The following is a 224753-nucleotide window of genomic DNA, read 5'->3' on the forward strand; positions in this document are numbered from 1 at the left end:
CGGTTACATTCCGAACCCGGAAGTTAAGCTTCTCTGCGCCGATGGTACTGCACTCGGGAGGGTGTGGGAGAGTAGGTCGCCGCCGGACAATCTTTATAGAAATGGCCCCACGCCGGTGCGTGGGGCCATTTCTTGTTTTGCGGGCTAATCCGCCGCCCGCACCAGCTCGGCCAGGTGTGACCTGGGCGGCCGCGTCTCTCCCACCTTGGTGTGGCGCCCCGTCCGGGTGTCCACGCGGAAGATGATTTCGTGGAACAGCTCGGCCGTCCCGCATTTCAGCAGAACCTCCCGAGAGCCGGCCCACCGGCTGACGTCGCAACTGCTCGCCCGGTCCTTCAACGGGAGCGAGAGACGTACGTCATGGAGTGCCTTTCCGGTCCCGGTGTCGATGGTGACCAGCCGGGCCGGGCGGATGTCGGCGCCGCCCGCCGGGAAGTTCCTGGAGACGACCTGCGCGGCCTGGCCCGTCCCGTCCGGGGTCAGGGCGCCGGTCGCCTCGACGGCGCGGAGGCGGGCCGGCAGCGGCTTCGTGGTGGTCCCCGAGGCGTCCATGACCGAGAACGACTTGTCGTCCTCCACCATGAGCCTCGATCCGTCGTCGTCCAGCCGGTCCAGCCAGGAGCCCTCAGGCAGCCGCCACACCGTGCGGCCGGTGGCGACGTCCACGACAAAGCTCGGAGGCTCGTCCACGCCGTCCCAGCCCGCCACGTAGTCCACGTACAGCCAGCGCCCCTTGCCCAGCAGCGCGGGCCGGTACGCGAGCCGGTCCCCGTCCACTCCGGGCGCGGCTTCCTGGACCGCACGGACGGTTCCCCCCACCAGGTCCCGGACCACGAGGCGGCCGTCGCCGGCCCGCTGGTAGGCCAGGTAGCGGCCGTCCGCGGTCAGGTCCACGTAACCGCGCTCCACCGCGTCCGTGAGCTGCCACGTCTTCCCGCCGGACGTCACCACGGACCAGTGGGCGCACTCGTCGTGCGGCCCCTCGTCCTCGGCGTTGTCGCACAGGTACGCGTAGGCAGCGGCCTCGCCAGGAGCCGGGCGGGGCCGCTGGTCCGGAGCGCGGACGGTGGTCCACAGCGGGACCAGGGCCGCGCCGGCCGCCACCACGGCGGCGATCGCTATGAGCTTCTTCATGGCACCCCTCCATCAGGTTGGATGCCGCCGAGGTCCTAGCGGTTTTCGAGGAGGGGCTCGATGCGATAGGGGACCTGGGTGGACAGGGCGATGGTCGTGTCCGTGCGCTGCACCGCCGGGGACGCCAGGATGCTGGCGATGATCTCCTGCAGGTGTTCGGTGGTGTGCGCGACCACCCGGCACAGCAGGTCGTGCTGGCCGCTCGTACCGTGCACCTCCAGGATCTGAGGTACGGCACGCAGCGCCTCCACCGCCTCCGACAGCCGCCCCTGGGCGATCTGCAGCCACACGAACGCCAGGATGGGGTAGCCGGCGCCGGCCGGTGACACGGTCGGGCCGAAATCCTCGATCACGCCTCTCGCCGTCAGCTTCTCCACCCGGGCCTGTACGGTGCCGCGCGCCACCCCCAGCAGCCGGGCCAGCTCCGTCAGGCCGACGCGGGGATGGACGCGCATGGTCACCAGCAACCTGGCGTCGAGATCGTCCATGGCGGACCCTCCCTGAACTGTGCGATTCGAGCAGAAGATGTGAGTTTGGGGAGGCGAAATCAAGCGTATCGCGCAGCAAAACTGGTCGCTGTTGTCAAGAGAACGCGGAATTGCTGTCATTTGGAGCATGTTCGAGGAAGCACAGTACTTCGCCCCTGTCGCAGCCCAGGAGGACGGGTCGGTGGTGGTGGAGCTGGCCGCGTCTCATCCGGGGTTCGCGGACGCGGTCTACCGGGCGCGGCGGAACGCGATCGCGGGGCTGGCCGTCAACCACCGGCGGGGGACGCCCATTCCGGCGGCCGAGTACACCGAGGAGGAGCACGAGGTCTGGGCCCTGGTCACCAGGGAGCTGGCGGTCAAGCACGCCAAGTACGCCACAGCCGAGTACCTGGACGGCGCCGCGCAGTTGGGGCTGCCGAAGGAGCGGATCCCGCAACTCGAAGAGGTCTCGCGGCTGCTGGAGCCGCTGACCGGGTTCCGGTATCTGCCCGCCGCGGGGCTGGTGCCGCTGCGCGACTTCTACGGGGTGCTGGCCGACGGGTTCTTCCACTCGACGCAGTACATCCGGCACCACTCCGTGCCCTTCTACACGCCGGAGCCCGACGTCGTCCACGAGGTGATCGGCCATGCCAACGCGCTGGCCGCCCCCCGGTACGCCGCCCTGTACCACCTGGCGGGGCAGGCCGCGCGGCGGGTGGAGTCCGAGGAGGCGCTGGAGTTCGTGTCGAAGGTCTTCTGGTTCACGATGGAGTTCGGGGTCATGGCGGAAGGAGGCGAGCTCAGAGCGTACGGAGCGGGGATCCTCTCGTCGTACGGGGAGATCGAGGAGTTCCGCGGCATGGACGTCAGGCCGCTGGACCTATCCGCCATGGGGACGACGCACTACGACATCACGAAATATCAGGACGTGCTGTTCCGGGCCGAGTCCCTCCAGCACCTGGAGGATGTCGTAGGGGACTTCTGGGCCACGTGCGACGACGATGCGATCGCGAAATTGATCGCCGCCGACATCTAGCGGCCTGTCACGATTTTTCGTGATAATGCGTCAATGATCGCGGGCCGCGGCCAGGCGATACCACGAGCGGTCATCGCCCTCGCCCTGCTCACAGCTCTCTTACCGACGCCTGCCCGGGTCCGGGCACAGCCGCCCGCTCCCGCCCGGCGGGAAGCGGTCCTGGGCGTACGCGAGGCGGCCTTCGGGGCGCGGCTGGAGCAGGTCGCGGCCGAGGAGAACCTGGCGCCGATCCCGGCCGAGCGGATCGGCAAGCGGCTCGACCACTACCTCGCGGGCCGGTCCGGGCAGGTCACCGCCATGGTCAAGGATCTGACGACCGGCCGGCTCTACCGCTACCACCCGGGCGAGCGCCTGATCACCGCCAGCACGGCCAAGGTGCAGATCCTCATGGCGCTGCTGCTGCGGACCTCGTGGAAGAGGCTGCCGGCGGCCGTCCGGCACGACGCCGACATCATGATCCGCTACAGCGACAACCACGCCGCCGACCGCCTCTGGTCACGCATCGGCGGCGCGCCCGGCTTCACCAAGGCAGGCAGGAAGCTGGGCCTCAAACACACCCAGGGCGTCCCAGGCGAGTGCGTTGACCTGTATTGCTGGGGAATCACCCGAACGTCGGTGGACGACCAGATCCGCCTCATGCGGGCCCTGGTGTCCGGCAAGAGCCCGCTGAAGGCCAAGGACCGCGATCAGGTGCTGAAGCTCATGGGTCACGTCGTGGCGGGCCAGAACTGGGGCATCAGCGCCGCCGCGTGCGCGGGCAACCGCGTGGCGCTGAAGAACGGCTGGCTCAAGCACGTCTCGAACAAGCTCTGGGCCACGGTCAGCGTGGGCCTGATCAGGGGCGACGGCCACGCCTACGCCGTTGCCGTACTCACCGAGGGAAGTCCCGAGGTGGGGTACGGCATAGCGACGGTCGAAGGCGTGACGAAGCGGATTATGCAGGACTTCCGGACGTGCCAGGCGTGACCAGGCGGTAGCCGACGCCCCGGACGGTCTGGATGAGCTGGTCGTCCTCGTCGCCCAGCCGGGCGCGCAGGCGTTTGACGTGCACCGCGATCGTGTTCGTCGAGGTGTTGGCCGCGGCGTGCCACACGTGGCGCATGATCTGCTCGCGGGTCACCGTGCGATCGGCGTTGCGCATCAGGTAGTGCAGTAATTCGAACTCCCGCAGGGGCAGGTGGACCGCTCGCCCGCCCACCCGTACCTGGTAGGCCTGCACGTCCAGCTCGACCCCGCCCACGGCGAGCACCTGGCGCCCGCCGGGCGAGGCCGCCTGGATGAACGGCAGCAGCTCCGCCACCCGGTAGGGCCGGGCCACGCAGGCGGCCGCGCCGGCGGCGAGCGCGCGTACCGCCTGCTCGGCGTGGCCCTCGCCGACGCCGAGCAGGACGGGTACGGCGCGCGCCAGCCGTACCGCGCGGACGAACTCCACCGCGTCTATGACCGGCAGCGTGGCCGAGACGAGCACCACGTCAGGCTGCAGGGCTCCCGCCTGGAGAAGGCCCTGAGCCCCGTCGGGCGTGCCTGTGACGGACACGCCCTCCCGTTCGAGCGCCGTGGCGAGGTCTTCCACGACCGCGCCGTCGGGGTCGGCGATGAGCAGTACGGGCTTCGTCCGCGCGTCCCCGATCACCGTGGATGCCGCCTGCTGTTGGGTCATCAGCCGAAGCGCCCCGTGATGTAATCCTCTGTTGCCTTCTGGGACGGGTTGGTGAACATGCGGGACGTCTCGTCCATCTCGATCACCTTGCCGGGCTTGCCCTGCTCGGCGAGGTTGAAGAACGCGGTCCTGTCGCTCACCCGGGCGGCCTGCTGCATGTTGTGGGTGACGATGACGATCGTGTACTCGTCCTTGAGCTTGGCCATCAGGTCCTCGATGGCCAGCGTGGAGATCGGGTCGAGCGCCGAGCACGGCTCGTCCATCAGCAGGACCTGCGGCTTGACCGCGATGGCCCGGGCGATGCAGAGACGCTGCTGCTGACCGCCCGACAGGCCGGCGCCCGGCTTGTTCAGGCGGTCCTTGACCTCGTTCCAGAGGTTGGCGCCCTTGAGCGACTCCTCCACGACCCCGTCGAGCTGCGACTTGCCGACCCGGCCGTTGAGCTTGAGGCCGGCGGCCACGTTCTCGTAGATCGACATCGTGGGGAACGGGTTGGGGCGCTGGAAGACCATGCCGATCATCCGGCGCACCGAGACGGGCGCGACGGTGGGGGCGTACAGGTCCTCGCCGTCGAGCAGGACCTTGCCATCCACCCGGGCGCCCGGGATCACTTCGTGCATGCGGTTGAGCGTGCGCAGGAACGTCGACTTGCCGCACCCGGACGGGCCGATGAACGCGGTGATCGAACGGGGTTCGATGGTCATCGACACGTCCTCGATCGCCTTGTGCGACCCGTAGTACGCGTCGAGACCCGAGACCTGGATCTGCTTGGACATTGCGGCGGTTACCCCCTATCGGCCCCTGGCGGGCGCACGCCACCAGGCGATCAGGCGCGCCACCAGGTTGAGCAGCATGACGATCAGGATGAGCGTGAGGGCGCCGGTCCACGCCCGGTCGATGGCGGTGTCGTTCGGGCGGGCCGCCTGGTCGAACACGAAGAGCGGCAGGCCCATCTGCGGTCCGGTGAACGGATCGTTGTTGATGGAGTTGGTGAAGAACACCGTCATCAGCAGCGGCGCGGTCTCGCCGGCGACGCGGGCCACGGCCAGCATGACGCCGGTGACGATGCCGGTGAGCGCCGTCGGCAGCACGACCTTCATGATCGTGCGCCACTTGGCCACACCCAGCGCGTACGAGGCCTCTCGCAGGTCGTTGGGCACGAGCCGGAGCATTTCCTCGGCCGATCTGACCACGGTCGGCATCATCAGGATCGACAGCGCGAGCGCGCCCGCCCAGCCGGAGAACTGGAAGCCCAGGACGAGGATCCAGAACGCGAAGACGAACAGACCGGAGACGACCGAGGGAATGCCGGTCATGACGTCCACGAAGAAGCTGATCGACCGGCTCAGCCGGCCGCCGTTGCCGTACTCGACCAGGTAGATCGCGGTGAGCAGGCCGATGGGGACCGAGACGGCCGAGGCGAGCAGGACCTGCTCCAGCGTCCCGATGATCGCGTGGTACGCGCCGCCGCCCGCGTCACGGGCGCCGATGCCGCGCATCGAGTGGGTCAGGAACTCGAGGTCGAAGCGGGCCAGGCCGTTGGAGATGACCAGCCAGAGCACCGAGATGAGCGGCACGACGGCCAGCCCGAACGCCAGGTAGACCAGCCCCTGGACGATCTTGTCCTTGACCCGGCGGCTGGTCGAGATGTGCTGGATTGCTGTCATGCGCCGGCCCTCGAGTACTCTTTGCGGCGGTTGATGATCAGGCGCGCTCCCATGTTCACCAGCAGGGTGATGACGAACAGCACCAGACCGGAGGCGATCAGCGCCCCGCGGCCGATCTGGGTCGCCTCGCCGAAGCCGTTGGCGATGTTCGCCGCGATGCTGTTGGCGTGGGGCGTCAGGATCTCGAAGGTGATGTCGAAGGTCGCGGGGAAGATCAGCGCGACCGCGATGGTCTCGCCCATGGCGCGGCCGAGGCCGAGCATGGCGGCGCTGATGACGCCCGGGCGGCCGAACGGCAGCACGGCCATCCTGATCATCTCCCAGCGGGTGGCGCCGAGCGCCAGGGCCGCCTCTTCGTTCATCTTCGGAGCCTGGAGGAACACCTCACGCGAGATCGCCGCGATGATCGGCAGGATCATGATCGCCAGCACGATCGAGCCCGCGAGCATGGTCTTGCCGCCGATGGCGCCCTCTCCGGCGAACAGCGGGAACCAGCCGAAGGTCTCGTTGAGCCACTGGGACGGCTCTCGGATCAGCGGCACCAGGAACGCCAGGCCCCACAGGCCGTAGACCACACTGGGCACGGCGGCGAGCAGGTCGACCAGGTAGCCGAGCCCCGAGGCCAGGCGGCGGGGCGCGTAGTGGGAGATGAACAGCGCGACGCCGACCGCGATCGGGGTGGCGATGACGAGCGCGAGTGTCGAGCTGAGGACGGTCCCGAACGCCAGGGCGGCGATGCCGAACACCTTCTGGCCGTTGGGGTCCCAGGTCAGCTCGAAGAAGAAGGACGCCTTGTTCGCCTGCAGGGCGGGGATCGCCTCGCTGATGAGGAACACGGCGATGGCCGCCATGATCGCCAGCAGGAGGACGCCCGCCGCCGTGGAGAGGAAGCGGAAGGGGCCTTCACCATGGCTGCGCCGCGAGGCGGACCGGCTCATGGCCGGTCCGCCGTCACGGGTCTTCAGATCGTTGGCCATCGGCGGCTAGGAGATCGCCTCGACAGCGGTGCGGACCTTGGTGAGCAGGTCGCCGGCCAGCGGGGCGTAGCCCAGCTCCTTCAGGGCCGCCTGACCCTCGTCACTGGCGGTGTAGGTGAGGAAGCCCTTGACCAGCTTCGTCTCCTCCGCCGACAGGCCCTTCTCGCAGGTGATCTCGTAGGTCACCAGGACGATCGGGTAGGCGCCCGGGGTCTTGGTGGCGTAGTCGATCGACAGGGCGAGGTCGTTGCCGGTGCCCTTGATCGTGGCGGTCTCGATCGTCTTCGCCGCGCTCTCGGGGGTGAGCTCGACGAACTCGTTGGCGCCGTTGGAGACCTTGGCCTTCTGCAGCGACGAGTTCTCGGCGTAGGAGAGCTCGACGTAGCTGATCGCGCCCTCGGTGTCCTTCACGGAGGAGGCGATGCCGTCGGAGCCCTTGGCGCCCTGGCCCTTGGCCTCGGCGGGCCACGCCTTGGCGGGCTCGTAGGCCCAGCCGGCGGTGGCCTTGAGGAACTTGGTGAAGTTGTCGCTGGTGCCCGACTCGTCCGAGCGGTGGAACGCCTGGATCGGGGTGGAGGGCAGCTTGGCGCTGGGGTTGTCCGCCTTGATCGCGGCGTCGTCCCACTTGGTGATCTTGCTGTCGAAGATGCCGCCGAGGGTCTTCGGCGACAGCTGCAGGCCCTCGACGCCGGGCAGGTTGTAGACCACCGCGATGGGGCCGGTCACCATCGGGATGTTGATGGCCTTGCCGGTCTTGCAACGGGCGTCGGCCTGCGCGGGCTGGTCATCCTTCAGCGCCGAGTCGGAGCCGGCGAAGGCCACCGTGCCCTGGATGAACGCCTGCACACCCGCGCCGGAGCCGCTGGGCTGGTAGTTGAGGGTGACACCGGGGTTCGTGGCCGTGAAGTTCTTCGTCCACTCGGTGATCGCGTTGGCCTGGGCCGAGGAGCCCGCGGCGTTGATCGTACCGCTCAGACCATTGTCATTGCCCGCGGCGGGTGCACTGGCGGAGGTCGTGCTGCCAGCGGGGGCATTGTTGTCTGTGCCGCACGCAGCGAGGGAGAGCGCGCCGACGACGGCTACGGCGGCGAGCCGGCCTGCATACTTCACGGTTGGGTTTCCTCCCACTTGGTCCTTAGTCGCCATGAAAGCTATGCACCGAAGGTGACCGCAGCCCCCTGACAAGGGTGAACGTTCGGTGAACGGGCCCGGTCGCCCCCATGATGGGAGTTATGACTTATCGCGTATGCCTGGTGTGCATGGGCAACATCTGCCGATCCCCCATGGCGGAGGTGGTGCTCCGCCAGACGCTCGCCGAGCGCGGGCTGGGCGACCGCGTCACCGTGGAGAGCGCCGGAACCGGCGGTTGGCACGCCGGGGACCCCATGGACGAGCGGGCACTGGCCATCCTCGGACAGCACGGCTACGACGGCTCGGCGCACCGGGCCCGGCAGTTCACCAAGGACTGGTTCGACCGGTACGACCTGGTGCTGGCCATGGACCAGGACAACCTCGCCAATCTGCGGCGGATGGCGCCGGTGGGGGCGGAGGTGCGGCTGTTCCGGTCGTTCGATCCCGCGGCGGAGGAGGGGGCCGAGGTGCCCGATCCGTACTACGGGGGCCCCGAGGGCTTCGAGGAGGTGCTCGCGCTGGTCGAGTCGGCCTCCGAGGGGCTGGCCAAGCACATCGCCGATGAGATCGGCTGATGAACTGGACAGCGGAACTCGGCTCGTCGCACGGCCGGCGGCTGCTGAAGGGTGTGCTGGACGACGGGCGTGAGGTGTTCGCCAAGACCGGGGCCGCCTCCGAGGTGTTCGCCTCGGAGGCGGCCGGGCTGCGGTGGCTGGGGGAGGCCGCCGTGGTGCCCGAGGTGGTGGAGGTGGGGCCCGATCGGCTGGTGTTGTCATGGGTACGCGAGGAGGCGCCCAGCGCGGCGGCGGCCGAGCGGTTCGGGCGTTCGCTGGCCCGGCTGCACCGGGCGGGGGCGGCCGGCTTCGGCGCGCCGTGGCCGGGGTTCATCGCCGACCTGCCGATGGACAACTCGCCCTGCTCGGACTGGCCCGGCTTCTACGCCTCCCGGCGGGTGCTGCCGTTCCTGCGGCAGGCGCGGCTGCCTGCTTCGGACGCGGCGCTGGTCGAGCGGGCCGTGGAGAGGTTCGCCGAGGTCGCGGGGCCTGCGGAGCCGCCGGCGCGGATCCATGGGGACCTGTGGAACGGGAACGTGCTGTGGTCGGGCGGGTCGGGCGTGCTGATCGATCCGGCGGCCCATGGCGGGCATCGGGAGACCGATCTGGCCATGCTGGCGCTGTTCGGGCTGCCGTACCTCGATCGGGTGCTGGGGGCGTACCAGGAGGAGTTTCCGCCGGCGGAGGGGTGGCGGGGGCGGGTGCCGCTGCACCAGCTGCATCCGCTGCTCGTTCATGTGGTGTTGTTCGGAGGGTCCTATCGTGACGGGCTGATGAACGCGGTCCGGGCCGTGCTCGCGCTCTAGCCGTTCTTGCGCTTGCGGTAGGCGCGTTGCTGGCAGGCGCGGGAGCAGTAGACGCGGGGGCGGCCGGACGGCGCCGGCTCCAGCGGGGTGCCACACTCGGGGCATCCTGAGCTTTCATCACGACTTTCGTCACGCTCTCGGATGAGGGCCTCGACGCCGTCGAGCTGGCGGCGCAGGCCGAACTCGAACGAGTCCTCGGGGTGGTCCCAGCCGCCCTCCGTCCAGAGACGGGAAAGGGTGGGGAAACTGTTGAGGCGCTCGTAGAGGGCGTCGCGGCTGCCCCACCAGTCCTGCTCGGACACGCCGCTGCGGCGCTCCTCGCGCCGGGTCTCGACCAGGGTCAGCGCCTCGGCGTCCACGAACCGGCCCAGCATGCCCACGACGGCGATCACCTCGGAAGGGCGCAGGCTGGTGCCGGTGAGGGTGCTCAGCGTGTGCTCGTAGTAGGCGATGGCGTTGGGGCCGGGAAGGTGGCGGGTGCCGCGTACCTCGGCCAGCCATGGGTGCCGCCGGCGCAGTTGCCAGCCCTGCCTGGCCGCGGCCTCCAGCCGCATCCGCCACCCCTGCCCTGTCTCGGGCTCTTCGGGGGTGTTTGCCCGTTCGCTGTAGGCCTCGTCGACCATCAGGTCCACGAGCTGGTCGCGGCCGGGGACGTGGCGGTAGAGGGACATGGTCGTGAACCCGAGCCGGTCGGCGACCTTGCGCATCGACAGGCCCTCCAGGCCCTCCGCGTCGGCGATCTCGATGGCGGCCCGCACGATCCTGCCCAGGCTCAGGCCGGGCCGCGGCTCGCGATCCTGCTCCCCCCAGAGCAGTTCGACTTCGGGGTCGGTTGTCATGTCGCCTCCTCTTGTTTATGGTGTCTACTACGTGTACGGCATAAACAGCAAAGGCGGTCTGTGATGTTCCACTTCCACGTCGCACCCTCAGGCGACGACTCGGGTCCCGGCTCGGCCGACCACCCGTTCGCCACCCTCGAACGCGCGCGCTCCGCGGCCCGCGAGGTGGCCGGCGGCGCCAACGTACACCTCCGGGGCGGGATCCACGTGCTGACGGAGCCGTTCTCGCTCGGCGAGGCCGACTCCGGGACGGTGTACCAGGCGCACGGGTACGGCACTCCCGAGCAGGAGGAGGCGGTGGTGAGCGGCGGCCGGCCGATCACGGGGTGGCAGGTGCGGGACGGCGTCTGGACGGCGGAGGTCGGCGACCTCGACACCCGCCAGCTCTACGTGGACGGCCGCCGGGCCGAGCGCGCCTGGATCGCCGGCCTGCCCGGCGACGCTCGGGCGACCGCCACCGGTTACGTCACGGACGAGCCGCTCGGGTGGCGGAGCCCGGGGGACGTCGAGTTCGTCCACCGGGGGGTCTATCCGTGGACCGAGGCGCGCTGCGGGGTGGCGTCGGTGTCCGGGGACACGGTGGTCACGATGGCGCAGCCGGCGTTCGGGTGGGCCGCCGAGCTGTACAACTCGGTCTGGGCGGGGCAGACGTCGAGCGGTCCGGGGCTGCCGACCAGGATCGAGAACGACCCGAGCTTCCTGCGCGAGCCCGGGACCTTCGTGCTCGACCGCTCGCGGCCCGGGCGCCACGTGCTGCTCTACCTGCCCCTCCCCGGGGAGGATCCCGCTCGTACGCGGGTGGTGGCGGCGGTCCTGGAGACGCTGCTGAGCGTGGCGGGGGCGCGGGACGTGGCGTTCAAGGGACTGGTGTTCGCGGACGCGACGTGGCTGCGGCCGAGCCGCCCGGAGGGGTTCCTGCACTATCACGGGAACGGCTACTACGAGGGCGGCGGTGTCGAGACGGCGGTGCTCGGCGAGGGCGCATCCGTGACGTATCCGACCGCGTCCGTGACGATTCCCGCGTGCGTGACGTTCGAGGACGCGGTCGGGGCGGAGATCGAGGGCTGCCGGTTCACCCGGCTCGGGGCGACGGGGCTTGGGGTTTCCGGCGGCGCCGAGGTCGTGGTGCGGACCTGCGACTTCGACACCCTGTCGGGCGGCGGCATCGTGATGTCCGGGACGCGGAACGCCTCTGTCGAGGACAACAAGGTTCACCACATCGGGCTCGAATACAGCGGCTCACCGGGAATCGGCGTGACGGGCACGTACGGATGCGTCGTCGCCAACAACGAGGTCACGGACGTCCCGCACTGCGGCATCACCGTCGGCCCAGGGGAGGGGACCCAGGTCCTGCGCAACCTCACCGTGGACACCATGGGGACGCTGGCCGACGGGGGTGGCATCTACCTGTCCGGGGTGCAGGGTGACTCGGCTGACAACCAGGCCCTGGTCCAGGGGAACGTCATCAAGGACACGCGGACGCCGTACAACTTCGGGCTCTACACCGACTACGGCGCCTCGTGGGTGACGGTCGAGGGGAACGTCGTCATGCGGGCCGACAACACCTCCGTCCTGGAGGTCGGGCCGCCGCTGGAGAACGTGATCTACCGGGGCAACTTCTGGGACGCCGACCCCATCGGCCACGACAACCCGCCGAGCGGGGTCCGTTACGAGGACAACGTGACGATCAAGGACGGCGCCGCGCTGGACGCCGCCACCGCCGCCATCCAGTCCCGGGCGGGACTCAGGAGATGATCGAGGTGCCGTTGAGGCGGTCGATCACCTCGGTGTGCAGGATGCCGTTCGTGCAGACCAGGCTGCCGCCCTCCAGGCCCTTCACGCCGGAGACGTCGGTCCACTTGCCGCCGGCCTCTTCGACGATCACGGTGAGCGCCGCCATGTCCCACGGCGACAGCTCGGGCTCGGCCGACAGGTCCACCGATCCCTCGGCGACCATCATGTGCGACCAGAAGTCGCCGTAGGCCCGGGTGCGCCAGCAGGCTCGGCTGAGGTCGAGGAAGTTGTCGAGCTTGCCCGTCTTCTCCCATCCGCCGAAGCTGGAGTACGAGAACGACGCGTCCTCCAGGCGCGACACGGAGGACACCCGCATCCGGGACGCCTTCGTCAGGCTCTTGCCGGTCCACGCGCCGCCCTCGGTCGCCGCCCACCACCGGCGGCCCAGAGCGGGGGCCGACACCAGGCCGACGACGACCCTGCCGTACTCCATGAGCGCGATCAGGGTCGCCCAGACGGGGACGCCGCGCACGTAGTTCTTCGTGCCGTCGATGGGGTCGATGATCCACGAACGGGCGCCCCAGCCGGTCTTCCCGAACTCCTCGCCCACCACGGCGTCGCGCGGCCTGGCGCGGCGCAGCGTACCCCGGATGGCCTCCTCCACGGTGCGGTCGGCATCGCTGACCGGCGTCAGATCGGGCTTGGTGTCGACCTTGAGATCGACCGCCTTGAACCGCCGCATGGTCAGGTCATCGGCGGCGTCCGCCATGACGTGGGCCAGCCGGAGATCATCGTTGTAACCCTGCACGGTCGCCCACGCTACCGTGTCCGCCATACAGAACATCAGTCACCAACGCCCCTTTTCTGGTAACGGTGTCCATCTCGCGCGTGTCGCCACCGCCCCAAACGACGGAACGGCGACGACGCGGGGCTGGGGTGAGGTGGTGCTGGGCTGGCCGGCGGTGCGCGGCGGTGCGACGGTCGGTGTGGCGGCGGTGCGTGGCGGTGCGTGGCGGTGCGTGGCGGTGCGATGGTCGGTGTGGCGGCGGTGCGGGGCAGGACGGCGGCGATGGCGTGGCGGTGTGGAGTGCGATGGTGCGGTGCGGGCCGTGGCGCACTCTCGGCGGGCGGCGTGGCCGGTGACGATGGCACCGAAGCCCTTCGACCGCCGACCGCGCGAGTGGCGGGCAGGCAGCGCCTCCGGGAGCGCCGTGGCCAGCGCGCAAGGGGACGTCGGCGGTCTCGGCGGGCGCGTTGCGTTGTGCGCCGCTGCACGGCGTCTCACCGGCCGGGTGCCCGGTGGTGGGGTGCGGGGTGGCTGGACGGTCAGACGCCTCCGGGAGCGCGTGGCCAATGCGTTAGGGGGATGTCTGCGGTCTCGGCGGGTGCGTCCTGGTCGGTGCGTGGAGGTCTGCGCGGCGTCGCCGGGTGGGCCGGGGGCTCTGGTTGGGGGTCAGGGGGTGTCGTCGAGGGTGCCTTCGCGGCTGGAGAGGAGGCGGCGGAGGGATTTGAGGCGGGCGGGATCGGCGTTGCCGGCGGCGACCCAGGCGTCCAGAGCACACTCCGGGCCCAGGTGTGTGCAGCCCTTCGGGCAGTCGACCGTGCCCTCCACCAGGTCCGGGAAGGCGGCCAGGACCGTTTCCATGGACACGTGGGCCAGGCCGAAGCTGCGTACGCCCGGGGTGTCGATGATCCAGCCGCTTTCCGGCAGCTCCAGCGCCACGGCCGAGGTGGAGGTGTGGCGGCCGCGGCCCGTTACGGCGTTGACCTGGGAGACGGCGCGGTTGGCGTCCGGGACCAGGGCGTTGACCAGGGTGGACTTGCCGACGCCCGAGTGGCCGACCAGGACGCTGACGCGGCCCTTCAGGTGGTCGCGGAGCTCCTCCAGGGAGCCGCCCTTGTGCACGACGACGTGGGGGACGCCCAGCGGCTCGTAGAGGGCCACCAGCTCGTCGGGCGGGGCGAGGTCGGACTTGGTGAGGCAGAGCAGGGTGTCGATCTCGGCGTCGAACGCGGCCACCAGGATGCGGTCGATCATGCGGGGCCGGGGCGGCGGGTCGGCCAGGGCGGTGACGATGACGAGCTGGTCGGCGTTGGCCACGACCGGGCGCTCGATGCCGTCGGTGTCTTCGGTGTCGTCGGCCGAGCGGCGCAGCATCGACGTGCGGGGCTCCACGCGGACAACCCTGGCCAGCGTGTCGGGGCGGCCCGAGACGTCGCCGACGAGGGCCACCCGGTCACCCACCACGATGCCCTTGCGGCCCAGCTCGCGGGCCTTCATGGCCACCACCAGGCGCCGCTGCGGCTGCTGCTTGCGTTTCTGCGCGGACCCCTTCGGGCGTTCGGGCTCGACCAGCGTCGTGTAGCGGCCGCGGTCCACGGCCACCACGAAGCCCTGCACGGCGTCCTCGTGCGCAGGACGGATCCGGGTCCGCGGCCTGGAGCCCTTGCCCGGCCTGACCCGTACGTCGTCCTCGTCGTACTCCCGCTTCTTCAGCGGTCTGCTCCCATGTCCTCGCTCGCTTTCGCTCGATGACCTGCGCGGTCGCCCCCGGTCAGGCCGGAGACGCGTCGTCGGCCGGCCGGTGCTGATGGGGGATCGGACGCCGCCGCGGGCAGGCCGGGATGGCGCCGTGCTGCTGGATCTTTTCCTCGCCATACAGGCGGCGGACCCTCACGGACCGCCCTTTTCCGACGTGCCCGGCGTTTCCGGTGCGAAACCCGCACCCGAGGGCAGGCGCCGCCGGGTCACCGGGCCTCCAACATGCCGTCCCACATCCGGACGAACTCCGGCAGGGTCTTGGCGGTCGTCGCGATGTTCTCCACCTCCACGCCGGGCACCCTGAGGCCGATCACGGCTCCGGCCGTGGCCATGCGGTGGTCGTCGTAGCTGTGGAAGGTGCCGCCGTGCAGCGGGCGGGGGCGGATGATCAGGCCGTCGGCGGTCTCCTCCGCGTCGCCGCCCAGCTGGTTGATCTCGGTGGCGAGCGCGGCCAGTCGGTCGGTCTCGTGGCCGCGCAGGTGAGCGATGCCCCGGATGCGGCTCGGCGTGGTCGCGAGCGCGGCGAGGGCGGCGATGGTGGGGGTCAGCTCGCCCACCTCGTGGAGGTCGGCGTCGATGCCGGTGATCTCGCCCGTGGGCCGCCCCGTGACCACCAGGTCGGCTCCGTCGGGGGAGCGGGTCACGGTGGCGCCCATCGCGGTGAGGAGGCCGCGCAGGGCGTCGCCGGGCTGCGTGGTGCGCTCCGGCCAGGTGGGGATCGTCACGGTGCCGCCCGTGACCAGGGCGGCGGCCAGGAACGGGGCCGCGTTGGACAGGTCGGGCTCCACCGTCATGTCTCTGGCCGCGATCGGGCCGGGCTCGACGCGCCACACGTCGGACTCGCTGTCGTCGACCGTGACGCCCGCCGCCCTGAGCATCTCCACAGTCATCTCGATGTGCGGCTGCGAGGGCACCGGCGGGCCGACATGGCGGATCGTGATGCCCTTCTCGAACCGCGCCGCCGTCAGCAGCAGCCCCGACACGAACTGCGACGAGCCCGACGCGTCCAGCGTGACCTCGCCGCCCGCCAGCGGCCCGCTGATCGTGAACGGCAGCGCGTCGTTGTCGATCCTGGCGCCCAGCGAGCGCAGGGCGTCGAGGATGGGGCCCATCGGGCGCTTGCGCGCGTGCGGGTCGCCGTCGAAGGCGACCGGGCCGTCGGCCAGGGCGGCCACCGGCGGGACGAACCGCATGACCGTGCCGGCCAGGCCCGCGTCGATGCTCGCGCCGCCCCGGATCGGGCCCGGCGTCACGTGCCAGTCGACCCCCGCGGCGCTCTCGTCGGCGGGCTCCAGGGTGGCGCCCAGGGCCCGCAGGGCCGACGCCATCAGGTCCGCGTCGCGGCTGCGCAGCGCCCGGCGCACGACGCCGGGGCCGTCGGCGAGCGCGGCCAGGACGAGCGCGCGGTTGGTCACCGACTTGGAGCCGGGCAGCGGGACGGTGGCGGTGACCGGAGAGGTCGCCGTGGGCGCGGGCCAGTGCGGCGTGGTCGGCGTGGGCGTGGTCGGAGCGGGCATGGTCAAAGAGTACTGGGAGTGGTAGGGCGAGGGTCACAGCCTGTGGACGGCGTCTCGCGTGCCGTCGCACCTGTGGACAACGCCGGTCATCAGGTGTGCCGGCGGGAGTGGGTCTTCTGTTTTTGTGGACGCCCCGAGGCGGGCAGGCGAGCGGAGGCCGTACCGTACGTGGCAGTGTGGGGTTATGTGCGGTAGATACGCGTCGGCGCGCAAGAAACACGAGTTGCTCGAGGAGTTCGAGGTCGAGCAGGACGGCGACCCCGACACGGAGCTCGGGGCCGACTACAACGTCGCGCCGACCAAGAACGTCTACGCCGTGCTGAGCCGGGTGCCCAAGGAGGCCCAGCGGGCGGTGCGGCAGCTCAGGGTCGTGAAGTGGGGCCTGGTGCCCGCCTGGGCGAAGGACCCGTCGATCGGGTCCCGGCTGATCAACGCCAGGATCGAGACGGTGGCCGAGAAGCCGTCGTTCCGGCAGGCGTTCGCCAAGCGCAGATGCCTGCTCCCGGCCGACGGCTATTTCGAGTGGATGCCGGTCGAAGGCGAGAAGAAAAAGAAACAGCCGTACTTCATCCATCCCGAGGACGGCGGGGTGCTGGCGATGGCGGGCCTGTACGAGTTCTGGAAAGACCCGTCCCGGGCCGATGACGATCCTCTCAAATGGCTGGTGACCTGCACCGTCATCACCACGGACGCCGAAGACGAACTCGGCCGCATCCACGACAGGATGCCCATGATGATCGAGCGCGAACGCTGGGCCGAGTGGCTCGACCCCAAGGTCACCGACGTGGGGCAGGCCACTCGGCTGCTGGTGCCCGCCGAGCAGGGGCGGCTCACGGCGTATCCGGTCTCCACGGACGTCAACAACGTCAGAAACAATGGCCCGGACCTCATCAAACCTCTACCGGAAGAGGAGGAAACCGCACTTTTCTAAAGGTGTAAGAAGCACGGTAAGTGGGCATCCGGTGAGGAAAGCGATGCATCCGTTTACTCGGTGTCACCGCCATAAATGCCCCTAATTGCACCGGGCGGGACAACCGGGGAGTCCTAGCCGCGGGCTGCCGTGATTCACCCGGAGGTGCGGATTCGTGGACGTCACGACCGCTCGTGAGCGGCTGGAAGACATGCTCGCGGAACTGGACCGATCGATCGGGGTCCTCCAGGGCGACCCCGTCGCCGTGCGCGAGCACTCGGCGGCCGACGCAGGTTCTGACCTGACCGACGCCGATCGGGCCCAGGCCATGCTGACCGTGGCCACATCACAGCGGCGCGCCGTGGTCGAGGCCATCAAGCGCCTGGAACAAGGCGTGTACGGCCGGTGCCTCGACTGCGCCAAGCCGGTGCCGGAAGGGCGGCTGGAGGCCCGTCCGGAGGCCGCGCGGTGCGTGCAGTGCCAGGGCAAGCGGGAGCGGCGCCGCTGAGCGAGCCGGGATGCCGCCGGACACGAAGAACGGCGGCACACCTCTCTACAGCCAGGCGGAGTCAGCTTTTGCGGCAGCTGGCGACCAGATGGATGCCGACCGTGTCGTCGTCGTCCGGATGGGCCTCCAGCTCCGTACGGACCAGGTAGTTGAGCGCGCGTGCGTCGGCCCCGAGCACGTGGTCGACCGTGGACGGGGACAGCACCGTGCGCGGCCGCATCCACTCCACCTCGAGCCCGGCGCCTACCAGCAGCTCGCGCAGCTGCCCGCTGCTGAAGCACCGCGTGATGCTGCCGTCCGGCCACGGCACGAGCATGACCTCGCCGGTCTGCCGCAGGTGCTGCCACTGCTCCTGCTCGGCCAGGATCGCCATGCCCAGCACCAGCGAGTCGACGCACACCAGCGCACGCCCGCCGGGCCGCAGGACCCTGGCCACGTCGCTCATCGCCGACTCGGCCATCAGCTCGATCGACATCACGCGTTCCTCGGCGAGCACGGCGTCCACGCTCGCGTCCGGCAGGAACGCCAGATCGTCGGCGCGTACGTGCCGGACCCGGTCGGCGTCCCGCAGGCCGGACCGCCCGTCGACGGTGCGGCGGAAGTCGAGCACCTCGATCACCTTGTGCCCTGCCCTGGCCACCTGGCCGGACCAACGCCCGCGGCCACCGGAGAGATCGAGGACGACGGAGGGTTGGCCGGGGAGCCAGCGGTTGAGTTGTTCGGCGGCGACGGCGCGGTAGAAGGTCCAGTACGGCCCAAGCGTCCCTGAGCCGTTCAGTTCCTCGGCCGGAATGGGCAGCACACGCGACTCCTGAGTTCCGGGTAAAGGGCTACCAGCCGGTACGTATGGACGTTCCCCGCACCGGGTCCTTCGTACCTTCTATCTTGCGGGAACAGACAAGTGCGCGGGCGTGTTGCGACGAGCATGCTCACTATGGCAAGACCCCTCCCCACTGACCGGCAAGGCACCGGCCAGCGGGTATCCTCCCCTGAGTACGGTGTTCCGCAACAGCTGGCCACCGGTGATCTTAGGGGGGTGGGTCCGGTGCCCGCGACAGGCGCGGAGACGCTGGAGCAGCGAAGCGAGCGATTCGAGCGCGACGTCATGCCGTATCTCGAGCAGCTCTACTCCGCCGCGCTCCGGATGACCCGGAATCCCGCGGACGCGGAGGACCTGCTGCAGGAGACCTTCGCCAAGGCGTTCGCGTCGTTCCACCAGTTCCAGCAGGGCACCAACCTCAAGGCGTGGCTCTACCGGATCCTGACGAACACGTTCATCAACAGCTACCGCAAGAAGCAGCGCGAGCCGAAGCAGTCCGGCACGGAGGAGATCGAGGACTGGCAGCTCGCGCGGGCGGAGTCGCACACCTCGAGCGGGCTGAAGTCGGCCGAGGTCGAGGCGCTCGAGCATCTGCCCGACGGCGACATCAAGCAGGCGCTGGCGGCCCTGCCGGAGGAGTTCAGGATCGCGGTCTACCTGGCCGACGTCGAGGGCTTCCCCTATAAAGAGATCGCCGACATCATGGGCACTCCGATCGGCACCGTGATGTCGAGGCTGCACAGAGGACGCAGGCAGCTCCGGGGCCTCCTTGAGGACTATGCTCGTGAGCGGGGTCTGGTCCCGGCGGAGGGATCGAAATGAGCTGTGGCAACCCGCATGACACCGACTGTCGCGAAGTGCTCGACAAGGTCTACGCCTATCTCGACGGCGAGCTGACCGAGACCGACATCGTCGAGATCCGCGTGCATCTCGACGAATGCGGCCCGTGCCTCCAGGAATACGACCTGGACAAGGCGATCAAGGCGCTCGTGCACAAGCACTGCGGCTGCGACCCGGTCCCCGGCGATCTGCGCTCCAAAGTGCTCGCCCGCATCGCACAGGTGAGAGCCGAGCTGGCCGACTAGGATTCCCCCATGCGCGTGTTGGTCACCGGGGGTGCCGGGTTCATCGGGTCCAATCTCGTCGATCGTCTCCTCGCCGAGGGGCATGAGGTCGACGTGGTCGACGACCTGTCATCGGGGTCCAGGGAAAACCTGGCAGAGGCCACCTCCAGCGACCATTTCCGGCTGCACGTGCTCGACGTGCTCGACCCCGCGCTGACCGGCCTGGTCGCGGAGCTGCAGCCGGAGGTCGTCTGCCATCTGGCCGCGCAGATCAGCGTGCGCAAGAGCGTGGCCGAGCCCAGGCGCGACGCCCGGATCAACGTCGAGGGCACCGCGTCCGTGCTCGCCGCGGCCCACGAAGGGCGGGCCCGCAAGGTGCTGTTCGCCTCGTCCGTGGCCGTCTACGGCAGGCCCGGCACGATCCCCGTGCCCGGAGGCGCGCCCACCGACCCGCGCTCGCCGTACGCCGCGTCGAAGCTGAGCGGCGAGACGTACCTCGCCGCGTTCCGCGCGCTCCACGGCATCGAATACACCACTCTGGTGCTCTCCAACGTCTACGGCCCGCGCCAGTCGCCCGAGGGCGAGGCGGGCGTGGTGTCGATCTTCACCGACGCGCTGCTCGGCGGCACGCCCACGGTCGTCTACGGCGACGGCACCCAGACCCGCGACTACGTCTACGTCGAGGACGTGGTCGACGGCTTCGTCCAGGCGCTCGGGCAGCGCGGCGACGGCCAAAGGTTCAACCTCGGCACCGGCATCCAGACCACCGACCGCCGCCTCCACTCGCTCATCGCCGACGCGGCGGGCGCCCAAGACAAGCCCGGGTTCGCGCCGCCGCGCGTGGGCGACCTGCCCGCGATGGCGGTCGATCCGGTGCCGGCCCACGAAGGGCTCGGCTGGCAGCCGCGTACGGACCTGCCGACAGGTGTGAAGAAAACAGTCGAATGGGCCCGAAATCGTCGCGTGAAGTAGTGGCTTGATTACGCTTTGCTTGCGATTTCCGACTCCGCCCATGCGGCGACGTCGTCTTCTGTAGCGTTGAACCCCAGAACTCGACGTGGAGGCATGTGGATGTTCAAGTCTATGGTCGCCCGACTGCTCACGGCCGTCGTCATGCTCACTCCTGTGGTCATGCTGATCGCTGGGGGAGTGCTTCCCCCAGGGGTGTCCTGGACCTGATGTCCGTAGGGGGCCGCAATGCGTGATCTGCCGTGGCCTGCAAGGGTCTATCTGTTCGCCGTGATCGGCGCGGCGGTCGCTCTCATGGTGCGCAGCGTCATGATCTCCGGGGCTCCCGTGGCCCCGGAGGACCTCGACGTCCTTCTCGTGCTCGCCCTGCTGTTCCTGGTGTGCGAGTCGATGCCGACGCTGCTCAACGTGGAGCAGTTCGCGGTGTCGGTCAGCTTCTCCGCCTCGCTGGCGGCGGTGGTGCTGATCGGGCCCGACGGCGCGGCGCTGGTGGGGCTGACCGCGATGGTGAGCGTGCGGCCCGGGCTGCCGCTGATCAAGCGGCTGTTCAACGGGGCGCAGTTCGCCATCTGCGGCTACGCGTCCGGGTGGGTCTACGAGGCGCTCCACGGTCAGGTCGGCGTGCCCCAGGTCAACGCCTTCGACGATCTCATCGGCCCCTACGCCGCCGCTATGGCGGTCTTCGTGCCGCTCAACATCGTGCTCACGCTGACCATGATCGGGCTGGCCACGCGGGTGCGGGCCACGGAGGTGCCGCTGCGCGGCATGGCCCAGTTCCTGCTGTCCTATCTCGGGTACGGCACGTTCGGGCTGCTGGTGGCCGGGCTCTGGGCGACCGTGCAGTCGATCTCGGCCGTGCTGGTGCTGCTGCCGCTGTTCGTGGCGCGGTGGGCGTTCGGCCAGTATCACGCGCAGCAGCGCTCGTACGACGCCACGATCGCCGCGCTCTGCCAGGCCGTCGAGACCAAGGACTACTACACCCGGGGCCACTGCACGCGGGTCTCGCTCGCCTCCTCCATGATCGCTCAGGAGATCGGCATGGGTCCCGAGCGCGTACGGGCCATCCGCTACGCGGGCATGCTGCACGACGTGGGCAAGCTCGGGGTGCCCACCAAGGTGCTGCAGAAGGACGGGCCGCTCACCGAGGAGGAGTTCGCCGCGATCCAGCTCCACCCCATGCGGGGCCTGGAGATCGTACGCGGCATCGGCTTCCTCGACGAGGCCTACGCCGGGATCATGCACCACCACGAGCGCCACGACGGCACCGGCTACCCGATGGGGCTGGCAGGTGACGAGATCCCCGAGTTCGCCAAGGTCATCGCGGTGGCCGACGCGTTCGACTCGATGACCTCCGACCGCTCCTACCGGGGCGCCAGGCCTGTCCCGGAGGCGCTCGAGGAGCTGCGCAAGACCGCGGGCACCCACTTCGACCCGGTCATGGTCGCGGCCTTCATCCGGGTGCTCGACCGGGAGCCGTGGCAGCCGCCGCGCAAGGTCGAGGCGCCGCCGCCCGACGAGACCCCGATCAAGGACCACGACGACCCGACCATGCCCATCGAGGTCGTGACCGGACAATGATCACCACGGAGCGCCCGAGGCGCGCAGAACGCTCTGCGAACACGGTCTTCCGCCGGCTCGACTCCGGCCAGCTGCTGCTCATCTGCGCGGCGGGGCTGGTCGCGATCGCCGGCGTCGCCCACACCGCGGCCGTCGGGCTCGATCGCACGGAGATCGCGGTCGGGTTCGGGGCGCTGATCGCGGTCGGCGAGCTGGCCAGGCTCACCATGCCGGGCAACAGGGAGGTCGCGCCCATCGGCGCCGCCGCCGCGCTGGGCTACACGCTGCTGCTCGACCTCAGCCAAAACCCGCTGCGCCACTCGGCCCTGCAGGTGGTCGCCGTGATCGCGGTCGGCATGGCGGCCGGCGCGCTCCCGCACCTGGCGGTCGGCCGCCCGCCGCGGCTGGACGCGATGGCGCGGCGGCTGCTCACCGGCGCGCTGCTGGCCTTCGCGTTCCGGCCGCTGGCCGACCCGCTCTACCTGCTGACCAAGCCGCCGACCAGCACCTGGTGGCCGGCCCTCGCGGTGATGGTCACGCTCATCGCGATCACCTTGCTGATCGACGTGCTGATCGCCGCGCTGCTGCGGGCCGAGCGGCTGCGCACCTCGTTCCGGGTGGCCGTGCGCGACGAGGTCAACATGGCCTTCCCGCTGGGCGCGGCCGTGGCCTCGTCGGGCGTGCTGCTCGCGCTGGCCACGCACAGCATGGACCTGGTGGCGCTGCTGGTGTTCGCGGCGCCGCTGCTGGTCACGCAGGTGGCCTTCAGGAAGTACGCCGGGATCCGCGCCACCTACCTGCAGACCGTACGCGCGCTGTCGCGGGTCACGGAGGTCGGCGGCTATGTCGAGCCCGGCCATTCGCGCCGGGTGAGCCGCCTGGCCGTGGCGATCGGCAGAGAGCTGGGCATGTCCGAGCCCGAGCTGCTGGAGCTGGAGTACGCCTCGCTGATGCACGACATCGGCCAGCTCTCGCTGCGCGACCCGATCCCCGGCGGCGCCACCGTCCTCACCGAGCCCGACCAGGCGCGGCGCATCGCCGAGCTGGGCGCCGAGGTGATCAGGCAGACCGGCGTGCTCGACCGGGTGGCCGACGTGGTGCGGCGCCAGTGCGATCCGATCACCGACGACCCGCCCCTGTCGAGCCGCATCATCAAGGTCGCCAACGCCTACGACGACCTGGTGGGGCCCTCGACCGACCGCGACCGCGCGGGGGCAGCGCTGGAGCGCATCCGGCTGTCGTCGGGCAGCGCGTACGATCCTCACGCGATCGAGGCGCTCACCCGGGTGATCGACCGCGGGCGGGTCTAGCCCGTACGGAATTGTGGGGTTCCTACAGATCATGATCGCCGGATCGGTGGTTTAGGGGGAAGGAGCCGCGGCGGTCGCGGCTTTAGTGTGGTCGGCGTGTTAATTGAGACGCTCGGACCCGTTCTGGTCGCCAACCGAGGGGAGATCGCGCGGCGGGTCATCCGCACGGTCCAGCGGCTGGGGCTGCGTGCCATCGCCGTCCACTCGGAGGCCGACGGCGACCTGCCGTTCGTACGGGAGGCCGACGAGGCCGTGCTGATCGGTCCGGCCGACCCCGCGCAGAGCTACCTCGACGCCGACAAGGTGCTGGCGGCGGCCCGCGCGACCGGCGCCAAGGCGATCCACCCGGGTTACGGGTTCCTCGCGGAGAACGTCGCGTTCGCCAGGGCCGTGATCGACGCCGGGCTGGTGTGGATCGGTCCCGCGCCCGAGGCCATCGACAAGATGGGCGACAAGATCAACGCCCGGAACCTCATGGAGAAGGCCGGCGTGCCGGTCGCCGCGGGCACCCGCGAGCCGGTCACCGACCTGTCGCTGGCGCTCAAGGCCGCCGACGCCATCGGCTACCCGGTCATGGTCAAGACCGCGGGCGGCGGCGGTGGCATCGGCATGAGCGTGGCCCACGACGACGAGGGCCTGGCCAAGGCGTTCGAGCAGGCGGCCAGGGCGGCCGCCAGGTTCTCGGGCGACGCGCTCGACGGGCCGGCCGTGCTGCTCGAGCGCTACATCGAGCGGGCCCGCCACGTCGAGGTGCAGATCCTCGGCCTGCCCGACGGCAGGGTCGTGGCCCTGGGCGAGCGCGACTGCTCGGTGCAGCGCCGCCACCAGAAGGTCGTCGAGGAGTCGCCGTCCCCGGGCATCACCCCCGAGCTGCGCGAGCGCATGCTGGCCGCCGCCGTGCGCGCCGGCGAGGCCGTCGGCTACCTCGGCGCGGGCACCGTCGAGTGTCTGGTCGACGCCGACCAGCAGGACTTCGTGTTCCTGGAGATGAACACCCGGCTGCAGGTGGAGCACCCGGTCACGGAGCTGGTCACCGGGCTCGACCTGGTCGAGCTGCAGCTGCGGGTCGCGGCCGGCGAGAGCCCCGAGGTGCGGCCCGCGACCACCGGGCACGCGATCGAGTTCAGGGTCTACGCGGAGGATCCCCAGCGGTTCTTCCCCGGCCCTGGCACGATCACCGCATGGGTGGAGCCGGACGGAGCGGGCGTACGCGTCGACTCCGGTTACGCGGCGGGCAACACGGTCACCCCGTTCTACGACCCGCTGCTGGCCAAGCTCTGCGTCCACGGCGAGACCCGCGCCGACGCGCTGGAGAAGGGGCGCAAGGCGGTGGACGCGTTCGTCGTCGAAGGGCCCAAGAACAATCTGCCGTTCTGCGCGGAGCTGCTGGACAACGCGGAGTTTGTCACTGGTGTCTACGACACTGGTCTGGTTGGGCGGATGCGGGCCTAAGGTGAGTACATTGATGACAGAGGGGAGTTCCGGTGGCTGAGGTACGCGCGGAGATGGTCGCGAACGTCTGGAAGGTCGTCGTCAAGGAGGGCGACACCGTCTCCGACGGCGACACGCTGGTCATCCTCGAGTCCATGAAGATGGAGATCCCGGTGCTCGCCGAGGAAGAGGGCGTCGTGGCGCAGCTCAAGGTGGCCGAGGGCGACGTGATCCAGGAAGGCGATCTGATCGCCGTCATCCAATAGCAGGTCGCCGTGTTCTAGCCAGGAACTTGGCGCGGTCGACGACGATGCGCTCGATGGTGCCGCGGCCCACGACGGCGTGTTTGTCGTGGGCCTCGAAGGCGAAGACCAGCCGCCGCCCGTCGACCTCGGTGAGCTCGACGCCGATCTGCACGTGCGTGCCCAGCGGGCTGGCGGCCAGGTGTTCGAGCTCGACCCTGGTGCCGACCGACGTCTCGCCCGGCGCGAGGTGCTTGTCCAGGGCCTGTACGGTCGCCGCTTCGGCCAGCGCGAGCAGCCGCGGCGTGGCGAGCACCGGCACGTCCCCGCTGCCGACCTTCTTCGCGGTGTCCTCCACCTCGACCATGATGAGCAACTGGGCGCGCAGACCCGGAGCGAGCGTCATGGGGTCAGCCTACGGTGGTCGCACCTGTCCAACGGGTCAGCTGACTTCCCGGAAACGCGGACAAGTGCGGGCATAAGGCCCCAGGATAGGGTGTGGTACGGCTTAAGACATTTGAGTGGCATGTGAAACAGGTGGGTCGTACACTCTCTGAGTTCCGTGACCACTGTGTGACCTGTCCGCGACGAAAGTTCGCTTTGTTGGAGAGCCGCGGGGTGCAAGAGGTTACTGGTTTAGGGGGGTAACGGGGGAGTCATGGTGGCCCAAGGAACGACGCTGGCGGGGCGGTATCGGCTGGACACCCGCATCGGCGCCGGCGGCATGGGCGAGGTGTGGCGCGGAGAGGACATCGTCCTGGCCCGCACCGTCGCCGTCAAGGTGCTGCTTCCCGGTCGTACGCAGGACCCCGGGTTCGTCGCTCGCTTTCAGGGGGAAGCACGGGCGATGGCCACGATCAACCACGGCGGCGTCGTCGACGTCTACGACTACGGCATCAGCGGCGACACCGTCTACCTGGTCATGAAGTTCGTCGACGGCGAGCCGCTCGACCGGCTGCTGGCCAGGCTGGGCAGGATCCCGCCGCAGGCGGCCATGGAGCTGATCGCGCAGGCCGCGTCGGCGCTGCAGGCCGTGCATGATCAGGGGATCGTGCACCGCGACGTCAAGCCGGGCAACCTGCTCGTGCAGCGCGACGGCACGCTGGTGCTGACCGACTTCGGCATCGCCCGCTCCGACCTGGCCAACCGGCTGACCGACGCCGGCATGGTGCTCGGCACGGCCGCCTACTGCGCCCCCGAGCAGGCCGAGGGCGCCCCTGTCACGCCCGCGGTCGACATTTACGCGCTCGGCGTGGTCGCGTACGAGTGCCTGGTGGGGCAGCGGCCGTTCGACGGCGACAGCGCGGTCACGATCGCGCTCAAGCACATCCGCGAGGCCCCGCCGCCGCTGCCCGCCGACATCCCCCAGGCCGTGCGCACGCTGGTCGAGGTCGCGCTGTCGAAGGACCCGGCCAGGCGCTTCCCGACCGCCAGGGCCATGAGCGAGGCGGCCAAGGCCATCGCGAGCGGGCAGGCGCCCGCCCAGATCCCCGAACAGCCGGCGCCGGCCACCGGGGCCACCATGGCGCCGCCGGTGGAGGCGTACCAGACGGGTGCCCATCAGGCGCGCCCCGCCGAAGAGACGACGACCATGGCCGACCGGCGCCCGGGCGGCCGCCGCGCGGCCAAGGCGCCGCGCAGGACCGGGCTCATCGCGGGCATCGCCGTCGCGGCGGTGCTCGGCGCGGGCGCCACCGCGGTCGCGCTGACGGGCATGACCCCCAGCGGGCCCGCCCCGACGAGCACCGCCTCGTCAGTGGCCAACCAGAGCAGTCCCAAGCCCCCCAAGACCAAGCCCCCGAAGACCCACGTGGAGGAGCCGACTCCGGACCCCGAGCCGACGACCGAGAGGCCGAGGCCCGTGGAGACCGAGGAAGCCAAGCCGCCGACGAAGACGCCGACCAAGACGCCCTCCAGCACGCCGAGCGTCACCAAGACGCCGACCAAGACGCCCACGAGCACCCCGACGTCGGACGTCAAGAGGGCACGCGTGCCCAAGGTGGTCGGGATGCCGTTCCTGCAGGCGCAGGAGATGGTCGAGGCGGCGGGCTTCGAGGAGATCATCCCCGATGACCGGACCTCCACCTCCAACGGCATGCGCTGTGGCAAGGTTGTCCGGACCGTGCCGGGTGCTTTGACGGTGCAGGAGGTGACCAAACCGGTCACGCTGGTCATCGTCGACGGCGTCTGCCCGGAGGACAGCACCGGCAGCCCCTCGCCCAGCGCCACGCCGAAGTCGTAGGTCTCATACCCCCGTGGTGCTGCGGGGGTAGGCGACCTGCGGGTCGGTGGCGATGTTCACCATGTACGGGATGCCGGAGTCGAACGCCCTGCGCAGCGCCGGCCCGATCTCCGACGGCTTGGTGACCAGCTCGCCGCCTCCGCCCAGCGCGGTCACGACCTGGTCGTAGCGGCACTGCGGCTGGAGCTCGGCGGCCACGTCGTAGCCGTACAGGAGCTGCATGGGGTGCTTCTCCAGGCCCCAGATGCCGTTGTTGCCGCAGATCATGACGACGGGCAGCTTGTGGCGGACGAGGGTGTCGACGTCCATGAGCGAGAACCCGGCGGCGCCGTCGCCCAGCAGCAGCACCACCTGCGAGGACGGCCTGGCCAGGCGGGCGGCGACGGAGTAGCCCAGGCCGGTGCCGAGGCAGCCGTACGGGCCGGGGTCGAGCCAGTTGCCCGGCTGCTTCGGCTCGACGTACTTGCCCGCGTAGGAGACGAAGTCGCCGCCGTCGCCGATCACCACGGCGTCGTCGGCCAGGACCTTGCCCAGCTCGCCGTACACGCGCATGGGGTGGATCGGGTCGGAGCCGGAGGCCAGCAGCTCGGCGTCGCCCGCGATGGCCGCGGCGGCCGTGTCGGCCAGCTTCGACACCCAGGAGGCGTACGCGTCGGGTTTGACCCCGGCGTCGCCGCAGGCGGTGCCGAGGCTCCAGAACACCACGGACAGGTCGCCCGCGGCGGACGCGACCGGCTGCATGTGGGTGGCCAGCTGGGACGGCGCGTCGGCGATGTGCACGACGCGGGCCAGCGCGTCCTTGCTGCCGAACCAGCCGAAGTTCAGGCGGAAGTCGAGCGGCGTGCCGATCACGATGACCAGGTCGGCCTGCTTGAACGCCAGGCTGCGGGCCCGCGTGACCAGCAGTTCGTGGCCCGAGGGCAGGACGCCGCGGCCCTGGCCGTTGGGGATGACCGGCAGCCGCCACGTCTCGGCGAAGTCGCGGGCGGCCTCCTCGGCCCGGTCCATCCACACGTCGGACCCGTAGACCAGCACGGGCCGCTCGGCCTCGGCCAGCAGCCGCGCGATGGCGGCCAGGTCGTCGGGGTCGGGCTCGAGCGGCGACGGCGTCTGCGTCCGCACCTCGTGCGTGGGCGAGGGGGAGAACAGGTGGTCCATGTAGAAGTCGAGGAAGACCGGGCCACGGTGGGGTGCGACCGCGGTGCGGAAGGCCATCTCGACGTCCTGGCCGATGGACTCGGCGTCGGTCGCGGTGAACGACAGCTTCGTGATCGGCTTGAGCAGCGGCGGGTGGTCCAGCTCCTGGAGAGCGCCGCTGCCCCAGCGCGACTGGGGCGCCCGGCCGCCCATGACGACGACGGGGGAGCCGTTGAAGTGGGCGGTCGCGACGCCGCTGACGCCGTTGGTGATGCCGGGGCCCGCGGTCAGCACGGCCAGGCCCGGTCTTCTGGTCAGCCGGGCGGTCGCCTCGGCGGCGAAGACCGCGCTCTGCTCGTGGCGTACGTCGAGGATGCGCATGTCCTCGTGTACGGCGCCGTCGTAAAGGGGGAAGACGTGCCCTCCCGACAGCGTGAACATGGTCTCGACGCCGTAGGCCTTGGAAACGGCTACAGCGGCGTCACCGGCGTGCTTCGCAGACTCCATGCCGGGAACTTACCAACCAGTCACCAGAGTAAACAGATCTTAAGGATCTTCAGTCGCAGCAGACGGACACCCTGCCCTTCGGCGCCCGTACGACGATCTTCCGCGGTGAGGTGGGGTTCCGAGCGACGTCGACATTGGTGTCGTTCCCCTCCACCGTCACGTCGTAGGCCGTCTTCGGCAGGTCCAGGCTGACGTCGCCCGCCGTCCGCACCACCGCGTTGACGGTCGTGGGGGCGCTGGCGAAGGACAGGTTGACGTCCCCCGAGCCGATCTCCACGTCGGCCGCCCCGACGTCGAGCCCCGTGGCATCGACTCTGCCCGTGCCGCTCCTGGCCCAGAGGGTGCCGGAGAGGTTGTCGACCTGGACATCGCCGGCGACGGAGGACAGGCGGACCTTGCCGAAGAGATCGGTGACGCTGAGCCGGCCGTTGCCCGTGCCGGCCTCGACGTCGGTCTCCGGCGGCACGTAGATCACGTAGTCGGCCCAGCAGACGGGGCCGTCCGGCTGCTCGCCGCCGGGGCAGACGGCGTCGAGCCGCAGGGTGCTGGAACGGACGTCCCAGTCCTCGTTGATGGTCGGCCGGTTCCTCGACCAGCGCAGCGACCTCGCGATGAGCAGTTCGCCCGCCCTGCCCGGCAGGATGCTCAGGTCGACCTGGGTGCCCTTGCCCGCCTTGATGCGTACGTTCTTGTGCTCGAAGGCGATGGACCGCTGCGTGTTCTCCTCCGGCATCCTGGCCCGCGCGACCCCGCGCCAGAGCCCTCCGATGGAGAGCAGCAGGGCGAACGCGGTCGCCACCGCGCCCGCCGCCAGCCAGGCGACTCTCACGGCAGGCTCCTGATCTTGAGGAATTGCAGGACGGCGAGCACGCGCCGGTGGTCGCCCTCGGCCGGCGACAGGTCGAGCTTGCTGAAGATGTTGCCGATGTGCTTGCCGACCGCCCCTTCGCTGAGCACCAGGGACTGGCCGATGCCGGCGTTGGAACGGCCCTCGGCCATCAGCTGGAGCACCTCGTGCTCCCTGGGAGTGAGCCGTTCGAGCGGGTCGCTGTTGCCGCGCAGCAGGAGCTGGGCCACGACCTCGGGGTCGAGCGCGGTGCCGCCGGCGGCCACCCTGCGCAGCGCGTCGATGAACTCCGCCACGTCCGCCACCCGGTCCTTGAGCAGGTAGCCGACCCCGCCCGTCGCGGCCGAGGCGAGGAGCTGGGCGGCGTAGCGCTCCTCGACGTACTGCGACAGCACCAGGACGGCCAGGCCCGGCTGCTGGCGGCGCAGCACGAGCGCGGCCCGCAGGCCCTCGTCGGTGTGCGTGGGCGGCATCCTGACGTCCGTGATGACCAGCTCGGGCTTGTGCTCCGCGGCGGCCCGCAGCAGCCCCTCGGCCTCGTCCACGGCCGCCACCACCTCCATGCCGGAGGCGTCCAGGAGCCTGATCAGCCCCTCGCGCAGCAGCACGGAATCCTCCGCGAGCACTACTCGCACGGCAGGTCCACCTCGATCGTCGTAGGGCCGCCCAACGGGCTGGACAGCCGGAGCGACCCGTCCACCGCGTCGATCCGCTGGGCCAGGCCGCGCAGCCCCGTACCGCCGTCCAGCCGGGCTCCGCCGCAGCCGTCGTCGTACACGAGCACGTACAGGCGCTCGCGCTCGCGCCGCACGCTCACCTCGGCCTTGGTGGCCGCCGCGTGCTTGGCGATGTTGGTCAGTGCTTCGGACACGATGAAGAACGCCACCGCCTCGATGGTCGGAGTGGCACGCCGCTCGATGTCGACGTGGAGTTTCACGGGGAAGGGCGCGCGGGCGGCCACGCCGGACAGCGCCGCGTCCAGGCCCTGGTCGTTCAGGACGGCCGGATGCAGGCCCCGTACGAAGTCGCGCAGCTCCTTGAGCGCCTGCTTGGCCTCCTCGTGCGCCTGCGCGATGGCCTCGCGGGCCGGTTCGGGCAGGTCGGTCAGGGTGGCCCTGGCCAGGCCGAGGTTCATGGCGAGGGAGACGAGCCGCTGCTGGGCGCCGTCGTGCAGGTCGCGCTCGATCCGGCGGCGCTCGGCGTCGGCCGCGTCGATCACCCCGGCCCGGCTCTCCGTCAGCGTCTCGATCCGCTGGCCGAGCTCCGAACGGCTGGGCCCGAGCAGCGTACGCGCCACCGACAGGTCCAGCGCCGCCATGCCGCGCGCCAGCACCGGCGCGAGCAGCAGGAGCACGAGTCCGATCGCTATGTAGATCGCCACGACCCTGCTGTCCCTGAGGTCGAACTCCTCGAACTCCATCGGCGGCGGCTGCAACTTCTGCGGCAGGAACGACAGCAACCCCACGATCGCCCCTCCCCACGCCACCGCCACCAGCACCGCGGCCGCGAACCCCACGAACGGCGACAGCAGGTGATAACTGATCTGCCGCCACGTGGCCGGGCTGCGCCAGCTGCTCGGGGAGCGTACGGGCGGGATGTGCGCGCCCAGGAACGCCTCGAACCTGGACCGCTGCACCCTCGTGAACCGCGGCACGCTCCGCATCAGCAGGGGCGGCCACACGGCCAGGACGAGCGTCAGCCCGCCGAGCAGCACTGCGACCGGGAGACCGATCATCACGTGGGCCGTGTCGAGCCACGCCCGCGCCGACCACGGACGGGGGACTTTCATGGCTCAACGGTATTGAGCAGCGGGTGAGACGCGAAATAGCCCTGGTGTGCTGATGAATGGTGGGGTTTTCCCCACCCTCAGAGCGTCGCCTTGAATCCGGCAGGATCGAACGATCCCCCCAACATCACGCCCAACCCTCTCCGCGCCACCTCGGCGAACTCCTCCCCGCCCATCCCCCCGGCCCCTTCGGGCAGCACCCCGGCCAGCGGCCGCGCGGCCAGCATCTCCAGGTCGCACACACAGCTCCGCTCGACGATCCCGGGCTCGTCGGGCCAGCGCCCGATGACGATCCCCGTCGGTTCGAGCCCCCTGTTCGCCATCGCCTCCAGGGTGAGCGCGGTGTGGTTCACCGCCCCCCGGCCGGGCCGGACCACGACGAGCACCTGCGCGCTCAGGGCCCGGGCGAGGTCCCCGATGGTCCCGCCGTCCTCGTCGAAGCGCTCCAGCAATCCTCCGGTGCCCTCCACGACCACCATCCGGTTGCTCTCGGCGAGCTCCCGTACGAGCTGCCCCACCTCGGCCAGCGACACGGGCGGCACCCCGGCGACGCGGGCGGCGGCGGCGGGCGGCAGCGGCTCGGCGAACCGCCGCGCCTCGAAGGTCGTGCCGACCCCGGACATCCGGATCACCTGATCCACGTCCCCGGCCTCTTCGGGTGCGACCCCGGTCTGCGCGACCTTCACCACGGCCACGGAGGCCCCCCGCCGCCTGGCCAACACCGCCAGCGCCGCCGTCACGACGGTCTTGCCCACGCCGGTATCGGTGCCGGTGATGACGATGACGCTCATGTCACCAGCCTATGAGCATCACCGTAAGAGATCACGGCTGATCACGGCCGGACCGGCGTGGTCAGGGGCGCCGCAGGCGGGTGACGAACTTGTACCGGTCGCCGCGGTAGAGGGATTGGGCCCACTCGACGGGGTTGCCGTCGGCGTCGAAGGCGTGGCGGGTGAGGAGGAGCATGGGGAGTCCGACGTCGACGCCGAGGGCCTTGGCGTCGTACGGGGTGGCCAGGACGGTCTCGATGATCTCCTCGGCGTCCGTGAGCCGGACGTTGTAGGCGTTGTGCAGCGTCTCGTACAGGGACGCGTGCACCTCCAGCTCCCGTCGCAGCCGGGGGAAGCGGCGCGCGGACAGGTGGGTGGTGTCGATGGAGACGGGCTCGCCGTTGGCCAGCCGGAGGCGGTGGATGCGCAGCACGCGGCCGCCCGGGTTGATGGCCAGGCGCCTGGCCAGGGCCTCGTCGGCGGTGATGTAGCCGATCTCGAGTATTTTGGTGTCCGGCTCCAGGCCCGCCGTGCGCAGGTCGCCGATGTACGAGGTGAGCTGCAGCACCTGCGCCACCTTCGGCTGGGCCACGAAGGTGCCCTTGCCCTGGATCCGCAGCAGCCGGCCCTCCACCACGAGCTCGGTCAGCGCCTGCCTGACCGTGGTGCGGGAGGTCTCGAACCGGACGGCGAGCGTGCGCTCCGGCGGCAGTGCCGCGCCGGCGGGCAGGGTCTTCGTGAGCTCGAGCAGGCTGCGTTTGACGTCGTAGTACTTGGGCACGCGGGGGCTGTCGTCTGTCACGCTCTCACCTTCACTTCTGCCACGGCGGTGAAGGCGTGTCTGATCACCGCGAGATCATCGGAACTCACATCAGCCCGAGCGGTCAACCGCGGGCTGTGGCGGCCGACCGGCACCGGACGGGCACGGTAGCCGGCTCGCACGGATCCGGGCAGCTCAGGCTGATTGTGAAGGATATCCACAGCGGCGAGCGCGATCGCAACCGAGGCCGGTCCGTGATCCGTGTCGGGGTGGAGCCACCTGCCCGTGTCGATCACCTCCGACTCGTCCCGTCTGCGGTTCGAGCAGCTCTCATGGTGTGACGGTTCTCACAATATGAGATTCCCGATATGTCGAGTTTGGTGCACGATGCCGTATATGCCGTCACTGTGCGAACGAGCGGGTGTGCGGCCGTGCCATGCGGAGTCCTGCCCGCGTATCCGGGCGCGCATTCAGCCAGGGAGCCGGTTTGGTTGTTGCGGGGAAAAGCACGCATGATGCACCTGTGCCGACTCTCAGCGACCTCGTAGCCCGCCACACCGCCCTCGACGAGGCGGATCTCGACTGGCTGCACTCGCTGGTCTCCGACTGGCAGCTGCTGGCCGACCTGTCGTTCGCCGATCTCATCCTGTGGGCGCCGCTGCTGGGGGAGAGCGGCTGGATCGCGATCGCGCAGATGCGACCGACCACCGGCCCCACCGTCTACCACGACGACATCGTCGGCAGCGTCGCCGCCAAGGGAGAGCGCCACCTCATCGACACCGCCTGGAACGAGCGGCGCATCTGCCGCGAGGGCGATCCCGACTGGTCCACGGGCGTCCCCGTGCGCGAGGAGACCATCCCCGTGCGGCGGACCGTCGAGGGCGGCGAGGGCCGCTTCCTGGCGGTGATCCAGCGCTCCACGAACCTCTCCTCCGCCCGCACCCCGTCGCGCCTGGAGCTGACCTACCTCCAGAGCGCCTCCGACCTGGCGCAGATGGTGGCCGAGGGCCGGTTCCCGTTCTCGGGCGAGGAGCCGATCCTGGTGCGCTCGCCGCGCGTCGGCGACGGCCTGCTGCGGCTCGACCGGGCCGGGCGCGTCACGTACGCCTCGCCGAACGCCCTGTCCGCCTACCGGCGGCTCGGCCTGCACGCCGACCTGGTCGGGGCCGAGCTGGGCCGGGTCACCGCGACGCTCTGCTACTCCGACGAGCCGATCAACGAAGATCTCATGATCGTGGCCAGCGGGCGCGCGGCCAAGGAGACCGAGGTCGAGTCGGGCGGCACGATCGTGCAGCTCAGAGCCATTCCGCTGATCGTCGGCGGCGGCCGCATCGGCGCGCTCGTGCTCATCAGGGACGTGACCGAGCTGCGGCGCCGCGAGCGCGAGCTGATGACCAAGGACGCCACGATCCGCGAGATCCACCACCGGGTGAAGAACAACCTGCAGACCGTGGCCGCGCTGCTCCGCCTGCAGGCCAGGCGGCTGCAGGTGCCGGAGGGCCGGGAGGCGCTGGAGGAGGCGGTGCGCCGGGTCGGGTCGATCGCGATCGTGCACGAGACGCTGTCCCACGCGCCCGAGGAGTTCGTGGACTTCGACGAGATCGCCGACCGGGTGTTCGCGATGGCGGGGGAGGTGTCGGCCGCGGAGGTGGCCGTCACGCCGCGCCGCGTCGGGGGCTTCGGCGTGCTGCCTTCGCTCATCGCCACGCCGCTGGCCATGGCGCTGACCGAGCTGTTGCAGAACGCGATGCAGCACGGGCGGCCCAAGCGGCTCGAAGTGGTGGTCGAGCCCGAGCCCGACCGGCTCAACGTCACGGTGTGGGACGACGGCCGCGGGCTTCCGGCCGGCTTCGACCTCGACACTTCCACCAGCCTGGGGCTGCAGATCGTCCGCACGCTGGTCGAAGGGGAGCTTTCCGGCCGGCTGTCCATCGAGCCGCGGCTCGAAGGGGGTACGGAGGTCACGCTGTCGATCCCGCTCCCGGCGGCCTGATCCCGGTTCGTACGCGTCCGTCGGGGTTCGACGGGAGTACGAGGGCTCGGCGCGTCGGGTGCGGGCATGTCGAACGGCGGCGGTGCGTCGGCCGGGGTGACGGCTTGGGCGCTGGCGCGTCCGGCGGGTGGCGCGGCGGCCGGCGGCGACGCATCGGGGCGAGGAGGGTGCGGCGGCGCGCGAGCCGATCGGGGCTCGGGCGACGCGGGGTCAGATGGTGGTGGAGATCAGATGGCGGTGGCGGGTCAGGCGGTGAGGCGGGCGCGGTGGCGAGCGGTGCGGCGCTTGAGAGCGCGGCGCTCGTCCTCGCTGAGGCCGCCCCAGACGCCGGCGTCCTGCCCGGACTCCAGCGCCCACTTCAGGCAGGCTTCGACGGCCGAGCAGGAACGGCAGACCTGCTTGGCTTCTTCGATCTGCATGAGTGCCGGGCCGGTGTTGCCGATCGGGAAGAACAGCTCGGGGTCCACGTCACGGCAGGCAGCTCGGTGGCGCCAGTCCATGCGTCCACTCCTTAGTAGATGGAGCCTCTGGTCGGCTCCGTGCGGCTACTACTTTGTGAAGAGTTTCACTAACTCGCGCGAACAAAACCCGGACCTGTGGGGACCGGGATCGTCCGCTGACACTCGGAGAACCTTGGGGTTGTTAAAGGTCCTACGTTCCGACGTCAGTCTTGAGACTGTCAGCCACGCTGAGTGCACGCAAGAGGGTTGACGGGAAGTTTTGGGTGTTATGGCTGTCGGATGCGTCACACAATGACCGAATGTAACCACCTAGACCAAAACTTGTAACGCGTTCGGTGTAGACCGGAATGTTACGGTTTCGTATTCGCCCAGGTAGTCCCCGTCCAGCTGGAAGGCCACGGGGCGTTCCGCGGTGAGCGTGAACTCGGCCTCGTCATGGAGCTGTACGAGGTGCCGGCCACCCGGAAGGGCGTCACTCTCCGTGAGAATCTGTCGGATCACTGACGCCATGGACATCGGTCCCATCCGGCGCAGCCCGAGAAGATCGAGCCCGGTCTCAAAGCTCGCCCACGGGGTCGGGTGCACGGGCCTGGTGCCGACGTACGTCCATGGAGAGGTGTTGGAGATGATCGCCATGAACAGCCCGCGGGCCGTCGGGATCCCCGGACCGGTCAGGGTCATCGCTGGATGCCGTTTGTCCGTGGCCAGATAGTGCCGTAGAGCGGTGTTCACGTACCGTGTAGGCGTTGCTTTGCGGCCGGTTCCCCTGAGGCCTTCCACGGCCCGTACAACCTCTGCGTCGTACCCCATGCCCGAGCAGAAGGTGAAGTAGCGGCTCTGGCCTTCCCATAGGGCCTGTCCCAAACCCACGGTCCTGCGCCGGCCGTCCCTGAGCGCCTCCAGCACCGCCCCCGTGGACTCCACCGGGTCGTTCGGCAGCCCCAGCGCGCGGGCGAACACGTTCGCGCTGCCCCCGGGGATGACGACGAGCGCGGGCCGGCCCTCGCTGCCGGGCGGGACGTCGCCGCCGTTCACCGGGTTGAGCAGGCCGTTCACGGTCTCGTTGATCGTCCCGTCGCCGCCGAGCACCGCCACGACGTCGTATCCCTTGGCCCGCGCGGTGGCGGCCAGCGCCGCGGCGTGCCCGCGGTAGCGGGTCTCCTCCACCGCCAGCTCCACGGCCGCGCCGAGCGCGCGGATCAGCACGTCACGCGTACGGGCGTTCGTGGTGGTGGCCTTGGGATTCACCAAGAGCATGGCGCGCATATCGCCAGCGTATCCGCTGGACTTGTGGGCGTTATCGGCCGAACGTCCTATTTCTCGGACCGGGTGACCCGAGGGGTAGGGTACGGGCGTGAATCGTCGTCCGGTCACCCTCGTCATCGCCGCCGCCATCGTCGCCCTGGAAGGCTTGGTGGCGCTCAGCCTCGGCATCTACGTGGCCGTGGAGACCCTGGTCAGCACCCCGGACAATCTGACCACCGCCATCGCCGAGTCGGCCTTCGGCGTGCTGGTCGGAGCGGGCCTGCTCTGGGTGGCGTGGGGCGGGCTGTTCAGGATGGAGCGGTGGGGGCGGTCGCCCGGCGTCCTGACGCAGATCTTCATGGTGCCGATCTCCGTCACGCTCATCCAGTCAGGCCAGCCCCAGCTCGGGATCCCGCTGATCGTGATCGCGGTGGCGGGGTTGGCGACGCTGCTGGCGCCGCCCACCACGCACGCCCTCTACGGAGACGGCTAGTCTTCGGCGGTCAGACCCTCGCGCAGCTGCGCGAGGGTGCGGGCCAGCAGGCGCGAGACGTGCATCTGCGAGATGCCCAGCTCGGTGGCGATCTGCGACTGCGTCATATTGCCGAAGAAGCGCAACAACAGGATGCGCTTCTCCCGCGGCGGCAGCCGTTCGAGCAGCGGTTTCAGCGACTCGCGGTATTCGACGCCCTCGAGCGACTCGTCCACGATGCCGAGCGAGTCGGACACCGCGGGGGCGTCGTCGTCGCCGGAGTCGGGCGCGTCGAGCGACACGGTCGAGTAGGCGTTGGCCGACTCGAGGCCCTCGAGCACCTCCTCCTCGGTCATCTTGAGGTAGGAGGCCAGCTCGGCGACCGTCGGCGCGCGGCCCTCGCGCTGCGAGAGATCGCTTATCGCCTTGGTCAGCGAGAGCTTCAGCTCCTGCAGCCGGCGCGGGACGCGGACAGCCCAGCCCTTGTCGCGGAAATGGCGCTTGATCTCGCCGACGATCGTGGGCGTGGCGTACGTGGAGAACTCCACGCCGCGGTTGAGGTCGAACCGGTCGATGGACTTGATCAGGCCGATGGTGGCGACCTGGGTCAGGTCGTCGAGCCACTCGCCCCTGTTCCGAAAGCGGCGGGCCAGGTATTCGACCAGGGGAAGGTGAAGCTCGACCAGCTCGTCTCTGATGCGCTGGCGGCGCGGCTCCTCGGGGCCCAGCTCGGCCAGCTCGGCGAAGAGCATGCGGGCACGCACCCGGTCGGGCACGGCGTGTTCGCTGGTGGCCATGGCTCCAGTCCTTTCCGTCACGCCGGCCTCGCTGCGCCTCGGCGCTTACGCAGGACGATAGCCATGCGATCTGGGGAGTCGGTCACCGCGTCGACGTCGTCGGCCAAGGCGGTCAGCACCATCCAGGCGAAGTCATCGCGTTTGGGCGCGGAGCTTCCGACCGTGGCCACTTCGACCCTGACCTGCATCTCATGCCCGGTCAGCTCGAACTCGGCAGTGAGGTCGGTGCCGGGCACCGCCTCGCTCAGCAGCATGGCGCACGCCTCGTCGACCGCGATCCGTAGATCCTCGATCTCGTCGAGCGTGAAGTCCAGCCGCGCCGCCAGCCCGGCGGTAGCCGTACGCAGCACAGACAGGTAGGCACTGGCGGCGGGGAGCCTGATGCTCACCACGTCGCGGATGCCGGCCACGCCCTCCGCGCGCGTCTCGGTTTCCTCGGTCACGTTCCTCCTCGCGTTTCCGACGCCAACTGCAACTTACCGCCCCCGGGAGGTGCTTGGACGATTCAGACTCGCCATCAACGGAAAAGGCTCTGTACGGCTGCTGCCGTACAGAGCCTTATGTGCCGTTTTAGGCGGCCTTGGTCTCCCAGAAGATCTTGGAGATCTCGTCGATCTTGCCCAGCAGGTCCTCGGCCTTGGCGACGTCGACCGTGCCCTTGGCGCCGGCGGCGCCCGCGAGCTTGGTGGCGTCCCAGAAGAGCTGGTGAAGCTGAGGGTACTGCTCCAGGTGCGGCGGCTTGAAGTAGTCGGTCCAGAGCACCCACAGGTGGTGCTTGACCAGCTCGGCCCGGTCCTCCTTGATGGACAGCGCGCGGGCGCGGAAGACCGCGTCCTCGTTGGCCGCGTACTTTTCCATGATCGCCTTGACCGACTCGGCCTCGATGCGGGCCTGAGCGGGGTCGTAGACCCCGCAGGGCAGGTCGCAGTGTGCGGAAGCGACATGCTTGGGTCGTAGCAGTCGTGCGAGCATCAGAAAGTCCTTCCTTGATGCTGAATCAGCTTGGTCCACAACCGACCTTACTCGGGTCCCAACGCCTGCGGAGTAGGGGGTCATTGCCCATGAGAGTGCGTGTCGAGGGCGATTCGATGCGCCCCGCGCTGGTTCCCGGGGACTGGCTCCTCGTACGCCGGGGCGCCACCGTGCACCCGGGAGATCTCGTGGTGGCGAGACTTCCCGGTGATCCCGAGCAGCTCATCGTGAAACGGGCGCAGTGGCACGGACAGGACGGATGGTGGCTGGAGAGCGACAACCAGCGGGCCAGCGGGCGGCGTGACAGCTGGGACTTCGGGCCGGTCCACGACATCGTCGGACGGGTCGTGCTGCGTTACTGGCCCCTCCTGCGGCGGCGTTAGGAGCCGTTGCGCCGGCGGGCGCGGAAGGCGGCGACGTTCGCGCGGCTGGCGCAGCGGGAGGAGCAGTAGCGGCGCGAACGGTTGGACGAGGTGTCGAGGAACGCCTTGCCGCAGCGCGGCTCCTGGCACCGGCCGAGCCGGTCCGCGCCCAGCTCCGCCACGACCGCGGCCAGGCCCATCACGGCGCAGGCGGCGGAGTCCTCGGCCAGGTGGAGGTGCCAGCCCCCGCCGTCGTGGTCGGTGAGCTGGGGGCGTACGGGATAGCGCACGAGCAGGGCGTTGAGCCGCGCGGCCACGGCCCGTTCGTCGTCGGCCTCGTCGAAGGCGGCGGCCAGCTCGTCGCGCAGCGGCCTCAGCTCCGGCGGCGGGTCGGGATCGTTGACCAGCCGGACGGCCCACTCGGCGTAAGAGGTGAGGTCCATGCGGGTGTATTACATCACGGGCCACGCCGATCGGGGCCGGGTCTTCCGGCGGGGAGTGCGGTCAGGCGCGGCTGAGAAGGCGTTTCAGGGGCCGTGCGCGCCGGCGGGTAAAGAGGGCCCTGGGGCAGCGCTTCGAGGCGTACATGGGGCGCTGAGTCCGGTGGGCGGGGCGCTCCGTACGGTGGTACGGGCGGATGCGCCCCGCCGTGCCTGCCGGGCCTACTCCTCGGGGTGCAGGACCCGGTGGAGGAAGGCGCGTGTGCGTTCCTGCTGCGGGTCGCCGATCACCTGCGCCGGCTCGCCGTCCTCGACGATCACGCCGCCGTCCATGAACACCACCCGGTCGGCCACCTGCCGCGCGAACCCCATCTCATGGGTGACCACCAGCATGGTCATGCCCTCCTCCGCCAGCTTCCGCATGACGGTGAGCACGTCTCCCACGAGCTCGGGGTCGAGCGCCGAGGTGGGCTCGTCGAACAGCATCAGGTCCGGGTTCATGGCCAGCGCCCGGGCGATCGCCACCCGCTGCTGCTGGCCGCCCGAGAGCTGCGCCGGGTAGGCGTCGCACTTGGCGCCGACGCCGACCTTGTCCAGGTTCTCCCTGGCGACGACCTCGGCTTCTTTCTTGCCCCGCTTCAGCACCCGCTGCTGGGCGATCATCACGTTCTGCAGCGCGGTCATGTGCGGGAACAGGTTGAACTGCTGGAAGACCATGCCGATGCGGCGGCGTACGGCGTCGATGTCCACATCGGGGTCGGTGAGCTCGACGCCCTCCACGAACACCTTGCCCTTGGTGGGCACCTCCAGCAGGTTCACGCAGCGCAGCAGGGTGGACTTGCCGGAGCCCGACGGCCCGATGACGCAGACCACCTGGCCGGGGTCGACGGTCATGCGGATGCCCTTGAGCACCTCGTTGTTGCCGAAGTACTTGTGCAGGTCCGCGAGCTCGATCGCGTGCGTCATCGGTTCCTCCCCTTGCGTCCTTCCAGCCGGGTCGCCAGATATCCCAGCGGGATCGTGACGATCAGGTACGTCAGACCGGAGACCATGATGGGCGTGGCGTTGGAGTGCTGGGAGGCCAGGTCGTTGCCGAACTTGGCGAGCTCGACATACTCGCTGGACACGCCGAGGAACAGCACCAGCGAGGAGTCCTTGAGCAGGGCCACGAACTGGTTGGTGGTCGGCGGGATGACCATGCGGAGGGCCTGCGGGATCACCACGGTGAACTGGGCGCGGGTGGCGGACATGCCCAGCGATCTTGCGGCCTCGACCTGCCCCTTGGGCACGGCCTGCAGCCCCGCGCGGAACACCTCCGCCTGGTAGGCCGCGCCGATCGCACCGAGCCCGAGGGCGACCTGGCCGTATGTGCCGAAAGGCACCTCGAAGCCCGGCAGCGCCAGTGGCAAGAAGGTGATCATGATGAAGATCAGCAGCGCGGGCAGGCCACGGAAGATCTCGATGTAGACGATCGCGATCCACCGGTAGGGCCGGACCGGCGACAGCCGCATGAGCGCGAGCAGCAGTCCCACAACGAAGGCGAGGACGAATCCGGTGACCGTGTAGATGACCGTGTTGCGCAGCGCGATGGTGAACAGTTCCGGCAGCGTCTCCTTCGCCACGTCGGGCTTGGCGAAGTTCTGGGCGAGGCTGCCCCAGTCCGCGTACAGGACGAGGAGGCCGAGCACGACGACCAGGACGGCATACTGGATGCCGCGGCTGATCTGCTGCTTCTTCCGAGGGCTGAGCCCGGCGCGCGCGGGCTCAGCCGTCTTCGGCTGGTCGGCCATGGATCAGCCCAGCTCGCCGGGCTTCTTGCCGAACCACTTCACGTAGATCTTCTCGTAGGTGCCGTCTTGCTTGGCCTTGGCGATCTCTTCATTGATCGTCTTGAGCAGCACCGGGTCGGCGTTCTTCTTCAGGCCGAGGCCGTACTGCTCGCCGGTGTCCAGGCTGCCGATCAGCTCGAACTTCGCGGCGACCTCCGGCTTCTTGAGCCAGGTGAGGACCACGGGGAGGTCCTGGACGATCACGTCGGCCTGGCCGGCCTGCAGGGCCAGCAGCTCCTTGGCGGAGTCGGCGTACTCGGTCGGGTCGAAACCCTGCTTCTTGACGTAGTCGAGGCCCGTGGTGCTGGCCTGGGCGCCCAGCTTGAGGTTCTTGGCCTTGACGTCGGCCAGCGACGTCGCCCCGGTGCCCTTCTTGGCGAGCAGCGCCTGGGTGGCGTCGAAGTACGGGTCGGAGAAGTCGATGTTCGCCTTGCGCTCCGGCGTGATCGTCATGCCGGCGGCGGCCAGGTCGCACTTCTTGGCCGCCATGGCGGCACCGCTCTTGATCACCGCGAAGTCGATGTCCACGATCTCCTGGGTCACGCCCAGCTTCTTCGCGACAAGGTCGACGATGTCGACGTCGAAACCGACGATCTTGCCGCTCGCGTCCTTGAACTGGAACGGCTCGTACGGGATGTTCGTACAGACTGTGAGCTTGCCAGGCTGCACCAGCTGAACACCGCCGGCCGCGGAGGTGCTCGCGCCGGTCGTGGCGGAGCTCGAGCTGTTGCCACCGCTCCCGCACGCGGTCAGCGCCAGGGCGGCGGTCAACACGAGCGCGCCGGCGGCATAGCCACGGCGGCCCTTGGGGCTGAGGGCCATGTACGGCCTCCTCGATGTGAAAAGCCAGGAAACTTGCGTTTTGTGCAGTTTAAATGGGGTTTTGCACCGGTCAGCCATCAGACATTTAACGATGCGTCAACGGAACGGCGTCGGCACTGACACCGAGTCCATCTCACCATGTGGCACGATAGGGAGACGGGTGACCCCCGTACCCCTCTGAGACGACCGACGAGGGGATTCTGGCAGCTACCGAGGCCAGCCCGCTCGCGCTCGCCCGCCGAAGGTTTCTTCCGCTCCCGATGACTACAGGGGTCGCTGTGGCTGTCACGCCCGCTTCTGCTTCCGTTCCCGTCGAGCAACTCGATCTCGATCCGGCCTTCGCGCTGCACCGCGGAGGCAAGCTCGAGGTCCGCTCCACCGTTCCCGTCCGCGACGCGGACGATCTCTCCCTCGCCTACACGCCCGGCGTCGCCCGGGTCTGCACCGCCATCGCCGAGACGCCCGCGCTGGTCAACGACTACACCTGGGTCTCCAACGTGGTGGCCGTCGTCTCCGACGGCACCGCCGTGCTCGGCCTGGGCGACATCGGCCCCTCGGCCGCCATGCCGGTCATGGAGGGCAAGGCGCTGCTGTTCAAGCAGTTCGCGAACGTCGACGCCGTCCCCATCTGCCTCGACTGCACCGACGTCGACGCGCTCGTCGAGACCGTCGTGCGCCTCGCGCCGTCGTTCGGCGGCATCAACCTCGAGGACATCAGCGCCCCGCGCTGCTTCGAGGTCGAGGACCGGCTCCGGGAGCTGCTCGACATCCCCGTCTTCCACGACGACCAGCACGGCACCGCCATCGTGGTGCTCGCCGCGCTCCAGAACGCCGCCCGCCTGACCGGGCGCTCGCTCGGCGACCTGCGCGCCGTCGTGGCCGGCGCGGGCGCGTCCGGCGTCGCGGTCTCCCGCATCCTCCTGGAGGCGGGCATCGGCGACATCGCGGTCGCCGACTCCAAGGGCATGATCTACGCGGGCCGCGAGGGGCTCAACCCCGTCAAGGAGGCCCTCGCGCGCGACACCAACCGCGCCGGCCACACCGGCTCGACGGAGGACGCGCTGGCGGGCGCCGACGTGTTCGTCGGGCTGTCCGGGTCGACCGTGTCCGAGGCGGCCATCGCCTCCATGGCGCCCGACGCCATCGTCTTCGCCCTGTCCAACCCCACCCCCGAGGTCCACCCCGAGGTGGCCGCCCGGCACGCCAAGGTCGTGGCCACCGGCCGCTCCGACTTCCCCAACCAGATCAACAACGTGCTGGCCTTCCCCGGCGTCTTCAGGGGCGCCCTCGACGTGCGCGCGTCCGCCATCACCGAGAACATGAAGGTGGCCGCCGCCAACGCGCTGGCCGGCGTCGTCGGCGACGACCTCTCGGCGACGTACGTCATCCCGAGCCCGTTCGACGAGCGCGTCGCGCCCGCCGTGACCGCCGCGGTCGCGGCCCAGGCCCGCGCGGACGGCGTCGCCCGCGTCTGACCTCTTCGTACGGGGGCCTCCTTGGATCAGGGAGGCCCCCGTTTCGTCGTGGAGTTGGTGGTCTCTTTGAGAACCGCCCTGAAACCTTTACTCAAGGTGCTATAACAGTAGCTCTCTGTAAGGTGTGGGCGCCCAACTCCTGTGACGAGGAGAGCGATGGAACGCGAGCCGAACCGACTGCTTCAGCAGCTCATCGCAGAAGCGGGCTTCTCCCACAAAGGACTGGCCAGGTGCCTGAACGATTGGGGAGCCGCCCGTGGCACTCCGGGCCTCAAATACGACCACAGCTCCGTGTTGCGCTGGATCGGTGGTCAGAGGCCACGTGACCCGGTGCCCTACCTGCTCGCGGAGATCTTCGCGATGCGGCTGGGCCGACCGGTTACCTCGGAGGACCTGGGCATGCCGGCGATCCTCACACCCCTCGATCTCGGTCAGGAGTTCACGCACACGTGGCAGGAGGGGGTCGCGACCGTGACTGCGCTATGGCGGGCCGACGTGGAGAGGCGGAGGTTCCTGATCGACTCGACCTTCGCGATAGGAGCGGGCTCCGTGGGAGCCATCCGCTGGCTGACGTCCCCACCCGGGGGACAGCTGAGCGGCACGGGCGGGCGTCGGGTGGGCCGCGCCGACATCGCCGCCATCCATGAGGTCACCCGATCGTTCGGTGAGCTCGACAACCGTTTCGGCAGCGGCCGGGTCCGCTCGTCCGTGGTCAAATATCTGGACACCGCCGTCTCGCCACTGCTCAAGGACGGCCTGTACGGCGAGTCCACCGGCCGCCGCCTGGCCGCCGCGGCCGCCGAGCTGACCCGCCTGGCCGGCTGGATGGCGTACGACATGGAGCAGCACGGTCTCGCCCAGCGCTACCTCATCCAGGCGCTCCGCCTGGCCAGGAGCGCCGACGACCACACCCTGGGCGGCGAGATCCTGGCCGGCATGGCCCACCAGGCCATCTACATGGGCCAGCCCTCCCACGCCCTCGACCTGGCCCGCTCCGCCCAGATGGCGGCCCGCCGCGCCGGTGTGCACACGCTCCTCGCCTCCGCGCACGTCCTGGAGGCCCACGCCCACGCCGGCCTGGGCGACGCCCGCTCCTGCGGGGTCTCCCTGCACGAGGCGGAGTCCGCCTTCGACGCCCGTAAGCCCGACGACGAGCCGGTCTGGCTCAGCTACTTCGACGAGGCCTACCTGTCGGCGAAGTTCGCCCACTGCTTCCGTGACCTGGGGGAGGGGGAGCGGGCCGTGCGACAGGCCCGGCGCTCGCTCGACATGGACTCCCGCTACGTCCGCGGACGGATGTTCAACCTGTCGCTGCTGGCCGCCGGGCTGCTGCAGTGCGGGGAACTGGAGGAGGCGTGCTCGGTCGCGGGCACCGCTTTCGCGCTGGCGGGGGAGCTGCAGTCGACCCGGTCGCGGTCGTACGCGGCCGACCTGCGGCGGCGGTTGGAGCCGTACAAGAACGAGCGGGCCGTGCTGGCGCTGCGCGAACGGACGCGGGAGCTCACGTCGGTATGACGCAAAAACGGCCCGGGTGCTTGTCACCCGGGCCGTCCTTCGTGTTGCCGTCTACGTGCTGCCGTCTACTGGAGAAGCTCGCCGTTCGGGCCGACGATCTTCTTGGTCTCCGCGTAGTTGGCCTTGTTGTACACGTCGGCCACCTCACCGTCGAAGATCGCCGAGCTGATGTAGTCGACCCGGCCGTTGCCGTCGTTGTCGTGGAACAGGCTGGTCACGCCGTTGACGTAGCCGGTGCGCTTGTTGTTGTCGTACTTCATGAGCCAGGGGCCGCCGTCGGCGCCGGGGGTCATGGAGCACTTGAGCAACTGGTGCGTCTCGACCTTGAACGTGTTGACCTGGTAGCTCTTGGTGGCGGTCTTGCCGGAGCACCACTTCGGCGTCACGCCGGTGAACGGGCGGTCGCCGTCGGGGTGCGGGGCCGAGGGGTAGCCGAAGACGGTCACCGGCTGGCCGAGGGGCTGGTTCCAGGCCACACCCTGCCCGCCGACGACGTCACCGAGCCGGCCCATGTCCTTGGCGATCCCGAGGATGTAGTGGGCCTCGTAGTACTTACGCGACGTGCCGGGCTTGACCCACTTCTGCGTGTAGTAGTGGGTGATGATGTAGTTGCCCAGCTTGTCGGTGCCCTTGACCCCGGGGCCCTGGTAGGCGTCCTGCTGAGGCTTGGTGACCTGCTCCACGATGGGCTCGCCGAACTTGAAGCCCTGGCCCTTGCCCACCTTCGCGTCCTTGTACGCGGACTCGCTGACTTCGACCTTCTCCAGGACGGCGCCGGGGTAGTCGGGGCCCACGAGGTCGGTCGGCTTGTCCTCGCCCTCCGACCAGCAGTCGCCGAGGGTCAGCTGGCACTTGAGGAACTCCACGGAGCTGATCTCACGCGGCTTGACCCACTTGTCGCCGGCCCACGCCTTGAAGTCGTTGCGAGAGACTTCCTTCTCGCCGGCCAGCGAGAATCCGTTGTGCACCGCGACGAACGCGAAGTCGCCGTCGTAGTCGTCGTAGGTGTCCAGGTCGTACGCCGTGAAGGCGTAGGCGCCGACGTAGACCCCGAAGGGGGCCTTGCCCTGGTAGTAGCCGGGCACGAAGATCCACTTGTCGTAGACGTCGTCCTTGCCGTTCGCGAAGACGCAGTGGCCCGCGGTGGCGACCAGGTTGCGGTTCCTGGACTGGATGGACGTGGCCGAGCACCAGCGGTACTGGCCGGACTTGTCGAGGAAGAACACCTTGCCGATGGTCTTGGGCAGGTTGATGTTCTTGGACACCGTCGCCTTGGGGGCGGTGGTCGGTCCGGTCATGCCCGGCTTGCCGTCAGGGGCGCCGTTGCTGCCCGTCGACACCAGCTTGGAGACGTTCTTGGCGTCCAGGTTGTACTGGGTGGCCTTGCGCAGGGCGGCTCCGTTGGAGTCGAGCCAGAAGAAGGCGTCGCCGTACGCGTCGGCCGGCTTGGGCGCGAGATTGTCGGTGGCCCAGCTCGGTGCGGCGGTGGCTGGGACGGCGAGGGCGGCGGCACTCAGGCAGGCGGCGGCTAGGGGGATGAGCAGGCGCTTCAAGGGAGGCTCCACAGTTGTCAAAAAGGGTGTAAAGACACTATCGACCCTTTAGTCACCCTGGTAAGGGTGGTTGCCAGATTTCTCAGCAAAAAGGCCGAAGGGCCCGGCAGGATGCCGAGCCCTTCGGTATTGCTAAAGAACGACGAACAAGTCTTCGTTCCGATCCGCAGCGAACTACGGGATGAGCTTGCCGCTCCACGCAGCCGCAGCGGCCTTGTAGACGACGTTGGTCTCACCGTCGAAGTACGGCGACGTGATCGTGTCGTACCGGTTGTTGCCGTCGGTGTCAGCGATGAGGCTGGTGACACCGTTGACGTAGCCGAGACGCTTGGCGTTGCTGTACTTGTACAGCCACGGGCCGCCGTCGTAGCCACCGGTCACGGTGCACTTCAGACCGACCTGCTCCTCGACCTTGTACTTCGGCACCACGACGTAGTTGGTGGCGGTCTTGCCGTAGCACCACTTCGGCGTGACACCGGTGAAGGGCTTGTTGCCGTCGGGGTGAGCGCCCTGCGGGTAACCGAAGGTCCGGACGTACTTGCCACGCGGCTGGTTCCACGCGAAGCCCTGGCCGCCAACGTTGTCGCCGAGGCGACCAACGCTCTTGACCTCGTGGACCACGATGTACGGCTCGAGACGGACGTAGCGGGCGACGTTACCCTGCTTGTACCACTTCTGCACGTAGTAGTGCGTGAGGGTGGAGTTGCCCTTCTCGTCCAGCTTCACATCGGCCGGGAACTTGCCAGGGTTCGCCTTCTTGTCCTGGAAGTACTTGTAGGCCTCCTGGTAGGTCACGTTCTCGACGATGGGCTCGCCGAACTTGTAACCCTGGCCCTTGCCGACCGCAGCAGCGTCGTAGACAGCCTTGCTGACCTCGAAACGGTCAACCACGGCGCCGGGGTAGTCCGGGCCAGAGGCCTCGTCGGCCTTGCCCGGGTCCACGTCGTAGTACTCCGTGGTCTTCGGGTCGAGCTTGCCCTTCTTGTACTCGTCCTCGGTGACCGTGACGTCCTTGACGAACTTCTCGCCCGTGTAAGCCTTGTAAGCGGTCCAGTCGACCAGCTTGGGCTTGTTGAGCGTGCCGCCGATGCCGTCGTAGACGGTGACGAAGGCGTAGTCGCGGTCGAGGTCCTCGTACACGTCGAAGTCGTAGTGGGTGAAGGCCTGCTTACCCACGTACACGCCCCAAGGAGCCTTGCCCTGGTAGTAACCGGGGACGAAGACCCAGCGGGACACGACCTCGTCGTTCGCAGCCAGGTCGTACACGCAGTGACCGGCCGTGGCGACCAGGTTGCGGTACTGCGACTGGATCGAGGTACCGGAGCACCAGTACAGCTTGCCGTCGCGGCCCTCGAAGAAAACCTTACCGATGGTCTTCGGCAGGTTCACGTTCTGAACCTTGACGGTGGTCTTCTTCTCCTCGCCGATGGGAGCGGTCGACCCCGGCTTGGTGTCGTTCGTATACCCACCCTTGGAGGAGATCTTCGAGACCTCGAGCGCGTCGGGCGTGAACGCCACGGCGCCCTTGAGGGCCGCGTTGTTGGACTTGGTCCAGAAGTCCAGGGTCTCGGCCGCCTGGGCCGCCGTCTTGGCGAGCGGGTCGCTAGCGACGGTGTTGTCGGCCTGAGCCTGGGCGGTGCCAGCCAGACCAGCAGCCAGCAGACCAGTGGCCAGAATGGCGCCACCGGCCGGGAGGAGGATGCGCTTCATGGAAACTCCTTGCGCTGTCGTGGAACGCCTCTTGCGTCCCATGCGTCAGTAAAGGGATAGCCAGGAACATACAGTGTGGATCTTGCTCGCGGGTAGCCGCTTTGACAGGAAAAGAGGCGACAAGACGGGCGTGACCGTTCTGTGATGTTTAAACGGCTGATGCGCAGGAGTCGAGGAAAGCTTGCTTCGGGACCGTTTGCCCTGATCAACATAAGAGAGTTGTCAGTGCGGTTCGCGGGGTCCGAGTGTCCGTTCGATCGCGGTCGAAGAGGCTATGTGATGCAGATCACATTGGATTGATGGCACCGTCTGGGCGCCCCATGCGTCCAACGGCCCTTCACTTTTGGCGGGAACGCCGAAGGGCCCGGCAGGATGCCGGGCCCTTCGCAGGAAACGGTTATACGAACGGTCTAAGACCGGTCGCTGTCCGTCACCTTAGACAATCTTGCCGGACCACGCGACCGCAGCGGCCTTGTAGACCACGTTGGTCTCACCGTCGAAGTACGGCGAGGAGATGTAGTCCACGCGACCGTTGCCGTCCTGGTCGTTGAAGGTGCTCACGACACCGTTCAGGTAACCGAGACGCTTGGAGTTGCTGTACTTGTACAGCCACGGACCACCGTCGGCGCCCTCGGTGAAGGCGCACTTGAGGGCCACGTGCTCCTCGATCTTCTTGGCAGCCGAACCGACCAGCTTCTTCGTGGTGTTGCCGTAGCACCACTTCGGAGTCACGCCGGTGTAGTTCTTGTTGCCGTCGGGGTGCGGAGCGGCCGGGTAGCCGAACACGCGGACGGGCTTACCGGTGGGCTGGTTCCAGGCGAAGCCCTGGCCGCCGACGTTGTCACCGAGACGGCCCGCGTCCTTGGCGAAGCCCTCGACGATGAAGAAGACGGTCTTGTAGAACTTCGTCTCGGAGCCGGCCTTGTACCACTGCTGGACGTAGTAGTGCGTGATCGTCCAGTTGCCGCGGGCGTCCTTGACGACCTTGGCCGGGTACTTCGCCGCGTCCTTCTTCTGGTTCTCCTGGTAGGCGGCGGCTTCGCTGTCCGTCACGATCTCCGTGACGGGCTCACCGAACTTGAAGCCGTTGCCCTTGCCGACCTTGGCAGCCTTGTAGGCGTCCTCGGCGACCTCGACCTTGCCGACCACGGCACCCGGGTAGTCAGGGCCGGTCGCCTCAGGCGCCGTGCCCCTCTTCACCCAGTACGCCTCGGTCGAGGTGGGGTCGAGCTTGCCCTTACGGAACTCCTCGCGGCTGATCTCGACGTCCTTGGCGTCCTTGATGCCGGTGTACTTGTCCCAGTCGGCCTTGGAGACCTGCTTGGGCGTGCCACTGCCGAGCTGGACACCGTTGTACACGGTGACGAACGCGTAGTCGCGGTCCCAGTCCTCGTACACGTCGAAGTCGTAGTGGGTGAAGGCCTGCTTACCCACGTAGATGCCCCAGGGGGACTTGCCCTGGTAGTAACCGGGGACGAAGACCCACTTGGACATGACGTCCGAGTTGGTCGCCGTGTCGTACACGCAGTGACCGGCCGTGGCGACCAGGTTGCGGTACTGGGACTGGATCGAAGTGGCGGAGCACCACTTCTTCTCGCCCTTGCTGTTGACGAAGAACACCTTGCCGATGGTCTTCGGCATGTTGACGTTCTGGACCTTGACGGTCGTCTTCTTTTCCTGGCCGATCGGAGCCGTCGAGCCGGGCTTGGTGTCGGCGCTGTAGCCGCCCTTGCTCTGGAGCTTGGCGATGTCGCCCTTGTCCCAGACGTTCGACTCCTTGGCGGCCCGGAGGGCGGCACCGTTGTTGTCGGCCCAGAACTCGGCAATGGCCTTGGCGTTCGCCGCGCTCGCCGCCATCGGGTCACTGGCGACGTCGCTGGCGGCCTGGGCGGTGCCGGCCAGGCCGGCAGCCAGAAGGCCGGTAGCCATGATGGCGCCACCGGCGGGGATGAGGATGCGCTTCAAGGGAACTGCTCCTTGCTCTGTCGTGGGTCGCAACATGCGTCCCATGCGTCAGTAAAGGGATAGCAAGGAACATAGCGTGGTGATCTCCGCAGGTGGAACCCGGTTTGGACGATCCGGTAGGCGCTCCTACCGCCGTTACCGTGCTGTTATCAGTCAGAGATCTTCGCGCGCGGTGATTGGATAGTTACGTTTTCGCTGGGTATGGACGGGTTGTGGCAGATGGGACCCGTGTGCCGTTAGCTGTTCGCCACATAACGTAGCCGACAAAACGTGACCCAGATCACAGGAACCGGATTGGCGCCTAATCCGTCTAACTCGCTCCAATCCTCACAGGTGATCTTCAGGTTCGGGTTATAGAGGCCGAAAAGAAGCCGTCCTCGCCGGGGGAGGGGGCGGCGAGGACGGCTGTGGAGCGCCAGGCGTGGCGTCGTAGGGGAGACACCCCCGCGCCTGGCCTATTTGGACTGAGGCGCCCTTGGCCGCCTCAGTGTGCGTGATGGCGGGCGAGGAGCTGGAGGGGTGCTCCTCGGCCGTCGGAGGAAGGGCGAACGGGGCGGTTCGCCAGGTGTGACTTAGATGTCCCTCTGCCGGACGACTGCCGCCAGGTGGGTGCGCAGGCTCAGCAGCACCGGATCGCGGGCGAGGGCTTCGTGCCGCGGGTGGTGGGCCGGCACGGGGCGTTGTGGCGGTGCGGCGCCGTCATCGGTGGTCGTGTCGTCCTGGGCGGTCTCGATCGCTCTCAGCAGTCGTCGCCAGGTGCCGTCGGCCGTCCAGTGGCGGTGGTGCCGGTAGATGGTCACCCAGCAGCCGAACCGCCCGGGCAGATGACGCCATCGCAGACCGGTCCTGGCTTGGTAGAGCGCCCCATTGATCATCATCCGGTGCTCGTCCCACCGGTCTCCAAGCGTGTCGCCGGGGGGTAGCAGCGATGCCAGCCGTTCCCATTCGGCGTTCGTCAGATCGCCACGATGCATGTGCTCATCGTGACAAGGTAAACACTCTGTGTCAGCAGATCCAAAAAAGATCTTCGTCTTCGGAAGTACCCCGACAAAAGATGAGGCGAGGGCCTCGGAATACCGAGACCCTCGCCTATCCCCTGGAAGGGCTTACTTGTACAGCTCGCCGTTCGGGCCGACGATCTTGCCGGACCACACGTTCTTGGCCGCGTTGTACACCGCGGCCGTCTCGCCGTCGAAGTAGGGCGAGGTGATGTAGTCGACGCGGTCGTTACCGTCCTGGTCGGCGAAGGTGCTCGTCACACCGTTCACGTAACCGAGACGCTTGCCGTTGCTGTAGTTCTGGAGCCAGGGGCCGCCGTCGTAACCGGGGGTCACGGCGCACTTGAGGCCGATGTGCTCCTCGATCTTGAGCCAGGAGGCGCCGACCGCCTTGGCGGTGGTCGTGCCGTAGCAGTTCTTCGGCGTGACGCCGCTGTACGGCTTGTTGCCGTCCGGGTGCGGAGCGGCCGGGTAGCCGAAGGCGCGGACCGGCTTGCCGGTGGGCTGGTTCCAGGAGAAGCCCTGGCCGCCGACGTTGTCGCCGAGGCGACCGGCGTCCTTGGACAGCAGGATGTAGTAGTGGCCGCCCCACGCGCGCTTCGGGCCGGTGAAGCTCTGGTAGTCCTTGCGGTCCACCTGCTTCACGCCGTTGAACTGGATGCCGTTGTAGACGGTGACGAACGCGTAGTCGCGGTCCCAGTCCTCGTACGTGTCGAAGTCGTAGTGGGTGAAGGCCTGCTTGCCCACGTAGATGCCCCACGGGGTCTTGCCCTGGTAGTAGCCGGGGACGAAGACCCAGTTGTCGAGGAGCGCCTTGTTGCTGTCCGTGTCGTAGACGCAGTGGCCGGCCGTGGAGACCAGGTTGCGGTAGTTCGACTGGATGGAGGTGGCCGAGCACCAGCGGAACTTGCCGGAGCCGTCGACGAAGAAGACCTTGCCGATGGTCTTGGGGATGTTCACGTTCTGGGCCTTGGCGCCGCTCGACTTCGTCTCGCCGGTCGGCGCCGTGGTGCCGGGCTTGCCGTCGGGGCTGTAGCCGCCCTTGGAGACGACCTTCCGGACGTCGTTCGCGTCCCAGGTGTACTGGGTCGCCTGCCGGAGCGCGGCTCCGTTCGAGGCGAGCCAGAAGGAGGCGACCGAGGCGGCCTCGGCGGTGTTGTTGGCCATCGGGTCGTGGGAGACGTCGCCGTCGGCCTGGGCCGTACCGGTCAGACCTACGGCGAGCAGGCCGGTCGCGAGGACGGCACCGCCGGCGGGCAGCAGGATTCGCTTCAAGGTAACTCCAGGTTGCGCTGACATGAGGCGCCTGGTGCACCTCCATAACTCAGCAAACGGACAGCCCGGAACTTACCGGTTTGACAATGCTCATGTGAATTTCGGGTAGATCATGTCAGCGCTCCAACAGGGCGTCGTGACCTTGCTGAGACAAAGGATGCGCTGATCACCAGCAGTGACCGGACGGTTGCAGTGATTTAGGTCACATTTGGCGGAGTGGTCTGCGCGGCGGCGCGTCGGTAGACCGCTCCGGCGGTGGTGTCGAAGTACGGGGACGACACCGCGTCGTACCAGCCCTTCGCGTCTCTGTTCCAGGTCAGGCTGTTGACGCCGTTGAGGTAGCCGGTCCAGCGGTCCTTGTTGAAGCCGATCAGCCATGGACCGCCGCTCGCGCCCGGGCTGAAGTCGCAGTTGAGCAGCTGCACGCCCTTCTGCAGGTCGAGGCTGACGGCGGAGGTCCAGCGGGTGGGGCCTTCCTTGCACATCTCCAGGCGCTTGCCGTCGAACGGGCGGGTGCCGTCGGGCTGCGCGCCCGCCGGGTAGCCGAACGCGGCCACCGTGTACGTGGTCGGCTTCTTGTTCAGCTCGATGCCCTGGCCGCCCACGTTGTCCTGGAGTCGGCCCACGTCCCTCATGACGTAGCGGCCGTCCTTGGCCTCCCACTTGAAGCCGCGGTGCACGGTCACGAACGCGTAGTCGAAGTCGTAGTCGCCCTTGCCCGACCAGTCCTCGTGAATGCTGATCGAGGAGCCCACGTAGATGCCGTCGGGCGTCTCGCCGTTGGGCCCGGGGTTGGGGACGAAGATCCAGTAGTCGGCGGCCTTGGCCTGCCGTGGGTCGTACGCGCAGTGCCCGGCCGTCGCGACGACGCTGCGGTTCCTGGCGGCGACCGCACTGGCGGAGCACCAGTACTCCTTGTCCCCGAACCGGAAGAAGACCTTGCCCATGGTCCTGGCGACCGAGCCCTTGCGCGGCAGCACGGGCGACACGGCCTGCGCGGCGACGGCCCGCGTGACGGTGGTCGCGGCCTGCGTGGCGGGGTTGGAGGCCTGCGCGGAGGTCGACGGCGCCGGGGTGGCGGCCTGGGTGCCGGGCGTCGCGGGGCTGTAGCTGTCGGCCTGCTTGAGCTGGTCGGGTGTCCAGTAGTCGGCGACCCGCTTGACGTCCACCGCGGTCTTGGCCAGCGAGACGGCGAAGACCCTGCTGTCGAGCGCGGCGTTGCTGTCGAGCGCGGCGTTCGCGATCCCCGTGAAGGCAGGCGCCATCAGCAGCGCGCTGCTGAGCGCAGCCGCCACCAAGTGCCTGGCCCGGGGGATCATGAATTAACCTTTCTTGGGGTCGTAAGGGTGGATTTTTCCAGATGTACTGGTGGTATTGCAGCCAGGATAGAGATTCGTTACCTGATCAAGAGTGCTCTGTGCACTATAAGGACATCGTCAGACAGATCTCTAAATGATCATTGGTAAGGGGCGTTTCCGCAGGTCGGAGTGGGTGTAGGCGCTTGTTGAATTCCACTCATTCCGTGCCCGTTCCAGTGATGTACGCCTCAGTGGAAGACCCCGGTTCCCAGGGGAACCGGGGCCTCGGAAGCCACCTCGATCAGCGGAAGTTGCCGGTCCAGCGGTTGGCCGCGGCCTTGTAGACCTTGTACGTGTCGGTGTTGAAGTACGGGGACGAGATGTAGTCGTAGCGGTCGTTGGCGTCGGTGTCCCACGCGACGCTGTTGACGCCGACCAGGTAGCCGGTGCGCGACGCGCTCTTGTAGTTGTAGATGAACGGCCCGCCGCTCGCGCCGGCGGTGAAGGAGCACTTGAAGCCGATGTGCTCCTGCAGGTTGTACTTCCTGGCCTCGGGCATCGGCCGGGTCTTGCCGAAGCAGAACTTCATCGTGCGGCCGGTGTACGGCTTGTCGCCGTCGGGGTGCTCGCCCGCCGGGTATCCGAACGAGAACACGTCCAGCTTCGTGCTCCTGTTCCAGGTGAAGCCCTGGCCGCCGACGTTGTCACCGAGTCGGCCGACGTTCTTGACCGTCCACTGCCAGCGGTTGCCGACCTTCTCCCAGTTGACCTTGATGCCGTTGTAGACGTTGACGAACGCGTAGTCGAAGTCGTAGTCCTCCTTCACCACGAAGTCGTCGTGCGCGTTGAACGTCTTGGCGGCGTAAATGCCGTAGGGCGCCTTGCCCTCCCAGACATTGTTGCCGTCCCAGTACGACGGAATGAAGATCCAGTTGTCGTAGAAGGTGTTCTTGCTGGTGTCGTAGACGCAGTGGGCCGAGGTCGCCACGAGGTTGCGGTACTTGCCCTGAACCGAGCTGGCCGAGCAGTACCGCCAGCTTCTCGGGTCGCGCGGGTCGGCCTTGGGCAGCGTGAAGAACACGCGGCCGACCGTGTTGGGCAGATTGACGTGCTTGCTCTTCTTGGCCTTCGTCTTCTCCTCACCGATCGGCGGGACGGATCCCGGAGGGCCGTCAGGTGCGTCGTTGCTGCCCTTGACGCCCTTGGAGGTCAGGTCGAGGCCGGCGTCGTAGTCGGTGGCCAGCTTGACGCGGTCGGGGGTCCAGAACTGGACCGCCTGCTCGGCGGGTGTGGCGGAGTTCTGGGACACGACGTCGGAGGGTGCTTGGGCGTTGGCCGGGGTGCCGCCGACCATGCCCGCGGCCAGCCCGACGGCCATCAGGCCGGCGAGCGGGAACGCGATGCGCCTTGCTCGGGAAAACATGGAGCTCCTTTCGGCTTTCGGCGGCCCAGAGCGGGGTACTGCGCCCCGGTGGGCCAGGAAAACGATCGGAACGCTAATGAATGGCGCAAGGGGATGGCCATGAAACGACGCGAAAAAGCATGGCCCGGTTCCATTCCGTTATAGAAATAGCGAAACCGCATGTATTCATGATTGGCATCCCCGCAGGTCGCGCCGCCCGTTTTTTGTCTCGCGCAACAGCGGTAACAGGCATTATCAAATGCCACTCCTTATCAACCGAATCTTGTTCTGGTTAGATGGATTCATGGATCCTCGCACCCCCTGTCTCATCGGCATCGCACAACGCACCATTCGCGAGCAGCCCGGCCCGGAACCGCTCGATCTATGGGAGGAGACGGCGCGCGCGGCCGCCGAGGACGCCCGGCTCCCCGTCGAGCGGCTGGACTCGATCCAGATCGTCCACACCGACTCGTGGCAGTACGACTCGCCGGTCGGCCGCCTCGCCGAGCGCCTCGGGGCGACGCCGCGGCACCGTGCGTACTCCAAGGTCAGCGGTACGGCCCCGCAGCTGCTCATCGGCGAGGCGGCGGCCAGGATCGCGGCGGGCGACCTCGACTCCGCGCTGGTCACGGGGGCCGAGGCGCTGGCGACGCGCCGGGCGTACCGGCGGGCGGGCGAGCGCGTCCCGTGGAGCCACCCCGCCGTGCCCAAGCCCCCGTACGGGTGGGAGCGCCCGCCGCACCCCTACGCGCTGGCCCACGGGCTCTTCATGCCGGTGCACACCTACGCGATCATGGAGACGGCGCGGCGGGCGGCGTCCGGGCTCACGATCGCGGAGGAGATGCGCGACAGGGGTCGCCTGATGGCCCCCATGACCGAGGTGGCCGCCGCGAACCCGTACGCCTGGCGCCGGACCGTCCGCACCCCCGACGAGCTCGCGACGGGCGACCGCTTCGTCGGCTGGCCCTACACCAGGGACACGGTGGCCGTGCTGGAGGTGGACCAGGCGGCGGCCGTCATCCTGGCCAGCTCGCGGCTGGCCGACCGGCTCGGGGTGTCGGCGGAGGGGCGGGTCTACCTGCGCGGGTGGGCGTACGGGGAGGACACCTGGGAGGTGGCCGCGCGGCCCGAACTCGGGTCTTCCCGGGCCATCGCGCACGTGGCGGAGGCCGCTTTCCGGCGGTCCGGGCTCGGGCTCGGCGACATGCACGCGCTCGACCTGTACAGCTGTTTCGCGGTGGCGCTGCGGCAGGCGTGTGACGCGATCGGGCTCGATCCCCTGGACCGGCGCGGGCTCACGGTCACCGGCGGGCTGCCGTACGCGGGCGGGCCGGCCAGCGACTACGTCCTGCACTCCACGGCGACCATGGCGGGGCTGCTGCGGGCCCAGTCCGGGCACGGGCTGGTGAGCGGGGTGGGGATGCATCTGACCAAGCACACATATGCGGTGTGGTCCAGCGAGCCGGGAGGGCGGCTGGGGAGCGCCGCGCCGGTGTTCATGGCCGAGGAGGTGCCTCTGGTGGGGGCCTGCGCGGGGGAGGGGGTGGTGGCGGGGTACACGGTGGCGCACGGGCGCGACGGTGCCGCCGAACGAGGGGTGCTGGTGGTGGAGGTGCCGGGCGGGCGGGCCTATGCGGTGGTGGAGGAGGCCGGGCTGCTGGCGGACGCGGAGTCGCGGGAGCTGGTGGGGCAGGTGGTGCGGGTGTCTTCTGACGGGAAGGTCAACGTGGCGGCGTGGTGACTCAAAGTTGATGCAAAGACCGTGACCGTACGACTACTATACGGAGTTGACATTTTGATGTCAGCGGCGGACGCTGGAGTCATGCGGAGGACAACGGTGCGCATCGACGAGACGCTCCTCAACGAGGCGAAGGCGTACGCGGCACGTAACGGACGCAGTCTCAACTCGGTGATGGAGGATGCCTTGAGGCAACTGCTCAACCGCTCCACGGAGCTGGCCGAACGGCCGCGGGTGGAGTTGATCACTTCCAGCAGCAAGGCTGGATTCCAGCCGTGGGTCCAGGAGCGGCTCGACGCCGGCGAGAAGCTGGAGCACATCGCCTGGGATCTCGACGACGAGGAGCGTTTCCCGGAGTTGCCCAATGTTGCTGGTTGACACCAACGTCCTCATCAACGCCTTCCGGCGGGAGTCCTCCGACCACGATCAATGCCATGACTTCGTGGACGGGATGGTCAACGGCGACTCCAGCTACGCCGTGAGCGACTTCGTCGTCAACGGCTTCGTCCGGATGGTGACCAACCGGCGCGTCTACAAGGACCCCGACGACGTGGGGCGCGCGCTGACCTTCGTCGGCACCTACCGCAACCAGCCGCAGGCGTCGGTGGTCGCCCCCGACTCGAGACACTGGGAGATCTTCGTCAAGCTGTGCCGTCAGTCGGGCGCCACCGGCAACCTCGTCCCCGACGCCTATCTCGCCGCACTCGCCATTGAGCACGGTTGTGAATTTGTGACCTGCGACAAGGATTTCGCCAGGTTCCAGGGCTTGCGCTGGCGGTCGCCGCTCAACTGAACTGGATGAAAGGGCGCAAGCCCGCACTACTCGGCTAGGAACCGTCGTGGTTGACCGGTTCGATGTCATCGAGGTAGGCGAGCGCGGTCGCCGCCGGTGGGTCGGGCTGGTGGTGGTGCTCGCGCTCGTCCTGATCCCCGTCGTCAGCCTGCTCATCAGCCGGGATCCCGAGCCTGCGCCGCCGGCAGGGCCGACCTCCGAGCCCATCAGGTCCCTCACCAAGATTGACAGCGCCCCCAACGCCCTCACCGTCCGGCCCGCGGCCAAGGGCGGTGAGGAGGTCATGGAGGTGGTGTTCCCGCACGGGGTGCGGGCCGAGGTGCGATACCCGGCCGAGCTCGGTCTTGCCGCCATGGGGTCGCGGCCCTACCAGGGGGTCTGGATCGACGGGCAGTATCGGCAGTTGTCCGCCCCGTACAACGGTGAGTTCGAGGTGACCGTGGGTGGCCGGCCGATCAGGAACTACGCGCCCAACGTCACCCTCTGGCCCCGCCGGGCGGGCAGCGGTTACTACGGGCAGGTGCTGCTGTTCGCGTTCGGGCGGTGGCGGCTGGCGATGTACGACCGGGGGCAGGGGCTGACGTTCGACCAGCGGGTGGCCCTCGCGCGGGGGCTGAAGGGCAGGGAGACGAAGGACGGCTACCTCGTGCTGTCGGCCAAGTCGCCCGTGCGGCTGGCCAGGCCGGGGGAGACGGCGCAGGGGCAGCCGCTGGGGCCGCAGCTGTGGTTCGGCGGCGGCGCGGGGGAGATGGTCGTGCTGGCGCCCACGCCCGGCTGCAAGAAGAAGGCCGGGATGCCGAGTGTGATCGTGGGGCGCGGGCGGTCGGCCGGCTCGGTGTGCCGGGGCGACGTGCTGGTCGCCGTCACGGGGCCACAGTCGTTCAGGAAGCGGGCCTTGGAAGGGATTCGGATCACGCTGAAGTAGGGTGCGGCCATGTTCGCCGTAACCGCCACACAGACCGACCCCGACAACCCACTCGCCGGGCTGACGCTCGGCGAGCGTCCGGAGCCGAAGGTCCCGGACGGATGGACGACCGTCTCCGTGCGCGCGGCCGCGCTCAACCATCACGACCTGTGGACGCTCAAAGGCGTCGGCATCAGGCAGGACCGGCTGCCGATCGTGCTCGGCTGCGACGCCGCGGGCGTGGACGAGGACGGCAACGAGGTCATCGTGCACTCCGTGATCGGCACGGGCGCCGACGAGACGCTCGATCCCAAGCGCACGCTGCTGTCCGAGGTGCACGACGGCACGTTCGCCGAGCGGGTGGCCGTGCCGCGGCGCAACCTCGTGCCCAAGCCGGCCGGGCTCGGCTTCGAGCACGCCGCCTGCCTGCCCACGGCCTGGCTGACCGCGTACCGGATGCTGTTCGACAAGGCCGGGCTCGAGCCCGGCTCCACCGTGCTGGTGCAGGGCGCGGGCGGCGGCGTCGCCACCGCGCTGATCGCGCTCGGCCGGGCCGGCGGCTACCGGGTGTGGACCACCAGCCGCTCAGAGGAGAAGCGCGCGCGTGCCCTCGAACTCGGCGCCGACCAGGCGTTCGAGCCGGGCGCGCGGCTGCCCGAGCGGGTGGACGCGGTCATGGAGACCGTCGGTCAGGCCACCTGGGACCATTCGCTCAAGTCGCTCAAGCCGGGCGGGCGCATCGTCGTCAGCGGTGCCACCAGCGGCGCGGTCCCGCCCGCCGACCTGAACCGGGTCTTCTTCCTGCAGCTGTCCGTCGTCGGCTCCACGATGGGCACGCGGGAACAGCTCGGCCGGCTGGCGGTCTTCCTGGAGCAGACCGGGGTACGGCCCGTCGTCGACAGGGTGCTGCCGCTGGCGGAGGCGCGGGACGGGTTCGCGGCCATGGCCGAAGGGGACATCTTCGGAAAGATCGTCTTCACCGTCTGAATAAGTAAAGGGTTACTTCCCGGCTTTCCGGGTGATACAAGCATGAGTGGGCTTGTCTCACCCGGGAGGCCGTGATGATGGAGGTTCAGCCCTTCGGTCCAGGTTCGATGCACTGGGACACCACCGGCGAATACCGCAATCTGCTCGTCGCCGGGAGCGCGCTGGTCATGCAGACGATGCACCCGGCCGTGGGTGCGGCCGTCGCCGAGCACTCCACGTACAAGGACGACCCGTGGGGGCGGCTCACCCGCACGCTCGTCTCGATCCAGAAATGGGTGTACGGCGGCGCGGACGGCCCGGCGGAGGGCGCGCGGCTCAGGAGGCTGCACCGGCAGATCAGCGGGGTGGACGAGCTCGGCAGGCCCTACCACGCGCTGAACGGGGAGGCGTGGGCGTGGGTGCACCTGTCGCTGTTCGAGCGCTTCGTCGTGCTCAACCGCTATTTCGGCACCCCGTTCACCGTCGCGCAGGAGCGGCGGCTCTACGCCGAGTCGCGGCAGCTCGGCGCGATCCTGCGGGTGCCGGAGCGGGAGATGCCCGCGGACCTGGAGGAGTTCTGGCGGTACTTCGACGCGATGGTGGCCGACCGGCTGGAGGCGCACCCGACGGCGCTCGACGTGCTGTCGGTCCTGCGCGGCACGCCGGCGCCGCCCGGGCTGCCGAGACCGCTGCGGCGGCTGTGGACGCCTGTGGGAGTGGGATCGGGGGAGTTCAACTACTTCGTGACGGTCGGTACGTTGCCGCCCGCCATCCGGCGGAAGCTGGGGCTGCCGTGGACGGCGCGGGAGGAGCGGCGGTTGCGGCACCTCGGGCACGCGGTGGCGGTGCTGACGCCGCGCCTGCCCGAACGCCTGAGGTACATGCCCATCGCCTACCACGCCCGCAAGGCCGCCCGCGGCGCGCGCCGCCCGGAACGGCACCTCCGCTCGGCATAGACGGAGGTCAGCTTTCGAGGATGTCGCGGACGCGGCGGCGGGTCTCGTCGAGCGTCGTACGCAGCTCCGCCAGCTTCTCCGGCGTCAGCCGGGCCTCGGACGCCTCCTCGCGGGCCTCGGCGATGAAGTCGGCCAGCAGCTCGCCCAGCTCCGCGTCGAGGTCGGCGCGGCTCGTCGGCGAGCCGCCCAGCGTGGCCCATACCTCGGACCAGATCCTGCGCCACTCCCCGCTGAGCCGCTCGCCCTCGTCCTGCCAGTGGGTGGCGTGCTCCATCCACTGCCGCTTCTGCTGCTCCTTGAGCCGCCTGAAGTCCGCCTTCTGCTGCTCCTTGAGCCGCCGGGTGTCGTCCCGGGCCCCCGTGCGAACGTCCTTGGCCATCCGCGTGAGCTCGTCGCGCAACGACTTGACCGTGTCGCGGACGTCCTCCTTGACCTCGCGGGCGATGTCGCGCACGGAGGCGGAGATCTCCTGCTCCAGGTCGTCGAGCTCGTCGAGCCGGGCGTTCAGCTCCTCGCGGCCCTTGTCGGTGATCGAGAACACCTTCTTGCCCTCGACCACCTCGTGCGTCACCAGGCCCTCCTCCTCCAGGCGGGCCAGGCGCGGGTAGATCGTGCCGGGAGAGGGCGAGTAGACGCCGAGGAAGCGGTCCTGGAGCAGCCTGATGACCTCGTAGCCGTGACGCGGGCTCTCTTCCAGCAGCTTGAGCAGGTACAGCCGGAGCCGGCCGTGACCGAAGACAGGGCTCATTCCTTCTCCCCCTTGAGCAGCGCGACCTCGCCGGAGACCGTGATCGCCGACAGCGACGCCATGCCGCCGCCCAGCCTGCCCGACATCGACTTCGTGCCGGGGCCGTTCGAGTTGAACAGTTCGTGGAACGTGCTGACCAGCCTGCCGGAGGTGGATCTCACGTTCACGTCCGCCTCCACGTTTTCCGGCAGCCTGACAAGGATGTCACCGGAAACGCTGTTGAGCGTCACATGGCCGGTCGGCCGAAGCGCCAGATCCGCCGTGATGCGGCCGGAGACGGTGTTCGCCTTGAGGCGGCGCGGGGTGCCGTCGGCCACGGTCAGGTCGCCCGAGACGCTCTTGAACGCCAGGTCGCCGTCCATCGCCCGGCTCTCCACCGGGCCCGAGACGGTCGTCGCGTTCACGTCGCCGCTGACGCCGTCGAGCACGATCTCCGCGGACACGCTCCTGACCTGCGTCATCCTCTCGAACCCGGCCACCACGGCGGGCGCGGAGACCACTCCGGCGTTGACGGTGCAGTGCTTGGGAACGGTGATCGTCAGGACCGTCCTGCGCCGGTCGCGCCGAAGCCAGCCGAGGAGGCCGTCCCAAGTGAGGTCCTTGTAGGTGATGGAGAGCTCCTTGGCGTCCTCGTCGTACGTGACCAGCAGCGGGGATGCCGACTCGATCTCGGACACCTCGACTGTGGGCGGGCCGTCGCTGGCCAGCACGGCCAGGCGGCCGGCGACGATGCGCACGTCGAGCGCTTCCACTTGGCCGAACGTCAGCTGTTCTGGGCCCTCGATCGTCCACTGCTGCATGTTCCCCCGCCCTTCTGGCGACATGTTCTCCCTACGTAACACGATATGTCGCGTTCTTGGGAAACTCAAGATGTATCGCGTTGGCGCGTCGAGGTGTCGTCCTTTGGGGGAGGGTGGGCTGGCCCTACCGGCGCGTGGCCCCCTTGCCGCCGTGGCGGGGAAGGGGGCCGCGGTGGGGTGGGGTCAGTCGTCCTCGTCGTCGTCGAGCCGTGCCAGCCAGGTGGCCAGCCGCTCGATCGGGATCTCGAACTCCGGGTTGAGGTCGACGAACTCGCGCAGCCGCTCGCCGAGCCAGAGCAGGCTGACCTCCTCCTCGCCCCGCCGCTCGACCAGTTCCTCGATCCCCCGATCGGTGAAGTACATCTTTCTCAAGTCCTCCTGAAACGGCAGTGAGCCCCCAGCCGGGGCCGGGGGCTCACTCTGGTGTTGGATCAGCCGAACAGCTCGTGGAGGATCTCCTCGAGCTCGGTGTCGTGCGAGTTGTGCGAGCCCGTCGCCGGCGAGCTGTTGGGGCGGCGCGAGACACGCCGCAGCGGGCGGCCGCCCAACGTCTCCGGGTCCTCGGCCAGCTTGAGCGCCAGGTACGGCCACGGCCCCATGTTGACCGGCTCGTCCTGCGCCCAGATCAGCTCCGCCTGCGCCCCGTAGCGGGACAGCTCGGCGGCCAGCTCCTCACCCGGGAACGGGTAGAGACGCTCGAGCCGGACGATCGCGACGTCGTCGCGGCCCGTCTTCTCGCGCCCCGCCGCCAGGTCGTAGTAGAGCTTGCCGGACGTGAGCACGACCCTGGTGACCTTGGCCGGGTCAACGGTGGTGTCGCCCAGGACCGGCTGGAAGGTGCCCGTGGTGAAGTCGGACGCCTTGGACGTGGCCGCCTTGTGGCGCAGCAGCGACTTCGGCGTGAAGACCACCATCGGCTTGTGCCGCTGCGACTCCACCTGCCAGCGCAGGAGGTGGAAGTAGTTGGCCGGGGTCGAGGGCTGCGCGACCGTCATGTTGTCGAGCGCGCAGACCTGCAGGAACCGCTCGATGCGGGCCGAGGAGTGGTCGGGGCCCTGGCCCTCGAAGCCGTGCGGCAGCAGCAGCACGACGGAGGACTTCTGGCCCCACTTCTGCTCGCCCGACGAGATGAACTCGTCGATGATCGTCTGGGCGCCGTTGACGAAGTCGCCGAACTGCGCCTCCCAGGCGACCAGGGCGTCCGGGCGGACGACGCTGTAGCCGTACTCGAAGCCGAGCGCCGCGAACTCGCTGAGCAGCGAGTCGTAGATGTAGAACTTCGTGGTGCCCTGGTTGAAGGTCTTGAGCGGCGTGTGGTCGGCGCCGGTCATCCGGTCCACCAGGACGGCGTGGCGCTGCGTGAAGGTGCCGCGGCGCGAGTCCTGGCCGACCAGGCGCACCGGGTGGCCGTCGATCAGCAGCGAGCCGTAGGCGAGCGTCTCGCCCATCGCCCAGTCGATCGTGTCCGTCTCGACCATCTGGCCGCGGCGCTGCAGCACCGGCGCCAGGCGCGGGTGCGGCGTGAAGCCCTCGGGCAGGTTGAGCTGGGTGTCGACGATGCGCTTGAGCGTCTCGTCGCTGATCGCGGTCTCCGTGTCGGCGTGCGACCACTTGACGACCTCGGTCGGCGGCACCCGCATCGCGGCGGCCTCGGCCGGCTTCTTCGCCGCCTCGCGGGTCTCGGTGAACGCCTGCTCCAGCTTGGCCTGGTAGTCGCGCAGCGCCTGCTCGGCCTCCTCGACCGTGATGTCGCCCCGGCCGATCAGCGCCTCGGTGTAGAGCTTGCGGGTCGAGCGCTTGGCGTCGATCAGGTCGTACATCAGCGGCTGGGTGAAGGCCGGGTTGTCGCCCTCGTTGTGGCCGCGGCGGCGGTAGCAGATGAGGTCGATGACGACGTCCTTGCGGAACGCCTGGCGGTATTCGTAGGCCAGCTGGCCCACGCGCACCACGGCCTCGGGGTCGTCGCCGTTGACGTGGAAGATCGGGGCCTGGATCATCCGGGCCACGTCGGTCGCGTAGACCGAGGACCTGGACGAGGCGGGCGAGGTGGTGAAGCCCACCTGGTTGTTGACCACCACGTGCACGGTGCCGCCGGTGCGGTAGCCGCGCAGCTGCGACAGGTTGAGCGTCTCCGCCACGACGCCCTGGCCGGCGAAGGCCGCGTCGCCGTGGATGAGCACGGGCAGGACGGTGAAGCCCTCCTCGCCGCGCTCCAGGAGGTCCTGCTTGGCGCGGACGACACCCTCGAGCACCGGGTCGACCGCCTCCAGGTGGGAGGGGTTGGCGACCACGGAGGAGGTGATGGTCTTGCCGCCCGGCGAGGTGAACGTGCCCGTCGCGCCGAGGTGGTACTTCACGTCGCCGGAGCCGTGCGCCGTGCGCGGGTCGATGTTGCCCTCGAACTCGCCGAAGATCTGCGCGTACGACTTGCCCACGATGTTGGCCAGCACGTTGAGGCGGCCGCGGTGGGCCATGCCGATGACGACCTCGTCGAGGCCCTCGTCGGCGGCATCGCTGATCACCGAGTCGAGCAGCGGGATCAGGGACTCGCCGCCCTCCAGGGAGAAGCGCTTCTGGCCGACGAACTTCGTCTGCAGGAACGTCTCGAACGCCTCGGCGGTGTTGAGCCGGGACAGGATGTTGAGCTGCTCGTCACGCTCGGGCGACTTGTGCGGCTTCTCCACCCGCGCCTGGATCCAGGCACGCTCCTCGGGGTTCTGGATGTGCATGTACTCGATGCCGACCGTGCGGCAGTAGGAGTCGCGCAGCACGCCGAGGATCTCGCGGAGCTTCATCAGCGCGCGACCGCCGAAACCGCCCGTGGCGAACTCGCGCTCCAGGTCCCACAGCGTCAGCCCGTGGGACTGGATGTCCAGGTCGGGGTGCTTGCGCTGCTTGTACTCCAGCGGGTCGGTCTCGGCCATCAGGTGGCCGCGCACGCGGTAGGCGTGGATCAGCTCGATCACGCGGGCGGACTTCGACACGTCGTCGTCGTGGGAGGCCGAGACGTCCTGGACCCAGCGGACCGGCTCGTACGGGATCCGCAGCGCCTCGAAGATCTCGTCGTAGAAGCCGTCCTCGCCCAGCAGCAGCCGGTGGATCTGGCGCAGGAAGTCGCCCGACTGGGCGCCCTGGATGATCCGGTGGTCGTAGGTGCTGGTCAGCGTCATGACCTTGGAGACGGCCAGGCGCGAGAGCGTGTCGGGCGAGGCGCCCTGGTACTCGGCCGGGTATTCCATCGCGCCGACGCCGATGATCGTGCCCTGACCGGGCATCAGGCGCGGCACGGAGTGGACGGTGCCGATCGTGCCGGGGTTGGTCAGCGAGATCGTGGTGCCGGCGAAGTCGTCGACGCCCAGCTTGCCCGCGCGGGCCTTGCGGACGACGTCCTCGTACGCCATCCAGAACTGGCGGAAGTCCATCTCCTCGGCGCCCTTGATCGAGGGCACGAGGAGCTGGCGCTCGCCGTTGCTCTTCTGGACGTCGATCGCCAGGCCGAAGCCCACGTGCTCGGGCTTGATCAGCGTCGGCTTGCCGTCGACCTCCGTGTAGGAGTAGTTCATCTCCGGCATGGCCCTCAGGGCCTTGACGATCGCGAAGCCGATCAGGTGGGTGAAGGAGATCTTCCCGCCGCGACCCCGCTTGAGGTGATTGTTGATCACAATGCGGTTGTCGATCAGCAGCTTGGCCGGGATCGCGCGCACGCTGGTGGCCGTCGGGACCGTCAGTGACAGGTCCATGTTGGCGGCCGTGCGGGCAGCGGCGCCGCGCAGCTTGACCTCCTCGGCGCCCTTGGGCACCGGGGTGGCCGGCAGCTTCGGCTTCTCGGCAGCCGGTGGTGCCTTCGGCGGCGCCTGGGGGGGAGCGGGAGCGGTCACGGTGCCGTTCGCCACCTCCCTGACCGGCGCTGCCCGGCCCGTTCCGGAATCAGGGTTGTAGTCAGCGAAGAAGTTCCACCATGCCTTGTCGACAGACTCGGGATCTTGGAGGTACTTCTGGTACAGCTCGTCGACAAGCCACTCGTTCTGACCAAAGCTTGCCAGCGGGTTTGTCCGCGACGACTCTGACGACACGGCGGAAATCGCCCTCTTCCGCAGATCGGCGTTGATGTTAGAGAACCTGTCCAAGGCTACTCGCCCGGACCGGCAGCGCGCGCCGAAGAGCCCGTGCCGCCTCGAACGATCCTCTCAGGACAGTGCAAAGAGGTCACGTCCCCCTAGTCAATCCGGGTGGTGCCGCAATTATTACTCTTTGGTATCAACACTACGACGGGAGGTTTATTTCCCGCCGGACACCAATCTGCTAGCAATCCGTACCTCTGGTGACAACTCGGACAGCAGGTCGGCCAGCTCCTCGCCCGCCTCCTTGAGCTCCTCCAGCGACATCGGCTCGAGGCGCTCGAGGAGGAAGATCGCGTTGGTGGTCTCTTCGGTGAGCCGGGTGCGCGCGACCTGACGCCAGTTCCACCTGCGGCAGGTGACGCCGACGTCGTCGCGCCAGATCACCTCGCCCGGCTCGGGTGTGCCGAGCGCCTCCTCGGACGCCTCGTCGCCGGTCGCCCGCAGCAGCCGGGCCGGGCCTGCGTAGTGGTCGAGGTCCTCGCCGCCGATCGGCAGCGCGTGCTTCACGCTGATCGAGTTGTACGCGTCCACCGCCTGGTTGATCTCCGGCAGCGGCATCCTGCGGGTCAGGGCGTCGACCGAGGGCCTGGTCCGCTGTGGTTTGGCGCCGAACGCCCGGTAGGCGTCCTTCCAGGCGTCGATCTTGTCCGTCTGCACCTCGTACTCGGAGGCCGCCGCCAGCCAGGCCCTGGACCGGTCGTCCGTGGGCCCGTTGCGCAGGCCGTGCGCGGTCATGACCAGCACCGCGAAGTCGGGGCGCAGCGCGAAGACGGAGTCGTCCACCCAGATGTCGTCAAGCATCCCCACAGTCTAGAAGCGGCCGAGACCGCAAAAATCTCTTTGCAAAATTAGCTTTGCGGTTTACGGTGGAACGTATGGAGGAGCAGTACAAGATCAGTGATCCGCGGGTGCTCAAAGCGGTCTCCCACCCGCTGCGCGTGCGCCTGCTCGGCCTGCTGCGCCTGGATGGCCCCGCGACCGCGAGCGAGCTGGGGCGCAAGGCGGGCGAGAGCTCGGGCTCCACCAGCTACCACCTGCGGGAGCTGTTCAAGTACGGCTTCATCGAGGAGGACGACGACCGGCGCGACGGGCGCGAGCGACGCTGGCGGGCCCGCCACCGCTACACCTCGTGGGACGCCGGCGAGCTGTCCGACACGGCCGAGGGCCGCGAGGCGGTCCGGATCATGCACCTGCGGCAGGCCGAGTTCGTCGGGCGGGTGATGGAGGAGTTCGACCTCGACGGCTGGTCGCGCGACTGGGGTGACGCGGCGGGGATGAGCGACCACATCGTCTCGCTGCCGCCCGCAGGGGTGCGCGAGTTCAACGACAGGGCCGGGGAGTTGCTGCGCGACCTCGCCGCCAAATACGCCGGCGATCCCGAGGCCAGGCAGGTCCACGCCTGGCACGGCGCCGTACCGCGATCGCAGGAGGAGGAGTCGTGACCGCACGCTCGGCCTTACGCCGCTACATGCTCGTCAGCTTCCTGACCTGGCTGCCCCTGGGGCTCATGTTCGCCTCCCTGGTGTTGCTCATGACCGCGCGGGGGCTCAGCCTGGCGGAGGTGGGGCTGTCGGTGACGGTGTTCTCGGTCGTCACCGCCACCCTGGAGTTGCCGACCGGCGGCCTGGCCGACGTCCTCGGGCGGCGCGTGGTCCTGGCCGTCTCCGCCGCGTTCACCGTGGCCGCGCTCGCGCTGCTCGCCGTCTCCACCACGTTCTGGATGTTCCTGATCAGCGGCGTGCTCAAGGGCGTGGCCAGGGCGCTGTCCAGCGGCCCGGCCACCTCCTGGTACGTCGACACGCTCCACGGGATCGAGGGCCGCGACGCCGACCTCAAACCGGGGCTGGCCAGGGGCGGCGCGATGGAGTCCGTGGCGCTGTGCGTGGGCGTGCTGGCGGGCGGCGGCCTGCCGCTCCTGGTGCCGGCGCAGGTGATCTTCCCGCTGGCCGCGCCGCCGCTGGTGGGCGCGACGGCGGCGGCCGTGCTGCTGGTCGTGGTGGTGTTCGCGATGCCGGAGCCCGCGCACGCCCGCAGGTCGCTGATCAGCGTGCTGCGCGACGTGCCGGCCACGGTCGGGGCGGGCCTCCGGCTGGCGGCCGGTGCGCCTGTGCTGCGCCGCTTGATGGCCGCCGCGGCGGCCTCCGGCGTGGTGCTGATCAGCATCGAGCTGCTCACCCCCGGGCGGCTGGCCGAGCTGGCCGGTACGGCCGAGCGGGGCAGCCTGGCCTACGCCGTGGTCTCCGCGCTCGGGTTCGCGGGCAGCGCGGCGGGCAGCGCGCTCGCGCCCCGGGTGGCGCGGCTGGCCGGCGGCTCGGCCGGCGGCGCGATCGCCGGGACCGTGCTCGCCGCGCTGTCCGTCGGGGCGCTCGCCGCGACCGCGGGGCTGAGGGGCCCGGCTGGGCTGGTGAGCGCGGGGCTGGCGTACATGACGCTCTTCGTGGGGCTGTCGGTGGCGGGTCTGCTCTGCCTGGAGATGACCCACAACGCGGTCAGCGCGGCCGAGCGCACCACCGTCACTTCGACCAGTTCGCTGTCGCTGCAGGCGGGCGGGGTCGTGGCCAACCTGACGCTCGGCGCGCTGGCCGGGCAGGCGGGGGTGGCCGTCGCGTGGATCGGCGCCGCGCTGGTGGTGCTGGCCTCGGCCCTGCTGTTCGTACGGATGCCCGCGCCTACAGGCTCCAGTCGATCTCCGGCCCCACGGGCACGATCCCACTCGGGTTGATGTTGGTCTGGGTGATGTAGTAGTGACGCTTGATCTGGTCGAAGACGGTGGTTTCGCGGAAGGCCGGGATCGCGTACAGCCGGCGCGCGTACGCCCACAGCGCCGGATAGTCGACCAGCCGCCGGACCGAGCACTTGAAGTGCCCGTGATAGACGGCGTCGAACCTGGCCAGGGTCGTGTACAGGCGCACGTCGCTGTCGGTGAGGACGTCGAAGAGGTATTCCGACTCCGCCAGGCGCACCTCAAGGAAATCGAGCGTGGTGAAGACCCGGGCCACGGCCTCCTCGTACACCTGCTGGTCGCGGGAGAAGCCCGCCTCGTAGACCGCGTTGTTGAGGCCGTGGTAGAGGCGGTCGTTCATGATGTCGATGTCGGGGCGGAGGCGTTCCGGATAGAGGTCGGGGGAGGTTCCCCATGACATTTCCAGATCGAGGGTGATCTGCGGGAAGTCGTTGGTGACGATCCGCTTGTCCCTGGTGTCCCAGACGCACGGCACGGTGTAGCGGCCCGTGTAGTCCGGGTCGGTCGCGTGGTAGAGCTCCGACAGATACTCGGGGTCGCCGTCCGGGACGCGCCAGCCCTTCTCGTCGCGGATGGGGTCGACGATCGTGACGTCCAGCACGTCCTCCAGGCCGAGCAGCGCCCGGACGATCAGCACGCGCTGCGCCCATGGGCAGGCGTAGGAGGCATAGAGGCGGTAGCGGCCGGGTTCGGGCGGGCCGAGGCGGTCGGTGAAGCGGTTCGGCTGCCGTACGAACCGGCCAGCCTCGGAGAGCTCGCGGCGCAGCTTCATGACCCCAGTAGAACATGATTCGGACACAGAACTATATTCGGCATGTGTCGAAATTTGTGGTGACTCCCGCGAGCCAGGCGCAGCGGGAGGCGTGGGTGGTCGGGGCGATCCCCGAGGTCGAGCGGGTGCGTCCGGGGCTGTGGTCGGTCCCGGTGCCGATCCCGATCAACCCCCTGCGGTACGTGCTGGTCTATGTCCTCGAACTGCCCGACGGCGTGGTGATCGTCGACGCCGGGTGGAACACCGACGAGGCGTACGACGCGCTCGTCGCGGGTCTCGGCGTGGCCGGGTACGCGATCACCGACGTCAAGGGCGTGCTCGTCACCCACATCCACCCCGACCACTACGGCCTGGCCGGGCGCATCCGGGAGATGTCGGGCGCCTGGATCGCCCTGCACCCGGCCGACGCCCGCCTGATCCGCGAACGCTACGACGACGAGGTCATCGACTCCCTCGTGGACCGGGAACGCGCGCTGCTGGTCCGCTGCGGCGTGCCGCCGCTGACGCTGGACGAGCTGGCCGGCGCGTCCATGATGATCAGGCACGTGGTCTCGATGGCCAGGCCGGACCGGCTGGTCGAGGACGGCGACGAGCTCGGCCTGCCCGGCTGGGACCTGCGGGCGATCTGGACGCCCGGCCACTCGCCCGGCCACCTGTGCTTCGTCTCGCCCTCGCGCCGGCTGCTGTTCTCCGGCGACCACGTGCTGGCGAAGATCACGCCCATCGTGGCCGTCCACCCCCAGTCGGGTCCGAACCCGCTGGCCGACTACCTCGACGCGCTGGCCGCCGTGCGCAAGCTGGACGTGGAGGAGGTGCTGCCGGCCCACGAGTACCGGTTCCTGGAGCTGGCCGAGCGGGTGGATTACGTGCTGGCGCACCACGACGAGCGGCTGGCGGAGATCGAGCAGGTCGTCGGCTCTCTGGACGGCGTCACGTGCTGGGACGTGGCCACCCGCCTGTCGTGGTCGCGGCCGTGGGAGACGATCCCGCCGTTCATGCGGCGCGCGGCCAACAACGAGACGCTGGCCCATCTGGCGTGGCTGGCGGCCAAGGGGCGGGTACGCAGGGAGCCCGGCGAACCCGAACTGTGGCGCCTGCCCTGACGCGGTCTATCGTAGCTCGTAACAGAATGTTGTTCTCCTGCGTGGGAGGTTCGATGCTTCGGTTCGATGACAGGGTCGCGATCATCACGGGTGCCGGGCACGGTCTTGGCAGGTCGCACGCGCTCCTGCTGGCCGAGCGGGGCGCCAAGGTCGTCGTCAACGACCTCGGCGGCGCGCTCGACGGCACGGGCGCCTCCACGGGGCCCGCCGCCGACGTGGTCGAGCTGATCACGAAGAACGGCGGCCAGGCCATCGCCAACGCCGACAACGTCGCCACGCCGGAGGGCGCCAGGGCCATCGTGCAGGCCGCCGTGGACGCGTTCGGCAAGGTGGACATCGTCGTCAACAACGCGGGCATCCTGCGGGACAAGTCGTTCGGCAAGATGACGGTCGAGGACTTCGACGGGGTGCTGGCCGTGCACGTACGCGGCTCGTACCTGGTCAGCCAGGCCGCGTACCCGCTGATGAAGGCGGCCGGCTACGGCCGCATCGTCAACACCTCCAGCCCGGCGGGCCTGTTCGGCAACTTCGGCCAGGCCAACTACTCCACCGCCAAGATGGGCCTGGTCGGCCTGACCAAGACGCTCGGCATCGAGGGCGCCCGCAACGGCATCAAGGCCAACGCCATCGCACCCATCGCCTGGACCCGGATGACGGAGGCGCTGCTGCCGGCCGAGTTCGAGGCCAAGTTCACGCCGGAGCGGGTGAGCGCGCTGGTGGCGTACCTCGTGCACGAGACGTGCGAGGCGAGCGGCGAGGTGTTCAGCGTGGGCGGCGGCCGGGTGGCGAGGGTGTTCGTGGCGGAGGGGCCGGGCTGGAAGACGGACGACCTCACGCCGGAGGCCGTCGCCGGCAACTGGGAGGCCGTCATGGCCGAGCAGCCCTACGTGCTCACGGCCGCCGACTCGATGAAGGCGATGCTCTAAGTCCTGCGGATCCCCGCCGCCGGGCACTCCACGTCGGCGGCGGGGATCCGCCATGCGCTCAGCAAGGCGACGTGGAGTGCCCGGCGTAACAAGCGAGGCTCCCAGAGGGACTTCTGTCAGAGGGAGACGCCGATGTGGCCGCTCCTCGAGGGATCTTAGGCCGAAGTACGAAGCCGCGATACATGCCCAAAAAGCCGGAAAAACCGGGCTTTGTTCGATCTTCGGCGGAAGTCGCCGGAGTTTTGTCGATACTCACTCTTGATTTGCCGCATCGGTGATCTTATTGTCGCGGCATGACCCCCCAGCCGGGCTCTGCCGGAGATGTGCTGACGTTGATCAGCGCAGGTTCGGCCACGACCCGTTCCGATCTAGCGAGGCTCACCGGCCTGGCCAGGTCCACGATCTCCCAGCGCGTGGACGCGCTGATCGAGCGCGGGCTGGTCGAGGAGACCGAGAGCGGTGAGTCCACCGGTGGCCGCCCGCCGCGCCAGCTGCGCCTGCACACCGAGGAGCACGCCTTCGCGGGAGTCGACCTGGGGGCCACCCACTGCCGGGTCGTGTTGATGGACATCTCGGGCAACCTGCTGGCCGAGTGCGAGGACTCGCTGCTGATCGGCGAGGGGCCGGAGAAAGTGCTCGCCCACGTGGACCAGCGTCTCGACCAGCTGCTCGGCGAGGCGGGGCGGCCCCGGTCGGCGCTGCGCGCCATCGGGGTCGGGGTGCCGGGGCCGGTGGAGTTCGCCACGGGACGACCGAACAACCCGCCGATCATGCCGGGCTGGAACGACTACCCCATCCCCGAGTACTTCGACGGCGTGTCGGTGCTGGTCGACAACGACGTCAACGTGATGGCGCTCGGCGAGCACCGTCACTCGTTCCCCGGTGCCGGCCACCTGCTGTTCGTCAAGGTCGGCACGGGCATCGGCTGCGGCATCATGGCCGAGGGCAAGCTGCACAGGGGCGCCCAGGGCTCGGCCGGCGACATCGGGCACATCCGGGTCAGCGGCCACGAGGACGCGGGCTGCCGGTGCGGCAACAGCGCCTGCCTGGAGGCCGTGGCCGGCGGTGCCGCCATCGCGCGGCGGCTGAGCGAGCTGGGCCTGCCGGCCGAGTCGGGAGCCGACGTCGTGGCGCTCGTACAGGCGGGCAACACCCAGGCGCTGCGGCTGGTCAGAGAGGCCGGCCGGCTCGTCGGCGAGGTGCTGGCCAGCCTGGTCAACTTCTTCAACCCCGAGGTCATCGTCATCGGCGGCGCGCTGTCGCGGGTGCACGAGCACCTGCTGGCCGGGATCAGGGAGACGGTCTACCGCAGGTCGCTCCCGCTGGCCACGCACCACCTGTCGATCACGCCGAGCCGTACGGGCATCAACGCGGCCGCGCTCGGGGCGGGGATCCTCGCCATCGAGCACTATCTGTCGCCGGACAACATCAACCGGATCGTCAACGCCTGAAAGGGACTTTCCCCGATGCTGGTCATGAAGGGCATCGTCAAGCAGTTCCCCGGCGTGCGCGCGCTGGACGGGGTCGACCTGGACGTACGGGCGGGCGAGGTGCACTGCCTGCTCGGCCAGAACGGCGCCGGCAAGTCCACCCTGATCAAGGTGCTGGCCGGAGCGCACCAGCCGGACGAGGGCACGATCCTGTTCAACGACCAGGAAGTGCGCCCGAGCAGCCCCATCGACGCCATCAGGCTCGGTTTCGCCACCATCTACCAGGAGCTCGACCTGGTCGACGGGCTCAGCGTGGCCGAGAACATCTTCCTCGGCCACGAGCACGCCCGCTTCGGCTTCGTCAACCGGGCGGCCGCCAGGCGCGCAGCCCGCGAGGTGCTCGAACGACTCGGCCACGGGGAGATCCGCGCCTCGGCCGAGGTGGGGCGGCTGTCGCCGGCGGCCAAGCAGGTCGTGTCCATGGCCAGGGCGCTCTCCCACGACGCCCGCCTGATCATCATGGACGAGCCCTCCGCCGCCCTCGCCCACGACGAGGTCGCGAACCTCTTCCGCATCATCCGCGAGCTGACCGCCCAGGGCGTGGCCGTGGTCTACATCTCGCACCGCCTGGAGGAGATCCGCGAGATCGGCGACCGGGTCACCGTGCTGAAGGACGGCCGCACGGTCGCCGTCGGCCTGTCCGCGCGGGACACCCCCACCGGGGAGATCGTCTCGCTCATGACCGGCAGGAACGTCGAGTACGTCTTCCCGCCCCGGGCCGGCCGCTCGCCGGGCGAGGAGGTGCTCAAGGTCGAGAACCTGTCCTCGCCGGGCGTCTTCTCGGGCGTGTCGTTCTCCGTCCGGGCGGGCGAGATCGTCGGGCTGGCCGGGCTCGTCGGCTCGGGCCGCTCGGAGATCCTGGAGGCCGTGTACGGCGCCCGCCCCGCCTCGGGCCGCGTCCTGCTCGCCGGAACTCCCATGCGCCGCAGCGTCGTCGGCACCGTCAAACGCGGCATGGGCCTGGCCCCGGAGGAACGCAAGGCCCAGGCCCTCCTCCTCGACCAGAGCGTCACCGCCAACATCACGCTGGGCACCCTGCCGGGGTTCGCCAGGTTCGGCTGGATCGACCGCAAGCGGGAGCGGGCCGAGGCCAAGCGCCTGTCGGAAATGTTGGACATCAGGCCACCCGATCCCGAACGCCCGATCCGGACCCTGTCCGGCGGCAACCAGCAGAAGGCCGTGCTCGCCCGCTGGCTGCTCGGCGGCCGCAAGCTGCTCCTGCTCGACGAACCGACCAGAGGCGTGGACGTGGGCGCCAGGGCCGAGCTGTACGCGGTGATCCGCAACCTGGCCGAGCAGGGGATCGGCGTGCTGCTGGTCTCCAGCGAGGTGCCCGAGGTGCTCGGCCTGGCCGACCGGGTGCTCGTGTTACGCGAGGGGACGGTCATCCACGAGGGCGACGCCGAGGGCCTGGACGAGCACCGCGTACTCGACATGATCATGAATGGGAGGGCGGCGTGATGAGCGAGCCCACAACCGACCGGCCGCTCGCGGGGGTGGGGTCGCCCCCGTCGCCGGGCGGCTTCCGCGCCAGTTTCGGAGAAATGCGACATCTCGGGCTGTTGGCGGCGCTGGCGCTGCTGATCGTCGTCGGCCTCGTCACCGTGCCCGGGAACTTCGCCACCACCTCCAACCTCGTCAGCATCCTCTCCCTGGCCGCCACGATCGGCGTGATCACGGTCGGGGCCACGTTCGTGATCATCGGCGGCGGCATCGACCTGTCGGTCGGCGCGGTCATGGCGCTGGCCTCGGTCTGGGCCACGACGCTGGCCACGCAGTCGTACGGGCCGGTGGTGATGGCGATCTGCGCCATCGCCGTCGGGACCGGGGCGGGGCTGGTCAACGGGTTACTCATCGCCTACGGGCGACTGGTGCCGTTCATCGCGACGCTGGCCATGCTCGTCGCCGCCCGAGGGCTGGCGCAGCGCATGTCCGACCGCAAGACGCAGCTCCTCCAGTCCGACAACTCCGCCATCGTGGACCTGTCGACCACGCGCCTGCTCGGCATCCCGCTGCTGGTCTACATCTTCGCCCTGGTCGTGGTGCTCGGGTGGATCGTGCTCAACCGCACGACGTTCGGGCGGCGGACGTACGCGGTCGGGGGCAACCCCGAGGCGGCCAGGCTCGCCGGGATCAACGTGCGCAGGCACACGATGCTGCTCTACGCCCTGTCGGGGCTCTGCTGCGGCATCGCCGCGATCCTCATCATGGCGCGTACGACGACGGGCTCGTCCACCCACGGCGACCTGTACGAGCTCGACGCCATCGCCGCCGTGATCATCGGCGGCACGCTCCTCACCGGGGGCCGGGGCACGATCGTGGGCTCGATCCTGGGCCTGCTGATCTTCACCCTCATCACGAACCTGTTCATTCTCAACGGGCTCAACACCAGCGACCAGCTGATCGCCAAGGGCCTGATCATCGTCGTCGCCGTCCTTCTCCAGCGGCGGAACTTGAAGGAGAGAGCACCATGAGTGAGAACGTCGCGCGCAGGGGATTCCTCGTCGGCGGAGCCGTACTCTTAGCGACGGGCTGCACCAGCAACGAGCCCGCGGCATCGACCGGCAACTCGGCCTCAGCGCCCGCGCCCGCCCCGGCGGCCAGCGGCAACGACCAGCCGGGCGACAAGGTCACGATCGGGTTCTCGGCGCCCGCCGCCGACCACGGCTGGATCGCGGCCATCGCCAAGAACGCCGAGAGTGCCGCGAAGCAGTACTCCGACGTGGAGTTCAAGCCGGTCGAGCCGACGAACGACATCAACCAGCAGATCTCCGCGGTCGAGTCGCTCATCGCGGCCAAGGTGAGCGCGCTGGTCATCCTGCCCAACGACGGCCAGCAGCTGAACCAGGTCGCGCTCCAGGCCACCGCGGCCGGGATCCCGGTCATCAACCTCGACCGCGTCTTCCCCGACAAGCTGGCCTACCGGACCTGGATCGGCGGCGACAACTACGGCATGGGCGTCGCGGCCGGGCAGTACATCGGCAAGCAGCTCAAGGACAAGGGTGTCACCAATCCCGTCATCGTCGAGATCCAGGGCATCGCCACGCTGCCGCTGACGCAGGACCGCAGCAAGGGCTTCGCCGACGCGCTGAAGACGTTCGGGTTCAGCGTCACGGCCAAGCAGGACGCCAAGTTCACGGTCGAGACCGGCAACCAGGTGGCCACTTCGCTGCTCCAGGCGCACAAGAAGATCGACGCGCTCTGGAACCACGACGACGACCAGGGCGTCGGCGTGCTGGCCGCGATCAAGGAGGCGAACCGGAACGAGTTCATCATGGTCGGCGGCGCCGGGTCGCTGAACGCGATGAAGGAGATCCAGTCGGGCACGTCGGTGCTGAAGGCCACGGTCACCTACAGCCCGACGATGGCCTCCTCGGCGATCAAACTGGCACGTCTGATCGCGCAGGGGAAGGGCATGAGTGATCTGGTGGAGAACCAGGTTCCGCAGTCCATCACGCTCGCATCCGAGACCATTACCAAGGACAACGTCGAGAAGTACCTGGCGCTCGGCTTCGAATCCTGATCGGGGGTTGCATGTCAGACAAGACCACCATCGGCGTGGGCATGATCGGCTACGCCTTTATGGGCCGCGTCCACTCCCAGGCCTGGCGCAGCGTCTCGGCCTTCTTCGACCTGCCTTTGGCGCCTCGCATGGCGGTGCTCGGCGGCAGGTCGAAGGAGAGCACCGAGGCGGCCGCCGCACAGCTCGGCTGGGCCGACGTCGAGACGGACTGGCGAGAGCTGATCAAGCGCGACGACGTGCAGATCGTCGACATCTGCACGCCCGGTGACTCGCACGCCGAGATCGCCATCGCCGCGCTGCAGGCGGGCAAGCACGTGATCTGCGAGAAACCGCTCGCCAACACCGTCGAAGAGGCCGAGGCCATGGTCCGGGCCGCGCAGGCGGCGCCGTCCTCGGTCAAGAGCATGGTGGCCTTCAACTACCGGCGGGTGCCCGCGATCGCGCTCGCCCGCCGGTACGTCGAGGAGGGCCGGATCGGCGAGGTCAGGCACGTACGGGCCGCGTACCTGCAGGACTGGATCGTCGACCCGGAGTTCCCGCTGGTCTGGCGACTGCAGAAGGACAAGGCGGGCGCGGGCGCGCTGGGCGACATCGGCTCGCACATCGTGGACGCGGCCCAGTTCATCACCGGGCAGCAGCTGGTGGGCGTCTCCGCGCTGACGGAGACGTTCATCAAGGAACGCCCCGTCGCCGCGGCGTCCGCGGGCCTGGAGGCCACCGGCACCGGCGACATGGGCCAGGTGACCGTGGACGACGCGGCCCTGTTCATCGGCCGGCTCTCGGGCGGAGGGCTGGCCTCGTTCGAGGCCACCCGCTTCGCCTTCGGCCGCAAGAACGCGATGCGCATCGAGATCAACGGCTCGCTCGGCAGCCTGGCGTTCGACTTCGAGGCCATGAACGAGCTGTGGTTCAGCTCCGGAGGCGGCGGCTTCGAGCGGATCCTGGTCACCGAACCCGACCACCCCTACGTGGGCGCCTGGTGGCCGCCCGGGCACGGGCTCGGCTACGAGCACACCTTCACCCACGAGATCAACGACTTCCTGGAGGCGATCGCCACCGGAGCCGACCCCACGCCGTCATTCGCCGACGGGCTGCGGGTGCAGCGGGTGCTGGAGGCGGTCGAGCGTAGCGCGGCTGAGGGCAGCCGCTACATGAACGTGGAGGACTGACACATGCGACCTGTCACCCTGTTCACGGGGCAGTGGGCCGACCTGCCGTTCGAGGAGGTGTGCAGGCTGGCCGCCGAATGGGGGTACGACGGCCTGGAGATCGCCTGCTCGGGCGACCACTTCGACGTGGCCCAGGCCGTGGCGGACCCGTCGTACGTGGAGCAGAAGCACGCCCAGCTCGACAAGCACGGCCTCAAGGTCTGGACCATCTCCAACCACCTCGTCGGCCAGGCGGTGTGCGACCTTATCGACGAGCGCCACAAGTCCATCCTCCCCGCCCGCATCTGGGGCTCCGGCGACCCCGAGTCGGTCCGCCAGGCGGCGGCGGAGGACATGAAGAACACGGCCCGCGCGGCCGCCCTGCTGGGCGTGGACACGGTGGTCGGCTTCACCGGGTCGTCGATCTGGCACACGGTCGCCATGTTCCCGCCGGTGCCGGCGTCGATGGTGGACGCCGGGTACCAGGACTTCGCCGACCGCTGGAACCCCATCCTCGACGTCTTCGACGAGGTCGGGGTGCGCTTCGCGCACGAGGTCCACCCGAGTGAGATCGCGTACGACTACTACACCACCGCGCGGACCCTGGAGGCGATCGGCCACCGCCCCGCCTTCGGCCTGAACTGGGACCCGTCCCACATGGTCTGGCAGGACCTGGACCCGGTCGGGTTCATCCTGGACTTCAAGGACCGCATCTACCACGTCGACTGCAAGGACACGCGCATGCGCGTGGGCGACGGCCGCAAGGGCCGCCTGTCCTCGCACCTGCCGTGGGCCGACATGCGCCGCGGCTGGGACTTCGTCTCGACGGGGCGGGGCGACGTGCCCTGGGAGGACTGCTTCCGGGCGCTGAACTCGATCGGGTACGAAGGGCCCATTTCGATCGAGTGGGAGGACGCGGGGATGGACCGGCTGGATGGGGCTCGGGAGGCGCTCGGCTACATCCGCAAGCTCAACTCCATCACCCCACCGGCCACCGCCTTCGACGCCGCCTTCTCCACGACGTAGGCCTTTTACGAGGGGGGCGCTGCACGCCTCGGAGTTCCGGACAGCGCCTCCCAAGGAGGGCTTCGCGCCCCTCAACCCCCTGCTCGCTTCGCTCGCCGGCACCCACCCGTTGCCTGGTTACCGGCTTGGCCTGCTGGAGCCCACCCCGAGCGGTCCTTGCTGTCGCTCGGGCTGCGTCTGACGGGTTTGAGGCTCCACCCCAACCCGGAGCCCCCCGCGCTGGCCGAGGGCGCAGTCGTCCTTTGACTGACCTCAGATGCCGTGCGGGAAGGCCACTTATCCTTTCATCGCGAGCGTCGTACCGAGGCCGGTCAGCGCAGCGCCGGTTCGGTCGTGCGCACCGTGGACATGACGCGCTGGACGACCTTCTGCTTCTCGCCCACGGGCGCCGCGTACTCGATCACGTCCCACGCCGTGGCCTCGCCGGCCGTGTGGAGCAGCGTCCACGCTGCGAGATAGACCGATGCCAGGCATCCGCCTGCGGTCGCGATGGCGCCCTCCGCGTGGAAGGGCGCGTCCAGCACCGTTATCCCGCACTCCTCGACCCAGGGCCGCGAGATGGTGTCGGTGCAGGCGGGGCGCCCGGTAAGGAGGCCGAGGTGTGCGAGGACCAGGGCTCCGGAGCACTGTGAGCCGATCAACTGCCGGGCGGGGTCGAGGGGCAGACGCGCCAGCAGCGTGTCGTCGGCCACGACGTCACGCGTCTTGATGCCGCTGCCGAGGAGGACGACGTCAGCCTCGGTGATGAAGTCCAACGGCCGCTGACCGGTCACCTCCACGCCGTTCATCGAGGTCACGACGGGCGTCGGCGTGGTGATGTATGCCGTCACGCCTTGCTTGCGAGCACGGTTGATCAGTCCGTTGGCGATGAAGCTGTCGAGCTCGTTGAATCCGTCAAAGGTGACGACCGCGACCTGCAAGACCACTCCCTACGCAGCTCTGCATTACCACCTCATATGGTACAAGTCGCATCTCTGAGAGCCAGGGCTGCCGCAGCCCTCAGGTCCGCGCCGTGTCGTTCTCCGGCGGGGAGGGTGGCCGGGTCAAGCCTGAGTTTGGCGCGGCTGCGCGATCCCGTACCCCTGTGTCTCGTGCTCTCGCCATTGACATATTGACCTCAGGTCATTTACTAATGACCTGAGGTCAACAATCGAGGGGATGCAGATGTCCAACGCGACGAACAGTGAGATGTCCGGCTTCCACCTGGTCGCCAAGCTTCTCGACCACGCGTCGAGGCCAGACCCGTACCCGATCTACGCCGAGTTCCGCGCCCGCGGCCCGTTATGGGTCGAGGAGATGTCCTCGCTGGTGGTGACGGGCTACCGCGACTGCGAGACGCTGCTGCGCGACCCGCGTCTCAGCGCCGAGCGGTGGCGGTTCTTCCAGGCCGACGGGGCAGCCGACCCGTACCCCGCGGACGCTCCCGCCTCGGTCCGGCGGCCGTGGTTCCTCTCCCTGGATCCTCCGGATCACACCCGGCTGCGGCGTCTGGTCAGCAGCGCGTTCACCGCCCGTACCGTCGCACGGATGGAGGACTCCGTCACGAGGCTGGTCGACGAGTGCCTCGACCGCGCGGCCGAGGGGGAGACGTTCGACGTGATGGCCGGCCTCGCCTACGCGCTGCCGGTGACGGTCATCTGCCGGATGCTCGGCGTGCCGCAGGCCGACGAGCGGCTGTTCCACGGGTGGACCGCCCAGCTCACCCGGCTGCTCGACGGGTTCGGCAATCCTGGCGACGGGAATGACGAGTGGGCGGGTGGCATGGCCGACATGCACCGGTACGTCAACGACCTCGTCGCCGAACGGCGCCGGAGCCCGCGCCGGGACGACCTGATCTCCGAGCTGCTCGCCGCGCAGGAGGGCGGCGACGCGCTCAGCCATGACGAGCTGGTCTCCACGATCGTGCTGCTCCTGGTGGCGGGTCATGAGACGACGGTCAACCTGATCGCCAACGGCGTGCTCGCCCTGCTGCGGCACCCCGGCCACCTCGCCGCCCTGCGCGCCGACCCCGGTACGGCGTCCGCGGTCGTCGAGGAGACCCTGCGCTACGACCCGCCCGTCCAGCTCACCGCCCGGGTCGCCAAGGAGGACATGAGCGTCGGGAAGGCGAAGGTGCCCGCGGGCAGCCTGGTCATCCTGCTGCTGGCCGCGGCCCATCGGGACCCGGAGGCGAACCCGGACCCGGACCGGTTCGACCCGGCCCGCGAGCAGGTGCGGCATCTGGGCTTCGGCTTCGGTCCGCACTTCTGCCTCGGCTCGCCGCTGGCCCGGCTCGAAGGCCGGGTCGCGCTGGCCGCGTTCGCCCGGCGCGTACGGGAGCCCGCGCTGGTCGCCGATCCGCCGCCGTACCGGGAGCACATCAACCTTCGCGGCGTCAGCGAGCTCCTCATCTCCCACGCAGGGGTGAGGACGTGACGGTCGGCTAACCTGATGCGATGGTGACCTCCAGGAGCCGGCGCCGTCTTTCCCCCGAGGCCAGGCGCGGCGAACTCATCGACGCCGCCATCCGGCTCCTGGACTCCGGGCAGGACGTGACCAACTGGGTCCAGGCCGTCACCGCCGAAGCCGACGCCGCCAAGGGCACCTTCTACGTCTACTTCTCCTCCTGGGAGGAGATGGTCACCGCGGTACGGGACCGCGTGCTACGCGACTACGTGGACCGCTTCCACCGGCTCGCCGAATCCACCGAGCCGATCGACTGGTGGGCCACCCTCGACGCCGAATGCGCGGCGGCCGTCGAGTCCATCGCCCGGCCCGGCGGGCTCCACGCCGCGGTCTTCCACTCCAACCCCGCGCCCGAAGGGGGGCCGGACATCATCGCCGCCATCGCCAAGGCGCTGCGGCGGGCCATGGACGACGGCGCGTTCCGCCAGGTCGACCCGCATGTCGCGGCCACGCTCCTGTTCACCGTCCTGCACAGCGCCGCGGACGCGATCGCCGCCGGGGAGCGGCCGCAGGTCTGGCTGGAGGCCGTGAGCGACCTCAATCGCCACTGGCTCGCGCCGGCGCCGACGCAGTAGAAGGGGCCACCGCGGCGGCCCCTTCTCCTCGGAACGGAGTCAGTCCATGACGACGATCTGGCGCAGGACCTCGCCGCCCCGCAGCGCCGCCACCGCGTCGTTCAGGTCCGACAGGCGGATGCGGGCGCTGATCATCGACTCCAGGTCCAGCTTGCCGGCCTTGTGGAGCTTGGCGAAGTAGGGGAAGGCGTGGCGCACGTCCGCCTCGCCGTACAGGCTGGAAAGCAGGTTCTTGCCCTCGAACAGCAGGCTGAACGCCGAGATCGACACCATGTCGTCCACCGCGCCCGCCCCGACCACGATGACGTCGCCGCCCTGCCGGGTGATCTGCCAGGCGCTCTGGATGGTGGCCGCCTTGCCGACCACCTCGAAGCCGTAGTCGAAGCCGGCGCCGGCGGTGAGCTCGTTCAGGGTGTCGGGGACCTGCTCCGGGGTGACGGCGTGCGTGGCGCCGACCTTCTTGGCCAGCTCGTGCTTGGACTCCAGCGGGTCGATCGCGAGGATCATGCGGGCGCCGGAGAGGCGGGCGCCCTGGATGACCGACAGGCCGACGCCGCCGCAGCCGATCACCGCGACCGTGGAGCCGGGGCGGACCTTCGCGGTGTTGATCGCGGCGCCCACGCCGGTCGTGATGCCGCAGCCGATCAGGGCCGCCGCCTCCCACGACACGTCCTCGTCGATCTTGATCGCGCCCTGCCACGGCACGACGATCTCCTCGGCCCAGGTGCCGCACCCGGCCATCCCGTACGCCGTCGCCCCGTCGCCGCCGAACCGGAAGTTGCCCTTGCTGAACGCCTCGACCACGTACTTGATGCACAGGTACGGCTGGCCGCCCAGGCACAGGTCGCACTCCTGGCAGCCGGGCCGCCAGTTGATGACCACGTGGTCGCCCGGCTTGAGCGAGGTGACGTGCTCGCCCACCTCGACCACCTCGCCCGCGCCCTCGTGCCCGAGCACCAGCGGCACGGGCTGCGGCAGTACGCCGGTCATGGCCGACAGGTCCGAGTGGCAGACGCCCGTCGCCTTGATCCGTACGCGTACGTCCGCCGGCCCGACGGGGGCCAGGGTGACGTCGTCGCGGATGTCCAGCTTGTCGTTGCCTACGGCGTGCAGGATCGCGGCGCGCATGGGTTCCTCCTCCGGCTGGTGCCTAGCGGGGCTATTCCTCTAGGGAAAGGGCGGCTTTGGGGCAGGACCGGACGGCGTGGCGGACGCGGTCCTGCATCTCGGGGGGCGGTTCTGGCAGCAGGACGTGGAGCTGGTCGTCGTCGTCCACCTCGAACACCTCCGGCGCGAGCCCCATGCACACGGCGTTGGCCTCGCAGACCAGCTCGTCCACCTTGACTCTCATGCGAGCCTCCTGTGATCCCATGAGACCACTTTGGTGTACTCCACGACGTACGCAACTCGCTTCTGCCCGGTCTGCTCCACATACGGGCGCAGCAGTTCGTCCGGCACGCCCGGAGTCATCCGGCGGGCGACCGTCATACCGATGTCCATGACGCGGTCGCGGTCGTCCACCCGCTCCGCGTTCCCGTACACCAGGACGCCTTGGAGTTCGGCGTAGTCGTCGCCCGTCTCGATCAGGCAGCTCACCCGGGAGTCGCGGGCAAGATTGCGGGCTTTCTGGGCTTTCGCATAGGTCCAGAAGGTGATGCGTCCCTTGTCGAGCCCATAGAACATCGTCACCAAATGGGGTGTGCCGTCCGCGTTGATGGTGGCCAGCTGCAGCTTGCGCGAGCTCTCCAGGAAGGCGGTGACGTCGTCGTCCGACATGGTGATGCGAGCGCGCTGATTCACGTTGTAAGTAGAACAGGTTTCAGAACGGCGCTGCAAGGGTCCCCTGGAATGTTATTCGGTTCGGCTAGGCTGCATCCCCATGACGATGCCGTCAGAGCTGCTCTACGCAGCGAAGCACGCCAAGGGATTCATGCCGCACAACGAGGGGCTGGCCCTGTACGAGGCCGCCTGCCAGTACGGGAAGCTGGGCCCCGTCTGCGAGATCGGCACATACTGCGGGAAGTCGGCCGTCTATCTCGGCGCGGCGGCCAGGCAGGCCGGGTCGGTGGTCGTCACCGTCGACCACCACCGGGGCTCCGAGGAGATCCAGCCAGGGTGGGCCCACCACGACCCGACGCTGGTGGACCCCCGGTTCGGCAAGATGGACTCGCTGCCGACGTTCAGGGCCACGATCGCGGCCGCGGGGCTCGAGGACGAGGTGATCGCGATCGTCGGCCGGTCGGAGCAGGTCGCCGCTCTCTGGAGGGCGCCTCTGGGGATGTTGTTCATCGACGGCGGGCACTCCGAGGAGCCGGTGACCCGCGACTACGAGGGCTGGGCGCCGCATGTCATGGAGGGCGGGGCGCTGGTCTTCCACGACATCTACCCCGATCCCGCCGATGGCGGGCAGGCGCCGTACCGGGTCTACCAGCGGGCGGTGCGGTCCGGCGCCTTCAGCGAGGTGTCGGTGGAGGGCTCGCTCCGCGTGCTGGAGCGCGTCGGCCCCGGAATCTAGTCAGCAGCGGTGGCGCTGGCTCCAGGACCGGCGGGTCTGGGACTGCCAGCGCCGGAAGTCCTCGTGTGTGTGCGCCTCGTGCCCGAGCGCGAGGAGCGCCTGGTCCGTCCACGAGGCGGCCGCCTCGGGTTCGGCCCCGGCCAGGATCGGCACGGCCTGCGCCGTGTGGTCCGGCAGCGTCCCCGACCGCAGCCGGGCGGCGACGGCGAACGCGCACCCCTGGGCCAGCTGGGCGCGGAACCCGTCGGCCCCGGCGTGCTCGGTCAGCCACCACAGCTCGTCGGAGTCGGCCCCGCCCGTGTACGTCGCCGCGAACCCGATCCCGCTCCACAGGTCGCCCCGGCGTCCCGCCGGATATCCACCGATCCTGGCGGCGATGTCGTCGGGCGAGGCGCTGTCGTGGTACCAGAGCAGCCGCCCCAGCCCCTGGTCGAACACCGCACAGTGCGCCCTGGTCAGCAGGTCGGGCATCGTGCGCTCGCCCACCATGCGGTCGGCCCTGGCCAGGCTCCACTGGAACCCGAACCCGTCCACGGCCAGCCAGCGCAGCAGCGGATGCGCGCGCCGCGCGCCCCTCAGGGGCCGCAGCCGCAGCAGGGCGTAGCCGCGCCCGGCGCCGACGTAGGCGGCGTGGCGATGATGCTGGGCGGGGCCGGTGAGTAGCTCGTGAAGGCGCCGGCCCCGCGTCAGCGTGAGCAGGTCGAGTACGGTGCAGGCGGCGGCCGCCCCTTCGTAGCCGAAGGGCCGCTGCTCAGCCGATATTTCCTCGACCTTCTCAATCTCCCGGGACATCACCGCGTTGAAGCCGAAAACGTATGCACTTTCGGCATCGGTGAAGACCGCTCGGGAAGCTCCTCCTCTGAGCCGGAATCGTCGCCGGCCCAGATCGGACTCCAGAGGATCCTTGACCAGGAACCTCCGCAGCCCCCTCGCCCGGGACAGTGTCGGCTCGGTCCTGACCTGATCCAAGAACGAAGTTGTGCCCGTGTCGCCCACGCTTCCCCCGAAGACGCCTCGTACGAGTCACTCAGAAGCTAGTAAGCCCATTGCGTCGATCATCGGCGGCGCACCGGATTTCGGGGGCAAAGAACCCGCAAAAGCGCTTGTGCGGGGGTGAGGTCAGAGGTCGTCGCGGCGTACCAGGCCCGTGCCGGCGGCGCAGCCGCAGGTCTCCGGGTCGGACACCGACGTCCCCACGATGTCCCTGAACAGGCCGGACCCCGGCGTCAGCGCCAGCAGCGCGTCGGCGGCGAGCACGACGGCGGCGGCCGTGTAACCGGATCGTTCGTGGGGGAAGTGCTTGAGGTTCGCGAACTGCCAGCCCGTCCAGTACGAGCCGTCCTCGTGCCGCAGATGCTGCACGTCCGTGAACAGCGTGACCGCCCGCCCCCGGTCTCCCAGCGCGTCGAGCGCCAGCACCAGCTCGCACGTCTCCGCCCCCGTCACCCACGGCTGGTCGGACACGCACCTGATCCCGAGCCCGGGCACCACGAACGTGGCCCACTCGCGCTCCAGCAGCTCGAACGCCTGCTGCCCGCGCACCGCGCCGCCGAGCACCGGGTAGTACCAGTCCATGGAGAAGCGGTTCTTGTCCGCGAACGCCTCGGGATGCGCCGCCAGCACGTGCGCCAGCCGGTCGGCGGCCAGTTCCCAGTGCGGCTGCGGGTCGCCCAGGTGGTCCGCGAGCAGCACGCCGCAGCGCAGCCCCTGGTGGATGGAGGAGCACCCGGTGAGCAGCGCGAGCGTCGAGGCGACGCCGTGCGCGTCGCGCTCCCAGACGATCTCGCCCCGCTCGGTCTGCAGTCCCGCCACGTAGTCGAGCGCGGCCTTGACCATGGGCCAGTGTTCCTCGGTGAACGCCTGGTCGCCGGTCACGAGGTGGTGGTGCCAGAGCCCGGCGGCGACGTAGGCGGCGTGGTTGCTCTCGCCGCCCTGCTCCGTGGGCACGCCGTCGGCCAGCTTCATCGGCCAGGAGCCGTCGGGGCGCTGGTGGCGGGCCAGCCACGCGTAGCCGCGCCGTACCGGCTCGCCGAGCCCCGCGACGGACATGGCCATCAGGCACTCGACGTGGTTCCAGGCGTCCACGTGGCCTTCCGGCCACGGCACGCCGCCGTCGTCCTGCTGGATCGCCGCGATGCTCTCGCCCGTCCGCACGACCTCCGCGTGGGAGATCATGGCTTCCTGACGTAGAGGACCACGCTCTTGCCGATGATCGGGTTGAGCACGGCTTCGGCGATCCTGGTGGCGGCCGGGCGCTTCATGATGTCCCAGACCAGCAGCTCGTGGTACGCCTTGGCGAGCGGGTGGTCGTCGTTGCCGACGCCGACGGCGCACTTGATCCACCAGTACGGCGCGTGCAGGCCGTGGGCGTGGTGGTGGGGGCCGATCTCGAACCCGATGGACTTCAGCTTGGCCGACAGCTCAGCCAACGTATAAATCCGGACATGTCCCCCGGGGGCCGTGTGGTAGGCCTCGTCCAGCGCCCAGCAGATCCGTTCGGGCAGGAAGCTCGGCACGGTCACGGCCGCCGTACCGCCCGGCTTGAGCACGCGGAAGAGCTCGCGCATGGCCGCCATGTCGTCCGGGATGTGCTCCAGCACCTCGGCCGCGATGACCCGGTCGAAGCTGCCGTCCTCGAACGGCATGTCCAGCGCCGTACCCTGGACGATCTGCCCGCTCGCCCCCGGCGGCACCTCGCCCGCCTTGTCCATCGCCGCGAACATGGCCGCCACGCCGTCCAGCTCCGCCTGGTCCATGTCGAACGCGATCACGTCCGCTCCCCGGCGCAGCGCCTCGAAGGCGTGCCTGCCGCCGCCGCAGCCCAGGTCGAGCAGGCGCACGCCGGGGCCGACGGGAAGCCGGGCGAAGTCGACGGTCAGCACTGGTCAGCCTCTCCTCTTGTGGTTCTCCATGGCCTCGAGGTATGCCTCGACGGTCTTCTTGGCCACGACGTGCCAGGTGTAGCGCTCCATGACGCGGTCGTATCCGGCCTTGCCCACGCGTTCGCGCTCCTCGGGGGAGTCGTGCAGGCGGCGCAGCACCGCGGCGAGCTCCTCGGGGTCGCCCGGGGCCACCTGGATGGCGGCGTCGCCCACGACCTCGGGCAGCGCCCCCGTACGGCTGGCCACCAGCGGCGTGCCGCAGGCCATGTGCTCGACGGCGGGCAGTGAGAAGCCCTCATAGAGGGAGGGGACGACCGAGATCTCCGAGGTGGCGATCAGCTCGCCCAGCTCGTCGTCGGAGATGCCGTGGACGAAACGTACCCGGTCCTGCAGCGACAGCTCCTGGACGAGCTGCTCGGTCGGGCCGCCGGGGGTGGGGCGGCTGACGACGGTGAGGTGCACGTCGCGCTCGGTCGCCAGCTTCGCGACCGCCCGCAGCAGCGTCGCGACGCCCTTCATGGGCGAGTCCGCGCTGGCCACGGCCACGATCGAGCCCTTGCGCCGGGGCTTGTCCGGGCGCGGGTGGAAGTAGCGGGTGTCGACGCCGAGGGGGATCAGGCGCATGTTCGCCTGGGGGACGTTGAAGTCGCGGTGGATGTCGGCCAGCGACGACTCGCTGACGGTCAGGATCGGGCTCAGCCGGGGCGCGACGCGCGACTGCATCTTCACGAACCCGTACCAGCGGCGCAGGCTCAGCTTCTTCCCGCCGGTGGCGGCCTCGAGCTCGATGCGGCGGTCGACGCTGATCGGGTGGTGGATGGTGCCGACCACGGGGAACATCCGCTGGATGCCCAGCAGGCCGTATCCGAGGGTCTGGTTGTCCTGCACGACGTCGAAGTCGCCGATGCGCTTCTTCAGCTCGCGGTAGGCCCGCAGCGTGAACGTCAGCGGCTCGGGGAACCCCGCCGTCCACATCGTCCCGACCTCGAGCCAGTCGATCCAGTCGCGGTATTCGTGCAGCTTGGGCGTTCTGAACGGGTCCTCGTCGCGGTAGAGGTCGAGGCTGGGCACCTCACGCAGGATGACGCCCTCGTCCAGCTCGGGATAGGGCTGCCCGGAGAACACCTCGACGTGGTGCCCTAAGGCGACCAGCTCGCGGCTGAGGTGGCGAAGATAGACGCCTTGGCCACCACAGGTGGGCTTGCTGCGGTAGGACAACAACGCGACTCGCAGCGTTCGATCCCGCCGGGCTGGCTCTTCCACGACACCCCTTTCTTCGCCGGTAGGGCCCTTGAGATGGGCGTGTACCGTGAAGATGACCTTAGTCCGAGAAGGCTACCATTCGGTAGGTCGGGTGGAATTGTTCACAATTGCGGTTAAACGTCGTGCGAACTGCGACGTTGCCGTAACCGAGCGTGGTTCGGTGGAACGGGTTCTAGGTGGGCTGGTGCCCTATCTGGGCGCTTAGCTGTACATTCCGTCCCAGACAGATTGCTATACGCGATAGCAGGAGGACCCTTGGCCAGGCGAGCTCTGATCACCGGCATCACCGGCCAGGACGGTTCTTACTTGGCGGAGCACCTGCTCGAGCAGGGATACGAGGTGTGGGGCCTGGCCCGGGGGCAGGCGAACCCGCGCGTGTCCAGGATGCGCAAGCTGCTCTCCGACGTGCAGGTGGTGCGGGGGGATCTGCTGGACCAGGGGTCCCTGATCTCGGCGGTGGAACGCGTTCAGCCTGACGAGGTCTACAACCTCGGGGCGATCTCGTTCGTGCCGATGTCGTGGGAGCAGGCGGAGCTCACGGCCGAGGTGACCGGGATGGGCGTGCTGCGCATGCTGGAGGCGATCCGAGTGTGCTCGGGCGTGTCGCGGGGCTCGGGCGCCTCCCGACAGATCCGCTTTTATCAGGCTTCATCCTCTGAGATGTTCGGGCAGGTCAGCGAGACGCCGCAGAACGAGCGGACCGCCTTCCACCCGCGCTCGCCGTACGGGGTGGCCAAGGCGTACGGGCACTTCCTCACGCAGAACTACCGCGAGTCGTACGGGATGTTCGCCGTGTCCGGGATCCTGTTCAACCACGAGTCGCCGCGCCGGGGGGCCGAGTTCGTCACCAGGAAGGTGTCCCTGGGGGTGGCCCGGATCAAGCTGGGGCTGGCCACCGAGCTGCGACTGGGGAACCTGGAGGCGCGGCGGGACTGGGGGTTCGCCGGCGACTACGTGAAGGCGATGCACCTGATGCTGCAGGCCGCCAATCCCGAGGACTACGTGATCGGGACGGGGCGGATGAAGTCGGTCAGGGAGCTGGTGGAGGCGGCCTTCACGGCCGCGGGGCTGGACTGGGAGCGGTACGTGGTGACCGACCAGACGCTGCACCGGCCGGCCGAGGTGGACCTGCTGTGCGCGGACCCGAAGAAGGCGCGGGCGCAGCTGGGGTGGGAGCCGAGCGTGTCGTTCGACGAGCTGGTGGCGATGATGGTCGAGTCGGATCTGCGATTGCTCTCCGACGGAGGCGATCCCGACCAGGACAGCTCCTGGCCGTGACGGTCATCGTTCACCTGTGACGGCCTGTCGATAGGTGCCCGGGGTCAGGCCGAAGTAGCGGGTGAACCAGCGGGTCAGGTGGCTCTGGTCGGCGAAGCCCGTCGCGGTGGCCGCCTCGCTGATGGCCGTGCCGCCGGCGATCAGCGTACGTGCCGCTCTGAGCCGCAGCTGCCGCTGGTAGTCGCTGGGGGACAGCCCGTACTCCGCGTGGAAGGCCCGGTAGACCGCGTAGCGGCTGGCGCCCGTGGCCCGCGCCAGGTCGTCGCTCGTGAGATCGTCCCTGAGGCGGTCATGGAGGAGCTGCCTGGCCTGCCGCGCGACCCTCACCGACCTTCCTGGCCTGCCGTCCGGGTGGATCGGGGTCGTGGCGGCCCGCCGTACGATCGCCGCGACCGTGGCCGCGAGCAGCTCGTCGCGCCGCAGAGCCGTCGCGTCGGAGCCGAGGAGCTCCGCGTGCAGGGAGCGCAGCGCCCCCGCCAGGACGGGATCATCGACCACGGGCGCGGCGAACAGGGGCAGGCCCAGGTGGCGACCCGTCGCGTCGGTCAGGGCGTTCGACACGAGCTCGGGACCGATGTGGACGATCCGGTACGTGAAGCCGTACGCGTTCGTGGCGTGGCCGTCGTGGGGGTCCTCCGGGTTGAACGCCATGACCATGCCCGCCGAGCTCGTGTGGGCCGAGCCGCGGCAGGTGAACGACTGCGCGCCGGTCTCGGTGACCCCGAACGAGTAGGTCTCGTGGCTGTGCCGGTGGTACACGTGCCGCTCGAAGTGGGCATGCATGGCCTCCACCGGCCGGTCGGGTGACCGCCAGTATCGGGACCAGTCATGTGCCATCCATCCATTGTGCTCACCGCCATTGACAAACCAAATTTTTACGTAAAGGATTGTTTTTGCGATGAGAGACGTCCTGTACCTGGAAGAGATCGAGCAGGCCGAGGCACTGCTCAAGCCGCAGCGCGTGGAGGTGCTGCGGCAGCTGGCCGAGCCGCGTACGTGCTCGGAGGTCGCCGAACGGCTCGGCCAGACACCGCAGCGGGTCTACTACCACGTCAAACGGCTGGTCGAGGCGGGCCTGGTGGACCTCGTGTCCGAGCGCAAGGTGCGCGGGATCCACGAGGGCATCTATCAGGCCGGTGCTCGCTCGTACTGGCTGTCGCCCCGGCTGGTGGGCCGGATCGGGCTGCGCAAGGCGCGTGACGAGCTGAGCCTCGGTTACCTGCTGGATCTCATGGAGGAGGTCCAGTCGGACATCGCGGCGCTCGACAGGAGCGCGCCCGAGCTGCCGTCGATCGGGTTGTCGGGGGAGATCCGCGTGCGTCCAGAAGAGCGACAGGAGTTCCTGAACGATCTGCAGACGATGCTGCAGGGGCTGTTCACGCGGTACGGCGGGGCGGAGGGGGACGCGTTCAAGCTCGCCGTCGCCTGCTACCCGAACGCCGCCGCCGACCCTCCCGCAGACATCCCCGAGCCCGGCACCCCTCCGGCCGCCCCCGCCCCTCCGGCACCCACCGCTCCTCCCGCGCCCACGGGCGAGACCGGCCCGCATCGGCGGCCGGGCGGGGGAGACCGACCACAACCAGCCTGAAGCCGACGCCCGACCGGCGACCGCCTACGCGGATCGGCCATTCACACTCACACTCGCACTCTCCAAAGGAGAAGATGACGATGACCGAGCCCATGACGCTTCGTGCCCGCATCCAGGCGCCTGTCAAGGACGTGCGCCACGCGCTCACCGACCCGGCCGCGCTGCGGATCTGGCTGGCCGAGCACGCCGAGGTGGAGCTGCCCGACCGGTTCGGATTCTGGGGGCGTACCACGCCTGAGGGGGACGCGCCGCACCAGCGGCTGCTGCACGCGGACGACAGCACGGTGCGCTTCGCGTGGGTGCTGGACGGCGAGGAGACGACCACCGAGTTGAAGCTGGAGGAGGACGGGGACGCGACCGTCCTGTCGCTGTCGCAGACGCACTTCGACTTCCAGGACGTCATCACGGGCAAGAGCATCCGGGGCGTGCTGCAGACGTACTGGTACCTGGCCATCGCCAACCTGGCCGAACACCTCGAGGGACGCGAGCTCACGCCCAAGATCGACTTCTCCTCCGTGGACCTGCGGGCCCAGGTCACGATCGACGCCTCGCCGTCTCAGGTGTTCGAGTCGCTGATCGACTCCGAGACGGTGACGAAGTGGTTCGGGTACCCGATCGAGATCGAGCCGCACGTGGGCGGGCGCTTCGCGATGGGCGGCCTGGCCAACGACCCCAGCCCGGCCAAGGTGCTGGAGCTGGAGCCCGGCCGCAAGTTCTCCCTGGACTGGGGCACCTCGGGAGTCGGCACGTGGGAGCTGGAGGGCTCCGGCGGGAAGACGCGGCTGACGCTGGTGCAGAGCGGGTTCGACACGGAACGTCCGCCGTACGCGGCGTGGGGCGGGATCCTGTCGGGCGTCGCGGAGCTGCGGCGCTACCACGAGATGCCGGACTGGCGGCCGGTCTTCGTGAGCTGACGCTTCCGCACCAGCGTTCAAGACACGGCGGGGGCGGGACGTGGAGACTCGTGACCATGCGTTTCGACACCAAGATCGGCATCGTGGTCCGCGCGGATCTGGCCGCATGGCAGAAGCTCAACGTCACCGCCTTCCTGTCCAGCGCGGTGGCGGGCGGGGTGCCCGGGCTCATGGGGGAGCCGTACGAGGATGGGTCCGGCAATTCGTACCTGCCGATGCTCCGCCAGCCCGTTCTCGTCTACACGGCCGACTTGGAGGGCCTCCGGGGCGTCCGGGAGAAGGCGGTGGGCCGGGAGATGGACGTGGCCGTCTACATCGAGGAGATGTTCAAGACGGGACACGACGCGGACAACCGAGCGGCCGTGCGGGCGGTGGAGGCCGAGGAAATGGCGCTGGTGGGGGTGGCGATCCATGGGCCGAAGAACGGCGTGGACAAGGTCCTGAAGGGCCTCACCCTGCACCCTTGACCGCGCTTTTAGGTTTGGGGCGTTTGTGGCGGCGCAGCCGACGGCAGCCGGTCAGCCGGCAGACGGGTTCGTTCGACGGCCCGGTGTCATCGCCTGCCCTCTCTTCGACCCCGGCCGGGCTTGATCGGTCAGGCCAGTGAAGCGCGCGGATGGCCGGTGCGCTCGTCAAGGTGTCGTTCACTTGGTGAGCGGGCCGGAAATGATGTCGCCGAGCATTCGGCTGAAGCGTAAGGTGCGGGCGTGCATCCTGCTGATTTCTACACAGGCATCGTCGCCGAGTTATATGGGCCGCTGAAGTCCGTCGCCCAAGATCCAGAGCCCTATGCGGCGTTTGTCCGAGAGGCTGGTTCCCCGGCTCTGGAGCTGGGGTGTGGGGACGGCGATCCATTGCTCGACCTGCGTCGGCGCGGCCTGGACGTCGAGGGTGTCGACTCCTCGGCGGACATGCTGCAGCGGTGCCGTCGCCGGGCGGGGAAGCAAGGCGTCGATGTCGTCGTCTACCAGCAGCGCATGGAGGCGCTCGATCTGCCACGCCGCTACCGCGCGATCTTTCTTGCCGGGCCGACTTTCAACCTGCTCCCCGACGACTCCATCGCTCTGGCTGCCCTCCACCGCATCCGCAACCATCTCGCCGTGGGCGGCACCGCCCTGGTGCCTCTGTTCGTCCCGTCGCCCACACCTGCCGAACGGATCGGCCGAGTGCGCACCGCTACGGCGGACGACGGTGCTGAGTTGCGTGTCTCGGTGGTGTCCGAGGAGCGTAGCGATTCCGCGCGGACGCAGACGACGGTGTTGCGTTACGAGCGGTACCGCGACGGCGAGAGCACCGTCGTGGACCGCCCCTGGGTACTGCACTGGTATACCCGCTCGGGATTCGAGAGCCTTGCCGCAGCCGCCGGCCTGATCGCGGTGTCGGTCCTGGAGACGCCAGGCGCCTCCGACCTGCAATTCCAGCTGCAAGCCGCCGATTTCAGAGGGTGACGCCGACGCGACGGGCGAGTTCTCGCAAGCCGGAGAGCTTGCTGTGAGGATCCCGGCGAAGTAGCTCAGTGATGACCTGACGGGTACCGGAGCGCCTTACTTCGGAGGGCGCTATCTGCTCGGCGATGAGCAAGGCTCGTATTGCGCGGTCGGTCTTGCCGGCGCGGGAACTGCTGATGCGGCTGATCGACGTGCGCGCTAACCCGCGAAAACGTCAACGATGGGCTACTCACGGCCAACCCGGCTACCACGGAGCAGCATAGGTCCTAAAACCGCAGGTCAATTCCCTGAACTGTGGAAAACTCAACGGCCTCCACAGAACTCCGTTCGGCCGCTCGCCACCAGCCCCGCCATAGCACCCTGTGCGCCATGCACCACCCACATCACCCCACCCACTTCACCGTCACCGACTCCAGCCTCAGAGGCCCCAGAGTCACCGATTGCACCGTCACCGACCCCGCTTACCCCAGCGCCGTAACCACGCCTCACTGCCCTCCACCCCATGCGGCACCGCCCCTCGGAGCTGTAGACCCCAAAAGAGGGACATCGACACCCAGCACCGCACCCCTGAAAGAGCCACCTCCCGTTCAGGGAAAGACCGATCGCGGGCTGCCAAAGGCAGAGCTGCCACCCACCCCGCCATCACTCGCCGAGCGGACCGCCCGAATCACCCGAGCGATCCCGCAGGCCGTTGTCTGCCGCCAGACAGCCGCCCATATCTGGGGTCTGAACGCCCTGCACACCCCAGAAGCCGACTGGCCCATAGAGCTGACCGCCCCCGGCCACCTGGCTCTCCCAGGCTGCGTCACCTATCCGGCACCGCTCCCTCCGGAAGACATCACCACGCACAAGGGCGTCCGCCTCACCACCATGGAACGCACAGCCCTCGACTGCGCCCGCTGGTTGCCCCGTATGGAGGCGGTGGCGATCCTCGACCAGTTCGCACGCCGGGGCGTCGATCTCGAAGCTCTGTGGCACCGTCCGCTCAACTCCTGGCGCCTTCGCGACACCCTCGGCCTCGCCGACCGGGGCGCCGCCTCACCCAGGGAGAGCTGGCTCCGGGTCATCCTCGTGGAAGGCGGCCTCCCCAGACCCACCACCCAGATCCGGGTCGGGCTGGACGACGACCGGTTCGCGTACCTAGACCTGGGCTGGGAGGAGTTCAAGGTCGCAGTCGAGTACGACGGCCAGGAGCATCACACCTCACCCGCCGACCAGCAACACGACGCGGACCGCCGCGAGGAGCTACGCCGCCGCGGCTGGCGTGTGATCGCCGTCCGCCGAGACGTCATCCCCGGCCAGATCGCCGACCTCCTCCATCACGTGGCCAACGCCTTGATCGAATGCGGTTGGCAGCCCGGCCCGGAGCGCACCAACCACATCCTCCGCCGCATCCGAGCCGCCCGCCGCCGCTCCCGCTTCCGATTAATCAGCCACCCGCCCCTCCAACCCACCACGCGAGCGCCGGTTAGACGTCCGCGCCCGCACGCCGTCCGCGCCCGCACGCCGTCCGCGCGCCCACACCGGACTGATGACTGGCGCCGTGCCCAAATGCCAGCCAGGCGCCACGCCGGAGCATCAGCCGGGCGCCGCGCAGCGGTGTCAGCTGGGTGCCGTGCCGTGCCGTGCCGTGCCGCGGTGTCGGCTGGGCGTCACACCGGAGCCTTGGTGGGGCGTTCGTGGCGGAACGTCGGGCCGGGCCGGGCTGGGTTGGGTTGTGCTGACCACCAACAGGTCGCTGCGGCGAGCGGGGTGGCATGGGGTGGAGCTGATTCCCTGCGGTGGCCGCCGCCAGGGGTCAGCCGACCGTGACAGGAAGCTCCTTGATGCCGTTGATGAAGTTCGACCGAAGCCGGCGCGCAGAGCCCGTTTGGCGGAGTTTGGGGCGTCGGCGGGCCAGTTGCTCGAAGAGGACCCGGAGTTCGAGTTTGGCCAGGTGGTTGCCCAGGCAGAAGTGAGCTCCGCCGCCGCCGAAGCCGATGTGCGGGTTCGGGTCGCGGGTGATGTCGAAGACTTCGGGATCGGAGAAGACCGCGGGGTCGCGGTTGGCGGCGGCGTAGAAGACCACGACCTTGTCGTCGGCCTTGATCTCCTGCCCGCCCAGCACTTGGTCGGTGGTGGAGGTGCGGCGGAAGAGGTTGACCGGGGAGACCCAGCGGACGATTTCGTCGGCTGCGGTCTTGGCGAGGGTGGGGTCGGCGACCAGGCGGGCCCACTGGTCCGGGTGCTCGAAGAGGGTGAGCATGCCGCCGGAGGCCGCGTTGCGGGTCGTCTCGTTGCCGGCGACCGCCAGGAGGAGGATGAACAGGTTGAACTCGTTCTGGTCAAGCGTCTCGCCGTGCTCGTTGGGCTGAAGGAGCTTGGTGACGATGTCGTTCTTCGGGGTGTCCCTGCGGCGTGTCGCGAGTTCGTTGGCGTAGGCGTAGACCTCCATGGCGGCGGCCGAGCCCACCTCGGGAGTTTCCGAGTAGTCCGGGTCCTGGCTGCCGATCATGCGGTTGGACCAGGTGAAGAGCTTGTCGCGGTCGGCCACGGGCGCGCCGAGCAATTCGCAGATCACGTACAGGGGGAGCGGCGCGGCGACTTCGGTGACGAAGTCGATCTCGCCGGTGCACTTGTCCAGGAGGTCGTCGCAGATGCCGCGGATGTGCTCTTCGAGCGCGCCGATTGTGCGCGGAGTGAAGCCGCGGTTGACCAGGGAACGCCGTCTCGTGTGCTCGGGCGGGTCCTGGTTGAGCATCATGTGGCGCTGGAGATCGATCTGTTCCTGGGTCAGCTCTTCGAACAGGGCGAGCTTCTTGTGTGAGGAGAACCGGTCGGAGTGCCGCGATACATGGACGACGTCCTCGTATCGGGTGACGGCCCAGAATCCGGGCTCGCCCTCGTGCCAGTGGACGGGGGAGTTCGCGCGGAGCCAGGCGAGCTGCTCGTGTGGTGGTCCGGTGGTCGCGTAAATGTCCCTGTCGACGAGGTCGATGTGCACCAGATTCACCCTCTTGATCAAGCGCTTGGTTTACTACTACTTGAAACGTGTTCTATTACGTCCCTGTACGACCGTCAAGGGGCAATGTAGTGGCGAAATGGCTCCACAAGGGGTCCGCCGAGGTCGGGCATTCGTCGGGCGATGCGGCTTGTGCCAGGTCTGCGCGGTCACCGACGACAGCAGCCTCGCTTGACGGCGGGAAACACGCGTGTCTTTGGCCGATTGCCTGCGTGCCGCCGGCCGTCCGCGTGCGTGCCCTCGGCTATCTGCGTGCAAGCCGTTGGTCGTCTGTGCGTGCGCCATGGCTGTCTGTGTGCGTGTCGTCGGCCGTCCGTGTGCGTGCCCTCGGCTGTCTGCGTGCGAGCCGTTGGTCGTCTGTGCGTGCGCCATGGCTGTCTGCGCGCGAGTCGTCGACCGTCTGCGCGCGGGTCGTCGACCGTCTGGTGGGTGCCGTTGGTCGTCTGTGCGCGTGCTATCGGCTGTCTGTGTGCGTGCCCTCGGTGTCTGCGTGCGAGTCGTTGGTCGTCTGCGCGCGAGCCTCGGCTGGGTTTCATGCGCGATGCAGCCGTCGCGTGCGCTCAGGTTGAGTCGGCTCGCATGCCCGATACGGCTGGCCTGGCGTGTGCGACGCGGCGGGGCCCGCGTGCTCGATAAGCCGGCCCGTGCCCCCTATCGCGAGGGCTTGAGTCCCGCGCCGGGCACCTGCCACAGGGCCCGCGCCGGGCACCTGCCATGGGGCCCGCGCCAGACACCCGCCACAGGACCCACGCCAGCACCTGCTGCGGGGACCTGGGCCCAGCGCTGGCGCCTATCGCGGGGGTTTGAGCCCCATGTCGGCGCCTATCGGGGGGACTGGAGTCCCATGCCGCTACCGCCGGCGTGGGGTGGATTGTCCTGGGGGGATGTTTGTCGGTGGTGGTTGGCGTGGCAGGTGGGAGGTGTGGTCCTGGGGGTGGGGTTTACCTCCGATGTATTTGGGGGCGTTAATTCGTGTATGTGAATGCAGCCATCGGAGCGGTAAAGTCGCTTCACAGCATAGAGCACCCCCAGGGGGTGTCTTTCGAGGTCACGGATCGGATGTATCCGTCTTGTCACCCTTGACACGCTCTGCCCGATCGCACGAGCATCATGAAGCGAGACATCCGATGTATATGAGAAGGATGCGGTGTGAAGCTGCTGCGAGTAGGACCTGTCGGCCAGGAACGTCCGGTGATCATGGATGACGCCGGTCGCCTGCGCGACATCGGAGAGCCCGAGATTGACGGGGCTTTCCTCGCTTCCGGGGGAGTGGCGCGCGTCCGGGACGCGCTCGAGCGTGGTGCACTGCCGGTCGTCGAGGCCGAAGGGCTGCGGATCGGCGCCCCGATCGCTCGTCCGGGCAAGATTGTTTGCATCGGCCTGAACTACAGCGACCACGCCGCCGAGTCCGGGCAGGATGTGCCGGCCGAGCCGGTCGTGTTCATGAAGGCCGCGAACACCATGGTCGGCCCGTACGACGAGGTGCTCGTGCCCAGGGGCAGTGTGAAGACCGACTGGGAGGTGGAGTTGACTGTCGTGATCGGCCAGGAGGCCCGCTACCTGGGCAGCCGGGAGGAGGCGCTCGGCGTGATCGCCGGGTACGCGATCTCCAACGACGTCTCCGAACGCGAGTTCCAGCTCGAACGCGGTGGGCAGTGGGACAAGGGCAAGTCGTGCGAGACGTTCAACCCGCTCGGCCCGTGGCTGGTGACGGCGGACGAGGTGGGCGACCCGCAGAGCCTGCCGCTGCGCCTCTGGGTGAACGGTGAGCTGCGCCAGGACGGCGACACCAAGAACATGATCTTCGACGTGGCCGAGATCGTGCGCTACCTGAGCCAGTTCATGGTCCTGGAGCCGGGTGACGTGATCAATACGGGTACGCCGGCCGGCGTGGCGATGGGCATGCCGGGGCAGCCGTACCTGCGTGAAGGTGACGTGATGGAGCTGGAGATCGAAGGGCTCGGGCGGCAGCGCCAGATGGTGGGGCAGGCATGACGACTCCTGGCGCGTACCGGATCGTCGGGATGGAGACGCACGACGTGCGGTTCCCGACCTCGCGCGAGCTCGACGGCTCGGATGCGATGAATCCGGATCCCGACTACTCCGCGGCCTATGTCGTGCTCACCACCGATGACGGGTTCGAGGGGCACGGGTTCGCTTTCACGATCGGGCGTGGCAACGACATCCAGACCACGGCCATCAGCGCGCTCGAGCCGTACGTGATCGGCAAGGACGTCGAGGACCTCGGCGTGCTCTACAAGGACATGGTCAACGACTCGCAGCTGCGCTGGCTGGGGCCGGAGAAGGGCGTCATGCACATGGCGATCTCCGCCGTGGTCAACGCCCTGTGGGACCTCAAGGCCAAGCGGGCGGGCAAGCCGTTGTGGCGGCTGCTGTCCGAGATGTCCCCCGAGGAGATCGTCGACCTCATCGACTTCCGCTACCTGAGCGACGCGCTGACGCCGCAAGAGGCCCTCCAGATCCTGAAGAGCCAGGAGGCGGGCAAGGAGGAGCGGATCGGCCGGCTCATCGAGGTCGGCTACCCCGCCTACACCACCTCCCCCGGATGGCTCGGGTACGACGACGACAAGCTGCGCAGGCTCTGCAAGGAGGCCCTGGAGCAGGGCTTCAAGCAGATCAAGCTCAAGGTCGGCGCCGACCTCGAGGACGACCGGCGCAGGTTCAGGGTCGCCCGCGAGGTCTGCGGCCCCGACTTCCCGATCGCCATCGACGCCAACCAGCGCTGGGACGTCGGATCGGGCATCGAGTGGATCAACGCGCTGGGCGAGTTCCACCCCCATTGGGTCGAGGAGCCGACCAGCCCCGACGACGTGCTCGGCCACGCCGCCATCGCCAGGGGCATCGACCCCATCCCCGTGGCCACCGGCGAGCACGTCCAGAACCGCATTATGTTCAAGCAGCTCCTGCAGGCCAACGCCATCTCCTACCTGCAGATCGACTCGGCCAGGGTCGGCGGCGTCAACGAGAACCTGGCGATCCTGCTGCTCGCGGCCAAGTTCGGTGTGCCGGTGTGTCCCCACGCGGGCGGCGTCGGGCTGTGCGAGCTGGTGCAGCACCTGTCGATGTTCGACTACGTCGCGATCACCGGCTCCATGGACAACCGCGTGATCGAGTACGTCGACCACCTCCACGAGCACTTCGTGGACCCTGTGGTCATCCGCAACGGTCGTTACGCCGCACCGTCCGCGCCCGGCTTCAGCGCGGAGATGCACGCAGTGTCGATCGCCGCCCACACGTTCCCCGGCGGCGAAGTATGGAGGGACGCGTGAGCCTGAAAGCGATCGTGACCGGCGGCGGGTCCGGCATCGGGCTGGCTGTGGCCACCCTGCTCGCCGAGCGCGACATGACCGTCGCCTGCCTCGACATCAATCCGCCGAGCGAGCCGTTCATCGGGATCAAGGTCGATGTCACGGATGACGCACAGGTACGGGCGGCGGTGGCGGAGGCCGCCGAGCGGCTGGGCGGCATCGACGTGCTCGTCAACAACGCGGGCATCGGCGCTCTGGGCACCATCGAGGACAACCCGGACAGCGAGTGGCAGAGGGTGTTCGACGTCAACGTGCTCGGCATGGTCCGGGTCGCGCGGGCGGCGCTGCCGTACCTCAGGCAGTCAGAGCACGCCTCCATCGTCAACACGTGCTCGATCGCGGCCACCGCGGGCCTGCCGCAGCGCGCGCTCTACAGCGCGACCAAGGGCGCGGTGCTCTCGCTGACCCTCGCGATGGCCGCGGACCACATCCGTGAGGGCATTCGCGTCAACTGCGTCAACCCCGGCACCGCGGACACCCCGTGGGTCGCGAGGCTGCTCGACAAGGCCGACGACCCCGAGGGGGAGCGGGCCGCACTGAACGCCAGGCAGCCGATGGGCCGTCTGGTCAGCGCGGAGGAGGTCGCCGCGGCGATCGCCTATCTCGCCAGTCCTGAAGCCGGCGCCACCACCGGGACCGCGCTCGCGGTCGACGGGGGCATGCAAGGGCTCCGGCTGAGGGCGTCCAACTAAGGAAGGTACCCCCCATGAAGTTCGGATCGGCGGTCGCGGCGGCGGCCCTCTTGGCGGTCGTCACCGCGTGTGGCTCGGGCACGACAACAACCGGAGGAGGGGACGGCGGCGGGAAGGTCGGCATCGACCACCCGCGGGCCGACTCCAACTTCTGGAACTCCTACATCAAGTACGTCCCCCAGATGGCCGGCGAGTACAAGGTGGACCTCATGCCACCCACGAACTCGCAGAACGACGTCTCCAAGCTGGTCAACAACGTGCAGGCGCTGGTGGGTCAGGGTGCCAAGGCGATCATCATGGCTCCGCAGGACACCGGTGCCATCGCCAACACGCTGCAGCAGCTGGAGAACAAGAAGATCCCCGTCGTGACCGTCGACACCCGTCCGGACAAGGGAAAGGTCTACATGGTCGTACGCGCCGACAACCGCGCGTACGGAACCAAGGCCTGCGAGTTCCTCGGGGAGAAGCTGGGGGGCAAGGGCAAGGTCGTGCAGCTCCAGGGCGCGCTCAGCTCCATCAACGGCCGTGACAGGTCGGAGGCGTTCCTGGAGTGCATGAAGTCCAAGTTCCCCGGCATCACCGTGTTCAGCGAGCCCACGGAGTGGGAGGGCACCAAGGCCGCGTCCATGCTGCAGACCCGCCTGGAGCAGAACCCCGACATCAAGGGCATCTACATGCACGCCGGTGGCGTGCACCTGGCGCCGACGCTGCAGGTGCTGAAGCAGAAGAGCCTGCTCGTCCCGCCGAGCGACCCCAAGCACGTCTTCGTGGTGTCGAACGACGGGATCCCGGAGGAGCTCGAGGCGATCCGCAAGGGCGACATCGACGCCACGGTGTCGCAGCCGGCAGACCTGTATGCCAAGTACGCGGTCTTCTACGCCAAGGCCGCGCTGGAGGGCAAGACGTTCAAGCCCGGCCCGACCGATCACGACAGCAACATCATCCAGCTCCCGAACGGCCTGGAGGACCAGCTCCCCGCGCCGCTCGTGACAAAGGACAACGTGGACGACAAGAGCCTTTGGGGTAATCAGATCAAGTGATGAAAAATCACGTTGAAGCCCGAAACGTCGTCAAGCGCTTCGGCCCCACCGTCGCGCTGAACGGCGCGGGGATCGCGATCGCCGAGGGCGAGACCCATGCGCTCGTCGGCAGGAACGGCGCGGGGAAGTCCACCCTCGTGTCGATCCTCACCGGGCTCCAGCCGGCCGATGAGGGCGAGGTGCTGTTCTCGGGAGAGGCGGCGCCCGCCCTCGCCGACCGCGACGCCTGGCGGCAGCGCGTCGCCTGCGTCTATCAGAAGTCCACGATCATCCCCGCGCTGACGGTCGCCGAGAACCTCTTCCTCAACCGCCAGTCGGCCGGGGGCGCCAGGATCAACTGGCGCGCGCTGCGGGCCAGGGCGCGCGAGCTGCTGGACACGTACGAGGTGGACGTCGACGCGCAGGCGCTGGCCGGCGACCTGACCGTCGAGCAGCGCCAGCTCGTCGAGATCGCCAGGGCGCTGTCGTTCGGGACGAGGTTCATCATCCTCGACGAGCCGACCGCCCGGCTCGACGGCCCGGCCATCGAGCGGCTGTTCGCGCGCATGCGCTCGCTGCGCGAGCAGGGCGTCACGATGATGTACATCTCCCACCACCTCGACGAGGTCTACGAGATCTGCCAGAGCGTCACGGTCTTCCGCGACGCGCGGCACATCGTGACCAGGCCGGTCGCCGAGCTTCCCCACGACGAGCTGGTCGCCGCGATGACGGGGGAGGCCACGACGGCGTACGAGTCCCGCACCCGCACGCCCGGCGACCGGGTCGTGCTGTCAGGCGAGGGCCTCTCGCTCGGCGACCGCTACGCAGATATCGATATTTCCGTTAAAGCGGGCGAGGTCGTCGGCCTGGCCGGCTCCGCGAGCAGCGGCAAGGTCGGTCTGGCCGAGACCCTCGTCGGGCTCCGCAAAGCCGACTCCGGCACGGTCACGGTCAACGGCAACCGGGTCAAACCGGGCGACGTGCCCGCCGCCATGAAGGCGGGTCTCGGGTTCGTGCCGGAGGACCGCCACCACGAGGGCTTCGTCCCGCTGCTCTCGGTGGGGGAGAACGCCACGTTCCCGATCGCCCGCAAGCTGGGCCGGTACGGGATCGTGTCACCTGCCCGCCGACGGGCCAAGGCCGACGAGATGATCAAGAACCTCGACATCAAGACGGAAGGCCCGGATCAGCCGGTCGGCGACCTGTCCGGGGGGAACGCGCAGAAGGTCGTGTTCGCGCGGGCTCTCGTGGACGACCCGACGGTGCTGGTCGTGATCAACCCGACGGCCGGTGTCGACGTCAAGGCCAAGCAGGCATTGCTCAGCGCGGTCGAGGACGCGGTCGGGCGGGGCGCGGGGGCCGTCGTGGTCTCCGACGAGCTCGACGACCTGCGGATCTGCGACAGGGTGCTGGTCATGTTCCACGGCAGGGTCGTCAAGGACGTGCCGCGTGGCTGGACGGACCACGAACTCGTGGCCGTGATGGAGGGCATAGAAGATTGACCACTATGACTGCGCCGCTTCCACGGGTGCGCCTGGCCAGGTTCCGTGACCTGACGCTGGTGCCGGTGATCGTGATCCTGCTCGTCGTGGGCGCGTTCCTCGACCCGACCTTCCTGACCGCGGGCAACCTCACGAACGTGCTCCAGCAGCAGGCGGCGATCTCGCTCGTCGTACTGGCGGAGGCGATGATCCTCATCGCCGGCAAGTTCGACCTGTCGCTGGAGTCGACGGTCGGCACCGCGCCGGCCATCGCGGTGATGCTGGTGATCCCGGCGGCCGCGGGCGGGTTCGGCATCGGGCTGCCCGGCGCGCTGGTGATCCCGCTGGCCCTGCTGGTCGGCGCGGCCATCGGGGCGTTCAACGGTTTCCTGATCATCAGGTTCCAGCTGTCGGCGTTCATCGTGACGCTGGCCATGCTGATCATCGTGCACGGCCTCCTCCAGGGGCCGACCGAGGGCAAGACGCTGTTCGAGCTCCCCGACTCGATCCTCTACCTGGGCAGCGCCATATGGCTCGGCCTGCCGGCGGCCATCTGGATCGCCGGTGGGCTGTTCGCGGCGGGCATCTTCGGCCTGGGCTACCTGCGGCTCGGCCGCGCGCTCTACGCGATCGGCGGCAACACCGACGCCGCCCGCGCCGCCGGCATCCGGGTGGATCGGGTGCTGTACGGGGTGTTCATCCTGGGCGGGACGCTCGCGGCGCTCGCCGGGATCCTGGAGACCGGCCGCCTCGGGGCGATCGGCAACAACCAGGGCGTCGGGTGGATCTTCATGGTGTTCGCGGCGGCGGTCATCGGCGGCGTGAGCATGGACGGCGGCAAGGGCACGATCCTGGGCGCGCTCACCGGCGTGCTGGTGATCGGCCTGGTGCAGAACATCCTGACGCTCATCGGCGTCTCCGGCTTCTGGCAGCCGGTGATCTATGGCGGGATCATCCTCATCGCGTTGATGATCAGCCGGATCGCGGGCGGAAAGGCACAGGATTGAACGGGATCGACGAACCTCCGGCCGGCTCGGACGGCGACGCGCCGGACGGGTCTCCGACCGGTCGTGACGGCGGTGTGTCGGCTGTGCACGGTGGCGGCGCGGCCGGTGATTCTCCGGGCGGTCGTGAGGGCGACCGGTCGTGGGTCGGGCCTGAGGGCGACCGGTCGTGGGTCGGGCCTGAGGGTGGCGGGAGCGGCGGGTCGTGGGTCGGGCGTGACGGTGGCGGGGTCGAGGTGTCGCGGCACGGCTTCGGTGGTGCGCCGATCGGCAACCTGTACCAGGAGGTGTCGGAGGAGCAGGCGCGGGCCACGGTCGACGCGGCCTGGGACGCCGGGGTGCGCCTGTTCGACACCGCGCCCCACTACGGGCTCGGCCTGTCGGAGCGCCGCCTCGGCGCCGCGCTCAAGGACCGCTCGGGTTACGTCCTGTCCACCAAGGTCGGCCGCCTGCTGGTGCCCGCCTCGTCATCGGGCGGCCGCGACGAGCAGGGCTTCGACGTGTCCGCCGACCTCCAGCGGGTGTGGGACTTCTCCGGCGACGGCGTACGCAGATCCCTGGAGGAGTCCCTGGGACGCCTGGGGCTCCCGGCCGTCGACATCGCGCTCATCCACGACCCGGACGACCACATGGACCAGGCACTGGCCGAGGCGTACCCGGCGCTGGCCGAGCTGCGGGCGCAGGGCGTGGTGAAGGCCATCGGCGTCGGGATGAACCAGTGGCAGGCGCTTCTGCGCTTCGTCCAGGAGACCACCATCGACGTCGTGATGCTCGCGGGCCGCTACACCCTGCTCGACCAGTCGGGCCTGCCGCTCCTGGAGGAGTGCGCGCGTCGCGGGGCCAGGGTGCTGGCGGCGGGCGTCTTCAACAGCGGCATCCTGGCCACCCCGCGGCCGACCGGCACGTACAACTACGGGCCCGCACCGGCGTCGGTGATGGAGCGGGCGACGAGGATCGCGGAGATCTGCGAACGCCACGGCGTCACGCTGCCCCAGGCGGCCATGGCCTTCCCTCTCCGCCACCCGGCCGTCGCCTCGGTCGTCCTGGGCGCCCGCTCGCCCGAGGAGATCACCGCGAACGCCGCCCTGCTGTCCCGCCCGGTCCCGGAGGCGGTGTGGGACGAGCTGATGTCGGAGGAGTTACTGCCCAAGGAGTGATGGCGAGGCGCTGAGCCCGTCGGGGCTCAGGTGGGGATGTACAACCAGGACTTCGAGGGCCCTGGCTCGTACGTCGAGTCGAGGCGTTTGGCCACGATCCCGGGCAGGCCCTGTTCGCGGGCGGCCTGACGGACCGGGCCCGCCTCGCCAGGCCACGACGGAGCGGTCTGCCAGTGCGCTCCCGCCAGCTCCAGCGCGTCCAGCGCCGTCCGCCGCTCCGCGTAAGGCTGGTCGACCAGGGAGCGGCCGTCGTCGTACAGCAGGTCGTAGAAGACCAGGATCTCGGCGCCCCCGAGCGTGGCCACCTCCCCGTCCAGCATCGCCGTGCGGCTGCCGAACGACTCCGCGAGCCCCCGCAACCACGGGTGCTCCCGCGCGGCCGTCGTGCGCCCGCCCTCGATGGGGACGAGCAGGCGGCGGCCGCCCCACGCGAACTCGAAGGCGTAGGCCGAGACGTCCTTCGGGGGCTTGGCGCGTTCGGTCGGGAGCATGGGTTCGGGTGGCGGGAACGGGTCGCGGGCCCGGGCGTCCATGCGGTGGATCATCCAGCTCTGGCCTCGGGTCCGGAACAGGACGAACCTCCCCGAAGCCCGCTCTCCGTGCAGGACGAACTTGACCTCGCGATCCGACCATTTCTCCGTCTCGTACGTGCCGGTGTCCCAGACGGTCATCGTGCCGCCGCCGTACTCGCCCTTGGGGATCTCGCCGTGGAACGTGAGGTACTCCATCGGGTGGTCCTCGGTGTGCACGGCGAGGTGGTTGGTGCCGGGGTCGGCGGGCAGGCCCTTGGGGACGGCCCAGGACACGAGGACGCCGTCGCGTTCGAGCCGCAGGTCCCAGTGGAGGGACCGGGCGTGGTGCTCCTGGATGACGAACGCGTTGCCGTCCTCGGAGGAGGACGGCGACGGGGGGATGGGCTCGGGGGTGCGGCTGGCGTCGCGTTTGCTCCGGTATCGCTCCAGTTTGTCGGCCACGACAGGGGTACTACCCGCCCGTACTCTCCCGGACCACCAGCGGGGTACGGCGGACGGACCCCGCGCCGGTCAAGGTCATGCCGACCGAGCGCGACCGGGCACGCCGAGCACCGCGCAGGATGGCGCGCTGTGCCGGGCCGCCGGGCTGGGGTCCCCAGGTGGCCGTGCGGGGTTGCGTGAGGGCTGGGGTTGCCGGGCGGTTGTGCCGTGCCGGGCTCCGTTGTGGCGCGGGCCGTTGTGCTGGGCTCCGTGGTGCTGCGTGCGGGTGGGGGTGGGTTCAGGGGGAGTGCTGGAGGTTCTGTGTGCCGATGACCTTGAGGAGGCGCAGTGCCTCGTACGACGGCGATCCCGGCGCCGCGGTGTAGAGGACGATCCACTGGTCGCCCTCGGGCACGTGCAGCGTCTCGCAGTCGAGCTCCAGCCACCCCACCGCCGGATGGTTGATCCGCTTGCGCGCGGACCTGCGGACCGTGACGTCGTGTCCCGCCCACAGCTCCGCGAACTCGGCGCTGCCGGCCAGCAGCCGGTCGATCAGCCGGCGGATGCCGGGGTCGTCCGGGTAGCGGGCGGCGGCGGCGCGCAGGTCGGCCACCGACTCCCGGGCGAACCGCCACGCGCCCTCGGGGTCGTGGCGGTCCCGGGCCCGAGGATCGGTGAAGTAGCGCCAGATGAGGTTGCGTTCGCCGGGCGGGAGCACGGAGAAGTCCGTGAGGAGCGCGGCGGCGAGGGGGTTCCAGGCCAGCACGTCGTACTTGGCGTCCGACACGAGCGCCGGGGTGTCGTCCAGCCGGTCGAGCAGGTGCAGGACGCCGGGCCTGACGTCCTGTGACGGGCCGGGAGGCGGTCCGGGCGGCTCGCCGGCCAGGTAGTACAGGTGGGAACGCTCGTCGTCCGTCAGCCGCAGCGCCCTGGCGATCGCGCCGAGCATCTGGCGCGACGGGCGAGGTCCGCGGGCCTGTTCCAGGCGGGCGTAGTAGTCGACGGACATCCCGGCCAGCCGGGCGACCTCCTCGCGCCGCAGCCCGGGTGTGCGGCGGCGCTTGCCGCCTTCCAGGCCCACGTCGGACGGCCGCACCAGTTCGCGGCGGCTGCGCAGGAAGCCCGCCAGGCCGGCCCTGTTGATCCGGTCCATGACCTCAGGATGCCTGGTCCGCGCCGCCGTAACCAGGGACCGTCAATCCGGGCCTCAGCGGTTCTCTCCCGTTCGTACGCGGCCCCGCTCAGCCTTGAGGGCATGAACATCGCACTCATCACCGGTGCCAACAAAGGCATCGGGTACGCCACCGCCCGCGTACTGGCCAAGTCCGGATATGTCGTCCTGGTTGGGGCCCGGGACCCCGAGCGTGGCAGGAAGGCCGCCGAGATGTTGGCGGGGGAAGGGCTGGACGCCCGGTTCGTACGCCTGGACGTCACCGACCCGGACACCGTGGAGGCGGCCGCCGCTCTCGTCGAGCGCGAGTTCGGCCACCTGGACCTGCTCATCAACAACGCCGCGATCAGCCGCGACCACGAGCGCACGCCGAGCCGGCTCCCGGTCGCCGCCCTGCGCGAGGTCTACGAGACGAACGTGATCGGCGTCGTCGCCGTGACCAACGCCATGCTCCCGCTCCTGCGCAGGTCGGAGGCCGGCCGAGTGGTGAACGTCTCCAGCGGCCTGGGCACGTTCGCGTTCCTGGCCGACGAGGAGTCCGAGTGGCGCCAGTACGCGACCCTGCTCGGCTACAACTCCTCCAAGGCCGCGCTGAACGCCGTCACCCTGATCTACGCCGAGGAGCTGCGCGACACGCCGATCAAGGTCTACGCGGTCGCGCCCGGCTTCTGCGCCACCGACCTCAACGGCTTCATCGGGACGCTGACCGCTGACGAGGGTGGCGAGCACGTGGCCCGCCAGGCCACCCTGCCCGACGTCCCGACCGGCGTCTTCCTCAGCGAGCAGGGCGGCACCAACCCCTGGTAGCGGGGTCAGTCGAGATCGAGCGCCTTGCGCAGCCACGACTCCACGCCCGCCACGTGCACGGTCGCCCAGGACCGGGCCACGTCGGCCTGGCGGGCGGCGATGGCCTCGTAGATCGCGGTGTGCTGCTCCCGCGTCTTCTGCATCGCCCCCTCCTGGGTGAGCCCGCGCCAGATCCTGGCCCGAGTGGTCGGACCTGACAGGCTCTCGATGAACGAGCAGAGCACGCTGTTCCCGGAACCCCGCGCGATCCGCTGGTGGAACTGGAGGTCGTTGGCCACCAGCTCCTCGACCGTCGGCTCCGCGGGCAGGGACTCCAGGATCACGCGGAGTTCCTCGACGTCGGCGTCGGTCATCAGCTCGGTCGCCATCGCGGTCGCGGCCGGCTCCAGGATGCGCCTGACCTCGAAGAACTGGATCACCGTGTCGTCGCGGTGCAGGTCGAGCACGAACGACATGGTGTCCAGCAGCAGCCGCGGCTCCAAACTGGTCACGTACGTGCCGTCGCCCTGACGTACGTCGAGCACGTTGATCAGGGACAGGGCGCGCACGGCCTCGCGCAACGAGTTGCGCGACAGGCCGAGCCGCTCGGCGAGGTCGGCCTCCTTGGGCAGCCGGTCGCCGGGGGCCAGCTCGCCCGAGAGGATCATCTGTTTGATCTTGTCGATGGCCGCGTCGGTGACCGCCACGCTTCGCTCCCTAGACATCGGATGTCTAGGAGTCTAGAGCCTGGAAGCGGACGGGATCGACACCGGGGACCCGGCGAACTTCGCCCCTGGCCTCCAGAGCGCGCAGATGCGCCGCGGCCTCCCCCGCCGCCATGCCTTTCAGCATCGGGGACAGGTCGTCCCAGGGCCTGTTCCACGTCATCATCGCGGCGACCTCCCAGATGGTCAGCGGTTCCGGCCGCTGGGCCAGGAGGGCGCGCAGCCGTACGAGCTTCTCATCGTGATGGTGGCGGATCTGGACGGCTCGCGCGGCCACATCAGGAAATATCCATTCGTGTGCGGGCAACGCATCCAGGGGCCCCAGGTCGGCGACCCGGTCCAAGGAGTCCAGGAAATCGCCCAACGGATCGACATCGTCCCGGTCATACGGATAAATCCCGACGTGGGGGGTGATGTCGGGGAGGACGTGGTCGCCGGTGAACAGCCGGTCGGCATCCTCCAGATGCAGGCAGATGTGCCCCGGGGTGTGGCCGGGCGTGTGGACGGCCCGGAGCTTGCGGCCGGGCAGGTCCACCAGGTCCCCGTCACGTAACCGGCGGTCGGGCAGCGCCGGCGGGGTCGGGCGGCTCACCGCCTGCCGCGCCTCGCCCGGATCGGCCCCGGCCCGCCGGAGCATGTCGGACTGGAAGCTCTCGTGCTCCTCGGCCGCATAGTCGTGCATGAGCCTGACCAGCGCCGCGTCGTCCTCGTGCATCGCGATCCACGCGCCGGACACGTCCTTGACCTGCCCCGCGAGCCCGGCGTGGTCGGGATGGAAATGGGTGACGACCACCCCGCTCACCGTGCTCACGTCGATCCCGACCGCGGCGAGGCCGCCGCTGAGCGCGTCCCAGGCGTCCGGATGGTTCCATCCGGCGTCGACCAGCACCGGCCCCTTGGGGGACTCGAGGGCGTAGACGAGCGTGTAGCCGAGCGGGTTGCCCGGGATCGGCACCGGCACGCTCCACACCCCGCCGCCGACATCCTGCGGCCGCTGCTCCGCGTACGGCCTGCGTCTGCTCTTCATGCGCCCCCCGATCGGGTAATGAGTGTCACCGGCCGAGCCCTCAGCCGGCCCGCTCGAGAATGGTGGCCGTGGCCAGCGCCCCGCCGGCGCACATCGTGACCAGCGCGGTCGCCGAGTCCGACCGCTCCAGCTCGTGCAGCGCCGTGGTGATCAGCCGCGCGCCCGTGGCGCCGACCGGATGGCCGAGCGCGATCGCGCCGCCGTTGACATTGACGCGGTCGAAGTCGGGCTCGTGCACGCCCGCCCATGACAGCACCACCGATGCGAACGCCTCATTCACCTCGAACCTGTCGATGTCGCCGATCGTCATCCCGGCCGCCGCCAGCACCTTGGCCGTCGCCTCCACGGGCCCGTCCAGGTGATAGTACGGCTCCGCGCCGACGAGCGCCTGCGCCAGGATCCGCGCCCTGGGCCGCAGCCCGTGCCTGGCGGCCGCCTCCTCGCTCATCACCAGCACCGCCGCGGCGCCGTCGGAGATCTGCGACGAGGTGCCCGCGGTGTGGAGGGCGCCCTCGGCGACGGGCTTGAGGTTGGCCAGGGTCTCGACCGTGGTCTCGCGTAAGCCCTGGTCCCTGCGTACGTCCCCGACGGGCACGATCTCGCGCTCGAACCGCCCGTCGGCCCACGCCTTGGCCGCCAGTCGCTGGGAGCGCGCCCCGAGCCAGTCGAGCCGCTCCCGCGTCAGCCCGCGCCGCCGCGCGATCCGCTCGGCCGCGGTGAACTGGTCGGGCAGGTCGATGCTCCAGTCGTCCGGCTTGGCCGTGGCGGGCCGCACGTTGCTGCCGAGGGGCGCCCGGCTCATCACCTCGACACCGCAGCCGACGCCGGCCTCGATCACGCCCGCGCGCACCAGGGCCGCGGCGAGGTGCACCGCCTGCTGCGACGACCCGCACTGCGCGTCCACCGTCGTCACCCCGGTCCGGTACGGCAGCCCGGCATAGAGCCACGAGTAGCGCCCGACGTGCCCGCCCTGCTCGCCCGCCTGGGTCACGCATCCGGCGAACACCTGCTCGACGGCCGCCGGGTCGAGCCCCGACCGCTCGACGAGGCCGTTCAGCGCGGTAGCCAGAACCTGTTGCGGTTTGTACCCGGCCAGCCAGCCGGCTCGCTTGCCGATGGGAGTGCGTACGGCCTCGACGATCACAGGTGTGCCCACAGTCGCCTCCAGAACGTTGCTCTGGCGAGACTGTAACGCGTTCTACTTTGTCGTGGAACCCTCCAGCGTCGACGGCAGCCCGAACGTCTCGAACAGGCTCTCCTCGAAGAACATGCCGACGTGCCGGATCTGCCCCCCGGCGAACGTCACCACCATGATCGCGAACTGCCCGTAGACGCCGTTCTCGCGGTAGTACACCGCGAACGCCGGCTGCCCGTTGGCGGCGATCGGGACCAGCTTGAGGTCGCCGGGGCGCTCGGCCGGGCACTGCGTCCTGGTGAGCTCCATGATCGCCTCGGGCCCCTGGTACCAGCCGACGAACGGCGGCATCTCCCAGACCGCGTCCTTGGTGAACAGGTGCACCAGGCTGTCGACGTCATAGTTCTCGAACGCCGCGACATAGCGGTCGAGCTGGGCCCGCTGCTCGGCCGACAGCGGCTCGACCGGGTCGTCGAGGCTCGGCTGCACCTCGTTGAGCTGGGCGCGGGCCCGCTGGAGGATGCTGTTGACGGCCGCGGTGGACGTCTCCAGCGCCTCGGCCACCTCGGCGGCCTTCCACCTGAGCACGTCACGCAGCACCAGCACGGCCCGCTGCCGCGGCGGCAGGTGCTGCAGCGCGGCGATCAGGGCGAGCCTGATGCTCTCGCGGCCGGCCACGATCGTGGCGGGATCGTCGCCGCCGACGCCTGTCAGGGCGTCGGGCACGGGCTCCAGCCACGGCACCTCGTGGTCCGACACCAGGGGAGCGGTCGGCTCGGTGCTGGGGGCACCGAGACCGGTGGGCAGCGGCCGCCTGCTCCGGCTGTCGAGCGCGGTCAGGCAGGCGCTGGTGGCGATGCGATAGAGCCACGTGCGCAACGAGGAGCGCCCCTCGAAGCCCTCATAGGCCCGCCACGCGCGCAGATACGTCTCCTGGACGAGGTCCTCGGCGTCGTGCACCGAGCCCATCATCCGGTAGCAGTGCGCCAGCAGCTCGCGCCGCATCGGGTCAGCCTGTTGGAGGAACTCCTCGTTCGTCGGCTTGTCGGTCATACCTCCCTTGTATAGACGTTGCCACTGACATTTGACCGCACGGCCGGTCGATTAAGGGAAACCTTTTACGGGCCCAAAGAAATGACCATGAATGCGGTCAGTGGGAGACGGTGAGCACGATCTTGCCGGTGACCCGGTTCGTCTCGCCGAGCTCGTGCGCCTTGGCCGCCTCCGCCAGCGGCAGGGCGGCGGCGATCTCCGCGCGCAGCCTGCCCGCCTCGACCAGGGCCGCGAGCGCGCGCATCGCGGCGTGGTCGGGCTCCACCAGCATGGCCTCCGAGCGGATGCCCAGCTCGGCGGCCTGCCGGTGCAGGTCGGGGTCGAGCTCCCGGAGAACCAGCGAGACGATCGTGCCGCCCTTGCGCAGGGTGCGCAGCGACCGCGGCCCGTAGTCGCCGCCGATGGTCTCGAGCACCACGTCCACGTCCCGCACGACCTCGGCGAAGTCCTCGTCCCGGTAGTCGATCAGCTCGTCGGCGCCCAGACCGCGCAGGAACTCGTGCTTGGCCGCGCTGGCCGTCCCGATCACGTACGCGCCGCGCGCCTTGGCGATCTGCACCGCCAGGTGCCCCACCCCGCCCGCGGCGGCGTGAACGAGCACGCGCTGACCGCCCTTCAGCCCGGCGACGTCCACGAGCGCCTGGTACGCGGTCAGCCCCGCGAGCGGGATCCCGGCCGCCTGGACGTGGTCGACGGCGGCGGGCTTGCGCACGAAGTGGCGGGACGGCGCGGTGACGTACTCGGCGAAGGCGCCGTGCGCGTCCGGATACTTGAGCATGCCGAACACCTCGTCGCCCGGCTTGTAGAGCGCCTGCCCGACGCCCGACTCCTCGACCACGCCCGAGACGTCGTAACCGAGCACGAACGGCAGCTTGTCCCGCAGGAAGCCGCCGCCCGCGCGGGTCTTCCAGTCGGTCGGGTTCAGCCCGGCCGCCTCCACCCGCACCAGCACCTCGGTCGGGCCGGGGACGGGCCGCTCGACCTCAACCGTCTTCAGAACCTCAGGGCCGCCCAGGACGTCCTGGCTGATCGCTTTCATCTTCATGAGACCCAGCCTGCTGGTTCCGGGACCGGGCCCGCGAGTGGCCCAAAGGTCATGATGTGTAAAAATCGGGCCATGCATCGCGTTGCTGTCCTCGCTGTGGACGGGGTCATCCCGTTCGAGCTGAGCGTGCCGTCCAGGATCTTCCGCGCCGCGCAGGGGTCCGGCGGCGAGCCGCTCTACGACGTGGTCACCTGCACGGTCGACGGCCGTCCCGTCGCCACGGCCGCCGACTACTCCATCGCCGTCGAGCACGACGCGAGCGTGCTGGCGAGCGCCGACACGGTGGTGGTGCCCGCCGCGGAGTGGTTCGCCGGGCTCACGGGCGCGGACTCGATGCCCGCCGGGCTGGCCGCGGCGCTGGCCCGGATCCGCCCCGGCACCCGGATCGTCTCCATCTGCATCGGCACGTACGTGCTGGCGGCGGCCGGGCTGCTCGACGGCCGTCCGGCTACCACGCACTGGCGGGACGCCGAGCGGTTCGCCGCCGCGTTCCCGAAGGTGCGGCTGGACGCGGACGTGCTGTTCGTGGACGACGGCGACGTGCTCACCTCGGCCGGCGCCGCGGCCGGGGTGGACCTCTGCCTCCACCTCGTCCGCCGCGACCACGGCAGCCGGGTCGCCAACCAGGTGGCCAGGGCCTGCGTGGTGCCGCCGTGGCGGGACGGGGGCCAGGCGCAGTACGTCGAGCACCCGGTGCCCGAGCCGTCCAGCGTCGGCACCGCCCCCACCCGGGCCTGGGCGATGACCCGGCTGGGCACGCCGCTGCGGCTGGACGACCTGGCCGATCACGCGGGGATGAGCAGGCGCACGTTCACCCGGCATTTCCGGCAGGAGGTGGGGCTGAGCCCGGGGCAGTGGCTGACGCAGCAGCGGATCGCGCTGGCCAGGCAGCTGCTGGAGAGCACCGACCTGCCGGTGGACCGCGTCGCGGACCGCGCCGGCTTCGGGACGGCGGCCTCGTTCAGGCAGCACCTGCAGGCGGCGGTGGGGGTCTCGCCGCACGCGTATCGGCGCACGTTCCACATGAGGTAGCCGGCCCACCGGACACCACTTGGACGGCCCACTGTGCGCGCCGTTACGGCGGCACGCCACTGAAGGGTCAGCGGCCGTTTCCTGGAGGGGCTCTGCTCATGGTCGCGCTCGCACGGGGCTCCGCTGGTCACGCAAGCTGCCGCTCTCCGCCCCAGGCTCGCCGCTCCGTCAACCGAAGTGCGGCGGGTGGCCTGCCCGTGCGCAGCCGTAACGTATGGGTTTGCTCTTCTGCCGAAGTGCGGCGGGCGACGGGTCAGATGTCGGTGAGAAGTCGTGCGGCGGCGGTTTCGATGCGGCGCTGGATCTGGTCGTAGGTGCGGCGGCCGCGGAGCATCTCGAGGAGCTCCTGCACCCACACGCTGGCCAGCGACCCCGCGAGGTCGGCCTGCTCCTCGGTGGCGTCCTCGAGGGTCAGGCCGTCGGCCGAGACCCGCAGCAGCAGCCCCGTGATGCGCTCCCCGAACGGCGTCTGCACCTCGGCCATGATCAACGAGCGGATGAGCGCGTCGGCCAGCTCCGGCTCGCGCATCAGCCCCCGGGTCGCCCGCATCAGCACGTCCACCGCGCGGCTCGACGGGGTGGTGGCCCCGGGCGGACGCCGCTCGATGCTGCTCTCGAGGAGGTCGATCTCCTCGCCCACCACCGCCACCACCAGGTCCATCTTGGACGGGAAGTAGCGATAGAGCGTGCCAAGCGCCACGCCCGCGCGCTCGGCCACCGTGCGCATCTGCATGGCTTCGACCCCGCCGCGCGAGGCCAGCGCGGCGGCGGCCTGGACGATGCGCTTGCGGCGTTGGTGCTGGCTACGCGTACGGACGCTGTGCGTGCCCGGCGTGGGGTGGCTCTCCATGGTCCCCTCGGTGTCGCTGGAGGGCGCGGCGTGCGTGGTACGCATAAGAACACGTTATCTGATTTCTCGATGACGTGGCTTGTTACTCGCGGGTCACAAAGAAGCCCTATAGCCCCATGTCTGTGGCGTTACAGCCGTATGTCGCGACTTATCAGGATAGGTGGGCACTGGACAGATATTAGAATCTGTTCTAGTTTGCGATTCGGCTGACCGAGCGCTTGGTGGAGACTCCGGATGGCGGCGAACACGCTGGCGGCCCTGCTCCGTGCACGGGCCGACGACGATCGACCTGGGCTGATGTTCGAGGACACGACGTGGTCATGGCGCGAGCACGTGGCTGCCTGCCGCGCCGCCGGGGCCTGGCTGTCCGGGCGCGGCGCGGGGTTGCACGTGGGGGTGCTCAGCGAGAACGTTCCAGGGCTGGTGTTCCTCGTGGGCGGGGCGGCGCTGTCCGGGCACGTGGTCGTCGCGCTGAACCCGACGCGCTCGGTCGACGAGCTGATCCGCGACGCCCGCGCCACGGACGTGGACCTGATCCTGGCGGACACCCCCTACGCGGGGCTGGCCGGGCCGCTGTCCGAGGCGCTGGGGGTGGAGGTGCTGCCCCTGCCGGACGCCTCGTCGTCTCCCACGGACGCCGCGTTCGGCGAGGATGCCGCGCCCGAGGATCTCGTGATGCTGATCTTCACCTCGGGCACCTCCGGCCGCCCGCGCGCCGTGCGGATCACGCAGCGCAAGATGGCCGTCCCCGGGTTGAGCCTGGGGGCGCTGCTCACGCCGTCCGACGTCGTGTACTGCTCGATGCCGCTGTTCCACTCCGGCGCGCTGATGGCGGCCTACGCCCCGGCCGTGGTGTCGGGGGCGGCGCTGGCGCTGCGGCGGCGGTTCTCGGCGTCGGGGCTGCTGCCCGACATCAGACGGTACGGCGGCACGTACCTGCACTACGTGGGCAAAGCGCTCTCCTACGTCCTGGCCACTCCCGAGCGCTCCGACGACGCCGACAACCCGCTCAGGATCGCGTTCGGGAACGAGGGCAGCGCGGTGGCGACGAGGAGGTTCGGGGAGCGGTTCGGGTGCCGGGTGATCGACGCCTTCGGCTCCACGGAGACGGCCATCTCGCTCACCCCCGACCCGTCCGGGCCGCCGGGATGCCTGGGGCGGCTGCCCGAGGGCATCCTGATCCTCGACCCCTTCACCGGCCGTCCCTGCCCGCCGGGCCGCATCGAGGACGGCCGCCTGCTCAACCCGGACGAGGCCGTCGGCGAACTGGTCAACGTGCGCGGGCTGGGGCTGTTCGACGGCTACTACAACGACCCCGAGGCGGACGCCGAGCGGATCAGGGACGGCGCGTTCTGGTCGGGCGACCTGGCGTACGCGGACGGGGACGGCTACGTGTTCTTCGCGGGCCGTGGCACCGAACGCCTGCGCGTGGACGGCGAGAACCTGGCGGTCGCGCCCATCGAGGCGGCGCTGAGGGAGTTCGCGGGGGTGGTCGAGGCGGCCGTCTACCCGGTGCCCGACCCGGCGGCGGGCGACCAGGTCATGGCGGCGCTGGTGCTGGAGGGGGCCTTCGACCCGGGGGCGTTCACGGCGTTCCTGGCGGCGCGCCGCGATCTGGGCACCAAGTCCTTACCCCGATATATCCGCCTTTCTGATCACTTACCCCAGACGCCCTCCCACAAGGTCATCAAGCGGGTCCTCGCCCGCGAGGGCTGGCGTACCGCAGACCCGGTCTGGTTGCGGTCGGGCTCCGGGCTCCGGCCGCTGACCGACTCGGACGTCAAGGGGATCGAGGAGGAGTTCGTACGGCACGGCAGGCAACACCTCTTGGAGACGTGAATGGACTTCAACCTGGACGAAACCCAGCAGGACCTGCGGAAGCTGGCGGCCGAGGTGCTCGCCAGGGAAGGGGACGAGGAGCGGCTGCGGCAGGCCGGGCTCATGAGCGTGTGCGTGCCGGAGGAGGCCGGGGGAGCCGGGCTCGGGCCCGTGGAGATGGCCGTGGTGCTGCGGGAGGTGGGAGCGCGGGCGGCGCCGGTGCCCGCACTGCCCGCGCTGGTGAGCACGCTGACCCTGGCCCGCTATGGCACCCTTGACCAGCAACGCCGCGAGAACGGGATGACCCTCGCGCTCCGCGAGCCCGGCAGAGCGCCGGCCGACCCGCCTTCGACGGCCGCCTGGGCCGTGGACGGCGGCTGGACGCTGACCGGGCGCAAGGTCTCGGTGCCGTACCCCGGCGACATGGTGCTCGTCACCGCCGACGAGGGCCTGTTCCTGGTGGAGTCGCCGGCCACGACCCCCGAGTACACCTCCACCGGCGAGCCCGCCGCCACGATCGTGCTCGACGGAACTCCGGCCGAGCGGGTCGCGGGGACCGACGGGGTCACCGGGGCCCGGCGGCTGTTCATGGCGGCCGTGGCGGCCCAGGCGAGCGGCGTGCTGGCGGGCGCGCTGGAGCTGACCACCGAGTACATCAGGACGAGGAAGCAGTTCGGCCGGGCGCTGGCCGAGTTCCAGGCCGTGACCATGCAGATCGCGGACGTCTACATCGCCGCGCGGGCCCTGGACGTGGCCATGTGGTCGGCGGTCTGGCGCCTGGCCGAGGATCTGCCGGCCGACGAGGACCTGGCGCTGGCCGCGTACCACGTCAGCGAGGCCTGGAAGGCCCTCTACACCTGCCAGCACCTGCACGGCGGCCTCGGGCTGGACGTCACGTACCCGCTGCACCGCTATTTCGCGCAGGCCAAGCACCTGTCCCACCTGCTCGGCGGCGCCGACGCCCAGCTCGACCTGATCGGAGCGCTCCTCTGATGCTGATCGACCTGACCCCAGCCCAGCGCGCCCTGCGCGACGAGCTGCGCGAGTACTTCCAGGGCTGTCTCACCGACGAGGACCGCAGGAAGATCGCGGAAGATCCGTTCGGCGGGGCGTACATGGAGCACTGCCGCCGCCTCGGCCGCGACGGCAAGCTCGGCCTCGGCTGGCCCAAGGAGTACGGGGGAGGCGGCTACGGCCCCCTGGAGCAGCAGATCTTCGCCAACGAGATAGCCAGGGCGGGCGTTCCGTACCCGATCATCACGGTGCAGACCGTGGGGCCCACGCTCATGCAGTACGGCACCCAGGAGCAGAAGGACCTCTTCCTGCCCCGCATCCTCGCCGGCGAGTGCCATTTCGCCATCGGCTACAGCGAGCCCGAGGCCGGCACCGACCTGGCCTCCCTGCGCACCACGGCGGTGCTCGACGGCGACCACTACGTCGTCAACGGCCAGAAGGTCTTCACCAGCGGCGCGCACTACGCCCAGTACATCTGGCTGGCCGCCCGCACGAACCCCGAGGCCAAGAAGCACAAGGGCATCACCATGATGATCGCCTCCACGGACGACCCCGGCTTCTCCTGGACGCCGATCGTCACCATGGACGGCCGCCACCACACGAACGCGACCTACTACAGCGACGTACGCGTGCCCGTGGACATGGTGGTCGGCGAGGTGGACCGGGGCTGGGACCTGATCGTCAACCAGCTCAACCACGAACGCGTCACCCTCGGCCCGGCCGGGAACCTCGGCCAGACCTACGACCGCTTCCTCGCCTGGGCCCGCCGCACCGGGGTGGCGGACAATCCGGACGTTCGGCGGGCACTGGCCAGGGTGTGGGGCTTCTTCCGCACCAACGAGCTCCTGAACTGGCAGGTCGCCGCGAACATGGACCTCGGCTGGCTCGGCGCCCCCGACGCGTCGGCCACCAAGATCTACGGCTCCGAGCGCATGCAGGAGGTCGGCAGGATCGTCGGCGACATCCTGGCCAGGTACGGGGACCCGTCGGATCCGGAGACGGCCGAGCTGCTCGAACGTACCGATCATGGGGTGAAGGGTGCGGTGGTGCTGACGTTCGGCGGCGGGGTGAACGAGGTGCAGCGGGAGCTGATCGCCATGCTCGGCCTGAACCTGCCGAGGCCGCCGCGATGACCCCTCCCCTGAGTGACGAGGAGCTGCACGAGCTCGCGGGCAAGCAGGCGGCGCTGGGCGAGGTGCGCGGGACCCCGGCGCAGGACCCGGTGAACGGCCCCATGATCCGGCACTGGCTGGACGCCATGGGCGACGAGAACCCGGCGTACCTGGAGAATGGGGTCGCCCCGCCCGCGATGGCCCAGGTGTGGACGATGCCGGGGGTGCGCCGGTCGGCGAAGGACCGTTCGGCGGTGGACGACATGATGGCCGCGCTCGACGCGAGCGGCTACACGGGCGTGGTGGCGACGAACTGCGAGCAGACCTACCACCGGTACGCGCGGGTCGGCGAGCGGCTCACCCCGGCCACGCGGTTCTCGGACCTGGCCGGGCCCAAGCGGACGGCGCTGGGGGTGGGCTTCTTCGCCACCTGGAAGGTCACCTGGTACGGCGAGGACGATGAGCCGGTCGCCGCAATGCTCTTCCGAGTCCTGAAATTTCGCCCACGCACCAAGCCGGCTCCCGCCGCCGACCGGCCGGCGTACCCGCTCCAACCGGCGATCAACCAGGACACCGCGTTCTTCTGGGAAGGCGTACGGGAAAGGGAGCTGCGCATCCAGACCTGCGCCGACTGCGGCCACCACCGCCACCCGCCCGGCCCTCTATGCCCGCAATGCCGCTCGGCCAACAGCTCCCACCTGGTCGCGAGCGGTCACGGAACCCTCTACAGCTACGTCGTGCACCACCACCCGCCGGTGCCGGGCCGGGAGACGCCGTTCGTCGTCGGCGTGGTGGAGCTGGCCGAGGGGGTACGGATCGTCGGCAACGTCGTGGACTGTCCGATCGAGGAGGTGGCCGTCGGCATGCCGTTGCGGGTGACGTACCGGTCGATGGACGACCAGCTCGTCCTGCCGATGTGGGCGCCTTCGAAGGAGGACGCGTGATGCGTACCGAGATGGGGTCCGCGCTGCCGGAGCTGGCCATCGACCTCACCCCCACCTTCGTCGTCTCCACGGCGCTGGCCACCATGGACTTCACGCCGGTGCACCACGACGTCGACAAGGCCCGCGCCCAGGGTTCGAAGGACATCTTCCTCAACATCCTGACCACCATGGGTCTGGTCGAGCGGTACGTCACCGACTGGGCCGGGCCCGAGGCCGTCATCGAGCGGGTCGCCGTCAAGCTGGGCGTCCCGGCGTACGCGGGGGACCGGCTGTGCTTCAACGGGACGGTCGTGTCGCGCGAGGAGGGCCGGTTGACGGTCGAGGTACGCGGCAAGGTGAGCCTGGGCGACCACGCCACCGGGACCGTCACCTTCGCCCTGGCCGAGGAGGGAAAGCCGTGTTGAGCGGGCGTACTGCCGTCGCGGGCATCGGTGCCACCGAGTTCAGCAAGAAGTCGGGGCGTTCGGAGCTGCGGCTGGCAGCGGAGGCCGTACTGGCGGCGCTGGACGACGCCGGGCTCTCACCCGGCGACGTGGACGGCATGGTGACCTACACCCAGGACTCCAACCAGGAGATCGCCGTCGCCAGGGAGGCGGGGATCGGGGACCTGACGTTCTTCTCACGGGTCGAGTACGGCGGCGGCGCGGCCTGCGGGACCGTGGCGCACGCCGCCATGGCCGTGGCCACGGGGATGGCGCGGACGGTCGTCTGCTACCGCGCCTTCAACGAGCGCTCCGGCCGCCGCTTCGGCCAGCCGAACAGCCGCCTGACCGGCGAGCCCACCTCCCAGGGGCTGGAGATGAGCTGGCACGTGCCGTACGGGCTGATGACACCGGCGGCCTGGGTGGCGATGTTCGCCCGCCGGTACATGCACACGTACGGCGCGACCTCGGAGGACTTCGGCCGGGTGGCGGTGGCCATGCGCCGCCACGCCGCCACCAACCCCGCCGCCTGGTTCTACCGGCGCCCCATCACGTTGGAGGAGCACCAGGCGTCCAGGTGGATCGTCGAGCCACTGCACCTGCTCGACTGCTGCCAGGAGAGCGACGGCGGCGTGGCCCTGGTGGTCACCTCGGCCGAACGCGCCCGTGACCTCCGCAGATCACCCGCCCTGATCACGGCCGCGGCCCAGGGCGCGGGATCGGGCCAGATGATGATGACCAGCTACTACCGCGACGACATGACCGGCCTCCCTGAGATCGCCGTGGTAGCCCGCCAGCTCTGGGACATGTCCGGCTTATCGCCAAAAGACATCCAGACCGCAATCCTGTACGACCACTTCACCCCGTTCGTCCTGGCCCAACTGGAAGAGCTCGGCTTCTGCGCCCGAGGCGAGGCCCCTGACTTCCTCCGGGACGGCACGATCGAACTGGACGGCCGCCTGCCCGTGAACCCCCACGGAGGGCAACTGGGGGAGGCCTACATCCACGGCATGAACGGCATCGCGGAAGCCGTCCGCCAGATCCGAGGCACAGCCGCCAACCAACTCCCAGCTGTCCGAAACGTCCTGGTAACCGCGGGAACCGGCGTACCCACCAGCGGCCTGATCCTCTCCTCCGACTCATAGGCGTGTAGGTGGGCCGGGGCTCACCCACCCCTTGCCCTACTGGGTGGTCAGCCTGCTGGACCCCGCCCCGAGCACAAAGGTCTTCGCGGGGAGGCGCTTCGCGCCGAAGGGCTCAGGCGCTCTTATTCGGGCGCCTGGCGGCGCAACCCCCGCGCCTTCGGCGCTGTCGCCCACCCGTGGCCCGGTTACCGGTCTGGCCTGCTGGAGCCCACCCGAAACCCCTGCTCGCTCCGCTCGCCGGTCACCCCACCCGTTGACCGGCGAAGTGGTGGGCCGATTGACGCTCACCCCGACCGACGTACCGCGGGCCATGCCGTTGACCCGACTTCAAAAGCACGGTGGCATACCCTCGACCTGGAAGGAAGACCAGGCGCGCTTCCGAAATTCCGGATGCGGTGGCGTGGACCGGATCAGGCGGAACGGGCTGATCACAGGTGCCGCCCACGATCAGCACGAGCACGCTGATCTCGCCGAGCCGCCTGGTCACATACCAGGACCGGGCCGTGGCGAGAAAGATTTCCAGCCGACCTGTCGATTTCATGACTCGCCGTTCGTCTTACTGCGCGACCAACCTGGTAGCGACGAGGAGGAAACGATGAAGTACGTCATGCTGATCTTTCAGGGCGCCGCGCTCGAGGGACAGGCCACGTTGCCCGAGGAGGAGCGGAAGCAGGTCTACGCCGACTACCAAGGGATCAATCAGACGCCGGGTGTCACCCCCGGGGTGCCGATGGGCCTGCCCGAGAACGCGACCACCGTGCGGGTCGAAGGCGGCAGGACCCTGACGACGGACGGCCCGTTCGTCGGGATGAAGGAGGCCCTAGGCGGTTGGTTCATCCTCGAGGCGGACAACCTCGACGCGGCCATCGAGCTGGCCGCCCGTCACCCTGCGGCACGCTACGGTGGCGCCATCGAGATCCGCCCCTCAGAGGTGTATTGGTCGAAGGAAACCCCCTGACAATGGACGGCCCGTTCGCCGCGATGAAGAAGGCGTTCATCCTCGAGGCCGACGGCCTCGACACGGCCATCGAGATCCACCCCTTGGACGTGCATTGGTAGTGACGCTGGAACAGGTCTTCCGCGAGGAATGGGGCCGTGTCCTAGCCACCTTGATCGGCTTCCTCGGCGACTTCGACGTCGCCGAGGAAGCCGCGCAGGAGGCGTTCGCGATCGCCGCCGACCGGTGGGGACACGACGGAGTCCCGAGCAACCCGCGCGCCTGGCTGATGACGACGGCTCGGAACCGAGCGACGGATCGCATCCGCCGCGACCGGACCCTCGCGACCAAATTCGGCCTGCTCGTCGCCGGCAATCGTACGGAGGTGCCGATGAACGCCACGACGTTTCCCGACGAGCGCCTGGAACTCATCTTCACCTGCTGTCACCCGGCGCTCGCGATCGAGGCGCAGGTGGCGCTCACCCTGCGCACCCTTGGCGGGCTCAGCACCGACGAGATCGCCCGTGCCTTCCTGGTGCCGGAGCGCACGATGGCGCAGCGGCTGGTGCGGGCCAAGCGCAAGATCAAAGCAGCGGGGATCCCGTTTCGCGTGCCACCGGTTCACCTGCTCCGCGAGCGGCTCGACGCCGTTCTCGCCGTCGTCTACCTGATCTTCAACGAGGGCTACGGTGGCCGCGACGAGCTGGCGGCGGAGGCGCTCTGGTTGGGACGCGCGCTGGCCGAACTGCTTCCGGACGACCCCGAGGTTCATGGGCTGCTGGCGATGATGCTCTTGCACGACTCCCGTCGCGAGGCGCGGTTCAGCGACGGCGAGCTCGTGCTGCTCGACGATCAGGACCGGTCACGCTGGAACAATGAGCAGATCGCCGCCGGACGCGCGGAGCTCGACCGGGCGATCGCCCTGCGCGGCCGCGGGCCCTATGTCCTGCAGGCCGCCATCGCTTCGTTGCACGCCGAGGTGCCGTGCGACTGGGCGCAGATCGCGGCCCTGTATGGCCGGCTCACCCGCCTGACCGGCTCGCCGATCGTGGAGCTCAACCGCGCCATCGCGGTCGCCGAGGCCGAAGGCCCCGAGGCCGGTCTGCGCATCGTCGACCAACTCGGTCTCGACGACTTCCGCTACCTGCACTCGACCAGGGCCGAACTCTTGCGACGCCTCGGGCGCACCGACGAGGCGCGTGATGCCTATCGACGTGCGAGACAACTCACCGATGACGGCGCCGAACGGCGCTTCCTCGAACGCCGGCTTACGGAACTGGCAGGCAGGACAGGCTCGGGTTAGTCGTTGGAGCATGCCCACCGCCCGTAGATCCACGATTGCGGCGCAACTTACTTGACGGCCGGTTAGTAGCCTTGCTTACCTTACGACAGGTAAGCAAGGAAAGGATCATCGCCATGCCCGTCAAGCAGACCCACACCTTGGACGTGCCCGGTGCCCGCCTCCACTACCAGGTGCGCGGGCAAGGGCCCGCGCTCCTGCTGATCCCCGGGAGCAACGGCGACGCCGACCTGTACGACGCCGTCGCGGACCTGCTCGCCCCTCGTTACACCGTCATCAGCTACGACCGGCGAGGGTTTTCCAGAAGCACCGTCAACGGACCATTCGACAACAGCGCCTGGGGCGATACCCACATCGACGACGCGCGTCGCTTACTACGGGCGGTTGCGAGGGGGCCGGCGCAGGTCTTCGGCAGCAGCGCGGGCGCGGTCATCGGACTCGCTCTGATCAGCCAGAGCCCTGACCTGGTCACCAGGCTGGTCGCCCATGAGCCACCCCTGGCCGAGGTGCTGGCCGATGCCCCCAGGTGGCGGGCGTTCTTCCAGGAGGTGTACGACACCTATGGGCGGGACGGCGTGGAACCGGCGATGCGGATGTTCATGACCGGCATCGGCCTGGACGCGCTCCAGCGACCGGCCGACATCGACCCCGAACTGATCCACCGCCTGTCCGCCAACATCGGCTTCTTCCTTGATCACGAAGTACGGCAGGCACCCGGTTATCGTCCCGATCTGGTGACCCTCGACGCCCAGCGGGAGCGGATCGTGATGGCCGGAGGTCGGGACTCCCGTCAGCACTTCGCCTACCGTCCCAGCCTCGCCTTGGCCGACCGCTGGGGGAAGAGCGTGATCGATTTCCCGGGCGACCACACCGGCTACTGGTCCCAGCCCGCCGAGTTTGCCGCCATCCTCATCAATGTCCTAACCAGAACGACGACCTAGGGAGTTTCTTGGGTTGTGATCAGCATCGGGTTGCCTGGGAACTGGGCCGACGCGTGACGTGTGCTCATACGTTCCGGTCTCAGTAGCCGATCAGCTCCCGGCCGCCGCCTCCAGCACAAAGACGGGGATCACCCGATCGGTCTTCCCCTGGTATTCGGCGTACGGCGGATATGCGGCGACCGCGCGCTCCCACCACTCGGCCTTCTCGTCCCCGGTGATCTCACGGGCCGTCATGTCCTGGCGTACGGGCCCGTCCTGGAGTTCCACGTGCGGGTCGGCCTTGATGTTGAAGTACCAGACCGGGTGGCTCGGGAAACCGCCCTTCGAGGCCACGGCCGCGTACCGTCCCTCGTGCTCCACGCGCATCAGCGGGATCTTGCGGATCTTGCCGCTGTTGGCGCCGCGCGTCGTGAGAATGACGACGGGCAGTCCCGTGTCCCAGAGCGTCGTCCCCTGCGTGCCGTCCGAGCTCTCGTACAGCTCGACCTGTTCGCGCACCCACTGCGCCGGACTCGGCTCGTACTCGCCCTCAAGAGGCATCGCGTCCATCCCATCGTCGCCTACAGATGATGTTGAGCAGTTCAACACGGCCGCCGCGCGGATTCATCCTCACCACACTGCCGACAAGTGTCCCGCCCGGCTTACCCGGCAGGCCCACCAGATGATCACAACCCAAGACACCCCTAGCTAGCTGGCCAAGCGACAAAACGCCAGCTCAGAGCCGGTGAAGCCGTTAAGAAGCGGTATGCGGTGTGGTCACGAAACTGGGGACGAACCGCGACCGCGACGATAATAGAGCTCATGCTCTAGAATGAGGTACTATCACCCTCGGCAAGTGATGTTGGGACGGCCGTGGGGGACATGAACGTTCTACCGGCGTATCTCCCTCGTCCGTAAAGATCACCAAGGAAGCGACAGGGAAGCCAATGCGCAAGCTCAAACAGCGAACAGCACTCATCCTCACCACCGTGGCAATGCTCGCCGGTTCTGTGGCCGTGAGCGGCCCGGCGAACGCCGCATCATCACCGATCGACGCATGCGGCGGCGGCAGTTACCACGTCATCGACAGCCATGACCTTGGCGCAGCCACCATCTACCTGCTCTATAACGGCAGCACCAACTGCGTGGTCACGTGGAAGGACAGCCCGGACAGCACCTGGGTCTCGGCGAGGATAAGTCTTGGAGACTGGGAGTCGGTAAGACTCGACAGTGGTCGCTACTCGACCTATGCCGGTCCGGTGAAGATCAATGCCGCAGGCCGGTGTATCTCGTGGGGCGGTACATACGGGCCCAAGTATTACTATTCACCTCTTGAGCACTGCGGCTGATCAGGGCCGCCTTCGCGCGAATTCCGGTGTCTTAGTTCACCGGGGTTCCGCGGTCGGTAGTCACACGTGAGCCTGTATTTGGGGATTGACCTGGGCGAACGCGTGTGGGGCCGGGAAGGGTCGTGTGCCTACGCCCTCCGCGGTCCGCCGGCGCGCGCCGGCGTGGGCGCCGTGGCAACGGCGATGACCGCGGCATTGGTCTGCATGCCCACCGTTGCCAGGGCCGACGGGCCGTCGATCACGGTGGAGGTGACGCCCACCGGCTCCACGCGCTATTACGAATCCTGCAGCGGTACGGAGACCTGGGGGGTGGCCGACGGCAGGGAGAGCCCCGACTTCGACAAGGGCAATTATCAGGTGTGCAGCTATCCCAGCAGCGACGTGGCGTTCAACCCGTGGGCGAACGGACTGGGCGCCGAGTACAACTCCACCGCGAGGGACCACATTATTGAGCAGTCCCATGGGGAGTGGTTCCCCCGGAACCTGAAGTCCCTCTGCCCATACTGGATGCCCGTCGGCCCGAACCGTTCGGCGCGGATCTCCGAGATCGTGCAGACGTACCAGGTCAAGCTGATCTACAAGTACCCCGATGGAAGCATCCAGATCGTTGACACCACTCAGGGGACGTATTCCGGCAACAAGAGCGTCACGTGGAACCCCAGGTGCTGGACGAGATGACGCCGTAGGAACCTCCAGAATACGTAGGGAAGAGGAGGCGGAAGAAAGGGGGCGCGGGCCGTGAAGGTGGTGCGGCTCGCGCCCGGATGGTCAGGGCGTGATCAGCTATGGATTGCGGTGGTTGACGACCACCTGATCACCCCGGTCGAGATAGGCATGTGCGAGCCCCTCCCCGATACCTGAGGTGCCTCCTGACACGACGATCGTTCTCAAACTGGCTGGGAATCGGGGTGGGACGATGTGGCTCCTGGACGCATCCTGAACGCGGCAATCACTGCGAGGACGACGATCACGGCCATGGCCAGAAAGACATCGGAATAGGCAGCACCGTCTTGCCCGGTATGAAGGGGGTTGAAGGCATCAGTAACGGTTTGCTGTCGCGCGGTCACCAGCACGCCGAGGAGAGCGGGACCGGTGCCGGCGCCGAGGAACTGGGCTCCTTGCAGGATTCCGAGCCCGACGCCGGCCTGGTCGGGCGGAAGCGCACTCGCAGCCGCGCTGATGATCGGGGTCAACACGAAGAAGAAGCCGACACTGAGCCCGAGGATCCCGAGTCCTGCGGGGATCACCGAACTGCCTCCCGCGAAGGTCGAGAGGAACAGGGAGAACAGCCCCACGGCCACCAGCCCCGGCAGCACGAGCAGTCGGGTCGCGATGCGGTCGGCGAGGCGACCGATCAACGGCGAGAGGGCGGCGACCGCGACTCCGGCCGGGATCATCACCAGGGCACCCGCGCCCGGCTCGAGACCGTTGACGTCGACCACGAGCAGCGGAACGAACACCATGCCACCCAGATTGACGACCATGGCCAGGAACGCGACGACGACCGCGGCCCGGTAGATCGGGCTGGCGAACAGTGCGGGCGGGACGAACGGATCCGCGAGGCGGACCGTGCGCCACCCGAACAGCACGAACGCCACCACAGCCACCACGAGGCTGACCCAGGACGACGGGGTCGCGACACCGGCGGCCTGTGCCTGGGTGATCCCGAACAGGATGAGCCCGGCGCCGAGCCCGAGCAGGATGCCACCCGGAAGATCGAAGCGGCCCGCGCCGGCCGGGCGCTCGCCTGGTAGCACGCGCCACGCCGCGGGAACCAGCGCCAGCGCGACGACGAGCATCATCCAGAACAGTGCGGGCCAGCCGAGGAACTGGCCGATCCCACCACCGATGGCCGGTCCTGCGGCGGTACCGATCCCGGTGGCCGCGGACACGACGCCGATCCCCATCCCTCGCTTGTCCTCAGGCATCAGCCTGGTGACGGCGATGATCGACAGCACGGGCAACCCGGCCGCGCCCACCCCCATCACGATCCGTCCGAGCACGAGCACCAGGAGCCCCGGCGCAAGCGCGGAGATCAGGCTCCCCGCGGCGTAAGTCACCAAAGCGAAGCAGAACAGACGCCGCAGACTGACCCGGTCAGAGATGCGGCCGTAGAACGGGATGCCGACCGAGAACATCAGCAGGAAACCGGTGACCACCCAGGCGAGCTCGGCCTCTGAAGCCCCGAACTCCTCACCGATCGAGGGGAGCATCAGATTGACCATGTCACTGGCGACGACCGTGGCGAGCATCGCCGGCATCAACACAGCCAGCAGTGCCGGCACAGAACCGGTTCGTCCTGTTCTGCTCGATGTGATTGTCATTCGGCGTCCCTCCGCGCGGCCATTACTGCCACCAGATTGGTTACAGTTAAGGTTAAGAGAAACGGCGGAGACGTCCTCTCCGCCGTTATCCGGCTACCGGTGCCGTGCCGCCGGTTTGCGCTCTTTGGTCAGCACCTGATGGACCAGGTGGGCGATGGTCGTCTGACCCAGGCGCTCCTGCATGGCCTGTTCGGCCTCCCGGAACTCCGTCTCAAGGAGGGTCTGCATGTGGCGGCCGACCTCGCACGCGTCGCTGGGTGGATGGGCGTGCCGCGACAGGAACGGCCCTGCCTCTACGGCGACAAGCGCGTCGTAGAGCGTGATCTCACGAGCGGGACGAGCAAGCGACCATCCGCCCCCGCGGCCTTCCGTCGACCACACCAGACCCGCGTCCCGCAGGCTGCCGAGGATGCGTCGCACGAGTACGGGATTGCTCGCCAGACTGTCGGCGATCTCGGTCGAGGTCAGCGAGCGATCCCAGCGACCCAACATCGTGAGCGCATGAATCGCGACAGCACTCCTACTGCTGAGGCTCACTGCTCTCACCCTTCGGCCGACATCCGCAATACTGCAATCAAACTAGTTGCGGTATGGCTACCCGTCAATCCCGGGTCGTAAGAACACGAGGCCTCGCGGTGATGACAACCGCGCCGCCCCAGAGCCTCGACCTCCTTGTCCACCTCGCCGCGGGCTGATGATCCGCCGATGCGGCGTTCGTCGACCCGGCCGCGGTGGCCCGCCTCCCCGAACGGTTCGGGGTACCCCCGGCGTCATACTCGGTTGCAGTCCTTCGACGACTGTGAGGTGAACGATGCCGGGCACCGTGCTCCGCCACGCTTTTCACGTTCCTGCTCCGCCGCCCGTGGTGCTCGCGCACCTCAGCGAGCCGTCGAACTACGTCGGCTTGTCGCCGCTCGTGGTGGCGGTACGCGACGTGCGCCGGGCGCCCGGCAAGATCCGGTTCGTGGCCGTGGAGCGGTTCCGCTTCTTCGGTTTCGCGAAGTACGACAACCTGATCGAGGTGACGTTACGCGCCACCGAGGACGGTATCGAGGGCGAGGTGGACAGCCCGGGCGGAGTGCGGCTCGACTATCGGTTCGGGCTGACCGCGGTCGGCATGGGGACCGCGGTCGAGGACGTGCTGACGGTGCACGCGAGACTGGGCCCGGTGCTGCGGTACGCCGTCCGCAAGGCCCGCCAGGTGCAGGTCGCCCGCGCGGACATCCTCGTCGGCCGAGCTCCAACGCTGATGTGAACGGTTGCCCGGGTAGGGACGGCCGGTCGTGTCAGGTCTCCGGTTTGAGCTCCTGAAGGATGGCCTGACCGGCTGTGCGGTGTTCGGCGGCCGTGGGCGGGTCGCTCTCGTCGAGGACCGCGGCGATCCCCTCGTGGGCCAGGGCCTCCGCGTACCGGTATCCCAGTTTCGGGGCCAGCTCCAGCGCCTGCCGGTGCAGGCGCAGGGCCTCCTCGGGCAGGCCCGCCAGCCGGCAGGTCTCGGCGTAGCCGTTGAGGAAATGGATCTTCCAATGCTCCTCGAACAGCTCGTCCAGCAGCGTGAACGCCTGACGGTGGCTCGCGAGCGCCTCCTCGTACCGGCCCATCTGCCGTAGCGCGACGCCCATGCAGTTGAGGCACCACGCCTCGTTGTGCTTGTGGCTGTCCTCGCGGGCCAGCGTCAGCGCCTGTTCCAGGTGCTCCAGCGCCTCGCCGGGCGCCTCGGGGGCGATGGCCACGCCGAGGGTGATCCTGGCCGTCAGCGTGGGTGGCCACGCGGGGTCGGCGTGCGGCATGTCCAGCGCCACGCGGGCCAGCCGCGCCGCCTCCTCGCGGTGTCCCAGCTGCAGCATCGCCCAGGCCTCGTACGCGGTCGCATGGACCGTGCCCATCGGGCAGCCGGCGTCCGCGTACAGCTTGCCGGCCAGCCGGAAGAGGTCGAGCGGCTCCTCGACGTAGCCCTCGTCCCACCTCAGGTAGCCGCGGCGCATGGTCAGCTCGGCCTCCGACCTGGTGTCCCCGGTCTGGGTCACCAGCGGCGCCGCCGCCTCGTACGCGGCCTCCGCCTCCGCCATCCGGCCCGCGTTGTACCGGGCGAAGCCCAGGTCGCTGTGCGCCTCGGCCAGCTGTACCGGATCGCCCAGGCGCTGCGCGGCCACCAGCGACCGCTCGAACAGGACGTTGAGGTGCGTCGTGCCGCAGCGCCGCGCGAAGAACGCCCGCATGAAGCGCGGCAGCTCGCACACGTGCGTGTCGGCTCCGGCCGCGACGGCCGCCTCGAAGACGGCCATCAGGTTGGTGTACTCGGTGGCGAACCAGTAGAGGGCCGCGTGCTTGCCGGCGAACCGCGGCAGCTCGGCCGGGGGCCGGCCCGCGGAGACCTCCCGGACGGGGGACAGGTACGACATCGCGGCGTCACCGGCGGCCGCCGCGTGCACGTAGTAGTCGAGCACCCGGCCCAGCGCCTGCTCCAGGTCCGCCGGTGAGTCCTGCTCGGCGGCGGCCCGGCGCGCGTGCTGGCGCACCAGGTCGTGCAGGCGGTAGCGGCCGGCCGCCGGCTGCTGGACCAGGTGCGCGTCGAGCAGGTCCTCCAGCATCGCCCGGGCGCTGCGCAGCGGTATGTCCGCCAGCGCCGCCGCCACGTACTCGTCGAAGGTCGAGCCGGGCATCAGGCCCAGCAACCGGAAGAAGCGGCGCTGCGTCCGGTCCAGCTGCCGTACGGACATGGCGAACGCCGTGTCGAACTCGGTGGCCCCCTCCGCCATCCGCTCGACGAGGATGCCCACGGTCCAGCCCGGCCGGTGCCGCAGCCGGGCCGCGGCCAGCCGCAGGGCCAGCGGCAGCTGGCCGCACAGCCGTACCACCTCGGCGGCGGACTCCGGGTCGCGGGCCAGCCGGCTGTCGGGCCCGCCCGGGTCGCCGCTGGCGCGGGCCAGCAGCTCGGCGCTCTCCTGCGGGGTCAGCACGTCCAGCGACACCGGGGGCACCTCGTCCAGGCCCAGCAGCCGGTTGCGGCTGGTGATCAGGGCCACGGAGGGGCCGGCGCCGGGCAGCAGCGGGCGGACCTGGTCGGCGTCGGCGACGTTGTCGAGGACCACGACGGCCCGCCGGTGGGCCAGCTCGGAGCGCCAGCAGGCGGCCAGCGGCTCGATGCCGCCCTCCTGCGGGATCTTCTCCGAGGGGACGTCGAGGGCGGCGAGCAGGGCCCGCAGCGCGGGATCGGGACCGAGCGGCTCCCGTCCGGCGGTGAACCCGTGCAGGTCCAGGTAGAGCTGGGCGTCGGGGTAGTCGGCGCCGAGCCGGTGCGCGGCGTGCACCGCCAGGCAGGTCTTGCCGACGCCCGCCATGCCGTCGATGGCGACCACCCGGCTGCTGTCCACGCCGGCGAGCACGGCGGCGAGCTGGGCTTCGCGTCCGGTGAAGTCGGGCACGTCGCGCGGCAGGTCGTTGCGGGGCGGGCGCGGAGCTCCCGCGGGTGGCGACGGGGGCTGGACCTGGCGGCTGGTCTTCGGGGGAGCCGGCAGGGGGTTGGAGGCCCGTTCCCACAGGGGGCGCAGCGGGCGGGGGTCACGTTTGAGGAGGCGGCAGAGCGCGACCACGGCGGGCCAGGGTGGCAACGTCTGGCCGCTGAGGTAGCGCGACAGTGACGACGAGCTGAGGCCGGCGTCCCGGGCCAGGGCCCGCACGCCGCGCTCCGACAGCTCCTGGAGCAGGCGCAGGCGGGCGGCCAGCTCGTCCTTCGGGTCGGCCTTCGCTGCCGTCTGGTGCACAGCCACCGTTCCCTGTCTTTCTGTCCCACACCGGCGGAAACTTCTCGAAGGCGGTCACCGCTGGTCAGAGCCATATCAACTGTCCCAGAGTGTCCCATGGACGTCGTCATCGTAGCCCTCCACAGGCTGTCATGGAGTCACGCCCCCGAGGGAACGGGGCACAGACCTGAAAGAGGAAAACCCGATGCAGTCCCGTATGCAGAACCCCGCCGTCATCCTGTCCGGCGCGATGCAGCCCATTCAGGACATCTTCAAGGCCGTGCACTCCGGCGGGGTCGAGGGGCAGACGCTGGAGCTGGTGCACCTGCGGGTCAGCCAGATCAACGGCTGCAGCGCCTGCGTGGACGGCGGCGTCAAGACGGCCCGCAAGGCCGGGGTGAGCGAGGAGAAGCTGGCCACGGTCGCCGCCTGGCGGGAGACCCCGTACTTCACCGATGAGGAGCGGGCGGCGCTCGCGCTGGCCGAGGCCGCCACCCGGCTGGCCGACCGCGCCGACGCGGTCAACGACGAGGTCTGGGACAGCGCCGCCACCTACTTCGACGAGAAGCAGCTGGCCGCGATCGTCCTGATGATCGGCGTCACCAACATGTTCAACCGGCTCAACGCCACCACCCGGCAGATCGCCGGCGCGTGGGGGTAGGGCACGCCGGTCCCCGGGCGACATCCACTGATCCGTCGCCCGGGGCCACCCAGCAAGACAGATGGCTCGCAGACAAGGAGATTCTCACCATGAGCGAAACGAAGAAGGCCACCAAGAGCACCGCGGCCGCCGGCAAGTTCGACGGGTTCACCGACGACGAACGGGCCGCGATGAAGGAGCACGCCCAGGAGCTGAAGAAGGCCGCGCGCCGCGGTTCGGGCGCGAAGGCCGACACGGAGCGGGACGTGCTCGAGAAGATCGCCGAGATGGCGGAGGCGGACCGGGCCATCGCCGAGCGGATCCACGCCATCGTCAAGGCCGACGCCCCGTCCCTGACGGCGAAGCTCTGGTACGGGCAGCCCGCCTACGCGAAGGACGGCAAGATCGTCTGCTTCTTCCAGCCCGCCCAGAAGTTCAAGACGAGGTACGCGACCCTCGGCTTCAACGACCCGGCGAACCTCGACGACGGCACCATGTGGCCGACCGCCTTCGCGCTGACGGAGCTGACCGCCGAGGGCGAGGCGAGGATCAGCGCGCTCGTGAAGCGGGCGGCGAGCTGAGGACTCCCCAGCTCCCACCCGCCGAAGCGAAGGGGATGCGCGTCACGTCCGACGATCGGCTCGACGGGGTCAGTTGCCGAGCCGATACGACGACGCACCTCACGGGTGGAGGAACGCGGGCATCGAGAAGAAGACGATCATGGCGATCGCCACGCAGATCAGGAACCCGACGACCTCCCAGGCCCAGTCGAAGTGCCGGTCCTGGCGGCGGCGGGGCTTCTCGGGCCGGGCCGTGTACTCCGGGCGCTTCTTGGGCACCGGACGGGCGCGGACCGGGCGCGGAGCCAGGAGAGAGGGCTCCGGGGCCGGCGAGGCGAAGGTCCCTTGGGGTTCCTCGTCAGGTGGAGCAGGGGTTCTCCTGCTCGATGAGGAGGAGGGCCTGGGGAGGGTGGGAGGCTTCGGGGGCGCCTTGTCGTACAGGGGCAGGCGGTAGACCGGTTCGGCGGGCCTCACGGGCTCGGCCGGCTTGGGGGACTTGGCGGGCTTGGTGCGCCTGGCAGACTTGGGGCGGGGGCGGAAGAGGGGCGCCGCGTCGCGGGCCGGCTCGTTCGTCCGCGGCGGCTGCTGGAGCGGGCGGGCGGGGCCCTTGTGCACCAGTACGTCGGGGTGCGGGTCCCTGGGGGCCAGGATGTCGCCGTCGTCGTCCGATAACGGCCTCGGGACATCTCTGGGCAGGATCACGTCGCCGGTCGCGAAGGGCTCAGGGGTGTCCCTGGGTAAGATCACGTCGCCGGTCGCGAAGGGTTCCAGACCGCCGAAAGGTTCGTCGGGCGGGTCCTGGAAGAACGGATGGATGTAAGGCGGCACTGGGGTCCTCCCTGTGAAGGGTGGAGCTGTGTGTGGTGTGCCGGGCTGGTCGGGCCGTGCGCCGTCCACCGCCGCCAGAGGATCTCTGAGAGACGGGGTGGGGCCCAGCGGATCGTGCAGACGCTGGGCGGAGGCCAACGGGTCCCTGAGGGGGGAGCGGGCGGTCGAGGCCGTGCCGTCTCCGAAGAAGGAGACCGGAGTCGAGGTCCGGCCGTCTCCGAAGAACGAGCGTGGCGTTGAGGTCGGGGCTTCTCCGAAGGGGACGTGCGAGGCCGGGAATTCTCCGCGGCGCGGTGCGGACTCCGGGGAGTTGTTCAGCTTGGGCATCGGGGCCGTGGTGGCGGCGTGCTCGGGCACGTGCGACGGCGACGGCGGCGTCAGCAGCTCGGCCGGGAAGATGACCGTGCTGGTCGCCGGGTCCCCGTCAGCCAGGGGCTGGGGCCACATCGGCGGGCTGGGCCAGCGGGGCTTGACGAAGAGAGGGCCGGGGCTGGCGGAACGGGAGCCCGCGAAGTGGATCCGGAGGGCTCCGGGCGGCTGCGCCCAGGGGAGGCGGCCGATGATGTCGGCGAGCGGGGCCACGCCCAGGGCGCCGTACACGTCCGCCACCGGCTTGGGCACGCGGACCCCGGTGGAGGACAGCGCCGTCACCAAGGCGTGCCGGAAGTGGTGGGCCGCCCCCACCGCCAGTTCCTCGGCGGTGTCGGGGGCGACGTCGAGTACCCACGCCAGCTCCGCCTTGCTCATCCCGCAGACCGCGCACAGCACCAGCACTTCACGCTGGTGTGGTCGCAGCTCGCGGAAGGTGCGCTCGACGAGGGCGGAGGCGGGGTCGATCAGCGGATCGACGGAGGGGGGCGCGAAGACGATGTCCCGCCGGTGGATCTCGCGGCGGGCGAACGCGTAGAGAGCGGCGCGAGGCGCTTCGGCGGCGGAGGGAACGCCGGCGACGCTGGAGAACAAGGTCACCAGTACGTCGGACGCGGAGCCTAGGTCGCCGAGCTGGTCAGCGCAGTACGCGAACAGCCCAGCGGCATGGCGGTCGTAGAGCTCTGCGATCAACTCGGCGCGTCGGCGCTGATCGGTGAGCGGCTGAGACACGGGGCCGGATCCTCTTGCTGTGAGCGGACGCTGAGGGTGAGGGGTGCGGGGCTGAAGTTCGTGAATTTCGTTCGGGGTGTTCGTCAGGACTTTGTGGAGGTATAGGTCAGAAGTTCGTGGAGGTAATCATGCCAAGACACCACGGTCCGGCGCACTACCACTTCAACATTTGGGGTAAATATCCAGCTCAACTGAAGCGTTTCAGCTGGATCCCAGGACGACACGGTGGTCCGGATCGCCGTAGTCTGTGCTGCGATAGATCATGCGGCGGTCGTGGCACGGGGGCTGCGGCCCCTGCCACAGAAGCCTGAAGCGAGAGTTCGCGCGTGATCACATTCGACGCTGTCACCAAACGCTACCCAGACGGAACGGTCGCCGTGGACCGTCTCGACCTCGAGGCGCCCACGGGAGAGATCACCGTGCTCGTCGGCCCCTCGGGCTGCGGAAAAACCACATCCCTCCGGATGATCAACCGGATGATCGACGCCTCCGAGGGCCAGATCCTCCTCGACGGCACGCCGGTGCAGGGCATCGACCCGCCGACGCTGCGACGCGGCATCGGGTACGTCATCCAGCAAGCCGGCCTGTTCCCGCATCGCAAGATCGTCGACAACATCGCCACGGTCCCGTACCTGCTCGGCTGGGACAAGAAGAAGGCCCGCGCCAGAGCCATGGAGCTGCTCGAACGGGTCGGCCTCGACCCGGCGCTGGCCGGTCGCTACCCCTTCCAGCTCTCGGGCGGGCAGCAGCAGCGCGTGGGCGTGGCCAGGGCGCTGGCCGCCGACCCGCCCGTGCTGCTCATGGACGAGCCGTTCAGCGCGGTCGACCCCATCGTGCGCACGAGCCTGCAGGACGAGCTGCTCAGGCTCCAGTCCGAGCTGAACAAGACCATCGTGTTCGTCACGCACGACATCGACGAGGCCATCAAGCTGGGCGACCGCGTGGCGGTGCTGCGGGTGGGCGGCAAGCTGGCGCAGCTCGCCGCTCCCAAGACGCTGCTGTCCGAGCCGGCCGACGACTTCGTGAAGGAGTTCCTGGGGCACGACCGGGGGATCCGGCGGCTGCAGTTCATCTCGACGGGTGGGCTGCGGCTGCGTACCGACCTGACCGACACCGCGGACGACCCGTGGCGGCTGGTCATGGAGGACGGCAGGCCGACCGGGTGGGTCTCCCGGGAGCGGCCCGACGAGCTGGAGCCGTACGGGACGTTCGTGTACGGGCGCGACTCCATGCGCACGGCCCTCGACGCGGCGCTGCTGTCGCCGTCCGGCTGCGCGGTGGCCGTGGACGAGCAGGGCAAGGTCGTCGGCGTGGCCACCAGGGAGACGCTCGACAAGGCGCTCTCGGAGGCGGCAGATGGCTGACGGCCCTCCTTCCATATGGGAATGGATCGGGCGTAACTGGGATACCGGCCGGGTCGACAGCATCAAGAACCTGCTCCTCGACCACCTGACCATGTCCCTCGTGCCGATCCTGTTCGCGCTGGTCGTCGCGCTGCCGCTGGGGCTGGCCTGCGTGCGCTGGCGCTGGCTCTACCAGCCGACCGCCGGCTTCATGAACGTCGTCTACGCGCTCCCCTCACTGCCGGTCTTCATGCTGCTGATCTCGGTGACCGGGCTGTCGCAGACCACGGTGATCATCCCGCTGACCTTCTACGGCATGGCCGTGCTGATCCCGGCCGTCGTGGACGGGCTCGGCTCGGTGCCCGACCACGTGCGGCAGTCGGCGATCGCGATGGGGTTCACGCCGCTGCGCAGGCTGCTCGCGGTCGAGCTGCCGATCGCCGTCCCGGTGGTGCTGGCGGGCCTGCGGGTGGTCGCGGTCTCCAGCATCAGCCTGGTCAGCGTGGGTGCGCTGATCGGGCAGGGCGGGCTCGGCGGGCTGTTCACGCGGGCGTACCAGAACCCGTTCATGCCGCCGGTGATCGTCGGGATCGTGCTGATCGTGGCGCTGGCGCTGGTCGCCGACGGGCTGCTGGTGCTGGCGCAGCGGCTGCTCACTCCATGGGTACGGGCCCGAAGGGGGCAGGGATCGTGAGCTGGCTCACCGACTTCTTCGGCTGGCTGGCCGACTTCTTCGGCAACGGCGCCAACTGGTCCGGCCCCGACGGCATCCCCATGCGCCTGCTGGAGCACCTGGAGTTCTCGGCCCTGGCGCTGGTCCTGGCCGTGGTGATCGCGGTGCCGCTGGGGCTGCTGATCGGCCACACGGGCCGGGGCGAGGTGCTGGTCGCCGTCACCGCGAACCTGGCCAGGGCGCTGCCCACGCTGGGCCTGCTGGTGATGTTCGTGCTGCTGCTGGGCACGGCGTCCAGCTTGCCGGTGATCGTCCCGCTGGTGCTGCTGTCGGTGCCGCCGATCCTGGTGAACACGTTCGAGGGCATCAAGGGCGTAGATCCCGAGCTGCGCGACGCCGCGTACGGGATGGGGCTGCGCGGCGGGCAGGTGCTCGGGCGGGTGCTCGTCCCGGTCGCGCTGCCGCTGATCCTGCTGGGATGCCGGCTGTCGGCGATCCAGGTCGTGGCCACCACGACCGTCGCCGCCTACACCGGGCTCGGTGGTTTGGGGCGGTTCGTGATCGACGGTTTCGCGACGAAGGATTACGCGAGCGTCGTCGGCGGTTCAGTACTGATTGTGCTGTTTGCCCTGATGGTCCAGATATTGTTCACGCTTGCCCAGAGGGTGACGGTCTCCCCGGGCGTGAGCCAGCGGCTGAAGGTCCGATAGTCTCCTGTATTACCTCCCGCTTAGAAGGGAAAAGCAAGATGGGACGCAAGTACGGCATCGCCGGGGTGTTCGTTTCGGCGATGCTCGCGCTGGCCGCCTGTGGCGGTGGCGGCGGTGGCAACACTGGTGGCAACCCGCTCGACACCTCGAGCGCGGCCCCCAGCGGTTCGGCTTCGAGCGGGGGCGGGGGCAAGGCCGTCATCGGATCCTTCGACTTCGACGAGAGCGTGCTGCTCGGGTCGATCTACGCCCAGGCGCTGCAGGCCAAGGGCGTGCAGGTCGAGGAGAAGCCGCGCATCGGCAGCCGCGAGGTCGTGATCGACCAGGTCAAGAGCGGTGGCCTGACCATCGTGCCCGAGTACAACGGCAACCTGCTGGCCTTCGTCGACCTCAAGAACACGGCCGCGACCACCGACGAGGTCAACGCCGCGCTGAAGGAGAAGCTCCCCGCCGAGCTGGAGGTGCTCGACTCCTCCCCGGCCGAGGACAAGGACAGCCTGTCCATCTCCAAGGACACCCAGACCAAGCAGTCGCTGAACACCATGGAGGACCTGGCCAAGGTCTCCAAGGACTTCGTCGTCGGCGGCCCGCCCGAGTTCAAGAAGCGGTGGGAGGCGCGGTTCAAGGAGGTCTACGGGATCGAGTTCAAGCAGTGGAAGCCCACGGGCCCGACCACCGCTGACGCGATCAAGGACGGCACGATCCAGGTCGGCAACGTGTTCACCACCGACCCCAAGATGACGGCCAACAACCTGGTGCCGCTGCAGGACCCCAAGAACATCTTCCCCGCCCAGAACGTGACGCCGCTCCTCAACAAGGCGGCCGCGAACGACACGATCAAGACCACGCTGAACGCCGTCTCGGCGAAGCTCACCACGCAGTCCCTCCTGGACATGATGCAGAAGATCTCCGTCAACAAGGACGAGCCCGGCACCGTGGCCAAGGAATGGCTGACCTCCAACGGTCTCGGCTGACGCCGTTTTCCGGTGCGGGTCCCCGCCGTCCGGGGGCCCGCACCGCTAGGTTCGTGCCGTGAGCGAGTTCACGGAGGCGATGGCGCAGCTCGCGGCCGGGGTGGCCGTGGTGACCGTACGCGATGGGCGCGACGACCTCGGCACCACGGTGTCGGCGCTGATGTCCGTCTCGCTGGAGCCCCCGCTCCTCCTGGTGAGCCTGGCCAGCGGCGGCTACCTCAACGAGGTCCTGCTCCGGCAGGACCGCTGGGCGGCCTCGCTCCTGTCGTCCGGCCAGGCGGCCATCGCCAGCCGCTTCGCCACCCCCGGCCGGCCCAGCGCCCGGCTGCTGCTGGCGGGCACGCCGCATCACCGGGGAACGCACTCGGACGCGCTGGTGGTGGAGGGCGGGGTGGCCGCCCTGGAGGCCGAGACCACCAAAGTGGTCCCGGCCGGGGATCACACCCTCTTCATCGCCACCGTCCTCGCGGTCCCCTACGTCGAGGCCGCTCTCCAGCCTCTGGTACGGCTCCGCTCCCGCTACCGCCCGATCGGGTCGTGAGCCCTCAGCGGATCACGTACCACGTGGGGAGGAGCAGCGGGCCCGCGGCGGGGAGGCCGAGCTCGGCGGACAGGCGGGCGAGGGGGCCCCACGCGTCCAGGCGCAGGCGGGCCAGGGCGGCGGACTTGTCCTCGCTCGAGTCCGGCCCGCGCAGCCGCTCCAGCGGGTTGAGCCGGGGGTAGGCGCGTACGGGGGCATCGTCGGGGAGGCCGGCCCGCTTCCTGGCCAGGACCAGCGCGTCCTCCAGGCCGCCCAGCTCGTCCACGAGCCCGCTGGCGTGCGCGTCGGCGCCGGTCCAGACGCGGCCGCGGGCCAGCTCGTGCGCGCGTTCCCGGGTCAGGTCGCGGCTCGCGGCGACCTTGCCCACGAAGTCATCGTAAATACGGTCGAGCCAGGCGTTCACGCGGTCCCATTGCTCGGGGGAGAAACCGCGAGATGTAGAGAACATTCCCGCGTTGGCCCCGGACGCCACCATTTCCGAATTTATGCCGATTTTTTCGAGCATTTCTGCCACAACGGGCTTGCCGCCGTACACGCCGATCGAGCCCGTCAGCGTGCCGGGCTGGGCCACGATCACGTCGGCCGCCATCGCCACGAAGTAGCCGCCGGACGCCGCCAGGTCGCCCATCGAGACGATCACCGGCTTGACCTTGCGCGTGAGGGTCACCTCGCGCCAGACCGTGTCGGAGGCCACGTACGAGCCGCCGGGGCTGTCCACCCGGAACACGACCGCCTTGACGTGCTCGTCCCGCCGGGCCGCCCGGAAGGCGGCGCTGATCGTGTCGGAGCCCATCGCCCCGCCCCCGCCGAGCGGGCTGCGCCCGCTGCGGCCGGTCCTGATCATGCCCGTGCCGTGGATGAGCGCGATCCCGTCCGCCGTCGGGTGCGGCAGCTTCCGCACGGCCGCGCCCCTGGCGTACCTGGACACGTACAGCAGGTGCGAGTCGTCGCCCGCCGCCTGCTTGACCTGCTCGTACACCTCGTCCCGGTACGCCAGCCCGTCGACCAGCCCGGCCTCCAGCGCCTCGGAGGCGGTGAACGGGCCGCGGTCGATCAGCTCCCGCACCTTGCCCGCGTCGAGCCGGCGCCCGTCGGCGATGCCCGCGCTGAGGCTCTCGGTGACCGACTCGACGATGCGGCCCATGGACTCGCGGTGCGGCTCGGTCATGTGGTCCTGGGTGAAGGTGTTGACGGCGGTCTTGTACTCGTGCCGCTGCCCGGCCTCGTACCCGACACCCAGCTTCGTCAGGGCCCCCTTGACGAAGCGCTGCTCCAGCGCCACCCCGGTCAGCCCGACGTCGCCACTCGGCTGCAGGTAGACGCGCTCGAACGCGGTGGCCAGGTAGTACGGCACCGTACCGCCGCCGAACTCCCCGAACGTCTCCGAGAACGCGACGGTCAGCTTGCCCGACGCCCTGAACTGGATCACCGCCTGGCGCAGCTCCTGCACCATGGCCAGGCCCAGCGGGTTGCCCCCGATCCTCACCACCAGCGCCTTGACCCTGGAGTCCTGCCTGGCGCGCCTGAGCCCGGAAAGGACGTCGGACAGGCGCGTCTTACGCATGGACAGCACCGCGGCGAGCGGGTCCGCCGGCGGGCCCTCGGTGAGGCCCTCTGTGAGATCGAGCTCCAGCACCAGCGGGGCCGTGCGCCGCTGACGAAGCTTGTCGACGGTTTCGAAGATCGCCTTTCCTGCCTCCATGAAGCCACCCTAAGCGACACAATACGAAATGCGTTTAGGGATCTATGGCTCATAAAGGCGTCCGCCTGGTCGGCCTCAAGGAGCTTTACGCGTGATCGGAGCCGACGTGCTGGGGCTGACCAGGCCGGTCTCGTAGGCGAGGACGACGGCCTGGACGCGGTCGCGGAGCTCCAGCTTTGACAGGATGCGCGCGACATGCGTCTTGACCGTCGTCGGGCTCAGCACCAGGCGGTCGGCGACCTCGGCGTTGCTCATGCCGGTCGCGAGCAGGCGCAGGACCTCCAGCTCGCGCGGGGTCAGCTGAGACAGGTCGCCGTGCACGACGCGGCGAGCGGGCTCGTCGTGGCGGGCGAAGCGCTCGATCAGGCGGCGGGTGATCGCGGGCGCGAGCAGCGCGTCCCCCGTGCGCACCAGGCGCACCGCAGCCACCAGGTGTTCGGGGGAGACGTCCTTGAGCAGGAAGCCGCTGGCCCCGGCGGTGAGCGCCGCGTAGACGTAGTGGTCGAGGTCGTACGTGGTCAGGATGAGGACGCGGGTCCCGTCCGCGCCGCCGGACAGGATCTGCCGGGTGGCCTCGATGCCGTCCAGGCGCGGCATCCGTACGTCCATGAGCACGAGATCGGGCCGGGTCCGCCGGACGGCGGAGACCGCCTCGACCCCGTCGGCGGCCTCGGCGACCACCTCGATCCCGTCGGCGGCCAGGATCATCCCGAACCCGCTGCGTACAAGCGCCTGGTCGTCGGCGATGACCACGCGGGGCGCCTCGTTCATGCCGTCCACCGCAGGCGCGCCCTCGTCACGAAGCCTCCGCCGCTCCGCGGCCCCGCCTCCAGGGTCCCGTCGTAGAGCGCCAGCCGTTCACGCAGCCCGATCAGCCCCCGGCCCTGGCCGTCCCCCGCGCGGGCAGCGGGAATGCCGCCACGGTCGGCGACCTCGATGTCCAGCCAGTCGCCGGTGTGACTGATCGCCACCGACACGGCGGCGCCGCCCGCGTGCTTGATCGTGTTGGTGAGCGCCTCCTGGACGACGCGGTAGACGGCCAGGCCCACCCCGGGCGGCACCGGACCCTCCGGCGTACCGATCTCGGCGCTGACCGGGACCCCGGCCGCGCGCACGCGTTCGATGAGCGAGTCGAGCTGGTCGAGCCCGGGCTGCGGTTCGAGAAGGTCGGACCCGCTGCCGGAGGCGGCCAGCAGGCCCATGACGTGGCGGAGCTCGGCCATGGCGGCCCTGCCGCTGGTCTCCACCGCGAGCATGGCCTGCTTGGCCCGCTCCGGCGTCGTGTCCATCACCTTGCGCGCCGCCCCCGCCTGGATCACCATCACGTTCACATTGTGGGTGACGACGTCGTGCAGCTCGCCGGCGATGCGCGAGCGCTCCGCCTGTACGGCCCGGCGGAGCTTCTCGTCCCGCTCGGCGAGCTGCTGCCGCCAGAACCGGACGAAGCTCGCCATGACCCCCGCGCCGAGCAGCACCACGAACGGCCCGAGCCAGCTCGGCAACCCCGCCACGGCATCCTTGAAGGCCATCCCCGCCAGTACGGTGGCCAGCACCAGACCGCCCAGCGCCACCAGCCGGTTGCGGCTGTAGGCGACCGCTCCGTAGGCGGCGATGGCGCAGGTCGCCACGGTGACCCAGGTCGCCTCGTCATCGGTGGCCAGGGCGGCGAGCAGCACGATCCAGAAGGCGGTCAACGGATACAGCCGCCGTACGGCCAGCGGCAACGCCGTCAGCGCCACCGCGAAGAGCAGACCGGGATCGACCGCGTCACTGTGGGTGGGCAGGACGAGCCGGGGCGGGGGAGGCAGCCGCAGGGGGTCGACGCTGTGGACGGCGTCCACGGCGGGTCCCGTCGCCACCACCGCCAGCACGGTCAAGGCGACCGCGAGGAGGACGTCGAACACGAGCGCGCGACGCGAGGGATTGTGCTCCGCGCGGAGCAGGTCCCGCCATCGCCTTCTGATCAGTGACACTCACACATTGTCCTGTTCGTGGCGTATGGGGGACATCGGCGGAGCGGAGTACATCTCGAGGACGACCCCGCCGCCGATGTCGTCGTCACGGCCGACGCGGCCGGAGATCGCCCGGCCCTAGCGTCGAGCCCCATGAGTCACCGAATCGGGCGGCTTGCCCTCGCCGTACTCCTCGCCCTGCCGGCCGCCGCCTCCTGGGCGGCCACGTCGGAGGCCGCCGTCAGGAACCGAACCACCGAGCCGGCACCCGCTCTGCGCATCCCCAAGCCGACAGGCAAGCTGCCGGTCGGCATGACCTCCCTCCACCTCAAGGACACCTCCCGCCCCGATCCCTGGGTGCCCAGCGTGAAGGCGCGGGAGCTCATGGTCTCGCTCTGGTATCCGGCGGCGAAGGCCGGCGGGGTGCCGGCGCCGTACATGACGGTCAAGGAGTCCGAGCTCACGTTGAAGGAGGCGGGCGCTTCCGGCGTACCGGGCGATCTGCTCAGCAAGACGCGGATCGACGCCGCCAAGGACGCCAGGCCGGCCAAGCGACGGCTGCCCCTCGTGGTCCTCTCCCCGGGCTTCACCAAGCCCCGCTACTCGCTCACCGGCCTGGCGGAGGACCTGGCCAGCCGGGGCTACGCGGTGGCCGTCATCGGGCACACGTACGAGAACGTCGCCACGAGCTTCCCCGACGGGAGGGTCGCCGAGTGCGTCGCGTGCGAGGTCGAACCGAAGAATCCGGCGTTTTTTGCCAAGGTCGGGCAGATCCGGGCGGCCGATGTCACCTTCGTCCTGGACTCGGTGCTCGCCAGGTATCCCAAGCTGATCGACCGATCCAGGATCGCCATGGGCGGCCACTCCGTGGGCGGCGCGAGCTCCGTGGCCGCCCTGCTGAAGGACTCCCGGTTGCGTGCCGGCATGAACATCGACGGCACCGCCGTCGTCCCGGTCCCCAGCAGCGGGCTGGCCAAGCCGTACCTGCTCCTCGGCTCCGAGGCGAAGCACAGCCCGGGCAAGGACCCCACCTGGGACCAGTCCTGGCCGAACCTCACCGGCTGGAAGCGCTGGTTCGTGGTGACGGGTACCGAGCACGCCTCCTTCACCGACATCTCCGTGCTTTCCGAGCAGCTCGGCATCGACGACGGCGCCGACCTGCCCGCCACGCGATCCCTGGAGATCACGCGCGGGATCGTCGCGGCCTTCTACGACCTCCACCTGCGGGGCAAGCCACAGCCGATCCTGAACGACCCGGCGTCGCGCTACCCGGAGGTCAAGCCGGCGGGCTAGGACCTGTCCTGCTGTGGTCGCATCAGGTCGAGGTCCTCGCCCCACGCGTCCAGCACCGCGCCGTGCCCGGCACGCCGGGCCGCCGCCTCGACCTGGGCGAAGAGGCGCCGTTGCAGGGGTACGTCGCCCGTTCCCGAGATGCGACGGGCGGCGTCCAGCAGCATGCCGGTGTCCCAGCCCGGCAGCGGGTGCCGGGCGAGCTCCCATTCCAGATATTTGTTGTACGGGCGGGGGCGACGGTCGAGAGCGAACAGCAGCTCCAGCAGGAACCGGATGCTGTCGGCCGCATCGAGGCGGGCGGCGAGCGGATGCCCGTCACGGTCGTTCTTGACGGAGCGGTAGAGGGAGTTGGCGTAGGCGTCGAGCCATTCACCGGAGTCCCGGAACGCCTCGTCGGCGTCGAGCCGTGCCTTGGCGGCCAGGATCCGGCCGATGCCTCCGTCGAGCCGGTCGAGCACGACCCTGGCGCGGGCGAGCGCGTATCGCTCGAAGCCGGGCATTCCAGCCGTACGGAACTCGGCCAGGGTGATGATGACGAGGTCGAGTTCGGGGGTGCGGTGACCGGCGAACCGGGTGAGATCCGTCGCCGCGCCGTCGGCGAGGATGACGTACAGGTCATGGTCGGAGTGCTCGGTGACCATGCCGTCGTGGGCGCGGGAGCCCTTGAGGACCAGCCCGACCACGGCGGGGTCGGCGGTGGCGAGCTCGACGAACGAGCGGTAGGTGAGAGATTGCCGGGCGGGCATGGTGATCTCCGGTGGGATCGTGACGGGGGAAGCCTGCCGGGGCGGCCCCGCCTGCCGGGGTCGCCCGCACCGTCCGCGGCGGTACGTGGCCGCCGCCCGGAAGATCAACGCACCCCTGGACTGTATCGGCCGGACCTGCCCGAGAGGTACCGGCGCGACCGAGGAGGGGTCGCGGGCTCTACGCTCGCCGACATGAGCCCCTATGCGAAGACCATCCAGGTAGAAGTAGACGTCGAGGACTGCAGCACTGTCTTCCTGATGAACGGGGACTGGGACGGGGACGACGCGGGCGACGTGGAGCGGTCCGTCGCGCTCGTCACGGTACGGAAGGCCATGGCCGAACTGGCGATCTCTTACCAGCACGGCGACGGCATCCCCCTCACGGTGACCGTCGCCGACCACGATCCGGGCGCCGACCTCGACGGGTACGAGGAGATCGTGGAGATCGACTTCATGTCGACGACCGGCGAGCTCTTCCTGATCGGATGGTGCATGGACTGGGACGACGCGGCGATGCGCCGCCTTCCCCCGCTGCCCGCCGGGCCGGGCACGCACCGGCTGCGCTACCACGTCTGGAGCACGCTCACGGAACGGCCGGATTTCGACGGCGACCACCACTACCTGCAGATCTGGCCCGCACAGCCGTCCCCGCCCGTCGTCCTCAAGCAGGGCGAAGGGATCGCTCACTGGGACGGCATCGTCACCTGAGGCAGCGCCTTACCGGCCGCCGGCCTTCCGGAGCGCGTCGCCGGGCGCTTCGGTGCTGGTCACACCTACGATCAGCGCGCCGTCCTCGAAGACGAATCTCGGCACGGTGGTGACGCCCTCCCGCCGCGCCGCGGCCGCCTGCTCACGTACCTCGGCGCTCCCCTCCTCGGAGGCGAGAAAGTCCCGCACCCGGCCGCCGTCCAGGCCGACCCGTTCGGCCGGCTCGGTGAGTTGAGTGTGGTCGGCGATGTTCACGCCGTCGCGGAAGTACGCGTCGAAGAGGGCGGTCGCCAGCGCGGCCTGCACCTCGGCACCGTGCTTGTGCAGGGCGAGCCACAGCAGCCGGTGCGCGGTCAAGGTGTTGACCGCCACCGCACGGTCGAATCGGTACTCGATTCCTTCGCCGGCGCCGAGCCGGGTCATCTCCGCGACCATCGCCTCGGCTTGTTCGCGACCGAACATCTCGACCACCGCGTCCATCAGCGGCCGGGGCTCCTCGGGCGCGTCGGGAAGGAGCTGGATCGGACGATGAACGAGTTCGACATCCGCTTCCGTGCCGGCCGCGGCCACCGCGCGGTGGAACTGGTGCGTGCCGAGGCGGCACCACGGGCACGCGATATCGGCGTATATCTCTACTTTCATCATGATCCTTTCTCGTCTGGAAATAGCTGGTGTGTCGGCGGAACAGAGCGCGTGGATCAGGTCGTCCCGGGCCGGGGATCGGCGTTCGCGGTGGGGTCCCGCAGCACTTGGAGGGCACGGGACCATGCGAGGACCTCATCCAGCATGGTGATCAGGGCTGTTTCCTGGCGCTCGCCGGGGGCGCAGACGCCGGCTTCGGAGTCGGTGAAGTCGAAGTCGAAGTACGGGTTGATCGCGACCTGGGCGTGTACGTCGGCGATTTTGATCTCGCCCATGGTCTGCCGTAGTTGTTCGGCGGGGCGGGTGCTGCCCAGAATGATCGCGATCTGGATCATGGGCCTCCTCCAAGGTGCTCATGCCTGCTAGCGTCCCGGCGCTGGGTGTGTCCGGACCAGGCTGCGGTTTTCCTAGCCCTGGCAGGGCCAGGCTTGCCGTGAATACAATCGCGGTTGATGAGGGAGACAGAGCTGGGCGCGTTTCTACGCGCACACCGGGAGGCGGTCCCGCCGGCCGCGGTCGGGCTCCCGAACGGGAACCGGCGCCGCACCCCCGGGCTGCGCCGAGCCGAGCTGGCCACGCTCGCCGGCGTCAGCGTCGATTACCTCACCCGGCTGGAGCAGGGGCGCGACCGCAGCCCGTCCGCCCAGGTGCTCTCCGCGCTCGCGGAGACGTTGGGTCTGTCCCGTGACGAGCGGATCCACCTGCACCGGCTGGCGAAGACCACCGGTGGCGGCACGTGCGACGGGGCCGCCATGACGCGGGCCCGGACGGTCCGCCCGACCGTGCAGGCGTTGCTGGACCGGCTCGAGCCCGCGCCGGCGCTGGTTGCCAACCGGCCCGGCGACCTGCTCGCGTGGACGGCCGGGTTCGCGCAGCTCGCCGGCCCGAGCGGGCTGCTGGAGGCCGAGCCGCCGAACCTGGTCCGGTACGTCTTCACCGACCCGCGCGCGCACGACGCCCACCCCGACTGGGACACGATCGCCGACGAGCGGGTCGCCGCGCTGCGGGCCGCGTCCGCGCTCGGCGACCCGCACGCGGCGCTGCTCGCCGAGGAGCTGACCATCACCGCCGGCGACCGCTTCCGCGACCGGTTCGAGGGCTCGGCCGCACTGCCCACGCGCACCGGCGTCGAGCGGTGGGCGCACCCGGAGGTGGGGGAGCTACGGCTGGCGTACGAGAGCCTGGAGCTGCCCGACCCCGACGAGCAGCGGCTGGTCGTCTACCTCGCCTCCGACGAGACCACCGCCGCCGCGCTCGACCGCCTCACCGACCATCACCCCGCCGCCTCCTAGCGGGCCGTGAGTAGTTGCTTCGGCTTCAGAGCGGACCCGCCGTTCTGGTGCGGCCGCCCGGTGTCGGTCCGTGTCGCTACGGTGCTGCCGTGGCTGACATTCACGAACTCATGGTCGCGATGGACCTGCGCGGCGACTTGTCCGAGACCGAACTCGCCGAGTTGCGCTGGCACGTGGGTCTCGGCTCACGGCCTGAGCACATCACCGAGAAGACGATCATCGTCAACGAGGTCCTCGATCTGCTGGACGACGAGCTGGAGCCGGTGCAGGATGAGAACGGCGACTGGGTGATCAAGGAGTTTCCGCAACCGGTGTGGAGCGATGGTTCGCCGTACGCGGCCTCGAAGATGTCGGGCGCCGGCTGCTCGATCCTGGTGCGCGGGGATGATCACGGCGACGAACGCTGGGCGCTGACCTGCCGCTGGGAGATCCACCCCGACGGGCATGCCGAGGTGGCCGGGCTGATGGACTGGTTGGCCGCCCGGCTCCACAAGAACGAGTCCTTTTTCGGGTATCAGCGCTGGTACGAGGATGATGAGCCGGAGCTGCTGAGCGTCCGCGACGGGAAGGTCGTGACGCGTCGCGATGGCGCGTTCGTGCCGCCGTTCTGGGCCGAACCTGACGAGGAGTGAGAGACCGATCGCCGTTCGGCAGGCCTTTCATCCACCAAGATGCCATCCACCGCCTGCGACAGCGCCCCATGACGGCCCGGAGCTCACATGGCCGGGCGACAAATAGTGGTATGCCCGTCGCCTTCTCGCCTCCACGTGCACGACAGCTAGCCTGTTCGGCAGGGCTTTGGCGGGTGCGGGGCCCCGGCGAGTGAGGGAGACGATGTCGGCGACGCGACTGCTGGTCCTTGGCGTGGTGCGGCTGCACGGTCAGGCACACGGCTATCTGGTGGGCTCCGAACTGGAGTCGTGGGAGGCCGGGCAATGGGCAGGGCTCAGGTCGGGCTCGATCTACCACGCGCTGCGTCAGCTGGCCAAGGAAGGTCTTCTGGACACCAGCGAGGTGCACGAATGGCCGGGCCGCGTCGATTACGCCATCAATGAGAAGGGCGAGGCGGAGTTCCTCGGGCTGCTCAGAAGCGCCCTCAGGGTTCCCGATCGGCGTCCGGAGCTGCTCAACGCGGCCCTTGTGCTGCTACCCGCGCTGCCCGAGGAGGAAGTGATCGCGCTGCTCAAGGAGCGGGTGCACGCTCTGGAGGGCGAGCGGGAGCAGATCGTGGCCACGGCCCAGGAGGGAAAGCGCCCAAGGAACGTGAGAGAGCTGTTCACCCTGCGCGCGGCGCAGGCGGCGGGTGAGGCGGCGTGGATCCGTGACTTGATCGGGCGGCTGGAACGCGGTGAGGAGCCGGCCTGATCGGCCGGAGACCGGTTTGACGGCAGGAGGGTGGATGAGCCATAGTTCGATACCCAAATTTGGTTAACCAAATTTGGGTACCTCGAAGGAGTTTCATGCGCATCACGACAGCGGCACTTCTGGCGCTCGTCTCGATCCCCGCAACCTCGATCCCGGCAGCGGCGAACGCCGCCTCCGCCTGCCGGACGGTCAGCGCCGAGGTGGCGATGACCTCCAGTGGCCCCGCCGACCAGCGCGTCGCCGGCACTCTGTGCCTGCCGCGCGGCCGTGCCGCCACCGTTCAGCTGCTCGTTCCCGGCGGCTTCTACGGCCAGGCCTACTGGCGGATGCGCGGCGACCGGCAGCGTCCCTCCTACGTGGAGACGATGACCGCCGCCGGGTACGCGACGCTGGCCATTGATCGTCTCGGCACCGGGGCGAGCTCCTACCCGCCGAGCGCCCGCTTCGGGCAGGACACCCACCAGATCGTCATCCGCCAGCTCATCCGGCAGCTGCGCGAGGGTCGTCTGGGCGGTGGCCGGTTCGCCAAGGTCGTTCTGGTCGGCCACTCGCTGGGCTCGACCCTCGCCCGCACGGTGGCCGCCGCACATCCGGCGGAGGTGGAGGGCGTCATCCTGACCGGCGAATCGAGCGTGCCGAACGAGGCCGCTTTCGAGCAGATGGGCGCCGGAATCTACCGTGCCGCCGACGACCCCCGCTTCGCCGGTCGCGGGCTCGACGACGGCTACCTCACCACCCGGCCCGGCCTGCGGGCCACCTGGTTCTACCACCGGCCCAACGCCGACCCCAAGGTCATCGCCGCCGACGAGGCCGCCAAGACGACGGACGTCTTCCCTCCCGGCGGCTCCTACACCCCGCCCTCGATCAACAAGCAGATCCAGGCCCCCGTACTGATCGTCAACGGCGAGCATGACAAGCTGCTGGCCGGAGCCCGCTCCTCCTCGGCCGCGCTGCACGCCCAGGAGGCCCCCTTCTACGGTCCCCGCGCCAAGCTGGAGACCGTCCTGGTCCCCGGCACCGGTCACGTGCTCAATGGCCACCGCACCGCGCCCCACTGGTTCGCCCAGGCGCGCGAGTGGGCCGACCGCCGCGTGGGCGGAGCGGCGCGATGAGCCAAGAGCCGATCGACAGCCCGACCGGGTGGGTGGCCAGGCACGTCAAGAGCTACGCCGAGTCCGGCGGCGCTCGCGGTCACCTCTTCCACGGCGCCCCCACGCTGCTGATCACGACGATCGGCCGCCGCTCAGGACTTCCCCGGCGCACCGCCCTCATCTACGGCCGCGACGGCGACCGCTACCTCGTGGTCGCCTCCAACGGCGGCGCCGCCGACCATCCGCTCTGGTTCCACAATCTGCTCGCTCAGCCGCAGGTCAAGGTGCAGGTCGGGGCCGAGGTGTTCGATGCGGTGGCCCGTCCGGCGGCCGAGGACGAGCGGCTCCGCCTGTGGGAGACGATGACCGGGATATGGCCGCGCTACATCGGCTACCAGCGAGAGACGTCACGGCAGATCCCGATCGTGATCATCGAGCGGGCGGCAATGCCAGACCTCGGCAGCGACGCTCCTGCGCATCTTGTTGACCGCACGCACGTTGGACATGACCTTGGCCAGTTTTGAGATCGCTTTCTATGGCCTATGACCTGGATGGCCTCGTTGGAGACAGCGTCCACAACGAGGCCGTGGTGGGACCGATCGTTGCCGGAGAGCCCGGAGAGCGAGAGCCGCTCCGCCTGCCGCCTCAGTACTGTGACTTCGCATGACCGACACCGAGATCGAGATCACCGCAGACCTGGTCCGCGACCTGCTGCAGGAGCAACATCCAGACCTTGCAGGGCTGGCCATCCGCGAGGTGGCGGGCGGCTGGGGCAACCAAATGTGGCGCCTCGGGGACGAGTTGGCCGTGCGCATGCAGCGCATGGACCCTACCCCGGAGCTCCAGCTCAAGGAGCGGCGGTGGCTACCTGTGCTGGCCCCGCGCCTGCCGCTCCCGGTGCCGACCCCGGTGCGGTTCGGCGAACCGTCCGAGCGCTTCCCCAAGCACTGGACCGTGATGACGTGGGTTCCCGGCGAGCCGCTGGACCACGGCTCGATCAGCCGCGGCGCCCACGCGGCCGACACGCTGGCGGGCTTCCTCAGGGCGCTCCATGTGGAGGCGCCCGCCGAGGCCCCGGCCAGTTCGGACTTCGGCGCTCATCCCAAGGGGTGCACGGGCGGCTTCGAGCAGTTCTTGCAGGCCATTGACTCCGACGCCGTCGGCGATGTCCGCGCCGTCCGGGCCGTCTGGGCCGATGCCGTCGCGGCCCCCGAGTGGGAGGGCCCGCCGGTGTGGGTGCACGGCGACCTCCATCCCGCGAATGTCGTCGTCTCGGACGGGACGCTCTCGGGCGTGATCGATTTCGGTGCCTTGTTCGCCGGCGATCCCGCGTGGGACCTCGGCGCCGCGTGGGTGCTGCTCCCCGCGGGCGCGGCCGCACGGTTCTTCGACGCGTACGGGCACGCGGACGAGGCAACGATCAGGCGCGCCCGCGGGCTGGCCGCTATGAAGAGCCTCTTCCTGATGCTCATGGGGCAGAACGGAGATCGGGGCCTTCCCGGCGGCAAGCCGAACTGGGGACCTGCAGGCCGGGCGGCACTTGATCGTGTTCTGAAGGGCGTTTGACGCACACTTCTTGGACTTGTTCTCGATCTTGGTTGAGGGCTGTGCGGCAGCCCACCTTCGTAAGGTTCATCGATCACCGCGCGTGGTGGGGATGCCAAGGTTCGGCGAAAGTCGTGGGGCGAGAAGTGGAGAAGCCGGCCCTCGCCGTCCGTCAGCCAGGGCGTTGAACAACAGCGGCATTGGTGCGTTCCAGACCTTTTCGCGAACGTCGTCGGCGGCCACCAGCGGGATCGCCCCGGTGGGGTTGCGCAAACGGCCGATGATGGCGCTGAGGGCATCGGCGAGTTCCGGGCTGACCAGTAAGAGCCGCTCGGTATGGGTCTTGGACGGGGCGATCTGAAGCAGAGGCACAACTGCGCCAGTGGACGGGAGTCGGTATCCGACGACGCTGTGGTACGTCAGCTCCAGGAGTTCCTCGTTGCGGACACGGGTCAGGCGCAAGACCTCGATGGCGGCGAAGGTCCAGAACGCTTCCGCTTCTTCGTAGGTCAGGTTTCGTCGCCGTTCACCGTTGGTCTCCTCGGCCCAGGTGAGGTGGCCTGCGGCGGTCGGAGCCAGGGACCTGCGCAGTGGCCCGCTGGTGCCGGGGATCACCGCTCCGGGCGCGGTGTTCTGTGCGGCCTGGAGCAACTTGGTGGCCGTGTGGCGACGGCGGTCGGCGGTGCTGATCAGCGCCGGGAGGACGGGCAGCCGTTCGCGGGTGCGTTGGTCCATCCGGGCCTTGCGATGCTTTCGGTCCTTGGTTTTGTGGATCTCATCGTCGCTGATCGGGCAAGGCACGGCCCATGGCCCCCAGCGGGCTGGTTCTTCGGCTGCCCACTGGGCGATATCGAGATAGAAAGGCACGGACGCGGATGAGCTCGTCTTTGGTGTTGAGCCGCGGGCTGGAGATCTCGACGAGTGGGTCCAGTGGTGGTGCGCTTTTGGTCTTCAGGTCTTCCTTCCAGGCGCGGGCCACTGCCGCCGGGAGCCGCACGAGCTGATTCCTGGCGACAGGGCTTCGATCCGTGCCCAGACCAGGCCAGCGAGGGTGCAGGAGATCGCGTCCAGGCCGGCAAAGTCCAGCTGGCCAAGGGCGAGCCCGAACGGCCCGCGGCCAAGGGGGGCCGAAAGGCGTCCGGTCCGGGGTGGGCGTCGGTCGGCCCACCGCTTCACCGGTCAACGGGTGGCTGACCGGCGAGCGGAGCGAGGTTTTCGGGGTGGGCTCCAGCAGGCCAGACCGGTAATCGGGTCACGGGTGGGCGATGGCGCCGCGAGGCGCCTGAAGGAGAAACGCCTGAGCCCCGAGCGCGAAGCGCCTCGCCGCGAAGAGCTTTGGCTCGGGGCGGGGTCCAGCAGGCTGACCACCCAGTAGGGCAACGGGGGCCGTCTAGTAGCGGGTGCGCAGGGCCGCGTACACGTCGATGCGGGGTGTTGTGACCTCGGCCTCCGCGCTCGTGTACGTGATCGGCTTGCCCGTGCGCTTCAAAGCGTCCACCATGCTGTCCACCCCGGAGCGCGGCCGCTTCTGGTGGAGGAGGGCCAGGGAGCCGGCCACGTGTGGCGCGGCCATGGAGGTGCCGTTCAGCGTCGCGTACGTGTTCCCCGCGATCGCACCCTTGATCGACACCCCGGGCGCGAACACGTCCAGGAGCGTCCCGCGGTTCGAGAAGGCGGCCACCGCGTCCTGCTTGTCCGTGGCGCCGACCGTGACCGTGTTGGAGACGCACGCGGGCCATGACACCGCGGACTCGAAGCCGTTGTTGCCGGAGGCGACCACCGTGGCGGTGCCCTTGGCGAGGAGCTTGTCGACCTCGGTCTTGAAGTCGGCCCCGTCGCCCGTGTCGCAGGCCTCGGTGTACTGGCCGCCGCCCAGGCTCAGGTTGACGGAGGCGATGTTGTACTGGTCCGCCAGCAGGTCCGCGTACGCCATGCCGGTCAGGACCGACGAGTCGTACGCCAGGATGCAGACGGGGCGGCCGGCGCAGTACGGGGAGTCGTCGAAGCGGCTGAACACCTGCACCGGCACGATCTTGGCCTTGGGGGCGACGCCGCTGGCCGGGAAGTCGGCGGTGGCCTGGCCGGCGGCGATGCCAGCGACGTGGGTGCCGTGGTAGCACAGGCCGTACTGCGGCTGCGGGGCGCCCGTCATGCAGGCGGCCGTCTCGGCGTTGGCGGCGCCGTCGCCGATCTGGAACTGGCTGCCGTTCGGGCACAGCGGCGTGGAGTTGTCGACCGGGTCGGTGGCCGAGAAGCAGGCCTGGGCGACGATGCGATTGCCGAAGGCGGGGTGGTCGTTGTCGATGCCGCTGTCGATGATCGCGACGGCCGTGCCCTTGCCGGTGAAGCCCTTGCGGTGTGCTTGGTCCGCGCCGATCAGCGGGATGCTCTCGGCGAGCGAGGGCTCGTTGAGCTTGTCCTTGCGGATCGAGACCACGTCGGACTGCTCGGCGATCTGCTCGAGCTCCGCACGGGTGCCCCGGTAGACGAAGAAGTCCAGCTTGCCGGCCACCTCGGAGGGCGGATCAGCGTAGACGTTCTTCTTGTCCCGCTTGACCTCCTCCGCGCTGGACTGGACGGACCGCACCTGTGCGGGCTGCTGCACGCGGACGATGGCGCGGTGCTCGCCGGTCGCGGTGATCGCTGGGTCGATCTTGGACTCGGGGTCGGCCAGGGCGGGTGTGGCGACCAGCGCGGCCGAGGTGGCGGCTAGTGCGATGGCGCCGGCCAGCAGAGACGAGAGTCTCAACTGTTCCTCCGGGGGTTGAGGGAGCGAGGGGGTTGAGGGGGTTGAGGAGTGTGGGGTGGGGGTGAGGAGGGGGACGGGAGTGAGGGGTGTTTGTCGTTAAGAGTAACGATTGGTGTAATCACGCAGCGAAAAGGGCCGGATCCCGCCGATCCGGCCCTTGTGGCCGGCCCCCCGCCGTCCGGCCCTCGCAGCCGGACCCCGCCGTCCGGCCTTCCCCGCGCCGATCAGGCGCGGGCGCCCGCGGTGGCGCGCTCGGCGTCGATCCGCGTGGTGGTCACTGAGGTGCCCGCCGCGTCGTAGCGGATGGGCGTGCCCGTCTCCTGCAGCCGCTGCAGGCTCTGCGCGACCGTGAAGGCCGGGTACGCCTGCTTCATCAGCGCGAACATCCCCGCCACGTGCGGCGCGGCCATCGAGGTCCCGCTCTTCTCCGCGTACGTGTTGTTCGGCACGGAGGAGTTGATGTTCACCCCCGGCGCGAACAGGTCGAGCAGCGGCCCCCGGTTGGTGAAGGAGGCCAGCGCGTCGGAGTCGTCGGTGGCGCCCACCGTGACGGCGGTGGAGATGCAGGCGGGGGTGGCGACGCCGTTCGGGAAGCCGTTGTTGCCCGCCGCGACCACGGGGGCCACGCCCAGGCCCACCAGCGTGTCGAACTCGGGCTTGACCGCGGCGGCGGACGCGTCCGTGTCACAGGCCTGGGCGTACGGGCCGCCCCCGCCGAGGCTCATGTTCACCGAGGCGATGTTGTGCGTCTTGGCCACCCGCGCGATGTACTCGAGCGCCAGCTTCTGGTCGGAGGTGTAGCTGAGGAAGCACGGTGCGGAAACGCCGCCGATCAGGCAGGTCATGGGGTTGTCCACGCGGCTGAAGACCTGGACCGGGAGGATGCCCGCCTCGGGGGCGACGCCGTTGGACGGCGCCCCCGTGGCCAGCCGGCCGGCCGCGATGCCGGCCACGTGTGTGCCGTGGGAGCAGGCGTTCGCACCCCTGATGACGCACTGGGCGGTCTCGGCGTCCGCCGCGCCGGGACCGGTCTGGCTGGGCTGGTTGTTCGGGCAGAGCGAGACGGCGCCGTCGCTGGCGTCGGAGGAGGAGAAGCACGCCTCGTCCACGATCCGGCCGGTGAAGAACGGGTGGTCCCGGTCGATCCCTGTGTCCAGGACGGCGACGGTGGCGCCCCGGCCGGTCCAGCCGGCCTGGTTCGCCCGGTTCGAGCGGATGACGGCGGTGCTGACGTCAAGGGTGGGCATGCGCAGCTCGTCCTTGTAGACGGACTGGACGCGGTTGTCCTTCTTGAGCTTGGCCAGCGTGGGGCCGTCCACCTCGGCCACGAAGAAGTGCGGTGACTGCGCGGACTCCAGGACCCGGCTGCCGTCCGACGCCTTCTCGATGTCGCGCGCGACGGCCTCGACGCTCTGCCCGGGCTTGAGCTGGATGATGGAGCGCACCCTGGACTTCGCCTCGACCTCCGCGGCCAGCGACGGGCTGATGATCGGATCGCCCGAGTCGGCGTGGAGCGCCGGGCCCGTACAGAGCCCGGCGACTGTTGCGGCCAGCGCCGCGGCGCCGGCCAACAGAGTTCGTAGCCTCACTTGTTCCTCCGAGAGCTCCTGGCTCGCTTACAGCCGCATACATCCCCACCTGCGACAACTGTGATGTCGGTGGTCTATGTAGCCCAGAGAAACGTTGGAGGCTTTTTTGCCTTCCTGCGGCCCTAGCCGCCTAGCACTGGCTATTTGACGGTTTTCGCCGCCTTCCGCAATGCCGCCGCGGTCGACTTGCCGTTCAGCCGCACCTTCTCGGCGGTGGTCAGCTTCTTGGTGTCGTTCGTGCCGTGCGCCCAGTTCAGCCAGGACGTGAGCAGCGCGCTGTCCAGCTTGGCCTTGCTTGCCTTGGTGCTCTTCAGCACCCGGTACGCCTTGCCGAGCGAGGACGCCTTCGTGACCTCGGGGAACACCTTGCTCGACTTGCCGATCAGCTTGAGGTAGCAGGTGAGCGTGGCGTCCGGGATCGTGCCGCTGCTGCGGTGGATCTCCACGGACCACTGCTTGGCCGACAGCTTGGTGGCGGTCGTGCCTCGCGTGCAGACCTGCGCGGTGGTCTTCGGGGTCGGCGTGATCGTCACCGTGACGGTGACCGTGGGCAGCGGCACCGGCGAGGTGGTGGGCGAGGGCTGGGGTGCGGGGTCGGCCGGGTCGTCGGGCTCGGGGCTGGGGCCGCTGCTGTCCGACGGATCGGGCTCGGGGTCCTCGGTCGGCACGCCCGGGGACTGCGTGATGGTCGGCTGCGGCGAGGCGCCGGCCAGGGCCGCCGCCAGGTCCAGGCGCGGCGTGCTGACCTGCTGGCCGTTGGCCTGGTACGAGTACGGCCTGCCGGTCGTCTTCAGCGTGTTGATCAGGTCGGCCATCGGCGTCTGCGGCGAGGCCTGCTTCATCAGCGCCAGCGCGCCGGCCACGTGCGGGGTCGCCATCGAGGTGCCGCTGAAGACGGCCGTCCGGTTGTCCGGCACGGACGACTCGATGTCCACGCCCGGCGCGAACAGGTCCACGATGGCCCCGCGGTTGGAGAAGTCCGCGATGACGTCGTTGTTGTCGTTCGCCCCGACGGCCACCGCCGAGGAGATGCAGGCCGGGTACGACGCCCCCTCGAAGAACTCGTTGCCCGCGGCGACCACGGTCGCGATGCCCTTGGCCAGCAGGGCGTCGATCTTCGGCTTGAAGATCAACCCTTCCTCGCTGGAGTCGCAGTCGGTCTCGGACAGCTCGCCGCCCAGGCTCAGGTTCACGGCGGCGACCGGCTCGGTCAGGCCCGCCACGTAGTCCATGGCCTGCCGCAACGACGACTCGAACGCCAGCAGGCACGACGGCTCGCCGCAGATGTCCTCGTCGTTGACCCGGCTGAAGACCTGCACCGCCACGATGTTCGCGCCCGGCGCGACGCCGCCGGTGCCGGCCGCGATGCCCGCGACGTGGCTGCCGTGTTCGCACAGGTTCGCGCCGTCGGCCAGGCACTTGGCCGTCGTGGCGTCCGCCGCGCCCGCCCCGGTCTGTGACGTCTGCCCGTTCGGGCAGAGCGACTCGACGCCGGCCTCCACGGCGGAGAAGCAGGCCTCGGCCACGATCCTGTTCCCGAACCACGGGTGGTCGCGGTCGATGCCGGTGTCCAGCACGGCCACCGCCTGCCCGGTGCCGGTGTAGTTCTTGGCGTGCGCCTGGTCGGCCCCGATCAGCTTGAGGTTGGGGCTCACGTCCACCGGCGCGTACGTCCTGTCCCGGTGGATGGACGTGACCCGCGGGTCGTCGGCCAGCTTGGCCAGCTCCTCCGCGGTCCCCTCCACGACCATGAACGACTGGTTCTGCGGCTGCATCACCACGTCCACGCTCTCGGCGACCGCCTGGCTCGCGACGGGCGCGTTCTGCGCCGGGTCGGTGAGCTCGACGATGGCCCGCACGGAGCCGCCGTCGACGCCTAACCCCTCCTCCACCTTGGCGGGGGGATCGCCGGGGGTGGAGGTTGTCTCTTCCACGACGCTCGGACTGGGAGTCGGATCCTCCGCGTAGGCCGGCGCCGATAACGGCAGCAGGGCCAACACGATCGAGCTCACGATCAGGGGGCGAAGTCGCACGCGTCCTCCGAGAGGGGGATGATCTCGGAGTTTAGGGTGATTTTCCGGACAGAGACAGGTCTCCGGCCCGGTTTCTCACCGAACTTTCAGCGGGCGCACCTCAAACGTTCAGCGTTTCCCCCTCGTGCGTGAGCCACACCGCGCCGAGCGGCGGCACCCTCAGCGTGGTCGAATGCGGCAGCCCGTGCCACGGCTCGTCGTCGGCCTCGACCACGCCCATGTTGCCCACGCCGCTGCCCCAGTAGTCGTAGGCGTCGGTGTTGACGATCTCCGACCACTGGCCGGAGTAGGGGAGGCCGAGCCGGTAGCTCTCGTGCGGCGCGCCGCTGAAGTTGATGACGCACGCCAGCGCGGACCCGTCGTCGGCGTAGCGGACGAACGAGAACGTGTTACCGGAGGCGTCGTCGGCGTCGATCCACCGGAACCCCTCGGGCTTGGAGTCCTGCTGCCACAGCGCCGGGGTCTCCTTGTAGATCCGGTTCAGGTCGCGGACCAGCCGCTGCACGCCCTGGTGCCCGTCGAACTCCAGCACCCACCAGTCGAGCCCGCGCTCCTCCGACCACTCCGAGCCCTGGCCGAACTCGCCGCCCATGAACAGCAGCTGCTTCCCCGGATGCGCCCACATGAACGCCAGCAGCGCCCGCAGCTGCGCGAACCGCTGCCACTCGTCCCCGGGCATCTTCCCGAGCAGCGACCCCTTGCCGTGCACGACCTCGTCGTGGGACAGCGGCAGCACGTAGTTCTCGGAGTACGCGTACAGCAGCGAGAACGTCAGCTGATGGTGGTGGTACTGGCGGAAGATCGGCTCGTGGCGCAGGTATTCGAGCGTGTCGTGCATCCACCCCATGTTCCACTTGAACCCGAACCCGAGCCCGCCCAGGTGCACCGGGCGCGAGACCCCCGGCCAGGCCGTCGACTCCTCGGCGACGGTCGAGATGCCGGGCGTCTCCCGGTAGACGACGGAGTTCATCTCCTTGAGGAACTCGACCGCGTCGAGGTTCTCCCTGCCGCCGTAGACGTTGGGCGTCCACTCGCCCTCGCGCCGCGAGTAGTCGAGGTAGAGCATCGACGCCACCGCGTCCACCCGCAGCCCGTCGATGTGGAACTCCTTGAGCCAGTAGAGCGCGTTGGCCACCAGGAAGTTGCGCACCTCCCTGCGGCCGAAGTCGAACACGTACGTGCCCCAGTCCGGGTGCTCGCCCCTGGCCGGGTCGGCGTGCTCGTAGAGGGGGGTGCCGTCGAAGCGCGCCAGCGCCCAGTCGTCCATCGGGAAGTGCGCAGGCACCCAGTCCAGCAGCACGCCGACGCCGCGCCGGTGCATCAGGTCCACGAAGTGGCGGAACTCGTCGGGCGTGCCGAACCTGGCCGTCGGCGCGTAATAGGACGTCACCTGGTAGCCCCACGACCCGCCGAACGGGTGCTCGGCCACCGGCAGCAGCTCCACGTGGGTGAACCCCATGTCGACCACGTACGCGGACAGCTGCTCGGCCAGCTCCATGTACGACAGGCCCGGCCGCCAGGACCCCAGGTGCACCTCGTAGATGCTCATCGGCCCGTCCTGCGGATGGCTCTCGGCCCGGTCCGCCACCCACTGGTCGTCCGCCCAGGCGTAGGCGGACCTGTCGACGACGGAGGCGGTCAGCGGCGGCACCTCGGTGCGCCTGGCCATCGGGTCGGCCTTGTCACGCCACACGCCGTCGGCGCCCAGGATCTGGAACTTGTACCGCTCGCCCGCGCCGACGTCCGGGACGAACAGCTCCCACACGCCGGAGCGGCCCAGCGACCGCATCGGGTAGGCGGTGCCGTCCCAGTGGTTGAAGTCGCCGACGACCCGGATGCCGCGCGCGTTGGGCGCCCAGACGGCGAACGCCGTGCCCTCGACGTCCTCGTGCTCCATCACGCGGGCGCCGAGCGCCTCCCACAGCCGCTCGTGCCGCCCCTCGCCGATGAGGTGCAGGTCCACTTCGCCGAGCGTGGGCCAGTGCCGGTAGGGGTCGCGGACCTCGTACGGGTCGTGGTCGGCGTACTTGACGCTCAGCGCGTAGCCGGGCACCTTGTCCAGGCCGGGGACGGTGACCTCGAACACCCCGTGGGCCTGGTGTTTCATGTCGTGGGCCGTGCCGTCCTCCAGCACCACCCGCACCCGCTCGGCCAGCGGGCGCAGCGTGCGGAAGACCACCCCGCCGGACACGGGATGCGCCCCCAGCACGGAGTGCGGATCGTGGTGTGCCCCACCCGCGAGGCGGTCGAGCTCTGTCCTCATCGGCATGCTCCCAACCTTGCCCTATGATGACCGTCCATCCCAGGCACTGCCCGCTTTCACCGAGACAATCACCGAAAGTGCGAAATCCTGGGTTTAACCTGCCTCATACCAGGCTTGGATCCAGCCTCTCCGGCTCCGACTCCGCGCCGCGTGCCAGAGCCGTGTCGAGCGCCTCCTGACCCAGGGCCGCCCGCACCGCGGCGGTGATCCGGTCGACGTCGCCCCGTTCCCCGGCGGGGAGCGGCGCGCCCGAGGCCGCCCGCAGCGCCGCCGCCCGGCCCAGCAGCAGCGCCGCCTCCTCGTGGCGTCCGTCCAGAGCACGCGCGCCCGCCAGCCCTTCCAGCGCGAGCGCGGTGGCCCGCGGATCGCCGACCCTGCGGGCCGCTCTGAGCCCCTCCAGTTGCAGCTCCAGGGCGGCGGTCGCGTCGCCCCGCTGCTCGGCCGCGAACCCCAGCTCGGCCAGGATCAGCGCCGCCCCCGGCTCGCCGGCCACCTCCCTGACCCAGCCCAGCCAGGCCCGCAGCCGCCGCTCGGCCTCGTCGAGGCGCCCCTGCCGCCGCGCCGCGAGCGCCAGGCCCAGCTCCGCGAACTCCTCGGCCGGACGGTTCGACTGCTCCACGGCCAGCCGCCTGGCCCGCTCGTGATAGTCGTCGGCCCGCGCGTGGTCGCCCGTCAGCAGGGCGATCCGCCCCAACCGGGACAGCGCGTCGGACACCGAGCTCCACAGCCCGAGCTCCTCCGCCATCCGCAGGCCGTCCGCGCGCAGCTCGGTGGCCCGCTCGTAGTCGCCGGTGATCTCGGCGAGCGTGCCGAGGTTCTCGGCGGCCCGCAGCTCGCCCCACCGGTCGCCGAGCTCCCTGAACAGCGCCAGCCCCCGCTCGCCGTCCCGCCGCAGCGCCGCCAGGTCACCGCGGGTGGCGGCGTAGCGGGCCAGCACGTTCAGCGCCGCGCCGGTGCCCCACTTGTCACCCAGTTCCTGGAACGTCTCCAGCGCCCGCTCGATCAGGGCCCGGCTGGCCGACAGATCGTCGTAGCCGAACATCGCGTACCCGATGAACCACCGCGCCCTGGCCCGCGCCGACCGCCCTTCGATGGCCTCGAACACCTCGTCGTCCGGCGGCCGCAGCCATCCCGCCAGCATCCGGAGCCCGGCCAGCCACACCCTCGCCTGCGCGGCGCCGGGCCCGGCGGCGTCCGGGACGGACAGCGCGGCCTCCAGCGCCCGCTGTCCCTCGCCGAGCCTGCCGCGCAGCACCCAGTACCAGGCCATGGCGTTCACCAGCCGCACCGCCTCGCCGGGCCGGGCCAGCCGCACCGCCGTCTCCAGCGCCGCCCGCAGGTTGGCGCTCTCGGCGTCCAGCAGCGCGAGCGCGTCCCGCTGCCCGTGCCCCCGCAGGTACGGCTCCGCCCGCTCGGCGAGCGCCGTGTAGTACGCGGCGTGCCTGAGCCGCACCTCGTCCAGCTCGCCGGCCTCCTCCAGCCGTTCCAGGCAGTAGGCCGAGACCGACTCCAGCAGCCGGTACCGCGGCTCGGCCCCGGGCGCCCGCACGCGGACGACCAGCGAGCGGTCAACGAGCCTGGCCAGCACGTCGAGGACGTCCACGCCGGGGTCGGCGGACACCTCCTCGGCGGCCTCCAGCGTGCTCCCGTCGGCGTGCGCGGCCAGCCGCCGGAGCACGACGCGCTCGGGGCCGGTCAGCAGCTCCCAGCTCCAGTCGATCATCGCCCGCAGCGTCCGCTGCCTGGCCGGAGCCCCGCGCAGACCCGATGCGAGCAGCCTGAAGCGGTCGTCCAGCCGGTCGGCGAGCTGGCGCGGCGTCAGCGCCCGCATCCTCGACGCGGCCAGCTCCAGCGCCAGCGGCAGGCCGTCCAGGCGGGCGCAGATCTCCGCCACGTCCGCGTCGGGCTCCACCCCGGCCCGCGCCGCGAACAGCTCCACCGCCGCCTCGCGCGTCAGCGGCGGCACGCTCCACAGGGCCTCGCCCCCGATCCGCAGCGACTCCTGGCTGGTGGCGAGGATCCGCAACCCGGGAGCGGCCTGGAGCAGCCGCCCGGCCAGCGCGGCGACCTGCTCGACGACGTGCTCGCAGTTGTCCAGCACGAGCAGCGTCTCCCCGCCCGCCAGCGCCCCCGCGATCCGCTCGACCGCGCTCTCGTACGGAGCGCCCGGCCCGGCCGTGTCGTCGCGCAGGCCGAGCACGGCCGCGATCGCCTCGGCCACCTCGACCTCCGCCGCCCGCGGCCGCAGCGCGGCCAGCTCGACCAGCCACACGTCCCCGCCACCCGTACCCGAGGAGGCGGCCAGGGCCAGGCGGGTCTTGCCGACGCCGCCGGGGCCGGTGAGCGTCACCAGGCGGCCGGCCCGCAGCAGCGAGCGGACCTCGGCCACCGCCTCGTCCCGGCCCACCAGGCTCGTCAAGGGCGCGGGGAGGTTGCCGCGGGAGCGCGCGACCGGGCCCAGGGACGGGTCCTGCCGCAGGATCGCCTGGTGCAGGGCCGCCAGCTCCGGCCCGGGGTCCAGGCCCATTTCCTCCGACAGGCGCCGCCGCAGCTCCTCGTAGCCGGTCAGCGCCTCGCTCTGCCGCCCGGCCAGGTAGAGGGCCCGTACGTGCGCGGCGCGCAGCCGTTCGCGCAGCGGATGTTCGGCCACCAGTGAGGCCAGCTCGGCCGCGAGCAGGACGTGCTCACCGAGCCCGAGCCGCGCCTCGGCCAGCTCCTCCAGGGCCGCCAGCCGCTGCTCGCCCAGCCGGGCCACGGCCGCCAGGGCGAACGGCTCGTCGGCGAACTCGGCGTAGGCGTCCCCACGCCACAGCCCGAGCGCCTCGCGCAGCAGCGCGGCCCGCTCCTCCGGGCCGGAGGCCCGCTGCGCGCGCCCGATCAACGTCTCGAACAGGCCGGCGTCCACGGAGGCCGGCTCCACGTGCAGCACGTACCCGGGCGCCCGGTACGCGACCAGCCCGCCGACCGCCCGGCGCAGCTGCGACACCTTCACCCGGAGGGCGCCGGACGCGTTCGCCGGGGGACGGTCGCCCCAGAGGTCCTCGATCAGCCGGTCCGCGGAGACGGGGCGGCCGGCGTGGATCAGCAGGTCGGCGAGGAGCGCCCGGACCTTGACCTCCGGCACCTTGACCGGCTCCCCGTCCGCGGTCCACACCGCGAGCGGGCCCAGCACCCCGAACCGCATCCCGCCCCCATAACCGACTCCGAATCAGACCATAACCGCGCACCTGGAGGGTGAACGCATCACTCCTACTCAGAGAGAACACTGAAATGTCGGAAAATATCTCCGTGCTCGGCCTCGGTCTCATGGGCACCGCGCTTGCGGCGAGCCTCATCGAGGTGGGCCACCGCGTCACCGTGTGGAACCGTACGCCGGCCAAGGCCGACCCCCTCGTCGCCAAGGGCGCGACCCGCGCGGCCACCCCGGCGCAGGCCGTCGAGGCGAGCCCGCTGGTGATCATCTGCCTGCTTGACTACCCCTCCGTCCTGGAGACGCTCAGGGACGTCCCGCTGGCGGGCCACGTCGTCGCCAACCTCACCACCGGCCGCCCCGCCGAGGCCCGCGAGATGGCGGCCTGGGTGGGCGAGCGCGGCGGCGACTACCTGGACGGGGGCATCATGGCGGTGCCTCAGATGATCGCCAAGCCGGGGGCGCTCATCCTCTACAGCGGCTCGCAGCCGGCGTTCGAGCGCTATGAGCAGGCGTTCGGGGCCATGGCCGGGGCCCGCTACACCGGCGACGACCCCGGCATGGCCCCGCTGCTCGACCTGGCCATGCTGACCGGCATGTACGGCCAGATGGCCGGCTCCCTGGAAGCCCTCGCCCTGGTGAGGTCGGCGAAATACCCGTTGACGGAGTTCACCGCGGAACTGCTGGTCCCGTGGCTCAACGCGATGGGCTCGATGCTGCCCCGCTGGGCGGCGGAGATCGAGTCGGGCGACTACCGGACCGAGGTGTCCAACCTGGAGGTCAACAGGGCGGGCATGGAGAACCTCGTCCGCGCCTTCGAGGAGCAGGGCGTCAAGCCGGACCTGCTCCTGCCCATGAAGACCGTCATCGACCGGCGCGTGGCCCGCGGTCTCAGCCACGAGGGCCTGTCGGGGCTGGTGGAGGAGCTCTAACGCGGAGGGACTCTGGAGGGGAGGGGCTCAGGCGGGGTGGGGCTCTAGTGGGGAGGGGCTCTAGCGGGGGCGGAAGGCGGCCAGGGGGATGGAGATCCACGACGGGCGGTTACGGGCCTCGTAGACGACCTCGTACACCGCCTTGGACAGCTCGAACGCCCGCAGCAGCGCCGCGTCGCTCCGCGAGATCACGCCGCCGCCCTCGGCGTAGCCCTCCAGGAACGCCGCCCGGTTGCGGTCCGCCCACTCCTGGGCCCGCGGCTCCAGCCGCTCGGCCTGGGAGTGGCCGGCCAGCAGGTGCCTGGCCGCGTAGTCGAACGAGCGCAGCATCCCCGCCACGTCCCGCAGCGGCGAGTACAGCGCCCTGCGCTCGGCCAGCGGCTGCCCGGGCTCGCCCTCGAAGTCCAGCACCACCCAGTCCGTGGGCGTGCGCATGACCTGGCCCAGATGGAAGTCGCCGTGAACCCGCTGCACGGGCACCTCGTGGGTGAGCAGCTCCACCTGGTGGTAGGCGTCCTCGATGGCGGTCACATGCCGGCGCAGCTCGGGCACCTCCGCGGCGGCCCGGCCCAGTTTCCGCCGGAACGCCTCGGCCATGCGCTTGACCTCGTGCGACTCGATGACGTCCGTGGGGAAGGCCGCGGCCAGCTCGTGGTGCACCCGCGCGCTGGCGCTGCCGAGCCGCAGCGACTCGGCCGCGAAGTCGCCGCCCGCCTCGGCCGCCGGCACCTCGGGCAGCGACGCGTACAGGTCGCGGACGCTGGCCAGGGCGAGGTCCCAGCCGTCGTTGGCGTTGGACAGGAACTCCTGCATGAAGCCGAGCGTGGTGTCGGTGCCGTCGAGGTCCGTCTCGATCCACCCGTACGGCTGCGCGACGTGCGGCGCGCCCCTGGCCGCCAGCGCCGTGACGATCTCCAGCTCGGGGTTGACGCCGGGGATGAGGCGGCGGAAGAGCTTGCAGATGTACGCGTCTCCGAACACGAGCGAGGTGTTGGACTGCTCGGCCCCCAGCACCAGGCTGCGCTGGGAGGTGTCGATGGCGGCCTCCGGCACGTGGCGCAGGCGCAGGCCGTTGCCGCTCACGTCGTGGGCCATGCCTTCGAGGAGCCAGCTCATGCGCTCGGAGTCGTGGACGGCGTCGTAGAGGTAGGTGTCGCCGATGGTGCCGATGAGGGCGTGGGAGAGGCGGTCGGGGAGCTCTGCCCGCTCGCCGAGCAGGATCTGGTAGCGGTCGCGCGAGCCTTCCTGCCACACGGCGACGATCAGATGTCTGAGCCCGGACGTCAGTTCGACGTCCGATTCGATCGACAACTCGTCGATCACCCGCCCCTTGCCGCCGAACCAACGCTGACGACCGATCCATGCGGCAAGGGGCTCGCTCAGCACGTCCTACTCCTCCTGGGTGATGGCCGGCGGGAGTGTGAACCAGTAGAACCCATGCCCAGGAAGCGTCAAAAGATACGGTAGTTCGCCAATTGCCGGGAATGGGACCCCACCCATCGTCTCCACGGGGGAGACGCCGACGAATCTCCGCAGGTCAAGCTCGACCGGCTGGGGGAAGCGTGACAGATTGTTCACGCAGAGCATCCGGTCGTCCCCCAGCTCCCTGACGAACGCGAGCACGCTGGGGTTGGAGGAGTTGAGCTCCGCGTAACCGCCCAGCCCGAACACCGGGTGCCGCTTGCGGATCTCGATCATGCGCTTGGTCCAGTGCAGCAGCGAGCCGGCGTTGCGCTGGTGGGCCTCGACGTTGAGGCCCTGGTAGCCGTAGATCGGGTCCATGATGACCGGCAGGTAGAGCCGGCCGGGGTCGCAGTCGGAGAAGCCGGCGTTGCGGTCGGGGTCCCACTGCATGGGCGTGCGCACGCCGTCGCGGTCGCCGAGCCAGATGTTGTCGCCCATGCCGATCTCGTCGCCGTAGTAGAGCACGGGGGAGCCGGGCAGCGACAGGAGCAGCGCGGTGAACAGCTCGATCTGGTTGCGGTCGTTCTCCAGCAGGGGCGCCAGGCGGCGGCGGATGCCGACGTTCGCCCGCATGCGGGGGTCCTTGGCGTACTCGGCGTACATGTAGTCGCGCTCCTCGTCCGTGACCATCTCGAGCGTCAGCTCGTCGTGGTTACGGAGGAAGATCCCCCACTGGCAGTGCTCCGGAATTTTCGGCGTTTGCGCCAAGATTTCGGAAATGGGGTAGCGAGACTCCCGGCGTACGGCCATGAAGATGCGCGGCATCAGCGGGAAGTGGAAGGCCATGTGGCACTCGTCCCCGCCGCCCACCGGGTCGCCGAAGTACTCGACCACGTCCGACGGCCACTGGTTGGCCTCGGCGAGCAGCACCCGGTCGGGGTAGATCCGGTCGATCTCGGCCCTGATCCGCTTGAGGTACTCGTGGGTCCTCGGCAGGTTCTCGCAGTTGGTGCCCTCCTCCTCGAAGAGGTACGGCACCGCGTCCAGCCGGAACCCGTCGATGCCCAGGTCCAGCCAGAAGCGCAGGACCTCCAGCATGGCCTCCTGCACGTCCGGGTTCTCGTAGTTGAGGTCCGGCTGGTGGTGGAAGAAGCGGTGCCAGTAGTACTGGCCGCGCACCGGGTCGTAGGTCCAGTTGGACGTCTCGGTGTCGATGAAGATGATCCGGGCGTCCTGGTACTTCTCATCGGAGTCGGACCAGACGTAGAAGTCGCCGAACGGCCCCTCGGGGTCGTGGCGCGAGGCCTGGAACCACGGGTGGGCGTCGCTGGTGTGGTTCATGACGAGGTCGGCGATGACGCGCATGCCGCGTTTGTGCGCCTCGTCCACGAGCTTCACGAAGTCTCCCAGGTCCCCGAACTCGGGCAGGATCTTCATGAAGTCCGCGATGTCGTAGCCGCCGTCGCGCAGTGGCGACTCGAAGAGCGGCAGCAGCCAGAGGCAGTCGACCCCGAGCCACTGGAGGTAGTCGAGCTTGTCGATGAGACCTCTGATGTCGCCCGTCCCGTCGCCGTTGGAGTCGGCGAAACCCCGGATCAGGACCTCGTAGAAAACCGCGCGTTTGTACCAGTACGGATCGCGCGGCTTTTCCTCGTCAAAGGTGTTGGGAATGGGTGTGGTTGAGCTCATGAGCCACTCCGGGAGTGGCTCATGACGGAGGCGCTTTCACACACGTTGAAGACTCCCCGCTGAATTCAGTTCTTACCGTGGAGCGGCTCGGACGGTGAGGATATGGGCAGGCTGGATGTGGGGATCGAGGCGTACGTAGTTGCTCTGCCGCCAGCGGTACGACTCACCCGAGAGTTCGTCGTCCACGACGAACTCGGCGTTCCAGTCGAGTCCGATGGCAGGAAGGTCAAGTTCTACGGTCGCCTCGTGGGTATGGTGCGGATCCAGGTTGACGACCGCCAGCACCACGTCGCCCGGCCCGTGCCTGCGCGTGGCCGGATCATAGGCGCCGGGAAGCCGCTTCGAGAAGCAGACGATGTCCGGCTGGTCGACCCTGTGGATCCGTAGATTACGCAATTCCTGCAGTGCGGGATGCGCTCTTCGGAACAAATTCAGGTGGGTGATGAAGGGCGCCAGGCTCCACCCCTCACGTTCGGCGGTAACCCAATCACGAGGTTTGTACTGATATTTCTCGCTATCGAGGTATTCCTCGCTGCCGGGGCGTACCGGAATGTTCTCTATAAGCTCATATCCGGAGTAAACCCCCCAACTCGGCGAGCCGAGCGCCGCCAGCACCGCCCTGATCTTGAAGGCGGGGATGCCGCCGTGCTGCAGGTATTCGTGCAGGATGTCCGGCGTGTTCACGAAGAGGTTGGGGCGCACGTAGGTGGGAGTCTCGTGGGAGAGCTCCATGAGGTACGACTCCACCTCGGGCTTGGTGTTGCGCCAGGTGAAGTACGTGTAGGACTGGTGGAAGCCGACCTTGCCCAGCATGCGCAGCATCGGGGGCCTGGTGAACGCCTCCGACAGGAAGATCACGTCGGGGTCGGTGGTGTGCACGTCGGCCAGCAGCCGCTCCCAGAACCCGACCGGCTTCGTGTGCGGGTTGTCCACCCGGAAGATCCGCACGCCGTGGGCCATCCAGCGCATCAGCACCCGCTTGACCTCGGCGTAGATGCCCTCGGGGTCCTTGTCGAAGTTGACCGGGTAGATGTCCTGATACTTCTTCGGCGGGTTCTCGGCGTAGGCGATGGAGCCGTCGGCCCTGATCGTGAACCACTCGGGGTGCTCCTTCACCCACGGGTGATCGGGCGAGCACTGGAGCGCGAGGTCGAGCGCGATCTCCATGCCCAGCTCTTTGGCGCGGCCGACGAACACGTCGAAGTCCTCGAACGTGCCCAGGTCGGGATGGATGGCGTCGTGGCCGCCGTCCTCGGAGCCGATGGCCCAGGGGGAGCCGGGCTCGTCGGGCTCGGGACTGAGCGTGTTGTTGCGGCCCTTGCGGAACGTCGCGCCGATGGGGTGGATCGGCGGCAGGTAGACGACGTCGAAGCCCATCTTGGCGATGGCGGGGAGGCGCTTGGCAGCAGTCTGGAAATTTCCGGATTTGGAGATGCCGAGCTCGTTGACGACCGCGCCTTCCGACCTGGGGAAGAACTCGTACCAGGAGCCGTACAGCGCCCGGCGCCGGTCCACCCTGATCTTGTTCGACTTGGACCTGGTCACCAGCTCCCGGAACGGGTGCGACTCCAGCAGCGCGGCCGTCTCCGGCAGTTGCGCGATCGACAGCCGGGCCCTGGGGTCCAGGTCCTCGTCGCGCAGCGTGGCGGAGACCGACAGCAGGGCGGCACGGTGCCCGCAGGCGCTGTCGCCGTTGCCGTTCCCCTTGGAGCGGCCGTTCGAGCCGCCGTTGGAGCCGTTCGAGCCGTTCTTGGGCTTGCCGTTGGGGCAGTCGGCCGTGCGCACGGCCTTCGCCGCCCGCTCGAACAGCCGGGCGCCCTCCTCGCACATCAGATCGACGTCCATGCCGCGCGGGATCTTGATCTCGGCGTCGTGCAGCCATGTGCTGATCGGGTCGCTCCAGGCCTCTACCCGGAACAGCCAGTCACCCTCGGCGGGAAGGGAGACCTCCACGCCCCAGCGGTCGGTGCCGGGGGCGAGCTCGCGCATCCGTCTCAGACGGGCACGCTGCCCATCGGGCGAGGTGAGCACCACGCCCGCGGCCACGGCGTCGTGGCCCTCTCTGAACACGGTCGCCGAGACCTCGAAGGTCTCGCCGGCGACCGCCTTGGCGGGCCACTGCCCGCAGTCGACGACGGGGGAGATGTCCGTGATGGGAATTCGTCCGATCATCGCATTCAAGGGTTGGCGACGGCGCGCTCGGTGCCGCCGGAGGCTTTCCGTGGGTGCAGACTCCGCGTCCCGGCGATGGGCCGCTGGAAGCGAACCACCGTGGTCGGAACGATCCTTGCATGTAAATTGTGGACAGCAGCGGATAGACCTCCCGAGTGTGTCCGCGGGAGTGCCAACATTCAGGAAAGTTGCCCCAATCGTCCGTCTTCATGCTTGTTCCCGGAAGGGGTTTGAACGGTCTTCTTGGGGGTGAAGGACTGAGAGGTCCCTCCTAGCCCGTAGGGTGCAGAAACGTGAGAGCAATCCGCCGGTTTACCGTCCGCACCGTCCTGCCCGCGGAGCTGGCCGCCCTCGGCGAGCTCGTCCATAATCTCCGCTGGTCCTGGCACCCGGAGACGCTGGACCTCTTCGCGGAGGTGGACGCCGCCCTCTGGGAGCAGGTGGGGCACGACCCCGTGGCCCTGCTCGGCGCCGTCACCCCCGCTCGGCTCAGCGAGCTGGCCGCAGATCGCCGCTTCCTGCGCCGCCTCGCCGACGCGGCCGACGACCTCCGCGAATACATGACCTCCCCGCGCTGGTACCAGACGCTTCCCGACGGGGCGCGGGCCATCGCGTACTTCTCCCCTGAATACGGCATCGCCGCCGCCCTCCCGCAGTATTCGGGCGGCCTCGGCATCCTGGCCGGAGACCACCTCAAAGCCGCCAGCGACCTGGGCGTGCCGATCCTCGCGGTCGGCCTGCTCTACCGCCACGGCTACTTCACGCAGTCGCTGTCGCCGGAGGGCTGGCAGCTGGAGCACTACCCGTCGCTCGACGCGGGCGGCCTGCCGCTCAGCCTGCTGAAGGACGCCGCCGGCGAGACGGTCAAGATCCGCCTCGCCCTGCCGGGCGAGCGCGAGCTGCACGCGCAGGTGTGGGTGGCGCAGGTCGGACGGGTGCCGCTGCTGCTGCTCGACTCCGACGTGGCCGAGAACGACACGGCCGCCCGCGACATCACCGACCGCCTCTACGGCGGGGGCACCGACCACCGGCTCATGCAGGAGCTGCTGCTGGGCGTGGGCGGCGTGCGCGCCATCAGGGCGTACTGCAAGATCACCGGGCATGCCGACCCCGAGGTGTTCCACACGAACGAGGGGCACGCCGGCTTCCTCGGCCTGGAGCGCATCCGCGAGCTCACCGAGGCGCGGCTCTCGTTCGACGAGGCGCTGGAGGCGGTGCGGGCGGGCACGGTGTTCACCACGCACACGCCCGTCCCCGCGGGCATCGACAGGTTCCCCGTGGACATGATCGAGCGCCACTTCGGCGGCGCGAACGCCTGGCCGACCGTGCCCGTCGAGCGGATCCTGGCACTGGGCGCCGAGGCCGATCCCACCCGGTTCAACATGGCCGTCATGGGCATGCGGCTGGCCCAGCGGGTCAACGGCGTCTCCGTGCTGCACGGCAAGGTCAGCCGGGAGATGTTCAAGGATCTCTGGCCCGGATTTGACGTGGACGAGGTGCCGATCGGGTCGATCACCAACGGCGTGCACGCGCCCACCTGGGTCGGCAGGGAGCTCATGGAGCTGGCCGAGCGCGAGCTGCCCTCGCTGCTGGAGCGGGCCCGCGGCTGGGAGGGCATCCAGAAGATCTCCGACGCCGACCTCTGGCAGATCAGGGGCACGCTGCGGCAGCGGCTCGTCGAGGGCGCCCGGGTGCGCCTGCGCAGGTCGTGGCGGGAGCGCGGCGCCTCGGACGCCGAGCTCGGGTGGATCGACGACGCGCTCGACCCCGACGTGCTGACCATCGGCTTCGCCCGGCGGGTGCCGTCCTACAAGCGGCTGACGCTGATGCTGCGCGATCCCCGGCGGCTCACCGAGCTGCTGCTCGACCCGGAAAAGCCGGTCCAGATCGTGATCGCCGGCAAGGCGCACCCCGCGGACGAGGGCGGGAAGAAGCTGATCCAGCAGATCGTCAAGTTCGCCGATCAGGCGAACGTGCGCCACCGCATCGTCTTCCTGCCCGACTACGACATGGCGCTCGGCCAGCTCATGACCCAGGGCTGCGACGTCTGGCTGAACAACCCGCTGCGCCCCCTGGAGGCGTCCGGCACCTCGGGGATGAAGTCCGCGCTGAACGGCGGGCTCAACCTGTCGATCCGCGACGGCTGGTGGGACGAGTGGTACGACGGCACCAACGGCTGGGCGATCCCGACCGCCGACGGCGTGACGGACCCGGACCGGCGCGACGAGCTGGAGGCCGCCGCCCTCTACGACCTGATCGAGCACGAGGTGTCCGACCGGTTCTACGACCGTCCCGTGGACGGGCTGCCGCGGCGCTGGCTGGAGATGGTCAAGCACACGCTCACCTCGCTGGGCCACAAGGTGCTGGCCGGGCGCATGCTGCGGGACTACGTGGTCGACCTGTACAACCCGGCCGCCGCCGCGGCCAACGCGCTGTCGGCCGACTCGTACGCGGCCGCGAAGGCGTTCGCGGCCTGGCGGGTCCGGGTCACCAGGGCCTGGCCCGGGGTGCGCGTCGAGCACGTCGAGGCCTCGGGCGTGGGCGACACGCCTGAGGTGGGCGCCTCCATCGAGCTGCACGCCACGATCGCGCTCGGCGACCTGGAGCCTGACGACGTGCTGGTCGAGGCCGCCTACGGCAAGGTCGGGCCGCACGACGAGCTGATGCGTCCGACGTACGCGAAGCTGACCGTCGCGTCGGCGGGCGACGACGGCCGGGCCCACTACACGGGCACGGTGCCGCTCGACCGGACGGGAGCGTTCGGATATACCGTGCGCGTCGTTCCCTTCCACCCGCTCGTGGCCACCCCCGCCGAGCTCGGCCTGATCGCCGTGCCGGAGGAGCCCGTGGGCATGACAAATGGCACATTGCGTTAATCAGGGGCACCCGCGAACGGCATATCGCGTTAAACGGACGGCATAATCAGGACGTGGACGACAGCGGGAACGGCATGCGGGCCGACACTCTGGTGGCCACGGTCCGCGGTGTGCTGCCGTCCCTGACGCCGGCCGCGCAGACCGTCGCCCGGCTCATCCTGGAGGACCCCGCGACGGTGGCCAGGAGCACCATCACGGAGCTCTCCGCCGCCTCGGGCACCAGCGAGGCCACGATCGTGCGCACGGCGAGGCTGCTCGGGTTCGCGGGATACCCGCAGCTCCGGCTGGCCTTAGCCGCTGCCGCCGCGCAGCCCGACCGGCTCGTGCCCGGCGACCTGGCACCGGACGACCCCTTGTCGGAGGTCATCCAGAAGGTCGCGCGGGCCGAGTCGGAGGCGATCAACGACACCGTGGCCCAGCTGACCTCCGAGCGGCTGGGCCTGGTCGTGGACGCCATCGTGGGTGCCCGGCGGATCGACGCGTACGGCGTGGGCGCCTCCGGGCTGGTGGCCGAGGACGTCGCGCAGAAGCTGCTGCGCATCGGGCTGTCCAGCCATGCCTTCCAGGACGCGCACCTGGCGCTGACCAGCGCGGTGCTGCTCAGGGAGGGCGACGTCGCGATCGGCATCAGCACGTCGGGGGAGACGCCCGACGTGATCGAACCGCTGACCCGGGCCAAGGAGGCCGGGGCCACCACGGTCGCCATCACGAACAACCCGCGCTCGTCCATCGCGGAGCTGGCCGAACACGTGCTGATCTCCGCCGGGCGCGAGACGGAGTTCCGTCCCGGCGCCCTGGCCAGCCGGATCAGCCAGCTCCTCGTCGTCGACTGCGTGTTCGTCGGCGTCGCCCAGCGCACGTACGACTCCTCTCAGGAGGCGCTCGCGAGCACCAGGCGCGCCGTCAAGGAGTTCACCCGGAGAACGTCACCTGCACGTCGTCAGCCTTGACGAACATGACGCGGTGGCCGAACTGGATCTGCAGGTACTTCGTCTTGCCCCGGACCACCTTGTGGTCCTGGTCCATGGTGAAGGTGACCGCCCGGTAGTACTCCGCGGGCGCCGCTCCGGCGAGCGTGTACTTCTCGCCTGCCGAGAACGTGTACTGCAGCGGGGTCACCGCCTGGTACGGGATGTCCGCCGGGTACGCCTCCTGCTCCGGGTACGCCCTGCCGTACACCGGGACGGTGGCCTTGCCCGGCTTCGGGGTGACCACGAGGCCGGCCGACGGGACGGCGGTCGGCGCGCTCGCCGGGTTGAGGAACCACGCCTTCTGACCCAGGTACCAGATGGCCGTCCAGTCGCCCTGGCGCTCGGCCACGGCGAAGCGCTGGCCGGTGGTGGCGCGGGCGCTGTGGTCGTACACGCTGTAGAGGGACTCGCCCGTGGGGTGCTTGCCGATGTCCTTGACCAGCGGCGCGTCCACCCTCGGCTCGGTGCGCAGCCAGACCGTGCTCGCGGGGAGCGGCGGGCAGGCGTTCTCCGGGTTCTTGCGGTCACACCCGTAGAAGTACGGCTTGTTCGTCGCGAAGTCCGGCTTGATCATGACCGAGCCGGAGTTGGGCCCGCCGAACCGGTGCAACGGGGCGCCCATCAGCTGGAAGTAGTGCGCCCAGTCCCAGAACGGGCCCGGGTCCTCGTGCATCTGCTTCACGGTCGTGGGCAGCGTGCCGGGGACGTTGTCGTGGCCCAGGATGTGGGCGCGGTCGAGCGGGATGCCGTACCTGAACGCCAGGTAGCGGACCAGCCGGGCGCTCGAGCGGTACATCGCCTCGGTGTACCAGGTGCTGCCCTCGGCCAGGAAGCCCTCGTGCTCGATGCCGATGGACTTGGCGTTGACGTACCAGTTGCCGGCCTGCCAGGCGACGTCCTTGCCCTTGACGTGCTGGGCGATGTGGCCGTCGCTGGACCGCACCGAGTACTGCCAGCTGGCGCCGTACTTCGGGTCCTGGTTCAGGCGGATGGAGGAGTCGAAGTATCCCTCCATGTCATGGATGATGATGTATTCGATCTTCTGGCTGAACGGCCGGTTCGCCAGGTCGTAGTGCCCGTAGTTGTTCGGGGGCAGCTCCTGGTAGGCAGCCGGGATCCACTCGCAGGAGACGGTGATCGGGCACTCCACGCCGTCCTTCCTGGACGGGCGCAGACCGAGCTTCTCCAGCCACTTCTCGATCTTCTCCAGGTCCGGCACGGCCGGGAGCGCGACCCGCTGCCCGTCGTCCGTGGTGCGCGCTTCGCCGTCCTTGATCGTCGCGAACACCTCGTCGGCGAAGAACTTCGCCGCCCCGTCCTCCCGGGCTCCGGAGTACTTGGCGACGGCGCCGTACCACTCGCCGGGGTTGTCGCTCAGCGGCGCGCCGAGCGCCTTCTGGTAGTCGGCGAGCAGCGCGGCGCCGCCCCGGATGTTGGCGGCGTCGTCCGTACGCAGTCGCTCGTGGGTCTCGCCGGTGAGCTCCGCGGCCTTCTCCATGGTGCGGAGGGAGGCGGGGATCGCGACGGAGGACTGCTGGGGTTCGGGGGCGGGCAGGGGCCGGTTCTCGTCGCCCCGGGCATCCTCCTCTCCGTCGCTGTGATGGTTGGAGGCGGTGTACGCGGTGGCGTCGGTGAGATGCATGGGCCCGAACCCGGCGTCGTTGGACGGCTGCCCGGCATGGGCCTCCCACCGCGACTCCAGGTAGGACACGCCGAGCAGGACGCTCTCGGGGACCTTGAACTCCTGCGCGGCGGCCGCGAAGGCCTGCTGCCGATCAGCGGGCTCCTGGGCGTGAGCTGGAACGATGCCAGAAGTTAAGGGCAGCGCGGCGACCGCGGAGATCGCCAATAGGCGGCGCATGAACCACTCCTTGGGGCTGGGGGCACCTGGTGCAGATCAGCGTCTCAACATTTTCCTTCGTAAGCGAGATCTTTGCGAAGAGATTCTTCATCGCTTAACGCGGATCACCTGACGGCGGCCTGCACGGTGAGGGTGCCCGCGGCCGTGTCGATCGTGGCCTCCGTGCCGATGGGGATGGTCGGCGGGTTGTCGCCGTGCCCGGCCGGCAGGCCGCCGAGAATCGGGACGCCGAGCCGGTCGAGGTGGTCGCGCAGCACGTCCACGACGCCCCAGCCGCCCAGCGTCGGGTCGCCGTCGTCCTGCTCGTACCCCAGGAACTGCCCGAGCGCGATGCCCCGAACGCCGTCGAGCGCTCCCGAGCGGGACAGCTGCGTCAGGGTGCGGTCGACCTCGCCCAGACCCGTGCCGCGGTTGTCCTCCAGGAAGAGGATCGCTCCCTCCAGGCTGGGCAGCCCGGCGCCGACCTGCGTGCGGACCGCGCTCAGGTTGCCGCCGATCAGCGTGCCCGTGGCGCTGCCCGCCGCGCCGACCTGCGCGGTGACCTCGGACGGGTCGCGGTGGACGGTGACGGGGTCGGTGGTCATCAGCGCGCGGCGCAGCGCCTCGGCCGACGCCGGTCCCGTGACGGACGCGTTCCAGTTGACGAAGGGGCCGTGCAGGCCCGCCAGGCGGCAGTGCCGCCACACGGCCAGGTGGAGGTGGGTGATGTCGCTGAAGCCGATCACGGGTTTGGGGTCCCGCGCGAGCGCGTCGAAGTCCAGGTCGTCCACGATCCGGTACGCGCCCTTGCCGCCCCTCGTCGCGAACACGGCCCGTACGCCCGGATCCCGGAAGGCGTCGTTCAGGTCGGCGGCGCGCTCCTCGTCGCGGCCCGCCATGTAGCCCCACTGGTCGAAGACGTGCTCGGCCAGCTCGACCCGGAGCCCCCACGAGGTGAGGAGCTCGACTCCGGCGGCGACCAGGTCGGGGTTGGGCGGGGAGGCGGGGGAGACGACCCGGACGCGATCGCCGGACATCAGGCGGGGAGCTCGTAAGGTGTCCATCGCCTGGCACCTTATTGGGTGGGCTTTATTGGGTGGACCGGCTGCGATGATCGTGCGAGGCTCGCCTCGTGTCGGACTACTACCGTGACCTGGCCGTCGACTACCACTGGATCCTCGCCGACGAGGTCGTGAATCCCCCGGGCGTGATCGGCGGCACGTCCGTCTCCCGCCGGGAGTTCATCCAGGCCGTGGTCGACGCCCTGCCGCCGGGCGCCCCCGTGCTCGACTGCGCCTGCGGCATCGGGGCGGACGCCATGGCGCTGGCGCACGCCGGGTTCCGGGTGACCGCCACCGACGGCAGCCCGCAGATGGTCGCGGAGGCGCGCCGCCGCGTGCCCGCCGGCGTGGAGCTGCTCACGTCCCGGTGGGAGGACCTGCCCGCCGCCGTGACCGGGCCGTACGAGCTGGTGCTGTGCCTGGGCAACTCCCTCGTCCACACGGGGTCGCGCGAGGCCATGGTGGCGGCGCTGTCGGGGATGCGGCAGGTGCTGTCCCCGACCGGCACGCTGATCGTCGACTCCCGCAACTGGGAGCTGCTCTATCGCGAGCGCCGGCGGATCGTGGTCGGCGACCGGGTGCGCGAGCGGGGCGGCGTACGGTCCACCTGCGTCTACGTCTGGACCTTCCCCGAGAGCTTCGACGAGCCGTGCCTGGCCGAGATCCTGTTCGTCCAGGAGCACCCCGACGGCACGCTCAGCCACCACCGGCACACCATCGACTTCCTGCCGTTCACCCCCGCCGACCTGGAGGCGCGGCTGGCCGAGGCCGGGTTCACCGTCGTCGGCTCGTCCTACCGTCCCGAGAACCCGCAGTACGCCATCGCGGCCAAGGCAATCGCGGCTTAGGGGGTTCGCGGCTAAGGGGATTCGCGGCTAAGGGATGAGCACGACCTTGCCCGTCGTACGCCTGCTTTCGAGCGCGGCGTGGGCGGCCGCCGCCTCCGCGAGCGGGAACGTCTGCACGGCAGGCGTCAGCGTGCCGTCGGCGAGCGCCGCCAGCGCCCTGACCTCGTAGTCCGGCCGCGTGTTCGGCTCGCCGAGCAGCAGCATCAGGGCGTTGATCACGGTGAGGCCGCGCTCCTCCACCGCCCGGGGGTCCGGCTGGAACTCCTGCCGGGAGGCGTTGCCGATGGTGACGTAGCGGCCGCCGTCGGCCAGCAGCCCGAACGCGGCCCGCGCCCTGTCGCCGCCGACCCCGTCGAGCAGGGCCGTGACCGCGCGGCCGCCCAGCTCCCTGGCGACGGTCTCCTCCCAGCCCGGCTGGTCGTAGTCGACGGCGAGGTCCGCCCCGAGGTCGCGTACGGCCGCCGCCTTCGCGGCCCCGCCCGCCGCGCCGACCACCCTGGCGCCGAGGCCGCGCGCGTACTGGACGATCAGGCGCCCGATGCCGCCGGCCGCCGAGGTCACCAGCACGACGTCGTCAGTGGTCAGCTTGGCCACGTCCAGGAACTGCAGCGCCGTCACCCCGGTGACGACCATGGCCACGGCCGTCTCGTAGCCGGAGGCGATCGGATGCACGGACGTCACGTCCGCGACCGCCAGCTCCGCGTAGCCGCCGGGGCGGCCGTGCGCGGTCACCACATCTCGCCCGATCCAGGACGGATCCACCCCGGGACCCACCTGGTCCACGCGTCCGGCCACCTCGCCGCCGAAGATCGCCGGGAGCTCCGGCAGCGGCGGCGTCATGCCACCGGTCGCCCCTGACCGCATGGTCGTCTCGATCAGGTGCACCCCGGCCGCCTTGACGGCGATGCGAACCTGGCCGGGCCCCGGCTCGGGGTCGGGCACGCTCTCGTAGCGGAGGTTCTCGGCGGGGCCGAAGGTGTGCAGGACGACGGCATGCATGGCGCACTCCCGGAGACAGCGGTCAACTCGTCTTCCGAGCCTGCAACCTCAACCTTGCTTGATGTCAACCGGTCACAGGAAGCCGCGGCCGGCGGCGGCGCGGGCGTACCCCTCGACCCCCATGAGGCGCTGCACCCGCGCCCCGGCCCCGGGCCACACGCTCGCCAGCCCGGCCGCGACGCGGACGGGCAGCGGCGCGACGTCGATCTCGGCGGCGTCGGTCAGGATGGCCCGGCACACCGCCCGCGCCACGTGCAGCGGGCTGCGCGTCATCCATGGGGGCACGGTCAGCGAGGTACGGGTGAGCATCCCGGCGTCGCGCACCAGCCCCGGGCAGATGACGGAGACGCCGACGCCGTAGGGCGCCAGGTCCATCCTGGCCGCATGCCCGAACCCCCGCAGGCCATGCTTGGTCGCGTTATATACGGCTAGATGCGGATGCGCCATCTTCCCGCCGATCGAGCTCATGAACACCAGGTGGCCGCGCCCGTTGGCCACCATCCGCTCGGCGGCCAGGCGGGCCATCACGAGCGGCACGCGCAGGTTGAGCTCCAGGTAATGGTCGATCTCGTCGAGGTCGTGATCGGTCATCCGCGCGGGAGCGATGACCCCGGCGTTGGCCACCAGGATGTCGACCGGTCCGGCCTGCTTCATCATCTTCGCGATGGCTTTGCGGCCCGTCAGGTCGGCGGGGACGGCCCGCCCGCCCACCTCCGTGGCCAGCGTCTCCAGCACGCCGGCGTCGCGGCCGGTCAGGACCAGGTGCACGCCGTGCCTCGCGAGCGCGCGGGCCGTGGCCTGGCCGATGCCGCCGCTGGCGCCCGTGACCAGGGCGGTCGTGCCCGCCAGTTTCATCGGTCCTCCCGGAACGGGATGAAGACGAGGGTCGCGTTGTGCCCCCCGAAGGCGAACGAGTTGGACAGCACCGGCCCGGGAACGACGGGGCGCGGCGCGGTCACGACGTCGACGGGGCAGGCCGGGTCCCGGTGGTCGAGGTTCGCGGTGGGGTGGATGGTGCGCTCGATCAGGGTCAGCACGCTGATCACGGCCTCGATCGCGCCCGAGGCCCCCAGGGCGTGGCCGATCACGCTCTTGCTCCCCGTGACGGGCACCGCGTACTCGCCGAACAGCCGCGCGATGGCCCGCGCCTCGATCTCGTCGTTGAGGCGGGTGGAGGTGGCGTGCGCGTTGACGTGGACGACGTCGGCCGCCGCGACCCCGGCGTCGGCCAGCGCGTGACGCATGCAGCGGTACGCGCCGCCGCCCTCGGGGTCGGGGGCCGTGAGGTGATGGCCGTCGGACGTCCGGCCGTACCCGCTCAGCTCGGCGTACACGTGGGCGCCCCGGCGCAGCGCGTCCTCCAGCCGTTCCAGCACGAGGAACGCCGCGCCCTCACCCAGCACGAACCCGTCGCGGTCGGCGTCGAAGGGCCGGCTGGCGCGTTCGGGCTCCGACGCGCGGCGCGACAGCGCCCCCACCCGCCCGAACCCCACCAGCGCGCTGGCCTGCACCCCCGCCTCCATGCCGCCCGCCAGCACCACATCGGCCGTCCCGTCGCGGACCAGCCGCATGCCCTCACCTATGGCGTGGCTGCCGGAGGCGCACGCGGTCGCCACCGACATGCTCGGGCCGAGGAAAGCGTGCCGAATGCTGATCTCGGCGGCGGCGGCGTTGTGCATGCTCATGGGGATGTGCAGGGGGCCCGGCCAGGCGCGTCCGCGCTCGTCCAGGGTGCCGAAGGCGAGCTCCTGGGTGGCGACACCGCCGTACCCGGTCCCGGTCACGACGGCCCGGCGCTCGGGCGCCGCCGCCATCTGGCCCGCATCGGCCAGGGCATCGGTCGCGGCGCAGAACGCCAGCCGCGTGACCCGGTCCATCCGGCGGGTGTCCCTGGGCTTCACGTAGCCGTCCAGGTCGAGGTCGGGCACCTGGCAGGCGAAGTCCACCGGCAGGCCCTCGGCGTCGAACGAGGTGATCGTACGCGCCGTCGACCGGCCGGCCAGCAGGGTGTCCCACAGCTCCTGGGGATGGGCGCCCGCTGGGGTACGCACGCCCATGCCGGTGACGGCGACCCGGGCGCGCACCGGACCTCCGCTGGATCGCATGTCCCACATGGAAACGATCATCGCACGCATTGTCACGAAAGGTAGCGCGACAACTCCGTAGTGTCGCGGCCGTTCACCCCCACCCTCAACCCCGCCACACCGGCACCCGCCGGCCTTCAGCGCCGGTCACCGTCCGCCGAGAACCTCCAGCCCTTCACTGCCGGTCACCGTTTCCCGAGAACCTCCAGCCTCTCGATGCCGGGAGTCCTGGAGGCCGTCACCAGCGCAGCAGCACGGTCCCTGCGCTGACCCCGCTGGCCACCCCCACGAGCGCAACCAGATCGCCCCGCTGCACCCGGCCCGACTGGACCGCCTGGTGCAACTGCACGGGGATCGTGGAGGCGACGAGATTGCCGTGCTCGGCGATGGTCACCACCACCTTCCCCGGCGGGATCCCGGCCGCCTCGCAGAAGGTGTGCAAGGACGACAGGGACGCCTGATGCACGCAGATCGCCGCCATGTCGTCCCAGTCGAGCCCGCGCTCGGCCAGCGGCGCCCGCAGCACGGACCGGTCGAGCTTGTGCACCCCGACGGCCAGCCCCACGGGGTCCACGGTGAACGCGCCCACCTGGTAACCGGCCGAGATGGAACGCGTGACCGGCAGGACGGCGGCGTCCCAGTGTGCCGAGCTGGCACAGAACCGGTGCCCCAGCACCCCGGGCACCGCACTGGCCTCCAGCAGCAAGGCCGTCCCCGAGTCGGAGACGGTGTAGGAGGGCCCGGCGGCGACGAAGTCCGCGTCCGACTCGACCTGCCAGCGGATGGCCGGAGTGGCGACCTCCCCGCACACGATGAGGACCGTACGGTAGCGGCCGGCCGTGATGAGCGTGTCGGCCAGCTCGACCGCGTTCAGAACGCTGTTGCATGCATTGCGTACATCGAATACCGGGCAGCTCGCCCCCAGCTCGGCGGCCACCATGTGCGCGGTGGCGGGCTCGACGGCGTCGACGGTCACCCCCGCATAGATGATCAGGTCTATGACGGGCGGGACATGCCCGGTCTGCTCGAGCAGTGTGCGGGCGGCGGCCGCGGCCATCCCGGCGGCCGTCTGACCGGGAGCGGCCACGTGCCGCCGCTCCACGCCGCTGGCTTGCTCGATGACGCCGAGGGGGATGTGCGTGCCCGGATTACGGGCGGCCAGTAGCTTCTCCAGCTCCGGCGTGGTCAGGCTCTCCTCAGGCAGGTGCACCGCCACCCCGGCCACGTGGGCGTACCGCCTTGGGTACGGCTCGGACTGCGCGGCCACGCCCATCCCCCCTCAAGATCAGGTGCTGCTCAGGATAGGTACGCGGCCCCGCGGGCGCCCGTCACGACCCTCGAAACTTGATCAACTCCTTAACGGCGGGTTCCGCGTCACGAGTGCCCATTTATCGGGCGACCGGCCACGCTAAGTGACAAGACCGCTACGAGGAAAGGGCCCGGTGTGAGCGACGAGGAGATCTTGACCGTGGTGCGCGACCGCTGCGTCAGCATCCTGAAGGTCCACCCGAGCCGGGTCACGCTGGACGCGCGGCTCCGCGAGGACCTGGAGGCCGACAGCCTGGACCTCGCCGAACTCCACGTCGCCATGGAGGACACGTGGGGCCCGATGCCTCGCGAAACCCTCATCGGCGTACGCACGATCGCCGACGTGCTCACCCGAGCCCGCCTCTTGGCCGTGGCGCGTACGTGAAGCACGCTCCCGCTCCCTCGCCTGCTGACCGCGACGTGCGTGAGGGGCGCTCTCGCTCCCTCGCCCCCTGGCTGGGTGGGTCCTCGCGTTTGCCCGCGGTCCGCCCGGGGCGTGCGCGCAGGCGCTGGGGGTGCCCTCTCGTTGAGACGCGGGCACGGGTGCGATGAGCGTCGGCGCCTCATCGGCGACAGCACGAATTTGATCTTCTCGTCGGCTACGAAGGAAGCAACATGTACAAGCACGCTCTGACCGCGACCGCCATCGGCGCCGCTCTGCTCTCAGGCCCGGCCGCCACCGCCGACACCCTGCCGAAAGTCTGCGTGAACATCCCGGTAACGGCCATCGCCCAGTCCTTCATGGATTTCGTCACCACGGGCGATCTGGCCATTCCCATGGAAAAAATTGCGAAGGGAGACCAGATTTCCCCTTCTGACTTCTTCCGCGGCAAGCTGCTGAAAGACGTGACCATCCTGGAGAGAACGTCGTGTTGATTTGCCCGCCGCCTCGTTGAGTGTTTTCGTACCGCCTGCCGCTGTACCGGCTGAAGCGTCCTTGCGCCGGTCGCCATCGCGGGCCAGAGCTGCCCCTCGCATCGGCCCTAAGGGAGCGGGTGAGCGGTTGCTTGCCGCAGGTCAGGCGACGGCGACGGTAACCCGAATCGGGCAGCCTCATCCGGGCTGAGCCCAGCATCCCAGGCACCATCGTCAACCCCGGCGTCGAGTTCGTGCGGATGGCGCATGACGTGACCGCGTCCCCCCGCTGCATCGGTGACCGTGGCGGTGTCGCCGCGTCGACGGATCACATTCAATCACTCAGGGTTTTCGCGTGCTTGTGGGATCAAAAGGTGCTGCCAGCGTTCGGCTGTCTGGAGTATGTCCTCGCCGGTACGTCGAAGGAATTCACCCACGAATTCACAGCGCGCTCCGGCTGGGGTCGTGGCGCCCAGGATGCGTGCCCCGTCGCGGGCGGTCTCGGCCAGCAAGAAGTTTCGCTGCGCACTCGCCAGGAACGACCGGTACCAAAGAGCGTTGTCGACGCTGTACAACTCGCGACGGCTCCGCGGGTCGCGGTCGCGCCTGATCAGCTCCTGTTCCTCCAGGTAGGCGACGGCGGTGGAGATCGAGGCCGGGCTGACCTGGAGGCGCCGGGCGAGGTCCTTGGCCGTGAGCGCGCCGGTGTCGGTGATGTAGAGGCAGGCCAGGACCCTCGATGCCATCCGCTGCACACCCGTCTGCACCAGGGTCTCGACGAGGCGCTCCGCGAATTCGCGCATCTCCTCGGGGTCGCGGCCGTACGCCGTGTTGGCGGCCGGGGGCGCTGATCGCGGGGTCTGCCGGCGGCGGCGGGCACGTCGTTCGGTCGCCTGGTGCGCCCGCTCGGCCCGGTACGCTCCCGGACCGCCGTTGCGGCTGACCTCCCGGCTGACGGTGGAGGTCGGCCTGGACAGGCGCCGGGCGATCTCGGCGTAGCCGAGCCCGTTCGCCAGGCCTGCGGCGATGTCCCGGCGGTCCTGTTGGGTCAACCTGCCTCCCGGCATCGGCGCTCGCCTCCTGGTGGTCCTGTCCCTGTGATCTGGCGATCCAGTATTGCCTTCGATCGCACCCCATTGCAATAGAGGCAAGCTTGAGAGTTGCATTCAGCTTCAGGTCCATTGCAATTATTAGTGCCATCTAGCTGCGTAGGTGACGGATTTTCGGCGCGGTTCTGATTGACAAATACTTGAACGCAACGTAGCTTTTGGCTTCGAGTGAACGCGTACTATCGCGAATGACGGGATGATGAAGCCTTTGCCGACGTCGCGACCGGTCGCGAGCGTGGGGCTGTTGGCACCGCTGACGCCCGGGGCGGGGTTCGACCGCGCCTGAGCGTTCAGCGTCGAACGCCCAGCGCCGTTGCTCGCGCCAGATCTCCGTCGAAGCGGCTCCCAGCGAGCCGTGGCCCCGCAGGACGTAGCAGCACCGTCAGGCCCGCAGCAGCGGCCCGGCACGCCGAACCGGAAGGAAACCGACATGACCCTCACAGCGCCCACCGGCGTGACAGCGAGAGCGCTGGCGCCGGATCTGGCACGCGGCTTCATGCTGCTGCTGATCGCCCTGTCACACGCGCCGGCGTTCGTCGGCGACTGGGACGCGGGGCCCGCCGCGCTCAACACCGCGGCGAAGTTCATCAAGTCGCTGCTCGCCGACAACCAGGCCCGCGACATGTTCGTGTTCCTGTTTGGCTACGGGCTCGGGCAGTTAGCCCACAGCCGGCAGGCCAGGGGCGGCGACTGGGCCTCGATCCGGAGCCTGCTGCGACGCCGGGCGCTCTGGCTGATCGTCATCGGCTTCCTGAACACGGTGGTGCTCGTGCCCATCGACATCATCGCGGTGTACGGGCTGACTCTGCTGGTGCTCGCGCCCCTTGTGCGAGCGCGGGATTCGGTGCTGTGGTGGACGGGCCTGCTGATGCTCGTCCCCGCGACTCTCCTGCTGGCCTGGCAGAGCGTGGTGGCCCAGGCGAAGCCGGTGAACATGGCGGAGTTCATGGAGCCCACGTTCGCCGCGCACCTCGTCGCCGCCATTCCGTCCTGGCCGGTGGAGACCGCGATCTCCACCATCATGGTGGTGCCGGGCATGATGCTGGGCATCTGGGCCGCCAGGCGCCGGTTCCTCGACGAGCCCGAGCGGCACCTGCCGCTGCTGCGCCGCGTCACCGTGATCCTCATCGGCGTGGCGGTGGCGGGCAGGCTGCCCGCGGCGCTGCTCGCGGCCGGCGTGTGGACGCCCACCTCGGTCCCCGTCAGCTGGGCGGTCGCCGTGGCGCACGACCTGACCGGGTACGCGGGCGGCATCGGCATGGCCGCCGCCGTCGGACTCGTCGCGGTCAAGGTCCGGCCCGGCCGGCTCACCACGGCCCTGGCGGCGCTGGGGCAGCGGTCGTTGACGTTCTACCTGTTCCAAGCCGTGGTCTGGGTGGTGCTCTTCTACCCGTTCACGCTGGGCCTGCGCGACGGCGTGAGCTTCGCCGCCACCTTCGGGATCGCCGTCGGGGTCTGGCTGCTGTCGATCGTGCTGGCCGAGTGGTTGCGCGCTGTCGGCCACCGGGGCCCGGCGGAGGTGTTCCTCCGGCGGATGTCGTACGGCCGCCCCAAGCGGTGAGGCGGCCCGGCTGTGCGTGGAAGGTGACCAAGGCGAGGTCCGACCAGGACCCTGCGACGCTGGAACAGCGGGTACTCCCACCTGGAGCAGGCACGTTGCAGAGTGTCCACGGAATGAGAGGAAATCATGAAATGTCGGATAAGGCGCTGACGCTTGCGGACGACCTCACCCTCAACCGCATGGGCTACGGCGCCATGCAACTGGCCGGCCCCGGCGTCTTCGGTCCGCCCCAAGACCGCGACCAGGCCATCGCCGTGCTTCGCGAAGCCCTCGAACTGGGGATCAACCACATCGACACCAGCGACTTCTACGGCCCCGCCGTCGTCAACGAGCTCATCAGGGAGGCCCTGCACCCATACCCGGCGGACCTGCGCATCGTCACCAAGGTCGGCGCGCGCCGCGGCCCCCAGGGGGAGTGGATGCCCGCTCAGGACCCCGCGGACCTCAAGGTCGCGGTGCACGAGAACCTCCGGCACCTCGGCCTGGACGTCCTCGACGTCGTCAACCTGCGGGTGGTCACGCACGAGGGCACCACCGACGAGTCGCTCGCGGAGCAGTTCGGGGCCCTGGCGGAGCTGCGCGAGGAGGGGCTGATCCGCCACCTCGGCCTCAGCGCGGTCTCCACGGCCCAGCTCACCGAGGCCCAGTCCATCGCGCCCGTCGTCACCGTGCAGAACCTCTACAACGTGGCGAACCGGCAGGACGAGGCCCTCGTCGAGCGGTGCGCCGCCGAGAACATCGCCTACACACCGTTCTTCCCCCTGGGCGGTTTCACCCCGCTCCAGTCGGAGACGCTCCGGAACGTGGCCGCCCGCCTGGGCGTCTCACCCCAGCAGGTCGCCCTGGCCTGGCTGCTGCAGCGCTCGGCCACCATCGTCCTCATCCCGGGGACCTCGTCCCCGGCCCATCTCCGCGAGAACGTCGCCGCGGCCGACCTGGTCCTGCCCCCGGACGCGGTCGCGGAGCTGGACGCCATCGGCGCGGGGCTAAAGGACGAGCTTCAGTGAGGGCCGCTGGTCGGGCAGGCCGATCAACTCGCGTACGCGGGTGATGGGCCAGGCCAGCTCCCGGGCGAGGGTGGCGGCGGTCAGGTCGCTCTCGCGGGTGGCCAGGTCGAAGGCGTGGGCGAGCAGGACCGGCTGCTCGCCGGGGTAGCCGGAGACGGGCTCGTTGGTGAAGCCCGGCTGGTCGCGCAGGGCGGCCAGGCGCTGGTAGGCGCGGCCGGCGGCGGAGTCGGAGATCAGCCCGGTCTCGCGGCACCGGTAGAGCAGCGAGTCGACCGACACCCCCCATGTCCGCCGCAGCTCGGCGAGCTTGCGCAGGTCGGCCCGTTGCGGCAGCTGGGGCAGGATGCTGCCGCGCGGCGTGAGGAACTCGGCCGCGAACGCGTCGGCCTCGCGCTCCTGGTGGCTGTCACCGGCCGCCGTGTCGCCGTGCAGGACGAGGTGGCCCAGCTCGTGGGCGGCGGTGAAGCGGTGGCGGTAGATGTCGTCGAACCGGTTGGGGGTCAGCACGACGATCGGCCGCGGCAGGCTGGAGGTGGAGAACGCGTCGACGGTGACCGCGTCGGGGTCGTGGCGGGGGAAGGCGACGACGATGCCGTGGGACTCCATGTGGCGTACGAGGTGGCTGACCGGGCCGGTGCCCAGCCCCCAGTGGGCCCGCAGCGCGCGGGCCGCTCCCGCCGGGTCGCGCGGCAGCGCCGAGTGCATCTCGCCGCCCGCGAACCCGGGCAGGTCGACGGCCGGCAGCTGGATCCGCTTCTCCAGCGCGTACGTCAGCTCCCACACCTGCTCGACGAAGGCCACGGCCTTGGCCCGCTGGTAGGCGCGGGTGGAGCGCAGGCTGCGGAAGTGGGCCATGGAGCCGTCGAGCTTGCCGTGCGGCCGTCCGGGCAGGAAGAAGGCCATCGGCACGGCCAGCGCCTCGGCCAGCAATGGGACCAGGTCGGGGCGCGGGCGGGTCACGCCCGCCTCGTACTGCCCGACCGCGGCGGGGGAGACGCCGAGGAGCTCGGCCACCTCCTTCTTGGTGAGCGCGGCCAGATGGCGGGCCTGGGTGAGGCGGGTGGCGTCGAACGCGTCGGCGACGGCTTGGGGGGTCGGCGCGCCGGTCTTGAACTCACTCACCGCCGGCGGCTTCTGCCCTGGTGATCGGTACGGCTTCGCTGACGGGGGCCGTGAGCCGCCCGGCCCCGGTGCGGGGGTTGAGCGCCGGGGTGGGCAGGGCGCCCTGGTCGAACGCGGCCGGCTGCGCCCCGGCCTGCCCGGCCGTCGTCGCGTCCTGGGCCAGGGGGATCGGCTCGCACACGTGCCAGCGCAGGCTGCCAGTGCGGTCGAGCAGCTCGGCCTCGCCCCACCAGGCGTCGAGCAGCCCCGCGTGCGCGTTGCAGGCGTACGCGATCAGCACCAGGCTCGTGTCGTCGGGCAGGTCGGACAGCGCCTCGGCCACCGGCACCGCCTGCGGCGCGAGGTCGTGCAGCGAGAGCTGCCGCATCCGCGGCTCGGGCCCGAACCGGTTGAACAGCGCCTGCACCAGCGCCGACGGGCGGCCCTCGCCGATGCGCGCGCTCATCACGCCGATCGAGCGGTCCTTGGCATAGCGGAACGGGAACAGCAGCTTGCCGTCGAGCACCACCAGCTGGTGGGGGGACCCGGCGGGCTTGATGATCCGCACGTCGCCCATGTCCTCGAACGCCTTGGCCAGCGCCTCGAACTTGCGCGACATGAGCGTGAACCCGAACGGGTGCGTGTGCTCGGTCTGCGCGGCCGTCTGGGCGTCGCGGGCGTTGTCGAGCGCGACCGACAGCGCCTCGGCGATCGCCTGTCTGATCGCCGGCACCCGCTGCCCGAACGTGTCACGGGCCCACCGCGACTCCAGCATGCGCCGACCTCCGAACGCTTCGCCCGGCGGCGACCGGGGACCGGAGCCGCTTCAGTTTCCAACATCATAGACCCGCCACGACTTCACGAAGCCACTCCGCCGACACGCGCGTGTCGCGGGTCTCGCCTAAGGGAGCCGCGCGCGGTAGACGGCCCTGGCGCGCTCGTACAGCTCCAGGTGGTCGTCCAGCTGGGCGGGTGTCTCGAACGTGCCGTACCGCCGCAGCAGGACCTCCAGCCGGTCCAGCCACGCCAGGCACCAGCGCACGTCCGCCTCCCTGGCCACGTGGCCGCCCGCGACGTCCACGTACACCGGGCTGGTGTGCGCGTACGCCCCCGACCGGTGCACGGTGCGCGGGTGGGGCCCGCCCGAGGCCACCGCGACCACGTACGTCGGCTCGCCCGCCGTCATCGACGCGACCAGCCGCCCCGGCGGCCCCTGCGCCAGGACGCCGTCGGCGGTGCGGATCTCCAGCGACTCGACCTCGGGCCCGATCGAGGAGACCACGATCTCGACCCGCTGCCCCGGCGCGAGCTCCAGCGTGTCGCCCGGCCCGTGCCCGTTCACGGTCAGCTCCAGCCACGGTCCGGTGGTGGCGAACGTGCGGCCGAGCAGGATCGCCTCGGCGTAGGACTCGGCGGTGAGCGGGCCCGCGACGTTCGCGTACACCCGCTCCCACCCCGGCGGGCTGGACGCGGTGCCGCGGCGGCAGAAGGACAGCACGGCGTCGGTGCCCGCGGTGACCGTGAGCCTGTTGCCCGCGCCGATCAGGCGGCGGTAGACGGTGGCGGTGGCCGCGAGCGAGGAGTGGTTGAGCACGTCGAGCGTGTCGATCAGGCCGAGCGCGGCGTCCGCGACGATCTCCCTGGCCGCGCAGTTGCGGCCGGTGTTGAGGATCACGTCCGGCGGGTCGTCGTCGGAGAACGCCGTGTGGAACGGGTGCCCGTACCCCGTCACCCCGCCGAGCCGGCGCAGCTCCTCCAGCGCGACCGCGTTGGGCGGCCAGTCGACCGTGCCCTCGAACCCCGCGTGGTAGCGGCTCGGCGGCTCCCGCAGGCCGAAGGCGGTCAGGTGGCCGACGACGTCGTTGCGGTACTCGACGCCGAGCCTGGCCAGGTGCCTGTCGTCGGACCAGGGCAGATCCTTGCCCACCCAGTGCTCCAGCGCCTCGACGTCATAGACGCGCCCGCTCGCGACGTTGCCCGCCACGAGGTTGAGCACGTGCAGGTCCTCGCCGTGCTGCGCCGCCGCGGCCAGCTCGGGCGCGGCGGGCTCCTCGCCCATCCAGTTGAGGTGCACGTGCAGGTCGCCGCCGTACCAGCCGCGGGCCGCCGCGTCGTACAGGCGCTCGGGGGCCAGCTCGACCAGCGTCTCCGCGCCCGCCTCGGGGGTGATCACGACCTCGGACGCGGTGTACTCCATGCCCCTGGCCACCGCCACCGTGACCGGCTCGGCGGGCACCGCGAGCACGAGGTCGTCGCCGTGGAAGAACGGCCTGCGGTGGACGTCCACCTTGGGCGGGGCGCCCTCGGGGTACCAGCCCTGCCCGTCGGCTCCCGTCACGCTCCACCGGCACGGGAACCCCGCCCGCACCCTGATCGTGGCCGCCTCCGCCCGCCTGCGCAGCGGCGACAGGTCCACGGACTCCCCGTTCACGCTGACGTCCCGCTCCAGGCCGGCCACCCGGGCGCCATGGGGAGGCACCTCGTACGGCGTGCCGTCCACGACGACCGTGACCGGTTCGTCCACGCTGGAGTCGAGGAGCAGCGACGTACGGAAGGGCCGGTCGTCCAGCACCACCCGGGTGACGGCCTCCAGCGCGAACCCCTCGGGGGTCAGGCGCAGCGCGGCCAGGTTGTCCGGCACGTCGCCCGCCAGCGCGTCCCGCACCGCCCGCTCCGGGTCCACCTCGTCGAGATGATCCTCGGCCTCCTCCGGGGAATATCGCCCGGCGAGCTGGCGCAGCCCTGCGCCCCAGTAGTTGTGGCGGCGGTCGAGGAAGACGGTGGCCCAGGCCTGGACGACGTACGGGATGGGCGGCTCACCCCAGCACGGGCCGTGCGCGTCCCGCAGCTCACGGTAGTCGGCCAGCGCGCGGGCCACGGGGGCGGGCAGCAGCGGATCGTCACACATCGGGCACTCCCTGAATAGGACGCCTCGTCATCGTGACACGAATCGCCGTCTGAGGGCAGGGGGACGCCATGACGCACATCATCGATCGCGAAGCCGTGCGGGACCTGGTCGCCAACCGGCGGGCCCAGCTCGTGGAGGTGCTGCCGGAGAAGGAATACGCGTGGGCGCACCTGCCCGGGGCCGTGCACCTGCCGCTCGCCGCGATGCGCACGTCCGCCGGTGAGCTGGATCCGGGGCGGCCGGTCGTCGTCTACTGCCACGACTGGCTCTGCGACCTGAGCCCGCGGGCCGCCCACCGGCTCGACCACCTCGGGTTCGAGCACGTGTACGACTACCGGCAGGGCAAGATGGACTGGCTCTCCGCGGACCTGCCCTACGAGGGCACGGCCACGCTGGTGTCGCGGTACCTGCGCCGCGACCCCGTGAGGGCCGCCCTCGGCGACCCCCTGGACGAGATCACCGAGCGCATCATCGCCGACCCGGCCGGGCTGGCGGTCGTCGTGGACGACGACGACGTGGTCCAGGGCGTCATCGGCTCGCGCGAGCTCAAGGGCGCCGATCTGAACGGCGTCGCCGAGCGGGCCATGCGGGTCGGCGTGACCGCCGTACGGCCGAGCGAGGAGCTCGAACCGCTGGTCCGGCGCATGGACCGGGCCAAGGTGGACCACGTCGTCGTCACCCGGGTGGACGGGACGCTGGTGGGCCTGTTCGGGCTGGGCGACGTGCGCCCGCCCGAGACCGGACCCGATTTCGGCTGAGCCCTGTCAGGCCCGCCGACCCAGCCGGAACATCGGCTGCCCCGGCGCGCCCGGCTGCGCGTCGAGCGCCTTGTCGTCGAGGATCTCGACCACGTCCTCGGCGACGAAGACGCGGACGTTCTCCTTCTCGACGACCTGGTCACTCGCCTCCGGTGTACTCGTCAGCGAGAGCTCCAGCGTTCCCGCCTCGTCGGGCTTCGGGGAGATGCGCAGGCCCGCGTCGGCGGGCACGTCCTCTCCGACCATCAGATCGCGGATCGCCTCGACGGCGTTGTCAGTCAAGGTCAGCACGGCTAGCTCCTTCGCAGTCGCCAACCCTCCGCCTCCCCAGCGACCTCCACCCCAAACCCGGCATGTCACGACACGCCCCGGGTAGCGGGCGGGCATGGGCAAGACCGAGAAAGCCGTCGTGGACGTGCTGCTCGACCGATACGGCCGGACGTTCGCCCGCGAGGCCGGCATCAAACTCGCCGACCAGCCGAAGCCCCTCTACCAGCTGCTCGTCCTGGCCACGCTGCTCAGCGCGCGCATCTCGGCCGAGGTCGCCGTCGCGGGCGCCAGAGAGCTGTTCGAAGCCGGGTACGGCACGCCGAAGGCCATGCGGGAGGCGAGCTGGCAGGACCGGGTGGACGCGCTGGACCGCGGCCACTACGTCCGCTACGACGAACGCACCTCGACGATGCTGGGCAAGGGCGCCGAACTGCTCCTCGATCGCTGGAAGGGCGATCTGCGCCGCCTGCGCGAGGAGGCCGGCGGCGACGACCGCAGGATCGCGGCGCTGCTGACGGAGTTCCCGGGCATCGGCCCGACGGGGGCCGACATCTTCCTGCGCGAGGTCCAGGCCGTGTGGCCCCAGGTCGCGCCGCACCTGGACCAGCGGGTGCTGGAGGGTGCGGGCAAGCTCGGGCTGCCCCGCCAGGCGCGCCCGCTGGCCGCGCTGGCCCACTCCGGCGACGAGCTGGCCCGGCTTTCGGCGGCGCTCGTCCGCGCCTCCCGCAGCAGGAAGACGGTGGACGAGGTGATCTCAGCCGCCCGCTGACCGTGGCTGCCATGGATGAAGGCGATCACTCTGTTAGGTTCGGCTCATGGGTGAGTTTGTGAGCGTCGAGGTGGCCGACCAGATCGCCACGATCCGTCTTGACCGTCCGAAGATGAACGCCCTCAACATGCAGGTCCAGCGGGAGATCGTCGAGGCGGCCCGCGAGGTGGACGCCGACCCGCAGGTGCAGGCCGTGATCGTCTACGGCGGTGAGAAGGTCTTCGCCGCGGGCGTGGACATCAAGGAAATGGCCGACATGTCCTACGCCGACATGGCCGCCCACTCCCGTACGCTCCAGGCCTGCTTCACCGAGGTCGCGCGGATCGGCAAGCCGGTCATCGCCGCCGTCACCGGCTACGCGCTGGGCGGCGGCTGCGAGCTCGCCCTCTGCGCCGACTTCAGGGTCGCGGGGGAGTCGGCCAAGCTGGGCCAGCCGGAGATCCTGCTCGGCCTCATCCCCGGCGCGGGCGGCACCCAGCGCCTGCCCCGCCTGATCGGCCCGGCGCGGGCGAAGGACCTGATCTTCACGGGCCGCCACGTGCCCGCCGCCGAGGCCCTCGACCTGGGCCTGGTGGACCGGGTGGTGCCTGACGAGCAGGTCTACACGGCCGCCCTGGAGTGGGCGGCCACGTTCGTCGGCGGTCCTTCGGTCGCGCTCCGCGCCGCCAAGCAAGCGGTCGATCAAGGTCTGGAGGCCGACCTCGACACGGGGCTCGAGATCGAGCGTCTGCAGTTCTCCGGACTGTTCGCCACGGACGACGCCAAGATCGGCATGCGGGCCTTCTCGGAGAAGGCCAAGCCCAAGTTCACTGGTCGCTGAAAAGGGAAAGTCGACCCATTCGAACGGCTCGTCCTATCGGGCGCGGGTTTGCCAGTATGGTGGCGTTTCATGATGCGCGTCCTGGTCCCTGCGCGGCTCCGGAAGGCCGTGCGTACGTGGTTCGACTCCCGCTACATCTCCATTTCCGACCACCGTCAGGACATCAGGGACGCGCTCTGGGAGGTCCAGACGGTCCGGCGGGAGATGGCCACCCTCCAGAGCGAGGTGGAGCGGCTCAGGAACGCCCGCCCGACCGGTGGCTCCGGGATCAGCAGAGCCGACAAGGCGAAGCTCGACGACACCCACCGGCTCGCCCAGGAGACGGCGAAGGCGCTGGACGGCGTGCTCCAGAACGAGGTCCTGGTCTGGCAGGCCATCGACGACCTCCGCTCCGGAAGCGCTTCCGGGCAACCGGGGGAGCAGCCGTGCGCGTGACCTGGACCGGCACGAGCCTGACCTTCCGCCTCGACGCGGAGGACGAGATCACGGGCAAGGCCTCCGACGAGCACCCCATCAAGCTGGCCATCAACTCCTGCTCCATCGGCGGCGTCCCCGGCGACGCCCACCCGGACCTCTTCGCCGTCGCCGCCTGGACGGTCGTGGCGCCGTGGACGAGGAAACGCATCTCCTTCGACCGCGCCATCTCGGCCGACCTCGCCGACGCCCTGCACTCCGGGTGGGGCGTCGAGGCCGGTCCGGTGGGGGCCGAGCCGCGCCGCCCCGGGGCCCGGCTCGCGATCTCGTACAGCGGCGGCGCGGACTCCGTGGCGGCGGCCACCGTCTACCCGCAGGCGCCGTTCGTGCATTTCCGCCGGGTGCCGCACCCGCGCGTCCCCAACCGCTGGTCCCACTACCGGTCGGACGTCCTGGCCAAGCTCGCCGCCAAGACCGGGCGCGAGCTGAACACGGTCACCTCCGACCTGGAGTTCACCCTGGCCGAGCCGCGTCCCGGCTACCCGGAGCACCACGCGGTCGCGGCCGGCGCGCTGCTGCTCGCCGACCAGCTGGACCTCGGCGGGCTGGGTTTCGGCTACGAGCTCGGCTCGCGCTGGCTCGGCGGGGGCCGTTACCTGTGGCGCTACACGCCCGACAACCCCATGTGGTCGCCGCACGGCAGGTGGGGCCGGCTGTTCGCCGCCGCCGGCATGCACATCGTGCTCCCCGTCGGCGGGGTGAGCGAGGCGACCACGATGCGCCTGGCGCTGGGGTCCGACCTCAAGGACTACGTGCGCTGGTGCCTGCGCGGCACCGACGGCCCGTGCCGTACCTGCGGGAAGTGCCTCTACAAGGAGCTCATCCAGGCGGCCGTCGAGCGCCGCCCCCTCGACACCCCCATCACCGCCGACCGCCCCGTCGCGCAGAAGTACCTCAAGAAGCCGCCGTACGGGGGACAGGAGATGATCGAGTACGGGTTCGCCCGCGTCCCCGGCATCGAGAACACGCTCTTCGCCAAGGCGCTCGACTACTTCGACGTCTCGGAGGAGTCGACGGCCTGGCTGGACCGCTGCTACCCGCGGGCCCTGGCCGAGATCCCGGACCGGTGGCGCGAGGAGGCCACGGCGTTCGTCGAGAAGCACGTGGGGCTCATGACGGAGGACGAGGTCCGGCGGGTGGAGACATGGGGCGCTTGATGAGGAGTGGGAACGCGTGAAGGTTTATCTGTCCGTCGACATGGAGGGCGTCACGGGGCTGACCGACCCCGAGGAGATGCACGCCGGCAAACGTGGGTACGAGCGCGGCTGCGAGCTGATGACGGCCGACGCGAACGCCGCCATCGAGGGGGCCTTCGACGCCGGGGCGGCCGGTGTCCTGGTCAACGACGCCCACGGCTCCACCAAGAACCTCCGGATCGACCTGCTCGACCCGCGCGCCAGCCTCATCCGCGGCCCGGGCAAGGCGCAGCGGATGGCCCAGGGGCTCGACGGCTCGTTCCAGGCGGCGTGCTTCGTCGGCTACCACGCCCGCGCGGGCGTGCCGCACGGCGTGCTCAACCACACCTGGATGGGCAAGGAGATCCAGAACGTCTACCTGAACGGCGAGCTGTGCGGCGAGACCAGGCTCGTGGCGGCGTGCGCCGGGTTCCACGGGGTGCCGGTCGTGCTGGTGGCCGGGGACGAGGCCGTCGGGGAAGAGGCGCGCGAGCTGCTCGGCGACGTCGAGACGGTCGCGGTGAAGAAGGGGATCGACAAGTTCTCCGCCGAGTTGCTGCCGCCGAGCGTCGCCCAGGCAAGGATCCGTGAGGCGACGGCTCGTGCGCTCAACCGGTTGAGCGACTTCACGCCTTATGCGGTGGCTGCGCCGTACACGCTCGGGGTGGAGTGGAACTCCACCGCCATCGCTGCGGCCGTGGCGCTGATCCCGGGCGTGAAGTCGGTGGGGCCGCGGCACATCGAGTTCACGACGGACGACTTCGCCCAGGTCATGGCCCTGTTCGGCATCTTCGCCACCATCGGCGGCCAGATCGCCTGCGGCAGCGGCCCGTACGGCTGACCCCGGGCGTATGGTGCGGAGCGGTTCTGTGGAGCGCGGAGGGGAGACGGCGGCGTGGAGGGTGCGGCGCTGACCCGGCGGGGGTTGCTCGTCGGGATCGGGGCGGTGGGCGGCGCGGGCGCCATGTACGCCGCCATGGGCGCCCTCGGACTGGCGCCGTCCGAGCAGGACAAGCAGTTCGCCGCCCCCAGGCCGGGCGACTTCAGCCTGAGCGGCAAGGGGGCGGCGAAGGTCGTGATCCTCGGCGCCGGGGTGGCGGGGCTGACGGCCGCGTACGAGCTGGGCAAGGCCGGGTACGACTGCACGCTCCTCGAGGCCAGGGAGAAGCCGGGCGGGCGGAACCTCACGTTGCGCGGCGGCGACCGGCTGGCCGAGCTGAACGGGCCCGCCCAGGACGTGAAGTTCGGCGAGGGCGTCTACTTCAACGCCGGCCCCGGCCGGATCGCCCCCTGGATGGTGACCCTCGACTACTGCCGTGAGCTGGGCGTCCCCATCGAGACCTTCGTCAACAACAATGCCGCCGCCTACGTGCACACCAACAGCCGGACGGTGCGGGCGCGCACGGCCCGAGCCGACATGTATGGCTATATCGCTGAATTACTGGCTAAAGCGACAAATGTCGGTGCGCTGGACAAAACCGTCAGCAAGGCCGACCAGGAGACGCTGCTCGACTTCCTCCGGAGATTCGGCGACCTGGGCCCGAAGCACGAATACGAAGGGTCCATGCGCCGCGGTTTCACGAAATATCCGGCAATAGACATCGGCACTCCTCTCGACGCCCCGGGCACCCTCCACCAGGTCCTCGCCGCCGGCACCGGCCGGGCCATCACCAACGACTTCGGCTACGAACAGGCCACCCCCATGTTCCAGCCCGTCGGCGGCATGGACGCCATCGTCACCAAGCTGACGGAGGCGGTCGGCCGCGACCGGATCAGGACCGGCGCCAAGGTCACCAAGATCACCAGCCTGGCGGACGGCGTCGAGGTCGCCTGGGAGGGCGGCGGCATCAAGGCCGACTACTGCATCGCCGCCCTGCCGCCCCACATCCTCGCCAAGATCCCGCACAACCTCGGCGCCCAGGTCACCACCGCGCTCAGCACCCCGGTCCCGGTCGCCGCCGGCAAGATCGGTTTGGAGTACGGCCGGCGCTGGTGGGAGCTGGAGGACCGCATCTACGGCGGCGTGACCGAGACCGACCTGGACATCACCCACATCTGGTACCCGTCCCACGGCTACCACTCCGAGCGCGGCCTCCTCGTCGGCTACTACAACACCGAGCGGAACGCCGAGCTGTACGCAGCCCTCACCCCCGAGGACAGAAGGCGCAGAGCGCTCACCCAGGGCAAGAAGATCCACGGCGACAAATACCGCCAGAACCTCCTGTCCAGCGTCTCCATCGCCTGGGACCGCCAGCCGCACATCCAGGGAGGCTGGGTGCGCTGGCCCGACTTTGATTCGTCCTTCACTTTTCTGCAACGCCCCGCCGGAAGGGTTTACTTCGCGGGCGACTGGCTCACCCATCTGATCGCATGGCAGGCGGGGGCCATGGAGTCCGCCCGCAGCGCCGTCACCCAGCTGCACCAGCGAGTGCTGCAGTCCGCCTGACGCCGCACGCCACCCCCGCGGCCACCGTAGGCTCCTGGGAGAAGCGATCTGCGGAGATAAAATCGAGGAGATGGGGATGGCGTTGCACTGGGTGCCCGCCAACGACCGGACCGACCTGCTGGCCGACCCGGTCGCGCTCGCCGTGCCGGAGCTGGAGGGCGTCGAAGTGGCCGAGATCGATCCTGAGCTGGCCGACACGGCGGCGTTCTGCGAGCGGTATGGCGTGACGCTCGACGAGTCGGCCAACTGCGTGGTCGTCGCGGCCAAGCGCGGCGGCGAGACGCGCTACGTGGCCTGCATGGTGCTCGCGACGATGCGCGTGGACGTCAACGGAGTCGTCCGCCGCCACCTCGACGCCCGGAAGGCGAGCTTCGCGCCGATGGCCGACGCGGTCGAGCTGACCGGGATGGAGTACGGCGGCATCACCCCGCTGGGCCTGCCCGCAGACTGGCCCATCCTGGTGGACACGCACGTCGCGGAGCATCCCAGAGTGGTGATCGGGAGCGGCGTGCGCAGGTCGAAACTGGCCGTGTCCGGTGCCGCGCTGGCCGGGCTGAAAAGCGCCGAGGTTCTGCCGCTGGCCGGTTGAGGGGAAACTGAAGCCGATTCGAGACCGTTGGATGGGAAACCGATGGCCCCTTTCTGGACGTTGTACGAGTGGGAATGTGGCCTCATGGTTCATCTCGTGGGCGGGGATTAAGCCGGTATGGTGCTTCATGCCATGAACGATGACCGACTAGGCCCTTACCGGCTGCTCAGGCGGCTCGGTGAAGGCGGGATGGGCGTTGTCCACCTCGCTGTCGACCCCCAGGGGCGGCAGGTGGCGGTCAAGGTCCTGCGCGGAGAGGTCGCCGGCGACGAGGTCGCCAGGCGGCGGCTTTCGCGCGAGGTCGAGACGATGCGGCGCGTGCGGAGCAAGTACATCGCCGAGGTGCTCGACGCCGATGTCACCGGTCATCGCCCGTACATCGTCACCCAGTACGTCCCGGGCCGTCCCCTCGACGAGATCGTGAAGGACGACGGGCCCCTCGACCTGCCCTCGCTGGTCAAGATCGCGCACGGGGTGGCCGCCGCGCTGGCCTCCGTGCACTCGGTGGGCGTGATCCACCGCGACCTCAAGCCCGGAAACGTGCTGATCCTCGACGGCGAGCCCGTCCTGATCGACTTCGGCATCGCCCAGGCGGTCGACGCGACGCGGCTGACGCAGACCGGCATGTTCATCGGCACGCCCGGCTACCTCGCGCCCGAGATCATCGAGGGCCAGGAGGCGGGGCCGGAGGTCGACGTGCACGCGTGGGCGGGCACGCTGCTGTTCGCCTCCACCGGCCTGCCGCCCTTCGGCAAGGGCACGCTGGAGATGATCTTCTACAACATCACCGCGGGCAAGGCCGACGTGAGCGCCGCTCCGGCGACGTTGCAGCCGCTGCTGAAGGCCGCGTTCCAGCGCAATCCGAACAAGCGCCCCAAGGCGGCCGACCTGGCCGAGCAGACCGCCCGGATGCTCCAGAAGGCGCCGAGCAACTCGCCCGACGAGATCTCGACCGTTCCCCGGCCGACCGAGGCCCCGCCGGCGCAGGACAAGCCGTCGTACGACATCTCCACGCCGCCGGTGACGCCCAAGCGCCTGCTGGAGTCCCAGGAGCAGCCCACCGCGCCGCCGCAGGACCAGCAGTACGTCTCGCTCCTGCCCAACCAGCCGGACCCGTGGCCGACCCGCCGGGTGACGCCGGAGGAGCTGCGGCGCATCCAGCGCGAGAGCGGCCTGACCCCGCCGCCCTGGCAGCCGCAGCAGCCCGTCAACAACCACGGCCTCGTGGCCCCGCCGGGTGAGGGCGACGTGCCCACCCGACGGGTTCGCCCCGACTCGGCCGACTACGGGCGGATCCACACGCCGGTCCCGAACGCCCAGGCGCCCCATGCCCAGGTGCCGAGCGCGGGTCCCGACGTGCCCGACTACGCCCGGCCCGGGCCGAGCCCGCTCCAGCCGCCCCCGTACATCCCGCCGCAGTACCCGCAGCCCGACCCGAGCACCAAGCGGGAGCCGTACATCCCGTCGGTCGCGCCGGGCAAGATGCTGCAGCGGTCGAGGGCCTACGGTGTGGCCGGCGCGATGCTGCTCGTCGTGATGATCGTGGCGGCCGTGATCGCGCCCGTGCTGGTCGCGGTCGTGGCGATCCCGGCCGCGATCCTGCTGCGCGCGGCCGACCTGGCCCAGCCCCAGCTGACCTCCCGCAGGGCCGCGGGGGCCGCGGCGCTCGACGTGGTCAGGGTGTTCGCCTTCCCTCAGGCGCTGGCCAAGTCGGTGGGCATCACGCTGGCACTCATGCTGTACGCGCTCATCCTGGGCCTTCCGGTGACGCTCCTGCTCACCGTGGTGGCCAGGATGGACCCGTCCAACGCCCTGGCCTGGGGCGCCGCGGTCGCGTTGTGGACCGTCTGCGCGGGCCCGGGAGTGGAGGGTCCTGGCAAACAAATGCGCAGAACGCTCTCATCGCTCGTACCCTCGAGGACAGCGGCGATGGTGATGGCGGGGGCTCTCGCGGCGGCCGCCGCGCTCTCGCTGATCCTCGCCGCCGGCACGTTCGGGGACAAGCCAAGGGGGGCCGTATGGACTCCGCTGAACGTCAATCCAGTGGTCAGACAGCTAGACGGGCTAAGGGGGAATCCCGGGGGATGACGCGGGGAAGGTGGCGATGAGCACCCAAGCACCAGAACGCCTGGGCCCGTACCGGCTGGTCAGGAAGATCGGCGAAGGTGGCATGGGGGTCGTCCACCTCGGTCTCGACGGCGAGGGCCGCGAAGTCGCCATCAAGGTCCTCCACCCGCACGTGGCCGCCGACCTCAAGGCGCGCGACCGGCTGACCCGCGAGGTCGAGACCATGCGCCGGGTGCGCAGCCCGCACGTCGCCGAGGTGATCGACGCCGAGCTCGTGGGCGGCCAGCCGTACGTCGTGACCCGCTTCGCCCCCGGCCGCACGCTGGAGGACACCGTCCTGGCCGACGGCCCGCTGGAGGCGCGCGAGGTCATCAGGCTCACCCAGGGCCTCTGCCAGGCGCTGGTGGCCATCCACACGGCCGACGTGATCCACCGCGACTTCAAGCCGTCCAACGTCATGCTGGTCAACGGCGAGCCGCTGGTCATCGACTTCGGCATCGCCCACCTGGTCAACGCGACCAGGCTGACCCAGACGGGCATGTTCGTCGGCACGCCGGGCTATCTGGCGCCCGAGATCATCCGTGACTCCGAGATCACCCAGGCGGCCGACGTGCACGCGCTGGCCTCGACGGTGTTCTTCGCCGCGACGGGGGCGCCGCCGTTCGGCACGGGAACGTTCGAGGCGGTCTGCTTCAACATCATGGAAGGGCGGGCGCAGATCGACAAGGCGCCCGCGTGGCTGCGCGGCTGGCTCGGCAGGGCGCTGCAGGTCGACCCCGCGTCCCGGCCCAGCGCGCACGAGCTGCTGCGGATGGCCAGGGCGCTCGACCCGGCCGTGACCACCTTCAACGAGACGTCCTTCGACGGGCCGACCGGCACCAAGCGCATGGGCGGCGGCACGCGGACCATGGACACGTTCTCCGACCTGCTGCCGCCGGTCGAGTACGGCAAGACCGCGCCGCCCCCGCAGCGGGAGGAGCGGCCGCCCACGCGCCGGGAGGAACGGCCGCCACCGCGCCGGGAGGAGCGGCCGTACCGGGAGGAGCGGCCGCCGCCGTACGTGCCCGCGCCGGCCGCGGCCAGGCCGATGGCCCGCACCGACCAGCGGGTCGCGGGCTACCCGGCGCCGCCGCCCACCTCGCCGTCGCAGGTCAGGCCCTACACGCCGCCGCCCCAGTACACCCCGCCGTCCGAGCGGAAGAGATACCTGTTCGGCAGCCAGGTCGTGGGCCTGCTCCTGCTGGTCACGCTGGTGGCGCTGACCGTCATGATGCCGGTCATGGTCGGCGCGATCGCCGTCGCGCTCGCGCTGGTGCTGCGGCTCGGCGAATACCTCTTCGGTGACCTGGTCAAGCGGCGCCAGATGCGCGGCAGCAGCTCGGCCGACCCGCTGCTGGCGGTCGTCGGCACGCCCTGGGCACTGGTCAAGTCCGCGCTCGTGACGGCCGTGCACGTGCCGCTGGCGCTGCTGTTCGGCCTGTGCGTCTGGGGCCTGCTCCGCTGGGTGGGCGGGATGAGCGTCAACGAGGCGGCCTCGTTCGCGGCGGGCGCCTTCGCGGCCGGACTGTTCGTGCTGCCGGGCGGCGGCGCGCCGCGCCAGGCCGTCACCCGCACGCTCACCGGCGTGCTGCGCAGCCCCGGCGCGGCGCTGGTCGCGGTCGTGCTGGTGGGCACGGCGGCGCTGTTCGCGGTGATGTTCGCGCTGGGACAGGACGCGTCGTGGTACCCGTGGCGGGCACCGAAGACGGTCATCGACGAGCTGGCGAACAACGCCCAGCAGAGCACGATCGGCCTGATCACCGGGCTGATCGACAGCCTGCTCAGCGACCTCGGGCTGGGGTTCCTGACTCCCTGGTCCTGAGTGTCCCCATCGGCTCTCGGGGGGAGAGATGAGGTATGAGCGAGCACCTCGGCCCATATGAGCTTCTTTCCAAGCTCGGGGCGGGCGGGTTCGGCGAGGTACATCTCGCCCTCGACGCCGAGGGACGTACGGTCGCGGTCAAGGTGCTCCATCCCCACGTCATCGCCGACGGCGGGGCGCTGGCCCGGCTGGCGCGCGAGGTGGAGACCATGCGGCGGGTCGGCGGGTCGCACGTGGCGGAGGTGCTCGACGCCTCGCTGGAGGGTGCCCGGCCCTACCTCGTGACCCGCTACGTCCAGGGCCGCCCGCTCAGTGCCACGCCCGTGCCCGTGGCCGACCTGCGCAGGCTGGCCTCCGGGCTGGCCGACGCGCTGCTCGCCATGCACGAGTCCGGCGTGGTGCACCGCGATCTCAAACCGGCCAACGTGATGATGGCCGAGGGTGAGCCCGTCGTCATCGACTTCGGCATCGCCAGCGCGCTCGACTCGCTGTCGGTCACGGCCTCCGGCGCCGTGGTCGGCACGCCCGGCTACCTGGCCCCCGAGGTGCTGGAGGGCAAGAGCGCGGGCATGGAGGCCGACGTGTTCTCCTTCGGGGCGACGCTGGCGTACGCGGCGACGGGGCGGCAGCCGTACGGGCAGGGGCCCGCCTCCGCGGTGGCCTACCGGGTCGTGCACCATTCGCCCGACCTGGAGGGCGTCCCCGAGTGGCTGGCGCCGCTGTTACGCGAGTGCCTGTCCACCGACCCTGCCGCGCGGCCGACGGCCGCGCAGCTCTGCGCCAGGCTGGGGGTCGAGCCGGTCTCCCACGTACGGCACGTGCCGCCCCAGGCGGCGAGCGCCGCCGACGACCTGGCCACGAGGGAGTGGCGGCTGGGCAGGGGACGTCCGCGCAGGTCGGTGGAGGAGTCCAGGGCCAGGCACCGGGAGAAGGTGCGCAGGCGCTGGCTGATCGGTTCGGGACTGTTCGTGTCGCTGCTGGCCGCCGCCGCCCGAGAGCCGCTGCCCGAGGTGGCGCTGTTCCTGCTGGCGGCGTACGCGCTGGCCGTGGTGGCCGACGCCGGGGTGGCGCTGTTCTCGAAAAGCCTGTTCCGGCGCAGCCGCATGATCACGGATCTGGTCAGCGTGGCGGGGGCCGTGGGACTGTGTTTCGGGCTGGCGACGGTGTTCAGCCCGTTCACGCTGGCGCTGTTTGCGGGTACGGCACTGGTGGTGGGGGTCGTGTTCCTGCTGTCGGCCTAGACCGAACAAAGTTCTGTATAGTGGGTGGCTGCGGGTTTGCAGTTAAGCTACTCACGGGTAACATAACTGGCGAAAGCTTGGGCAGACCCTCTGTCAGTGGCCCGGTGGGCACCTGGCAGTCTGGACAGCATTGCATTCGGCGCCCGCCGCAACGAGGCGGTGGCGCACGCGAACACGGGAGGTCGGCCACCGGCCATGAACATCGTCGTCTGCGTGAAGCAGGTCCCCGACACTGCGACCGAGCGCAAGCTGCGGTCCGATGACAAGACGCTCGACCGCGACGCCGTCGACGGCGTGGTCAACGAGCTTGACGAGTACGCGGTCGAGGAGGCGCTGCGGCTCAAGGAGGCCCACGGTGGTGAGGTGACCGTGCTCACCATGGGCCCCGGCAAGGCCACCGAGACCATCCGCAAGGCGCTGGCCATGGGCGCCGACAAGGCCGTCCACCTCAGCGACGACGCGCTGCACGGCTCCGACGCGCTGTCCACCTCGTACGCGATGGCGCAGGTGCTCAAGAAGATCGGGTTCGACCTGGTCATCCTGGGCTCCGAGTCCACCGACGCGCGCACCGGCGTGCTGGCCGCGATGCTGGCCGAGCGCCTCGGCACCCCGCAGCTCACGCTGGCCAACAAGGTCGACGTCGAAGGCTCCTCGATCGCCGTCCAGCGCATCACCGACTACGGCTTCGACAAGGTCGAGGCCACGCTGCCGGCCGTCGTCTCCGTGGTCGAGAAGATCAACGAGCCGCGCTACCCGTCGTTCAAGGGCATCATGGCCGCCAAGAAGAAGCCGGTCGAGACGCTGGCCATCGGCGACGCCTCCATCGACGCCGCCCAGGTGGGCCTGGCCGCCGCGTGGTCCTCGGTCGTCGACTTCGCCGCCGCCCCGCCGCGCGCGGCCGGCACGATCGTCAAGGACGAGGGCGACGGTGGCGCGAAGGCCGCCGACTACCTCGCGTCCAAGAAGTTCATCTGAGAACGGGAGTTTTGCTGATATGTCGGAGATTCTCGTTCTCGTCGAGCAGGTCGAAGGCGAGGTCAAGAAGGTCACGCTGGAGCTGCTGACCCTGGCCCGCTCGCTCGGCACCCCCTCCGCCGTCTGGGCGGGCCCCGGCCTCACCGCCGAGGCCAAGGCCAGGCTCGCCGAGTACGGCGCTGACAAGATCTACGTCGCCGCGTCGAGCGACATCGTCGACTACGTGGTCGCGCCCAAGGCCGAGCTGCTCGCCCAGCTCGTCGCCGCCACGTCCCCGGCCGCCGTGCTCGTGGCCGCCACGTCCGAGGGCAAGGAGGTCGCCGGCCGCCTGGCCGTCAAGACCGACTCCGGCGTCATCACCGACGCCGTGGGCCTGGGCGAGGGCTTCGTCGCCGACCAGTCCATCTTCGGCGGCGGCATCAACGTGCAGTCCAAGGTGAGCAAGGGCACGCCGATCGTCGCCGTACGCCCCAACTCGACCGCCCCCGAGGCCGCCCCCGCCGCCGGCGCCGAGGAGGAGGTGTCGGTCACCCTGTCCGACGCCGCCAAGGCGGCCCGCATCGTCGAGCGGGTCAAGCAGGAGAAGGGTGCCCGGCCGGAGCTGACCGAGGCCGCGATCGTGGTCTCGGGCGGGCGCGGCGTCGGCTCCGCCGACAACTTCTCGATCATCGAGGGCCTGGCCGACTCGCTCGGCGCTGCCGTCGGCGCCTCCCGCGCCGCCACGGACGCCGGCTGGTACCCGCACCAGTTCCAGGTGGGGCAGACGGGCAAGACGGTATCGCCGCAGCTGTACATCGCGGCGGGCATCTCGGGCGCCATCCAGCACCGGGCCGGCATGCAGACGGCCAAGACGATCGTCGCGATCAACAAGGACCCGGAGGCCCCGATCTTCGAGCTGGCCGACTACGGCGTGGTGGGCGACCTCCACCAGGTCGTGCCGCAGCTCACCGAGGAGATCAACAAGCGCAAGTAGCCGCAGGGGGAAGGCACGGTCTTCGCGCTATAGCGCTCAGGCTGTGACTTTGGGGGGCGCAGCCCCCCAAGCCCTTGGCTTCAAGGCGCGGTCCTCGCGGTGGGGGCGCTTCGCGCATGGGGCTCTGTGACATTGGGGCGCCCCCCAAAGCCGCTTCGCCGATCCGTCAGCCCATCCATGACGCTTGGATCGCTGCCACAGCCATTGCACACCAGGTTTCTTCGTCACGGCGGCTGGACGGTGCTCGGCGCGACCGCGGTGCCCTTCGGGCTGCTGGCCTTCCTCTGGGTGGTTGCCTGGGCGGGCCGGCGAGGCGGTAGCACGCGACGTCGCCGAGCCCTGATCGGGGAGGTCACGCATCCTCCGGCAGCGGTTCGCCGGTCTCCAGCAGCGACTTCAGGCTCGCCACCACGTTCGGCCAGCCGTGGCTGACCATCTCGGCCAGGCTCGATCCGGGCTCGAAGCCGTCGTGCATGACGGTGAGCTTCACGACCTGCGCGGCGGCCTCCTCAATGGTGAAGGTGACCTTCGAGCGGGCCTCGCCGGACAGCCGGGCGAGCAACTCCTCGTCCCAGCCGAAGCGCTTGGCGAGCTCCGGGGTGATGGCGTGCCAGGTGTACGAGAGCCGGCTGTAGGGTTCGGCCTCCAGCACGACCTGCTCCGGGTCGCTGATCAGCACGCCGTGGTTGTCCCAGGTCATCGGCGAGCCGACGGACCAGTCCGTGGTGAACTCCGTGGCCCAGTATCGGCGGGTGAAGGCGGGCTCGGTCAGCGCCTGCCAGAGCTTCTGCGGGGTGGTGCGGATGTAGGTGGTGTAGACGAAGGTTGGGGCGTCCATCGGGGTCTCCTCCAGGGCGAGTTTCAGGTCCGCCAGGGCTTGGACCCTGGCCTGGTCGTAGCGGCTGATCCACCGGTGGGCGATCTCGTGCACGGGCGCGGCGTTGAGGTAATGCAGCTTCTCCCGGCCCCGCCGCACGGTGGCGACGAGCCCGGCCTCCTCCAACACCGCGAGGTGCTTGCTGACGGACTGTCTGGCCATGTCGAGTCCGGCGCACAGCTCGCGCAGCGTCTGCCCGTTGCGGGCGTTGAGCGAGTCGAGCAGCGCGCGCCGGCTCGGATCGGCCAGCGCCTTGAACACCTCGTCCATGTCCGCCCTCGTACCTGGGTTGCCGCTTGTCGATATGCAGCCTTTCGGCTGCCTTTAATTTAGGCAGCCAGATGGCTGCCTGTCAAGACGCGCGACTAGCGGGAGCTGATCATCCTCGGGACGGCGGTCATGTGGGACGGAATGCTCTAGATCATCGAATGTCGCCACCTTTGGGAGGTCGACAGTCCAGGCCGAGACCGGGAGACGTCTCGCACGGAGAAGTCAGTTCCGCCATTTCCGTAACTTTAAGTGCTGGACATGTGACAATAAGTGTCATGCCGTCCCCCCGACATGACGCCCTCGTTCAGATGTTCACTGACCGTCCCCAGCTGGCGGTGGAGGTCTTGCGTGATCTTCTGGGAGTCGAGTTGCCCGCCACCCAGCTGGTCCGGCTGGAGAAGTCCACCTTCAACACTCGCCCCTCCGACGACCTGGAGTCCGACCTGGTCGTTGTCATGGGGCCGCCGCAGACCGCCGCGCACGCCATCATCCTGGAGGTCCAGCAGGACAAGTCCAAGGATCCTCTGCAATTGGCGCGCTACGCTGCCGCGCTGTGGCTCATGCTGCGCTGTGATGTCACGGTCTTGCTCGTCTGCCCCGATCGTGGAGTTGCCGTCCATTACGCGAAACCCGTCGATTCAGGGTTGAGCGGCTACCGCCTGCAGGCACAGGTGTTGGGGCCGGATGACATTCCGGTCATCACCGATCCTCAGGAGGCTGTCGCCCGCCCGGGTCTGTCGATCATGGCGGTCATGGCCCACGGTCGTGACCGCAAGGTGGTGGAGGCTTTCGCCATGGCGCTGACAGAGCTGCGTGATGAACACGCTGCGAAGTACTATGAATACGCTTACAGCATGTCCGCGCCCGACGTGCGGCGCCTCCTGGAGGAGATCATCATGACGTCCACCACCTGGCCCGTCTACAGTCCCTTCGCCCGCGAGCACTATGGCCGCGGCCAGGAAGAAGGCAAAGCGGAGGGCGTGGCAGAAGGCAAGGCGGAGGAGGCGGTCAGGATGCTTCTGCTGGTGCTGGGCGCCCGTGGCTTCGACATTCCGGATGACATGCGCACCCGGATCTCCACCTGCGCTGATCTGGCCCAGTTGGAATCATGGGCCACTCATGCGGTGACCGCCCAATCCCTCGAGGACCTGTTCGACGAGACCGGCGGACAGCGCCGCTAGTCCGACAAGGGCGGTGGTTCGCGGTCTCCTTCCGCTCCGCAATTGCGCTCGTCGAGGAGGGCTTCAGCGCTCGGAAGCCCTCCGTGTGATCACGACGGTCGCAACGTTCGTGATCGGCCAGGTATCGGCCGAGGCGGGCCGGATCCCGTCCCTGGGCCCCGATCCCGCACGTCATCCCGTGCTGGTTCAGGCGATCGCCGCAAGTCTCGGCACGTCTGACGACTATCAAGATCGCTTCGATTCCGTGCTCGAGGCCCTGCCGGCCGGGCTCGGGCCGCGGCGCGATCAATGAACAAGCGTGTGAACCAGCACGTCGAAGTGCAGGACGTGGGGGTCCGAGTCCAGCAGCGTCGCGCGGGCGGGCGGGGTGACGCGTTCGCGGGTGTGGTCCGCGCCCGCGAACGCCTTGACCGTGTCCAGGGAGTCGAACATCGTGACGGTCGTCAGCTCCATGGCCTGCGCGTCGTGGCGGGCCAGGAGGTACGCGCCGCGGAAGCCGGGCAGGCCGCGCAGGTCGTGCATCACCTCTGACTCGAACACCTGCTGATATCTGCTGGTCGCCGCAGTGCCGGTGGTCCTGGCGCGCCATACTCGGGCGATCATGATCGGCTCGTTCTCCTTCACCGTACGGGGATCGGACGTCACCGAGTCTCGTCCCCGTCGTACGGCCGCCGCTTGAAGATCTTTGCTCGAATGAGGTCGCATCGTCAGCGCGGCGGGACCGCCAGCATGCGGCGCACGGCCACCGGTGTCAGCCCGCACTCCCCACGGATCGTGCGCGTCAGATGGGCGTGATCGGCGAAGCCCAGGTCGGCGGCGAGAGAGGCCAGATCATCGTGCCCCGCCTCGATGGCCTCGAGCGCGCGCATGGTGCGGATGCGATTGCGGTACGCCGTCAGGGTCACCCCGGTCTCCTGGCGGAAGGCTCGGCTCAGGTGATAGGGCGACCAGCCGACGCGCCGGGCCAGATCACGCAGGGAGGCGCTCAGATCGTCGGCGATGAGCGTGCGTACCGACTCCACCAGGGCCCGTCGTCGCGCCAGTGTGGCGGCCCGGCCGCGGGCCCGGTCCGGGTGGGCGCGGTTCCGGGCCTCGAACAGGTCGCCCACCAGGCCGATCACCATCTCGGCGAGCTCCGGGGAATCCGCACCCTTCCCGGCCCGTGACACCAGCAGCCGATGTGCGAGGGCCAGCCTGCCGTTGACCGGCAACGCCACGGCGCACGGCGGCTCGTCACCCGCCAGTTCGCGCATCAGGCCGGGTGAGCAGGTCACAGTCGTGCAGATGTCGTCGATCCCGGGACGGTGGGCGATGCTCAACTCCTGGCCCACGCCGCCGAGGTAGGCCAGCGCAGGATCGGCCAGCAGGACTTGATCGTCCACACGGGCCCGGAAGGCGCCGCTTCGTACCAGCACCACGCGGTACGCCGTCGCCACCTCGGGCGGCGACCACGTCTCGCTCTCGGCCCGGATCCTGACCCGCTCCAGCGAGAACCCGTCTCCGGCCGCGAGGTTCGTCACCGTCCGCATGCCACAACGCTACTCGCGGCCCGGACTCCAGCGACGGCCGCTGGTGGCGCGCCGGCGTCAGCGCGGGTCGGCGACCGGGAGGCGTACCTGGAAGGCCGCGCCCCTGCCCGGCGAGGAGCGGAGCTCCACCCGGCCCCCGTGGGCCGTGACGATGGAGCGGACGATCGCCAGTCCGAGCCCCGCACCCCCCGTCGCGCGGGCGCGGGAGGCGTCCGCGCGGTAGAAGCGGTCGAAGACGCGGGCCTCCTCCTCAGGGCTCAGCCCGGGCCCCTCGTCCTCGATGACCAGGACGGACTCTCCGCCGTCCGTCCCGACGCCGATCCGTACCGGGGTGTCGGCGGGTGTGTGGGTGATGGCGTTGCCGACGAGGTTGCTGACCACCTGCCGCAGGCGGGCCTCGTCCCCCAGCACGGGCGCGGACGCCGCCGGGCCGCCGGACGGGCCGGTGAAGGCGATTGGCCTGGACGGAGCGAGCGCGGCGAAGTCGTGGCGGGCGTCGGCGGCCAGCGTACGGAGGTCCATGGGGGTGAGGTCGAGCCCCGGCCCGTCGCTCTCGTCGAGGCTGGCGAGCAGCAGCAGGTCCTCCACCAGCCGGGCCAGGCGGCCCGACTCGCTCTCGATGCGGGCCAGCGCGGGCCCCGCCTCGGCGCCGCCCATGCGGTACAGCTCCGAGAAGCCCTTGATGCCGAACAGCGGGGTGCGCAGCTCGTGGCTGACATCCGCCACGAACCTGCGCATCCTGGCCTCCGACTCCACCTTCGCCGCGACGCCCTGCTCGATCTGGGCCAGCATCTTGTTGAGCGAGCGGGCCAGCCGGCCCACCTCGGTGGAGAGACCGGCCGGCTCGGGTACGCGCCTGGTCAGGTCGCCGTCCGCGATGGCCGCCGCCGTCTCCTCCACCCGCCGCAGCGGAGCCAGCCCGGCCCTGATGGCGACCCCGCCGACGAGCGCGAGCACGCCGAGCAGGACGGCGCCCGTGAGGAGGCAGGCCGCCCGGAGACGGTCGACCGTGGTGTGCAGCTCCGCGAGCGAGACCGCCGCCACCACCGCGGTGTGATCGGCCGGGCCGAGGCTCGCGCCGCCGGAGCCGGGGCGCGGGCTGTTCGTGCCGGCGCGGGGCAGCGCCACCGCCCGCCACTCGTCGCCGTCCGTGCCGTTCACCGTGAACGGCTGCCCGGCGCGGGCCGCCACCGCGGCGCTGTCGAGCCGGGGCAGCGCGGGCCCGGCGAGGTCACCGAGCTCGCGGAGAACGGACCCGTCCGCCGCCAGGTAGGCCACGAACCCCTTCCCCATCAGGTCGAACGGCCCGGCCGGGAGCGGGCTGCTCGCCAGCTTCACGACCAGGTCCGGCGGGATCGCGGACGCCGCCTTGCCCATCGGCTCCAACTGGGCGTCGATGCGCGTCATGAGCTGGGTCTCGAGCTGACGCAGCACCACCGAGCTGATCACCACCAGGCCGACCACCAGCAGCGCGACCGCGATGGCCAGCAGCCGGGCGGCGAGCGACAGCCGGCCGATCATCGCTTGGGCTTGCGCAGGACGTAGCCGACGCCGTGGACGGTGTGGATCAGCTTGGGTTCGCCGGCGTCGAGCTTGCGCCGCAGGTAGCTCACGTACGTGTCCACGATGCTCGTGTCGCCGGCGAAGTCGTAGCGCCACACGTGCTCCAGGATCTGGGTCTTGGGCAGCACTCGCCCGGCGTTGAGCACCAGGTGGAGCAGGAGGCGGAACTCCGTGGGCGACAGCCGTACCGGACGTCCCGCCCTGGTGACCTGGTGGCCGTCGGGATCGACCTCGAGGTCCCCGACCACCAGCGTGGAATCGTCGGGGGCCGCGCCCGTGCGGCGGAGGATGGCCCTGATGCGGGCCAGCAGCTCCTCCAGGTCGAACGGCTTGGTCACGTAGTCGTCGCCGCCCAGCCGCAGTCCGTTGATCTTGTCGGCCGTGGCGTCCCGCGCCGTGAGGAACAGCACGGGCACCGGACCGGGCCGCCCGCCGCCCCTGGGCAGGCTCCGCAGCCGGCGGATCACCTCGAACCCATCGAGATCGGGCAGCATGACATCGAGCAGGACCAGGTCCGGCGGGTCGAGCCGGGCCGACTCCAGCGCCTGCGCGCCGTTCTCCGCCGAGCTCACCGTGAAGCCGGCGAACCGCAGCGTCGCGGAGAGCAGCTCCTTGACGGTGGGCTCGTCGTCGACCACGAGCAGCCGTTCTCCCACGAGAGGCACCTCCCCGGTCCAGCGTAGTCAGGCGTCGCGATTCTTGAGCTGGACGTACGCCCCGACCAGCATGACCGCCACGAACCCGACCAGCAGCCCGAACCCCAGCGCCCCCGGCAGCTCGGATTTCCCGGAGACGGCCTGGAGGGCGGCCATGCTCGGCCAGTAGACGCCGATGAGATCGCGCAGGAAGCCGGGCGAGGCCCCGGCCATGACGGGGAGCAGGAGGAAGGCGGTGCTGACGTTCGCGGCGGGGGCCGTGCCGCGGAGCAGGACGCCCAGCGCCAGGCCGAACAGCGCGAGGAGCGTCAGCACGAGCGGCCCGAACAGCAGCAGCCGCAGCGCGACAGGATCGCCCGGCAGGACGGACGGCGCGCCGCCCGCGGACAGCGTCAGCTGGCTCGTCGTGAACATCAGCCACACCGCGGCCACGCTCACCGGCAGCGCGGTCAGCACGGTGATCCCGCACTTGGCCGCCAGCAGCCGGCCGCGACTGCTCACGGCGGCCAGGCTGGCCCGCATCGTGCCGGAGCCGTACTCGGAGGAGGCCACCAGCACGCCCAGCGCCGCCACCAGCAGCTGCACGATGAACACGCCGCGCATGCCCAGGTCCAGCGGCTGGAAGTCGAGCCGCTCCTGCGCCGTGGCCGTGGCGTACTCCTTGGCGGCCGTGCTGCTGAACAGCCACCCCAGCAGCCCCGCGACGGCGGCGGTTGCCGCCGACAGCACCATGGTGGACCTGATGCTGCTGAACTTGGTCCACTCCGCTTTCAGCACTCCCGCGTCGATCATCGCGCCACCCCGTACTCGACGCTCTCCCGGGTGAGCTCCATGAACGTCTCCTCCAGCGACGCGCGGCGGGGGGCCAGCTCGAACAGCGGCACGCCCTCGGCCGCCGCCAGCCGCCCGACGTCGGGTGCCGTCATGCCGGTGACCAGCAGCTCGTCGGCGCCGCCGGGCCGGACGTGGGCGCCGGACAGCTCCAGGCGCCGGGCGAAGGAGGCGGCGTCGGGCGTGCGTACGAACACCGCCGCCCCGCCCTCGGTGAAGTCGTCGATCTCCCCCTCCGCGATGAGCCGGCCCTTGCCGATCACCACGAGGCGGTCCGCCGTCAGCGCCATCTCGCTCATCAGGTGGCTGGACACCAGCACCGTGCGCCCTTCCGCGGCCAGCCCGCGGATGAGCGTGCGGATCCACAGGACGCCTTCGGGGTCCAGGCCGTTGACCGGCTCGTCGAGCATCAGCACCGGCGGATCCCCGAGCAGCGCCGCGGCGATGCCCAGCCGCTGCCCCATGCCCAGTGAGAACTCGCCCGCCTTCCTGCCCGCCACCGCCGTGAGCCCGACCAGGTCCAGCACCTCGGCGACGCGGAGGTCGGGGATGGCGTTCGTCTGGGCGAGGTAGAGCAGGTGTTTGTACGCGCTGCGCCTCGGGTGCACGGCCTGCGCCTCCAGCATCGAGCCGACCTCGCGCAGCGGGTGGCGGAGCTCGTGGTGGGCACGGCCGTTGATCGTGGCGGTGCCGGAGGTGGGCAGGTCGAGGCCGAGGATCATGCGCATCGTGGTGGTCTTGCCCGCGCCGTTCGGGCCGAGGAAGCCGGTGACTTGCCCCGGGCGCACCGTGAAGGTGAGATCGTCCACGGCGAGCACGTCGCCGTAACGTTTGGTCAGTCCGTCGAGCTGGATCATGGGTCCAGCGTGGGGGCGGCGGTTGGGGGAGTTCTGAGGAGTCTGTGAGTTGTCTGTGAGCCGGGGCGCCCCCACGTGGGCGTGCGCGCCGCCGCCTGCCGCCGATCCACAGAGAACTCTTAGGACGTCACGCGGGCTTCGTACGCCTGGATGTCGACACCAGCGCCGTCCCCAGCCGCCACCACTCACCCTCGGCGATCGCCGCCGGGTTCCGCATCAGGGCGGGCTCCAGGCTGGGGATCGCGAACTGGAGGAGGCCGGGGACAGCCGTGATCACGAAGACCACGGCTGTGGTGTACGGCTTGAACATGGCGTTCAGCCTCGCACGGCGGCACTGAACGGGGCAGTGGCCCATGTACGAGGCCAAATGTCAGGCCGCGACCTCGACGGTCTCACGGTCGGCCAGGGTGACCGCCGGGGTGATCGCCGACGGCTCGTTGCGGGGCAGGAGGCGGGAGGCGGCGGCGATCAGCACGCCCAGGACGACCCCGATGCCGAGCGCGGTACGCAGCGTCGTGGCGTCCGAGATGAAGCCGATCACGACGGGCCCGAGCAGCAGGCCGGCGTACCCCATGGCGCCCGCCTGGGCGATCGCCGGTCCTGGGGAGTCGGTCGCGGTGCCCGCCAGCGACAGGGTCAGCGGCGAGATCGTCGCCACGCCGAGCCCGACGAAGAACATCGCGAACACCGCCACCAGCGCCGCCGGCGCCATCAGCACCACCGCGAAGAACCCGGCCGTCGCCACTCCGGAGACGGTCAGCATGCCCCGAACGCCGAACCTGGTCCGCAGCCGGTCACCGGTGAGCCTGGCGATCAGCATGCCCAGCTCGAACACCGGGTAGCCGAGGGCGGCCAGCGCCTCGGGGGCGCCCAGCTCGTTCCGCATGTAGAGGCCGTTCCAGTCGGCGACCGTGCCCTCGACCATGAACGCGAAGAACATGATCGCGCCCAGCAGGTAGACGATCGGCGGCATGCCCCGGCGGGCCGCCGCCGCGGTCTCGGCCGCCGGGGGCTCGGGCAGGTACGTACGGCCGATCATGACCATGACGGGCAGCGAGATCAGGCCGATCAGCGCGACGTTGGCGGTGAACGGCAGCCCCACGGCGATCGCCACGCTGCCCAGCGCGCCCGCCGAGATGGCGCCCACGCACCAGCCCGCGTGCATGCCGTTCATCAGCGGCCGTCCGTACGCCTGCTCGACCGTGGAGCCCTGGGCGTTCATGGCCACGTCCACGGTGCCGAACGCCATGCCGAAGAGCGCCACGGCCACCATGAGCAACGGGAGGTTCGGGGCGAACGCCACGGCCACGAGTCCCAGCGCGGTGAGCGGCCCGCCGATCCGCAGCACCGCCCGGCTGCCCGCACGGGCCATGATCCGGCGCATGGACTGCATCGTCACCAGCGCGCCCAGGCCCCACACGAGGAGGACGGCGCCGACCGTCGACTCGGACAGGCCGAGCTTGTCGGTCAGCGCCGGGATGCGCACCGTCATGGTGCCGACCATCAGTCCGCCCAGCACAAACGTCAGAACCGCCCCGTTACGGGCACTCCTCAGGGAACGGGTCATCGTTTAACACCTCACAAGAATTCGCACTATTTCGCCATATTTAGGTCTCGGGACCCGCCCGCCCCGGGGCATCCGAGCGCCGCGCCGGGTGGCCGGGCGAGCTCGGGCCGGGGTGAGGGAGGGGTTCGGCTGGACGGTTGTGGCCCGAGGGGTTCCGCCTGCCCGCTCGTACTGAGCACCGAGCACAGTCACCGGCCGAGCACCCAGGTCGAGTGGTCTGGTCGGCGACGGGTGTCCGGGCAAGCGGCGGCCCGTGTCTGGGACGCGGTCCGGGCGCCGGCTCGATCGTGGCCTCCGCCTTGAGGGAAGGCCGCGCGCCAGTCGGGCGGCGCCGTACCGGCTGTCGTCCGAGCGGGCAGTCGGGAAGGCACAGACGGACCCGCGTCCCCACGGTGGGGGGCGGGCGGGTCAGGGGCTCAGGAAGGGGGTTTGAGCAGCGCTTTCATCCGGGTCTCGAGCGCTTGGAGATCGTCCTCCGTGTTCAGCTCCGGGTCATGGCTGGCCACGTCCCAGAGCCCTTCACACGCCAGTCGTACGATCTGCGACGCCCGCGGATCCGGCTCCTCGCCCAACCCCTCGCGATGCCAGCGGGCCATCGCCTCGCGTAGCGGCGCGAGCAGGAAGAGGTTGCCCGAGGCGCCCGTGACTACGGCCCATCGTCGCAGCCGTCCGGAGCGGACGGCGGCCAGCGTGGCGTGCAGGTAGCGCTCGGTGTAGGTCTCCCCGGGCTGTGCGACCATGAGCTGGTCGAACTCCTCGATCAGACGCTCCACCATGCCCTTGATCAGGGCTTCTTTGGTGCCGTAGTGATAGAGGAGGCCGCCCTTGCTGACGCCTGCCCGGTCCGCCACGGCGGCCAGGGTGAGTGCGGACGAGCCCTGATCGCAGAGCAGGTCCTCTGCCGCGTCCAAAAGCTCGTCCCTTCGCATGGACTCTACTGTACCGTCCGGACGGTACAGTAGCAAACGAGATACCCTGATCGGGTGACCAGACCGTCGGCCTATCTTGATCATGCGGCTACCACACCCATGCTGCCCGAGGCGATCGAGGCCATGACGGAGCAGCTCAAATGCGTCGGCAACGCCTCCTCGCTGCACGCGGCAGGCCGCCGGACGCGCAGGGTGGTCGAGGAGGCGCGCGAGACGATCGCCGACGCGCTCGGCGCCCGGCCCAGCGAGGTCGTGTTCACCTCGGGCGGCACCGAGGCCGACAACCTCGCGATCAAGGGCCTCTACTGGTCGCGCCGTCCGAGGCGGCGCGTGCTGATCAGCTCGGTCGAGCACCACGCCGCGCTCGATCCCGCCCACTGGCTGGCCGACAGCCAGGGCGCCGAGGTCGAGCTGCTCGCCGTGGACGCGTACGGCCGGGTCCACCCCGAGACGCTGCGCGAGGCCATCGAGCGCGACCCCGACGACGTGGCCATGATCAGCGTCATGTGGGCCAACAACGAGGTCGGCACGGTCCAGCCCGTCCACGTGCTGGCGGCCATCGCCCATGACCACGGCATCCCGTTCCACACCGACGCGGTCCAGGCGGTGGGGCAGTTGCCCGTGTCGTTCTCGGCCTCGGGGGTCGACGCGCTCACGCTGACCGGCCACAAGGTCGGCGGCCCGATGGGGGCCGGTGCGCTGCTGCTGGCCAGAGGGCTGACGCCGGTCTCCGTCCAGCACGGCGGAGGCCAGGAGCGCGACGTGCGCTCGGGCACGCTCGACGCGCCCGCCATCGCCGGGCTGGCCGCCGCCGTCGGCGCCGCCGTCAAGGAGCAGGAGGCTCTGGCCCGCCGCCTGACGTCGCTGCGCGACGAGCTCATCCAGCGCGTACGCCAGGCCGTCCCCGACGTGGTGCTCAACGGCGACCCCGCCGACCGGTTGCCCGGCAACGCCCACTTCTCCTTCCCCGGCTGCGAGGGAGACGCGCTGCTCATGCTGCTCGACGCCAAGGGCGTGGAGTGCTCGACGGGCTCGGCGTGTTCGGCGGGCGTGGCGCAGCCGTCCCATGTGCTGCTGGCCATGGGGGCGGAGTCGGCGGCGGCGCGGGGCTCGCTCAGGTTCACCCTGGGCCACACCTCGACCCGCGACGACGTCGACCGCCTGATCGAGGTGCTCCCCGCCGCCGTCGAACGCGCCCGCCGAGCCGGCCTCAGCTGAGACCCGGGCGGCCGGGGGCTCAGGTCAGGAAGGACACCACGGCGGACCAGGACGGATCGGCGGCCACGTCCACCCGGGGCTCGCCCTCCTCCCAGCTCACGATCAGCTCCTTCGCGTGGATCGCCGCGTCGCCGGTCGGGTCGGCGTACACGTGGATGATCCGATGCCCCTCGGCACTCATGTGCGCCGCCAGCACCGCGTCGTCACGCAGCTTGAGCAGCCGCGCGGCCAGTCGCTCCTCGAAGTCGCGCAGCGCCGTCAGCGAGTCGCCGACCGGCAGGCCGTTCTCGTCGCGGTGGGTGTACGGCAGCGTGATCGCGATGTGCTGGTCGAACAGCGGGTAGTCCACCGGCCGCAGCGGGTGGCGGGCCGTGGCGACCAGCGGCGCGCCGCTGCCGGTCTGCCCTTCGAGCAGCAGCCACTCCTCCTCGGTGTAGCCCGAGGCCACGTCGGTGACCACGGCGGGCAGGTGGGCGGCGGCCACGGAGTCGATCGGCTGGAACGTGGCCGGCGTGATCTCCCCGACCCAGCGGGCCACGTCGTCCTCGCCGAGCAGCCAGTCGAGGGCCAGCAGGGTGGCCTCCATCCTGGTGTCCTCGTCCAGCTCGCCGAAGATCGGGTGGTACGCGGACACGTCGACCCGCGGCTGGTCCCTCGGCACCCGCAGCCCCAGCATCAGCTTGTCGAGCGCGAACTCGAAGCCGCCGACGTCCAGCGTCAGCTCCATGGCCTGCGGATTGGCCTGCCGCGACGGGTGGTACTCCCACAGCATGTCGGACGGCGGCGCCGCCTTGGCCCAGCGGTGCGCGAGCGAGCGCAGCTCGGGGTCGCCGGCCGCGGTCACCACCAGGGCGTGCGCGGCCTCCTTGCCCGGAGCCACCTCCCAGACCAGGCCCGGGTGGATCGCGGCGACCGCCGGGGCCAGCCGCTCCTCAAGCCCTTCGACGTCGCCGTTCGCGACCAGGGAATCGAGCCCCGGCCTGGACTCCTGCCACCACGCCCAGAACTCGGCGATCCCGTCGCCGGTCTCTTCCTCTGCGCCCTTGCGCCCGAACAGTCGCATGGCCTGAATACTCGCAGACCCCGCCCATGGTCGCGCACTCCCGCGCGGACAGTACGCTGGAACGGTCATGGGACTGCGTGTGCTTGCCGCCATGTCGGGCGGCGTCGACTCCGCCGTGGCCGCCGCTCGGATCGCCGAGGCCGGTCACGACGTCACTGGTGTGCACCTCGCTCTGTCGGCCAACCCCCAATCCCACCGTACGGGCGCGCGGGGCTGCTGCACGATCGAGGACTCGCGCGACGCGCGACGCGCCGCCGACGTGATCGGCATCCCCTTCTACATCTGGGACATGGCCGAGCGCTTCCAACGCGACGTGGTCGAGGACTTCGTGTCCGAGTACGCCGCGGGCCGCACGCCCAACCCGTGCCTGCGGTGCAACGAGAAGATCAAGTTCTCGGCGGTGCTCGACCGGGCGCTGGCGCTGGGCTTCGACGCGGTCGCCACCGGCCACCACGCCAAGCTGGTCGACGGCGTGCTGTCCAGGAGCCCCGACCAGGGCAAGGACCAGTCGTACGTGCTCGGGGTGCTCACCCGCGAGCAGCTCAGCCACGCGATCTTCCCGCTGGGCGACTCGACCAAGGCCCAGGTGCGCGAGGAGGCCGCCAGGCGCGGCCTGACCGTCGCCGACAAGCCCGACAGCCACGACATCTGCTTCATCGCCGACGGCGACACCCGCGGCTTCCTGGCCGAGCGCCTCGGCTCGGCCGAGGGCCCCATCGTCGACCAGAGCGGTGCGGTCGTCGGCAGCCACCAGGGCGCCCACGGCTTCACGATCGGGCAGCGCAAGGGCCTGCACATCGACCGCCCGGCGGCCGACGGCCGGCCCCGCTACGTGCTGTCGATCGAGCCGGTTTCCAACACCGTCACGGTCGGCCCGCGTGCCGCGCTCGAGGTCACCTCGATCACGTGCGGGAGCCCGGTGTGGAACGGCCCGGCCACGGTCGAGGACCTGACCGTGCAGCTGCGGGCGCACGGAGAGGTGTACGGGTGCCGCTTCGCGGAGATCGGTGGCGGCGTCCGCATCGATCTCGACCGCCCGGCCACCGGGGTGGCGGCGGGCCAGGCGGCCGTGCTCTATTCCGGCGACACCGTGATCGGCTCGGCGACGATCGTCGCCGCTAGCTGAGCGTCACCGACTCGCCGACCGCCAGGCGGCGGATGTCGGCGCTCTGGTGCTCCGACTCCATCTTCAGCCAGTTGTCCACTAGGCCGAAGCCGATGTCGTTGTACAGGCCGTCATGGGTGGAGAACGCCCTCGCCGGGCGGATCTCGCGGAGATACCCGATCATGTCGCCGAGCTTCAGCCAGGGCCCGCCGGTCGGGACCAGCAGGGTGGGCACGTCCACGCCCGGGACCGTCAAGGCGTCACCCGGGTAAAAGATCTCGTCGTCCACGAGGAACCCGACATTCTGGACGACGGGTACGTCGGGATGGTTCTTGGCGTGCCACTCGCCGAAGGCCCGCACGCGGAAACCGGCCGCCTCGAACGCGTCGCCGTGCCGTACCACCTGGACCTTCTGCGGAACGTCCGTCAGATCCGCGGCGACGCCCTCGCAGGTGTAGATCTCCAGGGCGGGCGGCGCGGCCTTCAACTTGTCGACGTCCACATGGTCCCAGTGCTCGTGGGTGATCAGGACCGCGTCGGCCCCGTCGAGCACGGGTCCCTTGCTGAACGTCCCGGGGTCGATGATCAGGACCTTGCCGTTCTTCTCCACGCGTACACAGGCGTGCTCGTGTTTCGTCAGCTCCATTCCGCAGAGCCTACGCTTGTGCCCATGTCTACGTGGGAAGCCACCGGAGTCGGCTCGCATCCGGGCGAGGACCATTTCGAGGCGATCAGGGTCGTGTTCGGAGAGGTGCCCGGATTGCCGTACCTGCCTGAGCTGCCGGCCAGGGGCGTCGGCGCCGACATGATCGGCAGGACGGCCGGGCTGCTCGTCGAGCTGCCCGTCGAGGTGCAGCCCTCCGGGTGGCGGCTGACCGATCGGCCGGGGCGCGACCACCAGCGGGCCGTCGATCATCTGCGGCGGGATCTCGACGGGCTGGAGGAGGTCGGCCACGACTACTCCGGGCCGCTCAAGCTGCAGGTCTGCGGCCCGTGGACGCTGGCCGGGTCGATCGAGCTGAAACACGGCGACAAGATGCTCTCCGACCCCGGGGCCGTACGCGATCTGACCGACTCGCTGGCGCAGGGGGTCGCCGACCACTGCGCCGACGTGCGGCGGCGGCTGCCCGGGGTGACGGAGATCGTGCTGCAGCTCGACGAGCCGGGGCTGCCCGGGGTGCTGGCGGGGACCGTGCCGACGGCGTCGGGGTTCGGGCGGCTGGCGGCCGTCGAGGAGTGGCGGGTGGAGGAGTCGATGCGCTCCTTCGACGCCCCGATCGTGCACTGCTGCGCGCCGTCCGTGCCCTTCGACGTGCTGCGCAGGGCCGGGGTGCGCGGTGTGTCGGTGGACGCCGCGCTGCTGCGGCGCAGGGACGAGGACTCCCTCGGGGAGGCCGTCGAGGCGGGTCTGCGGTTCCTGCTGGGGGTCGTGCCCGGCCGGGACACCCGGCTGCCCGGCGTCGGGGTGGTCGCCAAACCGGCGCTGGAGCTGTGGCGGCGGCTCGGGTTCGCGCCCGACCGGCTGGCCGAGCAGGTCGTGCTGACCCCGGCGTGCGGGCTGGCCGGCGCGTCACCCGCGTACGCCCGCGCGGCCCTGGCGGCCTGCCGGAAGGCGGCCCAGGTGCTCAGGGAGGACCCGGAGGCCGGGTCGCAACGGGGTGAGCGCTGAAGGTCAGTGCTCAGCGGTAGCGTTTGCACAGGTTGACGTACGGGTTCGGATTCGGGTTCGGGTTCGGGAGGGGAGCAGACGGTGAGTGAGCCAGGCGCCGAGGTGGCGGGTGTGCCCGTGGCCGCGCTCAAGCGGCATGCCGAGCTGAGCGAGCTGGTCGACGACGCTCGCTGGCGCTACTACGTGCTCGACCAGCCGACGGTCAGCGACGCCCAGTTCGACGGGTGGTTCAAGGAGCTGCTCGCGCTGGAGGAGTCGCATCCGTCGCTCCAGACCCCCGACTCGCCGACGCAGAAGGTCGGCGCCCCCGTGTCGGGCGACTTCGCCAAGGTCCAGCACCTCAACCGCATGGAGAGCCTCGACAACGCCTTCAACGAAGCCGACATGGCCGCCTGGATGCAGCGGGCCGAGCGGCTGGCCGAGGGAGATCCGGGGCCCTACCTCTGCGAGCTCAAGATCGACGGGCTGGCGATCGCGCTGGTCTACCGCGACGGCAAGCTGGAGCGCGGGGCGACCCGCGGCGACGGGCGCACGGGCGACGACGTGACGGCCAACGTCCGCACGATCAAGGGCGTCCCTCACCGGCTCACGGGCCACGACGTCCCCAGCCTGGTCGAGGTGCGCGGCGAGGTCTACATCCCGGTCGAGGACTTCAAGCAGCTCAACGAGCAGCTCATTGAGCAGGGCAAGCCGCCGTTCGCCAACCCGCGTAACTCCGCGGCCGGCACGCTGCGGCAGAAGGACCCGCGCGTCACGGCCCAGCGGCCGCTGCGGATGCTCGTGCACGGCATCGGCATCTGGGAGGGCTCGGCCGTGCCGCGGGCGCAGTCCGACGTGTACGACCGGCTGCGGGAGTTCGGGCTGCCGGTCAGCGATCTCTATCAGGTGGTGCCGGGGCTCACCGAGGTCAACGAGTTCATCGAGAATTACCGCGTGCACCGGCACGATCCTCCGTACGAGATCGACGGGGTGGTCGTGAAGGTCGACGACTTCCGCACGCAGCGGGAGCTGGGCTCCACGTCGCGGGCGCCGCGGTGGGCGATGGCGTACAAATACCCGCCGGAAGAGGTCAACACCAAGCTGCTCGACATCGAGGTGGGCGTCGGCCGCACGGGGCGGGTCACGCCGTACGCGGTGATGGAGCCCGTGACGGTGTCGGGCTCGACCGTCGAGCGGGCCACGCTCCACAACGCCGCCATCGTGGTCAAGAAGGGCGTGCTCATCGGCGACACCGTGGTGCTGCGCAAGGCGGGCGACGTCATCCCCGAGATCGTCGGGCCGGTGACGGCGCTGCGCGACGGGTCGGAGCGCGAGTTCGTCATGCCGACCCACTGCCCGGAGTGCGGCACCGAGCTGGCGTACGAGAAGGAGGGCGACGCCGACCTGCGCTGCCCCAACACCCACCGCTGCCCCGCCCAGATCCGCGAGCGCATCTTCTTCGCGGGCGGGCGGCGCGCGCTCGACATCGACGGGCTCGGCTACGTCGCGGCCACCGCGCTCACCCAGCCGCTGCCGCCCCAGGAGCCCGTGGTGCGCACCGAGGCCGACCTGTTCGACCTGACGCTGGAGCAGCTGCTGCCCATCAAGTCGATCGTCCGCGACCAGAACACCGGTCTGGCCAAGATCGACCCCAAGACCGGGGAGGAGAAGGTCGTCACCTTCTTCTCCAACATCGACGGCGGGGCCAGCCAGAACGCGCTGCAGCTCATCGAGGAGCTGAAGCAGGCCAAGCAGGCGCCGCTCGCCAACGTGCTGGTCGCCCTGTCGATCCGGCACATCGGCCCACCGACCGCCCGCGCGCTGGCCGACGAGATGCGCTCGATCGACCGCATCATGAACGCCTCGGAGGAGGAGCTGGCCGCCGTCGAGGGCATCGGGCCCCGGGTGGCGGCCACGATCCGGGAGTGGTTCTCGGTGGACTGGCACCGGGAGATCATCGACCGGTGGCGGGCCGCGGGGGTGCGGATGGAGGACGAGCCCGCACCGGAGAAGGGGCCGCAGACGCTCGAGGGGCTGACGTTCGTGGTGACGGGGACGCTGGAGGGCTACACCCGCGACTCGGCGGCCGACGCGATCACCAGCCGGGGCGGGAAGGTGTCGGGGTCGGTGTCGAAGAAGACGTCGTTCCTGGTGGTGGGGGAGAACGCGGGGTCGAAGTACGACAAGGCGGTGAGCCTCGGGGTGCCGATCCTGGACGGGGCCGGGTTCGAGGTCCTGCTGAAGGACGGCCCGGAAGCGGCCGCGGCCGCGGCGGTGCCCACGGAGGCTTAGCACCTCTCGACGGCCGGGCGCTGGTGCGGCGGTGCCCGGCCGCTGCGCGGGATGCGGTGCCGGGTGAGCGGCGTGCGCTATGCGGCGCTCCGGCGAGCTGGGCGCTTGGTGGGTGGCGCGTGTGGGGATGGCACGGCAGTGCGCGGGAGCGGGTGAGGCGGCGGGGTGGCGTCGCGTCGCCGGGATGGCACGGCAGCGCGCGGGGGCGGGTGGAGCGGCAGGCGCGCCGCGTCGGCGGTGTCGCGGCTCTCGGCGAGGGCGTTCTTGGCGCCGCGTCGGCGGGGTGTGGTGCGGTGGAGTTCGGCGCTGATGTGTGGTGCCCGGCCCGCTTTGGTGTGTGGTGCCCGGCCGGGCGTGGGATGCGCGTCGGGTGGAGTTGGGGCGGGCAGTGCGGCGTCGGGGTGGGGCCGCTGTCGGTGGTGGGGGCCGAGAGGGTCGGTTGTGCGGGGAGGGTAGGCGACTTGCTACCGAGGGTGGTTTTTGGGTATATGTCGGAAAGGAGAAGTGACGGAACGTACGCGCTTGGTTTCGCGAAGTGGGGTGAAGGTCGTACCCTCCCATAGTGACCTAATGGGGGTTCTGTTACCGATGACTGACCCAACCGACACCCGCGACACCGGACCACGCGTCGGCTCGCCGCTCTGGGCGTTCCTCGCGGGCGTAACCGTGATCGGCTTCACCGCGCTCGTGGTGGCCATGCTGAGGCTGGACGCCGTCGGGCTGGTGGAGCTCGCCCGCACGCCGCTGTTCTGGGCGCTGTCGGTGCTGGTGATCCTGGGCGAGCTGAGGCCCGTGATGGTGTCGTCCGCCGCCTCTGTGGGTGGCACGTACCCCTCCACCATGTTCACCTTCGCCGTGCTCCTGCACTTCGGGCTGCCCGTCGCGGTGCTCATGCAGGCCGTCGCGGTCGCCATGAACGGGGTGGTGACGCGTAAGGCGTGGCATCGGGTCATGTTCAACATCGCGCAGTCGACGCTCGCGCTCACCGCGGCGGCCGTGGTGATGGGGGTGTTCGGGATAGCGCCGAGCCCGGCCGTGCCGTGGGTGCCGGACGGGTCGGACCTGCCGGCGATCGCGCTGGCCGGGGTCGCGTACTTCGCCACCAGGGCGGCTCTCGTGTGCGGCGCGGTCGCGTTGCACGAGCGGCGCTCGATCACGCGGGTGTTCAAGGTCACGGTCGTCCCGCAGAGCCTCGTGTACGTCGGGCTGCTCGGCCTGGCGCCCCTGGTCGTCGTGGCCATGGAGCACTCGCCCGGCATGGTGCCCCTTTTCGTCGCCCCGCTGGCCGCCGTCTACTTCACCGCCACGCTCTCGATGCGCCGTGACCATCAGGCCCTGCACGACGAGCTGACCGGCCTGCCCAACCGCAAGATGCTCATCGTCAGCACGGAGGAGGCGCTGGCCGAGGCCCGGCATGACGAGCGGGTGGGCCTGTTCCTCCTCGACCTCGACCGGTTCAAGGAGGTCAACGACACGATGGGGCATCCGGTGGGCGACCGGCTGCTGCAGACGGTGGCGCACCGGCTCACCCACTCCGTACGCCCCGGCGACGTCGTGGCGCGGCTGGGCGGTGACGAGTTCGCCGTGCTGCTGCCTTCGATCAGGGACGCCCACGCGGCCAGGGAGGTCGCGGCCCGGCTGCGGGCGGCGCTGACCGAGCCGGTCCGGCTGGAGGGCATGACCTTCGACGTGGACGGTTCCGTCGGGATCGCGCTCTATCCGGACCACGCCCCCGATTTCGAACTGCTGCTGCAACGGGCCGACGTGGCCATGTACCTGGCGAAGGAGGGGCGGACCGGGGTCGAGCTCTACCAGCCCGACAAGGACCGCAAC

At 69.9% G+C, this 224753-nt stretch carries 213 protein-coding genes and 1 rRNA gene (1 of these 214 running past the window's edge); 110 read left to right on the top strand and 104 right to left on the bottom strand.

Annotated features, from left to right (window positions below; translation table 11 throughout):
- Positions 1–88 (top strand): 5S ribosomal RNA (gene rrf, locus ABZX61_RS47570); the annotation flags it as partial.
- A gap of 56 nt (positions 89–144) precedes the next feature.
- Here the strand turns inward: rrf and ABZX61_RS47575 are convergent.
- Both ABZX61_RS47575 and ABZX61_RS47580 read right to left on the bottom strand, forming a co-directional pair.
- Positions 145–1134: a hypothetical protein gene (locus ABZX61_RS47575; protein WP_355205061.1), complete on the bottom strand. Its 990-nt coding sequence runs from the start codon at positions 1132–1134 to the stop codon at positions 145–147.
- Positions 1135–1169: 35 nt separating this feature from the next.
- Positions 1170–1622 carry an Lrp/AsnC family transcriptional regulator gene (locus ABZX61_RS47580; RefSeq protein WP_355205063.1) on the bottom strand — a complete coding sequence of 151 codons (453 nt, stop codon included), beginning with the start codon at positions 1620–1622 and terminating at the stop codon, positions 1170–1172.
- Positions 1623–1749: 127 nt separating this feature from the next.
- Here ABZX61_RS47580 and ABZX61_RS47585 point away from each other — a divergent pair, with 127 nt between their 5' ends.
- Together ABZX61_RS47585 and ABZX61_RS47590 are read left to right on the top strand one after the other, a co-directional pair.
- Positions 1750–2637 carry a phenylalanine 4-monooxygenase gene (locus tag ABZX61_RS47585; protein WP_350729239.1) on the top strand — a complete coding sequence of 296 codons (888 nt, stop codon included), beginning with the start codon at positions 1750–1752 and terminating at the stop codon, positions 2635–2637.
- Between the two features lie 33 nt (positions 2638–2670).
- Entirely contained in the window at positions 2671–3603 is a 933-nt protein-coding gene (locus ABZX61_RS47590; RefSeq protein WP_355205066.1) for a serine hydrolase, read from the top strand.
- Here the strand turns inward: ABZX61_RS47590 and ABZX61_RS47595 are convergent.
- The 5 genes from ABZX61_RS47595 to pstS are packed head-to-tail and all read right to left on the bottom strand — an operon-like array spanning position 3572 to position 8051.
- Entirely contained in the window at positions 3572–4297 is a 726-nt protein-coding gene (locus tag ABZX61_RS47595; RefSeq protein WP_355205069.1) for a response regulator transcription factor, read from the bottom strand. The genes ABZX61_RS47590 and ABZX61_RS47595 overlap by 32 nt on opposite strands.
- Positions 4297–5073: a phosphate ABC transporter ATP-binding protein PstB gene (gene pstB, locus ABZX61_RS47600; RefSeq protein WP_350729245.1), complete on the bottom strand. Its 777-nt coding sequence runs from the start codon at positions 5071–5073 to the stop codon at positions 4297–4299. The genes ABZX61_RS47595 and pstB overlap by 1 nt, the downstream gene beginning before the upstream one ends.
- Positions 5074–5088: 15 nt before the next feature.
- Positions 5089–5964: a phosphate ABC transporter permease PstA gene (pstA, locus tag ABZX61_RS47605; RefSeq protein WP_350729247.1), complete on the bottom strand. Its 876-nt coding sequence runs from the start codon at positions 5962–5964 to the stop codon at positions 5089–5091.
- Positions 5961–6941, bottom strand: a complete 981-nt coding sequence (gene pstC, locus ABZX61_RS47610; RefSeq protein ID WP_355205072.1) for a phosphate ABC transporter permease subunit PstC — start codon at positions 6939–6941, stop codon at positions 5961–5963. The genes pstA and pstC overlap by 4 nt, the downstream gene beginning before the upstream one ends.
- A gap of 6 nt (positions 6942–6947) precedes the next feature.
- A complete protein-coding gene (pstS, locus tag ABZX61_RS47615) occupies positions 6948–8051 on the bottom strand; it encodes a phosphate ABC transporter substrate-binding protein PstS (RefSeq protein WP_350729250.1) in 1104 nt (367 codons plus the stop codon).
- Positions 8052–8173: 122 nt separating this feature from the next.
- Between pstS and ABZX61_RS47620 the strand changes: the two genes are divergently transcribed.
- Together ABZX61_RS47620 and ABZX61_RS47625 are read left to right on the top strand one after the other, a co-directional pair.
- The gene (locus ABZX61_RS47620; RefSeq protein ID WP_350729252.1) at positions 8174–8647 is read left to right on the top strand and encodes a low molecular weight protein-tyrosine-phosphatase; all 474 of its coding nucleotides are present in this window, start codon (positions 8174–8176) and stop codon (positions 8645–8647) included.
- Entirely contained in the window at positions 8647–9432 is a 786-nt protein-coding gene (locus tag ABZX61_RS47625) for a fructosamine kinase family protein (RefSeq protein ID WP_355205076.1), read from the top strand. Before ABZX61_RS47620 ends, ABZX61_RS47625 begins: the two co-directional genes overlap by 1 nt.
- Here ABZX61_RS47625 and ABZX61_RS47630 read toward each other — a convergent pair.
- The gene (locus ABZX61_RS47630) at positions 9429–10271 is read right to left on the bottom strand and encodes a TetR/AcrR family transcriptional regulator (protein ID WP_355205079.1); all 843 of its coding nucleotides are present in this window, start codon (positions 10269–10271) and stop codon (positions 9429–9431) included. The genes ABZX61_RS47625 and ABZX61_RS47630 overlap by 4 nt on opposite strands.
- Positions 10272–10334: 63 nt before the next feature.
- On the opposite strand from ABZX61_RS47630, the gene ABZX61_RS47635 reads away from it, so the two are divergent.
- Positions 10335–12026, top strand: a complete 1692-nt coding sequence (locus ABZX61_RS47635; protein WP_355205082.1) for a right-handed parallel beta-helix repeat-containing protein — start codon at positions 10335–10337, stop codon at positions 12024–12026.
- On the opposite strand, the gene hisN is transcribed toward ABZX61_RS47635, so the two are convergent.
- The 3 genes from hisN to aroA form a co-directional block, all read right to left on the bottom strand.
- Positions 12016–12813: a histidinol-phosphatase gene (hisN, locus tag ABZX61_RS47640; RefSeq protein ID WP_355205514.1), complete on the bottom strand. Its 798-nt coding sequence runs from the start codon at positions 12811–12813 to the stop codon at positions 12016–12018. The two genes, ABZX61_RS47635 and hisN, sit on opposite strands and share 11 nt — an antisense overlap.
- Positions 12814–13458: 645 nt before the next feature.
- The gene (gene rsgA / locus ABZX61_RS47645; RefSeq protein WP_355205517.1) at positions 13459–14502 is read right to left on the bottom strand and encodes a ribosome small subunit-dependent GTPase A; all 1044 of its coding nucleotides are present in this window, start codon (positions 14500–14502) and stop codon (positions 13459–13461) included.
- A 251-nt stretch (positions 14503–14753) separates the two neighbouring features.
- Positions 14754–16064, bottom strand: coding sequence for a 3-phosphoshikimate 1-carboxyvinyltransferase (gene aroA / locus ABZX61_RS47650; RefSeq protein ID WP_355205084.1), 1311 nt, complete (start codon positions 16062–16064; stop codon positions 14754–14756).
- A gap of 184 nt (positions 16065–16248) precedes the next feature.
- On the opposite strand from aroA, the gene ABZX61_RS47655 reads away from it, so the two are divergent.
- Together ABZX61_RS47655 and ABZX61_RS47660 are read left to right on the top strand one after the other, a co-directional pair.
- Positions 16249–16995 (top strand): SOS response-associated peptidase, encoded by a 747-nt coding sequence (locus tag ABZX61_RS47655; protein WP_350729260.1) that lies wholly within the window; start codon positions 16249–16251, stop codon positions 16993–16995.
- A 154-nt stretch (positions 16996–17149) separates the two neighbouring features.
- On the top strand, positions 17150–17482 hold the full coding sequence (locus ABZX61_RS47660; protein WP_350729262.1) for a TraR/DksA C4-type zinc finger protein: 333 nt from the start codon (positions 17150–17152) through the stop codon (positions 17480–17482).
- Positions 17483–17543: 61 nt separating this feature from the next.
- On the opposite strand, the gene ABZX61_RS47665 is transcribed toward ABZX61_RS47660, so the two are convergent.
- Positions 17544–18284, bottom strand: coding sequence for a methyltransferase domain-containing protein (locus ABZX61_RS47665; RefSeq protein WP_350729264.1), 741 nt, complete (start codon positions 18282–18284; stop codon positions 17544–17546).
- A 234-nt stretch (positions 18285–18518) separates the two neighbouring features.
- Here ABZX61_RS47665 and ABZX61_RS47670 point away from each other — a divergent pair, with 234 nt between their 5' ends.
- From ABZX61_RS47670 to ABZX61_RS47700, 7 genes are all read left to right on the top strand, one after another.
- Positions 18519–19124, top strand: coding sequence for a sigma-70 family RNA polymerase sigma factor (locus ABZX61_RS47670; protein WP_043624264.1), 606 nt, complete (start codon positions 18519–18521; stop codon positions 19122–19124).
- The gene (gene rsrA, locus ABZX61_RS47675; protein WP_350729266.1) at positions 19121–19387 is read left to right on the top strand and encodes a mycothiol system anti-sigma-R factor; all 267 of its coding nucleotides are present in this window, start codon (positions 19121–19123) and stop codon (positions 19385–19387) included. Before ABZX61_RS47670 ends, rsrA begins: the two co-directional genes overlap by 4 nt.
- A 9-nt stretch (positions 19388–19396) precedes the next feature.
- Entirely contained in the window at positions 19397–20338 is a 942-nt protein-coding gene (locus ABZX61_RS47680; protein ID WP_355205089.1) for an NAD-dependent epimerase/dehydratase family protein, read from the top strand.
- A gap of 225 nt (positions 20339–20563) precedes the next feature.
- Positions 20564–21913, top strand: coding sequence for an HD-GYP domain-containing protein (locus ABZX61_RS47685; RefSeq protein ID WP_355205092.1), 1350 nt, complete (start codon positions 20564–20566; stop codon positions 21911–21913).
- On the top strand, positions 21910–23202 hold the full coding sequence (locus ABZX61_RS47690) for an HD domain-containing phosphohydrolase (protein WP_350729270.1): 1293 nt from the start codon (positions 21910–21912) through the stop codon (positions 23200–23202). The genes ABZX61_RS47685 and ABZX61_RS47690 overlap by 4 nt, the downstream gene beginning before the upstream one ends.
- Before the next feature lie 96 nt (positions 23203–23298).
- On the top strand, positions 23299–24654 hold the full coding sequence (locus tag ABZX61_RS47695; protein ID WP_355205095.1) for a biotin carboxylase N-terminal domain-containing protein: 1356 nt from the start codon (positions 23299–23301) through the stop codon (positions 24652–24654).
- A gap of 32 nt (positions 24655–24686) precedes the next feature.
- The gene (locus tag ABZX61_RS47700; protein ID WP_192787829.1) at positions 24687–24899 is read left to right on the top strand and encodes a biotin/lipoyl-binding carrier protein; all 213 of its coding nucleotides are present in this window, start codon (positions 24687–24689) and stop codon (positions 24897–24899) included.
- Here the strand turns inward: ABZX61_RS47700 and ABZX61_RS47705 are convergent.
- Positions 24889–25281: a thioesterase family protein gene (locus tag ABZX61_RS47705; protein ID WP_355205098.1), complete on the bottom strand. Its 393-nt coding sequence runs from the start codon at positions 25279–25281 to the stop codon at positions 24889–24891. The two genes, ABZX61_RS47700 and ABZX61_RS47705, sit on opposite strands and share 11 nt — an antisense overlap.
- Positions 25282–25533: 252 nt before the next feature.
- On the opposite strand from ABZX61_RS47705, the gene ABZX61_RS47710 reads away from it, so the two are divergent.
- Positions 25534–27117 (top strand): serine/threonine protein kinase, encoded by a 1584-nt coding sequence (locus ABZX61_RS47710; RefSeq protein ID WP_355205100.1) that lies wholly within the window; start codon positions 25534–25536, stop codon positions 27115–27117.
- Positions 27118–27120: 3 nt separating this feature from the next.
- Here ABZX61_RS47710 and ABZX61_RS47715 read toward each other — a convergent pair whose 3' ends face one another.
- The 7 genes from ABZX61_RS47715 to ABZX61_RS47745 form a co-directional block, all read right to left on the bottom strand.
- Positions 27121–28761 (bottom strand): acetolactate synthase, encoded by a 1641-nt coding sequence (locus ABZX61_RS47715; protein ID WP_355205102.1) that lies wholly within the window; start codon positions 28759–28761, stop codon positions 27121–27123.
- Positions 28762–28810: 49 nt separating this feature from the next.
- A complete protein-coding gene (locus ABZX61_RS47720; RefSeq protein ID WP_355205105.1) occupies positions 28811–29590 on the bottom strand; it encodes a DUF4097 family beta strand repeat-containing protein in 780 nt (259 codons plus the stop codon).
- Positions 29587–30243, bottom strand: coding sequence for a response regulator transcription factor (locus ABZX61_RS47725; RefSeq protein WP_350729282.1), 657 nt, complete (start codon positions 30241–30243; stop codon positions 29587–29589). The genes ABZX61_RS47720 and ABZX61_RS47725 overlap by 4 nt, the downstream gene beginning before the upstream one ends.
- On the bottom strand, positions 30234–31397 hold the full coding sequence (locus tag ABZX61_RS47730) for a histidine kinase (RefSeq protein ID WP_355205108.1): 1164 nt from the start codon (positions 31395–31397) through the stop codon (positions 30234–30236). The genes ABZX61_RS47725 and ABZX61_RS47730 overlap by 10 nt, the downstream gene beginning before the upstream one ends.
- Positions 31398–31474: 77 nt before the next feature.
- On the bottom strand, positions 31475–32185 hold the full coding sequence (gene bioD / locus ABZX61_RS47735; RefSeq protein WP_355205111.1) for a dethiobiotin synthase: 711 nt from the start codon (positions 32183–32185) through the stop codon (positions 31475–31477).
- Positions 32186–32246: 61 nt separating this feature from the next.
- Positions 32247–32966: a GntR family transcriptional regulator gene (locus ABZX61_RS47740; RefSeq protein WP_350729287.1), complete on the bottom strand. Its 720-nt coding sequence runs from the start codon at positions 32964–32966 to the stop codon at positions 32247–32249.
- The gene (locus ABZX61_RS47745; protein ID WP_355205114.1) at positions 32963–33220 is read right to left on the bottom strand and encodes a hypothetical protein; all 258 of its coding nucleotides are present in this window, start codon (positions 33218–33220) and stop codon (positions 32963–32965) included. The genes ABZX61_RS47740 and ABZX61_RS47745 overlap by 4 nt, the downstream gene beginning before the upstream one ends.
- Before the next feature lie 227 nt (positions 33221–33447).
- Between ABZX61_RS47745 and ABZX61_RS47750 the strand changes: the two genes are divergently transcribed.
- On the top strand, positions 33448–34917 hold the full coding sequence (locus ABZX61_RS47750; RefSeq protein WP_350729291.1) for a histidine kinase N-terminal domain-containing protein: 1470 nt from the start codon (positions 33448–33450) through the stop codon (positions 34915–34917).
- Between the two features lie 245 nt (positions 34918–35162).
- Here the strand turns inward: ABZX61_RS47750 and ABZX61_RS47755 are convergent, their stop codons facing one another.
- Entirely contained in the window at positions 35163–35417 is a 255-nt protein-coding gene (locus ABZX61_RS47755) for a WhiB family transcriptional regulator (RefSeq protein WP_185068358.1), read from the bottom strand.
- A gap of 270 nt (positions 35418–35687) precedes the next feature.
- On the bottom strand, positions 35688–36644 hold the full coding sequence (locus tag ABZX61_RS47760; protein WP_350729293.1) for a diacylglycerol kinase family protein: 957 nt from the start codon (positions 36642–36644) through the stop codon (positions 35688–35690).
- Between the two features lie 88 nt (positions 36645–36732).
- Between ABZX61_RS47760 and ABZX61_RS47765 the strand changes: the two genes are divergently transcribed.
- Positions 36733–37116 carry a hypothetical protein gene (locus ABZX61_RS47765; protein ID WP_355205118.1) on the top strand — a complete coding sequence of 128 codons (384 nt, stop codon included), beginning with the start codon at positions 36733–36735 and terminating at the stop codon, positions 37114–37116.
- On the opposite strand, the gene ABZX61_RS47770 is transcribed toward ABZX61_RS47765, so the two are convergent.
- From ABZX61_RS47770 to sodN, 3 genes are all read right to left on the bottom strand, one after another.
- Complete coding sequence (locus ABZX61_RS47770) at positions 37113–37892, bottom strand: RNA polymerase sigma factor SigF (RefSeq protein WP_176573444.1); 780 nt, start codon at positions 37890–37892, stop codon at positions 37113–37115. The genes ABZX61_RS47765 and ABZX61_RS47770 overlap by 4 nt on opposite strands.
- Before the next feature lie 17 nt (positions 37893–37909).
- Complete coding sequence (locus ABZX61_RS47775; RefSeq protein ID WP_127936220.1) at positions 37910–38335, bottom strand: anti-sigma factor; 426 nt, start codon at positions 38333–38335, stop codon at positions 37910–37912.
- 127 nt (positions 38336–38462) lie between these two features.
- Entirely contained in the window at positions 38463–38864 is a 402-nt protein-coding gene (gene sodN / locus ABZX61_RS47780; protein WP_355205121.1) for a superoxide dismutase, Ni, read from the bottom strand.
- Between the two features lie 89 nt (positions 38865–38953).
- Between sodN and ABZX61_RS47785 the strand changes: the two genes are divergently transcribed.
- Positions 38954–39247 (top strand): S24 family peptidase, encoded by a 294-nt coding sequence (locus tag ABZX61_RS47785; RefSeq protein ID WP_355205124.1) that lies wholly within the window; start codon positions 38954–38956, stop codon positions 39245–39247.
- On the opposite strand, the gene ABZX61_RS47790 is transcribed toward ABZX61_RS47785, so the two are convergent.
- The 4 genes from ABZX61_RS47790 to ABZX61_RS47805 all read right to left on the bottom strand — a co-directional run bounded on the left by ABZX61_RS47790 (position 39244) and on the right by ABZX61_RS47805 (position 42317).
- Positions 39244–39669, bottom strand: a complete 426-nt coding sequence (locus ABZX61_RS47790; RefSeq protein WP_355205127.1) for a CGNR zinc finger domain-containing protein — start codon at positions 39667–39669, stop codon at positions 39244–39246. The two genes, ABZX61_RS47785 and ABZX61_RS47790, sit on opposite strands and share 4 nt — an antisense overlap.
- A 219-nt stretch (positions 39670–39888) precedes the next feature.
- Entirely contained in the window at positions 39889–40632 is a 744-nt protein-coding gene (locus ABZX61_RS47795) for an amino acid ABC transporter ATP-binding protein (protein ID WP_355205129.1), read from the bottom strand.
- Positions 40629–41456, bottom strand: a complete 828-nt coding sequence (locus ABZX61_RS47800) for an amino acid ABC transporter permease (protein WP_355205132.1) — start codon at positions 41454–41456, stop codon at positions 40629–40631. Before ABZX61_RS47800 ends, ABZX61_RS47795 begins: the two co-directional genes overlap by 4 nt.
- 3 nt (positions 41457–41459) lie before the next feature.
- Positions 41460–42317 carry an ABC transporter substrate-binding protein gene (locus ABZX61_RS47805; RefSeq protein ID WP_355205135.1) on the bottom strand — a complete coding sequence of 286 codons (858 nt, stop codon included), beginning with the start codon at positions 42315–42317 and terminating at the stop codon, positions 41460–41462.
- A gap of 278 nt (positions 42318–42595) precedes the next feature.
- Here ABZX61_RS47805 and ABZX61_RS47810 point away from each other — a divergent pair, with 278 nt between their 5' ends.
- A complete protein-coding gene (locus ABZX61_RS47810) occupies positions 42596–43792 on the top strand; it encodes an NADP-dependent malic enzyme (RefSeq protein ID WP_355205138.1) in 1197 nt (398 codons plus the stop codon).
- Positions 43793–43948: 156 nt separating this feature from the next.
- Positions 43949–45307, top strand: coding sequence for a hypothetical protein (locus ABZX61_RS47815; protein ID WP_355205140.1), 1359 nt, complete (start codon positions 43949–43951; stop codon positions 45305–45307).
- Positions 45308–45372: 65 nt separating this feature from the next.
- Here the strand turns inward: ABZX61_RS47815 and ABZX61_RS47820 are convergent, their stop codons facing one another.
- The 7 genes from ABZX61_RS47820 to ABZX61_RS47850 all read right to left on the bottom strand — a co-directional run bounded on the left by ABZX61_RS47820 (position 45373) and on the right by ABZX61_RS47850 (position 55529).
- Complete coding sequence (locus ABZX61_RS47820; protein WP_355205143.1) at positions 45373–46860, bottom strand: hypothetical protein; 1488 nt, start codon at positions 46858–46860, stop codon at positions 45373–45375.
- Between the two features lie 174 nt (positions 46861–47034).
- A complete protein-coding gene (locus ABZX61_RS47825) occupies positions 47035–48570 on the bottom strand; it encodes a hypothetical protein (protein WP_355205145.1) in 1536 nt (511 codons plus the stop codon).
- A gap of 435 nt (positions 48571–49005) precedes the next feature.
- Positions 49006–50535 (bottom strand): hypothetical protein, encoded by a 1530-nt coding sequence (locus ABZX61_RS47830; protein ID WP_355205147.1) that lies wholly within the window; start codon positions 50533–50535, stop codon positions 49006–49008.
- 572 nt (positions 50536–51107) lie between these two features.
- A complete protein-coding gene (locus ABZX61_RS47835; RefSeq protein ID WP_350729315.1) occupies positions 51108–51509 on the bottom strand; it encodes a transposase in 402 nt (133 codons plus the stop codon).
- Positions 51510–51641: 132 nt separating this feature from the next.
- Positions 51642–52808, bottom strand: a complete 1167-nt coding sequence (locus ABZX61_RS47840; protein ID WP_355205149.1) for a hypothetical protein — start codon at positions 52806–52808, stop codon at positions 51642–51644.
- 197 nt (positions 52809–53005) lie between these two features.
- Positions 53006–54127, bottom strand: coding sequence for a trypsin-like serine protease (locus tag ABZX61_RS47845; RefSeq protein WP_355205152.1), 1122 nt, complete (start codon positions 54125–54127; stop codon positions 53006–53008).
- Between the two features lie 280 nt (positions 54128–54407).
- Positions 54408–55529, bottom strand: coding sequence for a serine protease (locus ABZX61_RS47850; protein WP_350729320.1), 1122 nt, complete (start codon positions 55527–55529; stop codon positions 54408–54410).
- Between the two features lie 283 nt (positions 55530–55812).
- Between ABZX61_RS47850 and ABZX61_RS47855 the strand changes: the two genes are divergently transcribed.
- The 6 genes from ABZX61_RS47855 (at position 55813) to ABZX61_RS47880 (ending at position 60865) form a co-directional block, all read left to right on the top strand.
- Positions 55813–57249, top strand: coding sequence for an acetyl-CoA synthetase (locus tag ABZX61_RS47855; protein WP_355205155.1), 1437 nt, complete (start codon positions 55813–55815; stop codon positions 57247–57249).
- A 96-nt stretch (positions 57250–57345) separates the two neighbouring features.
- On the top strand, positions 57346–57624 hold the full coding sequence (locus tag ABZX61_RS47860) for a hypothetical protein (RefSeq protein WP_355205158.1): 279 nt from the start codon (positions 57346–57348) through the stop codon (positions 57622–57624).
- Positions 57611–58039 (top strand): type II toxin-antitoxin system VapC family toxin, encoded by a 429-nt coding sequence (locus ABZX61_RS47865; RefSeq protein WP_355205161.1) that lies wholly within the window; start codon positions 57611–57613, stop codon positions 58037–58039. Before ABZX61_RS47860 ends, ABZX61_RS47865 begins: the two co-directional genes overlap by 14 nt.
- A gap of 46 nt (positions 58040–58085) precedes the next feature.
- A complete protein-coding gene (locus ABZX61_RS47870; RefSeq protein WP_355205164.1) occupies positions 58086–58964 on the top strand; it encodes a hypothetical protein in 879 nt (292 codons plus the stop codon).
- A 9-nt stretch (positions 58965–58973) separates the two neighbouring features.
- Entirely contained in the window at positions 58974–59930 is a 957-nt protein-coding gene (locus tag ABZX61_RS47875) for a zinc-binding dehydrogenase (RefSeq protein WP_355205167.1), read from the top strand.
- Positions 59931–60037: 107 nt separating this feature from the next.
- A complete protein-coding gene (locus ABZX61_RS47880) occupies positions 60038–60865 on the top strand; it encodes an oxygenase MpaB family protein (RefSeq protein ID WP_355205170.1) in 828 nt (275 codons plus the stop codon).
- Positions 60866–60872: 7 nt separating this feature from the next.
- Here the strand turns inward: ABZX61_RS47880 and ABZX61_RS47885 are convergent, their stop codons facing one another.
- The 5 genes from ABZX61_RS47885 to ABZX61_RS47905 all read right to left on the bottom strand — a co-directional run bounded on the left by ABZX61_RS47885 (position 60873) and on the right by ABZX61_RS47905 (position 67335).
- Entirely contained in the window at positions 60873–61613 is a 741-nt protein-coding gene (locus tag ABZX61_RS47885) for a PadR family transcriptional regulator (RefSeq protein WP_355205173.1), read from the bottom strand.
- Positions 61610–62437, bottom strand: coding sequence for a DUF4097 family beta strand repeat-containing protein (locus tag ABZX61_RS47890; RefSeq protein ID WP_350729333.1), 828 nt, complete (start codon positions 62435–62437; stop codon positions 61610–61612). Before ABZX61_RS47890 ends, ABZX61_RS47885 begins: the two co-directional genes overlap by 4 nt.
- 159 nt (positions 62438–62596) lie before the next feature.
- On the bottom strand, positions 62597–62776 hold the full coding sequence (locus ABZX61_RS47895) for a DUF6104 family protein (RefSeq protein WP_192793777.1): 180 nt from the start codon (positions 62774–62776) through the stop codon (positions 62597–62599).
- A gap of 68 nt (positions 62777–62844) precedes the next feature.
- Complete coding sequence (locus tag ABZX61_RS47900) at positions 62845–66486, bottom strand: multifunctional oxoglutarate decarboxylase/oxoglutarate dehydrogenase thiamine pyrophosphate-binding subunit/dihydrolipoyllysine-residue succinyltransferase subunit (protein WP_355205177.1); 3642 nt, start codon at positions 66484–66486, stop codon at positions 62845–62847.
- Positions 66487–66690: 204 nt separating this feature from the next.
- A complete protein-coding gene (locus ABZX61_RS47905; protein ID WP_355205179.1) occupies positions 66691–67335 on the bottom strand; it encodes a phenylalanine--tRNA ligase beta subunit-related protein in 645 nt (214 codons plus the stop codon).
- Between the two features lie 74 nt (positions 67336–67409).
- Between ABZX61_RS47905 and ABZX61_RS47910 the strand changes: the two genes are divergently transcribed.
- Positions 67410–67976 carry a helix-turn-helix domain-containing protein gene (locus ABZX61_RS47910; protein WP_355205182.1) on the top strand — a complete coding sequence of 189 codons (567 nt, stop codon included), beginning with the start codon at positions 67410–67412 and terminating at the stop codon, positions 67974–67976.
- Positions 67973–69256, top strand: a complete 1284-nt coding sequence (locus tag ABZX61_RS47915) for an MFS transporter (RefSeq protein ID WP_355205185.1) — start codon at positions 67973–67975, stop codon at positions 69254–69256. Before ABZX61_RS47910 ends, ABZX61_RS47915 begins: the two co-directional genes overlap by 4 nt.
- Here ABZX61_RS47915 and ABZX61_RS47920 read toward each other — a convergent pair.
- Positions 69204–70049 carry a glutathione S-transferase C-terminal domain-containing protein gene (locus tag ABZX61_RS47920; protein WP_350729342.1) on the bottom strand — a complete coding sequence of 282 codons (846 nt, stop codon included), beginning with the start codon at positions 70047–70049 and terminating at the stop codon, positions 69204–69206. The two genes, ABZX61_RS47915 and ABZX61_RS47920, sit on opposite strands and share 53 nt — an antisense overlap.
- Positions 70050–70093: 44 nt before the next feature.
- Between ABZX61_RS47920 and ABZX61_RS47925 the strand changes: the two genes are divergently transcribed.
- The 8 genes from ABZX61_RS47925 to ABZX61_RS47960 all read left to right on the top strand — a co-directional run bounded on the left by ABZX61_RS47925 (position 70094) and on the right by ABZX61_RS47960 (position 79265).
- Positions 70094–71152, top strand: coding sequence for an MBL fold metallo-hydrolase (locus ABZX61_RS47925; protein ID WP_355205187.1), 1059 nt, complete (start codon positions 70094–70096; stop codon positions 71150–71152).
- Between the two features lie 53 nt (positions 71153–71205).
- Positions 71206–72078, top strand: coding sequence for an SDR family oxidoreductase (locus ABZX61_RS47930; protein ID WP_350729346.1), 873 nt, complete (start codon positions 71206–71208; stop codon positions 72076–72078).
- 293 nt (positions 72079–72371) lie between these two features.
- Positions 72372–73529, top strand: coding sequence for an ROK family transcriptional regulator (locus ABZX61_RS47935; RefSeq protein ID WP_350729347.1), 1158 nt, complete (start codon positions 72372–72374; stop codon positions 73527–73529).
- Positions 73530–73544: 15 nt separating this feature from the next.
- Positions 73545–75029, top strand: a complete 1485-nt coding sequence (locus ABZX61_RS47940; protein WP_350729349.1) for a sugar ABC transporter ATP-binding protein — start codon at positions 73545–73547, stop codon at positions 75027–75029.
- Positions 75029–76042, top strand: coding sequence for an ABC transporter permease (locus ABZX61_RS47945; protein WP_355205191.1), 1014 nt, complete (start codon positions 75029–75031; stop codon positions 76040–76042). The genes ABZX61_RS47940 and ABZX61_RS47945 overlap by 1 nt, the downstream gene beginning before the upstream one ends.
- Positions 76039–77091: an ABC transporter substrate-binding protein gene (locus ABZX61_RS47950; protein ID WP_355205194.1), complete on the top strand. Its 1053-nt coding sequence runs from the start codon at positions 76039–76041 to the stop codon at positions 77089–77091. The genes ABZX61_RS47945 and ABZX61_RS47950 overlap by 4 nt, the downstream gene beginning before the upstream one ends.
- Positions 77092–77102: 11 nt before the next feature.
- The gene (locus ABZX61_RS47955) at positions 77103–78260 is read left to right on the top strand and encodes a Gfo/Idh/MocA family oxidoreductase (RefSeq protein WP_355205196.1); all 1158 of its coding nucleotides are present in this window, start codon (positions 77103–77105) and stop codon (positions 78258–78260) included.
- Positions 78261–78263: 3 nt separating this feature from the next.
- A complete protein-coding gene (locus ABZX61_RS47960) occupies positions 78264–79265 on the top strand; it encodes a sugar phosphate isomerase/epimerase family protein (protein WP_350729357.1) in 1002 nt (333 codons plus the stop codon).
- A gap of 311 nt (positions 79266–79576) precedes the next feature.
- Here the strand turns inward: ABZX61_RS47960 and ABZX61_RS47965 are convergent, their stop codons facing one another.
- Positions 79577–80185 carry a DJ-1/PfpI family protein gene (locus tag ABZX61_RS47965; protein WP_355205199.1) on the bottom strand — a complete coding sequence of 203 codons (609 nt, stop codon included), beginning with the start codon at positions 80183–80185 and terminating at the stop codon, positions 79577–79579.
- A 244-nt stretch (positions 80186–80429) separates the two neighbouring features.
- Here ABZX61_RS47965 and ABZX61_RS47970 point away from each other — a divergent pair, with 244 nt between their 5' ends.
- Positions 80430–81680, top strand: a complete 1251-nt coding sequence (locus tag ABZX61_RS47970; RefSeq protein WP_355205202.1) for a cytochrome P450 — start codon at positions 80430–80432, stop codon at positions 81678–81680.
- Positions 81681–81700: 20 nt separating this feature from the next.
- Positions 81701–82285 carry a TetR/AcrR family transcriptional regulator gene (locus ABZX61_RS47975; protein ID WP_350729362.1) on the top strand — a complete coding sequence of 195 codons (585 nt, stop codon included), beginning with the start codon at positions 81701–81703 and terminating at the stop codon, positions 82283–82285.
- A gap of 39 nt (positions 82286–82324) precedes the next feature.
- Here ABZX61_RS47975 and ABZX61_RS47980 read toward each other — a convergent pair whose 3' ends face one another.
- The 3 genes from ABZX61_RS47980 to ABZX61_RS47990 are packed head-to-tail and all read right to left on the bottom strand — an operon-like array spanning position 82325 to position 84085.
- The gene (locus tag ABZX61_RS47980; protein WP_350729364.1) at positions 82325–83413 is read right to left on the bottom strand and encodes a Zn-dependent alcohol dehydrogenase; all 1089 of its coding nucleotides are present in this window, start codon (positions 83411–83413) and stop codon (positions 82325–82327) included.
- 31 nt (positions 83414–83444) lie between these two features.
- Positions 83445–83636 carry a ferredoxin gene (locus ABZX61_RS47985; RefSeq protein ID WP_350729366.1) on the bottom strand — a complete coding sequence of 64 codons (192 nt, stop codon included), beginning with the start codon at positions 83634–83636 and terminating at the stop codon, positions 83445–83447.
- The gene (locus ABZX61_RS47990) at positions 83633–84085 is read right to left on the bottom strand and encodes a pyridoxamine 5'-phosphate oxidase family protein (RefSeq protein ID WP_355205206.1); all 453 of its coding nucleotides are present in this window, start codon (positions 84083–84085) and stop codon (positions 83633–83635) included. Before ABZX61_RS47990 ends, ABZX61_RS47985 begins: the two co-directional genes overlap by 4 nt.
- An 85-nt stretch (positions 84086–84170) precedes the next feature.
- On the opposite strand from ABZX61_RS47990, the gene ABZX61_RS47995 reads away from it, so the two are divergent.
- Positions 84171–84800: a class I SAM-dependent methyltransferase gene (locus tag ABZX61_RS47995; protein ID WP_355205520.1), complete on the top strand. Its 630-nt coding sequence runs from the start codon at positions 84171–84173 to the stop codon at positions 84798–84800.
- Here ABZX61_RS47995 and ABZX61_RS48000 read toward each other — a convergent pair whose 3' ends face one another.
- The 4 genes from ABZX61_RS48000 to ABZX61_RS48015 form a co-directional block, all read right to left on the bottom strand.
- The gene (locus tag ABZX61_RS48000; protein ID WP_355205208.1) at positions 84801–85796 is read right to left on the bottom strand and encodes a DUF1702 family protein; all 996 of its coding nucleotides are present in this window, start codon (positions 85794–85796) and stop codon (positions 84801–84803) included. It lies immediately after the preceding gene.
- A gap of 123 nt (positions 85797–85919) precedes the next feature.
- Positions 85920–86975, bottom strand: a complete 1056-nt coding sequence (locus ABZX61_RS48005) for a prenyltransferase (protein ID WP_355205211.1) — start codon at positions 86973–86975, stop codon at positions 85920–85922.
- Positions 86972–87682, bottom strand: coding sequence for a methyltransferase domain-containing protein (locus tag ABZX61_RS48010; protein WP_350729374.1), 711 nt, complete (start codon positions 87680–87682; stop codon positions 86972–86974). Before ABZX61_RS48010 ends, ABZX61_RS48005 begins: the two co-directional genes overlap by 4 nt.
- A 3-nt stretch (positions 87683–87685) precedes the next feature.
- Complete coding sequence (locus tag ABZX61_RS48015) at positions 87686–88945, bottom strand: glycosyltransferase family 4 protein (RefSeq protein ID WP_350729375.1); 1260 nt, start codon at positions 88943–88945, stop codon at positions 87686–87688.
- Between the two features lie 255 nt (positions 88946–89200).
- Here ABZX61_RS48015 and ABZX61_RS48020 point away from each other — a divergent pair, with 255 nt between their 5' ends.
- Positions 89201–90223 (top strand): GDP-mannose 4,6-dehydratase, encoded by a 1023-nt coding sequence (locus ABZX61_RS48020; protein WP_355205215.1) that lies wholly within the window; start codon positions 89201–89203, stop codon positions 90221–90223.
- Positions 90224–90226: 3 nt separating this feature from the next.
- Here ABZX61_RS48020 and ABZX61_RS48025 read toward each other — a convergent pair whose 3' ends face one another.
- Positions 90227–91060 carry an AraC family transcriptional regulator gene (locus ABZX61_RS48025; RefSeq protein WP_355205218.1) on the bottom strand — a complete coding sequence of 278 codons (834 nt, stop codon included), beginning with the start codon at positions 91058–91060 and terminating at the stop codon, positions 90227–90229.
- Positions 91061–91121: 61 nt separating this feature from the next.
- Between ABZX61_RS48025 and ABZX61_RS48030 the strand changes: the two genes are divergently transcribed.
- The 5 genes from ABZX61_RS48030 (at position 91122) to ABZX61_RS48050 (ending at position 95985) form a co-directional block, all read left to right on the top strand.
- On the top strand, positions 91122–91811 hold the full coding sequence (locus ABZX61_RS48030) for a helix-turn-helix domain-containing protein (protein WP_355205220.1): 690 nt from the start codon (positions 91122–91124) through the stop codon (positions 91809–91811).
- 80 nt (positions 91812–91891) lie between these two features.
- Positions 91892–92725, top strand: coding sequence for an SRPBCC domain-containing protein (locus ABZX61_RS48035; RefSeq protein WP_350729381.1), 834 nt, complete (start codon positions 91892–91894; stop codon positions 92723–92725).
- 56 nt (positions 92726–92781) lie between these two features.
- Positions 92782–93192, top strand: coding sequence for a DUF2000 domain-containing protein (locus tag ABZX61_RS48040; RefSeq protein ID WP_355205224.1), 411 nt, complete (start codon positions 92782–92784; stop codon positions 93190–93192).
- A gap of 240 nt (positions 93193–93432) precedes the next feature.
- Positions 93433–94173: a class I SAM-dependent methyltransferase gene (locus ABZX61_RS48045; protein WP_355205227.1), complete on the top strand. Its 741-nt coding sequence runs from the start codon at positions 93433–93435 to the stop codon at positions 94171–94173.
- Between the two features lie 912 nt (positions 94174–95085).
- Positions 95086–95985 carry a DUF559 domain-containing protein gene (locus ABZX61_RS48050; RefSeq protein ID WP_355205523.1) on the top strand — a complete coding sequence of 300 codons (900 nt, stop codon included), beginning with the start codon at positions 95086–95088 and terminating at the stop codon, positions 95983–95985.
- On the opposite strand, the gene ABZX61_RS48055 is transcribed toward ABZX61_RS48050, so the two are convergent.
- Positions 95972–97177 carry a cytochrome P450 gene (locus ABZX61_RS48055; RefSeq protein WP_355205230.1) on the bottom strand — a complete coding sequence of 402 codons (1206 nt, stop codon included), beginning with the start codon at positions 97175–97177 and terminating at the stop codon, positions 95972–95974. The genes ABZX61_RS48050 and ABZX61_RS48055 overlap by 14 nt on opposite strands.
- 1146 nt (positions 97178–98323) lie before the next feature.
- Here ABZX61_RS48055 and ABZX61_RS48060 point away from each other — a divergent pair.
- From ABZX61_RS48060 to ABZX61_RS48090, 7 genes are read left to right on the top strand one after another with little or no spacing between them, the layout of a single operon-like run.
- Positions 98324–99169 (top strand): fumarylacetoacetate hydrolase family protein, encoded by an 846-nt coding sequence (locus ABZX61_RS48060; protein ID WP_355205233.1) that lies wholly within the window; start codon positions 98324–98326, stop codon positions 99167–99169.
- Complete coding sequence (locus tag ABZX61_RS48065) at positions 99166–100464, top strand: L-fuconate dehydratase (RefSeq protein ID WP_350729391.1); 1299 nt, start codon at positions 99166–99168, stop codon at positions 100462–100464. The genes ABZX61_RS48060 and ABZX61_RS48065 overlap by 4 nt, the downstream gene beginning before the upstream one ends.
- Complete coding sequence (locus ABZX61_RS48070; protein ID WP_355205236.1) at positions 100461–101195, top strand: SDR family oxidoreductase; 735 nt, start codon at positions 100461–100463, stop codon at positions 101193–101195. Before ABZX61_RS48065 ends, ABZX61_RS48070 begins: the two co-directional genes overlap by 4 nt.
- Positions 101196–101209: 14 nt before the next feature.
- Positions 101210–102235, top strand: coding sequence for a sugar ABC transporter substrate-binding protein (locus ABZX61_RS48075; protein WP_355205239.1), 1026 nt, complete (start codon positions 101210–101212; stop codon positions 102233–102235).
- Positions 102235–103716, top strand: coding sequence for a sugar ABC transporter ATP-binding protein (locus ABZX61_RS48080; protein WP_355205242.1), 1482 nt, complete (start codon positions 102235–102237; stop codon positions 103714–103716). The genes ABZX61_RS48075 and ABZX61_RS48080 overlap by 1 nt, the downstream gene beginning before the upstream one ends.
- A gap of 5 nt (positions 103717–103721) precedes the next feature.
- A complete protein-coding gene (locus tag ABZX61_RS48085) occupies positions 103722–104702 on the top strand; it encodes an ABC transporter permease (RefSeq protein ID WP_350729397.1) in 981 nt (326 codons plus the stop codon).
- Complete coding sequence (locus tag ABZX61_RS48090) at positions 104699–105856, top strand: aldo/keto reductase (protein ID WP_355205244.1); 1158 nt, start codon at positions 104699–104701, stop codon at positions 105854–105856. The genes ABZX61_RS48085 and ABZX61_RS48090 overlap by 4 nt, the downstream gene beginning before the upstream one ends.
- A 26-nt stretch (positions 105857–105882) precedes the next feature.
- Here the strand turns inward: ABZX61_RS48090 and ABZX61_RS48095 are convergent, their stop codons facing one another.
- Together ABZX61_RS48095 and ABZX61_RS48100 are read right to left on the bottom strand one after the other, a co-directional pair.
- Positions 105883–106830 (bottom strand): DNA polymerase ligase N-terminal domain-containing protein, encoded by a 948-nt coding sequence (locus tag ABZX61_RS48095; RefSeq protein ID WP_355205246.1) that lies wholly within the window; start codon positions 106828–106830, stop codon positions 105883–105885.
- Between the two features lie 277 nt (positions 106831–107107).
- A complete protein-coding gene (locus ABZX61_RS48100) occupies positions 107108–107962 on the bottom strand; it encodes a helix-turn-helix transcriptional regulator (protein ID WP_355205248.1) in 855 nt (284 codons plus the stop codon).
- A 102-nt stretch (positions 107963–108064) separates the two neighbouring features.
- On the opposite strand from ABZX61_RS48100, the gene ABZX61_RS48105 reads away from it, so the two are divergent.
- Positions 108065–108787: an SDR family oxidoreductase gene (locus ABZX61_RS48105; RefSeq protein WP_355205250.1), complete on the top strand. Its 723-nt coding sequence runs from the start codon at positions 108065–108067 to the stop codon at positions 108785–108787.
- A gap of 5 nt (positions 108788–108792) precedes the next feature.
- Here the strand turns inward: ABZX61_RS48105 and ABZX61_RS48110 are convergent, their stop codons facing one another.
- From ABZX61_RS48110 to ABZX61_RS48130, 5 genes are all read right to left on the bottom strand, one after another.
- Positions 108793–109473, bottom strand: a complete 681-nt coding sequence (locus tag ABZX61_RS48110; protein ID WP_185068291.1) for a FadR/GntR family transcriptional regulator — start codon at positions 109471–109473, stop codon at positions 108793–108795.
- A gap of 25 nt (positions 109474–109498) precedes the next feature.
- Positions 109499–110518 (bottom strand): MBL fold metallo-hydrolase, encoded by a 1020-nt coding sequence (locus ABZX61_RS48115; RefSeq protein ID WP_355205252.1) that lies wholly within the window; start codon positions 110516–110518, stop codon positions 109499–109501.
- A gap of 40 nt (positions 110519–110558) precedes the next feature.
- Positions 110559–111674 (bottom strand): steroid 3-ketoacyl-CoA thiolase, encoded by a 1116-nt coding sequence (locus ABZX61_RS48120; RefSeq protein ID WP_350729407.1) that lies wholly within the window; start codon positions 111672–111674, stop codon positions 110559–110561.
- Between the two features lie 42 nt (positions 111675–111716).
- The gene (locus ABZX61_RS48125; RefSeq protein WP_355205255.1) at positions 111717–112706 is read right to left on the bottom strand and encodes a sigma-70 family RNA polymerase sigma factor; all 990 of its coding nucleotides are present in this window, start codon (positions 112704–112706) and stop codon (positions 111717–111719) included.
- Positions 112707–112803: 97 nt separating this feature from the next.
- The gene (locus tag ABZX61_RS48130) at positions 112804–113745 is read right to left on the bottom strand and encodes an NADP-dependent oxidoreductase (RefSeq protein WP_355205526.1); all 942 of its coding nucleotides are present in this window, start codon (positions 113743–113745) and stop codon (positions 112804–112806) included.
- A gap of 78 nt (positions 113746–113823) precedes the next feature.
- On the opposite strand from ABZX61_RS48130, the gene ABZX61_RS48135 reads away from it, so the two are divergent.
- On the top strand, positions 113824–114783 hold the full coding sequence (locus ABZX61_RS48135; protein ID WP_355205258.1) for a helix-turn-helix domain-containing protein: 960 nt from the start codon (positions 113824–113826) through the stop codon (positions 114781–114783).
- A gap of 253 nt (positions 114784–115036) precedes the next feature.
- Here the strand turns inward: ABZX61_RS48135 and ABZX61_RS48140 are convergent, their stop codons facing one another.
- Entirely contained in the window at positions 115037–115633 is a 597-nt protein-coding gene (locus ABZX61_RS48140) for a TetR family transcriptional regulator (RefSeq protein ID WP_355205529.1), read from the bottom strand.
- A gap of 234 nt (positions 115634–115867) precedes the next feature.
- Between ABZX61_RS48140 and ABZX61_RS48145 the strand changes: the two genes are divergently transcribed.
- From ABZX61_RS48145 to ABZX61_RS48170, 6 genes are read left to right on the top strand one after another with little or no spacing between them, the layout of a single operon-like run.
- A complete protein-coding gene (locus ABZX61_RS48145) occupies positions 115868–117472 on the top strand; it encodes an AMP-binding protein (protein WP_355205261.1) in 1605 nt (534 codons plus the stop codon).
- Positions 117473–118444 (top strand): acyl-CoA dehydrogenase family protein, encoded by a 972-nt coding sequence (locus ABZX61_RS48150; RefSeq protein WP_355205264.1) that lies wholly within the window; start codon positions 117473–117475, stop codon positions 118442–118444.
- Positions 118444–119598, top strand: coding sequence for an acyl-CoA dehydrogenase family protein (locus ABZX61_RS48155; protein ID WP_350729416.1), 1155 nt, complete (start codon positions 118444–118446; stop codon positions 119596–119598). Before ABZX61_RS48150 ends, ABZX61_RS48155 begins: the two co-directional genes overlap by 1 nt.
- Positions 119595–120521 carry a bifunctional MaoC family dehydratase N-terminal/OB-fold nucleic acid binding domain-containing protein gene (locus tag ABZX61_RS48160; RefSeq protein ID WP_355205268.1) on the top strand — a complete coding sequence of 309 codons (927 nt, stop codon included), beginning with the start codon at positions 119595–119597 and terminating at the stop codon, positions 120519–120521. Before ABZX61_RS48155 ends, ABZX61_RS48160 begins: the two co-directional genes overlap by 4 nt.
- Positions 120521–120925: a MaoC family dehydratase gene (locus tag ABZX61_RS48165; protein WP_350729803.1), complete on the top strand. Its 405-nt coding sequence runs from the start codon at positions 120521–120523 to the stop codon at positions 120923–120925. The genes ABZX61_RS48160 and ABZX61_RS48165 overlap by 1 nt, the downstream gene beginning before the upstream one ends.
- A complete protein-coding gene (locus tag ABZX61_RS48170; RefSeq protein WP_355205271.1) occupies positions 120922–122088 on the top strand; it encodes a lipid-transfer protein in 1167 nt (388 codons plus the stop codon). The genes ABZX61_RS48165 and ABZX61_RS48170 overlap by 4 nt, the downstream gene beginning before the upstream one ends.
- A 241-nt stretch (positions 122089–122329) precedes the next feature.
- On the opposite strand, the gene ABZX61_RS48175 is transcribed toward ABZX61_RS48170, so the two are convergent.
- Entirely contained in the window at positions 122330–122629 is a 300-nt protein-coding gene (locus tag ABZX61_RS48175) for a hypothetical protein (RefSeq protein WP_355205274.1), read from the bottom strand.
- A 54-nt stretch (positions 122630–122683) separates the two neighbouring features.
- On the opposite strand from ABZX61_RS48175, the gene ABZX61_RS48180 reads away from it, so the two are divergent.
- From ABZX61_RS48180 to ABZX61_RS48190, 3 genes are all read left to right on the top strand, one after another.
- Positions 122684–123046: a YciI family protein gene (locus tag ABZX61_RS48180; RefSeq protein ID WP_355205276.1), complete on the top strand. Its 363-nt coding sequence runs from the start codon at positions 122684–122686 to the stop codon at positions 123044–123046.
- Between the two features lie 100 nt (positions 123047–123146).
- Positions 123147–124328 (top strand): DUF6596 domain-containing protein, encoded by a 1182-nt coding sequence (locus ABZX61_RS48185; protein ID WP_355205279.1) that lies wholly within the window; start codon positions 123147–123149, stop codon positions 124326–124328.
- A gap of 113 nt (positions 124329–124441) precedes the next feature.
- Positions 124442–125266, top strand: a complete 825-nt coding sequence (locus ABZX61_RS48190) for an alpha/beta hydrolase (protein WP_355205282.1) — start codon at positions 124442–124444, stop codon at positions 125264–125266.
- Positions 125267–125356: 90 nt separating this feature from the next.
- On the opposite strand, the gene ABZX61_RS48195 is transcribed toward ABZX61_RS48190, so the two are convergent.
- A complete protein-coding gene (locus tag ABZX61_RS48195; RefSeq protein ID WP_355205285.1) occupies positions 125357–125806 on the bottom strand; it encodes a nitroreductase family deazaflavin-dependent oxidoreductase in 450 nt (149 codons plus the stop codon).
- Between the two features lie 386 nt (positions 125807–126192).
- Between ABZX61_RS48195 and ABZX61_RS48200 the strand changes: the two genes are divergently transcribed.
- Complete coding sequence (locus ABZX61_RS48200; RefSeq protein ID WP_350729431.1) at positions 126193–126594, top strand: hypothetical protein; 402 nt, start codon at positions 126193–126195, stop codon at positions 126592–126594.
- Between the two features lie 204 nt (positions 126595–126798).
- Complete coding sequence (locus ABZX61_RS48205) at positions 126799–127272, top strand: hypothetical protein (RefSeq protein ID WP_355205288.1); 474 nt, start codon at positions 126799–126801, stop codon at positions 127270–127272.
- Positions 127273–127481: 209 nt separating this feature from the next.
- On the opposite strand, the gene ABZX61_RS48210 is transcribed toward ABZX61_RS48205, so the two are convergent.
- Together ABZX61_RS48210 and ABZX61_RS48215 are read right to left on the bottom strand one after the other, a co-directional pair.
- Positions 127482–128879 (bottom strand): MFS transporter, encoded by a 1398-nt coding sequence (locus tag ABZX61_RS48210; protein WP_355205290.1) that lies wholly within the window; start codon positions 128877–128879, stop codon positions 127482–127484.
- A 132-nt stretch (positions 128880–129011) separates the two neighbouring features.
- Complete coding sequence (locus ABZX61_RS48215; RefSeq protein ID WP_355205293.1) at positions 129012–129455, bottom strand: Rrf2 family transcriptional regulator; 444 nt, start codon at positions 129453–129455, stop codon at positions 129012–129014.
- A 274-nt stretch (positions 129456–129729) separates the two neighbouring features.
- Here ABZX61_RS48215 and ABZX61_RS48220 point away from each other — a divergent pair, with 274 nt between their 5' ends.
- The gene (locus tag ABZX61_RS48220; RefSeq protein WP_355205296.1) at positions 129730–130173 is read left to right on the top strand and encodes an SRPBCC family protein; all 444 of its coding nucleotides are present in this window, start codon (positions 129730–129732) and stop codon (positions 130171–130173) included.
- A gap of 31 nt (positions 130174–130204) precedes the next feature.
- Here the strand turns inward: ABZX61_RS48220 and ABZX61_RS48225 are convergent, their stop codons facing one another.
- Complete coding sequence (locus ABZX61_RS48225; protein WP_355205299.1) at positions 130205–132682, bottom strand: tetratricopeptide repeat protein; 2478 nt, start codon at positions 132680–132682, stop codon at positions 130205–130207.
- A gap of 184 nt (positions 132683–132866) precedes the next feature.
- On the opposite strand from ABZX61_RS48225, the gene ABZX61_RS48230 reads away from it, so the two are divergent.
- On the top strand, positions 132867–133322 hold the full coding sequence (locus ABZX61_RS48230; RefSeq protein ID WP_350729440.1) for a carboxymuconolactone decarboxylase family protein: 456 nt from the start codon (positions 132867–132869) through the stop codon (positions 133320–133322).
- A gap of 89 nt (positions 133323–133411) precedes the next feature.
- Positions 133412–133882 (top strand): hypothetical protein, encoded by a 471-nt coding sequence (locus ABZX61_RS48235; protein WP_355205302.1) that lies wholly within the window; start codon positions 133412–133414, stop codon positions 133880–133882.
- Between the two features lie 99 nt (positions 133883–133981).
- Here ABZX61_RS48235 and ABZX61_RS48240 read toward each other — a convergent pair whose 3' ends face one another.
- Positions 133982–135790, bottom strand: coding sequence for a hypothetical protein (locus ABZX61_RS48240; protein WP_355205304.1), 1809 nt, complete (start codon positions 135788–135790; stop codon positions 133982–133984).
- Positions 135791–136116: 326 nt separating this feature from the next.
- Here ABZX61_RS48240 and ABZX61_RS48245 point away from each other — a divergent pair, with 326 nt between their 5' ends.
- The 5 genes from ABZX61_RS48245 to ABZX61_RS48265 are packed head-to-tail and all read left to right on the top strand — an operon-like array spanning position 136117 to position 140031.
- On the top strand, positions 136117–137154 hold the full coding sequence (locus tag ABZX61_RS48245; protein WP_355205306.1) for an ABC transporter ATP-binding protein: 1038 nt from the start codon (positions 136117–136119) through the stop codon (positions 137152–137154).
- Positions 137147–137827 carry an ABC transporter permease gene (locus ABZX61_RS48250; protein ID WP_350729446.1) on the top strand — a complete coding sequence of 227 codons (681 nt, stop codon included), beginning with the start codon at positions 137147–137149 and terminating at the stop codon, positions 137825–137827. The genes ABZX61_RS48245 and ABZX61_RS48250 overlap by 8 nt, the downstream gene beginning before the upstream one ends.
- On the top strand, positions 137824–138516 hold the full coding sequence (locus tag ABZX61_RS48255; RefSeq protein WP_355205310.1) for an ABC transporter permease: 693 nt from the start codon (positions 137824–137826) through the stop codon (positions 138514–138516). The genes ABZX61_RS48250 and ABZX61_RS48255 overlap by 4 nt, the downstream gene beginning before the upstream one ends.
- A gap of 38 nt (positions 138517–138554) precedes the next feature.
- On the top strand, positions 138555–139490 hold the full coding sequence (locus tag ABZX61_RS48260; protein WP_355205312.1) for an ABC transporter substrate-binding protein: 936 nt from the start codon (positions 138555–138557) through the stop codon (positions 139488–139490).
- 58 nt (positions 139491–139548) lie between these two features.
- The gene (locus tag ABZX61_RS48265) at positions 139549–140031 is read left to right on the top strand and encodes a flavin reductase family protein (protein ID WP_355205315.1); all 483 of its coding nucleotides are present in this window, start codon (positions 139549–139551) and stop codon (positions 140029–140031) included.
- Positions 140032–140035: 4 nt separating this feature from the next.
- On the opposite strand, the gene sppA is transcribed toward ABZX61_RS48265, so the two are convergent.
- From sppA to ABZX61_RS48280, 3 genes are all read right to left on the bottom strand, one after another.
- Positions 140036–141733 (bottom strand): signal peptide peptidase SppA, encoded by a 1698-nt coding sequence (gene sppA, locus ABZX61_RS48270; protein ID WP_350729452.1) that lies wholly within the window; start codon positions 141731–141733, stop codon positions 140036–140038.
- Between the two features lie 75 nt (positions 141734–141808).
- On the bottom strand, positions 141809–142504 hold the full coding sequence (locus ABZX61_RS48275; protein ID WP_355205318.1) for a response regulator transcription factor: 696 nt from the start codon (positions 142502–142504) through the stop codon (positions 141809–141811).
- Positions 142501–143706 carry a histidine kinase gene (locus ABZX61_RS48280; RefSeq protein WP_355205321.1) on the bottom strand — a complete coding sequence of 402 codons (1206 nt, stop codon included), beginning with the start codon at positions 143704–143706 and terminating at the stop codon, positions 142501–142503. Before ABZX61_RS48280 ends, ABZX61_RS48275 begins: the two co-directional genes overlap by 4 nt.
- 132 nt (positions 143707–143838) lie before the next feature.
- Between ABZX61_RS48280 and ABZX61_RS48285 the strand changes: the two genes are divergently transcribed.
- Entirely contained in the window at positions 143839–144978 is a 1140-nt protein-coding gene (locus ABZX61_RS48285) for an alpha/beta hydrolase (RefSeq protein WP_355205324.1), read from the top strand.
- Here ABZX61_RS48285 and ABZX61_RS48290 read toward each other — a convergent pair.
- Positions 144975–145724, bottom strand: coding sequence for a hypothetical protein (locus ABZX61_RS48290; protein WP_355205326.1), 750 nt, complete (start codon positions 145722–145724; stop codon positions 144975–144977). The genes ABZX61_RS48285 and ABZX61_RS48290 overlap by 4 nt on opposite strands.
- Before the next feature lie 192 nt (positions 145725–145916).
- Between ABZX61_RS48290 and ABZX61_RS48295 the strand changes: the two genes are divergently transcribed.
- Positions 145917–146432, top strand: a complete 516-nt coding sequence (locus tag ABZX61_RS48295; protein ID WP_355205329.1) for a hypothetical protein — start codon at positions 145917–145919, stop codon at positions 146430–146432.
- Positions 146433–146441: 9 nt separating this feature from the next.
- Here ABZX61_RS48295 and ABZX61_RS48300 read toward each other — a convergent pair whose 3' ends face one another.
- Positions 146442–147077, bottom strand: coding sequence for a DsbA family oxidoreductase (locus ABZX61_RS48300; protein ID WP_355205331.1), 636 nt, complete (start codon positions 147075–147077; stop codon positions 146442–146444).
- A 53-nt stretch (positions 147078–147130) separates the two neighbouring features.
- Entirely contained in the window at positions 147131–147409 is a 279-nt protein-coding gene (locus ABZX61_RS48305) for a hypothetical protein (protein ID WP_355205333.1), read from the bottom strand.
- A gap of 117 nt (positions 147410–147526) precedes the next feature.
- Between ABZX61_RS48305 and ABZX61_RS48310 the strand changes: the two genes are divergently transcribed.
- The 6 genes from ABZX61_RS48310 to ABZX61_RS48335 all read left to right on the top strand — a co-directional run bounded on the left by ABZX61_RS48310 (position 147527) and on the right by ABZX61_RS48335 (position 152388).
- A complete protein-coding gene (locus ABZX61_RS48310; RefSeq protein ID WP_355205336.1) occupies positions 147527–148366 on the top strand; it encodes a helix-turn-helix transcriptional regulator in 840 nt (279 codons plus the stop codon).
- 119 nt (positions 148367–148485) lie between these two features.
- On the top strand, positions 148486–148998 hold the full coding sequence (locus tag ABZX61_RS48315) for a hypothetical protein (RefSeq protein WP_355205339.1): 513 nt from the start codon (positions 148486–148488) through the stop codon (positions 148996–148998).
- Between the two features lie 202 nt (positions 148999–149200).
- A complete protein-coding gene (locus ABZX61_RS48320; RefSeq protein ID WP_350729473.1) occupies positions 149201–149731 on the top strand; it encodes a PadR family transcriptional regulator in 531 nt (176 codons plus the stop codon).
- 95 nt (positions 149732–149826) lie between these two features.
- Positions 149827–150843 (top strand): alpha/beta hydrolase, encoded by a 1017-nt coding sequence (locus tag ABZX61_RS48325; protein WP_355205342.1) that lies wholly within the window; start codon positions 149827–149829, stop codon positions 150841–150843.
- Positions 150840–151346 carry a nitroreductase family deazaflavin-dependent oxidoreductase gene (locus ABZX61_RS48330; RefSeq protein ID WP_355205345.1) on the top strand — a complete coding sequence of 169 codons (507 nt, stop codon included), beginning with the start codon at positions 150840–150842 and terminating at the stop codon, positions 151344–151346. The genes ABZX61_RS48325 and ABZX61_RS48330 overlap by 4 nt, the downstream gene beginning before the upstream one ends.
- Before the next feature lie 139 nt (positions 151347–151485).
- Positions 151486–152388, top strand: a complete 903-nt coding sequence (locus tag ABZX61_RS48335) for an aminoglycoside phosphotransferase family protein (RefSeq protein ID WP_355205348.1) — start codon at positions 151486–151488, stop codon at positions 152386–152388.
- A gap of 66 nt (positions 152389–152454) precedes the next feature.
- Here the strand turns inward: ABZX61_RS48335 and ABZX61_RS48340 are convergent, their stop codons facing one another.
- The 6 genes from ABZX61_RS48340 to ABZX61_RS48365 form a co-directional block, all read right to left on the bottom strand.
- On the bottom strand, positions 152455–153234 hold the full coding sequence (locus ABZX61_RS48340; RefSeq protein ID WP_355205351.1) for a hypothetical protein: 780 nt from the start codon (positions 153232–153234) through the stop codon (positions 152455–152457).
- 523 nt (positions 153235–153757) lie between these two features.
- Positions 153758–155116 carry a S8 family serine peptidase gene (locus tag ABZX61_RS48345; RefSeq protein WP_355205354.1) on the bottom strand — a complete coding sequence of 453 codons (1359 nt, stop codon included), beginning with the start codon at positions 155114–155116 and terminating at the stop codon, positions 153758–153760.
- Positions 155117–155340: 224 nt separating this feature from the next.
- Positions 155341–156705, bottom strand: coding sequence for a S8 family serine peptidase (locus ABZX61_RS48350; RefSeq protein WP_355205356.1), 1365 nt, complete (start codon positions 156703–156705; stop codon positions 155341–155343).
- A gap of 140 nt (positions 156706–156845) precedes the next feature.
- Positions 156846–158738, bottom strand: a complete 1893-nt coding sequence (locus ABZX61_RS48355; RefSeq protein ID WP_355205359.1) for a S8 family serine peptidase — start codon at positions 158736–158738, stop codon at positions 156846–156848.
- Positions 158739–158838: 100 nt separating this feature from the next.
- The gene (gene glgB, locus ABZX61_RS48360; RefSeq protein WP_355205532.1) at positions 158839–161001 is read right to left on the bottom strand and encodes a 1,4-alpha-glucan branching protein GlgB; all 2163 of its coding nucleotides are present in this window, start codon (positions 160999–161001) and stop codon (positions 158839–158841) included.
- A gap of 103 nt (positions 161002–161104) precedes the next feature.
- On the bottom strand, positions 161105–164185 hold the full coding sequence (locus ABZX61_RS48365; protein WP_355205361.1) for a BTAD domain-containing putative transcriptional regulator: 3081 nt from the start codon (positions 164183–164185) through the stop codon (positions 161105–161107).
- Between the two features lie 104 nt (positions 164186–164289).
- Here ABZX61_RS48365 and ABZX61_RS48370 point away from each other — a divergent pair, with 104 nt between their 5' ends.
- A complete protein-coding gene (locus ABZX61_RS48370; RefSeq protein ID WP_355205364.1) occupies positions 164290–165123 on the top strand; it encodes an NAD(P)-binding domain-containing protein in 834 nt (277 codons plus the stop codon).
- Positions 165124–165183: 60 nt separating this feature from the next.
- On the opposite strand, the gene ABZX61_RS48375 is transcribed toward ABZX61_RS48370, so the two are convergent.
- The 3 genes from ABZX61_RS48375 to ABZX61_RS48385 form a co-directional block, all read right to left on the bottom strand.
- Positions 165184–166509 carry an aminoglycoside phosphotransferase gene (locus tag ABZX61_RS48375; protein WP_355205367.1) on the bottom strand — a complete coding sequence of 442 codons (1326 nt, stop codon included), beginning with the start codon at positions 166507–166509 and terminating at the stop codon, positions 165184–165186.
- Positions 166510–166512: 3 nt separating this feature from the next.
- Complete coding sequence (gene treS / locus ABZX61_RS48380; RefSeq protein ID WP_355205370.1) at positions 166513–168216, bottom strand: maltose alpha-D-glucosyltransferase; 1704 nt, start codon at positions 168214–168216, stop codon at positions 166513–166515.
- Between the two features lie 72 nt (positions 168217–168288).
- Entirely contained in the window at positions 168289–170388 is a 2100-nt protein-coding gene (locus tag ABZX61_RS48385) for an alpha-1,4-glucan--maltose-1-phosphate maltosyltransferase (RefSeq protein ID WP_350729491.1), read from the bottom strand.
- Positions 170389–170681: 293 nt separating this feature from the next.
- On the opposite strand from ABZX61_RS48385, the gene glgP reads away from it, so the two are divergent.
- Entirely contained in the window at positions 170682–173264 is a 2583-nt protein-coding gene (gene glgP, locus ABZX61_RS48390; RefSeq protein ID WP_355205373.1) for an alpha-glucan family phosphorylase, read from the top strand.
- 53 nt (positions 173265–173317) lie between these two features.
- Entirely contained in the window at positions 173318–174214 is an 897-nt protein-coding gene (locus ABZX61_RS48395; RefSeq protein WP_350729495.1) for a MurR/RpiR family transcriptional regulator, read from the top strand.
- Here the strand turns inward: ABZX61_RS48395 and ABZX61_RS48400 are convergent.
- Together ABZX61_RS48400 and ABZX61_RS48405 are read right to left on the bottom strand one after the other, a co-directional pair.
- Entirely contained in the window at positions 174177–176096 is a 1920-nt protein-coding gene (locus ABZX61_RS48400; RefSeq protein WP_355205376.1) for an N-acetylmuramoyl-L-alanine amidase, read from the bottom strand. The genes ABZX61_RS48395 and ABZX61_RS48400 overlap by 38 nt on opposite strands.
- Positions 176097–176200: 104 nt before the next feature.
- On the bottom strand, positions 176201–177139 hold the full coding sequence (locus ABZX61_RS48405) for an LD-carboxypeptidase (protein WP_355205379.1): 939 nt from the start codon (positions 177137–177139) through the stop codon (positions 176201–176203).
- A 68-nt stretch (positions 177140–177207) separates the two neighbouring features.
- Between ABZX61_RS48405 and ABZX61_RS48410 the strand changes: the two genes are divergently transcribed.
- Positions 177208–177984 (top strand): methyltransferase domain-containing protein, encoded by a 777-nt coding sequence (locus ABZX61_RS48410; RefSeq protein WP_355205382.1) that lies wholly within the window; start codon positions 177208–177210, stop codon positions 177982–177984.
- Between the two features lie 27 nt (positions 177985–178011).
- Here ABZX61_RS48410 and ABZX61_RS48415 read toward each other — a convergent pair whose 3' ends face one another.
- The 4 genes from ABZX61_RS48415 to ABZX61_RS48430 form a co-directional block, all read right to left on the bottom strand.
- The gene (locus tag ABZX61_RS48415) at positions 178012–178983 is read right to left on the bottom strand and encodes a zinc-binding dehydrogenase (RefSeq protein ID WP_355205387.1); all 972 of its coding nucleotides are present in this window, start codon (positions 178981–178983) and stop codon (positions 178012–178014) included.
- Positions 178984–179055: 72 nt separating this feature from the next.
- Positions 179056–179838 (bottom strand): SDR family NAD(P)-dependent oxidoreductase, encoded by a 783-nt coding sequence (locus ABZX61_RS48420; protein WP_355205390.1) that lies wholly within the window; start codon positions 179836–179838, stop codon positions 179056–179058.
- Positions 179835–181109, bottom strand: a complete 1275-nt coding sequence (locus ABZX61_RS48425) for a beta-ketoacyl-[acyl-carrier-protein] synthase family protein (RefSeq protein ID WP_355205393.1) — start codon at positions 181107–181109, stop codon at positions 179835–179837. The genes ABZX61_RS48420 and ABZX61_RS48425 overlap by 4 nt, the downstream gene beginning before the upstream one ends.
- A gap of 196 nt (positions 181110–181305) precedes the next feature.
- Entirely contained in the window at positions 181306–182334 is a 1029-nt protein-coding gene (locus ABZX61_RS48430) for a 3-oxoacyl-[acyl-carrier-protein] synthase III C-terminal domain-containing protein (RefSeq protein WP_355205396.1), read from the bottom strand.
- A 177-nt stretch (positions 182335–182511) separates the two neighbouring features.
- On the opposite strand from ABZX61_RS48430, the gene ABZX61_RS48435 reads away from it, so the two are divergent.
- Together ABZX61_RS48435 and ABZX61_RS48440 are read left to right on the top strand one after the other, a co-directional pair.
- Complete coding sequence (locus ABZX61_RS48435; protein ID WP_355205399.1) at positions 182512–182760, top strand: phosphopantetheine-binding protein; 249 nt, start codon at positions 182512–182514, stop codon at positions 182758–182760.
- Positions 182761–182990: 230 nt separating this feature from the next.
- A complete protein-coding gene (locus tag ABZX61_RS48440) occupies positions 182991–183251 on the top strand; it encodes a hypothetical protein (protein WP_355205402.1) in 261 nt (86 codons plus the stop codon).
- 317 nt (positions 183252–183568) lie between these two features.
- On the opposite strand, the gene ABZX61_RS48445 is transcribed toward ABZX61_RS48440, so the two are convergent.
- Positions 183569–184282 carry a helix-turn-helix domain-containing protein gene (locus ABZX61_RS48445; RefSeq protein WP_355205405.1) on the bottom strand — a complete coding sequence of 238 codons (714 nt, stop codon included), beginning with the start codon at positions 184280–184282 and terminating at the stop codon, positions 183569–183571.
- Between the two features lie 487 nt (positions 184283–184769).
- Between ABZX61_RS48445 and ABZX61_RS48450 the strand changes: the two genes are divergently transcribed.
- Together ABZX61_RS48450 and ABZX61_RS48455 are read left to right on the top strand one after the other, a co-directional pair.
- A complete protein-coding gene (locus ABZX61_RS48450; RefSeq protein WP_355205407.1) occupies positions 184770–185900 on the top strand; it encodes a DUF418 domain-containing protein in 1131 nt (376 codons plus the stop codon).
- A 131-nt stretch (positions 185901–186031) separates the two neighbouring features.
- Positions 186032–186907 (top strand): oxidoreductase, encoded by an 876-nt coding sequence (locus ABZX61_RS48455; protein WP_355205410.1) that lies wholly within the window; start codon positions 186032–186034, stop codon positions 186905–186907.
- On the opposite strand, the gene ABZX61_RS48460 is transcribed toward ABZX61_RS48455, so the two are convergent.
- The 3 genes from ABZX61_RS48460 to ABZX61_RS48470 form a co-directional block, all read right to left on the bottom strand.
- Complete coding sequence (locus tag ABZX61_RS48460; RefSeq protein WP_350729519.1) at positions 186887–188029, bottom strand: XRE family transcriptional regulator; 1143 nt, start codon at positions 188027–188029, stop codon at positions 186887–186889. The two genes, ABZX61_RS48455 and ABZX61_RS48460, sit on opposite strands and share 21 nt — an antisense overlap.
- Positions 188022–188783: a hypothetical protein gene (locus ABZX61_RS48465; RefSeq protein WP_355205414.1), complete on the bottom strand. Its 762-nt coding sequence runs from the start codon at positions 188781–188783 to the stop codon at positions 188022–188024. The genes ABZX61_RS48460 and ABZX61_RS48465 overlap by 8 nt, the downstream gene beginning before the upstream one ends.
- Before the next feature lie 126 nt (positions 188784–188909).
- Positions 188910–190916, bottom strand: a complete 2007-nt coding sequence (locus tag ABZX61_RS48470; protein ID WP_355205417.1) for a CehA/McbA family metallohydrolase — start codon at positions 190914–190916, stop codon at positions 188910–188912.
- 68 nt (positions 190917–190984) lie between these two features.
- Here ABZX61_RS48470 and ABZX61_RS48475 point away from each other — a divergent pair, with 68 nt between their 5' ends.
- A complete protein-coding gene (locus ABZX61_RS48475) occupies positions 190985–191674 on the top strand; it encodes a rhodanese-like domain-containing protein (protein ID WP_355205420.1) in 690 nt (229 codons plus the stop codon).
- 6 nt (positions 191675–191680) lie between these two features.
- Here ABZX61_RS48475 and ABZX61_RS48480 read toward each other — a convergent pair whose 3' ends face one another.
- Positions 191681–191965: a Fe-S cluster assembly protein HesB gene (locus ABZX61_RS48480; RefSeq protein WP_350729526.1), complete on the bottom strand. Its 285-nt coding sequence runs from the start codon at positions 191963–191965 to the stop codon at positions 191681–191683.
- 94 nt (positions 191966–192059) lie between these two features.
- On the opposite strand from ABZX61_RS48480, the gene ABZX61_RS48485 reads away from it, so the two are divergent.
- The 12 genes from ABZX61_RS48485 to ABZX61_RS48540 all read left to right on the top strand — a co-directional run bounded on the left by ABZX61_RS48485 (position 192060) and on the right by ABZX61_RS48540 (position 205334).
- Positions 192060–192713, top strand: a complete 654-nt coding sequence (locus ABZX61_RS48485; RefSeq protein WP_350729527.1) for an endonuclease — start codon at positions 192060–192062, stop codon at positions 192711–192713.
- A gap of 46 nt (positions 192714–192759) precedes the next feature.
- The gene (locus tag ABZX61_RS48490; protein ID WP_350729529.1) at positions 192760–193533 is read left to right on the top strand and encodes an enoyl-CoA hydratase-related protein; all 774 of its coding nucleotides are present in this window, start codon (positions 192760–192762) and stop codon (positions 193531–193533) included.
- 69 nt (positions 193534–193602) lie between these two features.
- Positions 193603–193968, top strand: coding sequence for a hypothetical protein (locus ABZX61_RS48495; protein ID WP_350729530.1), 366 nt, complete (start codon positions 193603–193605; stop codon positions 193966–193968).
- Complete coding sequence (locus ABZX61_RS48500; protein WP_355205424.1) at positions 193959–195164, top strand: DUF6395 domain-containing protein; 1206 nt, start codon at positions 193959–193961, stop codon at positions 195162–195164. The genes ABZX61_RS48495 and ABZX61_RS48500 overlap by 10 nt, the downstream gene beginning before the upstream one ends.
- A gap of 16 nt (positions 195165–195180) precedes the next feature.
- Positions 195181–196023: a M55 family metallopeptidase gene (locus tag ABZX61_RS48505; protein WP_350729534.1), complete on the top strand. Its 843-nt coding sequence runs from the start codon at positions 195181–195183 to the stop codon at positions 196021–196023.
- 54 nt (positions 196024–196077) lie between these two features.
- A complete protein-coding gene (locus ABZX61_RS48510; RefSeq protein ID WP_355205427.1) occupies positions 196078–197628 on the top strand; it encodes an FAD-dependent oxidoreductase in 1551 nt (516 codons plus the stop codon).
- Positions 197629–197698: 70 nt separating this feature from the next.
- A complete protein-coding gene (locus ABZX61_RS48515; RefSeq protein ID WP_350729537.1) occupies positions 197699–198217 on the top strand; it encodes a YbaK/EbsC family protein in 519 nt (172 codons plus the stop codon).
- A gap of 132 nt (positions 198218–198349) precedes the next feature.
- Positions 198350–200305, top strand: coding sequence for a serine/threonine-protein kinase (locus tag ABZX61_RS48520; RefSeq protein ID WP_355205431.1), 1956 nt, complete (start codon positions 198350–198352; stop codon positions 200303–200305).
- Positions 200306–200321: 16 nt separating this feature from the next.
- On the top strand, positions 200322–202145 hold the full coding sequence (locus tag ABZX61_RS48525; RefSeq protein WP_350729541.1) for a serine/threonine-protein kinase: 1824 nt from the start codon (positions 200322–200324) through the stop codon (positions 202143–202145).
- Positions 202146–202180: 35 nt separating this feature from the next.
- Entirely contained in the window at positions 202181–203386 is a 1206-nt protein-coding gene (locus ABZX61_RS48530; RefSeq protein ID WP_355205434.1) for a serine/threonine-protein kinase, read from the top strand.
- Between the two features lie 195 nt (positions 203387–203581).
- Entirely contained in the window at positions 203582–204361 is a 780-nt protein-coding gene (locus tag ABZX61_RS48535; RefSeq protein ID WP_350729545.1) for an electron transfer flavoprotein subunit beta/FixA family protein, read from the top strand.
- A 19-nt stretch (positions 204362–204380) separates the two neighbouring features.
- Positions 204381–205334, top strand: a complete 954-nt coding sequence (locus tag ABZX61_RS48540; RefSeq protein WP_192787685.1) for an electron transfer flavoprotein subunit alpha/FixB family protein — start codon at positions 204381–204383, stop codon at positions 205332–205334.
- 352 nt (positions 205335–205686) lie between these two features.
- On the opposite strand, the gene ABZX61_RS48545 is transcribed toward ABZX61_RS48540, so the two are convergent.
- The gene (locus ABZX61_RS48545) at positions 205687–206481 is read right to left on the bottom strand and encodes a metalloregulator ArsR/SmtB family transcription factor (RefSeq protein ID WP_355205437.1); all 795 of its coding nucleotides are present in this window, start codon (positions 206479–206481) and stop codon (positions 205687–205689) included.
- Positions 206482–206789: 308 nt separating this feature from the next.
- Here ABZX61_RS48545 and ABZX61_RS48550 point away from each other — a divergent pair, with 308 nt between their 5' ends.
- Positions 206790–207662 (top strand): hypothetical protein, encoded by an 873-nt coding sequence (locus ABZX61_RS48550; protein ID WP_355205440.1) that lies wholly within the window; start codon positions 206790–206792, stop codon positions 207660–207662.
- Positions 207663–207675: 13 nt separating this feature from the next.
- Positions 207676–207954, top strand: a complete 279-nt coding sequence (locus ABZX61_RS48555; RefSeq protein WP_355205443.1) for a TetR/AcrR family transcriptional regulator C-terminal domain-containing protein — start codon at positions 207676–207678, stop codon at positions 207952–207954.
- Here the strand turns inward: ABZX61_RS48555 and ABZX61_RS48560 are convergent.
- From ABZX61_RS48560 to ABZX61_RS48600, 9 genes are all read right to left on the bottom strand, one after another.
- Entirely contained in the window at positions 207948–208307 is a 360-nt protein-coding gene (locus ABZX61_RS48560; protein ID WP_355205445.1) for a hypothetical protein, read from the bottom strand. The two genes, ABZX61_RS48555 and ABZX61_RS48560, sit on opposite strands and share 7 nt — an antisense overlap.
- A gap of 62 nt (positions 208308–208369) precedes the next feature.
- Entirely contained in the window at positions 208370–209191 is an 822-nt protein-coding gene (locus ABZX61_RS48565; RefSeq protein ID WP_355205448.1) for an AraC family transcriptional regulator, read from the bottom strand.
- 57 nt (positions 209192–209248) lie between these two features.
- A complete protein-coding gene (locus ABZX61_RS48570; protein WP_355205451.1) occupies positions 209249–210712 on the bottom strand; it encodes a HAMP domain-containing sensor histidine kinase in 1464 nt (487 codons plus the stop codon).
- Positions 210709–211410 carry a response regulator transcription factor gene (locus ABZX61_RS48575; protein WP_355205454.1) on the bottom strand — a complete coding sequence of 234 codons (702 nt, stop codon included), beginning with the start codon at positions 211408–211410 and terminating at the stop codon, positions 210709–210711. Before ABZX61_RS48575 ends, ABZX61_RS48570 begins: the two co-directional genes overlap by 4 nt.
- A gap of 27 nt (positions 211411–211437) precedes the next feature.
- The gene (locus ABZX61_RS48580) at positions 211438–212202 is read right to left on the bottom strand and encodes a hypothetical protein (RefSeq protein ID WP_355205457.1); all 765 of its coding nucleotides are present in this window, start codon (positions 212200–212202) and stop codon (positions 211438–211440) included.
- Complete coding sequence (locus ABZX61_RS48585) at positions 212199–213098, bottom strand: ABC transporter ATP-binding protein (protein ID WP_350729563.1); 900 nt, start codon at positions 213096–213098, stop codon at positions 212199–212201. Before ABZX61_RS48585 ends, ABZX61_RS48580 begins: the two co-directional genes overlap by 4 nt.
- A 127-nt stretch (positions 213099–213225) precedes the next feature.
- Positions 213226–213408, bottom strand: a complete 183-nt coding sequence (locus ABZX61_RS48590; RefSeq protein WP_355205460.1) for a hypothetical protein — start codon at positions 213406–213408, stop codon at positions 213226–213228.
- Between the two features lie 60 nt (positions 213409–213468).
- The gene (locus ABZX61_RS48595) at positions 213469–214665 is read right to left on the bottom strand and encodes an MFS transporter (protein WP_355205463.1); all 1197 of its coding nucleotides are present in this window, start codon (positions 214663–214665) and stop codon (positions 213469–213471) included.
- Between the two features lie 416 nt (positions 214666–215081).
- On the bottom strand, positions 215082–215594 hold the full coding sequence (locus tag ABZX61_RS48600) for a TetR/AcrR family transcriptional regulator (protein WP_355205466.1): 513 nt from the start codon (positions 215592–215594) through the stop codon (positions 215082–215084).
- 54 nt (positions 215595–215648) lie between these two features.
- Between ABZX61_RS48600 and ABZX61_RS48605 the strand changes: the two genes are divergently transcribed.
- On the top strand, positions 215649–216812 hold the full coding sequence (locus ABZX61_RS48605; protein ID WP_355205468.1) for a cysteine desulfurase family protein: 1164 nt from the start codon (positions 215649–215651) through the stop codon (positions 216810–216812).
- Positions 216813–216831: 19 nt separating this feature from the next.
- Here ABZX61_RS48605 and ABZX61_RS48610 read toward each other — a convergent pair whose 3' ends face one another.
- Positions 216832–217875: a DUF695 domain-containing protein gene (locus ABZX61_RS48610; RefSeq protein WP_355205471.1), complete on the bottom strand. Its 1044-nt coding sequence runs from the start codon at positions 217873–217875 to the stop codon at positions 216832–216834.
- Positions 217876–217942: 67 nt separating this feature from the next.
- Between ABZX61_RS48610 and mnmA the strand changes: the two genes are divergently transcribed.
- Entirely contained in the window at positions 217943–219001 is a 1059-nt protein-coding gene (mnmA, locus tag ABZX61_RS48615; protein WP_355205474.1) for a tRNA 2-thiouridine(34) synthase MnmA, read from the top strand.
- On the opposite strand, the gene ABZX61_RS48620 is transcribed toward mnmA, so the two are convergent.
- On the bottom strand, positions 218994–219626 hold the full coding sequence (locus ABZX61_RS48620) for an MBL fold metallo-hydrolase (RefSeq protein ID WP_355205476.1): 633 nt from the start codon (positions 219624–219626) through the stop codon (positions 218994–218996). The genes mnmA and ABZX61_RS48620 overlap by 8 nt on opposite strands.
- Before the next feature lie 24 nt (positions 219627–219650).
- Between ABZX61_RS48620 and ABZX61_RS48625 the strand changes: the two genes are divergently transcribed.
- The 3 genes from ABZX61_RS48625 to ABZX61_RS48635 form a co-directional block, all read left to right on the top strand.
- Positions 219651–220649 carry a methionine synthase gene (locus ABZX61_RS48625; RefSeq protein ID WP_355205479.1) on the top strand — a complete coding sequence of 333 codons (999 nt, stop codon included), beginning with the start codon at positions 219651–219653 and terminating at the stop codon, positions 220647–220649.
- Positions 220650–220730: 81 nt separating this feature from the next.
- Entirely contained in the window at positions 220731–222920 is a 2190-nt protein-coding gene (gene ligA, locus ABZX61_RS48630; RefSeq protein ID WP_355205482.1) for an NAD-dependent DNA ligase LigA, read from the top strand.
- A 588-nt stretch (positions 222921–223508) separates the two neighbouring features.
- Positions 223509–224753, top strand: the 5' portion of a protein-coding gene (locus ABZX61_RS48635; RefSeq protein ID WP_355205485.1) for an EAL domain-containing protein. Its footprint extends 828 nt past the window's final position; the window shows 1245 of its 2073 coding nt (coding positions 1–1245); it begins with the start codon at positions 223509–223511; the stop codon falls past the right edge of the window.

Origin of the sequence: Nonomuraea sp. NPDC003709, from assembly GCF_040610775.1 — a bacterium.
GTDB lineage: Bacteria > Actinomycetota > Actinomycetes > Streptosporangiales > Streptosporangiaceae > Nonomuraea > Nonomuraea angiospora_A.

Excerpts from the sequence above, each read along its gene's own strand:
- ABZX61_RS47890 (WP_350729333.1), bottom strand. The coding sequence starts at position 62,437 with ATGTCGCCAGAAGGGCGGGGGAACATGCAGCAGTGGACGATCGAGGGC.
- ABZX61_RS48065 (WP_350729391.1), top strand. The coding sequence starts at position 99,166 with ATGACGACTCCTGGCGCGTACCGGATCGTCGGGATGGAGACGCACGAC.
- ABZX61_RS48180 (WP_355205276.1), top strand. The coding sequence starts at position 122,684 with ATGAAGTACGTCATGCTGATCTTTCAGGGCGCCGCGCTCGAGGGACAG.
- ABZX61_RS48535 (WP_350729545.1), top strand. The coding sequence starts at position 203,582 with ATGAACATCGTCGTCTGCGTGAAGCAGGTCCCCGACACTGCGACCGAG.
- ABZX61_RS48405 (WP_355205379.1), bottom strand. The coding sequence starts at position 177,139 with ATGGACACCTTACGAGCTCCCCGCCTGATGTCCGGCGATCGCGTCCGG.
- ABZX61_RS47905 (WP_355205179.1), bottom strand. The coding sequence starts at position 67,335 with ATGCTTGACGACATCTGGGTGGACGACTCCGTCTTCGCGCTGCGCCCC.
- ABZX61_RS47995 (WP_355205520.1), top strand. The coding sequence starts at position 84,171 with ATGCCGTCAGAGCTGCTCTACGCAGCGAAGCACGCCAAGGGATTCATG.
- ABZX61_RS48190 (WP_355205282.1), top strand. The coding sequence starts at position 124,442 with ATGCCCGTCAAGCAGACCCACACCTTGGACGTGCCCGGTGCCCGCCTC.
- ABZX61_RS48155 (WP_350729416.1), top strand. The coding sequence starts at position 118,444 with ATGCTGATCGACCTGACCCCAGCCCAGCGCGCCCTGCGCGACGAGCTG.
- pstA (WP_350729247.1), bottom strand. The coding sequence starts at position 5,964 with ATGACAGCAATCCAGCACATCTCGACCAGCCGCCGGGTCAAGGACAAG.
- ABZX61_RS47835 (WP_350729315.1), bottom strand. The coding sequence starts at position 51,509 with ATGCATCGTGGCGATCTGACGAACGCCGAATGGGAACGGCTGGCATCG.
- ABZX61_RS48595 (WP_355205463.1), bottom strand. The coding sequence starts at position 214,665 with ATGACCCGTTCCCTGAGGAGTGCCCGTAACGGGGCGGTTCTGACGTTT.
- ABZX61_RS47575 (WP_355205061.1), bottom strand. The coding sequence starts at position 1,134 with ATGAAGAAGCTCATAGCGATCGCCGCCGTGGTGGCGGCCGGCGCGGCC.
- pstC (WP_355205072.1), bottom strand. The coding sequence starts at position 6,941 with ATGGCCAACGATCTGAAGACCCGTGACGGCGGACCGGCCATGAGCCGG.
- ABZX61_RS48145 (WP_355205261.1), top strand. The coding sequence starts at position 115,868 with ATGGCGGCGAACACGCTGGCGGCCCTGCTCCGTGCACGGGCCGACGAC.
- ABZX61_RS48230 (WP_350729440.1), top strand. The coding sequence starts at position 132,867 with ATGCAGTCCCGTATGCAGAACCCCGCCGTCATCCTGTCCGGCGCGATG.
- ABZX61_RS47980 (WP_350729364.1), bottom strand. The coding sequence starts at position 83,413 with ATGCGCGCCGCGATCCTGCACGCCGTAGGCAACGACAAGCTGGACATC.
- ABZX61_RS47760 (WP_350729293.1), bottom strand. The coding sequence starts at position 36,644 with ATGCGCGCCATGCTCTTGGTGAATCCCAAGGCCACCACCACGAACGCC.
- ABZX61_RS48260 (WP_355205312.1), top strand. The coding sequence starts at position 138,555 with ATGGGACGCAAGTACGGCATCGCCGGGGTGTTCGTTTCGGCGATGCTC.
- sppA (WP_350729452.1), bottom strand. The coding sequence starts at position 141,733 with ATGGAGGCAGGAAAGGCGATCTTCGAAACCGTCGACAAGCTTCGTCAG.
- ABZX61_RS47955 (WP_355205196.1), top strand. The coding sequence starts at position 77,103 with ATGTCAGACAAGACCACCATCGGCGTGGGCATGATCGGCTACGCCTTT.
- ABZX61_RS48530 (WP_355205434.1), top strand. The coding sequence starts at position 202,181 with ATGAGCGAGCACCTCGGCCCATATGAGCTTCTTTCCAAGCTCGGGGCG.
- ABZX61_RS48115 (WP_355205252.1), bottom strand. The coding sequence starts at position 110,518 with ATGAAGAGCAGACGCAGGCCGTACGCGGAGCAGCGGCCGCAGGATGTC.
- ABZX61_RS47655 (WP_350729260.1), top strand. The coding sequence starts at position 16,249 with ATGTGCGGTAGATACGCGTCGGCGCGCAAGAAACACGAGTTGCTCGAG.
- sodN (WP_355205121.1), bottom strand. The coding sequence starts at position 38,864 with ATGCTCGCACGACTGCTACGACCCAAGCATGTCGCTTCCGCACACTGC.
- ABZX61_RS48125 (WP_355205255.1), bottom strand. The coding sequence starts at position 112,706 with ATGACCGACAAGCCGACGAACGAGGAGTTCCTCCAACAGGCTGACCCG.
- ABZX61_RS48455 (WP_355205410.1), top strand. The coding sequence starts at position 186,032 with ATGTCGGATAAGGCGCTGACGCTTGCGGACGACCTCACCCTCAACCGC.
- treS (WP_355205370.1), bottom strand. The coding sequence starts at position 168,216 with ATGAGCTCAACCACACCCATTCCCAACACCTTTGACGAGGAAAAGCCG.
- ABZX61_RS48140 (WP_355205529.1), bottom strand. The coding sequence starts at position 115,633 with ATGGAGAGCCACCCCACGCCGGGCACGCACAGCGTCCGTACGCGTAGC.
- ABZX61_RS48075 (WP_355205239.1), top strand. The coding sequence starts at position 101,210 with ATGAAGTTCGGATCGGCGGTCGCGGCGGCGGCCCTCTTGGCGGTCGTC.
- ABZX61_RS48585 (WP_350729563.1), bottom strand. The coding sequence starts at position 213,098 with ATGATCCAGCTCGACGGACTGACCAAACGTTACGGCGACGTGCTCGCC.
- ABZX61_RS47960 (WP_350729357.1), top strand. The coding sequence starts at position 78,264 with ATGCGACCTGTCACCCTGTTCACGGGGCAGTGGGCCGACCTGCCGTTC.
- ABZX61_RS47730 (WP_355205108.1), bottom strand. The coding sequence starts at position 31,397 with ATGAAAGTCCCCCGTCCGTGGTCGGCGCGGGCGTGGCTCGACACGGCC.
- ABZX61_RS48475 (WP_355205420.1), top strand. The coding sequence starts at position 190,985 with ATGACGCACATCATCGATCGCGAAGCCGTGCGGGACCTGGTCGCCAAC.
- ABZX61_RS48300 (WP_355205331.1), bottom strand. The coding sequence starts at position 147,077 with ATGATGAAAGTAGAGATATACGCCGATATCGCGTGCCCGTGGTGCCGC.
- ABZX61_RS48400 (WP_355205376.1), bottom strand. The coding sequence starts at position 176,096 with ATGCGCCGCCTATTGGCGATCTCCGCGGTCGCCGCGCTGCCCTTAACT.
- ABZX61_RS48495 (WP_350729530.1), top strand. The coding sequence starts at position 193,603 with ATGATGCGCGTCCTGGTCCCTGCGCGGCTCCGGAAGGCCGTGCGTACG.
- ABZX61_RS47785 (WP_355205124.1), top strand. The coding sequence starts at position 38,954 with ATGAGAGTGCGTGTCGAGGGCGATTCGATGCGCCCCGCGCTGGTTCCC.
- ABZX61_RS48150 (WP_355205264.1), top strand. The coding sequence starts at position 117,473 with ATGGACTTCAACCTGGACGAAACCCAGCAGGACCTGCGGAAGCTGGCG.
- rsrA (WP_350729266.1), top strand. The coding sequence starts at position 19,121 with ATGAGCTGTGGCAACCCGCATGACACCGACTGTCGCGAAGTGCTCGAC.
- ABZX61_RS48550 (WP_355205440.1), top strand. The coding sequence starts at position 206,790 with ATGTTCACTGACCGTCCCCAGCTGGCGGTGGAGGTCTTGCGTGATCTT.
- ABZX61_RS48085 (WP_350729397.1), top strand. The coding sequence starts at position 103,722 with ATGACTGCGCCGCTTCCACGGGTGCGCCTGGCCAGGTTCCGTGACCTG.
- ABZX61_RS47710 (WP_355205100.1), top strand. The coding sequence starts at position 25,534 with ATGGTGGCCCAAGGAACGACGCTGGCGGGGCGGTATCGGCTGGACACC.
- ABZX61_RS47875 (WP_355205167.1), top strand. The coding sequence starts at position 58,974 with ATGTTCGCCGTAACCGCCACACAGACCGACCCCGACAACCCACTCGCC.
- ABZX61_RS48565 (WP_355205448.1), bottom strand. The coding sequence starts at position 209,191 with ATGCGGACGGTGACGAACCTCGCGGCCGGAGACGGGTTCTCGCTGGAG.
- ABZX61_RS47970 (WP_355205202.1), top strand. The coding sequence starts at position 80,430 with ATGTCCAACGCGACGAACAGTGAGATGTCCGGCTTCCACCTGGTCGCC.
- ABZX61_RS48205 (WP_355205288.1), top strand. The coding sequence starts at position 126,799 with ATGCCCACCGTTGCCAGGGCCGACGGGCCGTCGATCACGGTGGAGGTG.
- ABZX61_RS48100 (WP_355205248.1), bottom strand. The coding sequence starts at position 107,962 with ATGGACCGGATCAACAGGGCCGGCCTGGCGGGCTTCCTGCGCAGCCGC.
- ABZX61_RS48160 (WP_355205268.1), top strand. The coding sequence starts at position 119,595 with ATGACCCCTCCCCTGAGTGACGAGGAGCTGCACGAGCTCGCGGGCAAG.
- ABZX61_RS48050 (WP_355205523.1), top strand. The coding sequence starts at position 95,086 with ATGGAGGCGGTGGCGATCCTCGACCAGTTCGCACGCCGGGGCGTCGAT.
- ABZX61_RS48195 (WP_355205285.1), bottom strand. The coding sequence starts at position 125,806 with ATGCCTCTTGAGGGCGAGTACGAGCCGAGTCCGGCGCAGTGGGTGCGC.
- ABZX61_RS47580 (WP_355205063.1), bottom strand. The coding sequence starts at position 1,622 with ATGGACGATCTCGACGCCAGGTTGCTGGTGACCATGCGCGTCCATCCC.
- ABZX61_RS48470 (WP_355205417.1), bottom strand. The coding sequence starts at position 190,916 with ATGTGTGACGATCCGCTGCTGCCCGCCCCCGTGGCCCGCGCGCTGGCC.
- ABZX61_RS48235 (WP_355205302.1), top strand. The coding sequence starts at position 133,412 with ATGAGCGAAACGAAGAAGGCCACCAAGAGCACCGCGGCCGCCGGCAAG.
- ABZX61_RS47935 (WP_350729347.1), top strand. The coding sequence starts at position 72,372 with ATGACCCCCCAGCCGGGCTCTGCCGGAGATGTGCTGACGTTGATCAGC.
- ABZX61_RS48610 (WP_355205471.1), bottom strand. The coding sequence starts at position 217,875 with ATGCGACTGTTCGGGCGCAAGGGCGCAGAGGAAGAGACCGGCGACGGG.
- ABZX61_RS47625 (WP_355205076.1), top strand. The coding sequence starts at position 8,647 with ATGAACTGGACAGCGGAACTCGGCTCGTCGCACGGCCGGCGGCTGCTG.
- ABZX61_RS48545 (WP_355205437.1), bottom strand. The coding sequence starts at position 206,481 with ATGGACGAGGTGTTCAAGGCGCTGGCCGATCCGAGCCGGCGCGCGCTG.
- ABZX61_RS48590 (WP_355205460.1), bottom strand. The coding sequence starts at position 213,408 with ATGTTCAAGCCGTACACCACAGCCGTGGTCTTCGTGATCACGGCTGTC.
- ABZX61_RS47880 (WP_355205170.1), top strand. The coding sequence starts at position 60,038 with ATGCACTGGGACACCACCGGCGAATACCGCAATCTGCTCGTCGCCGGG.
- ABZX61_RS47825 (WP_355205145.1), bottom strand. The coding sequence starts at position 48,570 with ATGAAGCGCATCCTCCTCCCGGCCGGTGGCGCCATTCTGGCCACTGGT.
- glgB (WP_355205532.1), bottom strand. The coding sequence starts at position 161,001 with ATGAGGACAGAGCTCGACCGCCTCGCGGGTGGGGCACACCACGATCCG.
- ABZX61_RS48600 (WP_355205466.1), bottom strand. The coding sequence starts at position 215,594 with ATGCGAAGGGACGAGCTTTTGGACGCGGCAGAGGACCTGCTCTGCGAT.
- ABZX61_RS47975 (WP_350729362.1), top strand. The coding sequence starts at position 81,701 with ATGGTGACCTCCAGGAGCCGGCGCCGTCTTTCCCCCGAGGCCAGGCGC.
- ABZX61_RS47635 (WP_355205082.1), top strand. The coding sequence starts at position 10,335 with ATGTTCCACTTCCACGTCGCACCCTCAGGCGACGACTCGGGTCCCGGC.
- ABZX61_RS47790 (WP_355205127.1), bottom strand. The coding sequence starts at position 39,669 with ATGGACCTCACCTCTTACGCCGAGTGGGCCGTCCGGCTGGTCAACGAT.
- ABZX61_RS47770 (WP_176573444.1), bottom strand. The coding sequence starts at position 37,892 with ATGGCCACCAGCGAACACGCCGTGCCCGACCGGGTGCGTGCCCGCATG.
- ABZX61_RS47950 (WP_355205194.1), top strand. The coding sequence starts at position 76,039 with ATGAGTGAGAACGTCGCGCGCAGGGGATTCCTCGTCGGCGGAGCCGTA.
- ABZX61_RS48275 (WP_355205318.1), bottom strand. The coding sequence starts at position 142,504 with ATGAACGAGGCGCCCCGCGTGGTCATCGCCGACGACCAGGCGCTTGTA.
- ABZX61_RS47930 (WP_350729346.1), top strand. The coding sequence starts at position 71,206 with ATGCTTCGGTTCGATGACAGGGTCGCGATCATCACGGGTGCCGGGCAC.
- pstB (WP_350729245.1), bottom strand. The coding sequence starts at position 5,073 with ATGTCCAAGCAGATCCAGGTCTCGGGTCTCGACGCGTACTACGGGTCG.
- ABZX61_RS48385 (WP_350729491.1), bottom strand. The coding sequence starts at position 170,388 with ATGATCGGACGAATTCCCATCACGGACATCTCCCCCGTCGTCGACTGC.
- ABZX61_RS48465 (WP_355205414.1), bottom strand. The coding sequence starts at position 188,783 with ATGCTGGAGTCGCGGTGGGCCCGTGACACGTTCGGGCAGCGGGTGCCG.
- ABZX61_RS48365 (WP_355205361.1), bottom strand. The coding sequence starts at position 164,185 with ATGCGGTTCGGGGTGCTGGGCCCGCTCGCGGTGTGGACCGCGGACGGG.
- mnmA (WP_355205474.1), top strand. The coding sequence starts at position 217,943 with ATGGGACTGCGTGTGCTTGCCGCCATGTCGGGCGGCGTCGACTCCGCC.
- ABZX61_RS48440 (WP_355205402.1), top strand. The coding sequence starts at position 182,991 with ATGTACAAGCACGCTCTGACCGCGACCGCCATCGGCGCCGCTCTGCTC.
- ABZX61_RS48540 (WP_192787685.1), top strand. The coding sequence starts at position 204,381 with ATGTCGGAGATTCTCGTTCTCGTCGAGCAGGTCGAAGGCGAGGTCAAG.
- ABZX61_RS48005 (WP_355205211.1), bottom strand. The coding sequence starts at position 86,975 with ATGATCTCCCACGCGGAGGTCGTGCGGACGGGCGAGAGCATCGCGGCG.
- ABZX61_RS47595 (WP_355205069.1), bottom strand. The coding sequence starts at position 4,297 with ATGACCCAACAGCAGGCGGCATCCACGGTGATCGGGGACGCGCGGACG.
- ABZX61_RS48415 (WP_355205387.1), bottom strand. The coding sequence starts at position 178,983 with ATGCATGCCGTCGTCCTGCACACCTTCGGCCCCGCCGAGAACCTCCGC.
- ABZX61_RS48515 (WP_350729537.1), top strand. The coding sequence starts at position 197,699 with ATGGGGATGGCGTTGCACTGGGTGCCCGCCAACGACCGGACCGACCTG.
- ABZX61_RS48420 (WP_355205390.1), bottom strand. The coding sequence starts at position 179,838 with ATGAAACTGGCGGGCACGACCGCCCTGGTCACGGGCGCCAGCGGCGGC.
- ABZX61_RS48220 (WP_355205296.1), top strand. The coding sequence starts at position 129,730 with ATGCCGGGCACCGTGCTCCGCCACGCTTTTCACGTTCCTGCTCCGCCG.
- ABZX61_RS47755 (WP_185068358.1), bottom strand. The coding sequence starts at position 35,417 with ATGGACTGGCGCCACCGAGCTGCCTGCCGTGACGTGGACCCCGAGCTG.
- ABZX61_RS48570 (WP_355205451.1), bottom strand. The coding sequence starts at position 210,712 with ATGATCGGCCGGCTGTCGCTCGCCGCCCGGCTGCTGGCCATCGCGGTC.
- ABZX61_RS48620 (WP_355205476.1), bottom strand. The coding sequence starts at position 219,626 with ATGGAGCTGACGAAACACGAGCACGCCTGTGTACGCGTGGAGAAGAAC.
- ABZX61_RS47800 (WP_355205132.1), bottom strand. The coding sequence starts at position 41,456 with ATGGCCGACCAGCCGAAGACGGCTGAGCCCGCGCGCGCCGGGCTCAGC.
- ABZX61_RS48080 (WP_355205242.1), top strand. The coding sequence starts at position 102,235 with ATGAAAAATCACGTTGAAGCCCGAAACGTCGTCAAGCGCTTCGGCCCC.
- ABZX61_RS48305 (WP_355205333.1), bottom strand. The coding sequence starts at position 147,409 with ATGATCCAGATCGCGATCATTCTGGGCAGCACCCGCCCCGCCGAACAA.
- ABZX61_RS48295 (WP_355205329.1), top strand. The coding sequence starts at position 145,917 with ATGAGCCCCTATGCGAAGACCATCCAGGTAGAAGTAGACGTCGAGGAC.
- ABZX61_RS47910 (WP_355205182.1), top strand. The coding sequence starts at position 67,410 with ATGGAGGAGCAGTACAAGATCAGTGATCCGCGGGTGCTCAAAGCGGTC.
- ABZX61_RS47985 (WP_350729366.1), bottom strand. The coding sequence starts at position 83,636 with ATGAGAGTCAAGGTGGACGAGCTGGTCTGCGAGGCCAACGCCGTGTGC.
- ABZX61_RS48525 (WP_350729541.1), top strand. The coding sequence starts at position 200,322 with ATGAGCACCCAAGCACCAGAACGCCTGGGCCCGTACCGGCTGGTCAGG.
- ABZX61_RS47715 (WP_355205102.1), bottom strand. The coding sequence starts at position 28,761 with ATGGAGTCTGCGAAGCACGCCGGTGACGCCGCTGTAGCCGTTTCCAAG.
- ABZX61_RS48580 (WP_355205457.1), bottom strand. The coding sequence starts at position 212,202 with ATGATCGACGCGGGAGTGCTGAAAGCGGAGTGGACCAAGTTCAGCAGC.
- ABZX61_RS48175 (WP_355205274.1), bottom strand. The coding sequence starts at position 122,629 with ATGAAATCGACAGGTCGGCTGGAAATCTTTCTCGCCACGGCCCGGTCC.
- ABZX61_RS48040 (WP_355205224.1), top strand. The coding sequence starts at position 92,782 with ATGCGTTTCGACACCAAGATCGGCATCGTGGTCCGCGCGGATCTGGCC.
- ABZX61_RS48165 (WP_350729803.1), top strand. The coding sequence starts at position 120,521 with ATGCGTACCGAGATGGGGTCCGCGCTGCCGGAGCTGGCCATCGACCTC.
- ABZX61_RS48105 (WP_355205250.1), top strand. The coding sequence starts at position 108,065 with ATGAACATCGCACTCATCACCGGTGCCAACAAAGGCATCGGGTACGCC.
- ABZX61_RS48035 (WP_350729381.1), top strand. The coding sequence starts at position 91,892 with ATGACCGAGCCCATGACGCTTCGTGCCCGCATCCAGGCGCCTGTCAAG.
- bioD (WP_355205111.1), bottom strand. The coding sequence starts at position 32,185 with ATGAGCGTCATCGTCATCACCGGCACCGATACCGGCGTGGGCAAGACC.
- ABZX61_RS48285 (WP_355205324.1), top strand. The coding sequence starts at position 143,839 with ATGAGTCACCGAATCGGGCGGCTTGCCCTCGCCGTACTCCTCGCCCTG.
- ABZX61_RS47630 (WP_355205079.1), bottom strand. The coding sequence starts at position 10,271 with ATGACAACCGACCCCGAAGTCGAACTGCTCTGGGGGGAGCAGGATCGC.
- ABZX61_RS47850 (WP_350729320.1), bottom strand. The coding sequence starts at position 55,529 with ATGTTTTCCCGAGCAAGGCGCATCGCGTTCCCGCTCGCCGGCCTGATG.
- ABZX61_RS47705 (WP_355205098.1), bottom strand. The coding sequence starts at position 25,281 with ATGACGCTCGCTCCGGGTCTGCGCGCCCAGTTGCTCATCATGGTCGAG.
- ABZX61_RS47895 (WP_192793777.1), bottom strand. The coding sequence starts at position 62,776 with ATGTACTTCACCGATCGGGGGATCGAGGAACTGGTCGAGCGGCGGGGC.
- ABZX61_RS47845 (WP_355205152.1), bottom strand. The coding sequence starts at position 54,127 with ATGATCCCCCGGGCCAGGCACTTGGTGGCGGCTGCGCTCAGCAGCGCG.
- ABZX61_RS48425 (WP_355205393.1), bottom strand. The coding sequence starts at position 181,109 with ATGATCGTTTCCATGTGGGACATGCGATCCAGCGGAGGTCCGGTGCGC.
- ABZX61_RS47680 (WP_355205089.1), top strand. The coding sequence starts at position 19,397 with ATGCGCGTGTTGGTCACCGGGGGTGCCGGGTTCATCGGGTCCAATCTC.
- ABZX61_RS48290 (WP_355205326.1), bottom strand. The coding sequence starts at position 145,724 with ATGCCCGCCCGGCAATCTCTCACCTACCGCTCGTTCGTCGAGCTCGCC.
- ABZX61_RS48625 (WP_355205479.1), top strand. The coding sequence starts at position 219,651 with ATGTCTACGTGGGAAGCCACCGGAGTCGGCTCGCATCCGGGCGAGGAC.
- ABZX61_RS47590 (WP_355205066.1), top strand. The coding sequence starts at position 2,671 with ATGATCGCGGGCCGCGGCCAGGCGATACCACGAGCGGTCATCGCCCTC.
- ABZX61_RS47885 (WP_355205173.1), bottom strand. The coding sequence starts at position 61,613 with ATGAGCCCTGTCTTCGGTCACGGCCGGCTCCGGCTGTACCTGCTCAAG.
- ABZX61_RS47865 (WP_355205161.1), top strand. The coding sequence starts at position 57,611 with ATGTTGCTGGTTGACACCAACGTCCTCATCAACGCCTTCCGGCGGGAG.
- ABZX61_RS48200 (WP_350729431.1), top strand. The coding sequence starts at position 126,193 with ATGCGCAAGCTCAAACAGCGAACAGCACTCATCCTCACCACCGTGGCA.
- ABZX61_RS48330 (WP_355205345.1), top strand. The coding sequence starts at position 150,840 with ATGAGCCAAGAGCCGATCGACAGCCCGACCGGGTGGGTGGCCAGGCAC.
- ABZX61_RS48490 (WP_350729529.1), top strand. The coding sequence starts at position 192,760 with ATGGGTGAGTTTGTGAGCGTCGAGGTGGCCGACCAGATCGCCACGATC.
- ABZX61_RS48335 (WP_355205348.1), top strand. The coding sequence starts at position 151,486 with ATGACCGACACCGAGATCGAGATCACCGCAGACCTGGTCCGCGACCTG.
- ABZX61_RS47815 (WP_355205140.1), top strand. The coding sequence starts at position 43,949 with ATGGAACGCGAGCCGAACCGACTGCTTCAGCAGCTCATCGCAGAAGCG.
- ABZX61_RS48320 (WP_350729473.1), top strand. The coding sequence starts at position 149,201 with ATGTCGGCGACGCGACTGCTGGTCCTTGGCGTGGTGCGGCTGCACGGT.
- ABZX61_RS48450 (WP_355205407.1), top strand. The coding sequence starts at position 184,770 with ATGACCCTCACAGCGCCCACCGGCGTGACAGCGAGAGCGCTGGCGCCG.
- ABZX61_RS48315 (WP_355205339.1), top strand. The coding sequence starts at position 148,486 with ATGGACCTGCGCGGCGACTTGTCCGAGACCGAACTCGCCGAGTTGCGC.
- ABZX61_RS47805 (WP_355205135.1), bottom strand. The coding sequence starts at position 42,317 with ATGGCCCTCAGCCCCAAGGGCCGCCGTGGCTATGCCGCCGGCGCGCTC.
- ABZX61_RS47690 (WP_350729270.1), top strand. The coding sequence starts at position 21,910 with ATGATCACCACGGAGCGCCCGAGGCGCGCAGAACGCTCTGCGAACACG.
- ABZX61_RS48250 (WP_350729446.1), top strand. The coding sequence starts at position 137,147 with ATGGCTGACGGCCCTCCTTCCATATGGGAATGGATCGGGCGTAACTGG.
- aroA (WP_355205084.1), bottom strand. The coding sequence starts at position 16,064 with ATGCCCGCTCCGACCACGCCCACGCCGACCACGCCGCACTGGCCCGCG.
- ABZX61_RS47620 (WP_350729252.1), top strand. The coding sequence starts at position 8,174 with ATGACTTATCGCGTATGCCTGGTGTGCATGGGCAACATCTGCCGATCC.
- ABZX61_RS48130 (WP_355205526.1), bottom strand. The coding sequence starts at position 113,745 with ATGAAAGCGATCAGCCAGGACGTCCTGGGCGGCCCTGAGGTTCTGAAG.
- ABZX61_RS48485 (WP_350729527.1), top strand. The coding sequence starts at position 192,060 with ATGGGCAAGACCGAGAAAGCCGTCGTGGACGTGCTGCTCGACCGATAC.
- ABZX61_RS48310 (WP_355205336.1), top strand. The coding sequence starts at position 147,527 with ATGAGGGAGACAGAGCTGGGCGCGTTTCTACGCGCACACCGGGAGGCG.
- ABZX61_RS48520 (WP_355205431.1), top strand. The coding sequence starts at position 198,350 with ATGAACGATGACCGACTAGGCCCTTACCGGCTGCTCAGGCGGCTCGGT.
- ABZX61_RS47685 (WP_355205092.1), top strand. The coding sequence starts at position 20,564 with ATGCGTGATCTGCCGTGGCCTGCAAGGGTCTATCTGTTCGCCGTGATC.
- ABZX61_RS47795 (WP_355205129.1), bottom strand. The coding sequence starts at position 40,632 with ATGACGCACGCGATCGAGCTCGCGGACCTGCACAAGTACTTCGGCAAC.
- ABZX61_RS47920 (WP_350729342.1), bottom strand. The coding sequence starts at position 70,049 with ATGAAGCTGCGCCGCGAGCTCTCCGAGGCTGGCCGGTTCGTACGGCAG.
- ABZX61_RS48135 (WP_355205258.1), top strand. The coding sequence starts at position 113,824 with ATGCATCGCGTTGCTGTCCTCGCTGTGGACGGGGTCATCCCGTTCGAG.
- ABZX61_RS48030 (WP_355205220.1), top strand. The coding sequence starts at position 91,122 with ATGAGAGACGTCCTGTACCTGGAAGAGATCGAGCAGGCCGAGGCACTG.
- ABZX61_RS47855 (WP_355205155.1), top strand. The coding sequence starts at position 55,813 with ATGGATCCTCGCACCCCCTGTCTCATCGGCATCGCACAACGCACCATT.
- ABZX61_RS47940 (WP_350729349.1), top strand. The coding sequence starts at position 73,545 with ATGCTGGTCATGAAGGGCATCGTCAAGCAGTTCCCCGGCGTGCGCGCG.
- ABZX61_RS48325 (WP_355205342.1), top strand. The coding sequence starts at position 149,827 with ATGCGCATCACGACAGCGGCACTTCTGGCGCTCGTCTCGATCCCCGCA.
- ABZX61_RS48025 (WP_355205218.1), bottom strand. The coding sequence starts at position 91,060 with ATGGCACATGACTGGTCCCGATACTGGCGGTCACCCGACCGGCCGGTG.
- ABZX61_RS47585 (WP_350729239.1), top strand. The coding sequence starts at position 1,750 with ATGTTCGAGGAAGCACAGTACTTCGCCCCTGTCGCAGCCCAGGAGGAC.
- ABZX61_RS47945 (WP_355205191.1), top strand. The coding sequence starts at position 75,029 with ATGAGCGAGCCCACAACCGACCGGCCGCTCGCGGGGGTGGGGTCGCCC.